The sequence below is a fragment of the Sciscionella marina DSM 45152 genome, assembly GCF_000379465.1.
Taxonomy (GTDB): Bacteria; Actinomycetota; Actinomycetes; order Mycobacteriales; family Pseudonocardiaceae; genus Sciscionella; species Sciscionella marina.
Window position 1 is genome coordinate 56,352 of record NZ_KB905392.1, and the last position, 227,392, is coordinate 283,743.

The 227,392-nt window shown below is 68.9% G+C and carries 219 protein-coding genes, 1 tRNA gene, 5 pseudogenes and 3 riboswitches (2 of these 228 only partly in view); of the genes and pseudogenes, 92 read left to right on the forward strand and 133 right to left on the reverse strand.

The window, feature by feature from the left end:
- A protein-coding gene (locus A37U_RS0117070; RefSeq protein ID WP_020497873.1) for a YbhB/YbcL family Raf kinase inhibitor-like protein crosses the window boundary here: on the forward strand, positions 1–186 show its end. 354 nt of this gene lie to the left of the window's left edge; the window shows 186 of its 540 coding nt (coding positions 355–540); the start codon falls outside the window, past its left edge; it ends in the stop codon at positions 184–186.
- Positions 187–269: 83 nt separating this feature from the next.
- Positions 270–1,652, forward strand: coding sequence for a mycothione reductase (locus A37U_RS0117075; protein ID WP_020497874.1), 1,383 nt, complete (start codon positions 270–272; stop codon positions 1,650–1,652).
- Positions 1,653–1,871: 219 nt separating this feature from the next.
- Here A37U_RS0117075 and A37U_RS0117080 read toward each other — a convergent pair whose 3' ends face one another.
- Complete coding sequence (locus A37U_RS0117080; protein WP_020497875.1) at positions 1,872–3,140, reverse strand: CynX/NimT family MFS transporter; 1,269 nt, start codon at positions 3,138–3,140, stop codon at positions 1,872–1,874.
- A gap of 48 nt (positions 3,141–3,188) precedes the next feature.
- On the opposite strand from A37U_RS0117080, the gene A37U_RS0117085 reads away from it, so the two are divergent.
- From A37U_RS0117085 to A37U_RS0117095, 3 genes are read left to right on the forward strand one after another with little or no spacing between them, the layout of a single operon-like run.
- Positions 3,189–3,863 carry a FadR/GntR family transcriptional regulator gene (locus A37U_RS0117085; RefSeq protein WP_026197298.1) on the forward strand — a complete coding sequence of 225 codons (675 nt, stop codon included), beginning with the start codon at positions 3,189–3,191 and terminating at the stop codon, positions 3,861–3,863.
- Between the two features lie 3 nt (positions 3,864–3,866).
- Complete coding sequence (locus A37U_RS0117090) at positions 3,867–4,262, forward strand: VOC family protein (protein ID WP_020497877.1); 396 nt, start codon at positions 3,867–3,869, stop codon at positions 4,260–4,262.
- Positions 4,262–5,152: a hypothetical protein gene (locus A37U_RS0117095; protein WP_020497878.1), complete on the forward strand. Its 891-nt coding sequence runs from the start codon at positions 4,262–4,264 to the stop codon at positions 5,150–5,152. The genes A37U_RS0117090 and A37U_RS0117095 overlap by 1 nt, the downstream gene beginning before the upstream one ends.
- On the opposite strand, the gene A37U_RS0117100 is transcribed toward A37U_RS0117095, so the two are convergent.
- Genes A37U_RS0117100 through A37U_RS0117120 form a run of 5 tightly spaced genes read right to left on the reverse strand, consistent with a single transcriptional unit; the run spans position 5,145 to position 9,107 of the window.
- On the reverse strand, positions 5,145–6,608 hold the full coding sequence (locus A37U_RS0117100; protein WP_020497879.1) for a cobyric acid synthase: 1,464 nt from the start codon (positions 6,606–6,608) through the stop codon (positions 5,145–5,147). The genes A37U_RS0117095 and A37U_RS0117100 overlap by 8 nt on opposite strands.
- Positions 6,605–6,910, reverse strand: a complete 306-nt coding sequence (locus tag A37U_RS0117105) for a cupin domain-containing protein (protein ID WP_020497880.1) — start codon at positions 6,908–6,910, stop codon at positions 6,605–6,607. The genes A37U_RS0117100 and A37U_RS0117105 overlap by 4 nt, the downstream gene beginning before the upstream one ends.
- Before the next feature lie 22 nt (positions 6,911–6,932).
- Positions 6,933–7,790, reverse strand: coding sequence for a type I methionyl aminopeptidase (gene map / locus A37U_RS0117110; RefSeq protein WP_026197299.1), 858 nt, complete (start codon positions 7,788–7,790; stop codon positions 6,933–6,935).
- Between the two features lie 9 nt (positions 7,791–7,799).
- On the reverse strand, positions 7,800–8,654 hold the full coding sequence (locus A37U_RS0117115; protein ID WP_026197300.1) for a GNAT family N-acetyltransferase: 855 nt from the start codon (positions 8,652–8,654) through the stop codon (positions 7,800–7,802).
- A gap of 39 nt (positions 8,655–8,693) precedes the next feature.
- Positions 8,694–9,107 (reverse strand): MarR family transcriptional regulator, encoded by a 414-nt coding sequence (locus tag A37U_RS0117120; protein ID WP_020497883.1) that lies wholly within the window; start codon positions 9,105–9,107, stop codon positions 8,694–8,696.
- 85 nt (positions 9,108–9,192) lie between these two features.
- On the opposite strand from A37U_RS0117120, the gene A37U_RS0117125 reads away from it, so the two are divergent.
- The 3 genes from A37U_RS0117125 to A37U_RS0117135 all read left to right on the forward strand — a co-directional run bounded on the left by A37U_RS0117125 (position 9,193) and on the right by A37U_RS0117135 (position 12,449).
- A complete protein-coding gene (locus tag A37U_RS0117125; RefSeq protein ID WP_020497884.1) occupies positions 9,193–10,254 on the forward strand; it encodes a substrate-binding domain-containing protein in 1,062 nt (353 codons plus the stop codon).
- A gap of 94 nt (positions 10,255–10,348) precedes the next feature.
- Positions 10,349–11,386, forward strand: a complete 1,038-nt coding sequence (locus A37U_RS0117130) for an aliphatic amidase (protein ID WP_020497885.1) — start codon at positions 10,349–10,351, stop codon at positions 11,384–11,386.
- A gap of 4 nt (positions 11,387–11,390) precedes the next feature.
- Positions 11,391–12,449, forward strand: a complete 1,059-nt coding sequence (locus A37U_RS0117135; RefSeq protein WP_020497886.1) for an AAA family ATPase — start codon at positions 11,391–11,393, stop codon at positions 12,447–12,449.
- Positions 12,450–12,453: 4 nt separating this feature from the next.
- Here A37U_RS0117135 and A37U_RS0117140 read toward each other — a convergent pair whose 3' ends face one another.
- The 3 genes from A37U_RS0117140 to A37U_RS44095 are packed head-to-tail and all read right to left on the reverse strand — an operon-like array spanning position 12,454 to position 14,059.
- On the reverse strand, positions 12,454–12,858 hold the full coding sequence (locus A37U_RS0117140) for a VOC family protein (protein WP_020497887.1): 405 nt from the start codon (positions 12,856–12,858) through the stop codon (positions 12,454–12,456).
- A gap of 18 nt (positions 12,859–12,876) precedes the next feature.
- Positions 12,877–13,698, reverse strand: a complete 822-nt coding sequence (locus tag A37U_RS0117145) for a helix-turn-helix domain-containing protein (RefSeq protein WP_020497888.1) — start codon at positions 13,696–13,698, stop codon at positions 12,877–12,879.
- Between the two features lie 7 nt (positions 13,699–13,705).
- A complete protein-coding gene (locus tag A37U_RS44095; protein WP_020497889.1) occupies positions 13,706–14,059 on the reverse strand; it encodes a hypothetical protein in 354 nt (117 codons plus the stop codon).
- 97 nt (positions 14,060–14,156) lie between these two features.
- On the opposite strand from A37U_RS44095, the gene A37U_RS0117155 reads away from it, so the two are divergent.
- A complete protein-coding gene (locus A37U_RS0117155) occupies positions 14,157–14,711 on the forward strand; it encodes a GNAT family N-acetyltransferase (protein ID WP_026197302.1) in 555 nt (184 codons plus the stop codon).
- Between the two features lie 259 nt (positions 14,712–14,970).
- On the opposite strand, the gene ispG is transcribed toward A37U_RS0117155, so the two are convergent.
- From ispG to A37U_RS0117175, 4 genes are all read right to left on the reverse strand, one after another.
- Positions 14,971–16,095, reverse strand: a complete 1,125-nt coding sequence (ispG, locus tag A37U_RS0117160) for a flavodoxin-dependent (E)-4-hydroxy-3-methylbut-2-enyl-diphosphate synthase (protein WP_083933666.1) — start codon at positions 16,093–16,095, stop codon at positions 14,971–14,973.
- A gap of 118 nt (positions 16,096–16,213) precedes the next feature.
- Positions 16,214–17,449, reverse strand: a complete 1,236-nt coding sequence (locus A37U_RS0117165; RefSeq protein WP_020497892.1) for a M50 family metallopeptidase — start codon at positions 17,447–17,449, stop codon at positions 16,214–16,216.
- Positions 17,450–17,469: 20 nt separating this feature from the next.
- Positions 17,470–18,672: a 1-deoxy-D-xylulose-5-phosphate reductoisomerase gene (gene dxr, locus A37U_RS0117170; RefSeq protein WP_020497893.1), complete on the reverse strand. Its 1,203-nt coding sequence runs from the start codon at positions 18,670–18,672 to the stop codon at positions 17,470–17,472.
- 95 nt (positions 18,673–18,767) lie between these two features.
- Complete coding sequence (locus A37U_RS0117175; RefSeq protein ID WP_020497894.1) at positions 18,768–20,921, reverse strand: glycoside hydrolase family 31 protein; 2,154 nt, start codon at positions 20,919–20,921, stop codon at positions 18,768–18,770.
- 509 nt (positions 20,922–21,430) lie between these two features.
- Between A37U_RS0117175 and A37U_RS50950 the strand changes: the two genes are divergently transcribed.
- Genes A37U_RS50950 through A37U_RS0117195 form a run of 3 tightly spaced genes read left to right on the forward strand, consistent with a single transcriptional unit; the run spans position 21,431 to position 22,953 of the window.
- Entirely contained in the window at positions 21,431–21,694 is a 264-nt protein-coding gene (locus A37U_RS50950) for a DUF2631 domain-containing protein (protein ID WP_063712802.1), read from the forward strand.
- Positions 21,691–22,287, forward strand: coding sequence for an NUDIX hydrolase (locus A37U_RS0117190; protein WP_020497897.1), 597 nt, complete (start codon positions 21,691–21,693; stop codon positions 22,285–22,287). Before A37U_RS50950 ends, A37U_RS0117190 begins: the two co-directional genes overlap by 4 nt.
- 57 nt (positions 22,288–22,344) lie before the next feature.
- Positions 22,345–22,953, forward strand: a complete 609-nt coding sequence (locus tag A37U_RS0117195) for a DedA family protein (RefSeq protein ID WP_020497898.1) — start codon at positions 22,345–22,347, stop codon at positions 22,951–22,953.
- A 12-nt stretch (positions 22,954–22,965) separates the two neighbouring features.
- Here A37U_RS0117195 and rlmN read toward each other — a convergent pair whose 3' ends face one another.
- Both rlmN and A37U_RS0117205 read right to left on the reverse strand, forming a co-directional pair.
- Positions 22,966–24,030, reverse strand: coding sequence for a dual-specificity RNA methyltransferase RlmN (rlmN, locus tag A37U_RS0117200; RefSeq protein WP_020497899.1), 1,065 nt, complete (start codon positions 24,028–24,030; stop codon positions 22,966–22,968).
- A 48-nt stretch (positions 24,031–24,078) separates the two neighbouring features.
- The gene (locus tag A37U_RS0117205) at positions 24,079–24,978 is read right to left on the reverse strand and encodes a LysR family transcriptional regulator (protein ID WP_020497900.1); all 900 of its coding nucleotides are present in this window, start codon (positions 24,976–24,978) and stop codon (positions 24,079–24,081) included.
- An 87-nt stretch (positions 24,979–25,065) separates the two neighbouring features.
- On the opposite strand from A37U_RS0117205, the gene A37U_RS0117210 reads away from it, so the two are divergent.
- Positions 25,066–25,827 (forward strand): alpha/beta fold hydrolase, encoded by a 762-nt coding sequence (locus A37U_RS0117210; RefSeq protein ID WP_020497901.1) that lies wholly within the window; start codon positions 25,066–25,068, stop codon positions 25,825–25,827.
- 3 nt (positions 25,828–25,830) lie between these two features.
- On the opposite strand, the gene A37U_RS0117215 is transcribed toward A37U_RS0117210, so the two are convergent.
- Positions 25,831–27,129, reverse strand: coding sequence for an MFS transporter (locus A37U_RS0117215; RefSeq protein WP_020497902.1), 1,299 nt, complete (start codon positions 27,127–27,129; stop codon positions 25,831–25,833).
- A gap of 80 nt (positions 27,130–27,209) precedes the next feature.
- Between A37U_RS0117215 and A37U_RS0117220 the strand changes: the two genes are divergently transcribed.
- Positions 27,210–27,683 carry a hypothetical protein gene (locus A37U_RS0117220; protein WP_020497903.1) on the forward strand — a complete coding sequence of 158 codons (474 nt, stop codon included), beginning with the start codon at positions 27,210–27,212 and terminating at the stop codon, positions 27,681–27,683.
- A gap of 40 nt (positions 27,684–27,723) precedes the next feature.
- Positions 27,724–29,304: a hypothetical protein gene (locus A37U_RS44105; protein ID WP_020497904.1), complete on the forward strand. Its 1,581-nt coding sequence runs from the start codon at positions 27,724–27,726 to the stop codon at positions 29,302–29,304.
- Here the strand turns inward: A37U_RS44105 and A37U_RS44110 are convergent.
- Positions 29,271–31,175 carry a tetratricopeptide repeat protein gene (locus tag A37U_RS44110; RefSeq protein WP_276141491.1) on the reverse strand — a complete coding sequence of 635 codons (1,905 nt, stop codon included), beginning with the start codon at positions 31,173–31,175 and terminating at the stop codon, positions 29,271–29,273. The two genes, A37U_RS44105 and A37U_RS44110, sit on opposite strands and share 34 nt — an antisense overlap.
- Positions 31,176–31,252: 77 nt before the next feature.
- On the reverse strand, positions 31,253–32,431 hold the full coding sequence (locus A37U_RS0117240) for a Glu/Leu/Phe/Val family dehydrogenase (RefSeq protein ID WP_026197305.1): 1,179 nt from the start codon (positions 32,429–32,431) through the stop codon (positions 31,253–31,255).
- 301 nt (positions 32,432–32,732) lie between these two features.
- Between A37U_RS0117240 and A37U_RS0117245 the strand changes: the two genes are divergently transcribed.
- The 4 genes from A37U_RS0117245 to A37U_RS0117260 all read left to right on the forward strand — a co-directional run bounded on the left by A37U_RS0117245 (position 32,733) and on the right by A37U_RS0117260 (position 36,456).
- On the forward strand, positions 32,733–33,689 hold the full coding sequence (locus A37U_RS0117245; RefSeq protein WP_020497907.1) for a LysR family transcriptional regulator: 957 nt from the start codon (positions 32,733–32,735) through the stop codon (positions 33,687–33,689).
- 114 nt (positions 33,690–33,803) lie between these two features.
- Positions 33,804–34,160, forward strand: a complete 357-nt coding sequence (locus A37U_RS0117250; protein ID WP_197284850.1) for a DUF3870 domain-containing protein — start codon at positions 33,804–33,806, stop codon at positions 34,158–34,160.
- Positions 34,157–35,287, forward strand: a complete 1,131-nt coding sequence (locus A37U_RS0117255; protein ID WP_020497909.1) for a CaiB/BaiF CoA transferase family protein — start codon at positions 34,157–34,159, stop codon at positions 35,285–35,287. The genes A37U_RS0117250 and A37U_RS0117255 overlap by 4 nt, the downstream gene beginning before the upstream one ends.
- Positions 35,284–36,456, forward strand: coding sequence for an acyl-CoA dehydrogenase family protein (locus tag A37U_RS0117260; RefSeq protein WP_020497910.1), 1,173 nt, complete (start codon positions 35,284–35,286; stop codon positions 36,454–36,456). Before A37U_RS0117255 ends, A37U_RS0117260 begins: the two co-directional genes overlap by 4 nt.
- Positions 36,457–36,602: 146 nt before the next feature.
- Here the strand turns inward: A37U_RS0117260 and A37U_RS53680 are convergent, their stop codons facing one another.
- The gene (locus A37U_RS53680) at positions 36,603–36,908 is read right to left on the reverse strand and encodes a hypothetical protein (RefSeq protein WP_020497911.1); all 306 of its coding nucleotides are present in this window, start codon (positions 36,906–36,908) and stop codon (positions 36,603–36,605) included.
- Between A37U_RS53680 and A37U_RS53685 the strand changes: the two genes are divergently transcribed.
- Positions 36,903–37,322: a PadR family transcriptional regulator gene (locus A37U_RS53685; protein WP_020497912.1), complete on the forward strand. Its 420-nt coding sequence runs from the start codon at positions 36,903–36,905 to the stop codon at positions 37,320–37,322. The two genes, A37U_RS53680 and A37U_RS53685, sit on opposite strands and share 6 nt — an antisense overlap.
- Positions 37,323–37,328: 6 nt before the next feature.
- Here the strand turns inward: A37U_RS53685 and A37U_RS0117275 are convergent, their stop codons facing one another.
- The 4 genes from A37U_RS0117275 to A37U_RS0117290 all read right to left on the reverse strand — a co-directional run bounded on the left by A37U_RS0117275 (position 37,329) and on the right by A37U_RS0117290 (position 41,654).
- Positions 37,329–38,045 (reverse strand): class I SAM-dependent methyltransferase, encoded by a 717-nt coding sequence (locus tag A37U_RS0117275; protein ID WP_020497913.1) that lies wholly within the window; start codon positions 38,043–38,045, stop codon positions 37,329–37,331.
- A complete protein-coding gene (locus tag A37U_RS0117280) occupies positions 38,042–38,962 on the reverse strand; it encodes a phosphatidate cytidylyltransferase (RefSeq protein WP_020497914.1) in 921 nt (306 codons plus the stop codon). The genes A37U_RS0117275 and A37U_RS0117280 overlap by 4 nt, the downstream gene beginning before the upstream one ends.
- 73 nt (positions 38,963–39,035) lie before the next feature.
- Complete coding sequence (locus A37U_RS0117285) at positions 39,036–40,724, reverse strand: APC family permease (protein WP_020497915.1); 1,689 nt, start codon at positions 40,722–40,724, stop codon at positions 39,036–39,038.
- Between the two features lie 306 nt (positions 40,725–41,030).
- On the reverse strand, positions 41,031–41,654 hold the full coding sequence (locus A37U_RS0117290; protein WP_020497916.1) for an ANTAR domain-containing response regulator: 624 nt from the start codon (positions 41,652–41,654) through the stop codon (positions 41,031–41,033).
- Between the two features lie 119 nt (positions 41,655–41,773).
- On the opposite strand from A37U_RS0117290, the gene A37U_RS0117295 reads away from it, so the two are divergent.
- Positions 41,774–41,846, forward strand: a tRNA-Leu gene (locus A37U_RS0117295).
- A 166-nt stretch (positions 41,847–42,012) separates the two neighbouring features.
- On the opposite strand, the gene A37U_RS0117300 is transcribed toward A37U_RS0117295, so the two are convergent.
- From A37U_RS0117300 to A37U_RS0117310, 3 genes are all read right to left on the reverse strand, one after another.
- Complete coding sequence (locus A37U_RS0117300) at positions 42,013–43,614, reverse strand: amidohydrolase (RefSeq protein WP_020497917.1); 1,602 nt, start codon at positions 43,612–43,614, stop codon at positions 42,013–42,015.
- A gap of 66 nt (positions 43,615–43,680) precedes the next feature.
- Positions 43,681–45,030, reverse strand: coding sequence for an amidase (locus A37U_RS0117305; RefSeq protein ID WP_040588065.1), 1,350 nt, complete (start codon positions 45,028–45,030; stop codon positions 43,681–43,683).
- Positions 45,031–45,059: 29 nt separating this feature from the next.
- Complete coding sequence (locus tag A37U_RS0117310) at positions 45,060–46,229, reverse strand: hypothetical protein (RefSeq protein WP_020497919.1); 1,170 nt, start codon at positions 46,227–46,229, stop codon at positions 45,060–45,062.
- Between the two features lie 95 nt (positions 46,230–46,324).
- On the opposite strand from A37U_RS0117310, the gene A37U_RS0117315 reads away from it, so the two are divergent.
- Complete coding sequence (locus tag A37U_RS0117315; RefSeq protein ID WP_020497920.1) at positions 46,325–47,416, forward strand: LacI family DNA-binding transcriptional regulator; 1,092 nt, start codon at positions 46,325–46,327, stop codon at positions 47,414–47,416.
- Between the two features lie 238 nt (positions 47,417–47,654).
- Here A37U_RS0117315 and A37U_RS44115 read toward each other — a convergent pair whose 3' ends face one another.
- Entirely contained in the window at positions 47,655–48,575 is a 921-nt protein-coding gene (locus tag A37U_RS44115; protein WP_083933597.1) for a trypsin-like serine peptidase, read from the reverse strand.
- Between the two features lie 44 nt (positions 48,576–48,619).
- Positions 48,620–49,531, reverse strand: a complete 912-nt coding sequence (locus tag A37U_RS51600) for a LysR family transcriptional regulator (protein WP_020497922.1) — start codon at positions 49,529–49,531, stop codon at positions 48,620–48,622.
- A gap of 148 nt (positions 49,532–49,679) precedes the next feature.
- On the opposite strand from A37U_RS51600, the gene A37U_RS0117330 reads away from it, so the two are divergent.
- Positions 49,680–50,993, forward strand: a complete 1,314-nt coding sequence (locus tag A37U_RS0117330) for an MFS transporter (RefSeq protein WP_026197309.1) — start codon at positions 49,680–49,682, stop codon at positions 50,991–50,993.
- 1 nt (position 50,994) lies between these two features.
- Positions 50,995–53,235 (forward strand): arylsulfatase, encoded by a 2,241-nt coding sequence (locus tag A37U_RS0117335; protein ID WP_020497924.1) that lies wholly within the window; start codon positions 50,995–50,997, stop codon positions 53,233–53,235.
- Between the two features lie 13 nt (positions 53,236–53,248).
- Here A37U_RS0117335 and A37U_RS0117340 read toward each other — a convergent pair whose 3' ends face one another.
- Positions 53,249–54,031, reverse strand: coding sequence for a helix-turn-helix domain-containing protein (locus tag A37U_RS0117340; RefSeq protein WP_020497925.1), 783 nt, complete (start codon positions 54,029–54,031; stop codon positions 53,249–53,251).
- A 117-nt stretch (positions 54,032–54,148) separates the two neighbouring features.
- Here A37U_RS0117340 and A37U_RS0117345 point away from each other — a divergent pair, with 117 nt between their 5' ends.
- Positions 54,149–54,499, forward strand: a complete 351-nt coding sequence (locus tag A37U_RS0117345; RefSeq protein WP_020497926.1) for a nuclear transport factor 2 family protein — start codon at positions 54,149–54,151, stop codon at positions 54,497–54,499.
- A gap of 107 nt (positions 54,500–54,606) precedes the next feature.
- On the opposite strand, the pseudogene A37U_RS54895 reads toward A37U_RS0117345, so the two are convergent.
- A pseudogene (locus A37U_RS54895) lies at positions 54,607–54,777 on the reverse strand (acyl-CoA dehydrogenase family protein); the annotation flags it as partial.
- Between the two features lie 27 nt (positions 54,778–54,804).
- Positions 54,805–54,920: pseudogene (locus A37U_RS53690) on the reverse strand (phosphotransferase family protein); the annotation flags it as partial.
- A 186-nt stretch (positions 54,921–55,106) separates the two neighbouring features.
- Here A37U_RS53690 and A37U_RS53695 point away from each other — a divergent pair.
- The 3 genes and pseudogenes from A37U_RS53695 to A37U_RS0117355 all read left to right on the forward strand — a co-directional run bounded on the left by A37U_RS53695 (position 55,107) and on the right by A37U_RS0117355 (position 56,642).
- Positions 55,107–55,403, forward strand: a complete 297-nt coding sequence (locus tag A37U_RS53695; protein ID WP_240437605.1) for a helix-turn-helix domain-containing protein — start codon at positions 55,107–55,109, stop codon at positions 55,401–55,403.
- Between the two features lie 61 nt (positions 55,404–55,464).
- Positions 55,465–55,587, forward strand: a pseudogene (locus tag A37U_RS53700) (TetR-type transcription factor C-terminal domain-containing protein); the annotation flags it as partial.
- A 104-nt stretch (positions 55,588–55,691) separates the two neighbouring features.
- Complete coding sequence (locus A37U_RS0117355) at positions 55,692–56,642, forward strand: LLM class F420-dependent oxidoreductase (RefSeq protein ID WP_020497928.1); 951 nt, start codon at positions 55,692–55,694, stop codon at positions 56,640–56,642.
- Between the two features lie 21 nt (positions 56,643–56,663).
- Here the strand turns inward: A37U_RS0117355 and A37U_RS0117360 are convergent, their stop codons facing one another.
- Positions 56,664–58,151, reverse strand: coding sequence for an aldehyde dehydrogenase family protein (locus A37U_RS0117360; RefSeq protein ID WP_020497929.1), 1,488 nt, complete (start codon positions 58,149–58,151; stop codon positions 56,664–56,666).
- A 44-nt stretch (positions 58,152–58,195) separates the two neighbouring features.
- The gene (locus A37U_RS0117365; protein ID WP_020497930.1) at positions 58,196–58,870 is read right to left on the reverse strand and encodes a GntR family transcriptional regulator; all 675 of its coding nucleotides are present in this window, start codon (positions 58,868–58,870) and stop codon (positions 58,196–58,198) included.
- Between the two features lie 93 nt (positions 58,871–58,963).
- Here A37U_RS0117365 and A37U_RS0117370 point away from each other — a divergent pair, with 93 nt between their 5' ends.
- The 9 genes from A37U_RS0117370 (at position 58,964) to A37U_RS44120 (ending at position 66,326) form a co-directional block, all read left to right on the forward strand.
- The gene (locus A37U_RS0117370) at positions 58,964–59,920 is read left to right on the forward strand and encodes a flavin reductase family protein (RefSeq protein WP_020497931.1); all 957 of its coding nucleotides are present in this window, start codon (positions 58,964–58,966) and stop codon (positions 59,918–59,920) included.
- A gap of 73 nt (positions 59,921–59,993) precedes the next feature.
- Positions 59,994–61,037 carry an LLM class flavin-dependent oxidoreductase gene (locus A37U_RS0117375; protein WP_020497932.1) on the forward strand — a complete coding sequence of 348 codons (1,044 nt, stop codon included), beginning with the start codon at positions 59,994–59,996 and terminating at the stop codon, positions 61,035–61,037.
- Complete coding sequence (locus A37U_RS0117380) at positions 61,034–61,816, forward strand: alpha/beta fold hydrolase (protein WP_020497933.1); 783 nt, start codon at positions 61,034–61,036, stop codon at positions 61,814–61,816. The genes A37U_RS0117375 and A37U_RS0117380 overlap by 4 nt, the downstream gene beginning before the upstream one ends.
- The gene (locus tag A37U_RS0117385; protein ID WP_020497934.1) at positions 61,800–62,198 is read left to right on the forward strand and encodes a carboxymuconolactone decarboxylase family protein; all 399 of its coding nucleotides are present in this window, start codon (positions 61,800–61,802) and stop codon (positions 62,196–62,198) included. Before A37U_RS0117380 ends, A37U_RS0117385 begins: the two co-directional genes overlap by 17 nt.
- A gap of 2 nt (positions 62,199–62,200) precedes the next feature.
- Positions 62,201–63,262, forward strand: coding sequence for an extracellular solute-binding protein (locus A37U_RS0117390; RefSeq protein WP_040587967.1), 1,062 nt, complete (start codon positions 62,201–62,203; stop codon positions 63,260–63,262).
- A gap of 5 nt (positions 63,263–63,267) precedes the next feature.
- A complete protein-coding gene (locus A37U_RS0117395) occupies positions 63,268–64,140 on the forward strand; it encodes an ABC transporter permease (RefSeq protein WP_157182880.1) in 873 nt (290 codons plus the stop codon).
- A 1-nt stretch (position 64,141) separates the two neighbouring features.
- Positions 64,142–64,951 carry an ABC transporter permease gene (locus A37U_RS0117400; protein ID WP_020497937.1) on the forward strand — a complete coding sequence of 270 codons (810 nt, stop codon included), beginning with the start codon at positions 64,142–64,144 and terminating at the stop codon, positions 64,949–64,951.
- 11 nt (positions 64,952–64,962) lie between these two features.
- A complete protein-coding gene (locus tag A37U_RS0117405; RefSeq protein ID WP_020497938.1) occupies positions 64,963–66,078 on the forward strand; it encodes an ABC transporter ATP-binding protein in 1,116 nt (371 codons plus the stop codon).
- Positions 66,079–66,131: 53 nt separating this feature from the next.
- Positions 66,132–66,326, forward strand: coding sequence for a hypothetical protein (locus tag A37U_RS44120; protein ID WP_051111664.1), 195 nt, complete (start codon positions 66,132–66,134; stop codon positions 66,324–66,326).
- Here the strand turns inward: A37U_RS44120 and A37U_RS0117415 are convergent.
- On the reverse strand, positions 66,323–67,573 hold the full coding sequence (locus A37U_RS0117415; RefSeq protein WP_205622952.1) for an MFS transporter: 1,251 nt from the start codon (positions 67,571–67,573) through the stop codon (positions 66,323–66,325). The genes A37U_RS44120 and A37U_RS0117415 overlap by 4 nt on opposite strands.
- A gap of 118 nt (positions 67,574–67,691) precedes the next feature.
- On the opposite strand from A37U_RS0117415, the gene A37U_RS44125 reads away from it, so the two are divergent.
- The gene (locus A37U_RS44125) at positions 67,692–68,711 is read left to right on the forward strand and encodes a DMT family transporter (RefSeq protein WP_169526892.1); all 1,020 of its coding nucleotides are present in this window, start codon (positions 67,692–67,694) and stop codon (positions 68,709–68,711) included.
- Between the two features lie 16 nt (positions 68,712–68,727).
- Here the strand turns inward: A37U_RS44125 and A37U_RS0117425 are convergent, their stop codons facing one another.
- The gene (locus A37U_RS0117425; RefSeq protein WP_020497942.1) at positions 68,728–71,151 is read right to left on the reverse strand and encodes a beta-glucosidase family protein; all 2,424 of its coding nucleotides are present in this window, start codon (positions 71,149–71,151) and stop codon (positions 68,728–68,730) included.
- Between the two features lie 514 nt (positions 71,152–71,665).
- The gene (locus A37U_RS0117435; RefSeq protein WP_020497944.1) at positions 71,666–73,213 is read right to left on the reverse strand and encodes a protein kinase domain-containing protein; all 1,548 of its coding nucleotides are present in this window, start codon (positions 73,211–73,213) and stop codon (positions 71,666–71,668) included.
- A 493-nt stretch (positions 73,214–73,706) separates the two neighbouring features.
- Between A37U_RS0117435 and A37U_RS0117440 the strand changes: the two genes are divergently transcribed.
- Positions 73,707–74,753, forward strand: a complete 1,047-nt coding sequence (locus tag A37U_RS0117440) for a C40 family peptidase (protein ID WP_020497945.1) — start codon at positions 73,707–73,709, stop codon at positions 74,751–74,753.
- Positions 74,754–74,772: 19 nt separating this feature from the next.
- Here the strand turns inward: A37U_RS0117440 and A37U_RS0117445 are convergent, their stop codons facing one another.
- The 10 genes from A37U_RS0117445 to A37U_RS0117490 all read right to left on the reverse strand — a co-directional run bounded on the left by A37U_RS0117445 (position 74,773) and on the right by A37U_RS0117490 (position 84,361).
- Positions 74,773–75,942, reverse strand: coding sequence for an amidohydrolase family protein (locus tag A37U_RS0117445; protein ID WP_020497946.1), 1,170 nt, complete (start codon positions 75,940–75,942; stop codon positions 74,773–74,775).
- Positions 75,939–76,427, reverse strand: coding sequence for a (2Fe-2S)-binding protein (locus tag A37U_RS0117450; RefSeq protein ID WP_020497947.1), 489 nt, complete (start codon positions 76,425–76,427; stop codon positions 75,939–75,941). The genes A37U_RS0117445 and A37U_RS0117450 overlap by 4 nt, the downstream gene beginning before the upstream one ends.
- Positions 76,424–77,296: an FAD binding domain-containing protein gene (locus A37U_RS0117455; protein WP_020497948.1), complete on the reverse strand. Its 873-nt coding sequence runs from the start codon at positions 77,294–77,296 to the stop codon at positions 76,424–76,426. The genes A37U_RS0117450 and A37U_RS0117455 overlap by 4 nt, the downstream gene beginning before the upstream one ends.
- A complete protein-coding gene (locus tag A37U_RS0117460; protein WP_020497949.1) occupies positions 77,293–79,557 on the reverse strand; it encodes a xanthine dehydrogenase family protein molybdopterin-binding subunit in 2,265 nt (754 codons plus the stop codon). The genes A37U_RS0117455 and A37U_RS0117460 overlap by 4 nt, the downstream gene beginning before the upstream one ends.
- Entirely contained in the window at positions 79,557–80,321 is a 765-nt protein-coding gene (locus A37U_RS0117465) for an ABC transporter permease (protein WP_020497950.1), read from the reverse strand. Before A37U_RS0117465 ends, A37U_RS0117460 begins: the two co-directional genes overlap by 1 nt.
- Positions 80,318–81,142 (reverse strand): ABC transporter permease, encoded by an 825-nt coding sequence (locus A37U_RS0117470; protein WP_020497951.1) that lies wholly within the window; start codon positions 81,140–81,142, stop codon positions 80,318–80,320. The genes A37U_RS0117465 and A37U_RS0117470 overlap by 4 nt, the downstream gene beginning before the upstream one ends.
- Positions 81,139–81,939, reverse strand: coding sequence for an ABC transporter ATP-binding protein (locus tag A37U_RS0117475; protein WP_020497952.1), 801 nt, complete (start codon positions 81,937–81,939; stop codon positions 81,139–81,141). Before A37U_RS0117475 ends, A37U_RS0117470 begins: the two co-directional genes overlap by 4 nt.
- Positions 81,940–81,962: 23 nt before the next feature.
- Positions 81,963–82,955 carry an ABC transporter substrate-binding protein gene (locus tag A37U_RS0117480; protein ID WP_020497953.1) on the reverse strand — a complete coding sequence of 331 codons (993 nt, stop codon included), beginning with the start codon at positions 82,953–82,955 and terminating at the stop codon, positions 81,963–81,965.
- Positions 82,952–83,122 (reverse strand): hypothetical protein, encoded by a 171-nt coding sequence (locus A37U_RS51605; RefSeq protein WP_020497954.1) that lies wholly within the window; start codon positions 83,120–83,122, stop codon positions 82,952–82,954. Before A37U_RS51605 ends, A37U_RS0117480 begins: the two co-directional genes overlap by 4 nt.
- Positions 83,123–83,368: 246 nt before the next feature.
- Entirely contained in the window at positions 83,369–84,361 is a 993-nt protein-coding gene (locus tag A37U_RS0117490; protein WP_020497955.1) for an LLM class flavin-dependent oxidoreductase, read from the reverse strand.
- A gap of 161 nt (positions 84,362–84,522) precedes the next feature.
- Here A37U_RS0117490 and A37U_RS0117495 point away from each other — a divergent pair, with 161 nt between their 5' ends.
- The gene (locus tag A37U_RS0117495) at positions 84,523–85,104 is read left to right on the forward strand and encodes an SRPBCC family protein (RefSeq protein WP_020497956.1); all 582 of its coding nucleotides are present in this window, start codon (positions 84,523–84,525) and stop codon (positions 85,102–85,104) included.
- A gap of 16 nt (positions 85,105–85,120) precedes the next feature.
- On the opposite strand, the gene A37U_RS0117500 is transcribed toward A37U_RS0117495, so the two are convergent.
- The gene (locus A37U_RS0117500) at positions 85,121–85,801 is read right to left on the reverse strand and encodes a GntR family transcriptional regulator (RefSeq protein WP_020497957.1); all 681 of its coding nucleotides are present in this window, start codon (positions 85,799–85,801) and stop codon (positions 85,121–85,123) included.
- Between the two features lie 129 nt (positions 85,802–85,930).
- Between A37U_RS0117500 and A37U_RS0117505 the strand changes: the two genes are divergently transcribed.
- A complete protein-coding gene (locus tag A37U_RS0117505; protein WP_020497958.1) occupies positions 85,931–86,608 on the forward strand; it encodes an alpha/beta fold hydrolase in 678 nt (225 codons plus the stop codon).
- Here A37U_RS0117505 and A37U_RS0117510 read toward each other — a convergent pair.
- The 8 genes from A37U_RS0117510 to A37U_RS0117540 all read right to left on the reverse strand — a co-directional run bounded on the left by A37U_RS0117510 (position 86,598) and on the right by A37U_RS0117540 (position 94,318).
- A complete protein-coding gene (locus A37U_RS0117510) occupies positions 86,598–87,188 on the reverse strand; it encodes a TetR/AcrR family transcriptional regulator (protein WP_020497959.1) in 591 nt (196 codons plus the stop codon). The two genes, A37U_RS0117505 and A37U_RS0117510, sit on opposite strands and share 11 nt — an antisense overlap.
- A gap of 7 nt (positions 87,189–87,195) precedes the next feature.
- Positions 87,196–88,032: an ABC transporter ATP-binding protein gene (locus A37U_RS0117515; protein ID WP_020497960.1), complete on the reverse strand. Its 837-nt coding sequence runs from the start codon at positions 88,030–88,032 to the stop codon at positions 87,196–87,198.
- Positions 88,029–89,741, reverse strand: a complete 1,713-nt coding sequence (locus tag A37U_RS0117520; protein ID WP_020497961.1) for a dipeptide/oligopeptide/nickel ABC transporter permease/ATP-binding protein — start codon at positions 89,739–89,741, stop codon at positions 88,029–88,031. Before A37U_RS0117520 ends, A37U_RS0117515 begins: the two co-directional genes overlap by 4 nt.
- A complete protein-coding gene (locus A37U_RS0117525; RefSeq protein ID WP_020497962.1) occupies positions 89,738–90,679 on the reverse strand; it encodes an ABC transporter permease in 942 nt (313 codons plus the stop codon). The genes A37U_RS0117520 and A37U_RS0117525 overlap by 4 nt, the downstream gene beginning before the upstream one ends.
- A gap of 40 nt (positions 90,680–90,719) precedes the next feature.
- Positions 90,720–92,054, reverse strand: coding sequence for an ABC transporter substrate-binding protein (locus A37U_RS44130; RefSeq protein ID WP_020497963.1), 1,335 nt, complete (start codon positions 92,052–92,054; stop codon positions 90,720–90,722).
- A 39-nt stretch (positions 92,055–92,093) separates the two neighbouring features.
- Positions 92,094–92,234, reverse strand: a complete 141-nt coding sequence (locus A37U_RS53705) for a hypothetical protein (protein ID WP_020497964.1) — start codon at positions 92,232–92,234, stop codon at positions 92,094–92,096.
- Positions 92,235–92,330: 96 nt separating this feature from the next.
- On the reverse strand, positions 92,331–93,311 hold the full coding sequence (locus A37U_RS0117535) for a methyltransferase (RefSeq protein WP_026197311.1): 981 nt from the start codon (positions 93,309–93,311) through the stop codon (positions 92,331–92,333).
- Between the two features lie 38 nt (positions 93,312–93,349).
- Positions 93,350–94,318: an aldo/keto reductase gene (locus A37U_RS0117540; protein WP_020497966.1), complete on the reverse strand. Its 969-nt coding sequence runs from the start codon at positions 94,316–94,318 to the stop codon at positions 93,350–93,352.
- A 72-nt stretch (positions 94,319–94,390) separates the two neighbouring features.
- Between A37U_RS0117540 and A37U_RS0117545 the strand changes: the two genes are divergently transcribed.
- Positions 94,391–95,110 carry an SDR family NAD(P)-dependent oxidoreductase gene (locus A37U_RS0117545; RefSeq protein ID WP_020497967.1) on the forward strand — a complete coding sequence of 240 codons (720 nt, stop codon included), beginning with the start codon at positions 94,391–94,393 and terminating at the stop codon, positions 95,108–95,110.
- On the opposite strand, the gene A37U_RS0117550 is transcribed toward A37U_RS0117545, so the two are convergent.
- Positions 95,107–96,462 carry an amidohydrolase gene (locus tag A37U_RS0117550; protein WP_020497968.1) on the reverse strand — a complete coding sequence of 452 codons (1,356 nt, stop codon included), beginning with the start codon at positions 96,460–96,462 and terminating at the stop codon, positions 95,107–95,109. The two genes, A37U_RS0117545 and A37U_RS0117550, sit on opposite strands and share 4 nt — an antisense overlap.
- An 89-nt stretch (positions 96,463–96,551) precedes the next feature.
- On the opposite strand from A37U_RS0117550, the gene A37U_RS0117555 reads away from it, so the two are divergent.
- The 7 genes from A37U_RS0117555 (at position 96,552) to A37U_RS0117585 (ending at position 104,460) form a co-directional block, all read left to right on the forward strand.
- The gene (locus A37U_RS0117555) at positions 96,552–97,661 is read left to right on the forward strand and encodes a zinc-binding dehydrogenase (RefSeq protein WP_020497969.1); all 1,110 of its coding nucleotides are present in this window, start codon (positions 96,552–96,554) and stop codon (positions 97,659–97,661) included.
- Positions 97,662–97,687: 26 nt separating this feature from the next.
- Positions 97,688–98,647: an aldo/keto reductase gene (locus A37U_RS0117560; protein WP_020497970.1), complete on the forward strand. Its 960-nt coding sequence runs from the start codon at positions 97,688–97,690 to the stop codon at positions 98,645–98,647.
- A gap of 2 nt (positions 98,648–98,649) precedes the next feature.
- The gene (locus A37U_RS0117565; protein ID WP_040588079.1) at positions 98,650–99,606 is read left to right on the forward strand and encodes an alpha/beta hydrolase; all 957 of its coding nucleotides are present in this window, start codon (positions 98,650–98,652) and stop codon (positions 99,604–99,606) included.
- Positions 99,603–100,580, forward strand: a complete 978-nt coding sequence (locus A37U_RS0117570; protein ID WP_020497972.1) for an alpha/beta hydrolase — start codon at positions 99,603–99,605, stop codon at positions 100,578–100,580. The genes A37U_RS0117565 and A37U_RS0117570 overlap by 4 nt, the downstream gene beginning before the upstream one ends.
- A gap of 114 nt (positions 100,581–100,694) precedes the next feature.
- Positions 100,695–102,128 carry an aldehyde dehydrogenase family protein gene (locus tag A37U_RS0117575; protein WP_020497973.1) on the forward strand — a complete coding sequence of 478 codons (1,434 nt, stop codon included), beginning with the start codon at positions 100,695–100,697 and terminating at the stop codon, positions 102,126–102,128.
- Between the two features lie 27 nt (positions 102,129–102,155).
- On the forward strand, positions 102,156–102,956 hold the full coding sequence (locus A37U_RS0117580) for a MoaF C-terminal domain-containing protein (RefSeq protein ID WP_020497974.1): 801 nt from the start codon (positions 102,156–102,158) through the stop codon (positions 102,954–102,956).
- A gap of 19 nt (positions 102,957–102,975) precedes the next feature.
- Positions 102,976–104,460, forward strand: coding sequence for a GMC family oxidoreductase (locus A37U_RS0117585; RefSeq protein ID WP_020497975.1), 1,485 nt, complete (start codon positions 102,976–102,978; stop codon positions 104,458–104,460).
- Positions 104,461–104,745: 285 nt separating this feature from the next.
- Here A37U_RS0117585 and A37U_RS0117595 read toward each other — a convergent pair whose 3' ends face one another.
- Positions 104,746–105,693, reverse strand: coding sequence for a zinc-binding dehydrogenase (locus tag A37U_RS0117595; RefSeq protein ID WP_020497977.1), 948 nt, complete (start codon positions 105,691–105,693; stop codon positions 104,746–104,748).
- A gap of 237 nt (positions 105,694–105,930) precedes the next feature.
- Complete coding sequence (locus A37U_RS0117600; protein ID WP_020497978.1) at positions 105,931–107,637, reverse strand: amidohydrolase; 1,707 nt, start codon at positions 107,635–107,637, stop codon at positions 105,931–105,933.
- 180 nt (positions 107,638–107,817) lie between these two features.
- On the opposite strand from A37U_RS0117600, the gene A37U_RS44135 reads away from it, so the two are divergent.
- Positions 107,818–109,089, forward strand: coding sequence for an MFS transporter (locus tag A37U_RS44135; protein WP_020497979.1), 1,272 nt, complete (start codon positions 107,818–107,820; stop codon positions 109,087–109,089).
- A 238-nt stretch (positions 109,090–109,327) separates the two neighbouring features.
- On the opposite strand, the gene A37U_RS0117610 is transcribed toward A37U_RS44135, so the two are convergent.
- Genes A37U_RS0117610 through A37U_RS0117620 form a run of 3 tightly spaced genes read right to left on the reverse strand, consistent with a single transcriptional unit; the run spans position 109,328 to position 112,351 of the window.
- The gene (locus A37U_RS0117610; RefSeq protein WP_020497980.1) at positions 109,328–110,149 is read right to left on the reverse strand and encodes an SDR family NAD(P)-dependent oxidoreductase; all 822 of its coding nucleotides are present in this window, start codon (positions 110,147–110,149) and stop codon (positions 109,328–109,330) included.
- Positions 110,146–110,895, reverse strand: coding sequence for an SDR family NAD(P)-dependent oxidoreductase (locus A37U_RS0117615; RefSeq protein WP_020497981.1), 750 nt, complete (start codon positions 110,893–110,895; stop codon positions 110,146–110,148). The genes A37U_RS0117610 and A37U_RS0117615 overlap by 4 nt, the downstream gene beginning before the upstream one ends.
- Positions 110,882–112,351: an APC family permease gene (locus A37U_RS0117620; RefSeq protein WP_020497982.1), complete on the reverse strand. Its 1,470-nt coding sequence runs from the start codon at positions 112,349–112,351 to the stop codon at positions 110,882–110,884. Before A37U_RS0117620 ends, A37U_RS0117615 begins: the two co-directional genes overlap by 14 nt.
- Before the next feature lie 224 nt (positions 112,352–112,575).
- Here A37U_RS0117620 and A37U_RS0117625 point away from each other — a divergent pair, with 224 nt between their 5' ends.
- Positions 112,576–113,532 (forward strand): AraC-like ligand-binding domain-containing protein, encoded by a 957-nt coding sequence (locus tag A37U_RS0117625; RefSeq protein ID WP_020497983.1) that lies wholly within the window; start codon positions 112,576–112,578, stop codon positions 113,530–113,532.
- A gap of 15 nt (positions 113,533–113,547) precedes the next feature.
- On the opposite strand, the gene A37U_RS0117630 is transcribed toward A37U_RS0117625, so the two are convergent.
- The 5 genes from A37U_RS0117630 to A37U_RS0117650 all read right to left on the reverse strand — a co-directional run bounded on the left by A37U_RS0117630 (position 113,548) and on the right by A37U_RS0117650 (position 119,005).
- On the reverse strand, positions 113,548–114,552 hold the full coding sequence (locus tag A37U_RS0117630) for a methyltransferase (protein WP_020497984.1): 1,005 nt from the start codon (positions 114,550–114,552) through the stop codon (positions 113,548–113,550).
- Positions 114,553–114,634: 82 nt separating this feature from the next.
- Positions 114,635–116,269: a class I adenylate-forming enzyme family protein gene (locus tag A37U_RS0117635; protein WP_040588082.1), complete on the reverse strand. Its 1,635-nt coding sequence runs from the start codon at positions 116,267–116,269 to the stop codon at positions 114,635–114,637.
- Positions 116,270–116,274: 5 nt separating this feature from the next.
- Positions 116,275–117,072, reverse strand: coding sequence for an enoyl-CoA hydratase/isomerase family protein (locus A37U_RS0117640; protein ID WP_020497986.1), 798 nt, complete (start codon positions 117,070–117,072; stop codon positions 116,275–116,277).
- 11 nt (positions 117,073–117,083) lie between these two features.
- On the reverse strand, positions 117,084–117,824 hold the full coding sequence (locus tag A37U_RS0117645) for an SDR family NAD(P)-dependent oxidoreductase (RefSeq protein ID WP_020497987.1): 741 nt from the start codon (positions 117,822–117,824) through the stop codon (positions 117,084–117,086).
- Positions 117,825–117,859: 35 nt separating this feature from the next.
- Entirely contained in the window at positions 117,860–119,005 is a 1,146-nt protein-coding gene (locus A37U_RS0117650) for an acyl-CoA dehydrogenase family protein (RefSeq protein WP_020497988.1), read from the reverse strand.
- Positions 119,006–119,100: 95 nt separating this feature from the next.
- Between A37U_RS0117650 and A37U_RS0117655 the strand changes: the two genes are divergently transcribed.
- On the forward strand, positions 119,101–119,742 hold the full coding sequence (locus tag A37U_RS0117655) for a TetR/AcrR family transcriptional regulator (RefSeq protein ID WP_020497989.1): 642 nt from the start codon (positions 119,101–119,103) through the stop codon (positions 119,740–119,742).
- Here the strand turns inward: A37U_RS0117655 and A37U_RS0117660 are convergent.
- Entirely contained in the window at positions 119,739–120,545 is an 807-nt protein-coding gene (locus tag A37U_RS0117660; RefSeq protein WP_020497990.1) for a GNAT family N-acetyltransferase, read from the reverse strand. The two genes, A37U_RS0117655 and A37U_RS0117660, sit on opposite strands and share 4 nt — an antisense overlap.
- Positions 120,546–120,663: 118 nt before the next feature.
- Here A37U_RS0117660 and A37U_RS0117665 point away from each other — a divergent pair, with 118 nt between their 5' ends.
- The 9 genes and pseudogenes from A37U_RS0117665 to A37U_RS44145 all read left to right on the forward strand — a co-directional run bounded on the left by A37U_RS0117665 (position 120,664) and on the right by A37U_RS44145 (position 130,850).
- The gene (locus tag A37U_RS0117665; RefSeq protein ID WP_020497991.1) at positions 120,664–121,257 is read left to right on the forward strand and encodes an N-acetylmuramoyl-L-alanine amidase; all 594 of its coding nucleotides are present in this window, start codon (positions 120,664–120,666) and stop codon (positions 121,255–121,257) included.
- A gap of 346 nt (positions 121,258–121,603) precedes the next feature.
- Positions 121,604–122,506 carry a LysR family transcriptional regulator gene (locus A37U_RS0117675; RefSeq protein WP_026197317.1) on the forward strand — a complete coding sequence of 301 codons (903 nt, stop codon included), beginning with the start codon at positions 121,604–121,606 and terminating at the stop codon, positions 122,504–122,506.
- Between the two features lie 64 nt (positions 122,507–122,570).
- Complete coding sequence (locus tag A37U_RS0117680) at positions 122,571–124,619, forward strand: thiamine pyrophosphate-dependent enzyme (RefSeq protein ID WP_240437606.1); 2,049 nt, start codon at positions 122,571–122,573, stop codon at positions 124,617–124,619.
- A 42-nt stretch (positions 124,620–124,661) separates the two neighbouring features.
- A complete protein-coding gene (locus tag A37U_RS0117685; RefSeq protein WP_020497994.1) occupies positions 124,662–126,497 on the forward strand; it encodes an APC family permease in 1,836 nt (611 codons plus the stop codon).
- On the forward strand, positions 126,490–127,656 hold the full coding sequence (locus A37U_RS0117690; RefSeq protein ID WP_020497995.1) for an NAD(P)/FAD-dependent oxidoreductase: 1,167 nt from the start codon (positions 126,490–126,492) through the stop codon (positions 127,654–127,656). Before A37U_RS0117685 ends, A37U_RS0117690 begins: the two co-directional genes overlap by 8 nt.
- A gap of 105 nt (positions 127,657–127,761) precedes the next feature.
- Positions 127,762–128,172 carry a YciI family protein gene (locus A37U_RS0117695; protein WP_020497996.1) on the forward strand — a complete coding sequence of 137 codons (411 nt, stop codon included), beginning with the start codon at positions 127,762–127,764 and terminating at the stop codon, positions 128,170–128,172.
- A pseudogene (locus tag A37U_RS53710) lies at positions 128,169–129,374 on the forward strand (RNA polymerase sigma factor); the annotation flags it as partial. The gene A37U_RS0117695 and the pseudogene A37U_RS53710, both read left to right, overlap by 4 nt.
- 63 nt (positions 129,375–129,437) lie before the next feature.
- Positions 129,438–130,334, forward strand: a pseudogene (locus A37U_RS53715) (ADP-ribosylglycohydrolase family protein); the annotation flags it as partial.
- A 9-nt stretch (positions 130,335–130,343) separates the two neighbouring features.
- The gene (locus tag A37U_RS44145; protein WP_020497998.1) at positions 130,344–130,850 is read left to right on the forward strand and encodes a cysteine dioxygenase family protein; all 507 of its coding nucleotides are present in this window, start codon (positions 130,344–130,346) and stop codon (positions 130,848–130,850) included.
- Here the strand turns inward: A37U_RS44145 and A37U_RS0117710 are convergent.
- The 14 genes from A37U_RS0117710 to A37U_RS0117775 form a co-directional block, all read right to left on the reverse strand.
- Positions 130,841–131,671, reverse strand: coding sequence for an aldo/keto reductase (locus A37U_RS0117710; protein WP_020497999.1), 831 nt, complete (start codon positions 131,669–131,671; stop codon positions 130,841–130,843). The two genes, A37U_RS44145 and A37U_RS0117710, sit on opposite strands and share 10 nt — an antisense overlap.
- A 100-nt stretch (positions 131,672–131,771) precedes the next feature.
- Positions 131,772–134,657 carry an aminomethyl-transferring glycine dehydrogenase gene (gcvP, locus tag A37U_RS0117715; RefSeq protein ID WP_020498000.1) on the reverse strand — a complete coding sequence of 962 codons (2,886 nt, stop codon included), beginning with the start codon at positions 134,655–134,657 and terminating at the stop codon, positions 131,772–131,774.
- Between the two features lie 56 nt (positions 134,658–134,713).
- Positions 134,714–134,824, reverse strand: a riboswitch (glycine riboswitch).
- Positions 134,825–134,920: riboswitch (glycine riboswitch) on the reverse strand.
- 18 nt (positions 134,921–134,938) lie between these two features.
- Positions 134,939–135,529 carry a MerR family transcriptional regulator gene (locus A37U_RS0117720; RefSeq protein ID WP_026197318.1) on the reverse strand — a complete coding sequence of 197 codons (591 nt, stop codon included), beginning with the start codon at positions 135,527–135,529 and terminating at the stop codon, positions 134,939–134,941.
- Positions 135,530–135,777: 248 nt separating this feature from the next.
- Positions 135,778–136,254 carry a bifunctional nuclease family protein gene (locus A37U_RS0117725; RefSeq protein WP_026197319.1) on the reverse strand — a complete coding sequence of 159 codons (477 nt, stop codon included), beginning with the start codon at positions 136,252–136,254 and terminating at the stop codon, positions 135,778–135,780.
- A 185-nt stretch (positions 136,255–136,439) separates the two neighbouring features.
- Complete coding sequence (ftsR, locus tag A37U_RS0117730) at positions 136,440–137,135, reverse strand: transcriptional regulator FtsR (RefSeq protein ID WP_026197320.1); 696 nt, start codon at positions 137,133–137,135, stop codon at positions 136,440–136,442.
- Between the two features lie 45 nt (positions 137,136–137,180).
- Positions 137,181–137,633, reverse strand: coding sequence for a glycogen accumulation regulator GarA (garA, locus tag A37U_RS0117735; RefSeq protein WP_020498004.1), 453 nt, complete (start codon positions 137,631–137,633; stop codon positions 137,181–137,183).
- 159 nt (positions 137,634–137,792) lie between these two features.
- Entirely contained in the window at positions 137,793–138,392 is a 600-nt protein-coding gene (gene clsA / locus A37U_RS0117740; RefSeq protein WP_020498005.1) for a cardiolipin synthase ClsA, read from the reverse strand.
- Positions 138,393–138,479: 87 nt separating this feature from the next.
- Entirely contained in the window at positions 138,480–141,011 is a 2,532-nt protein-coding gene (locus A37U_RS49780) for an MFS transporter (protein ID WP_083933670.1), read from the reverse strand.
- 208 nt (positions 141,012–141,219) lie between these two features.
- On the reverse strand, positions 141,220–142,044 hold the full coding sequence (locus A37U_RS0117750) for a YceI family protein (protein WP_020498007.1): 825 nt from the start codon (positions 142,042–142,044) through the stop codon (positions 141,220–141,222).
- Positions 142,041–144,824 (reverse strand): MFS transporter, encoded by a 2,784-nt coding sequence (locus A37U_RS0117755; protein ID WP_026197321.1) that lies wholly within the window; start codon positions 144,822–144,824, stop codon positions 142,041–142,043. The genes A37U_RS0117750 and A37U_RS0117755 overlap by 4 nt, the downstream gene beginning before the upstream one ends.
- Entirely contained in the window at positions 144,821–145,453 is a 633-nt protein-coding gene (locus A37U_RS44155; protein WP_157182881.1) for a MarR family winged helix-turn-helix transcriptional regulator, read from the reverse strand. Before A37U_RS44155 ends, A37U_RS0117755 begins: the two co-directional genes overlap by 4 nt.
- Positions 145,454–145,608: 155 nt before the next feature.
- The gene (locus A37U_RS0117765; RefSeq protein WP_020498010.1) at positions 145,609–147,309 is read right to left on the reverse strand and encodes an AMP-binding protein; all 1,701 of its coding nucleotides are present in this window, start codon (positions 147,307–147,309) and stop codon (positions 145,609–145,611) included.
- 166 nt (positions 147,310–147,475) lie between these two features.
- Positions 147,476–151,360, reverse strand: a complete 3,885-nt coding sequence (gene hrpA, locus A37U_RS0117770) for an ATP-dependent RNA helicase HrpA (protein WP_020498011.1) — start codon at positions 151,358–151,360, stop codon at positions 147,476–147,478.
- 13 nt (positions 151,361–151,373) lie between these two features.
- Entirely contained in the window at positions 151,374–152,018 is a 645-nt protein-coding gene (locus tag A37U_RS0117775) for a trimeric intracellular cation channel family protein (protein WP_051111665.1), read from the reverse strand.
- 75 nt (positions 152,019–152,093) lie between these two features.
- Here A37U_RS0117775 and A37U_RS0117780 point away from each other — a divergent pair, with 75 nt between their 5' ends.
- On the forward strand, positions 152,094–154,169 hold the full coding sequence (locus A37U_RS0117780) for a molybdopterin oxidoreductase family protein (protein ID WP_020498013.1): 2,076 nt from the start codon (positions 152,094–152,096) through the stop codon (positions 154,167–154,169).
- On the opposite strand, the gene A37U_RS0117785 is transcribed toward A37U_RS0117780, so the two are convergent.
- Entirely contained in the window at positions 154,147–155,058 is a 912-nt protein-coding gene (locus tag A37U_RS0117785) for a GlxA family transcriptional regulator (protein ID WP_020498014.1), read from the reverse strand. The genes A37U_RS0117780 and A37U_RS0117785 overlap by 23 nt on opposite strands.
- Positions 155,055–155,639 carry a cysteine hydrolase family protein gene (locus A37U_RS0117790; RefSeq protein ID WP_026197322.1) on the reverse strand — a complete coding sequence of 195 codons (585 nt, stop codon included), beginning with the start codon at positions 155,637–155,639 and terminating at the stop codon, positions 155,055–155,057. Before A37U_RS0117790 ends, A37U_RS0117785 begins: the two co-directional genes overlap by 4 nt.
- Before the next feature lie 133 nt (positions 155,640–155,772).
- On the opposite strand from A37U_RS0117790, the gene eda reads away from it, so the two are divergent.
- Positions 155,773–156,393 (forward strand): bifunctional 4-hydroxy-2-oxoglutarate aldolase/2-dehydro-3-deoxy-phosphogluconate aldolase, encoded by a 621-nt coding sequence (eda, locus tag A37U_RS0117795; protein WP_020498016.1) that lies wholly within the window; start codon positions 155,773–155,775, stop codon positions 156,391–156,393.
- Positions 156,394–156,579: 186 nt separating this feature from the next.
- Here the strand turns inward: eda and A37U_RS0117800 are convergent, their stop codons facing one another.
- The 3 genes from A37U_RS0117800 to A37U_RS0117810 all read right to left on the reverse strand — a co-directional run bounded on the left by A37U_RS0117800 (position 156,580) and on the right by A37U_RS0117810 (position 158,420).
- Positions 156,580–156,825, reverse strand: a complete 246-nt coding sequence (locus A37U_RS0117800) for a hypothetical protein (RefSeq protein ID WP_020498017.1) — start codon at positions 156,823–156,825, stop codon at positions 156,580–156,582.
- A gap of 201 nt (positions 156,826–157,026) precedes the next feature.
- The gene (locus A37U_RS0117805) at positions 157,027–157,650 is read right to left on the reverse strand and encodes a hypothetical protein (RefSeq protein WP_020498018.1); all 624 of its coding nucleotides are present in this window, start codon (positions 157,648–157,650) and stop codon (positions 157,027–157,029) included.
- A gap of 80 nt (positions 157,651–157,730) precedes the next feature.
- Positions 157,731–158,420, reverse strand: coding sequence for a VC0807 family protein (locus A37U_RS0117810; RefSeq protein WP_020498019.1), 690 nt, complete (start codon positions 158,418–158,420; stop codon positions 157,731–157,733).
- A gap of 290 nt (positions 158,421–158,710) precedes the next feature.
- Here A37U_RS0117810 and A37U_RS0117815 point away from each other — a divergent pair, with 290 nt between their 5' ends.
- Together A37U_RS0117815 and A37U_RS0117820 are read left to right on the forward strand one after the other, a co-directional pair.
- On the forward strand, positions 158,711–159,292 hold the full coding sequence (locus A37U_RS0117815) for a cysteine dioxygenase (RefSeq protein WP_020498020.1): 582 nt from the start codon (positions 158,711–158,713) through the stop codon (positions 159,290–159,292).
- Entirely contained in the window at positions 159,289–159,681 is a 393-nt protein-coding gene (locus A37U_RS0117820) for a rhodanese-like domain-containing protein (RefSeq protein WP_020498021.1), read from the forward strand. Before A37U_RS0117815 ends, A37U_RS0117820 begins: the two co-directional genes overlap by 4 nt.
- Here A37U_RS0117820 and A37U_RS0117825 read toward each other — a convergent pair.
- The 3 genes from A37U_RS0117825 to A37U_RS44160 are packed head-to-tail and all read right to left on the reverse strand — an operon-like array spanning position 159,668 to position 162,063.
- Positions 159,668–160,462 (reverse strand): PIG-L family deacetylase, encoded by a 795-nt coding sequence (locus A37U_RS0117825; RefSeq protein ID WP_026197323.1) that lies wholly within the window; start codon positions 160,460–160,462, stop codon positions 159,668–159,670. The two genes, A37U_RS0117820 and A37U_RS0117825, sit on opposite strands and share 14 nt — an antisense overlap.
- Positions 160,463–160,471: 9 nt before the next feature.
- Complete coding sequence (locus tag A37U_RS0117830; protein WP_020498023.1) at positions 160,472–161,425, reverse strand: AurF N-oxygenase family protein; 954 nt, start codon at positions 161,423–161,425, stop codon at positions 160,472–160,474.
- Positions 161,422–162,063 (reverse strand): TetR/AcrR family transcriptional regulator, encoded by a 642-nt coding sequence (locus A37U_RS44160; RefSeq protein WP_169526896.1) that lies wholly within the window; start codon positions 162,061–162,063, stop codon positions 161,422–161,424. Before A37U_RS44160 ends, A37U_RS0117830 begins: the two co-directional genes overlap by 4 nt.
- A 123-nt stretch (positions 162,064–162,186) precedes the next feature.
- Between A37U_RS44160 and A37U_RS0117840 the strand changes: the two genes are divergently transcribed.
- Positions 162,187–163,077, forward strand: a complete 891-nt coding sequence (locus A37U_RS0117840) for an LLM class flavin-dependent oxidoreductase (RefSeq protein WP_020498025.1) — start codon at positions 162,187–162,189, stop codon at positions 163,075–163,077.
- Between the two features lie 5 nt (positions 163,078–163,082).
- Here A37U_RS0117840 and glgP read toward each other — a convergent pair whose 3' ends face one another.
- Positions 163,083–165,572: an alpha-glucan family phosphorylase gene (gene glgP / locus A37U_RS0117845; RefSeq protein WP_020498026.1), complete on the reverse strand. Its 2,490-nt coding sequence runs from the start codon at positions 165,570–165,572 to the stop codon at positions 163,083–163,085.
- Between the two features lie 64 nt (positions 165,573–165,636).
- Complete coding sequence (locus A37U_RS51610) at positions 165,637–166,236, reverse strand: chorismate mutase (RefSeq protein ID WP_020498027.1); 600 nt, start codon at positions 166,234–166,236, stop codon at positions 165,637–165,639.
- A gap of 36 nt (positions 166,237–166,272) precedes the next feature.
- Here A37U_RS51610 and A37U_RS51615 point away from each other — a divergent pair, with 36 nt between their 5' ends.
- Genes A37U_RS51615 through A37U_RS0117865 form a run of 3 tightly spaced genes read left to right on the forward strand, consistent with a single transcriptional unit; the run spans position 166,273 to position 169,623 of the window.
- A complete protein-coding gene (locus A37U_RS51615) occupies positions 166,273–167,535 on the forward strand; it encodes a neutral zinc metallopeptidase (RefSeq protein WP_020498028.1) in 1,263 nt (420 codons plus the stop codon).
- A 49-nt stretch (positions 167,536–167,584) separates the two neighbouring features.
- Positions 167,585–169,060, forward strand: coding sequence for a neutral zinc metallopeptidase (locus A37U_RS0117860; RefSeq protein ID WP_020498029.1), 1,476 nt, complete (start codon positions 167,585–167,587; stop codon positions 169,058–169,060).
- Entirely contained in the window at positions 169,036–169,623 is a 588-nt protein-coding gene (locus tag A37U_RS0117865) for a hypothetical protein (RefSeq protein WP_020498030.1), read from the forward strand. The genes A37U_RS0117860 and A37U_RS0117865 overlap by 25 nt, the downstream gene beginning before the upstream one ends.
- Positions 169,624–169,641: 18 nt before the next feature.
- Here the strand turns inward: A37U_RS0117865 and A37U_RS0117870 are convergent, their stop codons facing one another.
- The 4 genes from A37U_RS0117870 to A37U_RS0117885 all read right to left on the reverse strand — a co-directional run bounded on the left by A37U_RS0117870 (position 169,642) and on the right by A37U_RS0117885 (position 174,179).
- On the reverse strand, positions 169,642–170,559 hold the full coding sequence (locus tag A37U_RS0117870; RefSeq protein WP_020498031.1) for a tetratricopeptide repeat protein: 918 nt from the start codon (positions 170,557–170,559) through the stop codon (positions 169,642–169,644).
- A 97-nt stretch (positions 170,560–170,656) separates the two neighbouring features.
- Positions 170,657–171,769, reverse strand: coding sequence for a nucleotide disphospho-sugar-binding domain-containing protein (locus A37U_RS0117875; protein ID WP_020498032.1), 1,113 nt, complete (start codon positions 171,767–171,769; stop codon positions 170,657–170,659).
- Between the two features lie 459 nt (positions 171,770–172,228).
- Complete coding sequence (locus tag A37U_RS54900; protein ID WP_420806238.1) at positions 172,229–172,411, reverse strand: helix-turn-helix domain-containing protein; 183 nt, start codon at positions 172,409–172,411, stop codon at positions 172,229–172,231.
- Positions 172,412–172,433: 22 nt separating this feature from the next.
- Positions 172,434–174,179, reverse strand: a complete 1,746-nt coding sequence (locus A37U_RS0117885; RefSeq protein ID WP_020498034.1) for a coenzyme B12-dependent isobutyryl-CoA mutase large subunit — start codon at positions 174,177–174,179, stop codon at positions 172,434–172,436.
- Positions 174,180–174,697: 518 nt separating this feature from the next.
- Here A37U_RS0117885 and A37U_RS0117890 point away from each other — a divergent pair.
- Positions 174,698–176,017 (forward strand): GGDEF domain-containing protein, encoded by a 1,320-nt coding sequence (locus A37U_RS0117890; RefSeq protein WP_020498035.1) that lies wholly within the window; start codon positions 174,698–174,700, stop codon positions 176,015–176,017.
- Positions 176,018–176,099: 82 nt separating this feature from the next.
- On the opposite strand, the gene A37U_RS0117895 is transcribed toward A37U_RS0117890, so the two are convergent.
- On the reverse strand, positions 176,100–176,672 hold the full coding sequence (locus A37U_RS0117895; RefSeq protein ID WP_020498036.1) for a hypothetical protein: 573 nt from the start codon (positions 176,670–176,672) through the stop codon (positions 176,100–176,102).
- Between the two features lie 264 nt (positions 176,673–176,936).
- Positions 176,937–177,239, reverse strand: a complete 303-nt coding sequence (locus A37U_RS0117900) for a thiamine-binding protein (protein WP_026197328.1) — start codon at positions 177,237–177,239, stop codon at positions 176,937–176,939.
- A gap of 79 nt (positions 177,240–177,318) precedes the next feature.
- On the opposite strand from A37U_RS0117900, the gene A37U_RS44175 reads away from it, so the two are divergent.
- Genes A37U_RS44175 through A37U_RS0117920 form a run of 4 tightly spaced genes read left to right on the forward strand, consistent with a single transcriptional unit; the run spans position 177,319 to position 179,146 of the window.
- Positions 177,319–177,927, forward strand: coding sequence for a TetR/AcrR family transcriptional regulator (locus A37U_RS44175; protein ID WP_020498038.1), 609 nt, complete (start codon positions 177,319–177,321; stop codon positions 177,925–177,927).
- Entirely contained in the window at positions 177,924–178,262 is a 339-nt protein-coding gene (locus tag A37U_RS0117910) for a DMT family transporter (RefSeq protein WP_020498039.1), read from the forward strand. The genes A37U_RS44175 and A37U_RS0117910 overlap by 4 nt, the downstream gene beginning before the upstream one ends.
- Entirely contained in the window at positions 178,262–178,582 is a 321-nt protein-coding gene (locus A37U_RS0117915) for a DMT family transporter (RefSeq protein ID WP_020498040.1), read from the forward strand. The genes A37U_RS0117910 and A37U_RS0117915 overlap by 1 nt, the downstream gene beginning before the upstream one ends.
- Positions 178,583–178,642: 60 nt before the next feature.
- Positions 178,643–179,146, forward strand: coding sequence for a MarR family winged helix-turn-helix transcriptional regulator (locus tag A37U_RS0117920; protein WP_020498041.1), 504 nt, complete (start codon positions 178,643–178,645; stop codon positions 179,144–179,146).
- A 12-nt stretch (positions 179,147–179,158) separates the two neighbouring features.
- On the opposite strand, the gene A37U_RS0117925 is transcribed toward A37U_RS0117920, so the two are convergent.
- From A37U_RS0117925 to A37U_RS0117945, 5 genes are all read right to left on the reverse strand, one after another.
- Positions 179,159–179,950 carry a uroporphyrinogen-III synthase gene (locus A37U_RS0117925; protein ID WP_020498042.1) on the reverse strand — a complete coding sequence of 264 codons (792 nt, stop codon included), beginning with the start codon at positions 179,948–179,950 and terminating at the stop codon, positions 179,159–179,161.
- Positions 179,947–180,738: a TIGR02569 family protein gene (locus A37U_RS0117930; RefSeq protein ID WP_020498043.1), complete on the reverse strand. Its 792-nt coding sequence runs from the start codon at positions 180,736–180,738 to the stop codon at positions 179,947–179,949. Before A37U_RS0117930 ends, A37U_RS0117925 begins: the two co-directional genes overlap by 4 nt.
- A 380-nt stretch (positions 180,739–181,118) precedes the next feature.
- On the reverse strand, positions 181,119–182,303 hold the full coding sequence (moeZ, locus tag A37U_RS0117935; protein WP_020498044.1) for an adenylyltransferase/sulfurtransferase MoeZ: 1,185 nt from the start codon (positions 182,301–182,303) through the stop codon (positions 181,119–181,121).
- Positions 182,304–182,411: 108 nt separating this feature from the next.
- The gene (locus tag A37U_RS0117940) at positions 182,412–183,533 is read right to left on the reverse strand and encodes a DUF3152 domain-containing protein (protein ID WP_020498045.1); all 1,122 of its coding nucleotides are present in this window, start codon (positions 183,531–183,533) and stop codon (positions 182,412–182,414) included.
- A gap of 105 nt (positions 183,534–183,638) precedes the next feature.
- Positions 183,639–184,565 carry an alpha/beta fold hydrolase gene (locus A37U_RS0117945; RefSeq protein ID WP_020498046.1) on the reverse strand — a complete coding sequence of 309 codons (927 nt, stop codon included), beginning with the start codon at positions 184,563–184,565 and terminating at the stop codon, positions 183,639–183,641.
- Between the two features lie 161 nt (positions 184,566–184,726).
- Here A37U_RS0117945 and A37U_RS0117950 point away from each other — a divergent pair, with 161 nt between their 5' ends.
- On the forward strand, positions 184,727–185,347 hold the full coding sequence (locus A37U_RS0117950; RefSeq protein WP_020498047.1) for a TetR/AcrR family transcriptional regulator: 621 nt from the start codon (positions 184,727–184,729) through the stop codon (positions 185,345–185,347).
- 10 nt (positions 185,348–185,357) lie between these two features.
- On the opposite strand, the gene A37U_RS0117955 is transcribed toward A37U_RS0117950, so the two are convergent.
- Entirely contained in the window at positions 185,358–186,281 is a 924-nt protein-coding gene (locus tag A37U_RS0117955) for an alpha/beta fold hydrolase (protein WP_020498048.1), read from the reverse strand.
- Positions 186,282–186,351: 70 nt separating this feature from the next.
- A complete protein-coding gene (locus A37U_RS0117960; RefSeq protein WP_026197330.1) occupies positions 186,352–187,266 on the reverse strand; it encodes an AurF N-oxygenase family protein in 915 nt (304 codons plus the stop codon).
- 74 nt (positions 187,267–187,340) lie between these two features.
- On the opposite strand from A37U_RS0117960, the gene A37U_RS44180 reads away from it, so the two are divergent.
- Genes A37U_RS44180 through A37U_RS44185 form a run of 5 tightly spaced genes read left to right on the forward strand, consistent with a single transcriptional unit; the run spans position 187,341 to position 190,087 of the window.
- Positions 187,341–188,117 carry a TetR/AcrR family transcriptional regulator gene (locus A37U_RS44180; protein ID WP_020498050.1) on the forward strand — a complete coding sequence of 259 codons (777 nt, stop codon included), beginning with the start codon at positions 187,341–187,343 and terminating at the stop codon, positions 188,115–188,117.
- Entirely contained in the window at positions 188,114–188,446 is a 333-nt protein-coding gene (locus tag A37U_RS0117970) for a DUF4873 domain-containing protein (protein ID WP_020498051.1), read from the forward strand. Before A37U_RS44180 ends, A37U_RS0117970 begins: the two co-directional genes overlap by 4 nt.
- Before the next feature lie 17 nt (positions 188,447–188,463).
- Positions 188,464–189,000, forward strand: a complete 537-nt coding sequence (locus A37U_RS0117975; RefSeq protein ID WP_020498052.1) for a GNAT family N-acetyltransferase — start codon at positions 188,464–188,466, stop codon at positions 188,998–189,000.
- Entirely contained in the window at positions 189,000–189,551 is a 552-nt protein-coding gene (locus tag A37U_RS0117980) for a GNAT family N-acetyltransferase (protein WP_040588102.1), read from the forward strand. Before A37U_RS0117975 ends, A37U_RS0117980 begins: the two co-directional genes overlap by 1 nt.
- The gene (locus A37U_RS44185) at positions 189,551–190,087 is read left to right on the forward strand and encodes a GNAT family N-acetyltransferase (RefSeq protein ID WP_020498054.1); all 537 of its coding nucleotides are present in this window, start codon (positions 189,551–189,553) and stop codon (positions 190,085–190,087) included. The genes A37U_RS0117980 and A37U_RS44185 overlap by 1 nt, the downstream gene beginning before the upstream one ends.
- Here the strand turns inward: A37U_RS44185 and A37U_RS0117990 are convergent.
- Together A37U_RS0117990 and A37U_RS0117995 are read right to left on the reverse strand one after the other, a co-directional pair.
- On the reverse strand, positions 190,057–190,284 hold the full coding sequence (locus A37U_RS0117990; RefSeq protein WP_020498055.1) for a DUF3107 domain-containing protein: 228 nt from the start codon (positions 190,282–190,284) through the stop codon (positions 190,057–190,059). The genes A37U_RS44185 and A37U_RS0117990 overlap by 31 nt on opposite strands.
- Positions 190,285–190,395: 111 nt before the next feature.
- Positions 190,396–191,043, reverse strand: coding sequence for a ferritin-like fold-containing protein (locus A37U_RS0117995; protein ID WP_020498056.1), 648 nt, complete (start codon positions 191,041–191,043; stop codon positions 190,396–190,398).
- Positions 191,044–191,144: 101 nt separating this feature from the next.
- On the opposite strand from A37U_RS0117995, the gene A37U_RS44190 reads away from it, so the two are divergent.
- From A37U_RS44190 to A37U_RS0118010, 3 genes are read left to right on the forward strand one after another with little or no spacing between them, the layout of a single operon-like run.
- Complete coding sequence (locus A37U_RS44190; RefSeq protein ID WP_083933620.1) at positions 191,145–192,818, forward strand: DEAD/DEAH box helicase; 1,674 nt, start codon at positions 191,145–191,147, stop codon at positions 192,816–192,818.
- A gap of 10 nt (positions 192,819–192,828) precedes the next feature.
- Entirely contained in the window at positions 192,829–194,079 is a 1,251-nt protein-coding gene (locus A37U_RS0118005; protein ID WP_020498058.1) for an Rv3212 family protein, read from the forward strand.
- A gap of 10 nt (positions 194,080–194,089) precedes the next feature.
- Positions 194,090–194,971: an alpha/beta fold hydrolase gene (locus A37U_RS0118010; protein WP_020498059.1), complete on the forward strand. Its 882-nt coding sequence runs from the start codon at positions 194,090–194,092 to the stop codon at positions 194,969–194,971.
- 13 nt (positions 194,972–194,984) lie between these two features.
- Here A37U_RS0118010 and lepA read toward each other — a convergent pair whose 3' ends face one another.
- Positions 194,985–196,838: a translation elongation factor 4 gene (gene lepA, locus A37U_RS0118015; RefSeq protein ID WP_020498060.1), complete on the reverse strand. Its 1,854-nt coding sequence runs from the start codon at positions 196,836–196,838 to the stop codon at positions 194,985–194,987.
- Between the two features lie 57 nt (positions 196,839–196,895).
- A complete protein-coding gene (locus tag A37U_RS0118020) occupies positions 196,896–197,276 on the reverse strand; it encodes a VOC family protein (protein WP_020498061.1) in 381 nt (126 codons plus the stop codon).
- 30 nt (positions 197,277–197,306) lie between these two features.
- Between A37U_RS0118020 and A37U_RS44195 the strand changes: the two genes are divergently transcribed.
- On the forward strand, positions 197,307–197,885 hold the full coding sequence (locus A37U_RS44195; RefSeq protein WP_020498062.1) for a pentapeptide repeat-containing protein: 579 nt from the start codon (positions 197,307–197,309) through the stop codon (positions 197,883–197,885).
- A 4-nt stretch (positions 197,886–197,889) separates the two neighbouring features.
- Here the strand turns inward: A37U_RS44195 and A37U_RS0118030 are convergent, their stop codons facing one another.
- Positions 197,890–198,759, reverse strand: a complete 870-nt coding sequence (locus A37U_RS0118030; RefSeq protein ID WP_020498063.1) for an EamA family transporter — start codon at positions 198,757–198,759, stop codon at positions 197,890–197,892.
- Positions 198,760–198,907: 148 nt separating this feature from the next.
- Here A37U_RS0118030 and rpsT point away from each other — a divergent pair, with 148 nt between their 5' ends.
- Positions 198,908–199,168, forward strand: coding sequence for a 30S ribosomal protein S20 (gene rpsT, locus A37U_RS0118035; RefSeq protein ID WP_020498064.1), 261 nt, complete (start codon positions 198,908–198,910; stop codon positions 199,166–199,168).
- A gap of 98 nt (positions 199,169–199,266) precedes the next feature.
- Here rpsT and holA read toward each other — a convergent pair whose 3' ends face one another.
- Positions 199,267–200,253 (reverse strand): DNA polymerase III subunit delta, encoded by a 987-nt coding sequence (gene holA / locus A37U_RS0118040; RefSeq protein ID WP_020498065.1) that lies wholly within the window; start codon positions 200,251–200,253, stop codon positions 199,267–199,269.
- Positions 200,254–200,356: 103 nt separating this feature from the next.
- A riboswitch (SAM riboswitch) is annotated at positions 200,357–200,479 on the forward strand.
- A gap of 13 nt (positions 200,480–200,492) precedes the next feature.
- On the opposite strand from holA, the gene thrC reads away from it, so the two are divergent.
- Positions 200,493–201,752: a threonine synthase gene (gene thrC / locus A37U_RS0118045; protein ID WP_026197335.1), complete on the forward strand. Its 1,260-nt coding sequence runs from the start codon at positions 200,493–200,495 to the stop codon at positions 201,750–201,752.
- 33 nt (positions 201,753–201,785) lie between these two features.
- Here thrC and bluB read toward each other — a convergent pair whose 3' ends face one another.
- The 13 genes from bluB to A37U_RS0118110 all read right to left on the reverse strand — a co-directional run bounded on the left by bluB (position 201,786) and on the right by A37U_RS0118110 (position 213,520).
- The gene (gene bluB, locus A37U_RS0118050; RefSeq protein WP_020498067.1) at positions 201,786–202,421 is read right to left on the reverse strand and encodes a 5,6-dimethylbenzimidazole synthase; all 636 of its coding nucleotides are present in this window, start codon (positions 202,419–202,421) and stop codon (positions 201,786–201,788) included.
- A 15-nt stretch (positions 202,422–202,436) separates the two neighbouring features.
- Positions 202,437–204,818, reverse strand: a complete 2,382-nt coding sequence (locus tag A37U_RS0118055; RefSeq protein WP_020498068.1) for a DNA internalization-related competence protein ComEC/Rec2 — start codon at positions 204,816–204,818, stop codon at positions 202,437–202,439.
- The gene (locus A37U_RS0118060; RefSeq protein WP_020498069.1) at positions 204,815–205,540 is read right to left on the reverse strand and encodes a ComEA family DNA-binding protein; all 726 of its coding nucleotides are present in this window, start codon (positions 205,538–205,540) and stop codon (positions 204,815–204,817) included. The genes A37U_RS0118055 and A37U_RS0118060 overlap by 4 nt, the downstream gene beginning before the upstream one ends.
- Positions 205,541–205,754: 214 nt before the next feature.
- Positions 205,755–206,600: a DegV family protein gene (locus A37U_RS0118065; protein ID WP_020498070.1), complete on the reverse strand. Its 846-nt coding sequence runs from the start codon at positions 206,598–206,600 to the stop codon at positions 205,755–205,757.
- A complete protein-coding gene (octT, locus tag A37U_RS0118070) occupies positions 206,597–207,307 on the reverse strand; it encodes a diglucosylglycerate octanoyltransferase (protein WP_020498071.1) in 711 nt (236 codons plus the stop codon). The genes A37U_RS0118065 and octT overlap by 4 nt, the downstream gene beginning before the upstream one ends.
- A 2-nt stretch (positions 207,308–207,309) precedes the next feature.
- Positions 207,310–207,927, reverse strand: coding sequence for a histidine phosphatase family protein (locus tag A37U_RS0118075; protein WP_020498072.1), 618 nt, complete (start codon positions 207,925–207,927; stop codon positions 207,310–207,312).
- Positions 207,924–208,295 carry a ribosome silencing factor gene (gene rsfS, locus A37U_RS0118080; protein ID WP_020498073.1) on the reverse strand — a complete coding sequence of 124 codons (372 nt, stop codon included), beginning with the start codon at positions 208,293–208,295 and terminating at the stop codon, positions 207,924–207,926. The genes A37U_RS0118075 and rsfS overlap by 4 nt, the downstream gene beginning before the upstream one ends.
- A 30-nt stretch (positions 208,296–208,325) precedes the next feature.
- Positions 208,326–208,913 (reverse strand): nicotinate-nucleotide adenylyltransferase, encoded by a 588-nt coding sequence (gene nadD, locus A37U_RS0118085; RefSeq protein WP_020498074.1) that lies wholly within the window; start codon positions 208,911–208,913, stop codon positions 208,326–208,328.
- Positions 208,914–208,919: 6 nt separating this feature from the next.
- Entirely contained in the window at positions 208,920–209,507 is a 588-nt protein-coding gene (locus tag A37U_RS0118090; protein ID WP_020498075.1) for a TetR/AcrR family transcriptional regulator, read from the reverse strand.
- A gap of 66 nt (positions 209,508–209,573) precedes the next feature.
- On the reverse strand, positions 209,574–210,059 hold the full coding sequence (locus A37U_RS53720) for a cytidine/deoxycytidylate deaminase family protein (RefSeq protein WP_020498076.1): 486 nt from the start codon (positions 210,057–210,059) through the stop codon (positions 209,574–209,576).
- A complete protein-coding gene (locus A37U_RS53725; RefSeq protein ID WP_020498077.1) occupies positions 210,056–210,670 on the reverse strand; it encodes a RibD family protein in 615 nt (204 codons plus the stop codon). The genes A37U_RS53720 and A37U_RS53725 overlap by 4 nt, the downstream gene beginning before the upstream one ends.
- Positions 210,667–211,923: a glutamate-5-semialdehyde dehydrogenase gene (locus A37U_RS0118105; RefSeq protein WP_020498078.1), complete on the reverse strand. Its 1,257-nt coding sequence runs from the start codon at positions 211,921–211,923 to the stop codon at positions 210,667–210,669. Before A37U_RS0118105 ends, A37U_RS53725 begins: the two co-directional genes overlap by 4 nt.
- A 40-nt stretch (positions 211,924–211,963) precedes the next feature.
- Positions 211,964–213,520, reverse strand: coding sequence for an FAD-dependent monooxygenase (locus A37U_RS0118110; protein WP_020498079.1), 1,557 nt, complete (start codon positions 213,518–213,520; stop codon positions 211,964–211,966).
- 101 nt (positions 213,521–213,621) lie between these two features.
- Here A37U_RS0118110 and A37U_RS0118115 point away from each other — a divergent pair, with 101 nt between their 5' ends.
- Positions 213,622–214,353: a TetR/AcrR family transcriptional regulator gene (locus tag A37U_RS0118115; protein ID WP_020498080.1), complete on the forward strand. Its 732-nt coding sequence runs from the start codon at positions 213,622–213,624 to the stop codon at positions 214,351–214,353.
- A gap of 10 nt (positions 214,354–214,363) precedes the next feature.
- Here the strand turns inward: A37U_RS0118115 and A37U_RS0118120 are convergent, their stop codons facing one another.
- From A37U_RS0118120 to mrf, 4 genes are all read right to left on the reverse strand, one after another.
- Positions 214,364–216,412 (reverse strand): acyltransferase family protein, encoded by a 2,049-nt coding sequence (locus A37U_RS0118120; RefSeq protein ID WP_020498081.1) that lies wholly within the window; start codon positions 216,410–216,412, stop codon positions 214,364–214,366.
- 91 nt (positions 216,413–216,503) lie between these two features.
- Positions 216,504–217,133: a DoxX family protein gene (locus tag A37U_RS0118125; RefSeq protein WP_020498082.1), complete on the reverse strand. Its 630-nt coding sequence runs from the start codon at positions 217,131–217,133 to the stop codon at positions 216,504–216,506.
- 67 nt (positions 217,134–217,200) lie between these two features.
- Entirely contained in the window at positions 217,201–217,740 is a 540-nt protein-coding gene (locus A37U_RS0118130) for an O-acetyl-ADP-ribose deacetylase (RefSeq protein ID WP_020498083.1), read from the reverse strand.
- 12 nt (positions 217,741–217,752) lie between these two features.
- Positions 217,753–218,928: a ribosome hibernation factor-recruiting GTPase MRF gene (mrf, locus tag A37U_RS44200; RefSeq protein ID WP_020498084.1), complete on the reverse strand. Its 1,176-nt coding sequence runs from the start codon at positions 218,926–218,928 to the stop codon at positions 217,753–217,755.
- Positions 218,929–219,027: 99 nt separating this feature from the next.
- On the opposite strand from mrf, the gene rpmB reads away from it, so the two are divergent.
- Both rpmB and rpmG read left to right on the forward strand, forming a co-directional pair.
- The gene (rpmB, locus tag A37U_RS0118140; protein ID WP_020498085.1) at positions 219,028–219,264 is read left to right on the forward strand and encodes a 50S ribosomal protein L28; all 237 of its coding nucleotides are present in this window, start codon (positions 219,028–219,030) and stop codon (positions 219,262–219,264) included.
- Positions 219,264–219,431 (forward strand): 50S ribosomal protein L33, encoded by a 168-nt coding sequence (gene rpmG, locus A37U_RS0118145; protein WP_020498086.1) that lies wholly within the window; start codon positions 219,264–219,266, stop codon positions 219,429–219,431. Before rpmB ends, rpmG begins: the two co-directional genes overlap by 1 nt.
- Positions 219,432–219,434: 3 nt before the next feature.
- On the opposite strand, the gene A37U_RS0118150 is transcribed toward rpmG, so the two are convergent.
- Positions 219,435–220,349 carry a 2-hydroxyacid dehydrogenase gene (locus tag A37U_RS0118150; RefSeq protein ID WP_020498087.1) on the reverse strand — a complete coding sequence of 305 codons (915 nt, stop codon included), beginning with the start codon at positions 220,347–220,349 and terminating at the stop codon, positions 219,435–219,437.
- A gap of 85 nt (positions 220,350–220,434) precedes the next feature.
- Between A37U_RS0118150 and A37U_RS0118155 the strand changes: the two genes are divergently transcribed.
- Both A37U_RS0118155 and A37U_RS49790 read left to right on the forward strand, forming a co-directional pair.
- Entirely contained in the window at positions 220,435–221,622 is a 1,188-nt protein-coding gene (locus A37U_RS0118155) for a PQQ-dependent sugar dehydrogenase (protein ID WP_026197340.1), read from the forward strand.
- Between the two features lie 7 nt (positions 221,623–221,629).
- The gene (locus A37U_RS49790) at positions 221,630–222,094 is read left to right on the forward strand and encodes a nucleoside deaminase (protein WP_026197341.1); all 465 of its coding nucleotides are present in this window, start codon (positions 221,630–221,632) and stop codon (positions 222,092–222,094) included.
- 996 nt (positions 222,095–223,090) lie between these two features.
- Here the strand turns inward: A37U_RS49790 and A37U_RS0118170 are convergent.
- The 5 genes from A37U_RS0118170 to A37U_RS0118190 form a co-directional block, all read right to left on the reverse strand.
- On the reverse strand, positions 223,091–223,708 hold the full coding sequence (locus tag A37U_RS0118170) for a YdcF family protein (protein ID WP_020498090.1): 618 nt from the start codon (positions 223,706–223,708) through the stop codon (positions 223,091–223,093).
- Between the two features lie 70 nt (positions 223,709–223,778).
- Positions 223,779–224,384 (reverse strand): response regulator transcription factor, encoded by a 606-nt coding sequence (locus A37U_RS0118175; protein WP_020498091.1) that lies wholly within the window; start codon positions 224,382–224,384, stop codon positions 223,779–223,781.
- Positions 224,381–225,571, reverse strand: coding sequence for a sensor histidine kinase (locus tag A37U_RS0118180; protein WP_020498092.1), 1,191 nt, complete (start codon positions 225,569–225,571; stop codon positions 224,381–224,383). Before A37U_RS0118180 ends, A37U_RS0118175 begins: the two co-directional genes overlap by 4 nt.
- Before the next feature lie 40 nt (positions 225,572–225,611).
- The gene (locus tag A37U_RS0118185; RefSeq protein WP_020498093.1) at positions 225,612–226,343 is read right to left on the reverse strand and encodes an ABC transporter permease; all 732 of its coding nucleotides are present in this window, start codon (positions 226,341–226,343) and stop codon (positions 225,612–225,614) included.
- On the reverse strand, positions 226,340–227,257 hold the full coding sequence (locus A37U_RS0118190) for an ABC transporter ATP-binding protein (RefSeq protein ID WP_026197342.1): 918 nt from the start codon (positions 227,255–227,257) through the stop codon (positions 226,340–226,342). Before A37U_RS0118190 ends, A37U_RS0118185 begins: the two co-directional genes overlap by 4 nt.
- A gap of 98 nt (positions 227,258–227,355) precedes the next feature.
- Here A37U_RS0118190 and A37U_RS0118195 point away from each other — a divergent pair, with 98 nt between their 5' ends.
- A protein-coding gene (locus tag A37U_RS0118195) for a Type 1 glutamine amidotransferase-like domain-containing protein (RefSeq protein ID WP_020498095.1) crosses the window boundary here: on the forward strand, positions 227,356–227,392 show its 5' portion. It continues 692 nt past the right edge of the window; the window shows 37 of its 729 coding nt (coding positions 1–37); the start codon lies at positions 227,356–227,358; its stop codon lies off the right edge, out of view.

Genomic DNA, 227,392 nt, shown 5'->3' on the forward strand with positions numbered 1-227,392 from the left:
ATGAAGGCCTACGCCGGTTCCGCCCCGCCCGCCGGGGACGGCGACCACCGCTACTACTTCGTGGTGCACGCGGTGGATGTGGACGCGCTCGAGATCGACGGCTCGGTCAGCCCGGCCGTGGTCAGCTTCAACCTCGCCTTCCACACCCTCGGCAGGGCGATCATCACTCCGGTCTTCGGCCACTGAGCCGGCGCGCGCGCCCGTCCGGAATGTCACCGGGCGGGCGCGCGTTGGCATTCCGGAAGGCAACCACGGACAAGGAACGGCGCATGCGGCACTTCGATCTGGTGATCATCGGCACCGGTTCGGCGAACTCCATTCTCGGACCGGAATTCGCCGGCAAATCGGTCGCGCTGATCGAGCACGGCACTTTCGGCGGCACCTGCCTCAACGTCGGCTGCATCCCGACCAAGATGTTCGTGCACACCGCCGATATCGCGGCGACGCCAGGGCATTCCTCGGCCTTCGGGGTGGACGAGACGCTCGACGCGGTGCACTGGCCGAAGATCCGGGACCGGATCTTCGGGCGGATCGACCCGATCGCGGCCGGTGGCCGGGACTACCGGATCAACCACGCGGACAACGAGAACGTCACCGTGTTCGAGGCACACGCGGTGTTCAGCGGACCGAAAACCCTGACGCTGAGCCCGAACGACGGCGGCGCGCCCGAGGAGATCAGCAGCGAGACCATCGTGGTCGCCGCGGGCGGGCGCCCGGTGATTCCACCGATCGAGGGCATCGAATCGAGTGGTTACCACACCTCGAACACGATCATGCGCCTCGAGCGGCTGCCACGGCGGCTGGCGATTCTCGGTTCCGGGTTCATCGCCGCCGAGTTCGCGCACGTGTTCGCCGCGCTCGGCGTCGAGGTCACGCTGATCGCCCGTTCCTCGGCGATCCTGCGGGCCGAGGACGAGACCGTCAGCGAACGCATCACCGAACTGCTCGGAGCGCGGTTCGCGCTGCGTCTCGATGCGCGTACCGAACGCGTGGCGCGCACCGGGGACGAGGTCACCCTGCACATCGCGGGGCAGGACCCGGTGGTCGCGGACGAACTGCTGGTGGCCGTGGGCCGCACACCGAACACGGACACCCTGAACGTGGCGGCCGCGGGCCTGGAGACCCGGGAGAGCGGTCATCTCGTCGTGGACGAGTATCAGCGCACCTCGGTGCCCGGGATCTACGCGCTCGGCGATGTGTCCAGCGAGCACGAGCTCAAGCACGTGGCCAATCACGAGGAACGGGTGGTGCAGCACAACCTGCTGCACCCGGACGAGCCGGTCGCCAGTGATCACCGCTATGTGCCGCACGCGGTGTTCACCGCACCGCAGATCGCCGCCGTGGGGCTCACCGAACGCGCCGCACGCGAGGCCGGGATCGACTACACCGTCGCCGTCCAGGACTATGCGGGCATCGCGTACGGCTGGGCGATGGAGGACACCACCGGCTTCGCGAAACTGTTGGCCGACAAGAAGACCGGGCTGCTCATCGGTGCGCACATCATCGGCCCGCAGGCCCCGACGCTCATCCAGCCGCTCATTCAGGCGATGAGTTTCGGCCTGCCCGCCATGGAGATGGCGCGCGGCCAGTACTGGATCCACCCGGCGATGCCCGAGCTGATCGAGAACGCGCTGCTGAACCTGGAACTCTGAGCGGCGCCGGGAATTCCCGGCCGGTCAGCGCGATCCCGGAGGCGAGCAGCAGCGTGGGATCGACGACAGCGGCAGACGATCAGCAGCACCCCGGCGGCACAGGTGAGGGTGAGCAGCACGAAGCCCAGCCCTGCCGGGTGTACCCCTGGGAAACGCCGAAGTGAGCGAGAGCCCGGTGATACCGCGCACCAGCCGGCCGATCCCGATGCCGATCGCCAGTCAGACGTGGCGAGCGCGTCCGGCGATCACACCGAGCACCAGTTCCACGCACAGCACCGCCAGCACCACGATCAGCGAGACCGTCCAGCTACCGGTCGCCCCGTGCAGCAGGCCGAACAGCAGCGGCCCACTCGCCGCGACCACGTACCCGAAACCCTGAGCCATGGCCGAGAGCCGGGTCGCATCGTGCGAGTCCTTGGCCCGCAGCGCGACCACCCCGAGCGCAAGCGAGAACACGCCCATTCCGGCACCGATCAGCACCGCCCACAGCCACGGCGCGGCCGTCGGGGCGAACAGCAGCCCGAGGAACCCGAGCATGGCCACGATGATCATCCCGGCGATCCATCCCGACTGGGTTTTGCTCCGGATCGCGATCGGGGCGACGATCAGGGACAGCGGCACACCGAGCACACTCAGCACGGCGAGCATCAGACCCGCCTGGTCGCGCGGTACGCCGTAACTGACGAACAGTTCGGTGATCCACCCCATGGCCACATAGGCCACGAGCGACTGGGTACCGAAGAAGCCGGTGATCGCCCAGGCGAGCGGGCTGCGCAACAGTGAGGTCTTGCGGGTGCCCGGTTCCGCGGCGGCCACGGTGCGCTTGGCGTGCCCGTGCCGCGCACCCAGTCCCCAGATGATCAGAGCGGCCACCCCGAGCAGCGCCCACGCCCCCACCGCGAGCCGCCAGTCGCCGAGGCCTCGGTTCAGCGGCGGGGTCAGCGCACTGGCCAGTGCCGCACCGGTGTTCAGCGCGGCGGTGTACAGACCGGTGGCCAGGCCGACCCGGTTCGGGAAGGACTCCTTCACCACCACCGGGATGAGCACGTTGCCGATCGCGATCCCGCCGGCCGCGATGAAGGTCCCGGCGAGCACCACGGCCTCGCCGTCCACGACGCGCAGGATCAGCCCGAAGGTCAGCACGACCAGCGCCGTAGCCACCGCGCGGGCCATACCGAGGCGCCTGCCCAGCCAGGGACCGGCCACCGCGGCGATCCCGAAACACACCGTGGGCAGCGCGGTGAGCACGCTGGCCCACAGCGAGGAGGCGCCCAGATCGGTGCGCACCTCGCCGAGAATCGAGGACATGCTGGTCACCGCGGGCCGGAAGTTCGCCGCGGCGAGGATGACACCGATCAGCAGTAGCGGCGTGCCGACGAGGGCCGCGTGCTTGCTGCGGATGACCTCTTCCGAAGCGCCGGTGTTCATCAGTTCGACGCTATGCCCCTGCACCTGGTCCTGGGGTGTCGAATCATGGATTCCCGCCATGGCTGCTACCGTAGCAAACGTAGGATCTTCGGATGAAGGGACGTTAGGATGGCCTTAGTCACCACTCAGCGGACCGGACTCGTGGACCAGGTCATCGAGCAGATGCGGACCGCGGTCACCGAAGGGGAATGGCCGATCGGCGAACGGATTCCCACCGAGTCCGAGCTCGTCACCTCGCTGGGCGTGGGCAGGAATACGGTTCGCGAGGCGGTCCGCGCGCTCTCCCACTCCGGACTCCTCGAGGTCCGGCAGGGCGACGGCACCTATGTCCGGGCCACCAGCGAACTCTCCGGGGCGATGCGCCGGCTGTGCACCGATGAACTGCGCGAGGCGCTCGAAGTGCGGCGGATGATCGAGGCGGACGGTGCCTACCACGCGGCGCTGCGCAGGACGGACGCCGATATCGAAGCACTGCGAACCGCACTGCACGAGCGCAATGCGACCGTTTACGGGGACGACGATGCCGCCGCGATCGAGGCCGATTTCCAGCTGCATCTGCTGATCATCGACTGCGCGCACAACACGCTGCTCGCCGAGCTCTACCGGGGCCTGATGGAGACGATGCGGGCCAGCGTCGCGACCACGTTCAACCGGGATGACAAATACCAGGACGACCAGATCATGCACGACGCCCTGGTCGAGGCGATCGTCTCCGGCGATGCCGAGCGCGCCGCGCGCGAGGCGGGCGGCTTCTTCGAGGACCTGCTGCGCAGGCACACCTGAACCATGAACCGGCTCGGCCTCATCACCCTGGTGGTACCCGACTACGACGAGGCGATCGACTTCTACGTTCGCGTCCTCGGTTTCGAACTGCTCGAGGACACCAGGATCGAGGAACACAAGCGATGGGTCGTGGTACGCCCGCGCGAGGCGAGCGAGACCGGACTGCTGCTGGCCCGCGCCGCGACCGGCAGACAGCGCGCCAGCATCGGCGAACAGACCGGCGGCCGGGTCGGTTTCTTCTTGTACACCACGGATTTCCCAGGCGAGTACCGCAGGCTGCACGCGGCCGGGGTGCGGTTCGAGGAACAACCGAGGCACGAACCGTACGGGACCGTCGCAGTGTTCACCGACCCGTACGGGAACCGCTGGGACCTGCTCGAACCGATAGACTCGCGGTGATGCAGTCCCCCACTCCGACCGTGCTCAGCGAACCGCGGTGGCACAAGCGCATGCTGGCGCACCGGCGGCGGATGGACGCGCTGCTCGAACCGCACCGGCGGCGCCGTGCGGCGAGCCAGCGGCACCCGGTCTACGACTTCCTGTTCACCTACTACTCGCACCGGCCAAGCAAACTCGCGCGCTGGCACCCCGGCCACGGCGTGCTCCTCTCCGGCACGGGGACGGACGAGTTCCTGGCCCACAAGGAATACCGCGCTTTCACCGAGGGTGTCGCGCTCGATCCGGAAGCCTGTACCGGCTCGCGCCTGCACACCGTGGAGTTCTACCGCGCACTGCTCGCCGCGACCGCGTCCCGGCGCGCCCGGCTGAACTGCTTCGGCCTGCACGAGTGGGCCATGGTCTACCGGCAGGATCCGGATCAGGTGCGGCACGCGGACTATCCGCTGCGGCTCGGTGGCGCGGGCACCGATGCGGTACTCGAATCACAGCAGGTGCGCTGCGGTCACTACGACGCGTTCCGGTTCTTCACCGAACCGGCCCGCCCGCGCAATACGCTGACCCCGACGCGGGAGCGCCAGATCGAGCTCGAGCAGCCCGGCTGTCTGCACGCGAACATGGATCTGTACAAGGCCGCCTACAAGCTCGATCCGTTCATTCCCGCGGAACTGGTCGCCGACTGTTTCGAGCTCGCCGCCGATATCCGTGAACTGGACATGTGCGCCAGTCCCTACGACCTCTCGGCGCTCGGCTACGAACCGGTGCGCATCGAAACCCCGCAGGGCCGCGCGGAATACGCCGCCCGGCAGGCCGAGTTCGCCGATCGGGCCGAACCGCTGCGCGCCGAACTCGTGCGCCAGTGCGACTCGATCCTCGACTGGGCCGCTAGCTGAGCAGTTCCCGGAGCACCTCCGTGTCGAGGTGGTCCGCGACGAGGTCCCCGAGCAAATCGAGCTGCGCGGCACGGATCTCCGCGAAGTGAATCCCGCCCGCAGCACGGAAATCACGCTTCGCGTGACCGGCCGCCCAATCCAGCAGCGTGCGGCGGAACGCGTCGTTCTCGCACAGCCCGTGCCAGTGGGTGGCGGCGATCGGACCGGCCAGGGCCCCGTCACCGCTGTCCACGAGCGGGTCGACCGCGCCGCGGCGGGCGACCAGGCCGTGGTGGATCTCGTAGCCGCGCACCGCCTGCCCCAGCGCCGACCCTTCCGGATTGCGCAGCGTCTTGGTCGGTGCGAACTCGATGTCCAGATCGAGCAGGCCGAGCCCGGAAACCGCCCCCTTACCGGATTCCACTGTGTCCACAATGGCCTTTCCGAGCATCTGGAAACCGCCGCAGATGCCGAGCAGCGGCTTCCCCTCGGCCACGTGCTGCTCGATCACTGCGGCAAGACCGGTGTGCCGCAACCAGTCCAGGTCGTCCACAGTGGACTTCGTACCGGGGAGCACGATCAGATCGGCATCCGCGCAGGAGCCTGGATCGGTGACGAACCGCGCCGCTACCCCAGGTTCGCAGGCGAGGGCATCGATATCGGTGCCGTTCGAGATCCGGGGCAGGCGCACCACGGCGACCCGCAGCCAGCGGTTGCCGACCGGTGGGGCCGGGCGGCCGATCGGTGTCGAGTCCGCATAGGACAGTGAATCCTCGGCATCCAGCCACAGCCGCGGCTCGTAGGGAAGCACGCCGTAGCACGGCCTTCCGGTGAGCGCGGAGAGCTGTTCCAGACCCGGTTCGAGCAGCGCGCGTTCACCACGGAACTTATTGATCACGAAGCCGCGCACCAGTTCCCGGTCCGCCTCCTCGAGCAGGTTCAGCGTCCCGTAGAACTGCGCGAAAACCCCGCCCCGGTCGATGTCCCCGACGACGAGCACCGGCAGATCGCGCGCCCTCGCCAGGCCCATGTTCGCGATGTCACTGGCCCGCAGGTTGATCTCGGCCGGTGAGCCGGCGCCCTCGCACACCACGACATCGTGGTCCGCGCGTAGTTCGTCCAATGTGGACACGACGGTACCGAGCAGGGCGGATTTCCGCTCGTGGTACGACATCGCGGTGACCGAGCCATCGACCTGTCCGCGTACCACGACCTGCGAACTGCGGTCACTGCCCGGTTTGAGCAGCACCGGATTGAGCCGGACATCCGGTTCGATTCCGGCCGCGAGCGCCTGCATCGCCTGGGCGCGCCCGATCTCCCCGCCATCCGGGGTGACGACGGAGTTGTTCGACATGTTCTGCGCCTTGAACGGGGCCACGGACACCCCCTTGCGGGCCAGCCAGCGGCAGATGCCCGCGACGAGCACGCTCTTGCCCGCGTCCGATGTGGTCCCGGCGACCAGCAGGGAACCCTTCATTCCAGCCATTCGGTGACGATGCGCTCGCTCTCGTGGATGTGCACCGCCTCATAGGTCTCCAGGACCGTGAACCGGTGCGGGATGTTCGCCGGGGCGACGAGGATCTGCCCGCCCCGGCCCTCGATCTGCTCGTCGCCGATGGTGAACAGCGCGCGGCCGCTGCGGATGACGAACGTCTCGGCGTAGGGATGCCGGTGCAGCCGTGGACCGCTGCCCGGCTCCGTGCCCGGTTCGATGATGAGCGAGACACCCGAGCCGAAGTCCGCTCCGTCGTGGTTCCCGCTCCACAATGCGGTCGTCATGCCCGGAAACGATACGCCGCGCTCAGGGCAGTGTCAGTATCTCGGCGCCGTCCGCGTTCACCACGAGGGTGTGCTCGAACTGCGCGGTCCAGCTCTTGTCCTTGGTGGTCACCGTCCAGTCGTCGGACCACACGTCGTAGTCGATACCGCCCAGCGTGATCATCGGCTCGATCGTGAAGGTCATCCCCTCCTCGATCACGGTGTCCACGGAGGGCTCGTCGTAGTGCAGCACGACGAGACCGGAGTGGAAGGAGCGGGCGATGCCGTGCCCGGTGAAGTCCCGGACCACCCCGTAGCCGAACCGGTTGGCGTAGGCCTCGATCACCCTGCCGACCACGTTGAGCTGGCGTCCGGGCCGTACCGCCTTGATCGCGCGCATGGTGGCCTCGTGGGTGCGCTCGACCAGTTGCCGCGCCTGTTCGCCGACCTCCCCGGAGAGGAACGTCGCGTTGGTGTCCCCGTGCACGCCGTCGATGAACGCGGTCACATCGATGTTCACGATGTCCCCGTCCTCGATCATGGTGGAGTCCGGGATGCCGTGGCAGATGACCTCGTTCAGCGAGACACAGCAGGACTTGGGGAAATGCCGGTAGCCGAGGGTGGAGGGATAGGCGTTGTTGTCGCAGAGGAACTCGTGGATCACGGCGTCCACGTCATCGGTCGTGGCCCCCGGCCGCACCGCCTGGCCACCGACCTGCAGAGCCTGCGCGGCGATCTTCGAGGCGACCCGCATCTTCTCGATGATCTCGGGTGGCTGCACCCACGGGTCCGTGTTCGGGGTCGGGGCGTCCTTGTCCACGTATTCGGGACGGGCGATGGACGCGGGGACCGGGCGGCGCGGGGCCTGCACACCGGGAACGAGAGGAGCGCGTACGGACATGCCTCCACCCTAGAACAGCACGGTGGCGTAGCTGCCGACCTCCCGGAACCCGATCCTGCGATAAGCGGCACAGGCGGGCAGGTTGTATGCGTTTACGTACAGGCTCGCCGTCCGGTCGAGCCGATTGACCAGGGTGTCCACCACCGCGGCCGTCCCCGTGGCGCCGAGGCCTTCACCTCTGCGCTCCGGATGCACCCAGACCCCCTGGATCTGGCCGACCGCATTGGACATCGCGCCGATCTCCGCCTTGAACACGACCTCGTCCCCCTCGAACCGGGCGAACGCGCGGCCAGCCGCGATCAGCTCGGCGACCCGCGCCCGGTAGGCCGCTCCCCCGTCCTCGAGGCCCGGATCCACCCCGACCTCTTCGGTGAACATCGCGACCGCGGCGGGCAGGTAGCGATTCAGCTCGTCCGGGCGCACCCTCCGCACCAGCGGGTCCGGGCTGACCCGGGGCTGACCGGACATGGCGAGCAGCGGCTGGTGATCACGGATCTCCCGCGGGCTGTCCCATTCCCCGGCGAGCTCCGACCAGAGCCCGAGCACCTGCTCGGCAGGGCCGACGAGCGAGGAGCACATCCGCCGCCTGCGCAGTGCCCGATCGGCGAACACCCGCCACTCGGAACTGGTGCCCCGCAAGGGAATCAGGTTCGGGCCGGCGAAACACAGCCCGTCGAGTCTCCCCCCGCGCAACAGCCCTCGTTCGATTCCCCACAGCTCCCCGCCGAGCCGCCACGGTTCGAGCCCGGCGATCTCGACCCGCGCCGAGACCATGCACCCGGCGACGGGCGCCTCGGCGAGGGCGGCCTCGACCGCACTCGCGTCCCTGTCGTCGAGCAGTCTCGCCCCGCCCAGCTTGAGCACCTGCTCAGCGTGCCACACCGCCGGGTGGAGAGCGAACGCTCACCCGTTTCCGGCGAGCCGGGCGAGGAACTCCGGGGCATCGCCGAGTTCCCCGAGCAGTTCACGCTCCAGCGCGACGAGATCCGCCAGCGCCGCCGCACGGGCCGCGCGTCCGCGGGGTCCCAGCCGCACCACCGCGCGCCGCCGGTCGGCCGGATCCACCTGGCGATAGAGCAGCGCGCTCGTGGCCAGCCGGTCCACCACCCGGCTCAGGGTCGGCCCGGTCAGCTGGGTGCGCTCGGCGAGCTGGGCCATGGAAAGGTCCTGCTCGCGGGCGAGTGCATCGGCGACCAGCCACTGATCGAAGGTGAACCCGTGCGGAGCCAGTACCCGCTCCGCGCGTGCGGCGAGTACCCGTGCCGCCCTGGTGAGCGCGCTCGTCATCGGGATCGAAGCGATTTCCGGCTGTCCCATTCTCGGCCGCCCTCCCCGCTTGCGGAATACCTCGCACGTTGCCAGACTCCGAAGCGAAAATACCGCACGGAAGCACGGTCCCGCGATGATCTCCGATACCGCACGTGCCTGGCGCGTTGCCATGGTGATCCCGCTACAGGGCCCGGCCGGCCTGTTCGGCCCCTCCTGCGAGGCCATCACCGAACTCGCCGTCGCCGAACTCAACGCCTCGGGCGGGATCCTCGGCAAGGAGGTCACCTTCGATGTGGTCGACGGCGGCGCCGAACCCGCGGTGATCGCCGATCAGGTGCACCGGCTGATCGAGCAGGGCCGGGTCGACGCGGTGAGCGGCTGGCACATCTCCTCGGTGCGCAATGCCCTCACCCCGGTGGTCGCCGACCGGGTCCCGTACGTCTACACCTCGCTGTACGAGGGCGGCGAACGGCGCGCGAACGTGTTCTGCTCCGGCGAGATCCCCCGCTACCAGATCGCGCCCGCACTGCGCTGGCTGCGCGACAACCTCGGCGCCCGCCGCTGGTTCCTGGTCGGCGACGACTACGTGTGGCCGCACGGCTCCGCGGCCGCGGTGCGCCAGTACGCTCATGAGCTCGATCTCTCGCTGACCGGAGAGGCCTTCGTCCGGCTCGGTTCCGGCGATATGACCGGCGTGGTGCGCAGCATCGAACGGCAACAGTGCGACGGCGTGATCATGCTGCTGGTGGGCCAGGACGCGGTCGAGTTCAACCGGGCCTTCGCCGCGCACGGGTTCGCCGAGCGGATCGTCCGGTTCAGCCCGCTGATGGAGGAGAACATGCTGCTGGCCAGTGGCAGCACGGCGACCGAGGGACTTTACGTGTCCGCGGGCTATTTCCGAGCGCTGGCCACCGCGGACGCGATGGACCTGGTCGGTGAGTACGTCCGGATGCACGGTCCCTCGGCTCCCGCGCTGAACAACGCGGCCGAGTCCTGTTACGAAGGACTGCACACGCTGGCCCATCTCGCCCGCCGCGCGGGTCGTGCCGACGCGGCCGGTTGGGATGCCGCGATCGACGGCGTCGCCTATGAGGGACCACGCGGGACCATCGAGTTCGACGGCAAACAGGCCCGCCAGCACGTGCACCTCGCGGTCGCCGACGGCCTCGACTTCGACGTGCTCACCCGGCTCTGAGTCCGAACAACCCCGAACCGAGGCGCGACACCTCCTTGACCTGGCGCCGCTCCATGATTAGTTTCATCTGAAAGCAACTCGACGAGGAGTAGCCATGCGACACGGTGACATATCGGCGAGCCCGGATACGGTCGGCGTCGCGGTGGTCAACTACAAGATGCCGCGCCTGCACACCAAACCAGAGGTACTCGAGAACGCGCGTAAGATCGCCGAGATGGTCGTCGGCATGAAGACCGGCCTCCCCGGCATGGACCTGGTGGTGTTCCCGGAGTACTCGACCCAGGGCATCATGTACGACCCCGGCGAGATGTACGCGACCGCGGCCACCGTCCCGGGCGAGGAGACCGAGATCTTCTCCGCGGCCTGCCGCCAGGCCGGGGTGTGGGGAATCTTCTCCATCACCGGCGAGCAGCACGAGGAGCACCCGAACAAACCTCCGTACAACACGCTCATACTCATCAACGACCGCGGCGACATCGTGCAGCGCTATCGCAAGATCCTGCCGTGGTGCCCGATCGAGGGCTGGTACCCGGGTGACGACACCTACGTCACCGAGGGCCCGAAGGGCATGAAGATCTCGCTGATCATCTGCGATGACGGCAACTACCCGGAAATCTGGCGGGACTGCGCGATGAAGGGCGCCGAACTGATCGTGCGCTGCCAGGGGTACATGTACCCGGCCAAGGATCAGCAGGTGCTCATGGCGAAAGCGATGGCCTGGGCGAACAACTGTTATGTCGCGGTCGCCAACGCGGCCGGATTCGACGGCGTCTACTCCTATTTCGGCCATTCCTCGATCATCGGATTCGACGGGCGCACCCTCGGCGAGACCGGCGAGGAGGAATACGGAATCCAGTACGCGCAGCTGTCCAAATCCGCGATCCGGGACGCGCGGGAATACGACCAGTCGCAGAATCATCTGTTCAAGCTGCTGCACCGCGGTTATTCCGGGGTGTACGACGCGGGTGACGGCGACAAGGGCGTCGCGGACTGCCCGTTCAGCTTCTACAAGACCTGGGTGATGGACGCGGAGCAGGCGCGGGAGAACGTCGAGAAACTCACCAGGAGCACGGTCGGTGTCGCCGACTGCCAGGTGGGAACGCTGCCTGCGGAACGGTCGATGCAGGCCTGAGCCCATGCCGTTTCTCACCGACATGTATCACGAGCAGAATCGTGCTCGTACCGGATCCACCGAAACCACCACCACAGAGAACACCGCGAAGGCAGCGGAATTCGACCCGGACCGGCTCCGCGCCCTGCTCCGCGAGCGCATCCTCGGCCAGGACGAGGCCATCGAGACGGTGGTGCGCGCGATCGTGCTCGCCAAGGCGGGCGCGGTGGACCCGGACCGGCCGCTGGCTAACCTGCTGCTCGTCGGCCCGACCGGGGTCGGCAAGACCGAATTGGTGCGCACGGTCGCCGCGCAGCTGAGGTCCGGGCCGGACGATCTGTGCCGAGTGGACATGAACGCGCTCGCCCAGGAGCACTACGCGGCCTCGTTCAGCGGCGCTCCGCCCGGCTACGCGGGCAGTAAGGAGGCGTACAGCGTCTTCGACCGGGACACCGTCCAGGGTGACCCATACCGTCCGGGGATCGTGCTGTTCGACGAGGTGGAGAAGGCGCATCCCACGGTGTTGCGTGCCCTGTTGCAGGTGCTCGACAGCGGGATCCTGAAGCTGGCCAGCGGTCAGGAGCGGATCTCGTTCCGGAACACGCTCGTGTTCCTCACCTCGAACCTCGGTTCCGCGGAGATCGCCCGCATCCAGGGCATTCCCTGGCGGCGCGGGGTGGACCGATTGCTGCGCCGGGGCCGGCGCCCGGTGATCGACGCGGCGCTGCGGGAGTTCTTCGATCCCGAGTTCGTCAACCGCATCGATGACACCGTGCACTTCGCCGAGCTCGGCAAGGACACCGCGCGGGGCATCGTCTCGCTCGAGGTCGCCCTGCTGCGCAAGCGACTGCTGCGCAAGCAGGTGCACCTCGAGGTGAGCGAGGACGTGCTCGCTTTCCTGGCCGAACGCGGCTTCGATCCGGTCTACGGTGCCCGCGCGCTGCGTCGGACCATGCGGACACAGCTGACCGCGGCGATCGCCGAGGAGATCGTGCGGCACGGTCCGGACGGCGGCGCTGCGCTGCATCTGACGGCGAGCGCGCCCGACGGCGCGGTTCGGGTCTCCGGGCAGCGTACGGAGTGAGACCTCAGCTACCGGCGTAGGTCCCGAAGGTCCACACGTGGCCGCCGGGATCGGCGATACACACATTGCGTGCGCCGTAGTCGGCATCGTAGGGCTCGGCGACGATCTTGGCGCCGGCCTCGACCGCCCGGCGGTGCACCGCATCCGGATCGGCAGTCACCACGCACAGCCACTGGATGCCGGTCGGCTGCGGGTATTCCGGGTGGTTGTCCGGCTGGGCGTCGCCGTACATCACGCCGCCGCCCTCCGGCCAGCGCAGTTCGGCGTGCAGGATCTTGGTGCCGTCCTCGCTCCGCACGGTCAGGGTTTCGGTGAACCCGAAGACCTCGGTGAGGAAGACCCGGGCCGCTTCGGCATCGGTGTACTGCAGGCAGGGCCACACCCCTGGGTTGTTCAACTGTGTCGTCATGCCCCCATTCTGTTCGGCTCACTCCCCGGTCGCTTGGAGAAATGGGAGCTCCTCGGCGATCCAGGTGCTCGGCGGGCACCCGGCGAACTCCCGCCATTCCGCCGCGAGGTGCGCCTGGTCGTAGTAGCCGCACTCGATCGCGACCTCGGCGAGCGAGCCGTGCCCGCCGGCCCGCAGCAGCGCCTTGCTCCGCTCGAACCGGGTCAGCCGGGCCGCCTGCTTCGGCGTCACCCCCACCTCGGCGCTGAACCGCGCGCCGAAATGCCTTCGGCTCCATCCCAGTTCCCCGGCGAGCTCGTGCACCCTGGCCCCGCCGGTCTCGGCGGCCATGCGCTGCCAGGCCCACCGCACCTCGCTGACCAGGGTCACCGGGCGCAGCCCCGCCACGAAGCACTCGTCCAGAATCGCGAACCGCCGCGACCAGTCGGGCGCTTCCACGAGCCGGTCCACCAGATCACGGCGCCACGGCACGGGGAGCTCGGCGAGATCGAACACCCCGGAAGCAAGCTCGGTCGCGGAAACTCCGAGCAGGGCGCGCACTCCGAGCGGATCGAGCTCGACGTGAATTCCGTACTGCGTCCGGTCCTGCGCGATCAGCGCCGGGCGCAGGTGCAGTCCGCCGATCGCAGCGGAGAGCGCGAGCGGGCCGTGCTCGGTGCCGGGTCCGCCGATCATGCGCACCGGATCGGACAGGCTGATGATCAGGGTGATCGAGCGGGACGGCAGGCCGCGGTGCAGTCCTTCGGGGACACCGTCCTGGCGGTACCCGGTGTACCCGCGCACATACGGCCGCAGTCGCTCGATCGCGGCCCGCTGGGCGAACTCCACCTCCACCGGCATGGTGACCTCAGAACCCGGACGTTTCCAGTTCGGCCCCGAACGGCTCGGGCGGAGCGACCTTCGCTCCGAAAGGCGAGCGCGAAGCGCAAAGACCGGGGATGAAGACGCGGCCGGCCAGTGCGAAGCTGACACCAGGTATCTGATGTGTCCGGAACTGGTTCGGCAAGGTACGAGTCAATGCTCGGTGGACCGGGCTCGCTACATTCACGGGCGGATTCGACGGCGGCGCCGTCATCGTGACCCCCTTATAGGAGAGCTCCGCGCGCCATCCCTCCGGGATGTCCAGCTCCTGCCACAGGCGCAGCAGACCGGACCGGTCGTAGCTCGACTCGGCCCCAAGATCCGCGATCGCAGTGCGCATCGGTACTCCTTCGGCATGGATGTCTACACCATACCCACCGGGTCCGGCATCGCCGCTTCCGCTCGCCACCTGTTCAGCGTAGCTCTAGGCTGCTCGGGTGCGAACCGTATTGCTCACCCCGCGGATGCGGCTACGTGAATTCACCACGGCCGATATCGATCTGCTCACCGAGCTGGACGCCGATCCCGAGGTCATGCGGTACATCAACGGCGGCGAGCCGACACCACGGTCCGCCGTCGAGCACGAGACCCTCCCCGAGTTCCTGGCGGACTACCGCAACACCCCCGGTTTCGGTCACTTCGCCGCCGTGGACCAGGCCGACGGCACGTTCATCGGCTGGTTCGCGCTCACCGCGCGACCACAGCGGGCCGCGGAGCTCGGCTACCGGCTGCGCAAGCCGTACTGGGGCTGCGGACTCGCCACCGAAGGGGCTCGGGCCCTGGTACGGCGCGGATTCACCACCCTCGGACGGCTGCGCATCGAGGCCACCACGATGGCGGTCAACACCGGTTCCCGCAAGGTCCTCGAACGCTGCGGGTTCCGGCTCGTCCGTACCGAGTTCGGCCGTTACCCGGACCCGATTCCCGGGGCCGGGCACGGGGATGTGGACTACGTGATCGAGCGCACGGCCTGGTCCGGACCGGATCGATAGCCGCTCGTGTCCAGCTCCACCCCGAACGGCTCCGGGAGCGCAAGCGGCCCGGCGAACGGCACCCGCAGGCTTCGCCGGTAGACCCCCTCGGGCGAGAGTTCCACAGGCGCAGCAGCGCATCCCAGTCGTACGACGCACCGAGCCCGGCAACGGCAATACTCATCGCGGTCCGTCCAGTGTCGGTGCCCGCACCGTATCCAGAGCCACCGACAATCTCCGCCATGCCGCTCAGCGTAACCCCTGACCAGCAAAAACCGCATCAGCCGACGGTGATCGTCGGCTCCCCGCTGTCCTCGCTCGCCTCCGCGATCCGCATGGCTTCCTCGATCAGGGTCTCCACGATCGCGTGCTCCGGAACGGTCTTGATGACCTCGCCCTTGACGAAGATCTGCCCCTTGCCGTTACCGGAGGCCACACCAAGGTCCGCCTCGCGTGCCTCACCGGGACCGTTCACCACACAGCCCATGACGGCCACCCGCAGCGGGACCTCCATCCCCTCGAGGCCGGCGGTCACCTGGTCGGCGAGCTTGTACACGTCCACCTGGGCGCGCCCACAGGACGGGCAGGACACGATCTCCAGCTTGCGCGGCCGCAGGTTCAGCGACTGCAGGATCTGGGTGCCGACCTTGACCTCCTCGACCGGAGGCGCGGACAGCGAGACCCGGATGGTGTCCCCGATGCCCTGGCGCAGCAGCGCACCGAATGCGACCGCGGACTTGATGGTGCCCTGGAACGCCGGACCGGCCTCGGTGACGCCCAGGTGCAGCGGGTAGTCGCACTGCTCGGCGAGCAGCTCGTAGGCACGCACCATGACCACGGGATCGTTGTGCTTCACCGAGATCTTGATGTCGTGGAAGTCGTGCTCGGCGAACAGCGAGGCCTCCCACAGCGCGGACTCGGCGAGTGCCTCCGGGGTGGCCTTGCCGTGCTTCTCCATCAACCGCTTGTCCAGCGAACCCGCGTTGACCCCGATCCGGATGGGAGTGCCGCGGTCCTTCGCGGCCTGGGCGATCTCCTTGACCTGGTCGTCGAATTTGCGGATGTTGCCCGGGTTCACCCGCACCCCGGCACAGCCCGCCTCGATCGCGGCGAACACGTACTTCGGCTGGAAATGAATATCCGCGATCACCGGGATCTGCGATTTCGCGGCGATCGCCGGGAGCGCCTCGGCGTCGTCCGCGGAGGGGCAGGCCACCCGCACGATGTCGCAGCCGGAGGCGGTCAGCTCGGCGATCTGCTGCAGTGTCGCGTTCACATCCGCGGTGACCGTGGTCGTCATCGACTGCACCGAGACCGGGTAGTCGCTGCCCACGCCGACCTTGCCGACGTGCAACTGCCGTGTCTTGCGCCGCTCTGCCAGCGTCGGCGCGGGAAGTGCCGGCATACCCAGGTTGACGTCCACTGCTCCTCCTGTATCCAACGGCTCTGTCACCATTGTCCCCCAGGGACACCGATGCATGGCGGGCGGGCGATGTGGGCCTCGCCGCTCCGCACGAGGCCCATTAGAACCTGATCGGGTTAACAATGTCCGCCGTGATGGTGAGCAGCATGAAAGCACCGCCGATCAGGACGACGACCATGGTCACCCCGGACAGCTTCGTGTAGTCCACCGGGCCGCCGGGCGCGAGCCCACGCAGTTTGCGCAGCCAGTTCCGGATCCGCTCGTAGACCGCGATCGCCACGTGCCCGCCGTCCAGCGGGAGCAGGGGGAGCAGGTTCATCGCGCCCATGAAGAAGTTCAGCGCCGCGAGCAGGTAGAGGAACAGCACCCAGCTGCCCTGCTCGACCGCGTCGCCACCGATGATCGAGGCACCGACCACCGAGATCGGCGTGTCCGCACCCCTGTCACCGCCACCGATGGCGCTGATCAGCGCGGGCACCTTCTCCGGCAACCGCTTGATGCCCTCCCAGACGTTGGTGAACATCACGCCGGTGAACTCCCCGGCTCCGGAGAAGGCGGTGATCGGGTTGTAGGTGAACGTGCTCTCCGCGCCCGCCCCGATCGCACCGATCTCGCCGATCGACGGCGCCTGCTTCGGGTTCGCGCTCTGCTTGACGCCGGTGACCTCGGCGACGTTCATCCGCAGGGTCAGCGTCCTGCCGTCCCGGTTCACGACGATCGGGGTGGAGCCGCGCTGCGCCTGGATCGTGAGCACCGCCTGCGACCAGGTCTTCGTGGGTTTTCCGGCCACCGAGACGATGCGGTCGCCCTCGCGCAGTCCCGCCTGCTTCGCCGGGGCCGGGGCACTGGGCGCGCAGGGCAGGTACCTCCACTCCTGCTTGCCGTCCTTGTGCCCGGCGAACCTCGCCGTCTGGGCGCAGTCGGCGACCTTGCCGATGTAGGGCTTGTCGAGCACGTTCGGCACGCCCGTGGTGACCGCCATCAGGTACACGACGAAGAAGCCGAGGACGAACTGGGTGACCACCCCGGCGATCATCACTACGACGCGCTTCCACACCGCGAAGCGCCACATCGCCCGCGGTTTCTCCTCCTCGGTGACCTCATCGAGCGCGGTCATCCCGGCGATATCGCAGAACCCGCCCGCCGGGATCGCCTTGAGCCCGTACTCGGTCTCGCCGCGCCGGAAGGACCACAACTTCGGCCCGAAGCCGATGAAGTAGCGGCGCACCCGCATGCCGAAAGCCTTGGCGGTGAACATGTGCCCGGCCTCGTGCAGTGCGACCGAGAGCCCGATGCACAGCGCGAAGAGCACTATGCCACCGATGAATGCGAGCACCTGGTTGGTTCCTTCCCCGTTCAGTTACTGCGAGCCAGGTACTGCCCGCACCGTTCCCGCGCCCAGTGTTCCGCGGCGAGTACCTCCTCCACGCTCGAGGGCTCTCCACGCCACTGGTCCGCATCCTCGACCACCCTGGTAACAGTGTCCACGATGTCGGTGAAAGCAGCGTAGCCCGTCACGAAGCCGTCGAGCGCCCGCTCGTTGGCCGCGTTGAACACGGCGGGTACACAGCCCCCGGTCTCCCCTGCCGCCTTCGCCAGCGGGACCGAGGGAAAGACCTGCTCATCGAGCGGTTCGAACTCCCAGCTCGACGCGGTGCCGAAATCGCAGCTCGGCGCCGCATCGGGCACCCGCTGCGGCCAGCCGAGGGCGAGCGCGATGGGCAGCCGCATGTCCGGCGGGCTGGCCTGGGCGATGGTGGCGCCGTCGGTGAAGGTCACCATCGAGTGCACGATCGACTGCGGGTGCACCACCACGTCGATGCGCTCGTAGGGAATGTCGTAGAGCAGGTGTGCCTCGATCACCTCGAGCCCTTTGTTCACCAGGGTCGCCGAGTTGATCGTGATCACCTTGCCCATGTTCCAGGTCGGATGCGCGAGCGCCTGCTCGACCGTGACATCCCGCATCTGCTCGCGCGTGCGGCCGCGGAATGGTCCACCCGATGCGGTGACCACCAGCTTGGCCACCTCTTCGCGGGCACCGGAGCGCAGGCACTGGGTCAGGGCCGAGTGCTCCGAGTCGACCGGGACGATCTGGCCGGGTTTGGCCGCTCCCGTGACCAGCGGGCCGCCCGCGACCAGCGATTCCTTGTTCGCGAGCGCCAGCCGGGAGCCGGTGGCGAGCGCGGCCATCGTCGGGGCGAGCCCGACCGAACCGGTGATCCCGTTGACGATCACGTCGGCGGGCACCTGTTCGATGAGCTCCACCGGGGCCTGTGCGCCGACCAGGATCCGCGGCATCGCGAACTCCCCGCGCGCGTAGCCTGCCCGTTCGGCGGCCGCGTACAGGGCGAGCGTCAGATCCTCGGCCGCGGTCGGTTTGCCGATCGCGACCACCTGCGCCCCCGTGGCGAGGACCTGCTCGGCGAGCAACTCCGGATTCGCCCCGCCGGCGGAGAGACCGAGCACGCGGAACCGGTCCGGATTGGCCGCGACCACCTCGAGCACCTGGGTGCCGATCGAGCCGGTCGAGCCGAGCAGGACGACGCTACGGGGATCCATGGCCGGTATTCTCTCCTACCCCTGCCACCACGCCCGTCCCGGTCACCGGGCTTCACACGGATGGCGGGCACGGATGGTCCCGGGCCCGGAACACCTCAGCCTTCGATGGTCACCGCGCCACTCGTGTCCTTCCCGATCATCGCGGTGCGCACGTGCAGCACACCGGCCTTCGCGTCGTAGGACCAGCCGGCCGCCCCGTGTACCGCCTTCGGCAGGTGCCCGGTGTGCACGCTGAACCGGTAGGCGCGCCTTGGTACCTGTCCGGCGTACCCGCCCTCGACGCGGCCGATGCCGAGCACGGTCCGGTTCCCGTGGGTCGTGCTGCTCAGCCGCTGGCTGGCGTGCGTCGCGGAGCGGGTCGCCCCGTCATCCTCGGTGAGCCGGAATTCCTGATGCCCGACCTTCGGGTAGACGTCCACATCCAGATTCGCCTTGTCCCTGGTCTGCCAGCTGGCCGTGCCCTTAGGCCACATCGGCACGATCGCGCCGTCCCGCACGAACATCGGCAAGGTGTCCAGCGGGGCGTGGTAGCCGTTCACGACCGTGGGGCCGTGGTACTTCTTCCCGGTCCAGTAATCGGTCCAGGTGCCCTTCGGCAGGTAGATGCCGTTGCGGGTGTCGGTGTCCCGATAGACCGGCGCGACGAGGAAGTCCTTTCCGGAGAGGAACTCGTAGCGGGCCGTCTCGCCCCACGCCTTCGGATCGTCCGGGTACTCGAGCGCGAGCGGGCGCACCTGGCCGACCCCGCTCCGGTGCGCGGCGGCCGAATAGCTGTACATGTACGGGATCAGCCGCTCGTGCAGATCGAGGTACTTGCGGTTGATCGAGGTGTAGGGCTCACCCTGGTGCCAGGGCTGCTTGTCCTGCTTGGCCCAGCCGTCCATCGTCATGGACACCGGCAGCATCATCTTCCACTGCAGATCGCGCACGTAGCTCTTCGGGCCCGCGCCGTCGTAGATCCCGTCGATGTCCCCGGTGTTGTAGGCGATGCCGGACATCGTGGAGCCCGCGTAGGCGGGGATCTGCCACCGGATGTAGTCCCAGCCGCCCTTCTGGTCCCCGCTCCAGAGCACCGCGCACCGCTGCGCACCCGCCCAGCTGACCGGTTGCCACACGAAACCGCGCGCATCGGAGTTCTGCTCGATACCCGATTTCGCCGTATCGCAGGCGTCCAGTGCCATCTTGTACCCGGGCCCGACCCATTTGACGTCGAGCTTGCGCACCCGCACCCCGGCCTTGGTCTCCTTGTCCTGATTCGGCAACCCGTCCTCGGTCCACAGCCCGAGCTGCATGTTCCGTTCACGCAGCCCCGCGCCGACCTCGTCCAGGTTTTCGTAGCCGCAGCCGTAGCCGTCATTGACGAGCATCCAGCCGTTGGGCATGTTGTTGCGCCGGTATCCGTCCGCGACCTTCAGCGCGTCCATGGTGTGCCGCTCGCCGCGGTTGGCGTTGTGCAGATAGCAGTCCGAGTCGCCGAGTTCGAGCCCGTAGACCGGAGGCAGGAACGGTTTGCCGACCAGGTCGGTGTAGCGCCCGATCACGTCCTTCGGCCGGTCGCCGACCATGTAGATCGCGTCGAACCGGCGTTCCTTCTCGCTGGTGCGCACCGGATCGGTGAACGCGTAACTGCCTTCGGCGAAGGTGTTGCGCAGCACCCCGTATCCGGCGGTCGAGCCGTAGAAGGGTTGCGAGTTCGGCGCACCGCCTTCGTCCCAGTTGTCGTCGTTGAACACCCGCACCGTCTTGCCCCGGTGCGAAAAACTGCCGTTCTGCTCGCCCGCACCATAGAACTGCTCGGCCCGGCCGCGCTCCAGGGTCTGCGTCGTCGTGTCCCCGGACCAGGACAGCGGGCTGCGCTCGGCCCAGATCCGGCGCTCGTCCGTGGCGTCGTACAGCGCGAACCGCAGCGGATCCTTGTACACCCGCAGGGTCAGCTGTCCCGTGACGAAAGCGAGATACGACCCGCGATCCAGCTGTTGCGGGCGGATGCCGGCCGGTCGGCCGCGCACGATCGTCCGGCCGGCCGGGTCGCTGAACTTCCCGTCCGGGGCGAGCCAGATCCGCACCGCGCCGGGCATCGGGAAGCTCACCCGGACCGCCGCGTCCCCGGAGCGCAGGGTCACCGTGCCGCCCTGGACGCTCGACCCGCTCAGCGCACCGAGGGAGCCGGATCGGGGCGGCGCCACGGCGTGCGCCACCGGCCCGATGAACAGTGCCCCCACCGCGGCCAACGCGACCGCCGTTCGCATAAATCTGCTCATTCAGACCACCCTTCACGCACTTTTATGCAGAGGATGATGGCCTATGGCGTCCGCGCTGTCACGGTCCGTTCGTCGGGTATCGGAGTTACTTCGTGTCGAACACCCGCACCTTCATCGAGGTGCCGCGCTGATCGAGCCAGCGCCGCCGAACACAGCCGCCCGCGCTTCGGCTCCGCGGCGTCCGGCCGGCCGTCATGTGCGGCGAGCATCCGCGTACCCGTCGTCTCGATGTCCGGCGCGGCCGTGGCGATTCCCGCGAGCGGCGTGGTCGGCATCGCTGCCTCGACGGGCAGCGAACAGTCTTGGACGCATACATCCTCCCAGGATCCATGTTGATCCCCGGCAAACCCCGATCGGTGAACCTTGTGAAAAGGGCAAACGAGAAGGAATCGAGCGGACCGCTCTCTAACACCGAATCGTCACCCACGGCGGCACACCTTCGCCACGTTGTGCGAAAATGGGGATGATCAAGCCGGGAACACGCTAGGAGGTCAGCGGTGGAGTCGAAGGAGCTTACGGAGTCTCCCTTCACCCAGGTCAGCCCCAATGACGAGCCGTCAGCCCGTTGGGGATGGCACGGGACCTTCCCGCGCGTCACCCGGGTCATGACCTGGTTCGCGGCGATTCTCTGCATCCTCATGGCGCTGTTCGGCAACCAGCAGGGGCACGTCGAGGACTTCTTCCTGTTCGGCTGTGCCGCGCTGCTCATCGGCGGTTCCGTCGCCGCGGCGGTGCGCAGGCGTACTTCCTGGCGCAGGTGATCGGCGCGGAGCTGCGCGATCGGCTCCGCTCCTTCGAACCGGCACGGATCGAGGACGCCGACCGCCGACGCGCCGCGGTCACCCTCGCGCTGCACCGCGAGGCGGACGGGCAGCCAAGGGTGTGGCTGACGCTGCGCTCGGCGGGCCTTCGCCAGCACGCCAGCCAGTTCGCTTTCCCCGGTGGCAGGCTCGACCCCGGCGAGGACGCGTTCACCGCCGCGCGGCGCGAACTGCACGAGGAGCTCGGTGTACCGCTGGGGCCGGAGTCCTATCTCGCCCGCCTCGACGACTACGCCACCCGGTCCGGCTACGTGATCACACCGTTCGTCGTCGATGCCGGAGAAAACCCGGTCACCGCGCCCAACCCGGACGAGGTCGCCGAGCTGTTCGCGCCAGCCTTGCCGGAACTCGACGTGACACCGCGATTCCTGCGCATCCCGGAATCCGAGCGCCCGGTCATCCAGCTCCCCCTGCTTGGCACGCTCATCCACGCCCCGACCGCCGCGATCCTCTACCAGTTCCGCGAGCTCGCCCTGCACGGGCGCCGGATCGCGGTCGCCGACTACGAACAGCCGGTCTTCGCCTGGAAGTAGGAATCGCCCGCCCGGAGCGCCCGCCGCTGCGCCCGAAACCTCGGAGGAACCTGGGGCATGAACGGAGTGGTGTCGGCGATCGCCGAGCTGCCGCCGATCTCCATCTACGGCTGTATCGCCGCCGTGGTCCTCGTCGAGTCGATACTCCTGCTCGGCACGTTCGCACCCACGCTGGCGCTGCTCCTGACCGCGGGCGCACTGGCCGACCGCGGGGTACTCGTGCTCCCGGTGGTGATCGTCCTGGCCACGTCGTGCGCGGTGTGCGGCGATTGCCTCGCACGGCGGGCCGGTGCTGCCTTGGGCCCCAGGCTCCACACCAGCAAGCTCGGCCGCCGCATCCCCGCCGCGGCCTGGCGGCGCGCCACCGTGCTGATGGACTCCTACGGCGGTGCCGCCGTATTCTTCGGCCGATTCATTCCGGTGCTGCGCACCGTCACGCCCTATCTGGCGGGCGCCACCGGACTCCGCTACCGGCGGATCGCCTTGTTCAGCATGGTCGCGGCGGCGATCTGGGCGTCCGCGGAGATCTGCGCCGGTTATTTCGCCGCGGCCTCACTCGACGTTCTGCTGGCCAAGGCCGGTACCGGGGTCGCCATCGCGGCGGCGGGCCTGGTCGTGCTCCTGCTCGGCATCATCGTGGTGTACCGGCGCAGGTCGGCACGGTAGACGCCGCCGCGCTCATTCCTCCGCGGCGAGCTGACCGCACGCGGCGGCGATCTCCTGCCCCCTCGTGTCCCGCACCGTGCAGGCGACCCCGGCCTCGTTGACCCGGCGCACGAACTCCTGCTCGACGGGTTTCGGCGAGGCGTCCCACTTGGATCCGGGCGTCGGGTTCAGCGGGATGACGTTGACGTGCGCCAGCCGGCCCAGATGCTTGCGCAGCAGGGAACCGAGCAGATCGGCACGCCACGGCTGGTCGTTCATGTCCCGGATCAGGGCGTACTCGATGGAGACGCGTCGCCCGGTCGATTCGGCGTAGCCGCGCGCGGCCTCGAGCACCTCGGCGACCGGCCAGCGGTTGTTCACCGGCACCAGGGTGTCGCGCAGTTCGTCGTCCGGGGTGTGCAGCGAGACCGCGAGGCGCACCTGCAGTCCCTCGGCGGTGAGTTTGCGGATCGCGGGGGCGAGACCGACGGTGGACACGGTGACCGAGCGCTGCGAGATGCCGAGCCCGCCCGGGTCCGGATCGGTGATCCGGCGCACGGCGTCGAGCACCCGCTTGTAGTTGGCCAGCGGCTCCCCCATGCCCATGAACACGATGTTGGACAGCCGACCCGGTCCGCCGGGCAGCGCTCCGTCCCGCATGGCGGCCGCGGCCAGCCGCACCTGTTCGACGATCTCCGCGGTGGACAGGTTGCGCTGGAGTCCGCCCTGACCGGTCGCGCAGAACGGGCAGGCCATCCCGCAACCGGCCTGGGAGGAAACACAGACGGTCGTGCGGTCCGGGTAGCGCATCAGCACGCTTTCGATCAGCGTGCCGTCGTGCGCACGCCACAGCGTCTTGCGGGTGGTCCCATTGTCGCACTCGATGTGCCGCACGGTGTCCAGCAGCGGCGGGAACAGCTCACCGGCGAGCCGTTCCCTGCTCGCGACAGGCAGGTCGGTCATCGCCTCCGGATCGGCGGACAACCGGGAGAAGTAGTGGTGCGAGAGCTGCTTGGCGCGGAACGGCTGCTCGCCGAGTTCACGCACGGCGTCCACCCGTTCCGGCAGCGACAGATCGGCAAGGTGGCGCTTGGGCATGCCACGGCGCGGCGCTTCGAACACGAGAGGTAGGGCGGACACGAAATACTATTCTCCCATACCCGCCGGACCGGCGGCGAGCCGACAGGCCTCGATGAGCGTGCTGAGCTCGGGGCGCCCGGCACCGGCCCGCACCGCGAGGGCGGTCGCCATCCGCGGCCGCGGCGCACGCAGCGGCCGGAACACCACACCGGTGGCCGCGATCTGATTGGCGTGCGAGGCGTAGAACACCGTCCACGCCGGACCGCCGAATCCGATATCCGCGAGGGTGTCCTGGGCGGTGGTGAACGCGCGCCCGAACCGAGGCTCGAATCCGGCGGTCCGGCAGCAGTCGAGCACGAGGTCGTACAACGCCGGATTGCGCCCATGCTCCGCGATCCGCAGCGGCAGTTCGGCGAGCGCGGCAAACTCGACCGTCTCGGCACCGGTGAGCGGATGCGCCGCGGGAAGGGCGGCCAGCAGCTCATCGCGCCACACCGGGAACAGCCGCAGCCCGGCGAGAGTACGGCGGCCGCGCACGAGTGCCGCGTCGAGTTCACCTTCCCGTACCGCGCGCAACCGTTCCTCGGTCTCCAGGTCGACGAGTTCGAGCCGGGCATCCGTCCGCTCGGCGAACGCGGGCAGCACGATGTCCAGCCGTTCACCGAGCCCCTGGCTGGTCCCGAGCCGGACCGGAAGCGGCTGCTGCGCGCCCAGCTGCGCCATGGCCTCCCGCGCGCGCCGCTGCTCCTCGAGCACCGCGGTCGCGTGCGGCAGCAGCCGATCCCCCGCCTCGGTCAGCCGTACCGTCCGCGTCGTGCGGTCGAACAGGGTGACTCCGAGCTCGCGCTCCAGCCTGCGCACCTGCTGGCTCACCGCGGACTGCACGATGTGCAGCCGCTGCGCCGCGCGCCCGAAGTGCAGTTCCTCGGCGACGACGAGGAAGTACTGCAGCTGCCGCGTCTCCATGCCACCCTTCGATTGATCATCGATCGTGATCAGTATAGGCGCGGTCCGCTCGTTGTTCGCCCGCTCGCGTTCGGGTGTGCTTGCGGTATGGCTTTCCTGGATATCGACGACATCGCGCTGCACTACACCGAGAACGGAGCGGGCGAGCCGCTCGTGTTCCTGCACGGCTGGGGAACGAGCGGGCGGGTGTGGGACGCGCAGTTGCCGGAGTTCGTCCGCGATCATCGGGTGATCACCCTCGACTGGCGCGGTTGCGGGCGCTCGGATCACCCGGCCCGGGGCAACGATCACGAGCGGGTGTGCGCGGATCTGCTCGCCGTGTTCGACGCACTCGGGATCCGGGCCGCGACGCTGATCGGGTCCTCGATCGGCGCGGCCTTCTCGACGGAGTTCGCGCTGCGCCATCCGGAACGCGTCACCCACCTCGTCGCGGTGGACGGACCCGCGTACTGGGGAGCCGAAGCCGACCTCGGCGAGCTGCGGCACCGCCTGGCCACCGCACGCGCCGCCACCCTCGCCGAATGGGTGCCCAGCTGGTATGCGCCGGGCACCGCGCCTGCCCTGATCGACGCCACGGAGCGGATGATCCTGGAGTCCGGGGTGTTCATCGACGCGCATTTCGACTGGCTCGCGGGTTACGACCCGCGTCCCGCCCTGCCCGGACTGGCGGTACCGGTCAGCTATGTGCACGGCGCGCTCGATCCCCAGATCCCGCTTGCGGTCGCCGAACACTGCGCGAGCCTGACCCCGGGAGCACGCCTGCGGGTGATCGAGCAGGCCGGTCACATGCCGCAGCTGGAACAGCCCGCCGAGTTCAACGCCACACTGCGCGCGCTGCTCGAAGGCTGAGGATCAGGTGCCGGAGCCGGTTTCGTCCAGCCGCGCTCCCCGCGTCTCCGGGATGCGCAGCACCACGGCCGCCGAGATGAGCAGCAACAGCACCGTGTATCCGGTGAACCAGGCGGAATCGAGCGTGGTGCCGATCAGCTCCTGCAGGTACGGAGCGGTTCCGCCGAACGCGGCCACCGTGATCGAGTACGGAATGCCGACCGCCACGGTGCGCACCTTCGTCGGGAACAGCTCCGCGTAGACGGCGGGCAGGATCGAGGCGTACATCCCGATCAGCAGCATGGCAAGGGACATCGAGACGCCGAGCAGCACGGCGCTGTGCCCGATGATCGCGTCGAGCGGGAACACGAGCGCGGCCGTGGCGAGCAGTCCGGTGAGCAGCATCGGTTTCCGCCCGACACGGTCGGAAAGCTTGCCCCACAACGGAAGGGTGAGCACGAAGACACCGTTGCCGACCACTCCGGCCCAGAACGCGGAGCGCTCGTCGATACCGCGAGCGGAGATCGCGTGCGCGGTCTGGGACACCGACCAGACATAGTAGACCACGGTGAATCCGGCGGTCAGCCCGATGACCTTCACCACGGCCGCCCGGTTGGCCACCAGCAGCGGCCACATCCGCGGTTTGGTGCTGCCGACATCGGAGGTGAAGGTGGCGGTCTCGGTCATGCGCAGCCGCATGAACAGTACGTAGAGCCCGAACACCCCGCCGAGCAGGAACGGGATCCGCCAGCCGAACTCGCTCATCTGGGTATCGCTGAGGGTGGCTGCGAGCACGGCGGCGAGCACCGTGCCGAGCAGATTGCCCAGTGTGCCGGACACGTAGATCAGGCTCGACCACAGGCCGCGGCGCTGCGCGGGGGCGTACTCGGCGACGTAGGTCTGCGCGGACGGCAGCTCACCGCCGTGCGCGAGCCCCTGGATCAGCCGGGCGAGCAGCAGGATCACCGAGGCGAGCGCACCCACCCGAGCGTAGCTCGGCGCGAACCCGATCACGAGGCTGCCCAGCGCGGCGAGCCCGATGGACAGGGTCATCGCGAATTTGCGCCCTCGCCGGTCGGAGAGCAGCCCGAACAGGAAACCACCGAACGGGCGCGCCACGAAACCGACCGCGAACACGGCGAGCGTGGACAGCAGCGCGGAGACCCGGTCGGCGCTGTTGAAGAACTGCGGGGCGAAATAGGTGGTGAAGACCGCGTAGACGTTCCAGTCGTACCACTCGAGGGCGTTTCCCGCGCCCGCGCCGAATACGGCCCTGAACCTGCCGCGAACTGCGCTCGTGCGTGCGGTATCCGTGTCGATCACGGCGCAACCGTAACCGCACCGGGGCACCGGCCGCGTAGCGATCCCAGACATCGGGCGCGATTCGGTTATCGTCGCGTGTCATGAACTCCGCGACGCCCTGGATCGGTACGGTCTCCGCGCTGCTCGGCGTGGTACTCACCGTCGGAGCCACCCAGCTGCGTGCCCGCTCGGATCGCCGGACCGAGCGCAGCCGGTTGTCCCGGGAACAGAAGACCGCGGATTACCCCGAACTGTTGCGGGCCGCGCGAACCCTGCTGCGGCTGCCCGTGTTCCCGGTCGAGGACGGTGATCCGCGCCCCGAACTGGCCGCGGTGGAGTCGGCCGCGCTCCGGGTGACCTTGTTCGCCCCACGGGAAATGGCCGCGCTGGCCGAGGAGCTCGCCGCGGCCGCGGTGCGCCTGGCGGACACGGTGCGCGAGTTGCGGGCGAGCACCCTGCCGGGCCGGGAACCGGACGGCGCGGAGCAAGCACGGACCGAGCTCGAGCGGGTCCTCACCGAGTTCACCGAAGCGGCCCGCCGCGACCTGGAGGCCGAGCCCCGGCGACTACGATGAGAACCGAACGGGGTTCGCGCGAGCAGAGGTTGCGGTAGGCATGGCGAATGGGGGCGCGAGGGCCGAGGAACGTACCTGGGGGACCTTCGGCTGCGAGCGCACGATCCTCTGCGTGGGCCGCTCACTGACCTCGGTGATCCGGCTGCTCGAGACGAGCGAGCTGTTCTCCGGGGATTTCCGGCTGCGCAGGCTGTTCACCCTGCAGGACGAGTTCCGGCACCGGGCCCACGCCGAACGGCTGCTGCGCGAGGCTCGGGTGGACCGCATCGTGCCGTGGTCACAGGCGAAGGACCAGCCTGCCGACCTGGTGCTCACCGCGAGCGAGAACATCGATCCGGCCACCGTGCGCGGACCGATCGTGGTACTCCCGCACGGCATCGGGTTCAACAAGTTCGTGCCCGAGCGGGACGGAAACGGCACCCGGATCGCGGGCGTGCCCTCCGCGGCGGCGCTGGGCAGTGGCCGGATCACCCTGGTGCTCGCGCATGCCGAACAGGAGCAGCAGCTGCGCGCGAGCTGTCCCGAGGTGCTCGGCCACACGGTGGTCACCGGTGATCCCACCGTCCAGCGGCTGGATGCGAGCCGCGCCCTGCGTGCCCGTTTCCGCCGGTTGCTCGGCACGGGTGAGCGTCGGCTGGTCTTCCTGAGTTCCACCTGGGGCCGCGCCTCCGCGCTCGGGCTCACCCCGAAACTGCCGCACGCGCTGCTCGCCGCGCTGCCCGCCGACTCGTACCAGGTGTGCGCGGCGCTGCACCCGAACATCACCTCGCACTACAACCGCGCGGATGTGGCGGACTACTACGCCGAGGCACTCGACGCCGGACTGGCACTGCTGCCACCCGAAGCAGGCTGGCACGCCGCCCTCGTCGCCTCGGATGTGGTGATCGCCGACCACGGCTCCCTCGGGTTGTACGCCGCCGGTCTCGGAAAACCCTTGCTGCTGACCGGTTCCGCCGAGGAGATCGTGCCCGGGACCCCGGTCGAAACGCTCGCGGGCCTCGCCCGTCGCCTGGATCCGCGCGGCGATCTGCGTGCCCAGATCGACGCGGCACCCGAGCATCGAACCGAGGGCACCCGCCAGGTCTTCGCGCACCGCGCGGATGCCGCGGAACGGGTGCGTGCCCTGCTGTACTCGATGCTCGGGCTCGACCCCGAACCGGAGGCACGGCTCGCCCGCGTCCCGGACCCGGCTCCCGAACGGCGCCCGGTGCGCGCCTTCCGGGTCCGGATCACCGAGACCGGGGAAACCCTTGTACTGGAACGGTTTCCCGCCTCGGTCGCCGCCGAGGAGCACTATCTGGTCGTGGATGAGGCGGATACCGATCTGCGGCGCGCCGAGAAGGCGGCCGTGCTGCTGACCGAGGACCCCGAGGCGACGCTCGCCCGTTATCCGGGTGCCCGGCTGGCCGCGAAACGGATTCCGCACGGTTGTCAGGTGTTCGGCCGCGCAGGCGAATCGGCCATCCTGTCCGGTGCCGATGCCTCCGTGCTCGCGGCCATCGCCTATCACCTGGTGTGCACGGGACGGTTCGACAGCACCGATTTCCCGGTCCGGCTCGGTGAGCACGAAACCACGGTGCGGGTGCGTCAGGTGGCTTCCGGTCCACCGAGCCAGGTGTAGAGCTCGCGAGCACGGGCCAGGTGCTGCTCCGCGTTCTCCCGGTCCACCTCGGCCAGCCGTTCGTAGGCCCGGGCGCGGTAGAACTCGTAGCCGTCCGCCAGCGTCGTGATCGCGCTCCGGAAGGTCTCTGCGGCCTGCTCGAATCGCCCCAGGCCATGGTGCGCCTCGCCGAGCGCGGTCAGCGTGCGGCCGGTCATCCGGATGTCCCCGGTTGCGCGGACGAGTGGAAGCGCCTCATCGAGAATGACATACGCGTCATCCGAATCACCCGCCCCGAGCCGGGATACACCGAGGAAATGCTTCGTGAACGCGTTCCCCCGGTCGTCCTCAGCCAGCGTGAACAGCTCGATGGCCCGCGCGTAAGCGGCGCGCGCCTTCACGTACTCGCCGATACTGTCATAGTAGCGGCCGTAGAGTTCCTCTATAGAGGCGAACAATCGCCGATCGGTGCTGTCCGCGACCAGTTCGCGCGCCCGGTCCAGTTCGGCCAGCGCCCGATCGAACTCACCGAGATCGCACCAGGCACGCGAAGAGAAGCTGCGCAGCCGGGCCTGCGCCGCACGATTGCCGAGGGACGCGGCCGCCTGCGCGCCCAGTTCACTGGTATCGATCCAGTCCAGCAGATAACGGCGGTTGAGGTACAGCGCCGTCACCGCCTCGGCGAGCTGCCACGCCTGATCCGCGAAACCGTGGTGCGCGGCGACCCGGATGATCGCGCGCAGATTGACCCGTTCGCGATCCAGCCAGTCGAGCGCCGATTTCTCGTCCGGGAACAGGAACTTGTCGAAGGTGCGCCCGCGCGGCACCCGATAACGCTCCTCGTCGAGCACCCACAGATCCGCCGCCGCGGCGTGCCGCAAGTAGTACTCGACGGCCGCGCGCAGCGTCGCGGTCATTTCGTCTTCGCTCTCGTACTCAGCAGCAACCTCGCGGGCATGCATATGAACGAGCACGTGAAAGCGATAGCGTCCGTTGCCCTCATCGGTGAGCAAACCTGAAGCGACCAGTTCCTCCAGAGCATCACCACCGGTCTCCGCAATCACTCCGGCACCAAGTTCGACGAACGGTAGTACCCCCAATCGTCGGTACAGCTGCGCAGCACTCTCACTCAACCGCGCATAACTCACCGAGAACACCGCGTCCACGCCGGAACTGCCTCGACGCAACGCTGACAACCGTTCCTCGGCGATCTGGTCCACCAACCGGGCCACCGTCAGGCTTGGATTGGCGCGCAACCGAAGCGCGGCAACCTGCAGTGCGATGAGCAGGCCACCACATTGGTGCACCAGTGTGGTGAGCGCTTCCGGCTCGGACTCTATGCGTTGTCCGGCAAGTTCGCGCAACACATGGGTCGCATCGCCCGGTTGCAACGGATCCACTCGCACAATCTCGGCACCATCAGCTGCAAGATCAACGAGATTGGCGTTCGTCGTCACCAAGACCACGCTGCCAGACGATTTCGGTAGAAAAGCTCGAACCTGTGCCGCGTCAGTAACATCGTCGAGCACGACCAGAAGCGGATCCCGTGCCGTCTTGGTCCGCCACAAACTGGCACGGTCTTCCAGGCTGTCTGGGAGCATCTCCTTCGAAACTCCGAGCGCCATCAGCTTTGCGCCGAGGAGATCAGCGAGGGAGACCCCCGTACCGAACTCCGCGTAAATATTCCCGCCGGAAAACACACCGCTGAGATCAGCGGACTTCCGCTGTACCAACGCCGTCTTGCCCACACCGGGAAGCCCGATACACACAACCACAAGTGGTCCTCGACCACTACGGTCCAGCAGAGCGGAAGTCATCGCAGCGAGCCGTTGTTCGCAATTTATGTAAACGCCCGATACGGGAACCTCGTTGGGCAGCTGGACAGTGGTCACCGGTTCTCCCCTCGCCGCGTGCGATGCGAGTGCACTCTACGACACGTGGCGAGGGGACGGCGGTGAACCACACCCCCTCAGGGAATCAGCACCGGGGCCGAATCCTCAGCCCGCTCCGCGGCGTTCGTCTCCGCCAGTTCGAAGGCGGTGGTGCGCGGGGCCGTCCCGTCGGCGAGCCAGGCCTGCATCAGGTAGGCGACCTTGGTCAGCATCTCGGAGCGCAGCTTGCTGAACGAGTCCGCGGGTTCCGCTCCGACCTGGCCGAGCAGCAGCCACCAGGCCCACGCGGCCGCACCCGCGTTCGCCACGAAGTCCGGGATCACCGGGACACCGCGCTCGGTCAACACGGCCTCGGCCTCCGGGGTGGTGCCGACGTTCGCGGCCTCCACGATGGCGCCGGCCCGCACCTGGGCGACGTTGTCCGGGGTGATCGCGTACGAGATCGCGGCCGGGATGAGCACGTCCACCTCGGTGGCGAGCACGGCCTCCCGCGGCAGGGCCCGCACGTCCTCGGGCAGCGCCCCCCGGTCGATCTCGCCGTACTCGTCGCGGGTGTCGAGCAGCGTGGGAACGTCGAGCCCCTCCGGGTGGAACAGGGTGCCCGCGGCGTCGGCGAGCGCGACGACCTTGGCGCCCGCGTCGTGCAGGTACCAGGCGGCCGCACCGCCCATCGTCCCGACGCCCTGCACCGCGATCGTGGTCTGCTCGAGCGGCTTCTCCCAGGCGTTGATCACCGCGAGGCTGGCCTGCGCCACCCCGTATCCGCCGATCACATCGCCGAGCAGGCCGCCGGGAACCGGGGCGTTGAGCCCGGCGTGCACCCGGCGGAGGGTGCGCTGCGAGTCGGTCGAGCGGCTGATCGCCGCGTGGTAGGACTGCTCGAGCCCGATCTGCGCGAACACCTCGTCGATCAGGTGCTGCGGGACTCCGAGGTCCTCGGCGGTGACCCAGTGGTCGTCCAGCCACGGGCGCATCGCGGTGCAGAACCGGGTCAGCACCGCGAACGCGCGCGGGTCCTTCGGATCGCAGTCGATGCCCGCCTTGGCACCACCGACCGGCAGGTTGAACACGGCGGATTTCACGGCCATACCCCTGGCGAGATCCTCGACCTCACCGATCGTGCAACCGGCACGCATCCGGGTGCCACCGGTCGCGAGGCCGGCGATCAGGGAGTGCACGACGAGGTAGCCGTGAATGCCAGTGACCGGGTCGGTCCAGGTCAGCCGGACCATCGGTTCGCGCGTCTGAATGGACATCGGCAGTACCTCCTCCATGCTCATTTGCTCGCAACGCGAGACATTCTGTGTTACTCGACTGTGATGTTGTCTGTTGACAGCGAGACGAACGGTCTCGCCATCGTCGACAGCTGGTCACCCATCGTGATCGGAGCGGCAATCCCGCTGCTTATTCGTCAGTTTGGGCAACTTTTGTGACGACCGTGTTAGCCGGTTGGGAACGACTGGTTGCCGTTCTTCACGGGGTATACCGCCGAGTGTGCGACATTAATTACGCACGTTCTAGTTAAGGATCATGGACTCATTCGTTTAGGATCGTTTGATGGAACTCTCGATGCACCGGCTGCGCCTGCTTCGCGAGCTCGCCCGCCGCGAAACGCTCACCGCCACGGCGACCGCGCTGCACTACACGACCTCCGCGGTCTCCCAGCAATTGCAGCAGCTCGAGCGGGAAGTCGGGCTGCCGTTGTTCGAGCGCATCGGGCGCAAAGTGGTGCTCACCGAGCTCGGTCAGCTGCTCGCCCAGCACGCGGAGGAGATCCTCGGCGCCGAGGAACGCGCGGTGATCGCGCTCGAGCGCGCCCAGGCCAATCTCGCCGCCAAGGTCTCGGTCGGAGTGTTCGCCACCGTCGCTGCCGGGCTGCTCCCCCGTTCCCTTGCCTGGCTGGCCACGCACTACCCGGACATCGAGGTGCACACCCGCGAGGTCGACCCGGAGGAGACAGCGCGCGCGGTCGGCCAGGGCGACTTCGACCTCGCCTTCGTGATCGACTACCCGGACGCGCCGATGCCCTGGGACGCCAATCTGGAGCGGCGCAACATCGGCCGGGAACGGCTGCACGCCGTGGTTCCCTCCGGGGCGCTGACCCCGCAGAGCCCGGTCGCGCTCACCGATCTGGCCGACGCGCGCTGGATCCTCGCGGGCAAGGCGAGCCACTTCGGCAACGCGGTCCGGGTCGCCTGTCAGCATCAGGGCTTCGAACCCGATGTGCGCCACGAGGTCGAGGAGCAGGCCACGGCGATGGCCATGGTCGCCGCGGGCCTCGGCGTCACCCTGGTCCCCGACCTCGGTCTCGCGTTCCGCTGGTCCGCGGTCGAGGTCGTCGAACTGGCCGACCCGATCACCAGGGACATCGCCATCGCCTACCGCACCTCCGCGCATCGCAGGCCCGCCCTGCGCGTGGTGATCGACGCGTTCGCCACCGCCGCGGATCAGCTCGGCCTCACCGGGTCCACCGAAGGGCCGCTTGACCACGGGGCAGCGGCCTCGGCAAGATAGGTTGCGCTGCCAGCCCGCTGCGGGACGCCGGACCGGTGTCCTGATCAGGCGAGCCTCCCCAGCATGGCCCGCAATGATCGCGGGCGATGAATGCTGTCGAACGGGAGGCATGCCGTGGACCTATTCGAGTTCTTCCGCGAACAACTCGCCGCCGGAACCAATCTCGTGCTCGTCTCGGGTTACGCGCGGCTTCCGGACGCGGTCGCCAATCACTCCCAGTACGAACGGGTCGGCGTGGTCCTCGTCGTGGACCTGGACTCGGGCACGGTCGTCGCGGCCGAACCGACCATGCTCACCTCGCTGGCCAAGGACTTCTTCCGCGCACTCGTCGAGGAGACGAGCGTGTACACCGAGGCCACCGAGGTGCTGCGGCGCATCGAGACACACTACAAGGGCGGTTCCGGCGCTGCCCTGGTCACCGCGTTCCGCAAATGCCTGGAAAGTGTCTACGTCGCACGGAACAACGGATGAGCGCGCCACTGTCCGGGGTCCGGGTGGCCGATCTGTCCAGGGTGCTTTCCGGGCCCTACGCCACGATGCTGCTCGCCGACCTCGGCGCCGAGGTGATCAAGGTCGAGCAGCCGGGACGCGGTGATGACACCCGAGCCTGGTCGCCGCCCGAGGCCGGTGGAGAGAGCAGCTACTACCTCTCGCTCAATCGGGGCAAGCGCAGCCTCGCCATCGACCTCGCGAGCCCCGAGGGCCACGCGCGCGCCCTGCGGCTGTGCACGGAGGCCGACATCGTGGTGCAGAACTTCCGCCCCGGAACCGCGGACCGGCTCGGCCTCGGCTTCGCGGATGTCGCCGCGGTCAACCCGGATGTCGTGTACTGCTCGGTCAGCGCTTATCCGGACGGGCACCCCGAGGAAGGGCAACCGGGCTTCGATGTCGTGCTCCAGGCCGAATCCGGGTTCATGGCGATCACCGGGGACCCCGAGGGGGAACCGGTCAAGGTCGGTGTCGCCATCGTGGATGTGCTCACCGCGCTGAACACCTCGACCGCGATGCTCGCCGGTCTGCACAAGGTGGCGCGCACCGGAGCGGCCGAGCACATCCGGGTCTCGATGCTCGGCTCCGCGCTGTCCGGTCTGGTGAACATCGCCCAGGCCGCGCTGGTGACCGGTACCGAGCCGGAGCGCTACGGCAACGAACACCCGAGCGTGGTTCCCTACCAGCCTTTCCAGGCAGCGGACGGGAAAGTGCTCATCGCCGCGGGCAACGACGCGCTGTTCGGCAAGCTGTGCGAACTGCTCGGCCGCGCGGATCTCGCCGAGGATCCGCGGTATGCGAGCAATGCGCTCCGGGTCGCCAACCGGGAGACCCTGTTGCCCGCACTCGCCGGGCGCATCGTGGAGTGGCCCGCCGAAAAGCTCGTCGACGCGCTGCGCACCGCGGGAGTGCCAGCGGGCAATATCCGCGGTGTGCTCGATGCACTGCGGCACGGCGGTTCCTCGGTCACCGCGCAGCTCGAACACCCCACGGCGGGCACACTCACCATGCCCCGTCCCGGTTTCCGGTTCACCGGTTCGGAAACCTTCGCCACCCTTCCCCCACCGTTTCTCGGTGAACACACAGATGCAGAACAGGAGCAAGAATGAGCGTCAAACAGGCCGATCCGCACGATTTCCTCGGGATCGACGCCGATCTCGGCGACACCGAACGGGACGTTCGCGATGCCGTGCGCGCCTATGCCCGCGAGGAGCTGACCCCGCACATCGCCGACTGGTACGAGAACGGCGGCCTGCCCCGCGAACTCGCCTCCGGACTCGGCAAGCTCGGCCTGTTCGGCATGCACCTCGAGGGGTACGGCTGCGCCGGGCTCTCCGCGCTCGCCTACGGGATCGCCTGCCGGGAGCTCGAGGCCGTCGACTCCGGGCTGCGCAGCTATGTGTCCGTACAAGGATCGCTGGCCATGTTCGCGATCCACCAGTGGGGAACCGAGGAGCATCGAACCGAGTGGCTGCCCCGGATGGCCGCGGGGGACGCACTCGGCTGCTTCGGGCTCACCGAACCGGATTCCGGCTCGGACCCGGGTTCCATGCGGACCACCGCCCGCCGTGAGGGTTCGGACTGGGTGCTCAACGGGACGAAGATGTGGATCACCAACGGGACTCTCGCCGATGTCGCCGTGGTGTGGGCGAACACCGATGAGGGTGTCCGTGGTTTCGTGGTCCCCACCGACACCCCCGGATTCACCGCCAACGAGGTCAAGCACAAGCTTTCCCTGCGCGCCTCGATCACCGCCGAACTCGTGCTGGAGAACGTCCGGCTGCCCGGGTCCGCGGCCTTCCCGGATGTGCGCGGCCTCAAGGGTCCGCTTTCCTGCCTCAACGAGGCCCGGTTCGGCATCCTGTGGGGTGTGGTCGGCGCCGCGCGCAGTTGCTATGAATCCGCGCTCGACTACGCCAAGACCCGCGAACAGTTCGGCAAACCGCTCGCGGCTTTCCAACTCACCCAGCGCAAACTCGCCGACATGCTCGTCGAGGTGAACCGCTCGGCGCTGGTGGCGCGCCAGCTCTCCACGCTCAAGGACGCCGGGGAACTCGCCCCGACTCAGGTCAGCTTCGGCAAATTCGCGAACGTCCGCTCCGCCATCGAGGTCGCCCGCAGCGCGCGAACCGTGCTCGGCGCGAACGGAATCACCCTGGAGTACCCGGTGATGCGGCACATGAACAACCTGGAGACCGTGCTCACCTACGAGGGCACCGAGGAGGTGCACGCCCTGAGCCTCGGCGCCGCGGTGACCGGAGTCCAGGCCTTCCGCTGACCGGGCCCGATGCCCCCCTAACTGAATATCTCGACAGATCGGTGTTGCATCGCGATAGTTTTCGATATATCGTTAATGATGTCAGCACCGAGCTGTCGCGGATCCAGCGGGGTCCGCCACGAGAGAGGGGCAAACCCATGCGTCAGTCATTCGGATTTCACGGAGACGGCTTCCACCGGCAGCACGACCACCCGCACCGGCGCCCGCATCCGGGCCACGATTTCGACCCGCACGCCCGCGCCCGGCACGGCGGCCCGTTCGGTGGCTTCGGCCCCGGCGGTTTCGGACCGGGCTTCGGTCCCGGCGGTTTCGGTCCACCCCAAGGGTTCCCGCCCGGATTCGGGGGGCCGTGGCAGGGCCGGGGCCGGGGCGGCGGACGAGGAAGAGGCCGCCAGCGCCGCGGTGATGTCCGCGCCGCGGTGCTCGCCCTGCTCACCGAGCGCCCGATGCACGGCTACGAGATGATCCGCGAGATCACCGAACGCAGCGGCAACGCCTGGCGGCCGAGTCCCGGTTCGGTGTATCCCCTGCTGCAGCAGCTCGCCGACGAGGACCTGATCACCGAGAGCGGTGAGGGCCGGGGTGGCAAGAAGCTGTTCGCCCTGACCGAGGAGGGCAAGCAGGAGGCGGAACAGCACACGGAGAACCCGCCGTGGGAGCAGGCGGCGGCCGAAGCGCCCGCCGAGGACAGCCCGTTGCAGGCCGCGGCGGCTCAGCTGGCCGGGGCGGCCGTGCAGCTGTTCATGGTCGGCTCGGCGGACCAGAGGAACCGCGCGGTCACGATCCTGAACAACGCCCGCAAGGAGCTCTACGGCATCCTCGCCGAGGACGCTCCCGCGGACGACGGGGAACAGGACGAGGACTGAGCAGGTCTAGGAGTCCAGGATGATCCCGGTCGGTTTGCTGCGAACCCGCAGCCGGTAACCGACCGGGATCTCCGTTCCGCAGGTCTCGGCGATCGCGCGGCGGGCCACTTTCGCGGAGAATTCGATACGCAGCACCGCTTCCAGCTCGGCCCGCCTGGCGAACCGCCAGGTCGTGGCCACGTTCCTGCTGGTGAACCCCTGCGTGGTGAAGAACTGTTCCACCTGCCCCGGTTCGTAGTCCGGCAAGTCGGCGCACAGCCAGTCCCCGTAGGGGGCCGCGAACCCGTCGAGGTCCACGATCGCCAGTACGCCACCGGGGCGCAGTACCCGGTCCGCCTCCCGCAACCCCGGTTCGCAACCGGGACCGAAAAAGTACGCGGTCCGCGCGTGCAGCACATCGGCACTCGCGTCCGGCAGCGGAAGAGCCTGCGCCCGTCCCGCGAAAGCCTTGGCATTCGGCAGATCGGCGACCCGCTCGCGCGCCCGTTCGCGCAGCGGCGGATGCGGTTCCACACCGATCACGCTCGCCGCCCGCACCGCGAACCGGGGCAGGTGGAAACCGTCCCCACAGCCGACGTCCACCACATCGCGACCGGTGCACGGGGCGTGTTCCTCGATCGCCGCCCACACCGCGCCGTGCACGTCCTGTGCCGCGTTCTCGATCGCGTAAGTCTTCGGCCAGCGCCAGATGTTCGGGCTCGGCCGGACGGATTCGGCGGTCATCCCCCGGTGGGCAGCATGAGCCCGAGCATCATCCAGGACAGCACCGCCGAGGGCAGCAGCGAGTCGAGCCGGTCCATCAGCCCACCGTGCCCCGGCAACAGCGTGCCCATGTCCTTGATCCCGAGATCCCGCTTCACCAACGATTCCATCAGGTCGCCGAGGGTCGCGGAACAGACGACCGCCACCCCGAGAATCGCGCCCTGCCACCACTGCCCGTCGAGTAGCAGCCAGATCGCGAGCCAGCCCGCCACCAGGCCGGAGACCAGCGAACCGGCGAATCCCTCCCAGGACTTCTTCGGGCTGATCGAGGGCGCCATCGGGTGCCTGCCGAGCAGCACCCCGGCCGCGTATCCGCCGGTGTCCGAGCACACCACCACGATCAGGAAGGTCAGCACCCGGCCGACCCCGTCCAGCGGGAGCACCAGCAGCGCGGCGAACGAGGCGAACAGGGGCACATAGGCCGCAGCGAACACCGAGGCCGCCACATCCCGGAGATAGCCGTCCGCCCCGGAACGCATCCGCCACAGCAGGCAGGCGAGCACCGTGGCGACGAACCCGACCAGGGCGCCGCGCAGACCGAACGGCCAGGTCAGCCACACCATCGCCTGACCACCGAGCAGCAGCGGAACCCGGGCGATCCGGATGTCGGCGCCACGCCGGAAGGCCCCGGCCAGTTCGATGGTGCCGACCGCGACCGCCGCGGCGATCACGATCAGGAACAGCTGCCGGTAGGTCAGCAGGGCGGCGAGCACCGCGGCGCCGAGCGCGAGCCCGACGCCGATCGCGGCGGGGAGATCGCGCCCGGCGCTGCGGGCGGGCTTGCCCGATTCGGCTGTCCCGCCCTCCGCGGCCGGAGCGCCGGGTTCCCCAGGCTCATCGACGCCGCTGTTCTCGGCGTCGCCCTGCTCGGCATTCACAGCAGCCGAACCTACCTTGAGCACGGTCGCACTACCTGTTCGGAGGGTCGGTTGACGGAATCGATGGCGTGGGTCACTCGGCGCCGAGCGCGGTCTCTTCTTCCGCGGCCTCCGAACGCGCGTTCTCGATCTCCCGCTCGACCCGCACCGGGGAGAGGCCGGAGCGGATCGCGAAGACGTAGGTGCCGAGCGAGACCACGAACATGGCCAGCGCGCCCCAGCCGAGGCTGAGCACCTTGAGCCCGCCGCCGTAGTCGCCGAGGTAACTGATCACCGCGAGCAGCACGAGCCATGGAATCACCCAGGCGCCCGCCTTGAGGTCCAGCGGCGGCAGCTTGCGCTTCGAAGTGGCGATGAAGACCGGCAGCAGGACCAGCCCGAGCAGCAGCATCAGGAACAGCTTCCAGTTCGTGTCCCAGCCCGCCCAGAACACGATCATGTTCGCCGAGAAGAACGCGAGGAACGGGATGATGTCCCCACCGGCGAGCCTGAACGGGCGCGGGAAGTCAGGGGCCCTGCGGCGCAGCAAGGCCAACACGATCGGCCCGCTGCCGAACGAGAGCACAGTCGCCGAGGTCACCAGGCTCACCAAGCTCTGCCAGCTCGGGAACGGCAGGAAGAAGATCAGCCCGACCACGAAGGTCACGAGCAGGCTCACCACCGGAACACCGCGCTTGCTGACCTTGGTCAGCGACTGCGGGGCATTGCCGTTCTGCCCCATGGCGTACGAGATGCGCGCCGTGACGGTGTTGTAGATCAGACCGGTGTCGCCGGGCGAGACCACCGCGTCGATGTAGAGGATGATGGCCAGCCAGCCGAGCCCGAGGATCGTGGCGATCGCGGCGAGCGGACCGAAGTCGTTGGCGAAGCTCAGGTGTTCCCAGCCGCCCGCCTTCGCCAGATCACCCGGCTGCACCACGCCGACGAACGCGATCTGCAGCAGCACGTAGATCACACCGCAGATCAGCACACAGCCGATGACCGCGATCGGCACGTTCCGCTTCGGGTTCTTGGACTCTCCCGCCAGCTCGATCCCTTGGCGGAACCCGATGAAGGAGAACGCGATACCCGCCGTGGCGATCGCGGTGAACACACCTTCCCAGCCGCCCGGCATGAAGCCGTAGCGGGTGAAGTTCCCGGAGAAGTGGCCCAGCTTGAAGCCGAAGTACAGGAACGCCGCGATGACCACCACGATCACCAGCAGCTTCCACCACACCAGCGCGTTGTTGATGCGCGCGAAGTACTTCACGCCGTAGTAGTTGATCAGCACGAACACGGCCATCAGGATCACCGCGACCACCGTGCCGAAGCCGGTGAGCGTGTACACCGGATCGGCACCGGCCTCGAGCTGGTGCGGCGTCATCATCGCCGGCAGGCCGAGCGACTGGATGTACCCCGTTGAGTACTGCAGCACCGCCTCGACCTCGACCGGTGGAATGGACACCGCCGCGAGCCAGGTGATCCAGCCCATCACGTAGCTGGCGAAGGAACCGAAGGCGATGTGCGGGAACCGCACCACCCCGCCGGAGATCGGGAACATCGTGCCCAGTTCGGCGAAGCACAGCCCGATGAACAGGATCATGACCGCGGCGATCGCCCAGGAGAGCAGTGCCGCCGGGCCGGCCAGCTTCGCGGCCTTCAACGCACCGAACAGCCAACCGGAACCGATGAGTGAGCCGACACCGGCGAACAACAGCCCGACGAGACCGAGGTCCCGGCGCAGCTTGTGCCCGCCTTCTCCACCGTGTTGTGTTGTGGCCATCTCCGCGCGGCTCCCTTGCTCATGGCTTCTGAGGCGATTTCCAGCGCCGGTATCGTATGGGTGATCCGACCCGGACACGTAACGACGCGCGGTGGAACCTACCCAATCATTGAACCGGATAGGTTACGAAACGATCAAAAAGTTACCGACCGTGGCGATATGCGACGGAATTTGCCCGATCAACCGGATTTGACCGAAGCGGGCTGCGCCAGCCCGGATACGAACCGTGACGAGCCGTAGCCGACAAAACGCGCGCCGAGGATGGGGATCACCAGCATCGGCGCGCGTCCGGGTCGAACCGGGATTTCAGGGTTTCACGGTCTCCACGACCGCCTGGGCCACATCGCGCATCGTGCTGCGGCGGTCCATGGCGGTGCGCTGGATCCAGCGGAACGCGTCCGGTTCCGAGAGGCCGTGCTTGGTCATCAGCAGACCCTTCGCGCGGTCCACCAGCTTGCGCGTCTCCAGGCGATCGGTCAGGCTCGCCACCTCCGACTCGAGCGCGGAGAGCTCCGCGAACCGGGAGACGGCCAGCTCGATCGACGGGGTCAGGTCCGACTTGCTGAACGGCTTCACCAGGTACGCCATTGCACCCGCCTCGCGCGCCCGGTCCACCAGGTCCCGCTGCGAGAACGCCGTCAAGATCACCACCGGAGCGATCCGCTCCTCCGCGATCTTCGCCGCCGCGTCGATCCCGTCCAGCTTCGGCATCTTCACGTCGAGCAGTACCAGGTCCGGCTTCAGTTCACGCGCCAGGGAGACGGCCTGTTCCCCGTCCCCCGCCTCGCCGACCACCTCGTAGCCTTCCTCGCGCAGCATCTCGACCAGGTCAAGGCGGATCAGCGCCTCATCCTCCGCGACCAACACCCGGCGTTCGGCCTTCTGGTCATTACCACCGGTCGTCTCGCTCACCAAGACCTCCATCGACATCAGCTTGACGGGACACCGGCCTCCCCCGGCACCCTGCGTGATTATCGTACCTATCAACGCACCGCCCGACCCGCCCACGGGAGCCATCTCACGGTCACGTTATTCTCTGGCACGACAGCGCCCCCGTAGCCCAATGGCAGAGGCAGCGGATTCAAAACCCGTCCAGTGTGAGTTCGACTCTCACCGGGGGCACTCGCAGCAATCACATCAGGCTCGGTCCGCCCGTTCTCTCCTGCCTCCATAGCGGCGTTGCCGGTATCGCCGGTGGTCCGACTCGACGAAACCGGGCGCCACACCGATCGCGCCCGGCGTCCTTCCGGACCGGGCCCCGGCTCGAGCGCCGTACGGAGTGCGTGCGTTACCGGCTGGGGTGCTCCCTCGACCACACTCGTTCGGCCCCGACCCAGGTCTGTTCGACGGTGATATCGGTAAGCTCCCTGTCCGGCACGATGCGGGGATCCCGGTCGAGGAGCACGAAGTCCGCGAGCATTCCCTCCGCGATGCGGCCCTTCCGATCCTCCTCGCCGCAGGCATAGGCGGATCCCGTCGTGTAGAGCGCGATGGCTTCTTCCTTGCTGATGCGCTGATCCGCGCCGAGCAGCGTGCCATCCGCCGTTTCACGGGTGACACAGGATCGGAGGGCGAGCCGCACATCGTAGGGACCGCACGGGAAATCCGACGATCCAGCGACCGGGATCCCTGCGTCGAGCAGCATCCGGTGGGCGAACATCCGCTCCGCGCGCGCGTTTCCGTAGTAACCGGACAGCTTCTCGCCGTGAAAGGCCACGTAACTGCCGAACGGAACGGCCACCATGCCGAGCGCGGCGATGCGGGCCGACAGGTCCGGATCGACCAGGGTGCAGTGCTCGATCCGGTGCCGCGCAAGGGGACGCGGGTGCTCGCGCTGCGCGGCCTCCACGGCATCGAGCAGCAGGCGGATGGCCCGGTCCCCGTTGGCGTGCACGCACACCGTACTGCCCGCGGCATGCACCCGGGAGACGAAGTCCCGAAGCTCTCCGGTCGGCATGGCCTGGATCCCGTGACCACAGGAATCCTGGTAGGGCTCCTCGAGCAAACAGGTGCCCCCGGCGACGGCGCCGTCCACGAATGCCTTGATCCCGCCGACCCGCAACCGGCTGTCCCCGAGCCCGGTCCGCATCCCCAGTGTGGCCATCGCGTCCACTCCGGGGTAGGCCAGCAACATGTTCACCCGGAGCGTGAGTTCCTCTCTGGCATGTGCCTCCTGCAGCAGCCGCAGGCCGCGCGGCCACACCAGCGCATCCCCGACCGAAGTGATCCCGGCTGCGTGCATCATCTCCTGATACCGGTGCAGCCCGCGCAACCGCTCATCGATGCCGCGTTCCGGGATCGCCGGCTCCACCAGTTCGAACATCGCCCGCTCGTACACCGTGCCGGTAAGCCGCCCCTGCGCATCACGGCCGAGTTCGCCGCCCTCGGGAAGCTCGGTGTTCTCGTCCAGTCCCGCCGCGCGCAGCCCGGCGGAATTGAGCACGCCCCAGTGCATACCGATCTGGCGCAGAAACACCGGATGCTGCGGGCAGATCCGGTCCAGTTCCGCGCGGGTCACCACGGTGGCACCGGTGCTCTTGGCGTGGTCGTAGCGGCTGCCGATCACCCACTGCCCAGCGGGCGTGCGCGCGGCACGTTCGGCAAGGGCGGCGAAGAGTTCCGCCCGGGAGCCGATGAGCTCGGGCGAACAGTCCACCTCGAGCAGTTGCTCGGCCATGATGCTCGGGTGCTGATGCGCGTCGTTGAACCCGGGGAGCAGCACCGAGTTCCCGAAATCATGCACCTCGGCCTCGGGAAACCGGGCACGCAAGCCGTCCACCCCGCCGGTGGCGACGATCGTCTCGCCGAAGGTGGCGAAGGCCGTCACCTCGCTTCCGGTCATCGTGTGCACGGTCTCGGCGGTGAAGATTCGCGCCTTGCCAGCCGTCATTCCGGGGTGTCCTCCAGTCTTGGCGGTACTCGGTCCTCGTAGGCCGGATGCTCAGGGTCCGGATGTTCAGTCCTCGAACACACGTGCCGCCTCGAGCAGCGTGCGTTCGGCGAAATGCGGTGCGACAAGCTGAATCCCGCACGGGTGTTCGCCGTGCGAACCGCCCTGCGGCGGCACGCTCACCGCGGGATGTCCGGTGTGGTTGAACAGGGAGGTACCGCGCACCATCGCTGCCGTGGGATCGGTCGGCACGCCATCGACGGTGATGGCGGCCTGCCCGTAGTGCGGCGGGTGCACGGTCATGGTCGGCATGGCGAGCAGATCCACCCCGGCGAACAGGGCGTCCACCTGACGACGCAATTCACCGCGGCTGTGTTGCGCCTCGAGGTACTGGTCGGCGTCTATCGCCGCTCCGGCCTCGATCGCCTCGCGCATCGGTGCCCGGTACCGGTTCTCCCGGGCACCGAATCGGTGCCGGTGGTAAGCGGAGAGCTCACTGGACAACAGCGTCCAGTGCACCTGCTTGACCGCGTCGAGATCGGGGAACCGCAACGGGCTGATCCGGGCCCCGGACCGGCGCACACGATCGATGGTCTCGGTGAACGCGGCCCGCACCGTAGCCTCGTACCCGCTCAGATCCTCGGGGATGCCGATCCGGTAGCGCGCCGCATCGGGTGCGGAAGGAAGGAATCCCCGCGGTCGCGCCGGGAGCATGGCCTCGAGGAACAGGGCAGTGTCCTCGACCGTGCGCGCCAGGGTGCCGATGTGGTCGAGCGAGGGGGCCAGGGAGATGACCCCGTCGGTGGGCAGCAGTCCATGGGTTGGCTTGAGTCCGGTGACCGCGCAGCAGTAGGCGGGTATCCGCACGCTGCCCCCGGTGTCGGTGCCGATGGCCGCGAAACACATCCCGGCCCGCACGGCCGCCGCCGAACCACCGCTCGACCCACCCGGGCTGAGCCGCTCATCGAGCGGGTTGCGGGCCGGGCCGACCGTGGTGAGTGCGAACTCGTCGAGTGCCGCCTTGCCGATGATGACCGCGCCCGCGGCGCGCAGCGCGGCGACGACGGCGGCGTCCCGGCTCGCGGTATTGCCGGCCAGCACCCGCGATCCGGCCTCCAGTGGCACACCGCGTACGGCGACCAGATCCTTGACCGCGACCACGACGCCGTCCAGCGGGCCGCGCGCAGCACCGCCGGCGAGCCGTTCGGTGGCCGCCCGCGCCGCTTCGAGTGCCTGTTCCGGGGCGGCGTGACTCAACGCGCCGAGGCTCGGATTGCGTTGCTCGACCCGGTCGAGCGCAGCGTTCGTCAGTTCGAGCGGAGAGAGCTCACCGCGGTCGAAGAGTCCGCGTACGGTGCGGATCGGGGCGAGCAGCAGCTCGGCGAGGTCCCCGTTGTCGTTGGGGTGGTGGGACATCTCGGTTCCTCCGAACGGTCGTGAATCGGTCACAGCGATCCGGTCAGCTCGGCGAGGCGCAGCAGACCGGTCCCGGCGAGGGTGATCACGGTCATCGAGAACACGCTTCCGATGAACTGGTGGAAATCCGCGGGCAGCCGGGCGATGACCGCGGCGGCCAGTGGTGGCCCGAGTGCTGCACCGAACACGGCGGCGAAGAGGATCACCGGCCAGCTCCCGCCATAGGCCAGCACCGCCGCAGGCGCGAGTGAGACCACCGGGACGAAAGTCGGGTACCAGCCACGAGTGCGCCACCGGTCCGCGTGCCACCACACCGCCAACGATGCGGTGACCAGCTGGGCGGCGAGCATCTGGGGCACCAGGTTCGAGGCGTAACCGGGCAGTCCGGGGTCCAGTGCCCAGGTCAGCAACAGACCGGCGAACATGCCGAGGGTGGCCAGTTCGTTGCCGTAAAACTGGGCTTCGGTGAAATCGGCGAGCACCCGTCTCGGCAGCCAGGACGGCGACGGTGGCGGCGGTGCGGCGGCCGGAACGGGCTCGGTCACCCGCATCCACGGCAACGACCGGCAGGCGGCGAAAGCGAGCAGCGCCCCGGTCCACATACCGGTGACATTGCCGGCCACATTGGGCAGCCCGAGCGGACGGCACACGAAGTCCACCACCAGGATCGCCAGTGGGGCGGCGAACAGCGCACCGAGCCCGGCCGCAGTCAGCGCCACGCGCCAGCCCGCACCGTAGACAAGCACGATCGCCGGGGACACCGACACGAAGGCCACGAAAGTGGGCTGCCACTGCTGAGTGCGTGTCCACCACCAGAGTGCGTGGGAGAGCAAGAGACCGGTCAGCGCGGCGAGCAGTACCCAGCCGAACAGCCCCGTCCCACAGCTGAGCGCGAACCCGCGCAGCCGGTGGCGCCGCACGGAGAGCCGGTGCGCGAGTACCGCCATGATCAGCATTCCCACCCCGGCGGGGAACACGGCGTAGAACTGCGCCTCGGTGAGGTCGCCGAATATCTCGCCCAGCCAGGCCTGCGGAGCCAGCGGCCCCCAGTCCATGGTGCGTGCGCCGAGCACGGCCTGCAGAGCCCCGAGCCCTTCCTTGACCACCACGGCCGCCAGGCAGCAGCAGATCAGCGCGGGCAGCAGGCGCACGCGCAGGCTCGAACGACTGGTCACTACGCCCTCATCGGCCTTGTCCATCGCCCTCGCCTGCTCACGGTGCGCACCGGAGGCACTCCACTGTGCGCAAAGGTTTGGCTATAACGTTTGCGCTATTTAACGAGGATGCCGGTCCGGTGTCAACCCGCCGCCCGGTACTGTGCGAATATGGCCTGGTGAACGGGGAACCACCGGAGCCGGAGAGGCGCAGCAGGCCACGCCGGGCCACGCTGGCGAAGGTCGCCGAGCTCAGTGGTTTCCACGTCTCCACGGTCTCCCGGGTGCTCAACGGCTCGACAGTCCCGAGCGTGCGTTCCGCCTCCGCTCCGGCGGCCGAGCGGATCCGCCAGATCGCCAGGGAGATCGGCTACGTGCCCAATGCCGCGGCGAGCGGGCTGCGCAGGCAGCGGACCCGGTTGCTCGGCGTCGTCATGGCCCGCCTTGCCGATACCGTGCTGGCGACCATCTACGAGGGAATCGAACTCGCCGCGCGGGACAACGGATTCCACTCCCTGGTGATGAACTCGTGGGACGACGAGGACACCAGGCGCGCCTGCATGGAGACCCTGCTCTCGCACAGTGTCGACGCCATGATCCTCGGGGATTCCCCCGTCGACGGCGGTTCGCTCGACCTACTGCTTGCCCGCGAAGTCCCGTTCATCCTGGTCAACCGGTTCGTCACGGGATACCCCTCGGTGACCTGTGACGACCGCCTCGGCGGTCGTCTCGCCGCGGAGCATCTGCTCGAGCTGGGGCACCGGCGGGCCGCGGTGGTCGCCGGGATGCCGTATGCGAGCAATGCCATCGAACGCACCGAAGGCTTCCTCGAGGTGTTCCGCGAAGCGGGTCATCCGGTTCCCGCCGAACGAGTCGCGCCGAGCACCTTCGATATCGCAGGCGGACGTCTCGGCGCGGAACGGTTGCTGCGCGCCGAGACTCCACCGACCGCGATCTTCACCGTCAGCGATCCCGCGGCACTCGGGGTCCTCGGCTGCCTGCGCGACCACGGAATCGCGGCGGGCAGCGGGATCTCGGTGATCGGGTTCAACGACATCCCGATGGCCGCCGAGCTCCACTCCCCACTGACCACCGTGCGCTCTCCCCTGCGCCGGATCGGTGAACAGAGCGTGCATCAGCTACTCGCTCTGATGCGCGGCGAACAGGTGCAGGACGTACGTTTTTCCCCTGAGCTGGTGGTCCGCGCGACCACAGCTCCGGCCGCGTCCTAGCCGAAACCCGACCACCGCGGGGCGCGGACCCGGCGATACCGCGGCGCCCCCGGCAACCGGTTCCGGCTGGCGTTCGAGCTGACGTGACCATGCAGGACCGGCCGGACATCCCGGCCCGTGATGATCACCGGCGCTGGGTGCGGAACCGGCAAGGAGCACAAGTGCGCCGGGGTTTCCGCAAGCCGGCCGCCGGGTTCTCCTCGTCCACGCGCCCTCTGAAGCGCCTGAACGGACGTGCTCAGCGAGCTCCGGCCTGGTCGTAGAGTGTCTTGCCCATGTCCTGCTCCGGTGCGCCACTGAGGGCGGTGGTGATCGGGTCACCGGTCCCCGGATCGATGCCCATGGTGCCCTGGCTGGTCACGGCGACAACGGTGCCGCTTCCGGTCTTGGGATCGAAATCGGTCAGCCAGGGGCCACCGCTGGATCCTCCGGCCATATCGCAGGGCGAGCTCCAGGTCCCGGTGCTGTCCGGCTCGGCCTTGACGTTGTCGCACCAGTACAGGGAATTCCCACGGGCCGTATGGGATCCCGGATAACCGAGGATGGCCGCCTTTCCCGGTTCGGCGCGGTCGAAGGAGATCCGTTGCGGCTCGGTCCGCTCGGCGAGATGGCTGCCGTGGTCCTGATCGAAGGCGATCATCGCGATATCCGGTGAGCTGTGCTGGGTGTACGACTCGGGAAGCAGGTACACCCGCGCCGCGAAGACCCCCTGCGGGCGTTGCCCGTCCCGATAACCGGGAACGAAAACGGCATTGGTGACCTTGATCTGGGTTCCATCCTTGGTCAGGCCGGGCCAGACGCAGTGGGCGGCGGTGGTCGCGAGATCCTTGTTGGCCCCGCCGACGGCGGTGGCGGTGCACCAGTGGTCTTCGCCGGGCACCTCGGTGAAGAACAGCCGCCCGACACCGTGCGGGATCGGGCCGGACCAGGGCCGGTTGACCGAACCGTCCGCCTCGCTCGACTTCGCACCGACCGCGCGCATCCGTTCGGGTGTCCAATGGGCGAGCGCTGCCTGACGCGCCGCCGGGTCGAACGTGCCGGTGTGCACGGCCGGACCCGGTTTGGCGGCGCCGGCGGCGGGTGCCGCTATCGCGAAGACCGTGAGGAGCAGGGCCGGGAGTACCGCGAGGCGCAGGCCGCGGCGAGCGAAACCGTTCACCTCGACTAGACGCGCGAACCCGCGATCGGTTGCCCGGCGGGAATTCACCGCGGTTGGGGCGGTGTCGAATCGAGTGCGTCCAGGAACGCGGCGGCCGCGGTCGACAGATGGCGTTTGCTGTTCCAGTAGACGTGGATCTCGCGGACCCATCGCGGTTGCGGCAACGGTTTGGTGAGCACATCACCGAACGCGGTGATACTCGCGGCCATCTCGCCGAGCAGCCCGATGCCGAGCCGGGCACGCACCAGCGCGATGACCGTCGTCGGATGCGCGACATTGGTGATCCGAGCCGGTGCGATGCCGCTTTCGGCGAGCCGGTCGGTGAAATCGGTCCACCCTTCGGCGGGTGCTCCGGTGACGATCAGCGAGCGATCCCGCAGCGCCGTGGGGCTCGCGTCGACATCGGCGAGCGGATGATCCGCCGGGACGGCGAGGTGGATGCGTTCATCGAAGAGGTGCCGCGACACGACTTCCTTGTGCCGCTGGGGAATATCGGCGACGCGCACCGCGAGATCGATGTCGAATCCGGCGACCGCGTCCTCCAGCCAGCCCGGATCACCCTCGTGCAGCTCGACCGAGACGCCGGTGTGGGCCGCACGAAACCGCTTGATGAGCGGGGCGAGCAGGACACCGCTGGCACCGGGGAAGCTGCCCACGATGACGTTGCCCTGCAGTGCGCCTTCGAGCGATTCCACGCTGTCCATCCCAGCCCGGACCTCGGCGAGCGCGGCCCGCGCGTGGGGTAGCAGCCGATGTCCGGCCTCGGTCAGATTGACGCCGCGGGCGCCGCGATCGAACAGCCGCACGTGCAGCACCTCCTCGAGTGCGGCGATGTGCGCGCTGACCCTCGGCTGGGCGCGTCGGGTCGTGCGGGCGGCCGCGGTGAAGGTCCCCTGGTTGACCACGGCGAGGAACGAACTGAGCCAGGAGAGCTGGATGTCCTCCGGAATAGCCATACGGAAAACCATATAGCTCTTATCGGAACTACGTTCTGGTCGTATCGCCCATGCGGGACTTAGGGTTCCTCCGGGAGCTCCCGCCGGTCGCGCGCAGCTCCGGACGTGCTCTTCGTCGTATGCCATCCGAGTGTGCTGGGAGCTGCCGATGTCGTCAGGGCAAACCGTCGTGGGCGAGCGAGCACCGGCTTCGATCAGGCGGGTCGCCGGTGCCAGCCTCGCCGGCGCGACCATGGAGTGGTACGACTTCCAGCTCTACGGCTGGTTGAGCGCGTTGGTGTTCAACAAACTGTTCTTCCCCGCGAGCGACCCGGTCGTCGGAACCCTGCTCGCGTTCGTCAGCTTCGGGGTCGGTTTTGTGGTCCGGCCGGTCGGGGCCCTGGTGTTCGGGCACATCGGAGACCGGATCGGCCGCAAGGCGACCTTGTTGGCCACCCTGCTGCTGCTCGGCCTGCCGACGGTGCTGACCGGGCTGCTTCCCACCTACGAGACGATCGGGGTCTGGGCGCCGATTCTACTGGTGTTCTTCCGGCTGCTACAGGGTTTCGGCCTCGGCGGCGAGTTCGGCGGCGCCGCCCTGATGGTCGTCGAGCACGCACCTCAGGGCAAACGCGGCTTCTGGGGTACCTGGGCGTGCATGGGCAATCCCGCCGGGCAACTGCTCTCGATCGTGGTCGTGTTCGCCTTCGTCGCGGCACTTCCCGAACAGCAGCTGCTCACGTGGGGCTGGCGGGTGCCGTATCTGCTCGGTGTCTTCATCCTGATCGCCGGACTGTATCTGCGATTCAAGGTGGTGGAGACGCCGGCCTTCGCGCGGATGAAGCAGTCCGGCGGTCCGGTGCGGATGCCGGTGCCCACCCTGCTGCGCCGCTACCCGCTCACGATCCTCAAGGCGTTCGGCGCGCGGGTGGCGGATGCCGGTACCTGGGCGGTGTTCATCGTGTTCGGCATCAGCTACCTCACCACCGGGCTGCAGCTGGCGAAACCGGTGGCACTGCTCGGCGTGGCGCTCGCCCTGGTGCTGCAGATGATCACGGTGCCGATCGCGGGCCGGTTCTCGGATCGCTACGGCCGGAAACCGGTGATCATGCTCGGCGCGGTGCTCGTCGGCCTCGCGGTGTTCCCCAGTTTTCTGCTGATGAACACGGCGAATCCGGTGCTGGTGTGCCTCGCGTTCCTGCTCGGTTTCCCGGTCGGGGTCGGCATGGTGTTCGCCCCGTCCGGCGCGATGCTTCCCGAACTATTCGACGCACGGGTGCGGTTCACCGGAACTTCGGTGGTGTTCCAGCTTTCTTCGCTCGCGGCCGGTTTCGTGCCGGCCATCGCGGCCTCACTGCTGTTGCTCGGCGGCGGAGAGCCCTGGCTGGTGTGCGGTTTCGTGGTCGTGCTCGCCGTGATCACCGGAGCCTGCACCCATTTCCTGCCGGAGACCTACCGGCGTGATCTGAATGAGGAGTACTGACTTGGCTGGCACTGAGTTCGGCGGGCACATCGGCCGCACGTACCGGGATTCCGTACCCTGGTGGCCCCAGCTGCGGGCCCCGGAGGCGAACAGCCCCAACGTGGTGCTGCTGCTGCTCGACGATGTCGGCTTCGGCAGCCTCGGCTGCTACGGAAGTGAGATCGCCACACCGAACATCGACCGGCTGGCCGGGCGCGGATTGCGGTACACCAACTTCCACACCACCGCCCTCTGCTCCCCCACCCGCGCCTCACTGCTGACCGGACGCAACCATCATTCGGTCGGGATGTCCATCATCGCCAATGCGGACAGCGGTTTCCCCAGCAAACGCGGCGCGGTCAGCCACAACGCGGGAACCATCGCCGAGATGCTGCGCGGCGAGGGCTACGCCACCTTCGCCATCGGCAAATGGCACATCGCCCCCGCGGACCAGACCTCGACCGCGGGACCGTTCGACCAGTGGCCACTCGGACGCGGGTTCGACCGGTTCTACGGTTTCCTGGACGCGGCCACCGACCAGTTCCACCCGGAACTGACCTACGACAACCACCGCGTGGATCCGCCCGCGAAACCGGAGGACGGCTACCACCTCACCGCGGATCTGGTCGACCACGCCAATTCCTTCGTGACCGACCAGGTCTCGCTCGCCCCGGACAAACCGTTCCTGCTGTACTTCGCGACCGGTGCGATGCATTCCCCGCACCAGGCCCCGGAAAACTATCTCGCCAAGTACCGCGGCGCCTACGACCACGGCTGGGACGCGGTGCGCGAGGCGAGATTGGCGCGGCAGAAGGAACTCGGCATCGTCACCCCGGACACCGAGCTGGCTCCGCGCAACCCGGGCGTACCCGCCTGGGGCGAGCTCCCCGGCGAGCGGCAACGGCTTTACGCCCGGTTCCAGGAAGCGTACGCGGCCTTCCTCGAACACACCGATCACGAGCTCGGCCGGTTCCTCGACCATCTCGAACGGCTCGGCCAGCTGGACAACACCGTTTTCGTGCTGCTCTCCGACAACGGGGCGAGCCAGGAGGGCCAGCACCACGGCTCGGTCAACATGGCCACCTACGAGAACGAGGAAATCGATTCGGTCGAATACAACCAGCGGTACTTCGAGGACATCGGAACCTGGCGGGTGCAGAACAACTATCCGCTCGGCTGGGCGATGACCGAGAACACCCCACTGAAGCGGTACAAACAGAACACCCATGCGGGCGGGGTGCGGGATCCGCTCATCATCTCCTGGCCGGACGGGATTTCCGCGCGTGGTGCGGTGCGCAATCAGTTCCACCATGTCGTCGACATCGTGCCGACCGTCCTCGAGGTCCTCGGCATGCGCGCGCCGGAGACCGTCGACGGCGTGCCGCAGATGCCGATACACGGAACCGGCATGCGCTATTCCTTCGAATCGGACGGCCCGAGCCGCAAACAGGTGCAATACTTCGAGATGTTCGGCAGCCGCGCGCTGTGGCAGGACGGCTGGAAAGCGGTCGCCTACCACGCCGCGGACACCCGCTACGAGGACGACGTCTGGGAGCTCTACCACCTCGATTCGGATTTCTCCGAATGCCACGATCTCGCCGCGCGCCATCCGGAACGGCTGCGCGCCATGATCGAGGAATGGTGGGCCCAGGCCGGCCGCTACGACGTCCTTCCGCTCGACGACCGCCGGTTCGCCGCGCGCAGAGCCGCGGCCAGCGCCCGACCGGACGCGGTGCGCAGCAGGAACCACATCACCCTGTGGGGCGGCTGCAGCCACGTGCCGAACGGGGCGACCCCGTTCATCCTCGACCGCTCGTACACCCTCACCGCGCACGTGGAGTGTGGCCCCGAGGACGAGGGCGTGCTCATCGCCTGTGGTTCGGTCGGCGGCGGATATTCCTTCTACATCAAGGATTCCCGGATCCACCACGACTACAACTACTACGGCGGGATCTACCGGGTCAGCGCACCGGTCGAGCTCACCACCGGTCCGCACACCTTCACCTATACGTTCCGCAAGACCGGGGCACTCGCCGGTGTCGGGCGGATCCTGTCCGGGGACCGGGTGCTGGCCGAGGTGGAAATGCCGGAGACTTCGCGATACTTCATGTCCTGGGGCGGACTGGATCTCGGCAGAGACGGCTGTTCACCGGTCAGTCAGGCCTACTCCGGGGAATTCCCGTTCACCGGAACGATCGACCGGGTCGTTTTCGATCTGGAGGACGACACCGAACAGGTCGGTGATTACGAACCGCAGGACTGAGGCGCCGCGCCCGTCAAGCAGTCGCAGCACCGAGCAGTTCTTTCGTCCGTGCGTCGGCGGGCAGGAATGTCTCCAGGTGCAGGCCTTCCAGGGTGGCGTCGGTCGCCGTGGCCAGCCGTGCCGAGGTGCTGAAGAAGCGCAGCGTTCCACTGTCGGTGGCAAGGTCGAGGGTGAGCACGGGACTGGCAGGTGCCGGGGTCCGGGGCAGATCCGCCAGGTAGTTCGTGACTTCCTCAACCAGTTCACGATGCCGTGCCGCGCCGGTGCGCTCGGCCCGGTACCGGAGCTGCTGATGCAGGTGCGCGGCCCACTGGCCACGGTTGACGATCCGGGAGGCGAGGCCGTCCGGGTGCAGGCACAGCCGGATCACGTTGATCGGCGGCTGCACCAGTTCGGTGGCACAACCGGCGAGCAGGACGTCCACCGCCGTGTTCGCGTCGACCACTTCCCAGTAGTCGTCCAGTAACAGGGCCGGGTACGGCAGGTGCGCGTCGAGCAGACCGCGAAGCCCGTCGAGCACCACCGCGTTCGAGCTGTCCCCGAGTGGCTGATCGGTGTACCGGGGCGCGTACCCACCGGCGAGCAGCAACTGGTTGCGCTCCCGGATCGGGATATCGAGGTGCTCCGCCAGATGCAGCAGCATCTCCGGTGTCGGCCGGGCCTTCCCGGTCTCCACTCGGCTCAGGTGCCTTGCCGACACGGTGGACAGCTCGGAGAGCTCCTGCTGGCTGAATCGGCGCCGCTCCCGCCAGCTGCGCAACAACGGGCCGACGGGACGGGCAGCGGCTGCGGTCATACCGGAAGTCTAGGACCTCGACGACGGGATTCCATGACCTCAGAGGTCATGGACCGGCTGCGCGGTACGGGCCAATCTTGTCCCGTCAGCAAAACCGAACTTCGGAAAGGACACGTCATGCAGACCGTTGTCGAGAACTACCTGGCCACCTGGAACGCCACCGGTGCGGAGCGGACGAGGCTGCTCGCCGAGCACTGGGCCCCGGAAGCCGGCTACACCGATCCGTTGGCCGAGGCCCGCGGCCACGGAGACATCGGCGCCGTCATCGAACAAGTGCAGCAGCAGTTCCCCGATTTCGTCTTCTCCCCTGTCGGCGCCGTCGACGCACACCACAAGCAGATGCGTTTCCAGTGGGGTCTCGGACCGCGGGGCGCGGAGCCGGTCGTGATCGGATTCGATGTGCTCGTTCTCGACGACCAGGACCGGATCGCGGATGTGCGCGGCTTCCTGGACAAGGTCCCCGGCTGAGCTGCACCGGCACGGTGCACCGTGGCCCCGGCAACTCGATCAGTTCGGGCAACTTCGTCCGCTGCTGTCCGGGGGGCGCCGAAGGCGAGCTGCTCGGCTTTGGCTCGTTTGAGGGACAGACGCGCGGGGTGCTCCCAGGTCATGCCGATACCGCCGTGGAGCTGAATGGCTTTCTCCGCGGCGGTGACGGCGAGATCACCGCAGCAGACTTGGGCGATGGCGGCCGCGGTCGCACTGTCGGGGTCCCTGGCGTCTGAAATCCGGTGCCAGACCAGCATCAGCGCCGGATCGGTGATCCGGTCCTCGGGCAGGTCCCGGCCGCGCGAGGTGTCCAGCTGCTTCCTCCTGCGGTGCCCTGTCGGGCCAGAAACCCTTGCGGACGGCCGAAATCCGTGAGCCCCACCGCCGCCGGATCCACGGTGCGAACAGGCGGTAGCGACGATCACGGCCTCGGGCATGAACACTCCCGCGTGTCATGACTACGCGCTTGCTTATTCGGTAGCGTGCTGGACGAGAGAACCGATCGTCACGGGCCAGCCTACTGCCGATTCGAGTCGGGACGTCACGCACACATGTCGTCGAGGTCGACACCGGACGAGGGAAAACAATGAGGCGCGCTCGCCTGCTGGACGCGGCCACATCCGCGTTCGCCAAGCGGGGCTTCCATGGGACCACGACGCCGGACATCGCCGAGACCGCCGGGATGAACCCGGCCGCGCTGTACGTGCACCACAAGTCCAAGGAGGAGCTGGTCTACCTCATCTCCCGCTCGGGGCACGAAACACCCTGCGGATCATCCGCCAGGCGATCGACTCGGCCGGGGATCCGGCGGCGGCGCGGCGTGCCGTGGTCCGCGATTTCGCCGCCCACCACGCACAGGGCCACACCGGGGCACGGATCGTGACCACGAGCCGGCGGCTCTCACTCCCGCGCACCACGCCGAGATCAGCGCCATCCGGCACCGGATCCAGGACGAGGTCCGCGCGCTCGTCGAGCGCGGCGCCGCGGCGGGCGTCTTCGACGTCCCCGATCCGTCCATGGCGGCGGTCGCCGTGCTCTCCCCCGGTATCGACATCGCCCGCTGGTATCACGAGGAGGGCCATTGGTCCCCAGCGAACGTCGGCGAGCACTACGCCGAGATCGCCTGCGCATCGTCGGCACCCACTGATCCGGCGCGCGTAGCTTGGTGGCCGTGGACTTCCGAATCTTCACCGAACCCGAGCTGGGCGCCGGTTACAGCGAGCTGCTGCGGGTCGCCCGGCTGGCCGAGGAAACCGGTTTCGAGGGCTTCTTCCGTTCCGACCACGTGCTGGCCATGGACGGATCCGAGGGTCTGCCCGGCCCCACCGACGCCTGGACCACGCTGTCCGCGCTGGGGCGCGAGACCACGCGGATCCGGCTCGGCACCCTGGTCACGGCCGCGACCTTCCGGCTGCCGGGCATGCTCGCCATCACCGTCGCCCAGGCCGATGAGATGTGCGGCGGCCGGATCGAGCTCGGTCTCGGCGCGGGCTGGTTCGCCGCCGAGCACGCGGCCTACGGCATCCCGTTCCCCTCCGTGCACGAACGGTTCGACCGGTTCACCGAGCAGCTGGAGATCCTGAGCGGACTGTGGGCGACCCCGCCCGGTGCACGGTTCTCCTACGCGGGCACGCATTACACGCTCACCGACTGCCCGGCACTGCCCCGCCCGGTGCAGCAACCCGGACCGCCGGTGATCATCGGCGGATACGGGCCGCGGCGCACACCCGCGCTGGCCGCCCGCTTCGCCGCCGAGTTCAATCTGACCTTCGCCTCGATCGACACCGCAGTCGAACAGTTCGAGCGGGTGGACGCCGCCTGCCGCAGCGCCGGGCGGGAACCGGCGAACCTGCCCCGGTCGATCGGGCAGACACTGGCTCTCGGCCGCACCGACGCCGAGATCGCCGAGCGCGCCCTGCCCGCGGCGGCTCCGGAGAACATGCGGACCAACGCACTGGCCGGCTCACCGGCGCAGGTGGTCGACGCTATCGGCCGGTGGCGCGAGCGCACCGGAATCGACCGGCTCTACCTGCAGATCCTCGATCTCGCCGACCTCGGCCACATCGAGCTCTTCGCGGCGGAGGTCATGCCGCAGCTCGCGGCCGAGGGCACGCCAGGCTGAGGATCACGGTCGATTTCCGGATCAGTGGCCGATTTCGCTGAACACGGATTGGGTTTCGAGGAACAGATCGAGGCCATCCGGTCCGAGTTCCCGGCCCCAGCCGGATTGTTTGAAGCCGCCGGTGGGCATGGTGACGTCGGCGAGACCGTGCACGTTGATCCCGACCCGGCCGGCGCGGATCCGGCCGGCGACCCGGTGCGCGCGGCCGATATCACGGGTCCACACCGAGGCCGCCAGCCCGAATTCGGTGTCGTTGGCCGCCGCGACGACCGAATCTTCGCCGGTGAAGCGCTGGGCGGCGAGTACCGGCCCGAAGATCTCCTCGCGGGCGACCGCCATCGAGGCGTCCACTCCGGTCAGTACCGTGGGCTCGACGAAATACCCGGGTGCGCGGCTTCCCCCGCCACTGAGCACCGTGGCACCGTCGGCGACACCGGCTTCGATGTATCCCAGGATCCGGTCGCGCTGCTCCTGCGAGATCACCGGGCCCATCTGCGACCCGGCGTCCTGGCTGTATCCGAGCCGGATCCCGCGGCCGATCTCGGCCACCGCCTCGGTGACGGTGTCGAAGATGGAGTCGTGGACGAACAACCGTGAGCCCGCCGTGCAGATCTGCCCGGAGTTCGAGAAGATCGCCGCCGCCGCTCCCTCGACGGCTTTGTCCAGGTCCGCATCCCCGAAGACGATCACCGGTGATTTTCCGCCGAGTTCAAGCGAGACCTTTTTCAGATTGCCCAGGGCGGCCTGCACGATCAGCCGCCCGACTTCGGTGGATCCGGTGAAGGCGATCTTGTCGACTCCCTCATGCTCGGCGAGCCGGGCTCCGGCGACGGCTCCGTCGCCGGTGACGATGTTGACGACCCCGGAGGGAAACCCTGCTTCCTCCAGCAGTGGGGCGAGCATGAGCGCGGTGAGCGGGGTCTGTTCGGCGGGCTTGAGAATGACCGAGCAGCCGGCCGCCAGCGCGGGACCGAGTTTCCACGCGGCCATCAGCAGCGGCGAGTTCCACGGAATGATCAGCCCCGCCACGCCGATGGGATGCCGCGCGGTGTAGGCGTGATAGGTGCCGTTGCCGGTGTGCAGGCGCTCCGAACGCCCCGAGATCTTGTCCACCCATCCGGCGTAGTACCGCAGGCAGCGCGCCGCTTCCGGAACCATGCCCTGGCGCGCCTTGTGGTACGGCATCCCCTGATCGAGGCTTTCGGCGAGCGCGAAATCATCCGCGTACTCGTCTATCAGGTCCGCAAGGCGCCACAGCACCCTGGCCCGTTCCGGAGCCGGTTTCGCCGCCCACCGGCCGTCCTCGAAACTCGCCCGGGCGGCGCGCACCGCCGCGTCCACGTGGCCGGCATCCGCCTCCGGAACCTGGACGAGCCGTTCCCCCGTTCCCGGGTCGACGACCGTGCGCGTGTTTCCGGAACCGGAATACTCACCACCGATGAGCATCGACCACTCCTGGTCGAAATCGGCGGCGCCCCGCGCATTACGAACTCGATTGTGCGATGTCATACGAGGAATTCCTTTTCTCGGCGCGTCATTGCGGCACGGATGATTCAGGAAGACATCTGGTCGGCGGCCTCGTTGTAGGCCTGCGCCGCATTGCGTACGTGCTGCGCGCACAGCTCACGAGTTCGTTCGGCTTTCCCGGTAACGGCCGCTTTCACGATCGCGCGAATTTCCTTGATCATCTGGTCGGTCCGGCCGGGTTGCGCGAGCGAAAGCGACCGCACCAGGGTCGCCCGCATGTTCATTCCGTGCAACTGGCGACTCAGTTCCGAATTCCGGCTACCGGCCATGAGCACTTCGTAGAACCGCGCTTTCGCCCGCAGCACATCCACGACTTCCGGGACCGCATCGGCGACCTCGGCGCAGGCCGATTCGAGGGCGTCCCGATCGTGCTGGTCCGCGTTCTCGGCGAACAGATAACCGGCAAGGCCTTCCAGTGCCTCCCGGACCTCGTAGATTTCCCGCGCCTCGTCCCTGGTCAGTGTCGCCACGAAGCTGCCGCGACCGGTGGAGGAAACCACGAGTCCTTCGCTCTGCAACTGGCGAAGGGCTTCCCGGACGGTGGCCCGGCTCGCGGTGGTGCTCTCGCACAGTTCCCGCTCGACCAGCATCTGACCGGGCCGCAGCTCCAGATTCGATATCGCGCGGCGCAACTCGGCGGCAACCTGATCCCGGATCAATGCCGGTGGCCGCTCGATCGCGCGCAGCGAGTAGCTCGTCATCTCCGCATCTTCTCAACTCTTGTTCTATCTGACAACTGCTTGCTACTGTCACCTGTAAGACAGCTGTTGACCGTTCTTCAATGAGGAGGAACCGTGGCTGATCCGCATCGCAAGCTGTCCGAATCCGAACTACGGGCCCTGCGTCAGGCACTCGGAACCTTCGTCACCGGGGTCACCATCGTCAGCACCCGCGCCGAAGACGGTTCGTGGCGCGGGATCACGGTGAACTCGTTCACCTCCGTCTCCCTGCGCCCGCCACGGGTACTGGTCTGCGTGGACAACCGCGCCGCGAGCTTCCCGGTGTTCACCGCCGCCAGTGGTTACGTGATCAATATCCTCGGCGCCGAGGACCAGGAACTCGCCACCCGGTTCGCGAGCAAGCGCTCGGACAAGTTCGACGGGATCGAAGTCGACCAGAGCCCGCTCGGGCACCCGATACTGCGGGCCGCCACCGCATGGATCGAATGCCGCAGGGCCGAGACGATCGATATCGGCGACCATGCCGTGCTGTTCGGTGCCGTCACCGATTACGCCGAGCGCGGCGGGCAGCCGCTGGCGTTCCATCAGGGCCGGTTCGTCAGCTTCGCCCCCGCCCCGCAACTCGCCGACTCCGGCGGCGAGGGCCAGGCCATCCGCGCCGGTTGGATCGTCGAGACACCACAGGGATCGGTCGCGCTCACCCACCTGCCGGATGGGCGGCTGGCCATCCCGACGGCGCCGGTGCACGCCCGTCAGCTCAGTGAGCGCAGCCTCTGCCGGGAAGGAACTGCCCTGGTCGGAGCGCCGATGACCATCGAGTTTCTCTACTCCGCCTACAACTCCGAGACCTCCGGCCGGCTGACCATGGTCTACCGCTCGACCACCGGAAAGGGGCGGCTGGACTCCGACCGCGCCTCGCTCTATCCGTTGACCGAGACGACCCTGAGCCGGATCGCGTCCACTGTGGAGCGCTCCATTCTGCGGCGCTATGCCCGGGAGCGGGAGGGGCCGACGTTCGGCATCTACTCCGGCACCGAACTCAGCGGCAACGTCGTGCAGCTCTCCGGCTGACCAGATCCCGGAGCCCGGCACCCGAACCCAACGACAACGACAACGACGACGACGACGACGACGAAGGGTCATCATGAAGTTCGCTTTGATGCTCGATCTCGGCCGTATCGACGCGCGGATCTCCACCGCGGAATTACGCGACCGCGCCAATGAAATCGTGGAGTTCGCGGACCGATCGGGATTCGACACGGTCTTCTGTGGCGAACACCATGGACATGAGCTGACGATGGCGCCGAACCCGCTGGCGCAACTGGCGGCGTGGTCGCAGCGCGTCGAGCGGATCCGCCTCGGTACGGCGGTATTGTGCGCCCCCTACTGGCACCCGGTCCGGCTGGCGGGCGAAGCGGGACTGGTGGATCTGCTCAGTGACGGCCGCCTCGAACTCGGCATCGGGCGCGGTGCCTACACCTACGAGTTCGCCCGCATGGCCGGCGGAATCGCCCCGGAAATCGCGCGGGAAAGCCTGGCCGAGCTGGTGCCCGCGCTGCGCGGACTCTGGGCGGGCGACTACGCCCACGATGGCGCCAAGTACAGCTTTCCCGCGACGACGTCGACACCGAGGCCGACCCAGCCCGGCGGTCCGCCCCTGTGGATCTCCGCCCGTCACCCGGAACTGTTCGAACTGGCGGTCCGGGAACGCTGCAACGTCATGGTCGCACCGCTGAACATGCCCTTCGAGGAAGTGGTCTCGTTGCGCGAACGGCTGGACAAGGCCGTCGCTTCGGTCGGAAACGGGCATGTGCCGCGCATGATGACGCTGCGGGACGCATTCGTGTACGAGGATCCGGGGCAGTGGGAGGTCGGCCCCGACGCCGCGCTCGCCCGAGAGCCGTACTTCAACTCGCTGTTCCAGTCCGACGGTGAGGTGCACGAGGGCTTCGTACATCCGTACCAGAAGCCGGGAACACAGCCGCCGACAGCCGAGGAACTGTGGCAGAACCTGGTTTTCGGGACACCGTCCCAGGTGATCGAGAAACTGCACCGGTACGAACAGGCGGGTACCGACGTCTTCCTGTACGGCGCGACGTTCGGCGTACCGCACGAACTCGAGATGCGCAGCCTGGAACTGTTCGCCGAGCAGGTGATCCCGGCGTTCGCCACCGGGGAACCCCGATGAGCCCGGCACCCGGCATACACACCCTCTTCGAGTCACCGGGCAACGAGGCGACGCCCTGCGTACTGATCCACGGTGTCGGCAGCGATCTGGGTTCTTGGAACGCCATCGCCGGACAGCTGACCCTGTACGCCCCGGTAGTACGCCAGGATCTGCGCGGGCACGGCCGTTCGCACTCTCCCGCCGGAACCTGGGACATCGACGACTTCGCCGCCGATCAGCTCGAAGTCATGGATCACCTCGGGATCAAGGCCGCGCACGTCATCGGATTCTCCCTCGGCGGGCTGATCGCCCAGCGCCTGGCGGCGCGCCATCCGGAGCGGGTACGGAGCCTGGTGACGATCTCCGCGGTAGCGGGCCGCACACCGCAGCAGCGGGCCGCCGTCCTGGACCGGCTCGACCGGATCGAGAACGATGGCCCCGAGGCGGTCGCCAAGGAAAGCGTCGAACGGTGGTATTCGGCCGAATACCTGCACGCGCACCCCGAGGTTCGGGACCGGACACTGGCCCGGATGGCCGCGCTGGACCCGGATTCCTACGCCCGCGCGTACCGCGTGCTGGCCACCACGGATCTGGCCGCCGAGCTCGGCACGATCACCGCCGCGACCCTTGCCATGACAGGAGAACTCGATATCGGCTCGCCACCGGAGATGACCCGGCGCATCGCCGAAAGCGTGCGCACCGGCAGACACGTGGTGTTCCCCGGAGTACGGCATTCGATTCTGTCGGAAATTCCCGACCTCATCACCAAGGAGATTCTCGACCATGTCCGAGACTGTTGACGGCCAGGACATCCACGACGCCGGAATGAAGGTCCGCAGGACCGTGCTCGGCGCGGACTATGTGGACAAGGCCGGGGCCCACGCCGATGACCTCACCGTCGAGTTCCAGCGATTCCTCACCACCTACTGCTGGGGTGAGATCTGGACCGACGAACGGCTGAGCCGGCAACAGCACAGCCTCGTCGTGCTCGCGATCGCGGCCGCGCTCGGCCGGGTCAACGAGTTCGAGGCCCATGCCAAGGGCGCCTTGCGGAACGGGGTCACCCCGGACCAGTTGACCGCGGTGCTCCGCCAGATCGCGGTCTACGCCGGGGTTCCCGCCGCCGTCTCCAGCCAGGCCGCCCTGCGCAGGGCGATCGACGAGCACTGCCGGGGCGAATGACCATGGTGGTGACACGTCGGGGATTTCTGGGCGGTGGCGCCGCGCTGCTCGGCGGCACCGCCCTGTCGGCCTGCGGGATGACCGCCACCTCGGGCAAGCAGACCCTGACCATGGTGACCTGGGGCGGCACCACCGGCGAGGGCTATCAGAAACTGGTCGCCACCCCGTTCCAGAAGATGACCGGCATTCCGGTCCGGGTGACCGCGCCGGTCGACTACGGCCGCTATCGAGCGCAGCAGAAAAACGACCGGATCACCTGGAACTGGATCGACTTCGAAGGCTGGTACACCTTCCAGCACCAGGAGTGGTGGGCGAATATCGGCAACGAGGTCGTCACCGGAGACGTGCACGACTACATCGAGCTTCCCGGTGGCAGCAAACCCGTCCTGCCGTGGGGAATCGCCAGCGGCAGCTACTGTTTCGCCATCGCCTACCGCACCGATCATCCCGGAAGACACCCGCGCTCGTGGAGCGAATTCCTCGATCCGCGCGCGGTTCCGGGCAAACGCAGCATCTACAACTGGCCCTTCGGCATGCTGGAGATAGCGCTGCTCGGCGACGGCGTCCCCTATCGGGACCTGTATCCGCTCGACATCGATCGCGCGATCGGCAAACTCGATTCGATCAAGGGTTCGCTGACGTTCTGGAATTCCGGTGCCGAGCTGCAACAACAACTCTCGGCGGGTACCGCTCCCTTCGCGTTCGCGTGGAACAACCGCGCCGCGGCGGTGGCGCGCGCCGGTAAACCGGTGGCGCTCGAATGGCAGGACAATCTGCAGGACGGTGGATACGACGTGGTCGCGGCCAACGATCCGCAGAAAGACGAGACGGTCCGGCTACTGCGCTACATGAACCGTCCCGACGTCATCGTCGGCAGATCCCGAGCGACCGGGTACAGCCCGACAACGCACACCGCTCTGCGGAAGATGAGCCCGGCCGAACGCCAGTGGCTCAACCTCGAACCAGCCCATCTCGCCAAGGCAGTCGGATCGATCGATCTCTCGTGGTGGGCCAAGAATTTCGACGAGGCCACCGACAAATGGAACACCTGGGCAAGCGCATGAACACCATGACAACGGCAACGACCCGGCCGAGCACCGCACGCAGCCCGGACACCAAACGACGCCGGGAACGCACCTGGTTGCTCACCCTTCCCGCGCTCGCACTGGTCATCCCGGTCTTCCTGATCCCGACCGTGCTCGTCCTCTCGACGGCGTTCACCGAAGCACCGGCCGGACTCAGCCACATCCGGGATGTCTTCACCTCCTCGCTCGCGCTCGGCGTGCTGGGGCGCAGCCTGTCCGTCTCGCTGATCGTGACCGTGATCAGCCTGGTGCTCGCGCTGCCGTACGCGATGTTCGTCGCGAAAGCGGGGGCGCGCCTGCGGAACCTGTTCCTCGGCGCGGTCCTGTGCACCCTGTTCTTCAGCGTCATCGTCCGCGCCTACGCCTGGCTTGCACTGCTCGGCAAGGGTGGCCCGATTCCCGAGGCACTGCACGCGATCGGGCTCATGGGGGCCGACGGCTCGCTGGCCCACACGCGTACCGCGACGATCATCGCGATGACCCAGTACGGCGTCCCGTACATGTTGCTGGCACTCTACGACAACATTCGCAGACTGGACCCCGCACTGGAACGCGCAGCGGCGATCTGCGGTGCCAACCGGGTCACCCGGTTCCTCCGGGTCTCACTCCCGTTGATGCTGCCCGGAATCGCTTCGGGATCCATCATCGTGTTCGTGACGACCCTGGGGTACTACATCATTCCCGCCGTCGTCGGTTCGCCACAGGACATGATGGTCGGCCAGCTCATCAGCGTACAGATCAACACCGCGACCAACTGGGGGTTCGGCGCGGCGATCGGTGCCGTGCTCGCCGTGGTGGCTCTGGCGTGCTTCGTGCTGTTCCGGCTCGTCGGCCGCCTGGAACGGAGGTACCGGTGACATGGACTCCAAACTGCTGCGCGCGATCAACACCGTCTACGCCTGCCTGCTGGCACTGTTCCTGATCGTGCCGAGCCTGGTGGTGATCCCGCTCGCGTTCAGCACCAGCCAGTTCCTCGAATTCCCGCCACCGGGATTCTCCACCCGCTATTTCCAGGAATTCTTCGCGGACATGCAGTGGCGAACCGCGCTGCAACGCAGCCTGAATGTCGCACTCGTCTCCGTGCTCATCTCGCTGCCGATCGGGGTGGCCGCCTCCTGGTGGCTGGTCCGCGGACGTTCCCGGTTCAAGAACCTCGTGGAATCCACCCTGATGCTGCCGATGATGATCCCGATCGTGGTGTTCGGGCTCGGCGCCTATCTGATCCTGTTGCGGTTCCATCTGGTCGGGAACCTCTGGATGGTCGCAGCCACCCATGCCGTGCTGGAGATACCCTTCGTCGTGCTGACCGTCACCGCGGCACTGCAGACCTTCGATTTCCGCCTGGTGCGCGCGGCGCGGGTCTGCGGAGCCGGATCGTTCACCGCCTTTCGCAGTGTGGTGCTCCCGATCATCGCACCCGCGGTCGGTGCCGGAGCCCTGATCGGGCTGATGACCTCGTTCGACGAGGCCGTGATCGCCCTGTTCATCGCCGGTGACACGCTTCCGACCCTGCCGGTGCAGATGTTCAACAGCATCACCTACGACGTGAATCCGCTCGTACCGGTGGCGGCGACCGTGCTGACGGTCGTCACGCTGGTGCTCCTGCTCGCCGCCCTGTTGCTCGTGCGGTGGTCGCGAAAACGCACCGATATCCAGATCCGACTGTAGGGATTCCGTCCATGTCCACCAGTTGTCAGAGCACCGCCGGTTCGCTCACCCTCACCGGTATCGGCAAGAACTACGGCGCCGTCACCGCGGTCCGGGACATCGATCTCTCGGTCGGCCAAGGAGAATTCGTGTCCCTGCTCGGGCCGAGCGGTTCGGGCAAGACCACCACGCTCAACATCATCGCCGGATTCGAGGCCCCGGACGTCGGTTCGGTGGCCCTCGCCGAACGCGACATCACCCGGCTGCCGACGCACAAACGCAACCTCGGCATGGTGCTGCAAGGATACGCGCTCTTTCCGCACATGACCGTCGCGGAAAACGTGGGATTCCCGCTCAAGGTCCGCCGGAAGGCCCGGCCCGCGGCGAAAAAACGCATCGAGGAGGCACTCGAGATCGTCGGTCTCGGGCAGCTGCGCGACCGCTACCCGCGACAGCTCTCCGGCGGCCAGCAGCAGCGCGTCGCGGTGGCGCGGTCGATCGTGCACAAACCGCCGGTGTTGCTCATGGACGAACCGTTGTCCGCGCTCGACCGGTCCCTGCGCAAACAGATGCAGGCCGAACTGCGCAGGGTGCACCAGGAAGTCGGCACCACCATCATCTACGTCACCCACGATCAGGACGAAGCGCTCGGGCTCAGCGACCGTACCGTCGTCATGCGCGATGCCCGGGTCCGCCAGATCGGCAGCCCCCGCGAGATCTACGAGCGACCGGCCGATGACTTCGTAGCCGGTTTCGTCGGCGCCGCCACTTTCCTCGACGTGCACTGCCTCGACGTGTCGCCCGGCCACGTCACCACCCGCGCCGGTTGCGGGCAGCCGATTCGGGGCAGCGCCACGGATCGGGTCAGTCCGGGCGACAGACTCCGGGTCGTGCTGCGCCCCGAGGACGCCCATCTGATCCCCGACCCGGCCCGGCAGTGGAACACCTTCGCGATCACGGTCACCGAGAAGGTGTTCCTCGGCGATCGTGTGCTGTGCACCGGAACCCTCCCCTCCGGGGAACGCTGCTCCTTCTGGATCTCGCACGACGAGGACCGCGAGATCCAGATCGGCAGGCCAACCGAGATCGCCTGGCCTGCCGAACGCAGTGTGCTCGTCCGAATCGCCGACGACCAGACCGGCCACTGACCGTACCGGGTCACTTCAATTCCAGTCGCCTCAAGGGATGCGCGTCACCGATCGTGGAACTCATGCCGTGCGTGCTGGACGGCCGTGCCGCTCCCGTGCTGTTCGAGCGGCTGGCCGCGGAACGGAACCGCCTCAACAGCTGCATCACCGATCTGGCCCGCACCAGGGACCGGCTCGATTCGATCATCACCGCCGCGGGAACGAATAGGCACACCGGTGCGCCCTGCCGGGCGCGGGCCACCGCCTAACGGAGCACGGTATTCCCCGTCACGAGCGCGATCCTCGGCTGGGCGACGAGCACGACGGCCACGGCGACCATCGGGACGAGCGCGGCGGTGCCCGCGGTGACCCAAGTGGTCGCGGTCGCCAGTGAATGCCCGAGCGTGATCAGGCCGACCACGACCGCGGGACATCCCGCACCGAGATAGAAGGCCAGGTGCAGCGCACCGGTGATGGCGCCGCGCTTGTCCGCCGGGGCGACGACATCGATGGCACTCGCCGCCCCGCCGTAGGCCAGGCCGTGCCCGCACCCGGCGACCACGGCCGCGATCAGAGTGACCGCTACCGAGCCACCGGCGGTCGCGGCGAGCAGACCGAGGCTCACCAGAAGCGCGCCGAGCCCGGACAGCTGCGCCGCCCGGGTTCCGATCCGCGGCACGAACGGCTGGGTCAGCACCGAACAGATCAGCACCGCCCCCAGGACACAGCCGACCAGGGCGGTACCGGCCTGCATGGTCCTGGTGAGCAGGGTCGGGATCACGGCGAGGAACAGACCGGCGACCGTCCAGGCGAGAAATCCGCTCGCCGCGGCCGTGGCGAACAACCGGCGCATCCCACAGGGAACCTCCGGTAACGCCGGTTTCCACCGCAGTGCCGCGGGCACCGAGGCATCGAGGCCAGCCACCCGGCACCACCCGAATCCGAGCAGCACCAGGTGAAGCACGAACGGAACCAGGTGCGGAGCCGGGGCGTACTCGGCGAGAAAACCACCCGCGACCGGTCCGGCAGCGGTACCGGAGACGAACGCGATACTGGCCAGCACTGCCCCGCTGCCCGCCCGGCGGCCACCGCTGCGCGCACTGATCAGCGCACCCGCCGCACCGGTGGCCGCCCCGAGGGCGAATCCCTGCGCAGCCCGCCCGGCCAGCAACCACGCAGGCCCCGAGGCGAACAGGAAACAGGCCGAGCCGAGCGCCGCCAGCAGCAGGCTCGCCCGCAGCACCAGCCGGGGCCCCACCGCATCGGAGACCGAGCCGCACAACACCAGTGCGGGCGCGCTGACCAGTGCGAAGGTCGCGTACACCACCGTCATCAGCAGATCGCCGATCCCGAACATCGCCTGGTACCCCGGATAGAGCGGGCTCGGCAGATAGGCGCCCGCGGTCAGCACGACCAGCATGTACACGGCAGTCCGCAGCTGGCTCCGATCAGCGGATCGCCCGGCGGGGACCGTATGTGCGGCAAGGGAAAGGGAACGAGGGTTCGGCTGCGTCACGCTTTCCAAGCTGCCATCTCCGCACCGCAGGCGGCATCAAACGTTCCAGGACGGCACCGTGCAACGCGATTGCACGATCGACCCGGCTCACACCCGGCCGCCGCGCCGGTGCGACTCGTTGACCGAAGTCCAGTCCCTGTACGACCATCTGGGCGATCCATCCGCGACCACAGCCCCGGAGACCGACCTCGTGCCGCCGAACCGCAGAGCCGAAGACCCGGAAGCGAGCCCCCCGAGCACGCGACAACCCGATCCGCCGGATTCCCGGTCCACCGGCAACGGCATCGCGTTCCTCAGCGTGGTCGTCGCGGCGCTGATCATGGCGGCCTCCTACACCTTCACCAAGGTCGCGCTCCGCGATGTGCCTCCGCTGACGATCGGGCTCATCCGGTTCGCCATCGCCGCCGCGATCCTCGCGGTGTGGGCGCACTGGATCAAGCGTTATCCGGAACCGTCCCGCACGGATCGCCGGCGGCTCGCACTCGGCGGCATCCTCGGATTCACCCTGTACTTCAGCATCGAGAACTTCGGCATCGAGCTGGCCACTCCGACCGATGCGGCCTTGCTCGTCGCCTCCTATCCGGCCCTCACCGCGCTGCTCGACCTGATCCTGCACCGCCGCCGGACGCCACCCCGCGAGCTCGCCGGGATCGTGCTCGCGATCGCGGGTGTCTTCCTCGTGGTCGGGTTCAACGGGACCGGCGGTCACGCCCGGCTGCTCGGGGACATCCTGCTGATCGTCAGCGGCATCGTATGGGCCCTCTACAATTTCGCGACCCGGGATGTGGCCGGGCGCTACCCCACTCCGCAGATCGTCTACTACCAGGTGCGCGTCGGTGCGCTCGCCTTCGTTCCGCTCGCGCTGATCGAGATCGGCGACTGGCACGCACCACACTCCCCGACGGCCACGATGACCAGCCTGCTGCTGCTCGCGGTGATCTGTTCCATCGCCGGGATGGGCTGCTACGCCCACGGACTGACCCGGCTCCGGCCCAGCACCGCGGTCAACATTCTCAACCTGATCCCGGTTTTCGGCATCCTGATCGCCTGGTTGATGGTCGGCGACCAGGTCACCCCGCTGCAGATCCTCGGGGGTGCCGTTGTGGTCCTCGGTGTCACCGTGACCAGCCGGAAGTGATCACCGTGGCGTGCGGCTACCGTACGGTGACGGTCGTGGCCAGCGGCAGATCCGTCGCGCAGCGGCCGAGCAGCAGCTCGAACTCCCCCGGTTCATAGCGCCAGCCTTGGTCCCAGTGCGCGAAGGAGCGGGCGGGAACCGGGATGTCCACGGTCACGGTCTGCCCCGGATCCGCGTGCAGCACGGTGAATCCCGCGAGCCAGCGCGCCGGACGGTCCACAGTGGACTCCGTTCGTGCGGCGTACACCTGCGCCACGCATTTCCCTGGACGGGTACCGGTGTTGGTCACGGTGGCCTGGACGGTGACCGGTTCTCCCCCGGTGATCGGGGAATCGGCACGGATGATGTCGAAGGAGAAACCGGTGTAACCGAGACCGTGCCCGAAAGGCCAGGCGGGCTCACGGCCGGATCCGAGCCAGGCGCGGTACCCGATGTGCACCCCCTCCGGATAACGCAGTTCGCCGTCGACCGGCGTGACATCGAGCACCGGGACATCCGCCTCGGCGCCCGGCCAGGTGGTCGGCAGCCGGCCGCCCGGTTCGGACGCGCCGAGCAGCACATCGGCGAGCGCGGCCCCGAATTCCTGGCCACCGAACCAGCCGAGCAGGATCGCGGCGACCTCCGCGCGCCAGGGCATGAGCACCGGGCTGCCCGCCTCGACAACGACCACGGTGCGCGGGTTGACCGCGGCCACCGCGCGCACCAGTTCATCCTGCGCGCCGGGAAGGGCGAGGTTCTTCCGGTCGTGGCCCTCGCTTTCCACCTCGGTATTGGTGCCGACGAACACCACCGCGGTCTCGGCCTCACGTGCCGCGTCGACCGCCGCCGCGATGCCGTCCGCCACCGGAATGACCGCCGTCTCGGTGCCGAGCGTGATCGCCAGCGCGTGCAAGGTCCCGGACAGTTCGCCGATGGTGTACCGCACCGTGAGCTCCACCTCGCTTCCGGCGTTGAGGGCGAGCGGGATGATCGCGCTCGGTGGCTCGAACAGGGCCGCCGCCGGATTGTCCGCATCGACGGCGAGTTCGGTGTCCAACACGGTTTTCCCGTCGGCGTGCACTTCCACCCGGCCGGCACAGGCGATCCCGGGCCGGGCGGAGTCCTGCGCCCGGTACCGGGTGCGCAGTTCGAGTACGACCGCGCCGTCGGGTGCGTTGCCCAGCCAGCGCAGCGCGGGAGACCGGCGGTTCTCGGTGCGCAGTTCGCCTCCCGTCGCGTCGAGGAACCTGGCCCGCAGCCCGGGTTCCCCGGAAACCGGATCGGTCAGCGAATCGAGCGGCAGTTCGGCGATCCCCTCCTGCACCGGAACTCCGCGGCTGAAGCGCAGCCGGTCCGGCCCCAGCGCCGCGCGCAGGCCGTCGAGCGGGCTGCTGACCTGTTCGGGCAGCACGGTGGCGCTGCCGCCACCCTGGGTACGTGGCCACGCCGCGGGTTCGCCGATCAGCGCGACCGATCGCGGTCCGGTATCGGACCAGGGCAGTTCATTGTCGTTGCGCAGCAACACCATGCCGTCCACACACCGCTCTCTGGCGAACGCGCGGCCGTCGACCGAGGGCGCGGCCGCGACGGGTTCCCCGCCTTCCAGCGCACCGACCCGCGCGGCCAGCCGGAGCAGCCGCAGTACCTTCTCGTCCACCGCCTCCTCGGGAACCCGGCCGTCCGCGACCGCTTCGACGAGGGCAGCACCCCAGGCGCCCTTCGGCCCGGGCATGACCAGATCCTGCCTGGCGCGGGCACTGGTCTCGGTACTGCGCACCGCCTGCCAGTCGGAGACGACCACCCCGTCGAAACCCCATTCCCGGCACAGCGGATCCTCGAGCAGCGGGTGCTCGGTCATCGTGGTGCCGCCCACCGCGTTGTAGGCCGACATGACCAGCCAGCTGCCCGCCTCGGTGACCACGGTCTCGAACGGTGCGAGGTACAGCTCGTGCAGGGCGCGTTCGCCGAGAGCGACCGAGGCGGTCAACCGTTCGGTCTCGAAATCGTTGGCGACGAAGTGTTTCGGGCTCGCCGCGACACCGTGGTCCTGCAGTCCGCGGACATAGCCCGCGGCGATTCTCCCGGTCAGCAGCGGATCCTCGGAGAAAGCCTCGAAATGCCTGCCGCCCAGCGGGCTGCGGTGCAGGTTGATCGTCGGCCCGAGCACGATGTGCACTCCCTTGCGCCACGCCTCGGCGGCGAGCGCGGTGCCGTATCGGTAAGCGGCCCCGGGATCCCAGCTCGCCGCGAGCGCGCTCGCCGAGGGTAGATTCAGCGAGGGCGAGCGTTCGTCCCAGGTCTCCCCGCGCACTCCGGACGGGCCGTCGGACAGCACCATCCGCCGCAGCCCGATGGCCGGTTCGGCGTGCGTGCTCCAGAAGTCCGCACCGGTGAGCAACCGCACTTTCCGGTCCAGGCTGAGCTTTTCCAGCAGGGCACGGAGCTTCTGTTCATCAGGCATGGGCTCGTCCTTGTCGGCTACGGCGGCGGGCACGACCTGGTGAAAGCGTACTCGCGGCGACGAGCAGGCCGGGGCCGCGCCGGAGCGCATCACCGGCCCCGGTGATTTTCCGTCCCGGAGCTGCCACCCGGGTCCGCACAAAAGCTGCACAACGGATACAGCAAAGACTTCCGTGGCAGAAGTCTTCATTGTGGACTTCACATTTTGACGCGTAGTACCGAGTCATACGCTCTTGGTCGCCGAACCGGATCGGCGGACCGCCCACCCACGATCTGGAGGACATTCTCCTTGATATCGGGCGCTTTCTGCGACCCGCGGTTTCGACGGTCGATGATTTACCGGGATCGCTGGAGCCACGACCGTTCCTTCGACGCACGGATGAATCGCACCGGTTCGCGCCGATGGCTGGTTGAGGTGAAGGTCGGAATCATCACCTGGGAGACGCAGGACACGGATCGCCCGAGCGCCGGGTGAACCGTCCCGTCTACGCACGACGCGGCTGCCTTCGCGGTGCCTATCCGGAGTCGTAGGTCGGGTAATGCTCGATCTGGCCGAGAGTATCCGGGTTACACGCGGCGAAGGAAAGCTTGTCCGGGGTGCAGACATAGGTGCCTTCACCGTTCTCCCCGCGTTTCTCATCGCCGGGCGGGGGCGTGTTGCTCGGCGGTGGCGGAGCGGCCCCGATCGTCAACGTGACCGTCGAACCCTTGTCGATGTTCGCCGCCGCACTCGGGTCGGCCCGCACCACCCGGTCGACCAGCGATGGATCACTGACCGGGGTGCGGTCCGGAGCCGTGACCGCCCGCAACCCGAGCTGTTTCAGCTCGCCGGTGGCCGCCTCGGGAGTCTGCCCGTTCAGATCGGAGGGAACCTCCACCCGCTGGGCGGGCGCCCCGACATAGACCGTGACGGGGCTGTCCGGGGCGAGCGTGGCGCCGGGCCGCGGATCGGTGCGCAACACCGTGCCGACCTGCCCGGTCTCGCACGGAGCCGGAGCCCCACCGGCGCCGGGCTGGCAGGGCACGGGCCGCTGGCGGGGGACCAGCCCCCGTTGCCGCAGCTGCTCGGTGACCGCGGATTGTGGCTTGCCGTCCAGCTTCGGCAAGGTGACCCGCTCCTCCCCCGACGAACCGAACACCGTGCCGACCAACCAGACCACACCGACGAGCACGACCACACCGAGCAGTCCGAGCAGGATCGGTTTCCTGCGCCGCGCCGACACCACCACCAGGTCGCGCGCCGGGCGCGCGCCGGATCCGCGCCGCACTGGATCGGGCGGCGGTGTCTCGGCCAGCACCTCCATCAGTGCGGAGCGCAGTACGGACGCCGACTGGTAGCGCTCGGCGGGATTGCCCGCCAGCGCGGTGCGCACGATCGCGTCCAGCCGCGGGCCGAGCAGCCGATGCCAGCTCGTCGGTGGACCACCCGCCTCCGGCGGCACCCCGACCAGCAGCTCGAACAGCAGGGCGCCCACGGCGTACACATCCTCGCTCACGTCCACATCGGCGCCCGCCTCGCCGGCGCCGGACACCATGGCGAAGTCGAGCACCTTCACCGCACCGTTCTTGTCGAGCATCACCTTCGACGGGCTCAGCGCACCGTGCCCGAGGCCGTTGCGGTGCGCGAATTGCAGCGCCACACAGACATCGGCGACGATCTCGAGCGCCCGCCGTCGTGGCAGCGGACCCTCGGCCGCGAGGATCCGGCGCAGCGTACGGCCGTCGACGTACTCCAGCACCAGGTACGGCAGAGTGCCCTCGGCCGTGCCCTCTTCCTCGGCCGTGCCCTCTTCCTCGGCCGTGCTCGGTTCCCCGGCCTCGCTGGTCTCCCCCGCGTCATAGCAGGCCACGATCGCCGGGTGGGTCAGGACGGCCACGTGCTCGGCACGGCGGCGGAACCGGGAGCGCAGCGTCTCATCGTGGATCAGATCCTGGCGCAACAGCTTGATCGCGACTTCCCGGTCGAGCCGGGTGTCCTGGGCGTGCCGCACCTCGGAGGTGCCACCGCGCCCGATCACCTCGCCGAGCCGATAGCGCTCGCCAAGCCATTCCTTCTCGCTCACGATGTCTCCTCGCTGACGCTCGTCACCATCGCTCGCCCAGCACAGCGGCCGAACCCACCTGCCATGACATCCGCGCCGACAGTATGCCGTAACCCGGAGCGGGTGCGATACCGAGCGGCCGGGTGGCGGAGACCGATCGCAGAGATCTTTTTGCAGAGAAAGTTCTGCAAAAAGATCTCTGCGGAACTCCCCAACCACCGCGCAGGAATCGCACCGCCCTGGCATGTGCCCCGGCGCCAGGGCCTCGGCGGGCTCGGCGCATACTTCCCCGCCGCTAGGATTGGCCCCCGGTTCCACGCGCTACCCCGGACCCGTGACCGCGATCACCGCCCCGCCGCGCGCCGCATCGGCCGGACGGCCGATCGGACTCCCCCGCACCTGCCGGGAGACCGGGCGGTGCCCGGCCGGACCCGCTTGCTAGGCTGTGCCGCCAGATCTACTAACCCAGTTAGTAGAGAGCCTATAAACCCCGGTAGCCCACGGAGTGATGTGCATGGCGGCGAAGGAAAAACGTTCGGCGGCACGGCGGCGTACCGGTTACGCGGTTCTGCTGGCCACGACGGTGCTGTCCACGACCCTGGTCGCCGGGACCTCCGCGAGCGCCGATCCACAGCAGCCGGGTGACGCGGCGGGCAAACTGCGCGAGCTCGCCAAGCGCGCCGAAGTGGTCACCGAGCAGGTCAAGCAGGCCAAGGAGAACTACGCGGCGCACCAGGACGAGCTGCGTCGGGCCAAGGCGGACACCGCGGCGGCCGAGAATACGGTCGCCCAGGCGCGGCAACGCCAGGAGGCACTGCGGGGCAAGGTCGACCGGCTCTCCGCCTCGGCCTACGAGGGCACCCCGCTGAGCAATGTGTCCGTGCTGATGACCAGCGAAACGCCCCGCGCCCTGCTGGACCGGGCCTCCGCGCTGAACGTCCTCGCCGATGACAAGAAGTCCGCGTTCGACGCCTTCTCCGCGGCGACCTCGGCCGCCGAGGACGGGCAACGGCAGGCGAGCGCCGCACGGGACCGCGCCACGAATGCGGTCACCGAGGCCGGGAAACAGCGCGCCCGGCTGGTCGCCCGTAAGAAGGCGATGGACGCCGAGATCGCCAAGGTGCGCAGCCAGTACGACTCGCTCAGCTCGGCTCAGCGCGCGGACTACGCGGGTCCGGACAGCGATGTCGGACCGCTGGCCGGTTCCGGTGCCGCGATCGCGGCGGTGAACGCGGCACTGGGCAAGCAGGGATCCCCCTACGTGTTCGGTGCGAAAGGACCGTCCACCTTCGACTGCTCCGGGCTCGTGGCGTGGGCCTACCGCCAGGCGGGCGTCTCGGTGCCCGCGGGGACCCAGTCCCAGGTGGGGTTCGGCCGCTCCGTCTCGGAAAGCGAGATGCGTCCCGGGGACGTGGTGTTCTACTACAGTTCCGCCAGCCATGACGGGATCTACATCGGCGGCGGCAAGGTCGTGCACGCCCCGACCGAGGGGCAGAACGTGAAGGTCGCCGATTACCGCAGTATCGGGGACGTGCACTCGGTGCGCCGCTTCACCACCTAGCGGTACGTCGCCAGCTGGCTCAGCGCCAGCGCAGACCGCGTTTCGGCGGCGGGGTCTGCTCGCTGCGCGGCGCGACGAGGGGTGCACCGTCCACGAACACCGCCGCGATCCCGGGAAGATCACCGAGCGCGAAGCATTCGAGCACGTCCTCGCCGGTCGATCCGGTGATCGGGCCGAGCACGAGCAGATCGGCCGGTGCACCGGGTTCGAGCACCCCGGTGTCCAGCCCGTGTGCCCGGGCGGTCACCCCGCTGGCCGAGGCCACCGCGGCGACCGGGTCGAGCCCGCACAGTGAGGCGAGGAAACAGATGTTGCGCAGCATCCCGCGCGGAATCACCCCGGTTCCGCCCGGTGTGTCGGTGCCGAGGGTGAGCCGGGCGACCGCGTTCTGTTCGATCAGTTCGGTCACCACCAGCTTGGTGGCCCGGTGGTTCATCGAGCTGCACACCTCGAGGGCGACATCCGGGAGTTCGCGCGCCATGCGGAGAATGTCCGCGTCCGGCGCGGGAATCGGTCCACCCGAGATGTGCCCGATGACGTCGGGCCGCACGGTCTCGGCGATCTCGAACCCGGCAACCCGGCTCGAACCGGAGCGCGAGACACCTCCGGAGTGCAGCTTGACGGTGATTCCCCGCTCCCGCGCCCATTTCCGGTAGTGCACGGCTTCACCATCGGGCAGCCGGTTCCAGTCGTAGAAGATGAACTTGGCCTGATCGATGCCCTCGGCGGCGGCCCGGTCGAAATGTTCCTCGGTCATCCCCGGTACGAGCAACAGGGTTCCGGCATCGACCTTCACCCCGGAAGGACGCGCCCGGCCCGTGGTGTGTTTGGAGGTGATCGCGATGGAGAGCACCAGTTCCGGGGTCAGGGCGGTGAAATCCAGTCCCGGGATGTGCAGTTCTCCCGCGGACACCATGGATGTGGTGCCGCCGTGCAGATAGTTGTGGATCCAGCCGGTGCTGTTCTGCGCCGGGGTCCACTCCCCGAAGGTCGGGTGCACGTGCCCGTCCACGAGGCCGGGGATGACATCGAGCCCGCCTGCGGAGAGCACCCGGTCCGGGCTGGGGTGATCGGCACCGATTCCGGCGATGATCCCGTCCTCGATCAGCAACGTGGTGTCCCTGATCGGTGACCGGTCCGGGCTTCCGGGGACCAGCACCCCGATGTCCTCGATCAGCACTACGGTCATGCGTCGTCCCTCGTTTCCGTATCGTTGCCCACTTCGAGTACCGCTTCCACAATGCCCTGGTAACCGGTGCACCGGCAGATGTTGCCGGAGAGGGCCTCGCGCACGCCGTCCTCGGTCAGTGGCTTCCCGGACTCGTTGTCCTGCAACAGTTCCGTCGCAGTGATGAGGAATCCGGGGGTACAGAACCCGCACTGCAGGCCGTGCCTGCGGGCCAGGCATTCGCGCAGCGGGCGCGCTTCGGCCCCGAGCCCCTCGACCGTGGTGACCTCCCTGCCGTCCGCCTGCGCGGCAAGCATCAGGCAGGCCCGCACACTGCGCCCGTCGACGAGCACCGAACACGCCCCGCACACACCGTGTTCGCAGCCGAGGTGGGTACCGGTGAGCCGCAGTTCCTCGCGCAGGAAGTCGGCGAGGCTGAGTCGGCCCGCCACGGTGCGGCGGAACCGGGTGCCGTTCACCATCACCTCGATCGGGATCTCTGTCATGTGTTTTCCCCCGCCCGCTCGGTCGCCGCCTCCGCCGCCTCGCTGATCGCGCTGGCGCACAAGGCTTTCACGTACTCGGTGTCCGGATGCGAGGGTTCGCTCAGCGCCGCGAGCCGCCAGCCGAGGCCTTCCCACAGCCGCGGTTCGGGGAGCTCACCGAGTACCGGGGCGGTTCCCTCACGCTCATCGAAGAGCAGTGGCCGGTCGGCCGCGTTGAGCAACCCGATGCGCAACCCGGCGATCCGCCCGCGCGCATCCAGGCTCAGCAACACCCCGGCGCCCGCGAGCGCGTAATCCCCGTGCTGGCGCGCGTATTCCACGAATCCCCAGCCCTGCCCGGGCCGGATCGCGGGCACCGTGATCCAGGTGATCAGCTCATCGGGTTCCAGGGAGTTCGCGTAGAAGGAGACGAACAGTTCCTCGGCGGACAGCGCGCGTTTGCCGCGGGTCGCGGATTCCACGTGCACGGTCGCGCCGAGGGTGACCGCGGCGAGTGGCAGTTCGGCCGCGGGATCGGCGTGGGCCAGCGAACCGCCGATCGTGCCCTGGTTCCGGATGCCGAGGTGCCCGATGTGCCCGGCCGCGGCATGCAACAGCGGTGCCCGCGCGGCGACGAGTGGATCGGTCTCGCACGTGCGATGCCGCACCAGCGCGCCGAGCACGAGCGCCTCGGTGTCGTCGAAGACCCGGGCCAGTTCGGTGAACCGGCCGATGTCGAGCAGCGTGGCCGGACGTGCGAGGCGCAGATTCATCAGGGTGAGCAGGGATTGCCCGCCTGCCAGGGGTTTCGGATCCGGGAGGGTGGCGAGCCCGTGCAACGCTTCGCCGACGGATTCCGGGCGGTAGTAGGTGAATTCCGCGGGTTTCACGCGAGCACCGCCGCCTTCCGCAGTGCGCCATGGATCAGCCCGGGGTCCAGCGGTGTCGCGGCGCAGTGGATCCGGCCGCCGAGCGCGTCGTCCACCGCGGCGGCGATCGCCGGATAGGCCGCAATCGTGCCGCTCTCCCCCGCACCGCGGGCCCCGATGGGATTGTCCGGGGTGTCCACGTGCAGGTGGGCGACCGCCACGTTCGGCACATCGGTACTCAGTGGGAGATGGTAGGCGGCGAACGTGGTGGACAGCGGCTGGCCCGAGGGCGCGTAACCGTACTCCTCGAACAGGCTTCCACCGATTCCCTGTGCCACACCGCCGAGAATCTGGCCGCGCACGATCTCCGGGTCGAGCTCGTTACCGCCCTCGTGCGCGACCGCGTACCGTAGCACGCTGAGCATTCCGCTGCGCCGGTCCACGGCCACGATCGCCGCGTGCACGCCCATCGTCCAGGTCACGGTCCGCGGCCGGTAGGTCTCGGTCACGTCCAGTGCCGTCGGATCGCCGCGGGTGTGCGCGGCGATCCCGCCGAGTCCGATCTCGGCTTCCCCGCGGCGGAAAACCCCGCCCGCGTATTCGACAGGACCGCCGAGCACCTCCTGCGCGAGTGCACGGGCACGATCGAGCAGCCGCATCGCGCCGTTGTGCACCGCGGATCCGGCGACCACCGCCGAACGGCTGGCAAAGGTGCCGATGCCATCGGGCAGCCGTTCGGTATCGGTGGGGCGGTAGCGCACCCGGTCCTCCGGAATGCCGAGCGCCGTCGCGGCGACCCGGCCGAACACGGTGGCGTGCCCCTGCCCGGCGGCCGCGGCCCCGGTGGCCAGTTCCACCGCGCCGTCGTCGAGCACACGCAGCCGCGCGGTCTCGTACGGTCCGCGCGCGGTGGCCTCGAGATAGCAGCCGAGGCCGTAGCCGAGCAGGGCGCCGGGATGCTCGGCACGCAGCCGTTCGCGTTCGGTCTCCGGGAGCAGGTCCCGCACCTTGGTCAGGCAGGCGCGGTAATCCCAGCCGTCATAGACGATCGGTTCGCCGTCCCGGTACGGAATCGGGCGCGGATAAGGCAGATCCGTATCGGTGAGCAGGTTGATCTCGCGAATCCGCGCGGTCCCGATCCCGAGCTCGGCGGCCGCCGCGTCCAGGGTCCGCTCGAGCGCGAAGGCCGCCTCGGGCCGTCCGGCGCCCCGATACTGCGCGACGATCGTCTTCGTGGTCAGCACCGCGCGCCCGGACATCCGCACCGCGGGGATCCGGTATGGGCCGAGCGCATGCACCGCGGTGTTCGCGACGATTCCGGCCACCCACAGGCTTCCCGCTCCCACATCGACGAGGAACTCGTCGCCCCAGGCGAGGATCCGGCCCTGCCCGTCCACCGCGAGCCGGGTGCGGTGCACCTGATCGCGGCCCTGGGCGGCGGAGAGCAGATGCTCCTGGCGGTCCTCGATCCAGGCGAGGTCGAAGCCGGTCTGCCTGGCCAGCACGGCGAGTACGATCTCCTCGGCGTACACGTTGGCCTTCGTGCCGAAACCGCCGCCCACATCGGGAACGTGCACCACGATCTCGTGCTCGGCCCAGCCGGTGACGGTGCGGACGGCGTTGCGCACCAGGTGCGGTATCTGGGTGGAGGTGGTCAGGTCCACCCGCCGCAACCTGCGGTCCGGACGGGCCACCGCGCCACGGGTTTCCAGCGGCACCGCCCCGTGGCGACCGATCCGGTATTCCCCGGACACCACACGATGCGCGCGCCCGAACGCGTTCTCCGGGTCACCGAACGAATATCCGATACGCGCGATCTCGTTGTCCGCCAGGTGATCATAGAGCGGTTCCGCTTCGAGCGCGGTGGCCGCGTCGGTGACCGGTGCGCGTCCCCGGTAGGACACCGTTACCGCCTCGGCCGCGTCCTCCGCGCGGTACCGGTCGGTGGCGATCAGCACGACGATCGGCTGGCCGACATAGTGCACGCGTTCGGTGGCCAGCAAGGGAATCCGCTGCTCGGCCATCTGGAAACCGGTCGCCTCCGCGAAGGCCGGGTTGGGCGTGGTCAGCACCGGAAGCCGCGCCCCGTCCAGGCCGAGGTCCGCCGCCGTGTACACGCCGAGCACTCCCGGCATGGCGCGGGCAGCGGCGGTGTCGATGCCGAGGATGTCGGCATGCGGTTCGGTCGAGCGCACGAACACCACCTGGTGCGCGCCCTCGGCCGCGTCCGCGGCGAACCGGCCCTGCCCGGCGAGCAGCGTCCCGTCTTCGACACGTGCCATCAGCGCAGCCTCTTTTCCCAGCGCCACAACAGGATCGAGATCACGAAGGCGACCGCGATGAGCAGCACCACGGTAGCCACCATGACCGGATAGTCGCCGTGGTTGTAGGACTGCAGCACGACCCGGCCGAGTCCTCTGCGGGTGGCGAAAAACTCCGAGAGCACCACACCGACCACCGAAAGGCTCACCGCGAGCCGGAGCCCGGCCAGCAGCGGGCGCCGGATCGCGGGCAGGATCACGTAGATCAGCTTCTGCCACGGGTTCGCCTGCACAGCCGAGGCGAGTTTCCAGTACACCCGCGGCATTTCGCGCACCCCCGTGGCCACATTGATCAGCACCGGGAACAACGCGAACAGCACGCCCATCGCGACCTTCGCCCCGATGAGGCCGAACAGCGGAAGCAGCACCGGATACAGCACGATCTTCGGGATCCCGTTCAGGATCACCAGCAGCGGTTCGAACCACAGCCGCGCCCGTTCGGAAAGACCGAGCCCGAGCCCGATCAGCCCGCCGAGCAGGGTGCCGATCAGGAACGCCTGGAACACCGACTGTGCGGTCACCCGGAGATCGAAGATGTACGAGGCGTCGGTGAGGTTCGCCCCGAGCACCTCCAGGGTGCGGACCGGGGCCGGGATCACGAAGGTCAGGCTCGAACACAGCTGCCAGGCGAGGATCACCACGATGAACAGAGCCAGCCCGCCCACGAACTGGTTGTCCAGCAACCGTTTCGGCATCCCGCCCCGGTTCGGCGCATGGACGGTCATCGGCGGCCTCCCGTGGACAGCACTCGTTCCACGCCCTGCAGGGAAAGCGTGATCACGCAGGACAGGACGAGTACCGCGAAGATGTAGCCGAACATCTGCTCGCTCTCGAAGGTCTCGTACAGATAGCGGATCCGGTACCCGAGCCCGGCCTGTGCGGTGGTGAACTCCATCGCGATCGCGCCGATCAGCGAGTACACCACGCCCATCCGCAGCCCGGCGAGCACGAAGGGACCGGCCGCGGGCAGCGCGATCGAGAACAGGATGCGCCGCGGCCCCGCCCCGACCGAGCGGGCGAGCTTCAGGTACACCGGCGGGATCCCGTTCAGCCCGACCGTAGTGTTCAGCGCCATCGGGATCATCGCCATCACCGAGGCGAGAATGACCACCGAACTCGCGTTGATTCCCACGAGCACGATCATCACCGGGTAGAACAGCACGAGCGGCACCGCGTAGAACGAGACCAGATAGGGCTCGAAGGCCCGCCCGACCCTCGGCAGTTTCCAGAACAGCACCCCGGCGAACAGCCCGAGCGTGCACCCGAACACGATGGATAGCAGCACTTCGAGCGCGGTACGCCCGAGGTCGCCCCAGAATTCGCCGGTTCCGAGCAGCCGCCCGAATTCGGCGAGTACTGTGGACGGGGCGGGCACGTCGGCCTCGCTCCACAGACCGAGCGCGGAACAGGCCTGGAAGATCAGCCCGAGCACGACGATCAGCACCGCGGTCGCCACCGCGCTCGTGGCCCCCTTGCCCAGCCATCGGCGCCGACTGACCGGTTGCCGCGCAACGGTTTCCGCTCGTTCGGTAAGCCGCAGTGTCATGCCCGCGCGGCTTCCTGTTGCTGGAACCCGCGCATCGACTCGGCCTGCAGCACCGACCAGATCCGGTTGTGCAGTTCGTTGAACTCATGGCTGGACACGATCGCCGGATCGCGCTGTGCGGGCAGGTCGACCCCGACCACCTCGAGGATCCGGCCCGGCCGGTAGGACATCACCCACACTTGCTGGGAGAGCAGGATCGCCTCGGAGAGATCATGGGTCACGAACACGACGGTCTGCCCGGTGCGCTCCCAGATCCGCCGTACCTCCGCGCCGAGGAAGATCCTGGTCTGCTGGTCGAGCGCGGCGAACGGCTCGTCCATCAGCACCACCTCGGGCTCCACCGCCAGCGTGCGGGCCAGTGCCACCCGCTGCCGCATCCCGCCGGAAAGCGTTGTGGGGTAAGCGTTCTCGAATCCGGCGAGGCCGACTAGTTCGATCGCCTCGCGTGCCCGGCTGCGTTGTTCCCCCTTGCCGACCCCGTTGCACTGCATGGCGAACCGGACGTTGTCCTCCACGGTGCGCCAGGGCAGTGTGGAGTCCTCCTGGAACACCACTCCGATCGAGGGATCCGGCCCGGTGACCGTCTTCCCGCCGATCGCGACCGCGCCCGAACTCGGCCGCTGTAGCCCGGAAATCACCGCGAGCAGCGTGGACTTCCCGCAGCCACTCGGTCCGACCACCGAGACGAAACTGCCGTCGGGCACGTGCTCGGTCACCGATTCGACCGCGTGCACCGCACCGTCAGGTGTGTCGAACCGGACGGACACCTCGGACATCTCGATACCGCTTGGTTTCATCACGTCTCCGATCCGGGAATGAGTCAGCCGCCGAACGCCGAGGTTCGGAGCCCGGCGGGCAGATAGCGCTGGTCGAGTGTGGTCCGCCAGTCCACGGGGTGTTCGATGAGACCACCGGAGACCATCAGGTCCGAGAGCCGGCGCAGGCCGTCCGGGTCCACCCGGAGCGAGTACCCCTTCGCCAGATCCGGAGTGTCGGTCAGTGCCCGCGTCATGGTCGGCGCGGACACCCCGGTCAACGGAGCGAGCGCTTTCGCCGCTGCCGCCGTGTCATGCACGACGAAGTCGTCGAGTCTGCGCACCACACGGAAAAACGCGCGCAGATTCTCCGGTTTCCGGTTCGCGTAGTCGTTGTTCACCGCGACGAGATCGGCGGGCAGATCACCGAGTACCTTGCGGGCATCGACCAGGATCTCCGCGCCCTGCTGGATCTTCTCGGTGGTGAACGGCTGCATCGACCAGCCTGCGGTGATCTTGCCCGCGCGCGCGGCGGTCCAGTTGTCGCCCATCCCGCCGACCGCCTGGGTCTCCACGTGCAGCTTGCGCTGCAGCCCGCGCACGAGCAGTTCGGTCGAGGAACCGCCGGAGCTGTAGCCGAGTGTGGGCTTCGGCGCATGCTGCCCGCGCGGCGCGATCCAGTGGAAATCGTTGAGCTGGAACCACGGCGCGACCACGGTGAGGTTCGCGCTGTGCTGCCGGGAGGCGAGCACCACCGAGGTGTTGCCCGCGATCGCCAGGTCCGCGTCCCCGGTAGTCAACACCCGCAAGGTGTTCCCGCCACCGCCCCCGGAGTAGAGACTGACATCGAGCCCCTCCTTGGCGAACCAGCCCTTGTCGATGCCGACCTGCAGGATCGCCATGAACGGCAGGCTGTCGGTTCCGGTCGCGGAGATGTTGAGCCGGTTGCCGCCGCTGCGCCCGCCCGGGCCGTCCGCCTCGTTGACGCACCCGGTCGCGGCCAGCAGCAGCACGAGCACCCCGAACAGTACCCGGACCGAACGCGCGATCCTGGTCATGGCGCATCCGATCGGCGCGCCCGGAAGAACCGGGACAGTTCGAGCCCGAGGGCGGCGCTGCCGAGCACGACGGCGAGCTGCATCAGGTTCGGGGCGGGGGCGGGAACCTCGCCCGCGGATACCGGTGCCGCCGTTGCCGGTGCGGTGCTCCCGTCCGCTTCGGTCACCGGACGATGCAGCGCGGGCGGAGCACCCGGGGCCGCACTGCCCGGAGCGGGAAAACCTGTCTCCTGAATTGCTGTATCGACTGCTCGGCTACTCACTCGCTCCGCTCCTCACTCGCCAGAGCTCGCTACGATGCTCACTCGATCGGCGCCTTCGCGTAATCGACTGCTCGGCTACTCACTCGCTCCGCTCCTCACTCGCCAGAGCTCGCTACGATGCTCACTCGATCGGCGCCTTCGCGTACCCGTTCACAGCTGGTCGACGAGCCCGGCGAAGGTCCTGATGGTGCCCGCCCTGCTCTCCCCCGGCCGGACGAACGGCACGATCGAGACCTGGTCCACGCCGAGTGATTCGATGTCCCGCAACCGTTTCAGGCATTCCTCCGGGGTACCGGCCAACGCGAACAGATCGACGAGCTCGTCGGGGACCAGATCGGCGTGCGCGGCCTCGGTGTCCATGTGATGGTAGTAGTCGTAGGACTCACGGATCCGGTTCACCGCCGCTTCGAGGTCCGGGTCGATGGGCGCCGGCAGCGGGCGGATGCACACCCGGGACACGTGCGCGCGCACCAGATCCCGGGCCCGCGTGCGGTCGGTGTCGATCGCGGTGGGGGTCCACAGCACGATGCGCAGATCCTCCAGGGTGCGCCCGCTTTCCTTGGCTCCCTCCTCGATGGTGCGCAGCGCGCCCTCGATGAACTCCGGGGCGGTGCCGACGAGCACGATCACCCCGTCGGCGATCCGCCCCGAGAGTTTCAGGATCTTCGGCGCGGAAGCGGCAATGTAGACCGGGATCCGGGCGGGCTCGGACAGGTAGTTCAGGTGGTACCCGGCCCCGCTTTCCGGTTCGGTGACCGTGTTCCGCGCGAACAGCTCGCGCAGTTCGGCGATCGAGGCCTCGAGCTCGGCGAGCTTTTGCGGCGTGAGTCCCATAGTGCGCAGCGAGGAATCCCCGGTGCCGATCCCGAGCACCACGCGGTTTCCGGTGTACTCCGCGAGCGTGGCCCAGGACGAGGCCAGCACGGAGGGATGCCGGGTCACGGCATTGGTGACCCCGGTGCCGAACACGATGCGTTCGGTGCCGACGGCCGCCGCCCCGAGCACGGTGCTCGACTCCCGCCAGATGTTCTGCGAATCGCCGATCCAGACGTTGTCGTATCCGAGTGACTCGGCCAGATGGACGTAGTCGCGCATCGCGCCGACCGGCTCGGTCGGGAACAACCCGACACCTTTGCTCAGCATGTTCCGGCTGCCTTCCTGCGTCACCGCGGTGGCGCATCGCTCTTCGACACTGAAGCTGGCAGATACTGTATCTTGTATCCGAAATCCAATACCAGGGTTTTCTGCGCCGAATTTGCCGCGAGCCCCGGCGAACCGGCGTCCACCAGGGCGAAGGAGGCCGAATGGAACTGGTCAACGAGTTCTCGGTAGCAGCGGAGCTGGCCGCGGCGTGGTCCGTGTTGACCGATGTGCCCGCCGTGGCGTCCTGCATCCCGGGAGCGAGCATCGAGGAACAGGACGGCGCGCGATATCGCGGACGGGTCGAGGTGAAGGTGGGACCGGTGAAGCTGGGCCTCGCCGGTGCGGCCACGGTGCTCGAACAGGACGACGATCAGCACCTGCTCGTGGTGCGCGGCACCGCCAAGGACGGCACCGGTCAGGGCAGTGCCGAGGTCACGATCACCATGCGCGCCCGGGCCGGGGGCGCGGGCACCACGGATGTGCGCGTGACGACCGAACTCGACCTCGGCGGGCGGATCGCGCAGTTCGGCAGTGGGGTGATCAGCCAGGTCAGCGGGCGGATCGTGAAGCAGTTCGTGGCCCGGCTGGACGCGCTGCTCGGCGGCGAGAACGAACCGGCGGCCGCGCCACCGGCACCACGCAGACGGCTCACACTGCCACGCCCGGAACTCGCCCGGACCGGACTGCTCGCACTCGCCGGGCTCGCCTTCGGTCTGGCGCTGGGCAGGGCGTTGAACGGCTGAGCCCGCAACGGGCGGCCTACTCGGCGAGCGCTTCGCGGATGTGATCGATGGAGCGCTTGCGATGCTCGTGATTGAGCGCGATGACCCGGTCGGTGTCCCGCTCCGCCATCGCCTCGGTGATCAGCACGTGCTCCGTGTTCACCTTCGACATGTCCATCAGCTCCGCGTACAGCGGGCGGTAGGCATCGGCGGTGTTCCACAGTTGCGCGACGATCCGTTTGGTGCGCTCCATCGAACTGCGCGCGAAGGTCAGTTCGTGGAACCGGCGGTTGGCCACACCCAGTGCGATCAGGTCCGCGTCCTTCGCGGCCTCGTCCATCTCGGCCATCGCCTCGCGCATCTGCGTGATGTCCTCCCCGGTGACCTTCGGCATCGCATCCCTGATGAGCTCCGCCTCAAGGACATCGCGCAGATGGAAGACCTCGGCGAGCTCATCGACGGTCAGCTTGGTGACCCGGTAGCCCATGTGCGGGGCATAACTGACGTATTCCTCGGCCTCGAGCCGTTTGAGCGCCTCGCGGATCGGGATCCGGCTGACGTTGAACTTCTCCGCGACCGCGTCCTGCACGATCACGCTGCCCGGCGACCTTTCCCCCGTGGTGATCTCGTGCCGCAATGCCTCGAAAACCGCCTGCTGCGCGGTCTTCGGCCGGACGAAAGCCGTCTCACTGCTGTGGTGCGCGGTCTGCTTGCCCATGGCCCCTGACGGATCTGCTCATAACGCTCGGTGGACGGGTGGTCGCTGGATAGTTTATCCGATCTTGCCGCACTTGGGGGCGGCGCCATTGTACTGGTCCGGCATCGATTTTTAATCTACGATCGTAGAATGAACGCTCCGTTCGTACTCTTCCTGCACGGTTTCGCCTCCACCGGGGCGCGGGACTGGCCGTCCGTGGACTGGGCGGACCCCTTGGCCCGGTCCGGCCGGAAGGCGCTGGTGGCCGATCTTCCAGGGCACGGTTCGGCTCCCCCGATCGGCTCGGACGAGGACGGCACCCTGGACCGGGTGCTCGCCCGGCTCGGTTCGGCCGCGCGCGCGGCACCCACCGCGCAGATCGATGTGGTCGGCTACTCCCTCGGTGCCCGACTGGCCTGGGATTTCGTCGCGGCGAGCCCGGTTCCGGTGCGGCGGCTCGTGCTCGGCGGGCTGAGCGGCCAGGATCCGTTCGCCGCGGTGGATGTGGCCGCGCTGCGCTCGGGTGCCGCTGCCGATCCGCTCACCGCCGCGATCGCCGAACTGATCGCGGCCGACGGCCGGCCCGCGGAATCGCTGATCCGGCTCGTCGCGGGGCTCGCCCGCAGCCCCTTCGATCCGGCCGCGAATCCTCCTCCGGTACCCACCCTGGTGCTCGCCGGGAACCGGGACACGATGGCCGCGGATCCGTCCCTGCTGGCCGGTCACCTCGGCGATGGAGTATCCGGACTGGTGCCGGGCGACCACCGGGAAGCCCTGCACAGCACGGAGTTCCGCGACCGGGTACTGGATTTCCTGGTCAGCGGGTGATGTGCCGCATCAGCCGATGCACGTACGCCTGATGTTCCGGGATGAGGGACCCGTCCGGATACATCAGACTGGTGACATTGGCCCCGATCGAGGTGGAGATGATCTCGCTGGCCAGTGCGGTCACCTCCGGCGCATCCTCGGGTTCACCGTGGCCGCGCACCGCGGCGATGCGTTCGGCCAGCCGGGAGCGCCAGCTCGCCAGGTGCGCGCGGTAGAGCTCGGCCAGTTCCGCGTTGGCCACCGAGTACTCCCACAGGGCGAGCAGTACCCGCGCGGAGGCGATGCGGTATTCGTCGAGTGGCAGCGCGGCCTCGACGTAGTGGCGCAGCGATTCCTGGGAGCTCAGCGCGGGATCGGTGTCCCCCATGCGCTCGCTCATCTCCGCGAGCACACTCTGGAAGGTCGCCGCCACGATGCTGTCCTTGCTCGGGAAATAGCGTTTGAGGGCGCCGTTCGCGAATCCCGCGGCGGCCGCGATGCTGCGCATCGTCGCGGCGTCGAATCCGCCCTCGATGATGAGCTGCTTCGCGACCTCGATGATCTCGCGGCGCCGCTGATCGTGGTCGATGATCTTCGGCATGGTCGGCTCAGTTTACCGGGGTACGGCCCTGGCCGCGCAGCCGGAGCCAGGTCTGCCTGCGCTCGGCCTGGCGCACCGGATCGGCGACCGGCGAAGCAAGCCGCAGCTCCTGCGTATAGGGATGGCTGGGCGAACGCACCACGGCCGAGCCCGATTCCACGATCTCGCCCCGGTAGAGCACGCAGGCGCGATGACACAGCCGGTGCACCACACCGAGATCGTGCGAGATGAACAGATAGGACACGCCCGTCTCCTGCTGGATCTCGAGGAACAGCTCGATGATCGCCGCCTGCGTTGTCAGGTCGAGCGCGCTCACCGGCTCATCGCAGACGATCAGCCGCGGTCGCCGGACCAGGGCCCGCGCGATCGCGATGCGCTGGCGCTGCCCTCCGGAGAATTCGGCGGGATAGCGGGAAACCGCCGCTGCGGGAAGCCCGACCCGGTCGAGCATCTCCGTGGCCGCACGGAGCGCATCGGCCTTCGATTCTCCTGCGGCGAGCAACGGTTCGGCGATCGTGCGGCCGATGGTGCACGTGGGTGCCAGGGAGCCGTACGGATCCTGGAACACCACCTGCAACTCGGCGGCCAGCTCCCGGCGTGCGGCACCGCGCAGCCCGGTGATATCCCGGCCGCCGAACCGCACCGTTCCGGAGGTGATCCCGGTCAGGCCCAGGATCGCCTTGCCGAGCGTGGATTTCCCCGAGCCGCTTTCCCCGACGAGACCGAGGCATTCACCGGCACCGATCGTCAGGCTCACCCGGTCGAGTGCGCGAAACCGGTCCCGGCGGCCCTTGCGGTATTCCACCACCAGTTCGGTGACCTCGAGCAGCGGTCCGGCGTTCATGAGCGCACCGCCGCGTCGAGTTCGGCCCGCCCGGGAGTATCGTCGAGGGAGGCGGCGATCAGGCGCGCGGTATAGGGATCGGCGGGACTCCGGAAGGTGTCCCGGACATCGCCGCACTCCACGATCGCGCCGTCCTTCATCACGACGACGCGATCGCAGATATCGGCCACCACACCGAAATCGTGCGTGACGATCACCAGCGTCATGCCGTACTCCGCCCGGAGTTCCCGCAGCAGTTCGAGCACCTCGGCCTGCACGGTGACATCCAGGGCCGTGGTCGGTTCGTCGGCGATGAGCAACCCGGGAGTGGCCGCGACCGCGCCCGCGATGAGCACGCGCTGCGCCATGCCCCCGGAGATCTGGTGCGGATAGGCGGCGAGCACCCGGTCCGGATCGGGGATGCCGACCCGGCCGAGCATCGCCCGCGCCCGCTGCCGCGCCTCGGCCTTCGGCAGCCCGTGCACCGCGCGCAGCGGTTCGGTGAGCTGGTATCCGATCGTGTAGCACGGATCCAGATTGGTCATCGGTTCCTGTGGCACGTAGCCGATCTCGGTGCCGAGCAGTGCCTGCCGCGCACCGGAGGCGAGCCCGAGTACCTCGCGCCCGCCGATCCGGATGCTGTCCGCGCTCGTGCGCGCCGCCGTGGGCAACAGGTCGAGCACCGAGAACACGGTCTGGGATTTGCCCGAACCGGATTCGCCGACGATGCCGAGCACCTCACCGCGCGCGGCGTCCAGGGTCACCCCGTCGACCACCCAGCCGTCCGGATAACCGACGCGCAGATTCCGTACCCGCAGCGCGCAGTCCTGTTCCGCATGGCGCAGTGTCCCGCTCGGTTCCCTCGGCACGGTGACCGTTCCGCTGCGCGGCTCTCCTTCCCTGGTGTACGCGTTGACCACGTCGGCAAGGGTGGACCCCAGGAAGGCCACCGCGGCGATCGTGATGCCGAGGGCGAGCGAGGGCCACAGCAGGATCAGCGGATAGCTGAGCATCGTGCGGAAACCGTCGTTCATCATCTCGCCCCAGCTGGGTTCGGTGGTCCCGATACCGATGAACTGCAGCCCCGCCTGCATGGCCATGGAAAGCCCCGCGGCGAGCGCGCTCTGGATGATCACCGGTGCGCGGACCGCGCGGAGCAGATGCGTGCCCAGGATCCGGGGCGTGCCGATCCCGGCGACGATCGCGGCGTCGATGTACGGCTCACCGCGCACCGCCTGCGCACGCGCGCGGGCGATCCGGTAGTAGCCGGGGGCGGTGAACACGCCGACGGTCACCATGATCACCGTGAAGTTCACCCCGGTCCCCGCGGCCACGATGAGCAGCACCACCATGCCGGGAACCGACTGCAGGCCATCGCTGATCCACGAGCAGATCCGGTCGGTGCGCCCGCCGAGATAGCCCGCGGCCACCCCGGAGGGAACCCCGAGCAGCACACCGGTGAGGCAGGCGGCGACCGCGCCGTAGAGCGTGCTGCCCGCACCGTAGAGCAGCCTGCTGAGGATGTCGCGTCCCGCCGAGTCACCGCCGAGCGGATGGGCCGCGCTCGGCGGAGCATGGGTGATCGTGTAGTCCACGAAACCCGGGTCGTACGGGGACAGCAGCGGAGCGAACACGGCGAGCAGCAGCACGGCCAGCAGGACGATGAGGGCGCCGAGTCCGAGCGGCTTGCGCAGGAAACGGGCCAGTGGGCCGCGATTAGGGGCGGTCATTGATCACGCACCTTCGGATTGACCCACCCGAGGACGAGGTCGAGCAGGAAGTTGACGATGACGACGAACACGATCGTCACCACGGTCAGGCCGAGCAGGATCGGAATGTCACCGATCTGCGAGGCCGATTGGGTCAGCGTGCCGATACCGGGGAGATTGAACACCAGCTCCACCACGATCGCCCCGCCGAGCAGGCCGACGAAGGTGAGCGCGAGAACGGTGAGCGCGGCGGGTGAGGCATTGCGCAGCACGTGCACGGTGATCCGGCGCGTGGAGAGGCCCCGTGCCCGCAGGGTGCGCACGAAATCCTGGTTCGCCACCTCGAAAAAACCGTTGCGCAGTTGCTCGGCGACCATGACGATCGCGCTGAGTGCCAGCGCGATCGAGGGCAGCGTGATCGAACGCAGCCAGCCGAGCACCGACTCGTCCGGAGAAACATAACCGACCGCGGGGAACCAGCGCAGCTGGATGGCGAACCACATGATCAGCACCAGGCTCACCCAGAATCCGGGCAGCGCGAACAGCACGACGGAGGCGAACTTCAGGCAGCGATCCAGGATGCCGCCCGGACGCCTGCCGCTGGCCACCCCGATCACCAGACCGAGCAGCGCGGCAAGCAGTGTGGCGGTGAGCACGACCGAAAGCGTGACGGGAACCCGTAATCCGATCTGTTCGGAGATCGGCTGGAAATTCCGCCAGGAGGTGCCGAAATCACCGCGGACCGCGTGGCTGAACCAGTCCCAGAACTGGACGAGCAACGGCCGGTCGAGGCCGAGCTTCTCCCGTAATGCCTGCCGTTGCGCGGGTTTGGCGCTGTTGCCGAGCAGTCCCGGGGTCGGGTCGCCGATCGCGAGGTGCGCGAGAAAGAACGAACCGCAGGTGACCACGAGCAGCAGCACGATCCCGGAGACGAGGCGCCGGACGATGAAGGTGAGCATCTCGGACTTCTTCCGCCGTGGTGCCGAGGCCGCGGATTGATCAGCCTCGCTGGATGAACCGCAGCGTCGGGAACATCATCCCGGTGATCGGGGTGACCTTGATCCCCCGGACGCTGAAGTAGGTGTTGTCCGCCTGGTACCACACGTTCTGCCAGGCCAGCCCGACGAGCGCGGTGTCGAGCCTGCGGATCAGCTCCGGGCGCCGATCCCCGGCCGCCGTACCGAGCTCACCGAGGATCCGGCTCAGTTCCGGGAAGGCGTTCACCGAGGGATCCGGGTTGTACCAGGACCGGGAGGTGATCCGGTTGACCACGGTCGCGGCCGGATTCGCGTCCAGGGCCAGCACGGCGAGGAACATCGGGTAGGTCGGTGCGTTCTTCTGGTAGTCCGGTTGGGACATGTTCTGCCAGCTGACCCGGATGCCGAGCTGGCCGAGGGTCTGCTCGGCGGCGGGCTGCAGTTGCTGGTAAGGCTGGGACATCGGCATGGTCACCGGGAATCCCTGCGGATAGCCCGCCTCGGCCATCAGCTGCCGGGCCCGCGCCAGATCGTGCGCATAGCGCCGGTCGAGGCCGGGTTCGTACCCCGGCTCGCCCACGGGGAACAGCTGGTCGCTCACCGTGCCCGCGCCGCTGGCCACCGCCCGGAGGATCGCCGAGCCGTCGAAGGCATAGCAGATCGCCTGGCGAACCCGGATGTCTCCCAAGGGTTTCAGCCGCTTCCCGGTGTGGTCGGCGAACTGGATGCCCACCGAGGTGGCCACTTTCGAGGCGATGTTCCAGCCGTTCTGCCGCGCCTGCGGGATGTTCATCGGATTGGCGTAGTTGACATCCAGCTGACCGGAAAGCATGGCGTTGAGGCTCGCGGTCTGATCCGTGATCGGGAACAACCGCACCGTGGCGAAGGGATACCTACCGCTGTCCCAGTGCCGCCGCTTCTTGCCGAAGGTGTACTGCGAACCGGAGGTCGTCCCGGCCGTGTCCAGGGTGTAGGGGCCGGAACCGACGGGTTTCCCGGCGAGGGTGCCCGCCCGGATCGCGGCCGGCGCGGCCATCCAGCTTCGGCCGAGCCCCATGAAGTACAGCAGCGCGTCATCGCGCTTCCGCAGTCCGAGAATCACGGTATCCGCACCCGCGGCGGTGATGCTTTCCACCGCTCGGTACACCTCCCCGGACCGAGTCCCGGTTTTCAGATGGCGCAGGTTCGCCACCGCGGCCGCGGCATCGAACGGCTCACCGTCGGAGAATCGCACTCCGACGCGCAGATGCATGGTCAGTTCCCGGTGATCCGCCGAATACTTCCAGGATTTCGCCAGCGCCGGGATCGGCCGCGCATTCTTGTCCAGCGCGACCAGCGGATCGTAGACCGCGGACAAGTAGGGTCCGTCGAAACCGATATCCGCATCGGCCGGATCTCAGGACGTCACATCCTGGAAGACCCCGACCTTGAGCCCATTGCCCTGCGAGCCGCCGGAGATGGCGCCGACATTCGTGCACGCGGCGAGCAGCAGCCCGGTGCCGAGCACGGCGAGCACGGTCTTCCGGATTCGGCGCATGGATCCTTCTCTCCGACTCGACAGATTATTCTACATCTGGCGACTAACATTTCAAGTACCTGGCTACCCCCAGGGAACCGTTGTGCCCCTTGGTGATCAGACCGCTTCGGCGAGTACCGCACGCGGGCTTCCGGGCAGGGCGAGCACGGAATGCCTCCGCCAGCCGGTCTCCTCCAGCCACTGCGCGACCACGCTCTCCGGGTAGACCACGGTGCCGTCGATGACCAGATACTCCCCCGCGTGCAGCGCATCCACCGGACGTTGACGCTCGTCCTCGTCGAGGAAGAAGTCGAGCAACACGAGACGGGCACCGGGACGGGCCGCGCCTCGCGCGGCGGCCAGGATCGCCCGGTTCCGCTCCGCGTCGAAGCGGTGCACGACGTGGTTGAGCAGGACGAGGTCGTGTTCCCCACCGGGCCGCGCCGTCTCGGTCGCGGCTGGTTCGACGCGCGCCCGGCCGGTGAGCCCGGCCTGCTCGAGTGCCGTGCCGAGTTCCGCGGTGAATTCCTCGGCGAACACCAGTCGCGCCGACAGGGCGGGATTGGCCCGCAACGCCGCGATGGTGAAGGACGGGGACAGCCCACCGAAGTCGAGAAGTTCGCGATACGGCCGGAAATCGAAACACTCGGCCAGCACCCGCGCGTGCAGCGCGTTGTACCGCATCACCCCGGACAGAAACGCCGCCGAGCGATCCTCGTCCATCGCCAGCGGCACCGGTTGCCCGGTATCGACCGTGGTGTCGAAGCCGGACCAGTGCCCATAACTGATCTCGGCCAGGAAATTCAGGAAAGGATGCAGATCCGTTTCCGCCTTCCCGGAAAGGAATTCCGCGGCGTCCGCGGCGAGCCGGTACCGCCCGGCATCCCGGTCCAGCAGTCCGAGGCCGTTCATGCTGTCGGCGAGGACGCGTACCACGTTCTCCTTCTTGCCGGTGGCCTCGGCGAGTTCGGCCACGGTGTGCGGACCATCGTCGAGCGCGCGGAACAAGCCGATCCGCGCGGCCGCGAACAGCTGCCGTGCACCCATGTATCCGGTGGCGATGTCCACGATTCGTTCCGGGGTAGCAGGTGTTGCCATTTCTCCTCCATCGGTTTCCGGTGTTTGAAAGACTCCGTTCACCAGGTCCCGTCGGACGCGATGTGCCGGTCGAGCCACAGCGGCTCGGCATACCGGCGCAGCCGTTGCGCCCCGAGCCGGTCGAGCAGCGCCAGGGCACCGAGGTTGTCCGTGAACTGGGCCATGCTCGACATGCCGAGCAGCACGTTCGCGGTGGCCGGATTGGCCAGGCAGAACGCGATCGCCAGCTGGGCGGGTGAGCAGTCCAGTTCCCCGGCGAGCGTGCGCAACCGGTCCGCGGTCGCGGCGATGCGGTACCGGATGCCACCGATGTCCGCGCCGATCTTGCGGGCGGGCCGGAGATTGCCGAGCAGCATTCCGCCCTCGAACACATCGGAGGCCTGCAGCGCCAACTCGCCGGAAGCGAAGAGTGGGGCGTAGTACCGCCCTTCGGCCAGGGCACGGCGTACCGGTCCGTACTTCAGCTGAGCGAACACCGGCGGTACGAGGCCGTGTTCGCGCGCCAGATCGAGCGCGGTCCGCAGATCGCGGTAGCGCCAGTTGTTCACTCCCCAGTGCGTGAACCGGCCCGCCTCGATCTGTTCGGTCACGTCCTCGAGCACCCGACGCACGGGCAGCTCGCCGAGATAGTCGCCGAGCACGACCGCGTCGGCGTACTCGGTGCCCACCCGCCGCAGTGCGGTGCGCAGTTGTCCGGCGAACCCGGTCGCCGGATAGTCCCAGAGCCACAGTTTCCCGCAGTAGAACCAATCCTGCCTGGCAAGCCCGGCAGCACGGATAGCCCGTCCGGCGATGAGGTCGGTGCGTGAATTCTCCGCGTGCGGCCCCATGTCGTAGTGCGCGATATCGAAGAACGCGCAACCGGATTCCGCGGCACGGGTGACGAGAGCAACCGCGTCCGAGAAATCCATGCGGTCCCAGGTGTTCCACGAACCGAGGGCGAGCACCGGCACTTCCGGACCGCCGGGTCCAAGGGGTTTGCGCGCGACGATGGGCACAACGATCACGGTCCCTTCGTTTATTATCTACGCTTGTATACTATAAACTCCTTGCGCTGTCACGGCCGAAAGGAAACTCGGATGCGATCGGTTCTCATCACCGGAGGGGCGGGCGGTATCGGCAGGGGGATCGCCGGAGCGTTCACGCGGGCAGGCGATGCCGTGGTGCTCGCCGACCGGGACACGGACGCACTCGCCGAGGCGGCCCGCCTTCCCGGAGTGCGCACGGTGCCGCTGGAGATCACCGATCCGGAATCGGTCACCGCGGCACTGGACACCATCGGCCCGATCGAGGTGCTGGTGAACAATGCCGGCCTGCTGACGGTGCACGGAAGACTGCTCGAACTGTCCGCCGCCGATCTGGAGGCCGTGCTGCGGGTCAATGTCCTCGGCACCTTCCGGATGACCCAGCAGGTGGCCGCCCGGATGGTCGCCGCTGGGATCGCAGGCCGCATCGTCAACATCTCCTCGATCGGGGCGCGGCAACCGACTCCGGGCATGGGCGGGTACGAGAGCAGCAAGGCCGCCGTCGACGCACTCACCCGCTGGGCGGCGATCGAACTGGCCGAGCACGGCATCCTGGTCAACGCGGTCGCCCCGGGACCGGTGCTCACCGAATCCCTGGCCGCGGCCATGCCCGAGGGATCGGCGCAGCGGATCGCCTGGCAGCGGCGCATTCCGCTCGGCGGACTCGCCCCGGTCGATCAGGTCGCGGCCGCCGTGTTGTTCCTCGCCGGCCCCGACGCTGCGCACATCACCGGCACGAGCCTTCCGGTGGACGGCGGCCAGCTGCTCGGCTAGCCGCGCCGGTACACGATCCGGCCGCCGAGCACGGTCAGGTCCACCTCGACCTCCGGCAGCCCGGCGGCGGGCACGGTGAACGGGTCCTGGGCGAGCACGCACAGGTCCGCGGCCATGCCCGGCAACAGGGTGCCTTTCCACCCGGCCGCCCCGTCCAGGCGCGCCGGTTCCACCGTGTAGCAGCGCAGCAACCGGGCCATCCGCCGCCGCGGATCCTCCGTGGGACCGAGCAGTTCGTCGGCCGCGGCGAGCTGGACGCGCCAGTCCGGGGAGAGCACCGGGGCATCCGAACTGAGGCAGAGCCGGACACCTTCGCGCAGCGCGGCGCCGAGCGGCCACGCCGAGCGCGCCACCTCGGTGCCGAGCACGGACTCCACACCCGCCCGGGTGTGCAGCGCGAGGCCCGGCTGCATGGCGAGCCCGACCCCGAGTGCGGCCATCCGGCGCAGCTGCGCGGGCTCGGCGAGGTCCCCGTGCACGATGTGGTGGCCGAACTCGCCGGTGCGCCGGAGGCTGGCCCGTTCGATCGCGTCGAGCACCACCTGCACCCCGCGATCCCCCGTCGCATGCACACCGATCTGCTGTCCCGCCAGATGCGCCGCCTCGATCATCGCACCGAGATCCTGTTCCCGGGCCGCGTCATCGGTTCCGTCGACGAGCAGCGTGCCGTGCCCTCCCATCAGATAGCGGTGCCGCGTATAGGCCGAGCGGGTCTGCGGGATTCCGTCGGCGAAGATCTTCACCCCACCGAAGCGCAACCCGCACTGATCCGCCCCGTCCGGCATCCCGGCCAGCCCGGCGAGAAACCCCGGTAGTCCACTCGGACCGTCGAGCTCGCCGTACAGCGAGAGGATGTTCACCCGCGCGCGCAGCAGTCCCTGGGCCGCGAGCGTCCGGTACTGTTCGACGACCGAATCACCGAAGGCACCGCTCGGTCCGTCGTTCTCACCCGGACCAAGGCCCGGTTCGGTGTAGCTGGTGATGCCGAGCGCGGAGAGCAGTTCCCCGGCCCGCAGGATCGCCGCACGCCGTTGCGCACCGTTGCGCAGCGGCCGGCACGGCGCCGATCCGGGCCCGAGCACCGTTTCCGGCCACAGCGCGCCGAGCCAGGTCGCGTGCAGGTGCGCGTCGTTGATCCCGGGAAGCACCGCGCGCCCGTGCAGTTCGAACACTTCGGTGTGCCGGCCCGCGAGGGAAAGCACCTCCGGCTCCGCACCGACCGCGGCCACCCGGCCCGCGCACACCGCGATCGCACTCCCTCCTGCGCCACCCAGGGTGTGCACCACACCCCCGCGCAGGATCAGGTCGGCCGGGTTTTCCGGACGGGCAAGGGAAAAGGACTCTTCGTGCACGGGCACTCCTCGGGTCCGCTCATGCTCGACAGATTTATGTCAACGTATGTAGACTAACCTGACTTGCCCTCCGCTCCGAAGGAGTACCGATGGGTGTGCCCACCACGACCCGCGCGGCGGTGCTCACCGCGCACGGCGAACCCCTGGAGATCACCGAGCTCCCGCTACCGGCATCCGTGGAACCGGGGGCCGCACTGGTACGCATCACGAACGCGACGCTGTGCGGCACGGATGTCGAGCTCTGGTCGGGAAAGATGACGTTCCCCGGCATGCTGCCCATGGTGCTCGGCCACGAGATGACCGGTGAGGTCATCGCCACCGGACCGGGTACCACCGACGCGCTCGGCCGGGAGGTCCGTCCTGGCTCTCGCATCGGCTGGTCGGAGTCCACCTGCGGGCAGTGCCACGGTTGCCGGGTGCTGCGCGAGCCGGTCACCTGCGCCGAGCGCGGCTACGGATTCCGGCAGCGCGCCGATAGGCCGCCGTACGCCACCGCAGGACTGTGCGAATACGCCTATGTCGTCCCGAAAGCGGCAAAGCTCCTGCTCCCCCAAGGGTTTCCGGACAGTTGGGCGGCCATGGCGGGCTGCACGGCGAAGACCGTGCTGCGCGCCTTCTCCCGGGCGGGCGGCGTCCCGCCGGGTGCGCGGGTCGCCGTCCTCGGCTCCGGGGCGCTCGGCCTGTTCGCCACCGCGGTCGCCAGGATCGTGGGAGCGGGCCACATCCTGGTCGTGGACACCACATCGCACCGGCTCGAACTGGCCAGGGAGTTCGGCGCGGACGCCACAGTGCTCGCGGACTCCGAGGAGGTCCCCGCCCGGGTGCGTGAGTTGACCTCGGATGCCGGGGCGGATCTCGTGTTCGACTTCGCGGGCGCGCCCGCGATCGGCGCGCAGGCGGTGGAGATGGCAGCGATCCGCGGGCGGGTGGTGATCGTCGGCAGCACCGGACCGGATCCCTCGGCGCTCCCGCTCGGCACGGTGATGGGCAAGGAGCTTGCCCTGTTCGGTTCGCTCAACGGGGACATCGCCGACTACCACGCGGCGATCGAATTCTTCGAGGCCTTCGCCGACCGGATGCCCTGGCACAAGCTGCTCGGGACTCCGGTCGGTCTCACCGGTGCCACCGCGCACCTGGACGCGATGCGCAGGCGTGCGGAGATCAAGGCGGTCATCGAACCACATCTGGACCGTGAATAGCCTGTCACACAAGGGAAAGGAACGGTATGGACAGGATCGTCCCACACCGCGAGCTCGGCCGGACCGGACTCGAGCTGCCCTCGATCGCGCTCGGTTCCTGGCACATCTACGACCGGATGGATTTCGCCGACGCCGTCGCGATGCTGCGGTACGCCCTGCACCGTGGGGTCACGATGTTCGACATCGGCGTCTACGGTGCTCCGGGGAGCACGCCTACCCATACGGATGTGCTCTGGGGCTCGATCATGCGCGCCATCGGCGTTCCCCGGAAGGACTACCTGGTCTCGGCGAAGCTGTGGATCGAGGGCTTCGGCGAGCACGGATTCCGTCCGCAGCTGGAGAATCTCTTCCTGCGCACCGGAATCGAGCACGCCGATCTGGTCGTGCTCGGTGATCTGCGCCGCACGGATGTGTCGCTGGAGGAGCTTCTCACGGATCTCGACGGCCTGCGGCGCGCCGGGTTGATCCATGTCTGGGGCGTGAACAACTGGTCGGCCGACGCGATCGGTGCCCTGCAGCGGATCGCCGCGGACCGCGACCTCGAACCACCCCGGTTCGCCCAGCTGAAGTACAGCGCCGCGCGCCGCAGCATCCCGGACGGGAAACCGTTCGCCGAACTGTTCGGCCCCGGATTCGCCCTCGAGGCCTCCGATGTGTTCGAGGGCGGGATTCTCGCCGGGAACACCGAACCCGGGCGCGCGATCGGCCGGGATCCCGGTGGGATCCGGGAGACGATCCGCGGTTGCCTGCCCCGGTTCACCTCGCTCGCCGCAGAACTGGGCGCCACTCCGGCCCAGCTCTGCGTGGCGTTCAGCCTCACCCATCCCGCCACGACCACCACCCTGCTCGGCGCGAGCAGCCTGACCCAGCTGCGGGACGACCTCGGTGCGTTCGCCCTTCTCGACCGGATCGGTGCCACGGAGCTGCGGGCGCTGGTCGAGCCGTTCTGGGCCGATCGCGGCATCGTCGATCCGGAAGGACCGTGATCATGCTTCAGCCCGTGCCTTTCGATCCCGCGGTGGCGGCCGCGCTTTCCACCCTCCCGGAGACCGAGCCCACCGCCTACACGGCCGCGAAACTGCCCGAACTGCGCGCGGCGATGGCAGCGCAGTTCGCACCCGTTCCGGCGGTGATCGGCGACCGGCCGGTGGACCACACCGAACACATCGTCCCCGGACCGGCGAAGCTGGCGGTGACCGTGTTCTCCCCGCGCGGTTCCCGGGAACCGGCCGGCTGCCTGTACAACATCCACGGCGGAGGCATGATGCTCGGCAACCGGGACATGGACACCCCTCGTCTCGTGGCATTGGTACTCGAACTCGGTGTGGTCGCGGTGAACATCGAGTACCGGCTCGCTCCCGAACATCCCGATCCGGTCCCGGTCGAGGACTGTTATGCCGGTCTGCTGTGGACGGTCGAGAACGGGGCCCGGCTCGGCCTCGATCCGGATCGGGTCGTGGTCATGGGAGGCAGCGCCGGCGGTGGCCTTGCCGCCGGAGTGGCCCTGCTCGCCAGGGATCGCGGCGGGCCGCGCCTGGCCGGGCAACTGCTGCTGTGCCCGATGATCGACGACACCGATACGAGCGTGGCGAGCAGGCAGTACGCCGGGCTCGGACCGTGGCCGCGGGAGGTCAACCGCGCGGGCTGGGCACAGCTGCTCGGCGAACGGGCCGGGACGGATGCGGTGAGTCAGTACGCCGCGCCGAGCAGGGCGACCGAGTTCGGCGGACTCCCGCCCGCATTCATCGAGGTGGGCAGCGCTGAAGGGTTCCGGGACGAGGATGTGGAGTACGCGAGCCGGATCTGGGCGGCGGGCGGACGGGCCGAACTACACGTGTGGAGCGGTGGCTGCCACGGCTTCGATCTGTACGCACCGGATGCCGAGCTCACCCGCATCGCACTCACCGCACGGGCATCCTGGCTGCAGCGGGTGCTCGGGTCATGAGTGCCCCGCCGCGGCCGGTCCCCTACGACCCGCAGCTTCTCGCCGGGCTCGCCGCATTCCGCGAACTCGTGGAACCGTTCCCGCTGCGGGCCGATACGATCCTGGCCTCTCGCGCCCATTTCGCGAAGGTCATGCCGTCCCTGGACGCTGCCATCGAGGGGCTTCCGGTACGCGCCGAACAGCACCGCGCGCCCGGCCCACCGGGTGCCCCCGAGGTCGCGCTGACCGTGCTGCGTCCCAGGGATCCGGTACACGGCGCGCCGGGGATCCTCGGCATCCACGGCGGCGGGCTCGTGCTCGGCGACCGGTTCTTCGGCGCGGGCGAACTCGCCGCGCGGGTGGTGCAGTTCGGCGCCGTGGCGGTCAGCGTCGAATACCGCCTCGCCCCGGAACATCCCGCCCCCGCGGCGGCCGAGGACTGTTATGCCGCACTCGTCTGGTTCGCCCGGCACGCCGCGGAATTCGGTGTGGCCCCGGAACGGATCCTGGTCAGCGGCGCGAGCGCGGGTGGTGGACTGGCCGCCGCGGTCGTCCTGATGGCCCGGGACCGCGGCGGCCCGGCGCTGGCCGGTCAGCTGCTCGACTGCCCGATGCTCGACGACCGCAACGAGACGGTGTCCAGCAGGCAGTTCGCCGGGATCGGTGTCTGGGACCGGTATGCGAACGCGGCGGCCTGGACCGCGGCCCTCGGTGCGCGGCGCGGCACCGAGTCCGTTCCGGCCTATGCCGCACCCGCACGGGCGGCCGAGCTCGCCGGGCTGCCGCCTGCCTTCCTCACCGTCGGCTCGGCGGAGGTGTTCCGCGATGAGACGGTGCGGTACGCGTCCCGGATCTGGGCGGCGGGCGGACGGGCCGAACTGCACGTGTGGAGCGGCGGCTATCACGAGTTCGCCGGGACCACACCGGAGGCCGAGGTGTCCCGCTCGGCGGTCGCGGCGCGGGACTCCTGGTTGCACCGCGTGTTCGCCCGCTGACTGCCGTTCCCCCATCGTCAATCGGTATTCCCTGGTAGCCAAGACGCGGCGCCCGCCAACCGCGCAAACTCGTCGGCGACCTCGACAGGCCACGGAGATTCACGGGAGTGTGCGATGACGACATCGCTGTACATCGACGGTGCATGGGTACCCGGTCACGGGGAGCCGTTCGCGACCGTGGATCCGGCCACCGAGGACCCGATCACCGAGGTGACCTGCGCGGACGGTACCGATGTGGACGCCGCGGTGGACGCGGCCCGGCGCGCGCTGCGGTCTCCGGCCTGGGCCGGGCTCGCCGCGCCGGAACGGGCGCGGCTGCTGTTCCGGCTCGCCGAACTGGTCGAGGAGAACGCCGAGGAACTGGCTCGCCTCGAATCACGTGATCAGGGCCAGCCGCTGGACATCGCCCGCCAGGTCAGCGTGGCGAACACGGCCGAGCACTTCCGCTACTACGCGGGCTGGGTCACCAAACTCGAAGGTTCGGTGCTCCCGGTCTCCTATCCGGACACGCTGCACTACACCCGCCGCGAACCGGTCGGCGTGTGCGGGCTGATCACCCCGTGGAATTTCCCGATGATGATCGCCTCCTGGAAGCTGGCCCCGGCACTGGCCACCAGCAACACGGTGATCCTCAAACCGGCCGAGCAGACCCCGCTCACCTCGATCCGGCTGGTCGAGCTCGCCGAGCGGGCCGGTTTCCCACCCGGCGTGGTCAACCTGCTCACCGGGGACGGCAAGATCGGCAGGGCGCTCGTCGAGCACCCGCGGGTGGACAAGATCTCGTTCACCGGCTCCACCGCGGTCGGCCGGGAGATCGTCGCGGGCAGCGCGGGAAACCTGAAGCGGGTCACCCTCGAGCTCGGCGGCAAGGCACCGAGCATCATCGCCCGGGACGCGGACATCGACGCCGCCGTGGCAGGCAATGTGCAGGGCGCGCTGCTCAACAGCGGCCAGGTGTGCGCCGCCTACTCACGCTTCTATGTGGACCGGGCCCGCGCGGACGAGTTCGTGGACAAGCTCGCCGCGGCGGTGCGGGCGATTCCGGCCGGACCCGGCGAGGGCTCCGGGCTCGGTCCGCTCGTCTCGGCCGCGCATCTCGGCAAGGTGGAGCAGATGGTCGCGACGGGGATCGAGGAACGCGCGGAACTGGTCACGGGCGGGGAACGGGCCGGTGAGCGCGGCTACTACTACCGGCCGACCGTGTTCTCCGGGGTGACAGACCGGATGAGCATCGCGCGGGACGAGATCTTCGGCCCGGTACTTCCGGTGCTCACCTACGACGGCGAGGATGAGCTCGCCGCGCTCGCCGAGCGTGCCAACGACACCGACTACGGCCTCGCCGCCGCGGTATGGACCTCGGACCTGCGGGCCGCGCACCGGCTCGCCGCGGACATCCGCGCGGGCGCGGTGTTCGTGAACATGCCGCCGATCCCCGATCCGGTCGCGCCGTGGGGCGGGTTCAAGGCCAGCGGCTGGGGCCGGGAGATGGGCAGTCACGCGCTCGACACCTACACCGAGGTGAAGGGCGTCTGGATCCACCACGGCTGAAATCCCCGGGAACCGTAAGGAGAACGAATGACATCGGCTGATATCGAGAACACCGAGACCTGGCTGCCGCTGGACGGCCTCGAGCCCGGTTTCTCCGCCAACCGTGCGCCGCACAGCCGTGATCTGGACGGCAGGAAGATCACGGTACGCCTCGAGGACGGCACCGCGATCCGGCATGAGTTCGGGCCGGACACCGTCGACTGGGCGATCGGCGAGGAGAACGGATCGGATGAGTACGAGGCCTTCGAGGTCGACTCCGGGCTGTACTTCGTGCAGTTCCTGCACCGGCACGATCCGCGGCAGGCGGTCTCCCTGGTGCTCGACCTGACCGGTGGGCACGCGCTGGCCGTGCTCGGCGTGATCGGCGAACCGGAAAGGAGGCCGACCGTGGTGTCCCAGCGGTTCGACGTGGGCACCATCGAGGGCTGCACCGTGACGGGTGCCGCGCCCGCGCCGACCGCCGAACTGCTCGGCAGGCGGATGCTGTGGCAGTACAGCCCGACCCACCGCTACGAGCACGTCTACCTCACCGAGCACTGGTACACCTTCCACTGCCTTTCCGGGCCGGAGCAGGGGCTCGCCGATACCGATGCCTGCACCTATTACCGGATCCGGCCGGGCATCTTCGTGTTCGCCTGGCGGGAAAAGGTGGTGCCGTGTGCCGCGGTGACCATCGCCGACCACCGGAATTTCGGTCCGGGTGGCGCCCGCTCGCACGGGGCATTGTTCGGGCTGCACGAGGACGGCAAGCAGATCGTGCACTTCACTTTCGGCGCCTATGGCCGATTGCTGAGCACGACCGTGTACCCGGACACGGTGGGCGACTGAGTTCCCGGATGGCGCAGTCATGACCGCGGGTGTGGACGTCATCGTGGTCGGAGCCGGCTCGGCGGGTTCGGTGCTGACCCGGCGGTTCGTGGACGCAGGACGCACGGTGCAGCTCCTCGAGGCGGGCGGCCCCGACGGCAGCGAGGCGATCCACGATCCGGCGCGGATGCTGGAACTCTGGCACGGTCCCCATGACTGGGACTACCGCACGGTCCCCCAGCCGGCGGCGGCCGGACGGCAGCTGCACCTTCCACGGGGCAAGGTGTTCGGCGGTTCGCACGCGCTGAACGCCATGATCTGGGTGCGCGGAGCGCCCGCCGATTTCCGGCACTGGGCGGCACTGACCGACCAGCGCTGGTCCTGGGAACGGGTCCGGGAGCTCTACCGCGGCATCGAGGGCGGCATGCTGGACGTGGTGCCGAACGTCCCGCTGCATCCGGTGCAGGAGGCCATCATCGAGGCCGCGGTCGGCTGCGGGCATCCGTACAACCCGGACTACAACGGCGAATCCCTGGACGGGGTCTCGGTCCAGCAGGTGACCATCCGCGAGGGCAGGCGGCTCACCAGCTGGCAGGCCTATGCCGAACCGGTGCTCGACCGCCCGGGCCTGACCGCGTACTCCGATGCCCGGGTGCATCGCCTGCGGCACAACGGAAACCGGATCACCGGCGTGGACTACGAGCGCGCCGGCCGGATGGTGACGGCCGAGGCGGATCTGGTGGTGCTCGCCGCGGGCGCGCTCGACTCGCCGCGCATTCTGCAGCGCAGCGGGATCGGTCCGGGACGGTGGCTGCGTTCCCTCGGCATCGAGGTGCTCGCGGATCTGCCGGGTGTCGGCGAGAACCTGCACGATCATCTGCTGTGCCCGGTGCTGTTCGGCGCGGAAGGACGCCCCGTCGAGCCGCCGCGCCAGGGCCGCTCGATCACCCAGACGCATCTGTTCGCCAAGACCCGAGCCGATCTCGACGCGCCGGACATGCAGCCCATTCACTTCAGTGTGCCGATGTACCTGCCCGGGATGACCGGTCCGGAGCACGGTTTCTCGCTGATGGCCGGGCTGATCGCCCCGCGCAGCAGGGGAAGCGTGCGGATCGCGGGCCCCGAGCCCGATGCCGAGCCGCTGATCGATCTCGGCGCCCTCGCCGAACCCGAGGACCTGGAGGTGCTCGCCACCTCGGTGCGCCAGTGCCGCGAGATCGGTGCCGCCATGGCCGCCGAATGGGGCGCCCGCGAGCTGTATCCCGGTCCCGCGATCTCCGGGACCGCCGCGGTGCGCGAGTACGTCCGGAGCACCGCGGTGACCTACCACCATCAGGTCGGCACCTGCGCGATGGGCCGGGACGCGATGTCGGTCGTGGGGCCGGATCTGCGCGTGCACGGGGTCGATGGCCTCGCCGTCGCCGATGCCTCGGTCATGCCGAGGGTGCCGAGCGGGAACACGAACGCGCCCGCGGTGCTCATCGGCGAGCAGGCGGGCGCGTTCCTCACCGCCGGCCACGACTAGCCGTCGGCCGCACCCGCGGCATCGCCGGGTACCCGTGAGACTTGCCGCATCGCCCAGGCAGTGTCCGTTACCAGCCGATTCCGTGGTCGGCAGCAAGCACGCTGTACCGGCCGGTATCGGGCTCGAGCCACTGGACGGTGTCGCGTGCCAGACCGCTGAGCGGGACGCCGCCGTCGGCGGTGTGCTCGGGCCATCGGATGCGCAGGACCGTACTGACCAGGCGATGATCGCTGCGTCGGAGGCGACGCCGGCCGGCCGGACCGGGTGCGCGGAGGCCCGCGCCGGTCATACGGTGAGTACCGATTTGCCGATGACGGCCCGGTCGCCGATCTCGGCGTGCGCGTCGGCGGCGCGGTCCAGCGGGACGCGTTGCCCGATCACCGGGCGCACCAGCCCACGGGTGAGCAGATCGAGTCCCGCGCGGATGTGACGGTGCACGGTGCCGGAGGCGATCTGGGCTTCGACGCCGACGACGGTGATCCCGCGATCGGCGGCCGTCGGGCCGAACTCACCAGCGGCGGCGCCGTATGCGTGGAATGTCCCGCCGTCCCGGGTCAGCCTGAACGCGGCCCGTCCGATCGCACCGCCCGCACCGTCGAAGACCACGTCGAAAGGCCCACCGGCAAGGTCGGCCCAGTCGTCGCGGCGGTAGTCGACCGCGACGTCGGCGCCCAACGCGGCGACAGCGGCACGCTTGTGCGGTCCACCGGCCGTACCGGCCACCTGCGCACCGGCAGCCTTGGCGAGCGGGACGAACCAGTGGCCGAGGCTTCCCGCCGCAGCGGTGACGAGAACACGGCTGTCAGCACCGAGAGGTGAGCGTTCCAGCCGGTCGAGCGCGAGCACCCCGTCGTGCAGTGCGGCCGTCGCGACTGCACCGTCGAGGCATTCGGGTATGTCGATCGCCTCCGGCGCGTCGATCACCACCAGTTCGGCGTAGGCCCCGGCGTCGCCGGTCCGCGCGACGACCCGCGTCCCGATCCGCTCGGCGTCCACGCCTTCGCCGACGGCCCGGATCCTCCCCGCCACACCGGTGCCGGGCACCCACGGCGGCCGCATCGGGAAGAACTCCTGCCCCCACCCGGCCCGCAGCTGGGTGTCGATGAACAACACCTCGGCGAACTCCACTTCCACCAGAACCTGTCCGTCCGCAACGACCGGGTCCGGCACCACCCGTTTCGCCAGCACTTCCGGCCCGCCGAACTCACTGATCTCCACAACGTGCACAGCCATCCTCCTCCGTCTCGGTCTGACCCGACGCTACGACCTCAACAATGCTTGAGGTCAACCGGAGAATTCCGTCCGGTGGCACCCGGCCATCAGGGCGGCGGCAGTCGGCTGATCGGTGGAGGTCGTTCAGTGCCGGTGAAGATCCGGTGGTAGACCCCTCGGCGGTCAGGGCGCGGGACCCGCGAAACCGTCCGTGCCGGTGCCCCGGTATCCGGGCCCAGCACGCTGGGACCGGCGCGGTCAGGCCTCGTACACGATCTCGCCGTCGAGCACCGTCATCCGGACCGGAACCTCCGGCAGCTCGTGCGGATCCACCGCGAGCGGATCGGCGCCGAGCACACACAGATCGGCGACCTTGCCCACCTCGAGTGAGCCTTTCCAGTCCTCGGCATGATCCTGCCAGGCTCCGCCGAGGGTGTAGCAGCGGATCGCCTCGAGCACCCCGATCCGGTGTTCGGCGCCGATGACCTTCCCGCTCGCCTTCGACTCGCGCAGCACCGCGGCGGCGATCCCGGCGCGCCAGTCCGGTGCGGTGACGGGGGCGTCGGAACTGAACGCCAGCGGCACCCCGGCGTCCAGTACCCCGCGCATGGCGTGCTGGCGTGCCGTGCGCTCCTCGCCGATCACCTCGCTGAGCAGTTCGCCGAGCGCGGACTGGATCGCGGGCTGTGGGTTGAGCCCGATCCGGTTGCGGGCCATGGTCGCGATCGTCCCCGGGCTGAGCAGATCGCCGTGGATGACATAGTGCCGCGGATCGGGTTCGCCGGTGCGCGCGGCCGCGACATAGGCGGCGACCACCGCGTCCACCGCACGGTCCCCGGTCGCGTGCGTGCCGACCTGATATCCGGCCTCGTGCGCGGCGGCGATCATGGCAGCGAGTTCGGTCTCGCGCGCCGCCTCGCTGTCCCCGCCGACCACCAGCGAGCCGTACGCGTCCGGGCGGCACTCGTACGGCTCGGACATCCACGCGGTGCGGCTCGGCGGGATCCCGTCGGCGAAGATCTTCACCCCGCCGATACGCAGCCGGGCCGGGTCGATCCCTTGCGGGGGCCGAAATTCGCGCAGCCCGTCCTCGATGTCCCGCGCGGTGGCCGCCTTGTCCGGGTCCCCGAACAACAGCAGCACGTTGACCCTGGCGCGCAGTTCACCGCTGCGCGCGAACTCCGCGTACACCTCGATCCCCTCCTGGTGGAAGGCGCCGCCGAGCTGCCCGTCCCCGCCGGGTCCGAGCGCCGGATCGGTGAAACTGGTGATGCCCAGGGGGGTGAGCACATCCAGGGTGGTGCGCAGCGCGGTGCGCCGCTGTTCCCGGTCGGCCGATGGCAGGTGCGCGTGCACGAGAGCCTGGGCGCCGAACTCGCGCAGCAGCCCGGTCGGTTCCCCGGTCACCGGATCCTTGACCACCTCGCTGCCCGGCGGCGGCACGGTGTCCGCATCGATCCCGGCGGCCCGCAACGCCGTGCTGTTGAGCCAGGATGAGTGCCCGTAGGTTTCCTCGAGCACCACCGGGTGCGCGGTGGTCGCCGCGTCCAGATCGGCGCGGTCCGGCGACCGGGACGGATCGGCCTGGCACTCCGCGAGGAACGCGGCATCCCAGCCGGTTCCCCGGATCCAGGTGCCCTCGGGCAGTTCGCTCGCCCGTTCCCGCACGGCCGCGGTCACCTCGGCGATGGAGCGCACCCGCGGAAAACCGACGTCGACCACGACCGGTGGCCGGTTCAGTCCGACCCCGAAGGCGTGCAGGTGCGAATCGTTGATGCCGGGAAGAACCGCTCCCCCGTCGAGTTCCACGACCCGCGTCCCCGGCCCACACAGTTCCCGCACCTCGGCCTCGGTGCCGACCGCGGCTATCCGCCCCTCCACGACCGCGAGTGCCTCGGTGACGCGGTCACGACCGTCGACGGTGATGACGCTGCCACCGAGGAAGACCAGATCTGCGTGCGGCATGCCGGAAAACTCCTTCCACCGGGTGCTGGACACGACCAGCTCAGCAGACCGGCGTGGCCCGCGCGAGTGCCGATGCGTCCACTGGCAACCCCTGTGCGGCCACGGACAAGACCGCCACTGCCCGGCACGCCTACCGTTCCGATTGCCCGGCCAGGAGCAAGGCTTGGAAAGCAGGAGACAGTGCGCGACGAAGCGATCGAACAAGGCGTTCAGCGGATCCCGGAAACCGCCCAGGAACCGGAGGCACGCGGGCTCGGGTTCTCGATCATCTACGCCCTGGCCAGCCTCGGGGTGTACACCGCCATGCTCACCCCGGCCACGGTGAGCCTTTCGCTGCGGATCAGCCGACTGGCCCCGCAGGACCCAGCGGGCGGGCTCGCGGTCATCGCCTCGGTCGGCGGGGTGTGCGCGCTGATCGGCAACCCGCTGTTCGGCAGGCTCAGCGACCGCTGCCGGTCCCGGTTCGGCAGGCGCCGCCCGTTCATCCTCGGCGGACTGGTGATCGCGGTGCCCTCGGTGCTGTTGCTCGGCCTCGCGCCGAATCTGCTTGTCGCCGGGATCGCCTGGTGTATCGCGCAATTGGCCATCGCGGGTGCGCTCGCCTCGACCACCGCGGTGCTCGTGGACCAGGTCCCGATGCGCCAGCGCGCGCGGATGTCCGGGCTGGTGCAGATCAGCATCTACATCGCCATCCTGCTCGGCACCTTCCTGGTGCGCCTCACCCCGACCGATCCGGTGCTGATGTTCCTGATCCCCGCCTGCCTCGCGGTGCTGCTCACCGTGCCGCTGCTGGTGGTGCTGCGCGATCCGGTGCTCACCCGAGCCGCGACGCCCGAACGTTCCCGGATCACCTCGATCTGGGTCTCTCCGCGCAAACACCCCGACTTCGGCTGGGCCTGGATTTCCCGGCTCCTCGTCTACATGGGCGCCTATGTGGTGACCACCTTCCTGACACTGATGGTCATCGACCGGCTCGGCCTGGACGCCGCCGAGGCCGCACAGGTCGTGTTCCTCGCCAACCTCGTCTACACCGGCGGCGTCGTGGTCAGTGCCCTGATCTCCGGGGTGTTCGCCGACCGGTTGCGCCGCTACAAGCCGTTCGTGCTCTGCTCGGCGGTCGTGTTCGGGATCGGGGTGCTGGTGCTGGCGTTCACCGATTCCCTCGCCGCGGTGCTCATCGGCATGCTCATCGGCGGGCTCGGCATGGGGACCTATGCCTCCGTCGACCTCGCCCTGCTCACCGGAGTGCTTCCGGAGAGCGGCAATGACGAGGCCAAGGACATGGGTCTGTTCCAGGTCGCGATCGCGCTCGCCAACTCCGTGGTCCCCGCGCTCGGTCCGGCGTTCCTGGCCATCGGCGGCGGGGGCAACTTCACCGCGCTGTTCATCGCGAGCACGGTGTTCGCGGTGTGCGGGGCGCTGCTGATCCTTCCGGTCCGCAAGGTGCGCTGAGCTCAGCGGCTCGGCGGCTCCTCATGACCAGCAGGGCGGCGTGCGCGGACCCGCCCGGCGGAATCAGCTCGGAAGAGCACCTGCCGATCCGGTTCCATTCCGGGAATCCGGCCATGGCCTCCCGCATTCCGAGGACGAACCTCCGGGCACTCGGCGGCTTCGCCCTCCGGAACCGGCTGCCATGCGGTGGAGCAGAACAGCCGGTTCTCCTGTTGCGGAAATTCGGAACGGCGAGGACTCAGGGGTTTTTCCGCTCCAGCGCGGTACCGATGGGCACGGTCGGCAGATCCACCGCATGTCCCCCGCCATCGGCCACCAGCACCGAGCCGGTGATGAACGAGGCCTCCGGGGAGGCGAGGAATCGGCAGACCGCGGCGATCTCCTCCGGCTCGGCCGCGCGGCGCAGCGGCAGATCCGCGGTCACCGCGGAATATCCCTGTTCGGCATCGGAAAACCCGGCCAGTTCGGCGAATTCGGCCATCTCGCCATCGGCCATCGGGGTGCGTACCCAGCCGGGACAGACCGCGTTCACCCGAACTCCCTTCGGGCCGTAGTCGCGCGCGAGCGAGCGGGTCAGCCCGAGCAGGGCGTGCTTGCCGACGGTGTACCCGGCGACCTCGGGGCCTGCGAAGAGTCCGGCGACCGAGGAGACGAGCACGACGGATCCCTTGACGCGCACCAGTTCGGGCAGTGCGGCGCGGCAGATGACGAAGGCACTGTCCAGGTTGCCCGCCAGGGCCGCGCGCCACTGCTCGTCGGTGGTCTCGCCGACCGCGCCGACACCGTGCGTTCCCGCGCAGTGCACCAGCACATCCAGCCGGCCGAATTCCTCGCGCACCTGCGCCACGAGCGCCCGCGCGTCCGCGTCCACCGCGCAGTCGCCAGCGATCGCCCGTGCCCCCGTGCGTCCGGCGACCTCTTCGAGGGGCTCGGGGCGGCGCCCGGTCACCACCACGGTGGCGCCCTCCTCGGCGAGCCGGGCCGCGGTCGCCGCACCTATTCCCGTTCCCGCACCGGTGACCAGCGCTACCTTGTCCGCGAACACATGTGCTCCCTTCACGCGGGGAAACTGGACTGGGCAAGATACCCGAAATCGGCGACCAGGTTCACCCCGGACAGGTTCGCGGCCGCCGGGCTCGCGAGGTAGCGCACGTGCGCGGCGACCTGTTCCGGGCGCTGCACGGGAAACGCCGAGCCGTCGAACACCTGGTCGCCGAGGTCCCCGCGGGCCAGCGGAGTGTCCACTATGGAGGGACACACGGAGCTGACCCGGATGCCGTCCGCGCGCAGGTCCACGGCCAGTGCCCTGGTCAGCTGGGCGAGCGCACCCTTCGCCGCACAATAAGGCACCATCCCGGGCGCGGCCACGAAGGCGGAGTCGGAGCCGAGGAACACGATCGCGGGTGCCTCGGCGGTGCGCAGCCACGGCAGGGCGTGCTTCACGAGCAGGAACTGCCCGGTCACATTCACCGCGAACACCGATTCCCAGTCGTCCAGCCCGATCTCGGCGATATCGCCGCCGAACGGCCCGGAGATTCCGGCGCAACCGATCACCGCATCGATCCCACCGAGTCTCCCGGCCAGCTCGGCGATGGCGGTACGCATCTCGGGCTCGGAGCGCACATCGGCCCGTGCCCAGGCGTGGCCCGCGGCTGACGGAAGCACCCGGGACACCCCGGAATCACGGTCGAGCAGGCCGAGAACCGCTCCCGCCTCGGCGAAAGCGAGCGCGCACGCCCTGCCGATCCCGGAAGCGGCACCGGTCACGAGCACCCGCCTGCCCCGCTCGGGCTCATCCCCGGACATCGAGCTCCTTTCGCGGTGTTTCCTCGGTGTGCTCGAGTTCCCGGTATTCGGTTTTCCGGAACCGGCGCATCCACCACGCCCTGGCCAGCCCGGCCGCCAGGGCGAACAGCAGCAGCCAGGGCAGCTGCGCGATCACCGGGGAATCGGATCCGGCCAGTTCACCGAAGTTCACGACCGCCAGTACCGTCACTGCGAGCAGCCCGAGGCCGCCGAGCACCGGGGCGAGCAGGGTCTTCCACGACCGGCGGTCGTGGCGGCGCCGGAAGAACACCACGATCGCGATCGCGGCCATGGCCTGCAGCACGATGATGCCCAGTGTGCCGATACCGGTCATGCTCGCGGTTAGGTCGGCGACCGGATCGAGCCCGGCGATCGCGTAGCAGGCGGCGACCGCGGTGGCGAAACCGATCTGCACCGCGCTGGCCACCGCGGGCGCCCCGGTCCGGGGCACGGTGCGCCCCAGCGCCTTCGGCAGCACCGCGGCCCTGCCGAGCGCGAACAGGTACCTGCTCGCCGAATTGTGCAGCGCGAGCAGCGCCGCGAACAGGCTCACCACGAGCAGCAGCATCATCGCGTCGGTGAGCACCGGCCCGATCTCCCGGATCGCGATCGACTGCACGAAATCGCCCGCCGCGAGGTGCGCACCGGCGACCGCGCCCGCCCGGCCCGCGCCGACGGCACTGATCAGGCACCAGCTGGTGAACGCGGCGAACAGGCCGATCAGCGCCACCGCGGTATAGGTGGCCCGCGGAATGGTGCGGGCCGGATTCCGCGCTTCCTCGCTGAACAGACCGGTCGCCTCGAAACCGACGAAGGCGTTGAAGGCGAACAGCAGGCCGAGCCCGACCGAACCGGAAAGCATCACCGAGGGCGCGAAGATCTCCAGGCTCAGGCCGTCCCGCAGCAGGATCGCGACATCGAGCACGAGCAGGATCCCCACTTCGAGGACCAGCGAGGCCCCGAGAAGTTTCGCGCTCACATCCACCCCGCGCCTGCCGAGCAGGAAGACCGCGAGCACCGAGAGCCCGCTCCACAGTTGCCATGGGGTGTGCAGGCCGAGCACCTCACCGAACACCTTCGCGGTGAAGAACCCGCTCGTGCCGATCGCGCCCGCCACGAAACAGTTGTAGCCGAGCAGCGCCACGAACGCGGCGACCAGCCCGGGAGGGCGGCCGAGTGCCCGGGTGACGTAGGCGAAGAACCCGCCCGCACTCGTCACATGCCTGCTCATCTGGGCATAGCCGGTGCCGAACAACAACAGCACCACCGCGGCGATGAGGAACGAGACGGGCATGCCGCCACCGTTGCCGTCCGCGATACCGAGCGTGGCGATCACGATGATCCCGGTCAGCGGGGCCACGGCGGCCAGGACCAGGAACACGATCCCGGCGACGCCGAGCGCGTCACCGCGCAACCGGCCGTTCCCCGGCCCCGCGGGGGTGCTCTCGATACCCATCGCACGCTTCCTGATCCGGTCCGTGGTCGACCGCCGGACTTCGGCAGTCCGGCCAGTCTGCTCGGCGGACCGGGCAACCGACTTGTTCCTGGACGAACGGGGCTTGCCTCTGGACGTACGGGCCCGACTGTGAGTGAATTCAATACTGACCGGTGCCCCTGGGACGGCCCTAGAGTCGTGCGGAGCACCGGAGGTTTCCGTGTCGAGCAAAGGAGGTCGAGGCGATGAATGCGGATACCGCGAGTGACGGCGCCTCGGTCGAACTCGCTCACGCCGAGGATTTCGCCCAGTGGCGGCGGCTGATCTCGGAGTCCTTCGTGCCGCTCCAGGTCGAACGCGGGCCCGGACCGTTCATCGGTTCCATGCGCAGCCTTTCCCTGGACGGGGTACGAGTGAGCTCGCTGCACACCAGTGCGGGCAAGGTGCTACGCACCCAGAAGCTCGCCGCCTGCGCCGACCGCGCCTACTACAAGCTGAGCCTGCAGCTGTCCGGTTCGGCCATCCTCGTGCAGGACGGGCGGGAGGCGCTGCTGCGGCCGGGTGATTTCACCGTCTACGACAGTTCCCGGGCCTACACCATTGCCTCGGATCTCGCGTACCACTCGCTCGTGCTGATGTTCCCCAGGGACATGCTCGATCTGCCGGTGCGGCGGGTCGCCACCGTCACCGGGACCCCGATCTCCGGACAGAGCGGCCTTGGCAAGCTCGTCGGCTCCTTCCTGCACGGCATCGCGGGCAATTTCGACGCGCTGCGCGGTCCGCGGGGCACCCGGCTGGTGCACAACCTGCTGGACCTGGTGGGCACCGCGCTGGCCGAACGGCTCGACCTCGACCCGCAGGACACCCCGAGTGCGCACCGCAGCCTGGCGACCCGGGCGCGGACCTTCATCGAGTCGAACCTCGGGGACAGCACCCTTTCCCCGGACGAGGTCGCCGGGGCGCACTTCGTGTCCACCCGGCACCTGCAGAACGTGTTCCGCGAGGAGGGCACCACCATCTCCGCGTGGATCAGGGAACGACGGCTCGAACGGTGCCGTCGCGATCTCGCCGACCCGGTGTACGCGAGCAGTTCGGTGTCCTCCATCGCGGCGCGCTGGGGTTTCCCGGACGCGGCACATTTCAGCAGGGTGTTCAAGACCGCCTACGGTGAGTCCCCGAGCGAATACCGCGCCCGGCAATGAGCTTCGGCCGAGTGCCTACCGCACAGCCTCGAGCAGGCCGCAGGTGGTGCCCGGTAACGGAAGTGCCCGCTCGATGCGCAATCCGGCGCGGGTGCACAGCTCCTCGAACTCGGCGCGGGTGCGTTCCCGGCCGCCGTAGAGCATCAGCATGTTCAGGTCGGTGAGTTCGGGATCCCGTGGCGCGCCTGGTTCGGCGAGCACCTGCTCGATGATCAGCAGGCGGGCATGTTCCGGCATGGCCGCGCGGATCGTGGACAGGATCGCCACCGCCTGCTCGTCGGCCCAGTCGTGCAGGATCCACTTGAGCAGGTACCGGTCCGCTCCCCCGGGAACGGCTGCGAAGAAGTCCCCGGTGACGAAGGTGGCGCCGGGGGCGTACCGTTTCCCGTCCTCGGTCCGGTCGAACACGATGCCGCGCAGTCCGGGATGGTGGCGCAGGATCGTGGCGATCAGGGTGCCGTCCCCGCCGCCGATATCGGCCACCGTCCCGACTCCGGTGAACTCGTAGTTTTCGGCCACACACCGGGCGATCGACGCGGTCATCCGGCCCATGGCGTCGTCGTACAGTGCGGCCAGTTCCGCATCCCCGCGCAGGCACTCGAAGATCGAAGCACCGTAGGCCTCGTGGAAACCGCCTTTCCCGCCGCGCACTCCGGCCTCGAGCCGTTCCCAGGACCGCAGCGCGACCTCGTGGGCGGACAGCAGCACGATCTCGCGCCATGAGCCCGGTGCGCCCTTGCGCAGCAGCGAACCCGTCGCGGTCAGCGTGAACCGCTCCGGTTCCGGTTCGGCGAGCAGATTCAGCTCCACGAATCCGCGCAGCAGGCGCAGTAACCGCTCTGGACGCATCCGGTACTGCTCGGCAAGTGCGCCGAGGGCCACGGTGCGATTTCCGATGTCTTCGGCGATCCCGAGTTCGGCGAACACCTTCGCCAGCTGGGTGGCCTTCGCGCCACGCAACCAGTCCGCGATCGCGTTCGCCGCCACGTCTCGCTGGGGCTCATCCGGTACCCGCGCCATCGCGCCTCCTTCAGCTCACCGGTCGGGGGGATCCGATCCTGGAAGATGAAGTCGGCTTCATGTCAACGGCGGAAGCTGCCGCTCAGTCGACGTCTTCGAAACGGCCTTGGCTGTACTCGGTTTCGGCCTGTTCCCGGGCCCGATAATGGATCTTCTTTCCGGTCGCGGTGCGCGGCAGTGAATCCACGAACCGGTAGGCGCGCGGACGTTTGTAGTCGGCGAGCATCGGGTGCGCGCGGCAGTGCCGGTCGCACTCGGCTGCGGTGCAGTCCGGTCGCGCGCGCTCGATGTAGGCGACCACGCGGTGCCCCCATTTCGGATCGGGCACGGCGATCACGAGGCTGTCGGTGATCCCGGGATGCTCGTTGAGCGCCTCCTCCACCTGGACCGGGTGCACGTTCTCCCCGCCGGAGACGATCATGTCGTCCTTGCGCCCCACGATGGTCAGGTACTCGTGCTCGTCCCAGGTGGCCAGGTCGCCGATGTAGAGCCAGCCATCGTGGAATTTCTCCGCCTGTTGCCCAGGGTCCCCGGCGTAGGCGAACCCGCATTTCGGGGAGCGCACGATCACCTCGCCGACCTCCTGACCGTCCTTGGCCACATGCTCTTCGGGCGCGGCGAACCGATCCGGGTGCACCCGCACCACGGCGACATCGTCGTCGGTGCACGCCCGGCCCGCGCTTCCCGCGTGGTCCGGAAGATCCTCGGGGCGCAGGAAGGTGTTCCAGAACGCTTCGGTGGTCCCGTATCCGTTGAACACCCGCGCGCTGAGCACCTCCTGGTAGTGCAGGCAGGCCTCGCGTTCCAGGGGCGCGCCCATGGTGACCACGCCGCGCAGGGTGGACAGATCGCGGGGCCGCTCGGTCTGCGCGGCGGCGAGCATCGCCAGGTTGGTCGGCGCACCGATCAGGAAGGTCAGCCCGGCCGAGGCCACCAGGTCGAGGCAGCGACCCGGATCGAAGGCACGCATCGGCAGCACGCTCGCCCCGGTGTAGAAGGCCGGATTCGGCCCGCCCGCGTAGAGCCCGCCGCGGTGGAACCACGGGGTCATGTTCAGCGTCCGGTCCGCGGGCCCGAGCGGGAAATGCATGATCACGTCGTGCGCGCTGAACAGTTCCACGAGGCTGGGCAGCGGAACACCCTTGGGCATCCCGGTGGTGCCGGATGTGTAAAGGCGGGTGGTCTCGCTGTACACCGAGGCGGTGCCGGGCAGTGTTCCCGCCCGCGCGGCGAACAGCGCACCGAAGGCGGTGCTGCCCGGGGCGACCGGTTCGCCGACGGTGACGACCAGGCCGGGCCGGTGCGCGCTGCGGTCGAGCGCGGCCCGTGCCTGCCCGGCGAGTTCCGCGTCGAACAGGAATGCGGCGGGACGGCTCTGCTCCAGCACGGAAGCCGTTTCCCCCGGGGCGAGCCGGAAATTGACCGGGGAACCGATCGCCCCGCAGGCCTGGGTGGCCAGATACAGCAGGGCGAAGGCGGAGGAGTTGTACAGCTGATAGACCACCACATCGCCAGGGCGCACGCCCGCTTCGGCGAGCCCACTCGCGAGCAGGCGCACTTGTTCGCCGAGCTCCGCGTAGCTCAGGTTCATCCCGGTCTCCGGATCGATGATCGCGGGATTGTCCGGGAACCGGTGCGTGTTGCGCCAGAATCCGGCCAGATAGGTGCATTCGCTCTCGAAATAGCGCCGATACTCCGTCGGATCGTATTCGCTCATCTCGATCACTTCGCCGAGGGGAATTCGGGGGAACGCTTCTCTTCCAGCGCCGCGGCACCTTCGAGCACGTCGGGCCCGAGGAAACCGAGCATCTCGTAGGCTGCCGACTGTTCGAAGATCGGCCCTTGCGCGCGCAGCCAGTTGTTCAGGGTGCGCTTGGTGAACCGGATGGCCTGCTGTGCCCCGGTTCCGAGGGTTTCGGCGACCCGAATCGCCTCGGGGAGCACCTGTTCGCGTGGCAGTGCCTTGGCGACCATGCCGATCCGTTCCGCCTCCGCCCCGCTGATCATCTCGCCGGTCAGCAGGTAGTAGCGCGCCTTGGCCATTCCAGCGAGCAGTGGCCAGATGAGCGCGGCGTGATCCCCCGCGGCGACACCGAGTTTCACGTGCCCGTCGCCGATTCGCGCGTCCTCGGCGCAGATCGCGATATCGGCGAGCAGCGCGACCACGGTGCCCGCCCCCACCGCGACCCCGTTGATGGCCGAGACGATGGGCTTCGTGCAGTCGACCATGGTGTAGACCAGCGCACTCATCTCTTCGAGCATGTGCGAGACCCGCGCGTGGTCCCCGGCCATCCGCTGCACCATGGCCAGGTCACCGCCCGCGGAGAACGCCTTGCCCGCTCCGGTGACCACCGCGACCCTGGTCTCCGGGTCCTGCGAGACATCCGTCCACACACGGGCGAGCTCGCCGTGCATGACCTCATCGGCTGCGTTGTACTTCTCCGGGCGGTCCAGGGTGATCAGCAGGACGCCGTTCGCCCTGCGCTCGAACCGCAACTGCTGGTATGCGGAAAAATCCACGGAACTCCTCCTCAGCACATGGTCAGGCCGCCGCTGACGCTCACGGTCTGACCGGTGATGTATCCGGCCTCCGCGGAGGCGAGGAACGCGACCGCATTGGCCAGATCGGCAGGTTCGGCGAGCCTGCGCAACGGGATCGCCTTGGTCAGTGCCTCACGCAGCCGTTCGTTTCCCTCGGTCACCGCGTCGAACAGAGCGGTGTCGGTCGGGCCCGGTGAGACACAGTTGGCGGTGACCCCGTAGCGGGCCAGTTCCCTGGCGATGGTCTTGGTGAACGCGATGATCCCGCCCTTGGCCGCGGAGTACACCGCCTCACCCGAGGAACCGACCCGGCCCGCGTCCGAGCCGATGTTGATCACGGTGCCGTGCCTCTGCCCGATCATCAACGGCAACGCGGCATGGCAGGTGTTCAGCACGCCGAACAGGTTGATCCGGACCGCCCGTTCCCAGTCCGCCGGATCCGATTCCACGAACGGCCCGGCCTTGTCCCAGCCCGCGTTGTTCACCAGTACATCGATGCGGCCGTGTTCGCTGGTCACCCGCTCGAGCAGCGCGGCGACCGAGTCCGGATCGGTGACATCGGCGCGGATCCCGAGACCGCCGACCGCGGCGGCGCACGCCGTTGCCGAGGCCTCGTCCAGGTCGGCGGCGACCACCCGCGCTCCTTCCCCGGCGAACTTCTCCGCGATGGCCAGCCCGATCCCCCGGCCCGCTCCGGTCACGATCGCGACCTTGTCCGACAGTCTCGGCATTCTCGCTCCTTTCTCGACGACCCCGGAAATCCCGGCTACGGCGCGAATTCCCGGCCGAGCAGCTGCCTGGCGATCACCAACTTGGCCACCTGCGCGGTGCCGTCACCGATCTCCAGCCCGATCACATCCCGGAGCCGCTGCCCGAGCGGGGAGTCCTCGGAATACGCCAGATGCCCGAAGGTCAGCAGGCACTGGTGGATGACCTCGGTCGCCAGTTTCGGCGCCCAGAACTTCGCCATCGCAGCCTCGCTGCCGTGCTCGAGCCCGGAATCCTTGCGCCACAACGCCTCATAGCACACATGCCGGGCGCCGCGCAGATAGGTGGCGTGTTCGGCGAGCGGGAAGGCGACGCCCTGGAACCGCCCGATCGGCCCGCCGAACGCCTCGCGCCGGCGCGCCCAGTGCACGGTATCGGTGAGCGAGGCCTGTGCCGCGCCGAGGCAGGCGAGCCCGATGATGGCGCGGGAGTAGTCGAATCCGCGCATCACCGAGGCGAATCCGTGCCCCTGTTCACCGATCAGCCGGTCCTCGGTCACCGGGAGCCCGTCGAAGTGCAGCGCGGCCCGCCCGATGGCCCGACCGCCGAGGTCCGCGAAACCCGAGCGTGTCACATACCGCTCGTCCAGGTCCACGTAGAAGGCGCTCACCCCACGTGCCCCCGATTCCCCGGTCCTGGCGAGCACGATCCCGGTGGAGGCGTAGCTGCCCAGGGTGATGGACGTCTTCTCGCCGTGCAACCGCCAGCCGCCCGGTTCCGGGACGGCCCGCAGCTCCAGGCTCGCGGCATCGCTGCCATGTCCCGGCTCGGTCACGCACAGCGCGGGAAGCACGGTGCCCTCGGCGATCGGCGGCAACCACTCGGCCTGCTGGCGCGCACCGGCGTGGCGCACCAGGATGTCGGCGATCAGCGCGGTGTTGATGATCAGGTAGCTCGCGTTGAAGTCACCGGCGGCGATCTCCTCGGCGGCCATCCCGGCGATCACCGCCCCGGCCTCCTGCCCGCCATACCGCTCCGGGATACGCAGCCCGGTCAGCCCCATGGCCGCCATCTCGCTGGGCAGCTCCGGGCGCATTCGCGCCGCGCGATCGCTGGACTGGTAGTGCGGGGCCAGGCTGTCCCTGGCGAACCTGCGCAGCTCGCGCTGATAGGCGAGCTCCTCGGCACCGAATCCGAAGTCCACGCTGCACCACTCCTCGGCCCGGCATCCTCGCCGGTCTGACTACAGTGACAAAATTTGACTCTGGAGTCAATAGATGACCCGGGTATCCTCACGGCATGGCACGGCAGGAACTCACCGAACGCGCCCCCGGTTCCGAACGGATCCAGCGCAAACGCGGCAAGCGGGTCAAGGAGATCGTGGAGACCGCAGCGGAACTGTTCGGCGAACACGGTTACGACGCGGTCAGCCTGGACGACGTCGCCGAACGGCTGGACGTCACCAAGGGTTCGCTGTACTACTACTTCCCGAGCAAGGAGGAACTGGCCACCGCCGCGATCGAGACCCTCGGCGACGAGTGGACAGCCCGGCTCGAGCGGCTGGCCGAACAGCACGAGGGCGGGCACGCCGGGCTGCTGCGCACCCTGCTGCACGAGCACATCACCATCGCGGTACGGGATTATCCCGCCGCACTACGGCTTTTCCTCTTCCCGCGAGCCTGGCCGACCGCGCAGGCGGACCGGATCAAGGAGCTGCGCGGCAGGCACGACGCGGTGTTCCGCCGGGTGATCGAGGCGGGTGTCGGTGACGGCGAGTTCATCGTCACCAGGGTGGACACCACCCTGCAGTGCATGCACGCGGCCATGGCACAGTCTCCGCTGTGGTTCGCCCGGTTGCGCGGCAAGGCGCGAGGCAACGCGATCACGGAGCTGACCGAGACCCTGATGATGCTCGTCGGGCAACTACCGCGAACCGGCTAACCGGCCGTGAAGGCGTGCTCGACGAACCGCTCCGCCGTGCTGAATCCGAGCCGCCGGTACACCGGGGTTCCCTCGGCGGAGGCCTGCAGCACCGCGATCTGCTCGCCGAGTTCCGCTGCGGTGCGCACGGCCGCGGCCGTGATCGCCGCCCCGAACCCGCGCCGCCGGTACGCCGCGCGGGTGCACACGTTGTAGATCCCGGCCACGCCCGCGTGCGCGAACACCTCCGCCGAGCAGACCGGTTCCGCATCGAGGTGACCGACGAGATAGCGCACCGGACCGTCCGGGGCGAGCACGAACGGTTCCGCCTTCGCGAAGAACTCGCGCACCGTGGCCGCGGGCGGATCCCAGTTCTGTTCGAGCACGGTGACGAATCCGCCGAGCCCGGCGTGATCGTGCACGAGCCGGATGTCGAGCTCCCGCGGCCGCGGCGGGGCCACGAGCTCGTCCACCCGAAGCCACATCGCCGGTTCCGGTACGTCCGCGGGCAGCCCGACGGCGCTCAGCCGCGCGGACAGATCGTGCGGTCGCGCGGTCGGGGCGACCCACCAGGCGAACCGGCGTCCGGTGCCACGCAGCCGATCGAGCACCCGCGCGATGCGCCGATCGGCCTCCTCCGGCACGAACCGGGCGAGCGTGACCGAATTGAAGGTGTCGTCGTCCAGTCCGCTGTCCGCGATCAACACATCCCCGTCCTCGTGCACCCGCGCGCCCGCAATGGACCGGTGCGCGTGGCAGGCGTGCTCGGCGTGATTGAGCGCCATCGCGTCCAGCAACGCCGTCTCGTCCGTGTCTTTCCGCATGCCCGTATTCCACCATTCGGGGCACCGAAATGCGCACCGGTTTTCCTGCGGTGATACACCTGGTGGAATCGCCCGGAAATCGTTGACTTTTCCGTATCGGGCGCATTACATCCGGTACATGAATGAACACGTCTCCCGTCGTGGACTGCTGCGTGCCGGGGCCGGGATAGCCGCGGTCGCCGGGTTCTCCGCCCTGTCCGCGACCGCATCGGCCACCGTGCGCGAGACGGTGGACTATCCGAACGCGCACTGGTCGCTCGCGCACAATTTCACCGCCGCCAACCGGCCCAAGGACTATCCGATCAACCTGGTGATCATCCACGTCACCCAGGAGACCTTCGCGGACACACTCAAGAAGTTCGCCGATCCGAACCACAACGCGGCCGCGCACTACGTGACCCGATCCGAGGACGGCTACATCGCGCAGTGCGTACACGAGCACGACATCGCCTGGCATGCGGGGAACTGGGACTACAACACCCGCTCGATCGGCATCGAACACGAGGGCTGGGTGGACCAGCCGCAGTGGTTCACCGACGCGATGTACCGCGAATCAGCGAAGCTCACCGCCTGGGTGTGCCGCCGCTACGGCATCCCGGTCGACAACGAGCACATCATCGGGCACAGCGCGGTTCCGGGCACCGACCACACCGATCCCGGACCGAACTGGGACTGGGAGAAGTACCTCGGCCTGGTGCGCGCCGCGGGCTGAGTCCAGGCCGTCAGCCGCGCTGGTGCGCACGCTACTCCCCCGTCCCCGACCGGGAGGCCGCGTTCGCACTCGTCTCGGCGAAGATGCGGGCCAACACCGAACGGGTGCTGCGTGCGACTGCCGAGTACGGCGAACCCACCCACACGGCGGCGCTACAGATCGCGAAGAGCCGGGTACGCGAAGCGATGCGGCTCAAGGGGTCCCTGGCCGAATCCGCCCGGACACCGGCTGATCGGACCCGAGTGGCGGTGCGGGGGGTGCGAGCTGCCGGCCGGGTGGCAAGCGGCTCCGCCGCTCGAGGAGACGCCCTACCGCAACGCGCCGGGTGCCCGTAATGTCGTGCACCGTGCTGAACCCGATTCACCTGCGCACACTGCAAGAGTGCGTGCGGACCGGCTCCTTCGCCGTTGCCGCGCGCTCGCTCGGCTACACCCCATCCGCGATCTCCCAGCAGATCGGCGTGCTCGAGCGCACGGTCGGCGCCCCGTTGTTCGAACGCGCCGCGCACAGCGTCCGGCCGACCTCGATCGCGCTCGCCCTCGCCAATCGCTGCGGGGAGGCGCTGGACGCCCTGCAGGAGGTGGAGACCGAGATCAGGGCCATGGTCTCCGGGGACGCGGGCACCCTGCGGCTGGCCTGCTTCTCCACGGCCAACACCACGGTGGTGCCGACCGCGCTCGCCGCCATCGCCGCACAGCGCCCCCGCGCGGAGGTCCACCTCGAGGAGGGCGAGCCGGACGAGGTTCTCGAACTGGTCACCGAGGGCAACGTGGACTGCGCGGTGGTGTTCGGCTACGACCTGGCCCCGCGCAGCTGGCCGGTCACCTTGCGGCACAAGGAATTGCTCGCCGAACCCCTCGCGGTCGCGCTGCCCGGGGCCGAGCCGGAGGTGCGTGAGCTCGCCGAACTCAAGGACCGGCCGTGGATCTGCACCAAGAAAGGCACCGGGGCGGCGCGTTCCCTCGACCGCCTCGCCGCGGATGCCGGGTTCACCCCGCAGGTCCGGTTCCGCAGCAACGACTATCGCGTGATCCACCAGCTGGTCGCCCGCGGCCTCGGGGTCGCGCTCATGCCGCGGCTCGCGGTGCGCGAGGACGGGGTGCGGATCAGCCGGATCACCGGGGTCTCCAGCTATCGCCGGGTTTCCGTGCTCTACCGGCCGAACAACACGAACCCGCTGCTCACCGTCGCCCTCGACTGCCTCGCCCAGGCCTGCCTGCCCTGGCGCGATCAGGAACGGTCGGCCTGAGCACCACACATGCTCTAGCTGCGCGGACTGGCGGGCGCGCCGCTGATCCACCATGCTCACAGCGGTGAGCGACGAGTACTTCCGCGCGGCGGTCGCCGCCCTGCCCACCGGGACCGAGGCACCGCCCGCGCTCGATCTGGACCGCCTCTTCGGCTGGCAGGCCACCAGCAGGGCACTCGACCTGACCGCCCGGCGGCTCGGCAAACAGGGTCTCGGCTATTACTCCATCGGCTCCGCGGGGCACGAGTCGAACGCGCTCGTGGCCGCCGCGCTGCGGCCGAGCGATCCGGCCCTGCTGCACTATCGCTCCGGTGGCTTCTATCTTGCCCGCGCCGCCCAGGTTCCCGGCTCCGATCCGGTGCGCGATGTGCTGCGCGGGATCGTCGCCTCCGCCCGGGAACCGATATCCGGCGGCAGGCACAAGGTCTTCGGGAACGCGGCACTGTCGATCATCCCGCAGACCTCCACCATCGCCTCGCACCTGCCGCGCGCGGTCGGCCTCGCCTTCGCCACGGCCCGCGCCGGTGGCTCGCAGATCGTGGTGTGCAGTTTCGGCGACGCCTCGGCGAACCACTCCACCGCGCAGGGCGCCCTCAACGCGAGCGCGCACACCGCCTACTCGGGGCTGCGTCTTCCGCTGCTGTTCGTCTGCGAGGACAACGGAATCGGGATCAGCGTGCGGACCCCGCGCGGGTGGATCGAGCACTCGCTGGCGAACCGGCTGCCCTATTTCGCCGCGGACGGCACCGATCCCGAAGGTGTCGCCGAGGTGGCCGCGGAGGCGGCCGACCATGTGCGCTCCCGAGGGAAACCCGCGCTGCTGCACCTGAGCACGGTGCGGTTGTTCGGGCATGCGGGCTCCGATGTAGAGGCAGGGTACCGCTCCGGCTCCGACATCCGCGCCGATCTGGAACGCGATCCGCTGCTGGCCACCGCGCGACTGCTCGCCGGAACCGGGACCAAGCCCGGGGAACTGCTCGAACGTTATGACCGGATCAAGGCCGAGGTGGACGCGGTCGCCGAGGAGGTGGCCGCCGAGCCGAAACTCACCGACCGCGCGGCCATCACCGCACCGCTGGCCACCACGGTACCGCCGATGCCGGAACGCCCCGAAGCCGAACCGGCGACCCTGGCCCAGGGCATCAACGCCGCGCTCGCCGAACTGCTCACCGATCCGAAAACCCTGGTGTTCGGCGAGGATGTGGCGCGCAAGGGCGGCGTGTACGGGGTCACCAAGGGACTGCGCAAGCGCTTCGGTGACCGGGTTTTCGACACTCTGCTCGATGAGCAGTCCATCCTCGGAGTGGCGCTCGGTGCCGGGCTCGCCGGATTCCTTCCCGTCCCCGAGGTCCAATACCTCGCCTATCTGCACAACGCGATCGACCAGTTGCGCGGCGAGGCCGCCACCCTGCCGTTCTTCTCCGCTGGCCAGTACGGCAATCCGATGGTCGTGCGCATCGCGGGATACGCCTACCAGAAGGGGTTCGGCGGGCATTTCCACAACGACAATTCCATTGCCGCGCTGCGCGATATTCCCGGCATCTTCGTGGCCACCCCGGCCACCGCGACGGATGCCCGCGAACTGCTGCCCGCCTGCGCGCACGCGGCACGGGAGCACGGCACCGCGAGCGTGTTCCTGGAACCGATCGCCCTTTACCACACCCGCGATCTGCACGAGTCCGGCGATGAGGGCTGGCTGCGCCCGCTGGACCCGGCCGCACCCCACCGCGGCCGGGTGTACGGCAGCGGAACCGAGCTGACCATCATCACCAGCGGCAACGGGGTGCTCATGTCCCTGCGGGTCGCGAAAAGGCTGGCAACCCTTGGGATCCGGGCCCGGGTGCTCGATCTGCGCTGGCTCGCCCCGCTCCCGGTGACCGACATCCTCGAACAGGCGCGGGCCGGCGGGGCCGTGTTGCTCGCCGATGAGACCCGGCACAGCGGCGGAATCTCCGAATCGGTGCTCGCCACCTTGGTGGACAACGGATTCCGCGGCCCAGTCAAGCGGGTCACCAGCGCGGACTCGTTCATCCCGCTCGGTGCCGCCGCCGGGCAGGTGCTGCTGTCCGAGGCCGAGATCGAGGCCGGGGCGCTGGCGGTGCTCGGGCGGTAACCGGTTTCCCTGTTTCCCCAGCCGAGGTGACGAGGAGGTCACATGGCAGCGCACGGCCCGATCGAGGACGGCGACGCGAAACTCCGGAAAACCCTCTCCGCCCAGCAACTCCTGTTCATCTCGATCGGTTCGATCATCGGCTCCGGCTGGCTGTTCGCCGTGCTGGCCGCCGGTTCGGTCGCCGGCCCCTCGGTGATCATCTCCTGGGTGCTCGCCGCCGTCCTGGTGACCTTCATGGCGCTCAACTACGCCGAAACCGGTGCCATGCTGCCGCGCAGCGGGGGCATCGCCCGCTACCCGTACCTCACCCACGGTGGCTATCTCGGTTTCGTGCTCAGCTGGTCGATGCTGCTCGGCGGGATCACCACGGTGTCCACCGAGGCGCTCGCGGTCGTGCAGTACGCCGCCGGATACGTGGCCTCCTGGACCGGGATCCAGCTGACCACGGTCGGGGAATCCAGCGCCTCGCTCACCACGGCCGGACGGTTGTGCGCGGTGCTGCTGATGCTGATCTTCTTCGCGGTGAACGTGTTCGGCATCCGGTTCTTCGGGCGGTTCAACCACTGGATCGGCTGGTGGAAACTCATCCTGCCGATCCTGACCTTCATCCTGTTGTTCTTCGCCTTCCACGGGTCGAACTTCTCCGCGTTCGGCGGGTTCACCCCGCGTGGCTCCGGGGCGATCTTCAACGCGATCGCGGTCTCCGGGATCGTCTTCGCGTTCCAGGGTTTCCGCGAGGGGGTGAACTTCGGCGGGGAGAGCAGGAAACCACAGCGCGACATCCTGGTGGCCACGGTCGGCTCGGTGGCCATCTGCGCGGTGATCTTCGTGCTGTTGCAGGTGGCGTTCATCGGAGCGCTCGACTGGCCGGACATGGGCCTGCGCTCCGGTGACTGGGCCGGGCTCAAGGGCGGGCACTGGGCGGACCAGCCGTTGTACTCCGCGCTCAATGCGTCCGGGATCGCGCTGCTCGGAGCGTTCGGCGCGTTCCTGCTCGTGGACGCGGCGATCTCCCCCGCGGGAACCGGCTGGGTCTACATGGGCGATACGGCACGCACGCTCTACGGAATGGCGGTGCACGGCAGCGTTCCGCGGGTGTTCGCCCGGATCAGCGACCGGTTCCGGGTTCCCGCGCTCGGCCTGATCGCCTGCCTGGTCGGCGGCTGCGTGTTCTTCCTCCCGTTCCCCGGCTGGTACATGCTGATCGGGTTCACCAGTTCCACCGCGGTGGTCACTTATCTCGCCGCGGCGCCACAGCTGCAGGTGATGCGCCGGACCGCGCCGGACGCCGAGCGCCCCTTCCTGCTGCGCGGTGCCGCGGTGTTCTCCCCGCTCGGTTTCCTCGCCGCGAGCATGATCCTGTACTGGTCGGGCTATTCGGTGCTGCAGGGCGTGGTGGCGAGCGTGCTGCTCGCGCTGCCGATCTACGCCTGGTACCAGGGTCCGCGCAGTGGCCGGATCGGGCGGACCAGCGGGCGGGTGATCGGCGGGGTGTTCCTGCTCACCTGGATCGCCACCCAGGTGATCGGCCCGCTGGGCACGCAAAGCCTGCCGTTCTGGGGTTTCTGGCTGCTCGGCGCCGCCGAACTCGCGCTCTACACCCTCGCGATGCGGCGAGCCTGCACCGAATCGGGGCGCCGCGAGCTGCGTTCCGGGGCCTGGGTCGTGGCCCTGCTCGTGGTGCTGTACCTGCTCTCCCGGTTCGGCGCCTACGGCGAGCTGACCCATCCCCCGATCCCGTTCCCCTACGACAGCCTGGTCGCCGCCGCACTCGGGCTCGCCGCCTACTACTGGGCGGTACACAGCGGGTACGCCACCCGGGAACTGCACGAGATGCTCGAGAAACCGACCACGAGGAGGGTCCGCGCACATGACTGAAGTCCTCATCATCGGGGCAGGCATCAGCGGGGCGAGCGCCGCATTCCACCTCGCCGAACGTGGCACCCGGGTCCGGGTGCTCGATCCGAGCGGCGGCACCGCTGGCCAGACCGCACGGTCCGGGGCGATCGTGCGCGGCCATCACGCGGTGCCGCTCGAAGCGGAGCTGGCCGTGGAAAGCCTCGGCGAGTACTACGAACGGTGGGACGAACGCGTCGGCGGCGGTTGCGGATTCACCAGGACCGGGTTCGCCTATCTCGCCGACGAGGCCGATGCCCCCGCGGTCCGCGCCAACACCACGATGCTGGCCGCACAACTGGGCTGGCCGACCGAACTGCTCAGCCCGGAACAGCTCGCCGAACTCGAACCGGCCGTGGACACCGCGCGGATCAGCCTTGTCGCCCACGAGGAACGCAGCGGTTACGCCGAACCGATGGCCGCCACCACGAGCCTGCTGCGCGCAGCCGAACGCCATGGCGCGGAGATACGGCACGAGCGGGTGTTCGGCCTGCTCGCCGGGGACTCCCGGGTCCATGGTGTGCGCACCGAATCCGGCGAGTACCACGCGGACACCGTGCTGCTCGCCACCGGAGCCTGGTCTCCCGCGCTGGCCGCCACGATCGGGCTCGAGCTGCCGATCGCGAGCGCGCGCATCCAGGTCATGCTCTACGAACGGCCGTATTCGCTCGCCGGGCACCTGACCATGACCGATGTGGCAGGCGATATCTACCTGCGGCCCACTGCCGACCGGTGCACGCTCGTCGGGCGGCACGCACCCGAACGCGAATGGCTCGCCGGTCCGGAGGAGAACCGCGCCGAACACGACCACTCCTTCATGCTCGACTGCGCCCGACGGCTCGGCGCCCGCGTCCCCGCCATGGCCGGTGCCCCGTTCCGGCTCGCCCGCACCTGCGCACTGGACATCACCCCGGACGGTCGCCCCCTGCTCGGCCCGGCGGGCCCCGAAGGGCTGTTCCTCGCCGCGGGATGGAGTGGTTCGGGGTTCGGCAAGGGTCCGGCTACCGGGGCCGAACTGACCCGCTGGATCCTGGACGGGCGGCCACGGCGGCCGGGCCTGTGGCGCTACACCCTCGACCGGTTCGCGAAGGGCGAGCCGATCGCCGGGGAGCACGAGTACGGCGCCACCGGCCCGCACTGAGCTATCGTGTGGTGTGATCGACGACACAGGCACGGTAGTCGATCGGCGGGTGAGCGGTTTCGACGTCCCCTGTGAACCGTCCGAACAAAAGATAGGGCAGACGTCATGAAGTACATGATCATGCTGTACGCCTCCCAGGCCGACCACGATGCGCTCTCCGGAAGGCCGGGAAGCAAACCGGCCTGGTCGCAGGAGGAGATCGCCGCGCTGCACGAGCACATGGGCAAGATCCACACCGAGCTCGCCGAGTCCGGGGAACTGGTCGACGCCCAACCGCTTGCCCAGCCGGTGCACACCCGCAGGCTGCACTCGCGCGACGGGGTCCCGGTGGTGACCGACGGCCCGTACGCGGAAACCCAGGAAGTGCTCGCCGGGTACACGATCGTCGACTGTTCCGGCATGGACCGGGCGACCGAGATCGGGTTCGAGTTCGCGTCCGCGCCCGGGCCCGAGGGAGCCACTGACACCGCGTTCCTGGACATCCGCCCACTCGGCGACGGCCAAGCCGAGCTGTGAGACCGGATCACGTCGAGGACCTGCTGCGGGAACTCGCGCCGCAGGTCCTCGGCGCGCTGGCGCGCCGCTACGGGCATTTCGCGGAGGCCGAGGACGCGGTCCAGGAGGCCATGCTGAGCGCCTGCACCTCCTGGCCGCGCGAGGGCCTTCCGGAGCGGCCGCGAGCCTGGCTGATCACGGTGGCTTCCCGCAGGCTCACCGACCTGCTGCGCGCCGAAGAGGCCCGGCAGCGCCGCGAGGACGGGGCGGCGCGCGCCTGGCGGCCACCGGCCGGGGACACCGAGGCCGACGACACCCTGGTGCTGTTCTACCTGTGCTGCCATCCCGCGCTGCGCCCCGCCGACCAGATCGCCCTCACCCTGCGCAGCGTCGGCGGGCTGAGTACCGCGGAGATCGCCCGCGCGTTCCTGGTCCCGGAACAGACCATGGCGCAGCGCATCCTGCGCGCCAAACGGCGCATCCGGAACCACGGCGAACCGTTCCGCATGCCCGCCGCGACCGAACGGGCCGAACGCACCGCCGCCGTACTGCACGTGCTCTATCTGATCTTCACCGAGGGGTACACGAGCACCGTGGGCGCCCAGCTGTACCGGGTCGACCTGTCCGCCGAGGCCATCCGGCTGGCCAGGATCCTGCGGCTGCTGCTCCCCAGGGACAGCGAGGTCACCGGGCTGCTCGCGCTCATGCTGCTCACCGACGCGCGCCGCCCTGCCCGCACCGGGGCACACGGCGAACTGATCCCGCTTGCCGAACAGGATCGCGGCCGCTGGGACACCGCCGCGATCAGCGAAGGACTGGCGCTGATCACCGAAGCACTGCCGAACGGACCGGCCGGGCCCTATCAGCTACAGGCCGCCATCGCCGCGCTGCACGACGAGGCACCCAGCAGCGCGGACACCGACTGGCCGCAGATCCTCGCGCTCTACGAGGTACTGCTCGCCCATGCGGACAACCCCGTCGTCGCGCTCAATCACGCCGTCGCCCTCGCGATGGCCCGGGGACCGGAAGCCGGACTGGAGCGCCTGGCGCGGCTCGCGGGTGACCCGCGGATCGGCGAACGGCACCGGTACCACGCCGTCCGAGCCCACCTGCTCGAGCTCACCGGCGAGCGCAAGGGCGCGGCAGAGGCCTATCTGCGCGCCGCCCGGCTGGCCACGAACCTGCGCGAACAGCAGTACCTGAACCGCAAGGCCGCCGCGCTCTGCGCACGCCCTACCCTCACCACCATGATCGGCACGGTGGACACCGCGCGCGGGCTGCTGCTCGGCCTGCTCGCCGGGGACTGTTTCGGTGCGCCGTTCGAGGGCGGTGCCACGGTCGGCGAGGCGGCGGTGCGCGCGCTCGAGCGCACCGGCGAACCGTTGCGCTACACCGACGACACCGCGCTGGCCTTCGCTTTCGCCGCGCATCTCGCCGAACACGGCGAGGTGCGGATCGATCGGCTGGCCCGGGAGTTCGCGGACACCTGGCGGGCCGAACCGTGGCGCGGCTACGGTGCGGGCGCGGCCCGGTTGTTCGCCCGGGTCGCCGAAGGAACACCGTGGGAACAGGCCGCCAGGGAACAGTTCGGCGGCTCGGGCTCCTACGGGAACGGGGCCGCGATGCGGGTCGCCCCCGCCGCCCTGGCCGCCCGGGATTTGGGGCACGCGGCGGAGCTGGCGAGGCGGAGCGCGCTCCCCTCGCACGCGCACGAGGACGGTACGCTCGGCGCAGTCTGCCAGGCCGGTGCCGCTTTCCTTGCCGCACACCAGGATCCCGGTATCCGGCTGGACACCGCGGGCTTTCTCGGCGCACTGTCCGACACACTGGGCTCCGCGCGGTGGCGGGACTCGCTGGAGCGGGCCGGGACGCTGCTGCGTGCGGGCGCCAGTCCGGAACGCGCCGCGCGCGAGCTCGGCAACGGGGTCGCCGCACCGGAATCCGTTCCCTCGGCGGTGTACGCCTTCCTCCGCGAACCGGATGACCTGGCCGCCTGCCTCCGGTTCGCCGTCCGGATGGCCGGGGACACCGACACCATCGCGGCCATGGCGGGCGCGCTCACCGGAGCGCGGTGCGGACCCGCGACACTGCCCGCGTCCTGGCGCGCACGCCTCGAAGGCGCCGAGCGGGCGGTGGCGCTGGCCGACCGATTGGCGGTTACCTCGACCGGCGGCGCACGCTAATCTCGGGGCATGCTCGAAAGTTTGGTTACCGGGATCCGCGCGGCCGTGTGCGAGGCGGCCACCCTCGAGGAAACCGCGCAGTCGGTCGCGGCCTGGCTCGAGGCCAACCGGCCGAGGACCGGACTGCTCACCGCGGCCCAGCGGCGCGGAAACCCGGAGCACTATGAGCAGCACGTACTGCACGTGGAGCCGGACGGCAGTTTCTCGGTCGTCGCGCTCGTCTGGCTGCCAGGGCAGGAGACCCCGGTACACGATCACCTCGCCTGGTGCGTGGTCACCGTCCTCGAAGGCACCGAACACGAGACCGTGTACCGGCTGGACGAGCACGCCGGACTCGTCCAGGACCTGGAATCCGAGAACCCGGTCGGCAGCGTTTCCTGCTGCATTCCACCGGGCGATATCCACAAGGTGACGAATATCGGCGCCGAGACGGCGATTTCACTGCACGTCTACGGCGCCGATATCGTTCACTGCGGTTCAAGTATCAAACGGACCTACGCACTCGATCACGTGTGATTCATTTCGTCCGGGTGGGGCCCGGTGCGCCGCCCGTTCTCCAGCCCGTCGATGGTCGCCACGTCGTCCTCGCCGAGTTCGAAGTCGAAAACCTCGAAGTTCGAACGGATCCGCTCCGGGGTGACGGATTTCGGGATCACGATATTGCCCAGCTGAATGTGCCAGCGCAGAATGATCTGCGCCGGGCTCTTGCCGTATTTCTCGGCGAGCGCACCGAGTGTGGTGTCCTGCAGCAGCTCGCCGGAGGCGAGCGGGCTCCACGCCTCGGTGGCGATCCCGTGCTTGGCGTGGAACTCCCGCAGTTCACGCTGCGGCAGGTTCGGGTGCAATTCGATCTGATTCACCGAAGGAACGACCTCGGTTTCCGCGAACAGCCGCTCGAGGTGCGGGATCTGGAAATTCGAGACGCCGATCGACCGGATACGGCCGTCCGCCTTGAGCTTTTCGAACGCCTTCCAAGTGTCGACATACTTGTCGACCTTGGGAAGCGGCCAGTGGATCAGATAGAGATCCACGTATTCGAGGCCGAGCCTGCGCACGCTCTCCTCGAACGCGCGCAGGGTTTCCTCGTATCCCTGATCGGGGTTCGCCAGTTTCGTGGTGACGAACAATTCCTCGCGCGGGATCCCCGATTCCGCGATCGCCTTACCGACGCCTTCCTCGTTCTGGTAGAGGGTGGCGGTGTCGATGCTGCGGTACCCGGTGCGCAGTGCTTCGGCGACCGAAGGCACCGCCTGTTCGTCCGGGACCTGCCATACGCCGAACCCGAGCTGCGGAATCCGGACACCGTCGTTGAGTTCGAGTTGAGGTACCTGGCTCATGAGTCGCCGTCTGCCCTTCCTGGTCGATGACGGAGTGGGCATGCGGGAACCGGTCCCGCATGCCCACTCGATCGTTCCGGTCAGGGTAACCGCGCCCCCGTCACCCGTTGTCGGTGCCCGCGAACGCTTCGATGGGCGGGCACGAACACACGAGGTTACGGTCACCCTTGGCACCGTCGATGCGTCGCACCGGCGGCCAGATCTTCGCCGCGGCGTGCCCCGCCGGGTACACCGCTGTTTCCCGATCGTACGGGTGCACCCAGTCCCCGGTCAGGCATTCCGCCGTATGCGGCGCGTTCACCAGCGGGTTGTCCTCGGCGGGCCAGTCCCCCGCCGCGACCCGCCGCGCCTCGGCGCCGATGCTGATCATCGCCGCGCAGAACCGGTCGAGCTCGGCGAGGTTCTCGGACTCGGTCGGCTCGACCATGAGCGTGCCGGCCACCGGGAAGGACATGGTGGGCGCGTGCAGGCCGTAGTCGGCGAGCCGCTTCGCCACGTCGTCCACGGTCACCCCGGTCTCCTTGGTGAGCGGGCGCAGATCGAGGATGCATTCGTGCGCCACGAATCCGCCCTCCCCCGTGTAGAGCACCGGGAAGTGCGCGTCGAGCTTGCGCGCGACGTAGTTGGCCGCCGCGATCGCGGTCAGGGTGGCGCGGCGCAGCCCGTCCGGGCCCATCATCCGCACATAGGCCCAGGAGATGGGCAGGATGCTCGCCGAACCCCACGGCGCGGCCGCGACCGGTCCGATCCCGGTCTCCGGCCCGGCGCTCGGCTGGGCGGGGTGGTTGGGCAGGAACGGGGCCAGGTGCGCGCGCACCCCGATCGGCCCGACCCCGGGCCCGCCTCCGCCGTGCGGGATGCAGAAGGTCTTGTGCAGGTTCAGGTGCGAGACATCCGAGCCGAACTTGCCGTACTGGGCCAGTCCGATGAGCGCGTTCAGGTTCGCCCCGTCCACGTACACCTGGCCGCCCGCGTCGTGCACCAGTCCGCACACCTTGTGCACGGTGTCCTCGTACACCCCGTGCGTGGACGGGTAGGTCAGCATGATGGCCGCGAGCGATTCGGTGTGCTCGTCGAGCAGCGAGGTCAGGTGGTTCATGTCGATGTTGCCACCGTCATCGCACTGCACGACGACCACCCGCATCCCGGCCATCACCGCGGAGGCGGCGTTGGTGCCGTGCGCGGAGGCCGGGATCAGGCACACATCGCGCCCAGCCTCGCCGCGTGAACGGTGATAGGCGCGGATCGCCAGCAGACCGGAGAACTCACCCTGACTGCCCGCGTTCGGCTGCAGCGAGACCGCGTCGTAGCCGGTGATCTCGGCGAGCCAGTGCTCCAGGTCACCGATCATCGCCAGGGTCCCCTCGGCGTCCTCGACCGGCGCGAAGGGGTGCAGGTTCGCGAACTCCGGCCAGGTGACCGGTTCCATCTCCGTGGTCGCGTTGAGCTTCATGGTGCACGAGCCGAGCGGGATCATCGACCGGTCCAGCGCGACGTCCTTGTCGGACAGCGCGCGCAGGTAGCGCAGCAGCGCCGTCTCGCTGTGGTGCCGGTGGAACACCGGGTGGGTCAGGTATTCGCTGGTGCGCAGCAGCTCACCGGGCAGGGCGTCCACGGTCGCGGCGTCCAGGGAGTCGGCGTCCGCGGCCACCCCGAAGGCCCGCCACACGGCGGCCAGGTGCGCCCGGCTCGTGGTCTCGTCGGTGGCGATGCCCACCGTGTCCGCGTCCACCAGCCGCAGGTTGACCCCCTGCTCCCGGGCGTCCGCCACGATCTGCCCTGCCCGGCCCGGCACCCGCGCCTGCACGGTGTCGAAGAACCGCTCGTGCACGAGGTCCACCCCGCCCGCGCGCAGCCCGGCGGCGAGCACCGCGGCCATCCGGTGGGTGCGGCGCGCGATGTTCCGCAGGCCGTCCGGACCGTGGTAGACCGCGTACATCGAGGCCATCACCGCGAGCAGCACCTGGGCGGTGCAGATGTTCGAGGTGGCCTTTTCCCGGCGAATGTGCTGTTCCCTGGTCTGCAACGCGAGCCGGTAGGCCATCGCACCGTCGGCGTCGGTGGAGACCCCGACGAGCCTGCCGGGCAGCTGGCGCTCCAGCTTCGAGCGCACCGCGAGGTATCCCGCGTGCGGGCCACCGAAGCCCATCGGAACACCGAACCGCTGAGTGGAACCGACCACCGCATCCGCGCCGATCTCCCCCGGCGCGCGCAGCACGGTCAGTGCGAGGATGTCCGCGGCGACCACGGCCATCGCGTTCCGCTCGTGCGCGGCCTCGATGAGCGCGGCGTGGTCGGCGATCGCCCCGGAGGCACCCGGGTAGGCCAGCAGCACGCCGAACAGCTCACCGTCCGGCAGTCCCGCGCTCAGGTCGGCGACCTCGATCTCGATACCGAGCGGTTCCGCCCTGGTGCGCAGCACGGCGATGGTCTGCGGCAGCGAGTCGGCGTCCACCACGAACCGGGGCGAGCGGTTACGTCCGGCCCGGCGCACCAGGGTCATCGCCTCGGCGGCCGCGGTGGCCTCGTCGAGCATCGAGGCGTTCGCCACCGGAACCCCGGCGAGGTCGGAGACCATGGTCTGGAAGTTGAGCAGCGCCTCCAGCCTGCCCTGCGAGATCTCCGGCTGATAGGGCGTGTACGCGGTGTACCAGGCAGGGTCCTCCAGCACGTTGCGCCGGATCACCGCGGGGGTCACCGTGCCCGAGTAACCCAGGCCGATCATCTGGGTGCGGACCGTGTTCGCCGAGGCGTGCGCCCGCAGTTCGGCGATGGCCTCGGGCTCGGTCGCCGCCGCGGGGAGCGCGAGCGCGAGGTCCTTCTCCACGATGGACGAGGGCACCGCGCGCGCGGCGAGCTCATCGAGCGAATCGACGCCGAGGACCTCGAGGATGCGCGCCTGCGCGTCTTCCGACGGGCCGATGTGGCGCGTGGCGAACGGGGTTCCGTGTTCGAGCTCGGCGAGCGAAACACGTTCGGTTGTCATTGCTGTGCCTCCAGAGGGTCGAACTCAGGCTCGGTGGGTTCGAGCAGGCGGGACTGCCCTCCCCCTCTGTCTGTGCCCGCTCACGAGCGCCTGAGAGCTTCACCCCGAAGGGTTTTCACCGTCGGCGGGGCCGGGATGGCGACCCGACCCGCTTTCCAGAGGCGTCATACACCAGCGCGGTCCTGCGGCCTGAGAGGTTCCGGGGAGGATTTGCTCCTTCGGCGCCGACCGGCGGACCGGCCGAACTCTCCCGCACGGGTGTCGTCGACTACGCGCTCAGTCTAACCCACCTCGCGCGCCCTGCGGCGACTCGCGAGCTCATCGTGTGCGTGCGCCGAGTGGTGCTCGGTCAGCTCGGCGCCGTCCGCACGCTCGGCGGGGAATTCGTGCACGGTGGCGCTGATCTCCCGCATCGCACCGGAAACCGCGATCCCGAACACGCCTTGACCACCTTGGAGCAGATCCACGACCTCTTCGGGCGAGGTGCACTCGTAGACCGTCGTCCCGTCGGAGAACAGCGTCAGCTTCGCCAGGTCCGAGACACCCCGGTTCCGCAGGTGCTCGACGGCGGTACGGATGTTCTGCAGCGATACCCCGGTGTCCAGCAGCCGCTTGACCACCTTGAGCACGAGCACATCCTTGAAGGAGTACAGCCGTGGTGAACCCGAGCCGACCGCGGTGCGGATACTCGGCATCACGAGCTTGGTGCGCGCCCAGTAGTCCAGCTGGCGGTAGGTGATACCGGCGATCTGGCACGCCGCCGGACCGCGGAACCCGACGAGCTCGTCCGGCACTGACTCGTCCGGGAAGAGTTCACCCTGCTCACCCTCGGTTCCCGACGACTGGTCCCTGAACGGTTGGTCGCTGACCACTCGTGCCTCCGTCTTGAATCCCACCAGTGGAATCACACCCTGGCGATTTCCTGCACCCTCGACGGTAGGTCCGCGGCCGCGGCCGGTCAACGCGACACACCCTCGACCTCATGTTGATCTTGAGGGTTTTTCCACCGAATTGCCGGGAGCCAGGCGTGCCACCGGCAAGGCCGCGGAAGCCGTGGCGCACGTACTTTTGGTGCGCGAGGCGACGAGAACGCGGTCAGCGGTGCGGATGGCCCCGGCAATCAGGTGTCCGCGCCGCGGAAGTCCTCCGGCGAGACCGAGTCGAGGAACTCACGGAACTTCTCCACCTCGTCCTCTTGCTCGTCCGGGATGATGAGCCCGGCTTCCTCGAGCACGTTCTCCTCCGCGTGGATCGGCACCCCGGCACGCAGGGCCAGCGCCACCGAGTCGCTCGGCCGGGCGGAAATGCGCACATCCTCGTCGAACACGAGCTCCGCGTAGAAGGTGCCCTCCTGCAGGTCGATGATGCGCACCTGTTGCAGTTCCCTGCCGAGCCCGGCGATCACGTCCTTGAGCAGGTCGTGGGTGAGCGGTCGCGCCGGATGGACGCCCTGCTGTTCGAGTGCGATGGCGGTCGCCTCGACCGACCCGATCCAGATCGGGAGGTAACGCTCGCCGTCCGCCTCGCGCAGGAGCAAAATAGGCTGGTTGGCGGGTAGTTCCACTCGTACGCCGACTACACGCATCTCGCTGCTCATCGGGTCTCGCCTCCCTGCGCCTGCGCGATTCGCGGGCCGACGGCCCAGGCACCGCGCGTGGTGTTGCTCGGAACTGCCGTCCAGGGTCCAAGGGTCCCGCACGGCCCTACTTCAACGCTACCCGCCATGCGGCGGATCCGCCTACACTTGCCGATATCGTCCCACGGTGGACCGGTCTTGACCCGTCACGACCCGCCGACCTCGCGAATGCCCGCCTTGACGAGCAGGGTGTGCAGGCTCACCGAGAGCGCGGCGAGCTCCCGCACCACCTCGTCGGCCCGGGCGCGCGAATCGGGGTCACGCTGGCGGTACAGCGGGGTGACGATCTGCTCGAGCAGGCCGACTTCGCGGTCCGCCGAGGCACGGAAAGCGCGCAGGTGCCTCGGTTCGATGCCGTACTCGGTCATCTTGCGCACGGTGCGTGCCACGATGACCGCCTCCTCGTCGAAGAACCCGGCCGCCCCGGCCCTGATCAGCCCGTACTGCTCGAGCTCGGCGAGCATCGGCTTGTCGATCCCGGCCCGTTCGAGCAGCTGCTCCTGAGTGAGCCGGTTGCCCGTGTCGGCGGCGAAGTCCTCGGCGCTCGGCGGAGCACCGACCGAGACGAGCTGGCGCGGCGGCCGCGGGACACCGGGGTCCGGAACGGTTCCCTCGTCCGCGGCGTCCAGCTGCTCCTTGATGACCTTCAACGGAAGGTAGTGATCCCGCTGTGCCGCGAGCACATACCGCAACCGCGCCACATCGGCCGCGGTGAACTGCCGGTAGCCCGACTGCGTACGGCCCGGACTGACCAGCCCCTCCGATTCCAGGAACCGGATCTTGGAGATGGTCACGTCCGGGAATTCCGCGCGCAGCTGGGCGAGCACCGCTCCGATGCTCAGCCCGCCGGGACCGTTCGGCCCGGCCCGCCGCGGCGCGGTCACGCGTCAGCTGCCCGCGTTCGGCCCGGTCAGGAACACCAGCCGGAACTTACCGATCTGCACCTCGTCGCCATTGGCGAGTACCGCCTGGTCGACCGGCTCGCGGTTGACGTAGGTGCCGTTGAGGCTGCCGACGTCGATGACCACGAAGTCGCCACTCTCGCGACGGAACTCCGCATGCCGCCGGGAGACCGTGACGTCATCGAGGAAGATGTCCGAGTCCGGGTGCCGTCCGGAGCTCGTGGAATCCTGGTCCAGCAGGAACCGCGAACCCGCGTTCGGGCCGCGCTTGACGACGAGCAGGGCCGAGCCTGCGGGCAACGCGTCGACCCCGGCGACAGAGGCTTCGCTCTCTTGGCCGGCACCGCCGTCGACCTGGTCAAGGAAATCCGCACGGAACACGGACGTGCGCTCCGGGCCCTGCTCCGGCGGGACACCGTGTCCTGGGTTCTCGCTCACCTGAGCTCTCCTCTGCCGCTCTTGGGAAACTGTCATGCTGTTGAGTGCCAAACGTACCGCTGCCGACCGGGTGAGCCGGTGGCGGGTCGGAAGAAAATGCCGTCGCGTTATCGGGTTGTTCCCTCGGTGAATTTCCCGTGACGCCACGCGCGAAGCGGCTCAGCCGGGCCGTGCGGGCACGCTCCGCCCGCGCAGCGCCAGACGCACCTGAGCCAGGTAGAGCACTCCGGCCCACAGGTAGAGCGCGCTGCCCCATACCGCGAACGCGGTGGCGATCGGGTGCGCGATCCGCGCGGCCTCGCTCGTGCCCTGCGCGAGCAGGAGCAGCGGGAACGCGTAGAGCAGCGCGAAGGTGGCCGCCTTGCCGATGTAGTGCACCTCCGGGGGTGCGTATCCGCGCCTGCGCAGCAGCGGAAGGCACAGCCCGACGGCGACGTCCTTGAGCACCAGCAGCGCGGCCGCCCACCACGGGAAGATCCCGCGGATGACGAACGCCACCAGGGTGGCCAGGATGTAGAGCCGGTCGGCGACCGGGTCCAGCATCGCCCCCAGCGTGGAGTACTGATCGAGCCAGCGGGCCAGCTTGCCGTCCAGCCAATCGGTGATCGCGGACGCGGCGAGCACCACAAGGGCCCACACATCCGCGTGCGGGCCGAGCAGCAGGTACAGGAACAGCGGAACCGTGAGCACCCGCAACACGGAGAGCACGTTCGGGATGGTCAGCCAGCGGTCCGCGCCCTCGGTGGCCCCTTCAGTCACCCGCTCAGCTTCGCACAGTCCTCATGCCGGGCTTGCGCGCTGCCCCGTACAGCACCGGGCCACAGCGGGGCAGGCGCGCGGTCCGGCTCACCGGTTCGTGTCCGGGTGCCCGAGAATCACGTCGTGCCGGCCGTTCTCGCCGCCCTCGAGGATCAGTCTGCTCGTGGCAGGCGGGTATCCGCTCGCGATCAGCGTGTAGTCCCCCTCGGCCAGATCGGCGAACCGATACGAGCCGTCCGGACCGGTATCCGTGCAAGCGAGCACCTGCCCGTCCGCGTCGAGCAGGGTGATCCGCGCGTCACCGACCGGTTGCCCGTCCGGGCCGGTCTTCGCTATCCCCGACAGCCGCCGCCCGCCGCTGAGCGCCACGTCCTGCCGGTTCCGTTCGGAACCGGCCACCCGGACACTCGTGGCGAACGGACGGTACGACTCCGCACTCACCACCAGGGTGTACTCCCCCTCGACCAGTCGCCGGAACTCATAAGCTCCCCGTTCGCCGGTGCGCTCGGCGCCCACGACCTCACCACGTCCATCCGCCAGCGTGGCCGTTGCACCGGCGACCGGATCCCCGCTGCCGGTGCTGGTGACCACACCGGCGAGCTCGGCCGTTCCGGCCAGCAGCAGATCCACCTCCAGGGAATCCTCGCCGACGGTGATCGGCGAAGCCTCCGGCTGATGCGCGTCCGCCGAAGCGATCAGCACGTACCGCCCCACCGTGGGCGCGGCCAGCCGGAAGCCACCGTCCGAACCGGCGTCGGCCCGCCCGACCTGACGACCAGCCGTATCGATGAGGGTCACCACGGCACCGGGCAGAGGCTCGCCTCCACTTCGATGCACGGTGCCGTGCACCGAGACCGCGCCATCACTCGAAGCGACCTGCTCGCCGGTGCGAACGCCGCGAGCACCTGGGCCCCGCGGCGCGAACTCACCGGCCGAGGTGACGACCTTCGCCACGCCGTTCCGTCCCGAACCGTTGACGCCGTTCCCGCCCGGTGCGGCGGCCCCCGCGGCGAGTCGGACATTCGTCCGCCGCGCCGGCTCGCACAGCAGCGAGGCGACGGCCGCGATCAGGCAGGCCGCGACGGCGAACAGGAACGCGATCAGCAGACCGTCGTGCAGTGGTCCGGTGACCAGCTGCGGGAAGAACGAGCGTCCGGTGAGGAAACCCGCCTGGCCCGGGGGCAGTGCGTGCAGCGCCGGGCCGAGCAGCTGCTGGATCGGGTTGTAACCGAGGAACGCGGCGAACAGCACCGCGATCGGTGGCAGGTTCGCCACATGCTGCGCGCTGGCCGCGGGGACACCGTGCGCGGTCAGTCCCGCGTTCATGGCGGACGGCAGCTCGCTGGACAGTCCGGTCACGATGAGGCTGAAGAACACGCCGATGGACAGCACCATCGCCGCGTTCAGGAACGTCATCTGCATCCCGGAACCGACCCCGCGTGCGTCGGCGGGAAGTGAGTTCATCACGTCGGCGCGGTTCGGCGAGTTGAACATCCCGGTGCCGACACCGTTGAGGAAAAGCAGGCCCGCGAAGGTGAGGTAGTCGAAGTTCACCGGCAGCAGGGACAGCAGCAGGAACGAGACGGCGGCCAGCACGATCCCACCGGCGGCGAAGAACCGCCCACCGAACCGGTCGGCGAGCATCCCGGCGAACGGGGCGACGATCAGGAACCCGATCGTCATCGGCAGCATGTAGATACCCGCCCACAGCGGCGTGGACTCGAAGCTGTAGCCGTGCTGCGGCAGCCAGATCCCCTGCAGCCAGATGATCAGCACGAATTGCAGGCCACCGCGAGCGAGCGCGGCAAGCAGGGAGGCGATGTTGCCGGCGAGGAAGGACCGGATCCGGAACAGCTTCAGGTTGAACAAGGGCTCGGCCACCCTGGTCTCGATGACCCCGAAGATCACCAGCACCACGATCCCGCCGCCGATACAGCCGAGCACCATGGGGCTCGCCCAGCCCATCGGCGCGTCGCCGTACGGCTGCAGGCCGTAGGTGATGCCGACCAGCACGGCGACCAGACCGACGGCGAAGGTGATGTTGCCCCACCAGTCCATCCGCGCGTGCTTGCGCTCCCCGAGATCGTGCAGTTTCCGGTAGGCCCACACGGTGCCGAACAACCCGAACGGCACGGAGACGAGGAAGACCAGGTGCCATTCGACCGGAGCCAGCACCCCGCCGATCACCAGGCCGATGAACGTGCCCGCGATGGCGGAGACCCCGTTGATACCGAGCGCCATACCGCGCTGGTCGCGGGGGAACGCGTCGGTGACGATCGCGGTCGCGTTCGCCATCACGAACGCGCCGCCGACGCCCTGAATGACCCGCCAGCCGATCAGCCACAGCGCGGCGGCGTCACCTTCGAACCAGGTCGTGGCGAGCAGCACGGAGGAAAGAGTGAACACCGCGAAGCCCATGTTGTACATCCGGGCGCGGCCGAACATGTCCCCCAACCGTCCGAAGGCCACCACGAGCACCGCCGTGACGACCATGAACCCCATGATCATCCACAGCAGGTAACTGGTGTTCGAGGCTTCGAGCGGGTTGATGCCGATACCGCGGAAGATGTCCGGCAGCGCGATCAGCACGATCGAGGAGTTGATCGTCACGATCAACATGCCGAGTGTGGTGTTGGTCAACGCGATCCACTTGTATCTCGGGCCGAGCTCCTCGTGCGTGCGCTGCCGCCCGCTCCCCCGAGAATTCGTCTTGGGCTGCCCTGTCTGCCCGCCTATCGCCACACGCCACCATCCCGAAATCGAATGCCCCAGCACGGTTAGCTTAGCTAAGCTAACCGTGCTGGGGCCAGGGACGTGCCGGAGTTGCTCAGAGTCCGGGCAGCTCGGCCCCCTTGACCGCCTCGATCTCCAGATCGACCTGCAGGGTCGCACCGATCGCGTCGATTCCGGCGGAGAGCACCTGGTTGTAGGTGATGCCGAAGTCCTCGCGGCGCAGTTCGGTGCTGGCCAGGAACCCGGCCCGCTGCCCGCCCCACGGATCGTCCCCGCAGCCGGTGTAGCGCAGATCCAGGGAGACCGGCCGCGCCACGCCCTTGAGCGTCAGCTCACCGCCGAGCGTCCACCGGTCCGGCCCGGTCGCGGTCATCCCGTTCCCGTTGAACGTGATCTCCGGGTACTCCTCCACGTGCAGGAAGTCCTTCGAACGAAGATGGTCGTCGCGCATCTTGTTCGAGGTGTCCACGCTCGCGGCGTCGATCGTGGCCTGCACGAGCGACTCGGTCGGCGGGTCGGCGACTTCGATGCGCCCGGAGAACTCGGCGAAGCGGCCACGGATGGTCGCCATCCCGAGGTGACGCACCTTGACGTTGATCGTCGAGTGCATCGGGTCGATGGTCCACACACCCGCCGCGGGCAGCACCGTGTCCCCGGCGCGCTGCACGGTGATCGAGCCGAGCTCGCACACCCCGGAGTCGGGCACCATCGCGGTCCTGGCGACCGGATCGAAACCCACCGCGGTGACGATCACCGTGTAGACGCCCTTGGGCAGGGCGGGCGCGTCGACCTTGCCGTCCGCGCCCGCCTGCTCGCGGGCCACCTGGGTGCCGGTCATGTCGGTGACCGTGACGACCGCCTCGGCGACCGGCCAGCCGTCCGCGGAGGCCACCTTCGCGCGCAGCCCCGTCCCCGTCACTGGTTCGCCTCCGGGTGCCCGAGGGTCACGTCGTGCTGGCCGGTCTCGCCGCCGTCGAGGCTCAGGTTGCTCGCGACCGGCGGGTAGCCGCTCGCGATCACCGTGTACTCGCCCTCGGCAAGGTCGGCGAACTGGTAGGAACCGTCCGGAGCGGTGTCGGTCGAGGCGACCACGTGCCCTTCCGCGTTGAGCAGGGTGATCCGTGCGTCCCCGACCGCGTGCCCGTCCGGTCCCGCCTTCGCGATCCCGGACAGCCGCACGCCACCGGCAAGCACGATGTCCTGCCGCGTCCGGTCCGAGGCCGCGACACTCACGCTCGCGGCCACCGGGCGGAACGACTCGGCGCTCACCACGAGGGTGTACTCACCGGCGACCAGCTCACGGAACTCGTAGAGCCCGCTCTCGTCGGTGGTCTCGGCCCCGACGACCTCGCCACGCGCATCCGCGAGGGTGGTCGTCGCCCCGGCCACCGGCTGCCCGCTGCTGGCGCTGGTGACCAGGCCGGTCAGGCCCGCGGTCCCGGTCAGCAGCAGGTCGACGCCGAGCGGCTCGCCGCCGACGGTGATGGTCGAGGCCTCCGGCTGGTGCGCGCCCGCCGAGGCGATCAGCACGTACCGTCCGGCCGTCGGGGCATCGAGGCGATACCCACCGTCCGGCCCCGCGTTGGCCCTGCCGACCTGCCTGCCGCCGGTGTCGATCAGGGTCAGCACCGCACCCGGCACCGGTTCCCCGCCGCCGCGGTGCACCGTGCCGTGTACCGGAATGCCGCCCGGGCCGGTCCCGTTACCACCTGTACTCATCTGCGCTGTACTCATCTGCGCCGCTGTCATCTCCTCTGCCCGGATGCGGTGCGCGCCGGGTGCGCGCGGGGCGAATTCCCCGGCCGATGCGACGACCTGTGCCGCACCGTGCCGCCCGGAACCGTTGGCGCCGTTTCCGTTCGGCTCCCCGATATCGCCGCTCGCCATGGCGTGTACGAGCTCCCTGTCCTCGTTCGGATCGATCGACCTCGCCGGCCCGGTCGTCTCGTCCAGCAACGACGCGCCGACTCCCGCGGTGACCGGCCCTTCGGGACCGGACTCGGCCGCCGCGGCGGCCGCCTTCTCCTGCACACCCGAGGTGTTGCGCAGCGGCAGTTCCTTCATGAACAGGAACACCAGGAACGCCACCGCGGCCACGATGGCGGCCGCCAGGAACACGAGCTGCATCGAGTTCGAGAACCCGACGAGGAAGGGGTGCGCCAGGTTGTGGTCGATGCGCTGCAGGAAGGACGAATCCTGCATGACCTTCCCGGACAGCGCGGCCATGCCCTGCGGGCCGTGCGCCATCTGCTGGGCGACCTGCGCGCTCTCCGGACCGCCCGCCGGGTGGACGAGCGCGTTCTGGAAGGCCGGGGTGCTCGCCGCGGACTTGAACGCGTCCCCGATCTTGGTGCCGACCGTGGAGAACAGCATCGAGAGGAACACGGCGGTGCCGAGCGTGCCACCGAGCTGACGGGTCATCGTGCTCGTGGAGCTGGCCACCCCGATGTCCCGTACCGGGACCGCGTTCTGCGCGGCCAGCGTCAGGGTCTGCATGCACAGACCGAGACCGGCACCGAACATCACCATGTAGCCGGCGAGCTCACCGAAGGAGGTGTCCGCGGTCAGCCGGAAGTGGAACAGGATCGCGGCACCGGTCAGCAGTGCCGTACCGAGCACCGGGAAGATCTTGTACCGCCCGGTGCGCGAGGTGATCTGACCGGAGATCACCGAGAAGACCATCATCCCGCCGACGAACGGCAGCATCAGGAAACCCGATTCGGTCGGTGAGGCACCACGCACGATCTGCATGTACTGCGGGAGCATTGCGATACCGCCGAACATGGCCAGACCGACGAGCAGGCCGCCGCCCGCGGTGATCGAGAAGACCCCGCTGCGGAACAGTTTCAGCGGGATGAGGGCATTGTCACCCATGAACCTCTCGATGATCACGAACCCGATCAGGCCCGCCGCGCCGACCGCGTAGCAGATGATCGAACCGGTCTCGGTCCAACCCCATTCGCGGCCCTGCTCGGCCACGAGCAGCAGCGGAACGAGACCGACGATCAGCGCGGTCGCACCCCACCAGTCGACCCTCTTGCGCTTGCTCTTGTCCGTCCCGCTTCCGGGAATGTTGAGCACCTTGGCGACCACGAACAGCGCGATGATGCCGATCGGCACGTTCACCAGGAACACCCAGCGCCAGCCCGCGATACCCGCGATGCTGTCCACGCCGGAGAAGGCACCGCCGATGACCGGGCCGAGCACGCTCGAGGTGCCGAACACCGCGAGGAAGTAACCCTGGTACTTGGCCCGCTCCCGGGCGGGAACGATGTCCGCGATGATCGCCAGGGCCAGCGACATCAGGCCACCGGCACCGATGCCCTGCAGCGCGCGGAACGCGGCCAGCATGTACATCGACGTGGAGAAGGTGCACGCGATCGAACCGATGACGAAGATCGAGATGGCGGCAAGGAAGAACGGCTTGCGGCCGTACATATCCGAGAGCTTGCCGTAGAGCGGCGTCGAGATCGTCGAGGTGATCAGATACGCCGTCGTCACCCAGGCCTGCTGGTCGAGCCCCTTGAGATCATCGGCGATCGTCCGCACCGCGGTGGACACGATCGTCTGATCGAGCGCCGCGAGGAACATGCCGAGCATCAGCCCGGACAGGATCACCAAGATCTGCCGGTGGGACAGCCCTGCTGGTGACGAAGCCTCCCGTGAGCTCGCCGCGGGTGATGCCGCAGCGGTAGTCATGAACAGTCCTCCCCTTCATCTTCTGTGGTGTCGTTCTGGTTGTTCGCGTGCGCCCGCTGGTCATTGTGCGCACGAGGTCCGACAGTTTTCTGTTCCGCTTTCTGTTCCGCGCAGTGCGCGGGCACGTAGTGGCGGGCGAGGGTGAGGTTGTACCGCTCGAGCAGCACGCCGAGCTGGTGGACGTCCTCCTCGGACCACTCGTCGAGCAGCCCGCCGAGCAGTTCCTCGCGGCGCCTGCGCACGTGTTCGAAGACCCGCTCGCCCTTCTCGGTGGCGGCCAGCAGGCTGGCCCGCCCGTCCGCGGCGTCCGGCCTGCGCTCGAGCAGACCGGCTTTCACCATCGCCGAGGTCTGCCTGCTCATCGTCGAGGTGTCGGTGAACAGTTCCTCGGCGAGCGCGGTCAGCCGTACCGGTCCGCCGGTGATCACCTGGGCGAGAACCCGGAACCCGACCGGATCCACGTCCGGGCCGTATTCCTTGCCGAGTGCGTGCCAGGCCAGGTGCGTGAGTCGCGTGGTGCGCAGCACCTGGGTCGCGACGTTGTCGACGGCGGCGAGCCGAGCGCTTCCGCCGGCGGTATCGATTCCGTCGTCGACCCGCGCCACCCCAGGGTCCGGAATGGTAAGCATGATCGTCCGCTCCAGATATCGAGATGATTGAAGTCGACGGCTACGTTGCATGACCCATACAAGTAGTTGCCGTCCTCAACAATGCACCTTGTCGAGCGGCTAGTGCAAGTTATTTTCCCGTGAGTCAGCGCACAGGGACTTGCGTTACGGTGCTCCTACCCTTTGAGGTCCGGGAAATCGTCCTCGCCGAACTCCGTACCCGGCTTAGCCGCCGCGTCCGCGTGCAGCTCGTTCTCTCGTCCACGCAGCTCCACCCTGCGGATTTTGCCACTGATGGTCTTGGGAAGCTCGGCGAACTCAAGGCGCCGGATCCGCTTGTACGGGGCGAGCTGGGCGCGGGCGAAAGCCAGGATCGAACGCGCCGTGTCCGCCTCGGCCGGGTACCCGGCGGCCAGCACCACGTACGCCTTCGGCACCGCGAGCCTTACCGGATCGGGTGAGGGAACCACGGCCGCTTCCGCCACGGCCTCGTGTTCGAGTAGCACGCTCTCGAGTTCGAACGGTGAGATCCGGTAGTCGCTCGCCTTGAACACATCGTCCGAGCGCCCGACATAGGTGATGTAGCCCTCCGCGTCCCGGGAACCCACGTCCCCGGTGTGGTAATGCCCGTCCCGCATCACCTCCGCGGTCCGTTGCTCGTCATCCCGGTACCCGACCATGAGCCCGAGCGGACGATGCGCGAGGTCCAGGCAGATCTCCCCCTCGGTGCCCACCGCCCCGCTGGCCGGGTCCACGAGTGCCACGGTGAATCCCGGGATCGGCCTGCCCATCGAGCCCGGTTTGACGCTCTGTCCCGGGGTGTTGCCGATCTGCACGGTGGTCTCGGTCTGCCCGAAACCGTCCCGGATCGTGGTTCCCCAGGCCTTGCGCACCTGCTCGATGATCTCCGGGTTCAGCGGCTCACCCGCGCCCACGACCTCGCGCGGTGGGGTGGCGAGCGCGCCGAGATCGGACTGGATGAGCATCCGCCACACGGTCGGCGGGGCGCAGAAGGTGGTGACCCCGGCGCGGCCCATCGTCGCCAGCAGCGCGGCCGCGTCGAACCGGGTGTAGTTGTAGATGAACACGCAGGCGCCCGCGTTCCACGGGGCGAAGACATTGCTCCAGGCGTGCTTGGCCCAGCCGGGCGAGGAGATGTTCAGGTGCACATCCCCGGGCCGCAGCCCGATCCAGTACATCGTGGAGAGGTGCCCGACCGGATAGGAGGCGTGGGTGTGCTCCACGAGCTTGGGCTTGGCCGTTGTTCCGGAGGTGAAGTAGAGCAACAGAGTGTCGTCCGCGTTGGTCGGCCCGTCCGCGGTGAACCCGGCGCCCTGTTCGTAGGCCTTCCGGTAGTCGATCCAGCCGTTCGGGGCGGCACCGACACAGATCTTCGTGTACTCCCCGGGTACCTCGGCGAACGTGGCCGCGCTCGCCGCACCGGTGACCACGTGCCGCGCGTTCCCCCGCTGCACCCGGTCGACCAGGTCGCTCGCCGCGAGCAGGGTGGACGCCGGGATGATCACCGCGCCGAGCTTCATCGTGGCGAGAATCGTCTCCCAGAGCTCGACCTGGTTGCCGAGCATCAGGATGAGCCGATCGCCCCGGCGCACCCCCTGTTCGGCCAGGAAGTTCGCCACCTGGTTGGAGCGCGCGGACAGTTCGGTGAAGGACAGCTTGCACTCGGCACCGTCCTCCTCCACGATCCACAGCGCGGGCGCGTCCGGGGTGTCCACGGCGAGCTGGTCGAACCAGTCGAGCGCCCAGTTGAACCGATCCAGCGCGGGCCAGCTGAACCCGCGGTAGGCCGACTCGTAGTCCTCCCGGTTGGCGAGCAGGTAGTCCCTCGCGGTACGGAACTCATCGGTAGCGGTCACGAATCCTCCTCGCTAGCGCTCGTCGGCCTCGCGACCGGCGGTGCTGTATCCAACCGTGACCTCGCAAGCTCGGTCACGAATCCTCCTCGCTAGCGCTCGTCGGCCTCGCGACCGGCGGTGCTGTATCTGATCTCGCTCAGTTCTACCTCGTGCGTCCCGAACCCTGCTACTGCAGTTGGTCCATGGCACGGTAGATCCGTTTGGCGGACACCGGATAGGCGGCCTTGAGTTCCTGGGCGAACAGGCTCACCCGGAACTCCTCGATCATCCAGCGGATCTCCCGCGCGGCCCGCCCGGAGCGGGTTGCGGGCGGAAGTTCCTCGAGGAACTTCCGGTACTCCCCGGCCACGATCCGCACATCCTCGGTCCAATCGAGATCACGCTCCGGGTCCCGCGGCAGCTTCTCCAGCCGGAACCGCACCGCGCGCAGGTAGCGTACGAGCGCGGGCATGCGGGCGATCCCGGTCGTGGCGATGAACCACTTGTGCACCAGCCCGTCGACCTGGGCGCGCACATCGGCCAGCGAGGTGCGGTACCGGTTCACGTCCAGGCTCGTGAGCTTGCCCTCCACCGCCTGCCACTCGGCGAGCACCTCGCACACGGTGCGCAACAGCTCCAGGGTCATCTGGTTGCACCGGGAGCGGGCCAGCTCGGTCAGTTTGGCGAAGCCCTCGGCATCCCAGACCGGTCCGCCCGCCTCCGCTATGAGCGTGGCGAGCACCGCGTTGACGCAGTCGGCCACGAGCGCGTCCAGTCCACCGTGCGGATTGTTGGCGAGCACCAGCTTCGCCCGGCCGTCCAGGTGGCGCAGCGCGTACTTGCTCGGCGAGGGCGTGTTGAGCAGCAGCAGTTTCCGGGTTCCCGCGAGCATGGCCAGCCGCTGCTTGTGCGCGGACTCCAGCAGCCGCACCGCGACCGTGTCGCCTTCGTCGACCAGGGCTGGATAGCCGGTGACGGTGAACCCGGACTTGCGCTGGCTCACCGATTTCGGCAGTTCCCCGATCGTCCAGCCGGTCAGCCCGCTGCGTTCCAGGTCCCCGGCGGCATCGGACAGGGTCTCGGCCATGCTGGGGCGCAGTTGCTGTTTCAGCGCCGCGAGGTCCGCCCCCTCGGCGAGTTTCTTGCCCTTGCGCTCCACCCGGTAGTTGACCACCAGGTGGCCGGGCAGTTTCGTGGTGTCCCAGGCGTTGCGCGGCACCACGACCCCGGTCATCGCCCGCAGCGCGGCTTCGAGCGCGTCCAACAGCCGCTGTTGGCCCGGCTCCACCCTGGCCAGGACCGCCTTGGCGAAATCCGGGGCGGGCACGAAGTTCCGGCGCAGTTCCTTGGGCAGGGATTTGATGAGCGCAGTGAGCAGTTCCTCGCGCAGCCCCGGGACCTGCCACTCGAACAGTTCCGGGGTGACTTGGTTGAGCACGGCGAGCGGGATGTGCGCGGTCACCCCGTCGGATTCGGCGCCGGGGTCGAACTGGTAGGTCAGCCGCAGCCGGTGTTCCCCGCAGGACAGTTCGTCGGGGAACTCGGCCTCGTCGACGGTGGATCCCGTCTCGCTGATCAGCATCGCTTTCTCGAAGTTCAGCAGATCGGGATCGGTGCGCCGTTTCTTCTTCCACCAGGAATCGAAATGCCGCCCGGAGACGACCTCGGCCGGAATGCGCTCATCGTAGAATTCGAACAGTTCCTCGTCGTCGACCAGGATGTCCCGGCGCCGCGCGCGGTGTTCGAGTTCCTCGACCTCGGCCAGCAGTTTCCGGTTCGCCGCGAAGAATTCGTGGTGTGTCTCCCATTCCCCGTCCACGAGCGCGTGCCTGATGAACAGTTCCCGCGATTCCTCGGGATTGATCCGCCCGTAGTTGACTTTGCGCCCGGTCACGATCGGCACCCCGTACAGGGTCACGCGTTCGGTGGCAAGCACCGCGGCCGCCTTCTTGGACCAGTGCGGCTCACTGTAATTGCGCTTGACGAGGTGCTCGGCCAGTGGTTCCACCCATTCCGGTTCGATGCGCGCGTTCTCCCGCGCCCACAACCGGGTGGTCTCGACCAGTTCGGCGGACATCACCCAGCGCGGCGCCTTCTTGAACAGGCCGGAACCGGGGAAGATGCCGAACTTCGCGCCGCGCGCGCCGAGGTATTCGTTACCCGGCCCCTCTTTGACGCCGATATGTGAGAGCAAACCGGACAGAACGGCGATGTGCACATTCTTCGGGTCCGCATCGCTGTCCTTCGGCACCACGCCGAGCGGCTTCGCGAGTTGTTTCAGCTGCGCGTAGATGTCCTGCCATTCCCGGATCCGCAGATAGTTCAGGAATTCGTTGCGGCACAGTTTGCGGAACCTGCTCCCGGAAAGCTCGCGCTGCTGTTCGCGAAGGTAGTTCCACAGGTTGAGGTAGGCGAGGAAATCGGATTCGGGATCGCGGAACCGGGCATGTGCTGCGTCCGCGGCCTGCTGGTGCTCCGCGGGCCGCTCCCGCGGGTCTTGAATGGACAGTGCGGCGGCGATGATCAGCACCTCGCGGGCGCAGGCCCCGTCCCGCGCGCCGAGGATCATCCGACCCATCCTGGGATCGACGGGCAGCTGGGACAGCGCGCGTCCGGTCTCGGTGAGCCGGTGCCGCCCGTCGAAGGCGCCGAGTTCGGTGAGCAGGGTGATGCCATCGGTGATGGCGCGCCGGTCCGGCGGATCCACGAAACCGAAGGAGGCGATGTCCCCGAGCCCGAGCGCGGCCATCTGCAGTATCACCGAGGCCAGGTTGGTGCGCAGGATCTCCGGATCGGTGTACTCCGGCCGTGATTCGAAGTCCTGTTCGGAGTACAGCCGGATGCAGATACCGTCCGAAAGCCGTCCGCAGCGGCCCTTGCGCTGGTTCGCGGAGGCCTGCGAGACCGGTTCGATCGGCAGCCGCTGCACCTTCAACCTGTTGCTGTACCGGGAGATCCGCGCGGTACCGGGATCGATCACGTAACGGATCCCCGGCACGGTCAGGGATGTCTCGGCGACGTTGGTGGCGAGCACGATCCGCCGGCCGCGATGCGGGGCGAACACCCGGTGCTGCTCCGCCGAGGACAGCCTGGCATAGAGCGGAAGCACCTCGGTGTCCGGGATCTTCTCGCGCGCCAGGGCATCGGCGGTGTCCCGGATCTCCCGCTCGCCGGAGAGGAACACCAGGATGTCCCCCGGTCCTTCGGCGCGCAGTTCATCGACCGCCGCACCGATCGCGGCGACCTGATCCCGTCCCTCGGCCTCCCGGTCCTCCGGATCGGCGACCGGGCGGTAGCGCACCTCGACCGGATAGGTGCGCCCGGAAACCTCGATGATCGGCGCGTCCCCGAAGTATTCGGCGAACCGCTCCGGGTCGATGGTCGCGGATGTGACGATCACCTTCAGGTCGGGACGCTGCGGCAGCAACCGTTGCAGATAACCGAGCAGGAAATCGATGTTCAGGCTGCGTTCGTGCGCCTCGTCGATGATGATCGTGTCGTAGCCGCGCAGCTGCCGGTCGTTCTGGACCTCCGCGAGCAGGATCCCGTCGGTCATCACCTTCACCAGGGTGTTCTCCCCGGAGCTGTCGGTGAACCGCACCTTGTATCCGGTCACCTCGCCGCTCTCGTCGCCCAGTTCCTCGGCGATGCGCTCGGAGACGGTGCGCGCGGCGATCCGGCGCGGCTGGGTGTGCCCGATCGCGCCGCGCACTCCCCTGCCGAGTTCGAGGCAGATCTTGGGCAGCTGCGTCGTCTTGCCCGATCCGGTCTCCCCGGCGACGATGACCACCTGGTTGTTCGCGATGGCCTCGGCGATCTCGTCCTTGCGCGCGCTGACCGGCAACTGTTCCGGGTAGCTGATCGCGGGCACGGCGGCCTGCCGGGCGCTCACCCTGGCGAGCGCCCGTTCGAGGTCGGCGCCGATCTTGTCGGTGACCGAGGCGAGCTCGGCCGGATCGCGGAGCTTGCGCGCGCCGGCCAGCCGGTTGCCGAGGCGATGCTGATCGCGCGGCATGAGTTCGGGCAGCCGTCGGCGCAGTTCGGCGAGACGGTCGGTGGTTGAGGTGGACATCCGGACTACCAGTTTACGGTGCCCGTCGCCCGCTTTTCGGCAGGTGCACACCGAACCGGATGGCGAGCATGCGCAACCCGAACACCAGTACCGCCGCGGTCACCGTGCTCGCGGTGCGCGGCGCGCCGAGGGTGTCCAGCAGCAGGTACACCACCGCGCCGGTGGCCGCGCAGGTCGCGTAGATCTCCTCGCGCAGCAGCAGCGGCGGAAGCTCCCCGGCGAGCACGTCCCGGATCAGCTCTCCGGTGACCCCGGTGATCGTGGCGAGAATGACCACCGCGAGCGGGTTCACCTGTGCGGCGACCGCGGTCTGCGCGCCGATCACGGTGACCACGGCTAGCCCGAGCGCGTCCACGGTGAGCAGCGTCCGCCGCGGCACCATCCGAAACCGCAGGTACCCGATCGTCACCACGGCGGACCCGAGGATCACGGTGAGCAGCACCCAGTCGTGCAGCCAGTACAGCGGGTGCCGGTCGAGCAACAGGTCCCGGGTGGTCCCGCCGCCGAGCCCGGCGAGGAAACCGAGCACGATCGCGCCGAACGGGTCCAGGTTCGCCTTGTGCGCGGCGAGCACCCCGCTGACCGCGAAGGCTCCGACGCCGATCAGGTACAGCACGTGCAGCACCACGTGCGTCCTCCTCTCACCCCTGAAAGTCATACCGTCTGGTATGTACGGCTGCTACGGTTGATCCGGGCACACGGAGGTGGCCGTGGCCGACATCCTGGAGCAGCCATGAGCACGACGCATCTGCACAGCTGCACCCTCTGCGAGGCGACCTGCGGGATCACCGTGACGGTCGAGGAGGCGCGGGTCACCGGGGTGCGCGGCGATCCCGAGGATCCACGCAGTCGCGGCTATCTGTGCCCGAAGGCGACCGCGCTCGCCGATATCCACGCGGATCCCGACCGGCTGCGCACCCCGCTGATCCGGTCCGGAGACGGCTGGCGCGAGGCGGGCTGGACCGAAGCACTCGATCACGCCGCCGCCGGGCTGCGCGCGGTACGCCGCAGGGACCGGGACGCGCTCGCGGTCTACCACGGCAATCCGGGCGCGCACAATCTCGGCGCGGTGCTCTACGGCCTGCCCTTCTATCACGCGCTGCGCACCCGCAACCTGTACTCGGCGAGCTCGATGGACCAGCTGCCGCACATGCTCGCCGCCTGGCGGATGTTCGGCCATCAGGGGCTGCTTCCGGTCCCCGATGTCGACCGCACCGACCTGTTCGTGTGCCTCGGGGCGAACCCGCTCGTGTCCAACGGCAGCATCCTGACCGCGCCGAACATGCGCGATCGGCTCGCCGCGCTGCGCCGCAGGGGCGGGCGGCTCGTGGTGCTCGATCCGCGGCGGACCGAGACCGCGACGAAGGCCGATGAGCACCTGTTCATCCGGCCGGGCACCGACGCGCTGCTGCTCGCCTCGCTGGTGCACGTGCTGTTCGAGGAGCACCTGGTGCGGGCGCGCAAGCCGCTCTCCCAGGTGGACGGCCTGCGCGCGGCGGTGCGCGAGTTCGGCCCGGAACGCACCGCCCCGGTGACCGGGATCGGCGCAGCCACCGTGCGGGCGCTGGCCAGGGAGCTGGCGGCGAGCCCGCGCGCGGTGGTGTACGGCCGGATCGGGGTGAGCACCCAGGAGTTCGGCGGCGCCTGTTCCTGGCTGATCACCGCGGTGAACGCGCTGACCGGGCATCTCGACGAACCGGGTGGCGCGATGTTCGCCCTTCCCGCGGTCGACCTGGTCCCCACGGCCGCGCTGATCGGGCAGACCGGGTCCACGGGCAGCTTCCGTTCCCGGGTGCGCGGTCTGCCCGAGGTCGCGGGCGAGCTGCCGGTGGTCGCGCTCGCCGAGGAGATCGCCACCCCGGGACCGGGCCGGGTGCGCGGGCTGCTCACCGTCGCCGGGAACCCGGCACTGTCCTCCCCCGACGGGTCCCGCCTCGAGGCCGCGCTGCCCGGGCTGGACTTCATGGTCAGCGTGGATCCCTACCTCAACGAGACGACCCGGCACGCGAATGTGATCCTGCCGCCGACCGTGGCACTGGAGCGCGCGCACTACGAGCTCGTCATGGAGCACGTCGCGGTGCGCGCGGTCGCGAAGTACTCGCCCGCGGTGTTCCGGCGCGGACCGGAACAGCGGCACGACTGGGAGATCCTGGCCGGGCTGGCCACCCGGGTGTTCGCCGGGCGGCTGGCGGGGCGGCTTCCGGCACCGCCTCCGGAGGCGATGGTCGATCTGCTGCTCCGGCGCAGGCGGCTGTCTCTGCGGAAGCTGCGCGCGCATCCGCACGGGATCGACCTCGGCGGCCTCGCGCCCCGGTTCCCGCAGCGGCTGTTCACCACGGACCGGACGGTGCACCTGGCTCCGGAGGCGTTCCTCGCCGATCTGCCGAGGCTGCGCGAACGCCTCGAGCGGGAGACCCCCGATCTGGTGCTCATCGGCCGCCGCCAGCTGCGGGACAACAATTCCTGGATGCACAACAGCAGGCGGCTGGTGAAGGGCAGGCCGCGCTGCACGCTGCTGGTGCACCCGGCCGACGCCCGGCGGTTCGGTCTCGCCGACGGACAGCAGGCGCGATTGCGGTCCCGTACCGGCGCGGTGCTCGTGCCGGTCGAGGTCACCGAATCGGTCATGCCGGGGGTGGTGAGCCTGCCGCACGGCTGGGGGCATCACCGCGCCGGCACCAGGATGCGGATCGCCGCGGAGCACGCGGGCGTGAGCCTCAACGACATCACCGACACCACGTTCTACGACGAGCTGACCGGAACCGCCGCGCTCTCCGGGCTCCCGGTCAGCCTCGAGCCCGCTGACTGAGCTTGCGCAGCATCCGGGCATCGCTGAACCCGACCGTGCGCGCCGCCGTCTCCGCGCTCGCCCCGTTCGCCCGCAGCTGGTGTGCCCGTTCCAGCCGGAGTGCCTGCTGATAGCGCAGCGGGGTGAGCCCGGTGGCCCTGGTGAACTGGCGGGTCAGGGTGCGTTCGGCGCAGCCGAGGGAGCGGGCGAGCTCACCGAGCACCAGCCGGTCGGCGAACCGGCCGTCCAGCACGTCCTGGGCACGGTGCACCAGGTCGTCGGTGTGCGAACGGTGCCGCAGCATCACGCTCTCCTGCCGCTCGTGCCCGTTGCGCCGGGTGTAGGCCACCATCGATCTGGCCACCCGCGCCGCGAGGCCCGGACCGTGCGCGACAGCGAGCAGGTGCAGCGCCAGGTCGATCCCGCTGGCGATCCCGGCCGAGGTCACCACCGGACCGCTGACCGTGTAGAGCACATCGCGCACCACGCGGGCTGCCGGGAACCGCGCGGCGAGTGCATCCTGCAGTTCATGATGGGTGGTGCACTCGCGCCCGTCCAGCAGTCCGGCCATGCCGAGCGCATAGGCGCCCGCGCACACGCTGGCCACCGTGCCGCCGCGGCCATGGTGTTCCTCGAGCAACCGCACCACCCGGGTGCCCAGGCCGTTCGGTGGCGACAGACTCGCGGTCCGCCAGCCGGGGACGAGGAGCAGATCCCCGCACCCCGGCTCCGGCCAGTCCGTCTCCGCGCTCAGCGCGACACCCTGGGCAGCGCACACCTGGTTCTGTTCCCCGAGGTAGCGCAGCCGATAGGGGCGTCCGTGGTCCGCGGCACCGTGGAACACCTGCGCCGGACCGGCCAGATCGAGCAGGTGCACGCCCGGGACGAGGAGGAAGAAAACGGTACTCACGATCCGGTCAGCGTAGCCACCGTGGCGATCGTGGCGAACCGGCCGGCGAGTGCGTAGGTGGTGCGCTCGAGGATCTGCTCCGGGTGCAGAGTGCGCGGGTCGGCGAGCAGTTCCTCGATCGACTGCTCGGCCGGTGCGCCCGGATGCGGGATCGGGTGGGTGGCGGTCGCGTCGGCCACGTAGGTCACCGCGTAGCCGAGATCCGAGGCCACCCGCGCGGTCGTCTCGCAGCACTGTTCGCTGCGGATCCCGCACACCAGCGCCTCGCCGATCCCCTGCTCGGTGAGCAGCCGCTGCAGCCCGGTCGTGGTGAACGCGTTGTGCGAGGTCTTGTACAGCACCGGGTCGGCGTCTCCGACCGCGAGCCCCTCGATCGGCCGCACGTGCCCGACGGCCGGGTCGAAGACGTTCGCGGTGCCCGGTTCGGTGTGCAGCACCCACACCACCGGTTCGCCCTCGGCATGCGCGTGGGCCACGAGCGTGTTCACCCGCGGCACGATGTCCGGGTTCGAGATGATCCGCCAGCTGTCCCTGGCCCGGAAGGATTCCTGGACGTCCACGACAAGCAGTGCTCGTTTCATGTGCCGAGTCTCGCCGGGATCCGAGGGCGCGCGGAACGCCCGATCACGCCGGATGGCGGAACGATCCGGTCACGCTCTGCTGGCCTCGGCGCCCGGTTGCGGGCGAGTGACGGGCTAGCGCGAGAATCGAGGCATGGACTCCCCCTTGGATATCGCCCCAGTCATCCCGGTCGCCGTCTTCACCGATCCAGAACACGCCGTCGGTGCGGCCCGTGCGCTCGTCGAGGGCGGGGTGCGAGTCATCGAGGTCACTCTGCGCACCGAGGCGGCGCTGGAGTCGGTGCGCCGGATCGCGGCCGAGGTCGGTGAGCTCACCGTCGGCGCGGGCACCATCACCGCGCCGGAGCAGGCCGCGGCCGCCGTAGAGGCCGGGGCCGCCTTCCTGGTCACGCCCGGGACCACCGATACCGTGCTGGACGCGGTGCTCGCGAGCGGGGTCCCCACGCTGCCCGGGGCGGCCACGGTCTCCGAGGCGATGCGGCTGGCCGAGCGCGGGTTCACCGAGCTGAAGTTCTTCCCGGCCGCCGCTTCGGGTGGGCCGGACTATCTGCGGGCGATCAACGGTCCGCTGCCGGACCTGCGGTTCTGCCCGACGGGTGGTATCCGCCCGGCGACCGCTGGCGAATACCTGGAACTGCCGAACGTGGGCTGCATCGGCGGCACCTGGCTCACCCCGGCCGGCGCGCTCGCCGCCGGGGACTACGCCAGGATCACCGAGCTGGCCGCCGAGAGCACCCAGCTCCGCACGAGCTAGGCGCTATCTCCCAGGGGCGCAACCGCTTTCACCGCCCACGCTGGCACCGCGGCGGGTTCTCCGGCGTTGCCCCGCGAGGACAGCACCGCCGCCGTGTATGGGGATACATAAGAAGGTGATCCCGGAGCGAGGGAGCGCCGGGGGTTCCGCTACCCGCACCCCAAGCAACCCGCCCCGCAACAGTCCTCAGCGGCTGCTGGAGTGGACGTGAACCTGAGGGGCGGAGAGCTCATCTTCGCCCCCGCGGGCGAACCGGCTCACGCTGGCGCGGGTCTCGGCGAAGGAGGCGCGCGCGGAGTGCACGTATTCGTCGAGCGGATCGGGGGCTTCGCCGTCCTCGGACAGGCGAGCCTTCAACGCGGTACGCACGACGAAAACTACGCTTGCCGCGACGACAGCGGTGAACAGAAGCACTGTGAGAACGAGCGTCATGATCCCTGATTCCGAACGATTAATGGGTTTTGCGAAGCCGCCGACACTGATGATAGCGAGCTCTTTCGGTCAACGTGCGGCTAGTGGCCGTTGTTCCACCGCACTGCACCGAATCGTTATCTAACCGGGGTTACCGAAGCTTCGTTCAGAAACTGGGACAGATGGGGTTTCGTTGCCGTGCGGGGAAATTCGGGGAAATTTTCAACCGGCCGCTTCGGGCAGCAGGGCGGTCACCTCGGCCGCGGTCCAATTCCCCCGGACGCCGGACAGTTCCACAAGGTACGCCGCGGCCTTCTCCGGTGTCCATTCCCGGGATTGCACCAATCCCTCGGCGAGAGTGCGCAAATAGGCGGCCGCAGGCCTGGTGTGTTCCACCGCGCCCGCGGGATAGGGCGCGGTGAACGTCACGATCGGGTGGCCGTCCCGCTCCCCGAGGCACAGCAGGGTTTCGTAACCGCCCGGGCCGAGGCGGAGGCGGCCGTCCCGGACCACGGCCGTCACATCGATCTCGGTGCCCGGTTCCCTGCCGGTCTCCTGCGCGGCCACATCCGCGAACTGCTCACCGGTAACCAGGTAGGCCCGCGCGTAGGCGGTGCCGGGCAGCTCGGGGTCGTAGTAGGCCACGCCCCCGGTCCAGTTCGGCGATTCGCCCGCGAAGTACACCCCGCCGCGCAGTTCCAGTGGCTGGTCGTCGGCCGGGGCGCTGGTGTCCCGGCAGCCGGGGTGGCGCCGCGTCCCCCCGATCGGCGTCCCTCCGTAGAGGTAGCAACCGAACCGCGCGGCGGACATGTTCGAGCCGTAGGACGCGTACCAAACCTGATCCATCTCGGGTAGACCTCCCGCTACCGTGCCTGCTCTGCCGATCCCCCGGTCCCCGCGCTGCGCGCCGTCACCGTACCCGGCGCTCACCCCTGCGCCGTGGCCCGCCTCGCCCGCATCACGAGCTTCCTGGTGATCAGGATCAGTACGAGGATGCCTCCGATGTGCACGACATTGCTGACGGTGACCATGGTGGCGATGGGGAGCTGGTACACGAGGGCGATCACGATGGCCGCGATCGCGACCAGGCCGATGCCCCAGATCACGGCGACCCGCACGAGGTTGATCCGGAACGCGGGCAGCGTGCGGTAGCGCTCTTCCCACTCCGCGACGGCCTCCGGGGTACCGCCCTTGTAGAAGCGCTTGCCCGAGTAGTAGGTGAACGGTTTACCGAGCAGACAGCTGCCCAGCATGACCAGCCCGGCGAAGCCCATCCCGAAGGAGTCCTTCGCGAGCACGAACCGGGGGTCCCCGGTCACGAACGCCATGCCGAGGCCGAGGGCGAACATGCTGAGCACGAACACCGCGAACCCGTCGATCTTGCGGTCCCGGATCACCGTGTACACCGCACGCAGCCCGGCGATGAGGCCGCCTGCGGTCAGCGCGATCACGTCGCTGACCCCGAAGGCGTGCAGGACGTAGTACGAACCGAGCGGGGCCAGGATGTCGAAGACCACCAGTGGGGCGATCACCCGCCATTTGGCCTGCCGAGGCTGCTGCTCTGCGCCCTCGGCAACGGTGGTGTCCTGCGTTTCGGTGGCTTGACTCTGTTCCATGACCGCAACGCTACGGTCGCGCCCATTCCGGTTCCCCCACCGAGCGTCACGACCCGGCCCTGACATCCGTCAGTGGTCGCAGCTGACGAACATCTCGGTCCCCGTGCCTTTACCACGGTGTGGACCACATTGCGCCCGCCCGCCGGGTCCGGTGAGGATGCGGGGTGTGTACGGACTACTGACCTGGAGCGACCGCATCGTCGACTTCGCACGGGTCACCACGGCCGCGTGTCCCCGGCTCCCCCGCGCCTGATCCGTACCCACCCGCATTTCTTCACCGGAGCCGAACCATGACCACTTTCGCCGAGACGAGCGCGTCCGAGCTCGTCCTGCACCCCGAATTGCACGCCCCCGGCCTCGCCGCGCTGCTGCCTGCCGACCGGCTGCTGTGGGATCCGCGCCAGCTGCGCGATCTGACCTCGACGGTCGCCACGGAGTTCGCCGAACCGCTCGGTGAACTGCTCCGCTACGAGTCCCCGCAGCGCTGGTGGGCGCGGCTCGCTGTGACCCAGGGCGTCGAGCTGTGGCTGCTGTCCTGGCTGCCCGGGCAGCACACCGAACCACACGATCACGGTGGCGCCGCGGGTTCGTTCACCGTGTTCAGCGGCCGGTTGCACGAGCAGTACCGGTACCCCGGCAGGCTGATCCGGGACGCCGATCACGCGGCGGGTGCCGCGCTCGGCTTCGACGCCGGGCGGGCTCACCAGGTGCGCAACACTTCGGACGCGCCCGCGGCCAGTGTGCACGCCTACTCTCCGCCCGCGGTGCCCACCAGGGAGTACGGCAGCCTGCGCGAGCTGCCCGCGGAGATCCCGCCGCTGCCGCCGCGCCAGTCCTTCGCGCAAGTGCTCGCCGACACGGTGGAACCGTGACCTCGACCGGTGTCGAGCGGCTGCTGTCCGCGGCGCGCGCGGAACTCGCCAGGGTCGATCCGGCCCGGGCGGCCACGCTCGCCGCGGACGGAGCACTGCTGGTGGACATCCGCCCGGAGGCGAACCGCACGGCCGAGGGGATGATTCCGGGGGCACGGATCGTGGAACGCATTCACCTGGAATGGCGCCTCGACCCCGAAGGGGAACACCGCATCGACGGCTTCGATGCGGACAGCACGGTGATCGTGTTCTGCAACGAGGGCTACGCATCCAGCCTGGCCGCGCGCGATCTGCACCGGATCGGGCTGCCCGGGGCGACCGATCTGATCGGCGGATTCCGCGCCTGGCAGACCGAAGGACTGCCCGTGGCGTCGGTCAGAGACCGGTGAGCAGGTCCGATTCGGTGATCCCCGCGGGCATACCGACGCGGATGAACCATTCGGTGCCGAACGCCCGCAGGAAGTCCTGTTCGGGCATCGCGAGGAAGAACGAGTCCTCGGCGATCTGGCTGGCGTGCGCACGCATCGCGGCGCGTTTCGCCCCGGCGTAGTCGCGCACGTCGACCGCCGTGGTCAGTTCGGCCTCCGGCATCCCGATCTCGGCCGGTGGCTCGAAGTTCTCGGCCCCGGCTCGCTCCGCATACTCCCGCATCGCCTTCAGCACCTGGTCGCGGTTCTGCGTGGCCTGGTAGACCCGCGGGGTTCCGGCCAGTTTGGCGGCGAGCATGCCGACCCGGTGTACCTGAATATGGTCCGGGTGCCCGTAGCCGCCGTGTTCGTCGTAGCAGGTGAGCACATCGGCCTGTTCCTCGCGCAGGATCGTGGCCAGCCGCTCGGCCGCTTCCTCCACCGAGGCGGTCCAGAACGCGTTCGGCGCGAAGTTGCTCTCGTCCTGCATCGCCTCCCCCATGACCATGCCCGAGTCTTCGTAGCCGAGGAACTCCACCCGGGACACGCCGAGCACCTCGGCCGCCGCCCTGGCTTCGGCGATGCGCCTGCTCGACAACTGCTCCCCCTCGGCGAGGAAGTTCTCGGGTACCTCACCGCGCTCGCCGTGGGTCGCGGAGACGAGCACCGTGCGGTGCCCTTCGTCGGCGGCCTTGCGCAGCACTCCGCCGGTCACGATGCATTCGTCGTCGGGATGGGCGTGGAACGAGACAATAGTTGCCATACCGGCAGATTAGAGGAGTTTCGCGTACCGCCAGAGCAGGGTGTATGGGAAACCCATCACATCCACGCCCTCCTCGGAGAAGAAGGACACGATGCGCGCGGCCCCGTGGCGGAACTGCGCGTGCGCGTGCGGATTGCGTTTGGCCTGGCGGTGCGCCTGCTCGGCATCCAGTCCGGCGCGGGCGTACATCTCCTTGTTGTTCAGCAGGGTGCCGAGCACGACCGCGGCCGCACCGCCGATGAACTTCGCGAACTGCTTCTCCACGAATCCCGCCTTGCGCTGGCGCCGCACGAGAGCTTCGCGGGCGAACCGCATGTGCCGCGCCTCCTCGGTGACGTGGATCCGCATGACCCCGTGCACTAACGGCTGCAGTTCCTCGGTCCCGTCGCGCAGAATGTCGCGCTGCAGCACGTCGAACACCTCCTCGCCCATCAGCGCGGCGACCCACATCGGCGAACCGCGCAGCAGGAAGGGGAACACCTTGCCGAGGTTGAACCAGACCAGGCCCGGGGAGTACGGCCGTGCCCCGATCCGGTCGATCACCTTGCCGAACATGGTGGAGTGCCGGCATTCGTCGGCGAGCTCGGTGTAGGCGTACTGCACGTGTTTCGAGGTCGGGTCCTTGCGATAGTTCAGCCGCACCAACAGTTCCATGAGCACGTTCTCGAACCAGATGCCGACCGAGAGCGTGTTCGCCAGCTCCTGGCGGGACAGCTCGATGCGCTGCGTGCGGCTCAGCGAATCCCACAGCGGTGTGCCGTAGAGGGTGATCAGCTCGGGCGGGATGAAGAACTTGTCCTCGTCCAGCGGAGCGGCCCAGTCCAGGTCCAGCTCCGGGTCGTACCAGAGCCCGGCGCTGGACTTGAGCAGCCGCTCGGCGACCTGCTCGCGCGGCTTCGGTTCCTTGGGTTTCCGTGGCTGCCTGGCCTTGCTCGGTTGCCGTGCTCGGTCGACCGTACTCATCCTCGGCTCCTTTCCGGGACCAACAGCTTCGCGAGTTGTTTGATGGAGCCGATCACCTCTGCCTGGTGCCCGCCCGCGTCGTCGTCCACCCCGTTCTGCAGCGCGAGCCCGGTGAACAGGGCGAGCAACCCGCGCAGCGCGATCGGCACGAGTTCCGGATTCGGCAGCTTCTCCGGGCCGCCGAACAACCGGCCGAAGGTCTCCTCGGTCACCCGGACCACCCGCTCGGTCAACCCGGCGCACGGCTCGCGCAGCGCCTTGTCCGTGCGGGCGGCGTTGAGCAGTTCGGCCATGGCCCGGAAACTACGGCTGCAGAACACCGACCACAGCAGGTCCAGCGCCGCCGCCCCGGTCCGCCCGCTCGGCGGCAATGCGGTGAAGGCTCGCTCGAACTCCGCCTGCTGCCTGCGCACCAGGTGCTCGACCGCCGCGGTGACCAGATCGAGCTTGGTCCGGTAATAGTGCTGCTGCGCGCCACGCGAGACCCGTGCTCGCCGGGCCACTTCGGTGGTGGAGGTGCCCGACCAGCCCAGTTCGGCGAGGCAGTCCACGGTCGCGTCGAGCAGCCGGGCCTGGGTCTCGGCGCGCCGGTCGGCCTGCCTCCGCCCGGACAGGCGCGCTGGCGTGTTCTCGGTCACAGCGATCACGGTAACCGCGATCCAGGTTACAAGCAAGCAGGCTTGCATGTCGGCTGGACGCGTTCACCGACAGCGCAGCGGCGATTCCTTGCCGGTGCCCTGCCGGTCCCCGAAGCTGGTGCGGTGCCGATCGAATTCGACCTGCTGACCCGCGGTACCGCGGTCACCGAACTGGCCAAGCGCAGCGAGGACGAGGGGTTTCGCGCACTGGTGGTGGGCGATCATCCAGGCCTGACCTCGTCCCCGTTCGTCACGCTCGCCGCGGCCGCCACGGCGACCTCGACGCTGCGGCTCGGAACGAGCGTGCTCAACGCGGGTATCCGCGAGCCGCTGCTGCTCGCCTCGGACGTCGCCACCCTCGACCGGATCAGCGAGGGACGCGCGGAGCTCGGGCTGGGTGCCGGGCACACCCCCGCGGAGTGGGAGATGCTCGGCCGGGTGCGGCCCGGGCCCGCTGAGCGCATCGCGCACCTGCTGCGGGTCGCCGAAGAGACCTCGGCGCTGCTCGCCGGCGAGACGGTGCCCGTGACCGGGGCGGTACTGCCCGAGCCACGGCCGGTACAGGACCGGATCCCGTTGCTGCTCGGCGGTGGCAATCCGGCGCTGCTGCGCTGGGCGGGCGCGCACGCGGACGCGGTCGGGCTCGCCGGGCTCGGCCGGACCCTTCCGGACGGTCACCGGCACACCGCACCTTGGTCGGAAGCGCAGCTGCGGCGGCACACCGGCCTGGTGCGCGCGGGCGCGGGAGAGGCCGCACTGCCCGTCCTCGAGGCCCTCGTGCAGCACCTCGAGATCACCGAGGACGCCGAGACCGCACTGAACCGGCTCGCCGAACAGCTCTCGGTCGCCCCACGGGACCTGCGCGCCGTGCCCTACGTGCTGGTCGGCACCGTGGCCCAGATCGTCGAGGAACTGCGCGGCCACGCCGAGCGGTTCGGGATCACCCGGTTCGCGATCCGCGAGGAGTTCCACGAAGCGGGTTCCCGGATCCTCGCCGAGCTGAACCGTTCCTGACCCGCTCAGTCCGCGAGCACGACCCGGCCGAGTTCGGCGGGAGCGGCCAGCATCGGATGGTTCGGGAGTACCCGCACGGTCATCCCGACCGCGCCCGCCCGGTGCAGGGTGACGGTCCCCGCGTAGCGCCCGTCCCCGTCCGGTTCCAGGCTCACGGTGCGCACCCCGGTGAGCTCATCGCTGTCGTCCGCGCGCCCCACCACGGCCTGTACATCCACATCCGCGGGACGCAGCCCGCCGAGGTCGACGGCCGCGGACACGGCGAGCTCGGCGCCGAGCACGGGGACCCCGCCGTCGCGTGCGAGCACGTCCACCTCGGCCACCCGGATCCGCGACCAGGCCTCGTCCACCCGGGCCCGGTAGGCGGCGAGATCCCGTGCCCCGGCGAAGGAATCGGCGGCCGCGGCGGCCGCGGAAAGCGCCGCCGGGGCGTAGTACCCCTCCACGTAGTCCTCGAGCATCCGCGCGGCCTGCACCCTCGGGGCCAGATCGGCCAGCGTGTGGCGCACCATGGCCAGCCAGGACCGGGGCACCCCGTCCGCATCGCGCTCGTAGAACAGCGGGGCGACCTGGCCGGAGAGCAGTTCGTAGAGCGCGGCCGCCTCCAGGTCGTCGCGCCGGGCCGGATCGGTGACCCCGTCCGCATTGGGGATGGTCCAGCCGTTGGAGCCGTCCGAGTACTCGTCCCACCAGCCGTCCGGGATGGACAGGTTGAGGCAGCCGTTGAGCGCGGCCTTCATCCCCGAGGTGCCACAGGCTTCGAGCGGGCGCGTCGGATTGTTCAGCCACACATCACAGCCCCAGTACAGATAGCGGGCCATGGACATGTCGTAGTCCGGGAGGAACACGATGCGTTCGCGCACATCCGCGGCGTCGGCGAACCGCACGATCTGCTGGATGAGCGCCTTGCCGCCCTCGTCGGCGGGGTGCGATTTGCCCGCGACGACGAGCTGCACCGGCCGCTCCGGATCGAGCAGCAGCGCCCGCAGCCGGTCCGGATCGCGCAGCATCAGGGTGAGCCGTTTGTAGGTAGGCACCCGGCGGGCGAACCCGATGGTGAGCACATCGGGGTCGAACACGGACTCGGTCCAGCCCAGTTCGAGTGCCGAGGCGCCGCGATGCAGCCAGGACTCGCGCACCCGCCTGCGCACCTCGTGCACCAGCGATTCGCGCAGCTGCGCGCGCAGTTTCCACAGTTCGGCATCCCCGAGCTGTTCTCCGGTGATCTCCTTGGCGGCCCAGCTCGGCCCGTGCACCCCGTTGGTGACCGAGCCGATCGGTATCTCCTCGGCGTCGAAGCCCGGCCACAGGTGGGCGAACATCCGCCTGGACACCTGCCCGTGCAGCCGGGAGACCCCGTTGGCCCGCTGGGCGAGCCGCAGCCCCATGGTGGCCATGTTGAAGGTCGCGGGCTTCGGTTCCTCGCCGAGGCCGATGATCCAGTCCGGATCGACCCCGGGCAACAGGGTTCCGTCACCGAAAAACGAGCGCACCAGTTCGACCGGGAACCGATCGATGCCCGCGGGAACCGGGGTGTGCGTGGTGAACACGGTCCCCGCGCGCACCGCGGCCAGTGCCTGGCGTTCCTCGAGGCCGTGCCCCTCGACGAGTTCCCGGACCCGTTCCAGGCCGAGGAAACCGGCGTGCCCTTCGTTGGTGTGGAACACCTCCGGCTGTGGGAGACCGGTCAGCTCGCAGTAAGCCCGCACCGCGCGCACCCCGCCGATCCCGGCCAGGATCTCCTGTTCGATGCGGTGTTCCTGGTCCCCGCCGTAGAGCCGGTCGGTGACGCTGCGCAGGTCCTCCTCATTCTCGTCCAGGTCGGAATCCAGCAGCAGCAAGGGGATCCGGCCGACTTCGGCGCGCCACACCCTGGCCCGCAGCACTCGCCCGCCGGGCATGGCCACGTGCACCAGGATCGGCGCGTCCGTGGCATCGGTGACCAGTTCGAGGGGCAGGCCCTCGGGGTCGAGCACCGGATAGTGCTCCTGCTGCCAGCCGTCCAGGGACAGCGACTGGCGGAAGTACCCGGAGCCGTAGAGCAGGCCGACCCCGATGACCGGGACCCCGAGATCCGAGGCGGCCTTGAGGTGGTCCGCGGCGAGCACCCCGAGCCCGCCCGAGTAGTTCGGTAGCGCCTCGGTGACACCGAACTCCATGGAGAAGTAGGCGATCGAGCCGGGCAGCCGGAACTCTCGCGCACGCTCCTGATACCACCGCGGCCCGTTCAGGTAGTCCCGCAACTCACCGGCGAGCGCCTGGACCCGCGCCACGAACTCCTCGTCGGCGGCGAGGAGTTCGAGTTCGGCGGCGGGCATCGCATCGAGCAGCCGCAGGGGGTCCCCGGTCGCCGCCCAGGTCTCGGGCGCCATCGCGGCGAACAACTCCTGCGTCGGCGGATGCCAGGTCCAGCGCAGATTGCGGGCGAGCACCCCGATATCGGTGAGTTGTTCGGGTAGCCCCGCGCGAACGGCGAAGCGGCGTACGGCTTTCACGCCAGCCGACGATAGCTTGACCGATCCGGCGGGTGCACCCGAGGTCGGCGGGGGTGGTCGTCCGTCACAGATCCCCCGTGGTGCACACGGATCGGGTGGCCCGCCACTGCCCGCGCGCGTGCAGCGGATCCAGCCGGTGGGCCACCCCGGTGGCGGTGAACGCGATCCGCACCCGCAGCTGACAGGCGGGGGTCGCGCGTTCCGGCACGGTCACGGCGAGTTCGTCGAGCAGCCGCTTGGTGAGCGCGTCGATCTTCGGCCGTACCTCGGTGGCCAGATCCGGCCGGTGCTTCGGGGCCAGTTCGGGATGCGCGGTCCAGCGGGCGAACAGGCCGTACTCCACGACCTTGGCCGCTTCGATCTGGTCGCGGAAGAATGCCACGGTCGCGTTCTGGTCGAGGCCGAGCTCCCGGGCCCGGTTCGCCGCGTCCTCGAGCACCTGCCGCTCGCGCGCCGCATCGGTGATCGCACCGTCCGGGAATTTCGCGGCCGCCACGAGGTCGGCGACCTCGACGCGATCGGTGACCGCATCGGCGAGACCGAGCAGCGTGTGGTCGGGCGGGATCGCGGCCGAGCTCGGCGTGGCGAGCAGGGCGAACAGGGTGAGGCAGGTGCCGCCGACAGCGGCACGGCGGAGCAACTGGCGCAACCGGGACCGTTCCATGACCGAGGACCGTACCGCCAAGGCACACTGTCGCGCATGCGTTCGCTGCGGTTGCTCTCCTGCTGCCTGCTGCTCGTGGTGCTGACCGCGTGCGGCGGCGAGGACGGCGTGGATCCCGGATTCGTAAAGGGCACCGACGGTTCCGGGGCCGACCGGCTCGCCGCGGCCGCGGTCACCGATGTGCAGTCCTACTGGCGCACGGAATTCCCCAAAACGTTCGGGAAACCGTGGCAGCCGGTGCACGAGTTCCGTTCGGTGGACACGCTGCACGCGAGCGGGCAGGTGTGTGGGCGCCCCGCCGGGGAACTGGAGGGGAACGCGCTCTACTGCCCGGAGCAGGACACCGTGCTGTGGGATCGCGGTGCCCTGGTTCCGGTGCTGCGCCAGCAATTCGGCGACACCGCCGTCCTCGCGGTGCTGGCCCACGAGTTCGGGCACGCGGTGCAGCGGCGTACCGGGATGCCCGCCGCTTCCCCTTCGGTGGTCACCGAGGCGATGGCCGACTGCTATTCGGGGGCGAGCCTGCGCTGGCTCGCCGCCGGGCACGGTGCCCGGCCCCGGTTCGGTTCCGGAGAATTGGCCAGAGCCCTGCAGGCGCTCATGACCTTCCGCGATCCGGCCGGGAGCGCGGCGAACGCGAACGGTGCCCATGGCGACGCCTTCGACCGGGTCACCGCCTTCGGCGACGGCTACCGGGACGGACCTCGCCGCTGCTCGGCCATGACCGCGAGCAACCGGGTCTTCACCCAGCAGCGGTCCACCGACCTCGATGCGGCGGCGAGCGCCGGTGAGATGCCCTACCGCGAACTGCTCGGCAAGGTCACCGGGAGCCTCACCACGTGGCTGCGCGACAGGCAGCCGGGGTTCCGCGCGCCACCGCAGCGCGAGGTCGCGAACCCCTGCGCCGGGCGGCAGGGCGCGGCGGGCTACTGCTCCGGCGAAATCCAGATCGGCCCCGGACTCGCCGCGCTGCACCGGGAGCTCGGCGACTGGGCCGCGGGCACCATGCTCGCCGGCCGGTACGCGCTGGCCGCCGGGGCACAGGCCGGGCACCCGGTCACCGGGGAGCGGGCAGCTACCCATGTCCTGTGCTTCGCCGGTGCGTTCACCGGGCACCTGCTCGAGCGTGGTTCCGGATTCGGGCTCTCCCCCGGCGATCTGGACGAATCCGTGCGGTTGCTGCTGCGTTCCCCCGAGGCGTCCGGCGATGCGGACGGCAAGGGCATCGACTCGCCGATCGAGCGGGTGCTCACCTTCCGGGACGGAGTGCTCGGCAATGGCGCGAGAGAGCACTGCTGATCGTGGGGTTCGGCACACAACGCGTGTCCGTTCCCAGTACTGTGCGGCTATGCACAGCATCCCCCGTCGTCGCCGGGCACTGTTCGCGGTGCTCGGTGTGCTCGCCATCGGCCTCGTGACCGCGTGCGGTCAGCAGGTCGAGGGAAAACCGGAAAGCGCACTGACCCGGGTGGACACGAACACCGTGTCCGGCCTGCCGATCAAGGACGCCCCGGACGGCCCGAAGCAGGGGGCACCGGATGCGAAGCTCCCGGTCAACGGCGGAATCACCACACAATCCGACCGGGTCGCGGTGAACGCCCTCTCCGATGTGTTCGACTACTGGCGGACGGCGATGCCCCGGGCCTTCGGGCAGCAGTTCACCGCGCCGACCACGTTCACCTCCTACGACTCGAACAAGCCCGGCCCGAAGGTGTGCGGAATGGACACCCAGGGCCTGGTCAACGCGTTCTACTGCAACCTGGACCGCAGCGTCGCGTGGGATCGCGGCACCCTGCTGCCGACCATGATCCGCCAGTTCGGCCCGAACTCGGTCGCGGTCGTGCTCGCCCACGAAATGGGCCACTCCGTGCAGTACCAGCTCGGCCCGAAATCCGGGGTGAGCAAGGCGACCGGTTCGATCGTGCTCGAGCAGCAGGCCGACTGCTACGCGGGTTCGTTCATGCGCTGGGCCGCCCAGGGCAATGCCAAGCATTTCGACATCGCCACCGGGGCGGGCCTCAACAAGGTCATGTCCGCGATGCTGTTCATCGGGGACACCCCGGGCCAGGCGACCAAGTCCTCCCCCGGCGCGCACGGCAGCGCGTTCGACCGGATGTACGCCTTCCAGAAGGGATTCGCCGGGGATCCCAGGAAATGCGCGGCCATCGACAAGAAGGATGTGGATTCCCGCTCCACCGAACGCCTTTTCCGGAGCAGTGAAGCCGCGCAGGACAAGGGAAATCTGGATATCGGCGCCGATCTGCCGCTGGTGAAGGAGAACCTCGACGCCGCGTTCACCGACACCGGGGTCTCCGCGCCGGAAATCGCGCAGGGCGAAGGGAAATGCGGGGCAGAGGGCACTCCCCCGGTTTCCTACTGCGCCGGGCAGAACAACCTCGACGTCTCGGTTCCGGGATTGCAGCGCATCGGGCAGGGCGATTTCGATGCCGGGACCGTGCGCAGCATGGGCGGCACGAAGCTCGGCGGGGATTTCTCCGCGTTCGCCGAATTCGCCTCCCGATACACGCTCGCGGTGCAGAAACACGCCGGGCTGGACATCAACGGGGAGGCGGCCGGGCTGCGCAGCGCCTGCCTGACGGGTTCCTGGGCCAAGTACGCCACCGAACGGCACGGTTCCGGCAGGCAGCTGCGGCTCGCAGCGGGCGATCTCGACGAGGCGATCACCGAAATGCTCCAGCCACGCAGCGTGATCAGTGACGATGTGGCCGGGACCGGGGTGCGCTCCGGGTTCGCCCGCGTCGAGGCGTTCCGGATCGGTTACCTGAAGGGCTCGGACCAGTGCTCGGCCAAATTCGGCGGCTGAGCCGGTTCGCGGGCATGGCCTGCGCGGTGCTACTCGGCGGTGCGGCCTGTTCGGCGGCCGTGCAGGGCACCGCGCGACCCGGCAAGCCGCCGCCGAGTTCGAGCGCCCCGGTGGCACCGGGGCCGCACACCGGTCCCGATGATCCGGTCACCGCGGCCTGTCCCCTGGTGAGCGGGCAACAGCTCGGCGCCGCTCTCGGCACCGGCGCGGCCACGGCACGCGAGAAGCCCCGCAAACCGCGCGAGACCAGCTACACCTGCACCTATTCCGGGGCGGCCGATGCGATCACCAGCGTGGATCAGCGGCGGTTCACCCCGGACCGGCGGCCCGATCCGGTCAAGACCGCGAAACTCATGACCGGTAAGGGCACCAATATCCGTCCGGTCGGCGGCGCCGGGGATGCCGCGTACGCCTTCGACACGACGGTACGCGCCATCCCGACGAGCGCGCTGGCCTGCGTGCGCCTCGGCGAGCACACGATCACCTTCTTCATGACCATGACGCCTGGTCTCGACAAGACCACGGCGCTGACCGCGATCGCGCGGACCGCACTGGGCCCCTGATAGCGCTGTTTCCCAGGTCTAGAACAGGGCGCTGGCCAGTTTCCGGCGCGCCGCGAGCACCCGCTCGTCGTCCCCCGGGAACAGCTCGAACAGTTCCAGCAGGTGGGTGCGCGCCCGGTCCTTCTGCTCACCGGCGCTGCTCGCGATCACCGTGATCAGCCGGTCGAAGCCCGCCTCGACCTGCTGGGCGGCCACCTGCTGATCGGCCGCGGCCAGCTGCAGTTCGAGATCCTCACTCGCGGCGTCCGCCTTCGCCACCGCGTCCGGATCGCCCTGCTCGGTGCGCCGGGCGAACCTGGTCTGGGCAAGGGCGAGTTTCGCCTCGGTGTTGCCGGGCTCCGCCTCGATGATCGCCTCGTAGGCCTGCTCGGCCGCGTCGAAGTCGCCGTCCTCGAGTGCCTGCTCGGCCGCGGTGAACCTGGTGTCCTCGGGTTCCTCGGCCTCCGGCTCCGCGGCACCCGTGTTCGCCTCGGCGGCCGCGATCCCGGGCAGCTTGTCCCGCAACCCGTCCAGCAGACCGGAAATCCACTTGCGGATCTCCGGTTCCGGAAGCGCACCGGAGAACGCGTCCACCGGCTGGCCACCGGCCACCGCGACCACCATCGGAATCGACTGCACCCCGAACAGCTGCGCGATGCGCGGGTTCGCGTCCACGTCGACCTTGGCCAGGATCCAGGCCCCGTTGGCCTCGGTGGCGAGCCGCTCGAGCACCGGGGAGAGCTGCTTGCACGGACCACACCACTCGGCCCACAGGTCGATGATCACCGGGATCTCGGTGGAGCGCTGCACGACGTCCTGGAAGCCCGCCTCGTCCACGTCGATCACGAACTGACCGCCGGAGCCCGAGCCCGCCTCCGGGTTCTCGGCCTGCTCCTTGGCCTTCTGCGCCGCTTCCGCGCGCGCCTTGACGGCCGCGAGATCGACGGCGCCGGACATGGCGGCGGTTTCTTGTACCTGCTTGGCCGCGTTACGCGGGTCTGGCCTCGTCACATCACCATCCTGACATGTTCGCCCGCCCGCGCGCACACAGGCTTCACCACGCGTCGAGGCCCTGGGCGATCTCCGCGGGGCTCGGCATCCCACGCAGCTCCTCGCGCACCTGTGCCGCCGTGTCCCGGTAGCCCCGTTCCTCGACGAGCGCGCCGAGCGCGGCGGCGTCCACCTGCTCCGGTTCGCATTCCAGCCCCACCCCGCGCCCGGCCACCGCCGCGGCATTGATGTGCCGGTCCGCCCCGTCCGGGAGGACCAGCTGGGCGACCCCGGCGTCCAGCGCGGTGAGCGTGGTCCCGCCCCCGCCGTGGTGCACCAGCGCGGTGCAGGTGGCGAGCAGGCCGTCGAGCGGCACCCAGCGCTCCAGCCGCACGTTCGGGGGCACCACGCCGAATCCGTCGAGATCCACATCGCCGAGAGCGAACACGAACTCCGCGTCCACCTTCTCGGCCACCGCCAGGATGCGCTCCACAGTGGACAGACCGTTCATCTGCGGGGAGACCGTGCCGAGGGTGACCCCGATCCGCGGGCGCGCGAGCGGTTCCTCCAGCCAGCCGGGCAGCACCGCACCGCCGTTGTAGGGCACGAACCGCATCATCAGGTCCGCCGGATCCACCTCGGCCATACTCGGCGGCGCCACATCGATACTCGTGCTCTTCTTCGGCGGTTCGGTGCCGTACTCGGCGAACACCTCGGCTAGCTCGGCGGCCAGCAGCGGACCCACCTTCGAGGTGCGCCCGAAACCGACACCGACATCGACCGCGGGGATCCCGAGCAGGCCGGCTGCGAGCAGCGCACCCCCATTGAACGAGGAATGCACGATCAGATCCGGCCGGTACCGCTGCGCGGCCCGCACCACCGGTTCGACCAAGTACCGTGAGACCTGGGCGAACGCCGGAACCACCCCGGTGATGTCGCGCAGCGGGGCGTTGCCGACCGCCATCTCCGGACGTTCGCCGCGCAACCGCTGCATCATCGTGCCCATGGTCAGTCCGGGTTCGATATCGGTGACGGGCAGGCCGGCCTGTTCGACCGCGAGGCCCGCGCCCGAGGTCGCGAACCGCACCTCGTGCCCGTGGCCGCGCAGCGACCAGGCCAGCGGAACCATGGGAAAGACATGTCCGATGGCGGGCATCGGCAGGAAAAGCACCCGCATGGCGGCTCCTTATTCAACACTTGCTGAATTCTCTATTCTGGACGTTACTCCCCCGGCTCGGGGCACGTCGGGTGAATGTGAGCGGCCGGACAGTCAGCGCGCGAGCTCGGCCCGCGCGTCCAGCGCCATCGGGTTGACGCGATCGGAGTCAGCAGCTCGCCGAGCCGCCCGGTGGCCCACGCGCCGAGTTCCCTCCAGGGTTGTGCGGCGGCAGCGTCGGTGCGTTCCGGCCCAGCACCGGAGCTCACGCCCGCTCGCGGTCAGCGCGCCCCGATCGTCGAGCAGCCCGCGCTCGGTCGGCTGTTCGGTTACCGCCGCCCATGCGGACTCCGGCGGGCACGCTTGGCACGCAGCTCCCCGCTCGAGCCACCGTTCCGCGGCGAAGAGCACCAGTGCACGGTTCGAGCGCCACACTGACGAGTGCGGCGATGCGCCAGGCATCGGGAAGGGCACGCTCGATCAGCGAGGGATGGACGGTGTGGAACGCCGAGACGACCGTCGCGGCGGACTCGGCCGCGAGCGGGCCGCGCGCATCCCGACATATCCCATCCAGCCACCACGGCAGCACAAGCCGTGGGCCCGCGCACGGGATTCCGGGGTGAAGTAGGTGACGTCGTGGACCGGCTCGGAACGCACCCACATCGCACGAGCCCGATGCGTGGGCTCAGAACCGGGCCGGTTCGATGTAGACGCCCCATTCGTCGCGCAGCGCGTCGCAGATCTCGCCGAGCGAGGCCTCCGCGCGCACCGCGGCCATCATCGGCTCGATCAGGTTGCCCTCCCCGCGGGCCACCTCGACCATCCGGGACAATGCGACGTCGACGGCGGCCTTGTCCCGTCCCGCCCTGCGCTTGGTGAGCAGCGCGTTCTGCTCCCGTTCCACCTCGTGCGAGATACGCAGGATGTCCAGCTCGTCCCCGCCGCCTTCACCGCTGAGCGTGTTGACGCCCACCATGAACTTGTCTTTCTTCTCCAGCGCCTGCTGGTAGGCGAAGGCCGCGTCCGCGATCTCTCCGGTGAACCAGCCGTCCTCGATCCCGCGCAGGATGCCGGAGGTCATCTCGCCGATCGGGTGTTCCCCGTCCGGCACGGCCAGCCGCGCCATGTCCTTGATCCGGTCGAAGATGCGCTCGGCCTCGGACTCGATCTTGTCGGTCAGCGCCTCGATGTACCAGGAACCGCCGAGTGGATCGGCCACGTTGGTGACCCCGGTCTCCTCCATGATCACCTGCTGGGTGCGCAGCGCGATCTGCGCGGCCTTGTCACTCGGCAGTGCGAGCACCTCGTCGAGCGCGTTGGTGTGCAGGGAGTTCGTCCCGCCGAGCACCGCGGCCATGGCCTCGACCGCGGTGCGCACGATGTTGTTGTCCGGCTGCTGGGCGGTGAGCGAGACGCCGGCGGTCTGGGTGTGGAACCGCAGCGACTGCGCACGTGCCGTCTTCGCGCCGTACACATCGCGCAGCCAACGCGCCCAGATCCGCCGCGCGGCACGGAATTTGGCGATCTCCTCGAAGAAGTCCACGTGCGCGTCGAAGAAGAAACTCAGCCCCGGGGCGAACTGTTCGATGTCCAGCCCGCGCGCCAGGCCGAGTTCCACGTACCCGAACCCGTCCGCGAGGGTGAACGCGAGCTCCTGCGCGGCGGTCGAACCGGCCTCGCGAATGTGGTACCCGGAAACCGAGAGCGGCTTGTAGGCCTGAATATCGGAGGCGCAGTACTCCATGAGGTCGCCGATCAGCCGCAGATGCGGTTCGGGGGCGAACAGCCATTCCTTCTGCGCGATGTACTCCTTGAAGATATCGGTCTGCAGTGTGCCGTTCAGCTTGCGGATGTCCGCGCCCTGGCGTTCGGCGGCGACGAGGTACATGCAGAAAACCGGGACCGCGGGGCCGGAGATGGTCATCGAGGTGGTGACGTCCTCGAGCGGGATTCCCTCGAAGAGCACGTCCATATCGGCCGCGGTGTCGATCGCCACGCCGCAGTGCCCGACCTCGCCGAGCGAGCGCGGGTCGTCGGAGTCGCGGCCCATCAGCGTGGGCATGTCGAAAGCGACCGAGAGCCCGTCCCCGCCACCGGCGAGGATCATCTTGTACCGCTCGTTGGTCTGGCGCGCGTTGCCGAACCCGGCGAACTGCCGGATGGTCCACGGCTTGCCGCGGTAACCGCTCGCGTGCAGTCCCCTGGTGAACGGGTACTGGCCGGGCCAGCCGATCCGGGAGAAGCCGTCGACCTGCTCCTCGGGGCGAGGACCGTAGACCGGTTCCACCTCGGCCCCGGAGAGCGTCGTGAAGTCCACATCGCGCACCCGGCCCGACTCGGCGGCCGCCGTGTACGCGTCCTGCCAGCGTTCGGCGCCGTCACCGGGATCGGTCCCGTATGCCGTCAGCGGATCGAAGCGGTCGACCGACATGATGCCTCCCTGTCCGTTCTCCCTACCAAGATAGTAGGACTTCCAACTATCGGTCGCCAGAGTGTGTTGTGTCACCGAAGGACTACCGGCGATCACGTGATGGGGACAGCCTCGACGACGACCGCGGGTTCCGCCTCGCGGGCGCGGAGAAGATGATGAGTGTGAAATGGCGGCGAGCCACCGAACGGAAACCTGATCGAGGCCGAAACAAATCAACGGCGAGCACGACAGAAGCCGCCACTGGATGCAGCGGGTGTCGCACTCGCCGTGATAGTCACGCTCGATTGGCCGGGTTGCCCACCGCAGCCAGCCATGGCGCCCGAGTCACTCGACCGCCATCCTGGCTCACAGCCCCTTTGCCGGGCCCCGGCCTACTGCTTCACAGTCCGTTCGATGCCATTATTCGCAGCCCTTCCTTCGCGGGGATTCGCAGCACTGGCGATAATACTACGGCCAAGGGACAATACGTCCCTCGATACAGGTAGTGTCAACACACAGCACAGGGAGGTGAGCAATTGATGACCGCGAGTGCTCACCAGCCACGTCTGTGCTCGCTCAGGAACTGGCAACTGTGGCGGCAGCGTCCGCTGGCCATCGCCTGGCTGCTCGCCGTGGCGGGCATCGCACTCATCGTCACCGTGCTCGGTTACGTCTTTCTGGAACCGACCGGGCACGACCTGATCGTCTTCGGCGCACTGATCGCGCTCGGCGTCGTCCAGGCCGAGATCAGCCGGCATGTCGAGCGCACGAGGCGCAGCATCAACACCGTCCGGCACGTCGACCTGACCTCGGTGTGGACCTTCGCCGGAATCCTGTTGCTTCCGCCGGGCCTCGCCTATTCCGTGATCATCGTGCTCTACCTGCACCTCGGCCTGCGCAGCTGGCTCGGCGCCCAACCGCTGTTCCAGCAGATACATGCCCCTGCGGCGGTGCTCGTCACGGCGCCGTTCGCCCAGTGGCTTTTCCACCTGATCAGCCCGGTACCGTTCACCAACCTCGCCGAGGCCTCCACCACGGTGCTCGCGGCGACCGCGGTCGCCGCGCTCGCGTACTCCGTCGTGGACATGTTCATCATCGCCATCGCCGCCGCCGTACTGCGCGGCGGCGACAGTTTCCGTACCTATGTCGGCGACTTCACCAACCACGGCCTCGACCTGAGCACCAACTGCATCGGCGCCTTCGTCGCGCTCGCCCTGGTGTACCAACCGTTCTTCGTCGTGTTCACCATCGTGCCGGTGCTGGTCATCCACCGCAGCGTGCTCGTCAAGGAGCTCGAGGAGAAGGCCATCCGGGACCAGAAGACCGGACTGCTCAACGCCACCGCGTGGAACGAGTACGCCAATCAGGAGCTCGCCCGCGCCGAACGGCACGGGACCAGCTTCGGCCTGCTCATGGTCGACCTGGATTTCTTCAAGCGCACCAACGACACCTACGGCCACCTCGCGGGCGACAACGTGCTCATCGCGGTGGCCGAGGTACTGCGCAACGAGACCCGCCGGTACGACTCGGCGGGCCGGTTCGGCGGCGAGGAGTTCGCCGTGCTGCTTCCAGAGAGCAACCGCAACGAGGTCGCCCTCGTCGCCGAACGCATCCGGGTGCGGATCAGCCAGCTCACCGTGGAGACGGATTCGGAGCAGGGGCACGTCCGCATCGACGACCTCACCGCCTCGCTCGGGGTCGCCATCTATCCCGGCCAGGGCCGCACCATCGACACTCTGTTGCAGACCGCGGACGCCGCCCTGTACAGCGCCAAACGCAACGGCCGCAACCAGGTCGTCGGCGTCGCCCTGCCCACGATCGGCGAGGCGGGGCAGGAAGAGGACAAGCGGGCGAGCTGAGCACGCGGATGCCCGGCCGATTCTTCCGGCCGGGCACGCTCCGCGGTACGGCTCGGCCAGCACGGCCGGACCGGTTCACGGGTCACATTCGTCCGGTCCCGCGCAGGGTGCAGATCGACGGGGCCATCACTTCTGCGGGACTGCCCCAGCCGGCGCACTGATAATTCGAATGGCCGTACCAGTCGTGCCCGAACTCGTGCGCCGCCAGCAGCGAAGCATCACCGACACCGCCCGGGAACAGCGCGATCCGCTGCCCCTGTCCCCAATTGCAGCCCACGATATTGCCACCGCCACCGCAATCGGTGATGTGACTGGTACGGCATTCGACGGGCGTGCCACCGCCCTCGGTGAGCCCCTTCCACGCGGCCGCGCCCTGTCGGATCGCGGAGGCGTACGGCTGGCAGGAACCGGTGAGAGTGAAACTCCGCTGACTCGGGGTATCCCAGCCACCCGGCGGCGGCTCGAGAAGATCGGCGGAACCGGCCCGCGAGCCGACGTCGGCCACGGTGCTGCCGTGGCCCGCCTCCGGGTGAGCGGTCTGCGCGGCGACAGCGGGCTGCGGCGCCACCTCCGCCTGTGCGACCGGGCCGGCGATCGCCGCAAGGACGGTGACCGCGGCGACCAGACAGGATCTGAGAAACATTCGCTTGTCCACGATGCGATCCCTTTCTTTGAAAGAATGCGAAATAGCTCCGCGCACATTGGACATCGAATGACGCTATTGTCCTCAGATGACCGGTTCAACCGGCTTTTGTCGCTAACAATTACCACTCCACAACGGAGAATAACCTGTGAATGAACTGTCATCTGTGAATGACATGTTCATTCACAGATGACCTGAGCGCCGAGGTCCGGCGAATCCTCGTGATTCGTCACCGAGATTTCGCCATGACGGCCGCTGTCCCCCGCGCCGGTGCGGTCAGTCGCCCAGCCAGTCGCGTACCCGGTCGACTTTTCCGCTCAACTGCCCGGATTCGTAGCCGGGACGGATGTCCGCCTTGATCACCAGGCCGACCCGGGAGGCACCCACACCCGCGGCCTCGGTCGCCCGTTTGACGACGTCCATGACCTCGTCCCAGGAGCCCTCCACGTTCGTGAACATGCTGTTGAGCTCGTAAGGCAGCCCGGACTCCTCGACGACGCGCACGGCGCGCGCCACGGCCTCGCTGACCCCACCGGTCTCATCGCCCGCTGAGGGGCTGACGCTGAATGCCACGATCATGCAGCCACCGTAACGGTTTCCGGCCCGTTCGACAGTCATCACACACCGTGACCGACCTTCCGGATGGTAGGTTGGCGGAATGTCCGAGACCCGCACGGAAATCCTCGTCGGCGCACTGGGGTTGCTGCGCGCCGAAGGGACGGTGTCCCTGGACAGTGCCGCCCAGCGGGCCGGCCTGACGAAGGCCGGGCTGATGCACTACTTCCACACGAAGCAGGCCCTGATGCTGGCGCTGGTCGATCACGTGGTCGATCGCTGGGAGCAGCGGCTGACCGGTTTCCTTTCCGGACCACCGGGTGAGGCGACGGCCAGGGACCGGGTGCTCGCCTACCTGGACTGGACGCTGTCGACCTCGTTCGACTGTGCCGATCTGATCATGCTCGCCGATCCGCGGCTGCGCAGCGAACTGACCGCCCGCTGGCGGGACCGCCTCGGCCCGTGGATCAACCCGGCCGCGGACACCGTACTGTCCGCCGGGGCACGCGCCCGGCTGAGCGCGGTGCGGATGCTCGCCGACGGGGTGTGGCTGGCCGATGCGACCGAGGTGTTTCCGTTGGCCGCCGAGGAAACCGAGCACGTGCGCGCGGCGGCACTGCGCTTGCTCGAGGACCCGAACGATAGAGGCCAGCACGATCCAGGCCCGACCGATGCAGACCGAACGATGAGAACTGGACAGACTGGGCGATGAAGAACTGGCTATTCCTGGCCGGCGCGATCCTCTGTGAGGTGGCCGGCTCGCTGTCGCTGAAGGCCGCGCTCCACCATCCGGGCTGGTACGCCGTGGTCGCGGTGGGTTACGTGACCGCGTTCGTGTTCATGGGCGCCCTGCTGCGCGGCGGAATGGCGCTTGGCGTGGCCTACGGCATCTGGGGCGCCATGGGGGTCGCGCTGACAGCCGTATTCGGTGCGATCCTGTTCGGCGAAGTACTGAACGTGCTGATGTTCGCCGGTGTGGCGCTGATCATCGGCGGGGTGCTGCTGGTGGAACTCGGCGCACAGCAGGCGAAACGGGTGCAAGCCTGATGGCCTGGGTGTTCCTGGTCCTCGCGATCCTCTGCGAGGTCAGCGCGACGCTGTCGCTGCGGATGGCGGCCACCGGCCGCAGGGTCTGGTACGCCGTCGTACTCAGCGGCTACCTGTTGTCTTTCCTGCTGCTGACCCTCACGCTGCAGCGCGGGATCGGCATCGGTGTCGCGTACGGCATCTGGGCAGCCGCCGGTGTCGCCCTCACCGCGATCGCCAGCAAGTTCCTGTTCAGGGAACCGCTCACCCGGACCATGGGGCTGGGCATCGGCTGCATCATCGCCGGAGTGCTGCTCGTCGAACTCGGTGCCGGTCGCTGAACCGGGACTGCGGGCGAGCGAACCGTGGTCCCGTCCTCCTCTCTGCTAGCGTCGATTCCCATGACCGCGAAGGAACCACTGCCGTTCGACCCCATCGACCGCGCGGCAGGATTGTGGGCCGAGCGGGTCGGCCCGTCCACGGTGATGGGCGCCGTGACGAGTGTGATGCGGGTACAGCAGATCCTGCAGTCCGCTGTGGACGGTGCGCTGAAGCCGCACGGCCTGACCTTCGCCAGGTTCGAGGCGCTCGTGCTGCTGCATTTCGCGCGCACCGGCAGGCTTCCGATGCGGGTGATGGGCGAGCGCCTGCAGCTGCATCCGACGAGTGTCACGAACATCGTGGATCGCTTGGAGGCAGACGGTCTGGTCAAGCGGCTCCCGCATCCGACGGATCGGCGCACCACGCTGGTGGAGATCACCGAGGACGGCCAGCGCAGGCGCGAGCAAGCCACCGAGGCGGTCATGGCCATCGATTTCGGACTCGAGGGGCTGACCGAGCGTCAGGTGCGTTCGCTGACCGAACTGCTCGCCAAGGTACGCAAGGCGGCCGGGGACTTCGCCTGAGCCACCGGGGCTTCAGTGCCCCAGTTCCTCGGTGACCAGATTGACCAGGGCCGCGGTGCGCGCCCGCGCCGGCATGGCAAGCTCGATGCCGCGGTCCAGCAGCGGTTTCGCGGTCACCGGGCCGACACAAGCCACGAGCACCCCGCGCAACGCGGAGGCGAGCTCGGCAGGGCCGCACACCTGAAGCAGGGCCTGCGCGGCGGGCGCGCTGGTGAAGGTCACCGCGCCCAGTTCCCCGGAACACGCCAGCTCGAACAGGTCCCGCATCGGCGCGGTGTCCCCGGGAACCTGCCAGCGATACGGAAGCAGTTCGGTCACCCGCGCCCCTGCGGCGCGCAGCGGATCGGTGAGCGCGGGAAGCGGCTCGCCGTGGGATTGCAGCACGATCTCGGCGCCGTCCACCCCTTCGGCGAGCAGATGCGCGAGCAGCTCGGCGTCGGTCTCCGATTCCGGCGTGTACCGCTCGCGCAGGCCGATCTCGCGCACCGCGCCCGCGGCTTTGGGACCGCGCACCAGGATCCGGGCGGAGCCGAGTAGTTCGGTGAGCTCGGTCCGCAGGCCCCACTCCCCCGCCGCGTCGAGCCAGCCGCGCAAGCCCATTCCCGTGGTGATCACCACGGTCGGCGCGGCAAGCCCGAGCACGCTGTCCGTCGCCGACCGCAGGGCCGGGTCCGCGTCGAGTCGGACATACTCGACCGAAGGGGCGCGCAGTACCCGCGCGCCGCGGCGTTCGAGCATGCCGATCTGTTCCTCGGCCTTGCGCGCGGCCGTGACACCGATCCGGAGACCAGCAAGGGATTTCACAACAGCTTGCCTATCTCGTGGGCCGAATTCTCCAGGCCACGCAAGGAATCCGGCGTCGCGTGCGGATGCATGGCGTTGACCGCGAGCCGGAACAGCAGCGCCCGCAGCAGCGCCTGGGGCCATTCCGGAAGGTGCGCCCAGCGCTCGAGGATGCCGGGATCCGCGCCACCCCAGGACAGCGCGTCCACGGCCGCGACGGCCGCCGCCCATTCCGGTGGCCGCCAGTATGGGCTCAGTTCCACGATGCCCGGATCCGCGTCCCCGGAGAACAGCACGGTGCCGAATCCTTCGCCGTGCACGATCTGCGGCCGGAGCTGAACATCCCGCCGGGACGCGGCGAGCAGTTCGAACAGCCGCCCGCCCTTTTCCGCGTCCAGCTCGGGCTGCTCTTCCCCCCAGGCCGCGCGGTCGGCGACCGAGTACATATCGCCGCGCCCGTTGAGGAATCGCGGCCGCTCGAGCAGTGCGGTCGCCTCGTGCAACCGCAGCGAAGCGGCGATCACCTCGTCGTGGCGCGGCTCGGGTCTACCGTCGATGAACCGGAAGGCGGACCAGCCGCCGATGACCCAGCGGCCATCGGTGGAGCGCAGCGGGCGGCCGATGCGCAACCGGGGCACTTCGAGGGTGGCGAGCACCTGCGCGACCCAGGCCGACTCGACCGGGTCGGCGACCGGGCGGAACGCGATCGGCCCGCACCGCCACAGCGGGCTCGCGTCGAGCAGCTCCGGCTCTTCGGTCGCGCCGAAGGCAGTACGCACATGGACCGGCGGCTGCGGAATCTCACTCACGGCTTCACCTCGCTGGCGCCCGGCTTCGCCGCCCGCGCACGCTGCTGTGTCATTCCCTCGCTCGCAAGCTCGCTCACGTCCGCGCCTCGCTGACGCTCGGTCCGGCCGTTCGCCGGGCTGCTGTGTCCTTTGGTTCGCTCGCAAGCTCGCTCACGTCCGCGCCTCGCTGACGCTCGGTCCCGCCGTTCGCCGGGCTGCTGTGCCCTCTGGTTCGCTCGCAAGCTCGCTCACGAGCCCACGCTACCGCGCCCCGTTGACACCCGGCCGCCGACACTCCTCGCACGTCCGGACGATTCACCGCGCGGGCCGTCCTGTGCCCGGAACGCACGAGGCGGGGCGTCCCGGTCCGGGAACACCCCGCCTCCAGCGGCCGCGTGAGCTCAGTAACTCGGCAACGAGGGGTCGATCTCCCGGACCCAGGAGAGCACCCCGCCGCCGACGTGCACGGCGTCCGAGAACCCGGCCTTGTGCAGCGCGGCGAGTGCCTCGGCGGACCGGCCGCCGGACTTGCAGTGCAGCACGATCGGCTTGTCCTGCGGGAGTTCCGCGAGCGCCTCCCCGGACAGGATCCGGTCCTTCGGGATCAGGGTCGCGCCGGGAATGTTCACGATCTCGTACTCGTGCTGCTCGCGCACGTCGATCAGCGCGAAGTCCTCCTCCGCATCGAACTTCGCCTTGAGCTCCTTGGCGGTGATCGTGTTCCCCGCGGCCGCGCTCTGCGCGTCCTCGGAGACTGCCCCGCAGAACGCCTCGTAGTCGATCAGCTCGGTGATCTTCGGCGTGCTCGGGTCCTTGCGGATCTTGACCTGCCGCCAGGACAGTTCCAGTGCGTCGTAGACCACGAGCCTGCCCAGGATCGGCTCGCCGATCCCGGTGATGAGCTTGATCGCCTCGTTGACCATGATCGAGCCGATCGAAGCACACAGCACACCGAGCACTCCACCCTCGGCGCAGGACGGCACCATCCCGGGTGGCGGCGGCTCCGGGTAGAGGTCGCGGTAGTTCAGCCCGAGACCGTCGGGCGCGTCCTCCCAGAACACCGAGGCCTGGCCCTCGAACCGGAAGATCGAGCCCCAGACGTACGGCTTGCCGAGGATCACCGCGGCGTCGTTGACCAGGTACCGGGTGGCGAAGTTGTCCGTGCCGTCCAGGATCAGGTCGTAGTCGCGGAAGATGTCCAGGGCGTTCTCGCTGGACAGGTGGGTCTCGTGCAGATTGACCGTGACGTACGGGTTGACTTCGGCGATCGATTCCTTGGCCGAGACCGCCTTGGACTTACCGACGTCGGAGACACCGTGGATGATCTGGCGCTGCAGGTTGGAGGTGTCCACCTCGTCGAACTCGACGATGCCGAGCGTGCCGACCCCGGCCGCGGCCAGGTAGAGCAACGCCGGGCTGCCGAGCCCGCCACCACCGACCACGAGCACCTTCGCGTTCTTGAGCCGCTTCTGCCCGTCCATCCCGACGTCCGGGATGATCAGGTGCCTGCTGTAGCGCTCGACCTCCTCCTTCGACAATTCGGGAGCCGGTTCTACGAGCGGCGGCAGCGTCGTTCCGCCGGACATGGCATGACCTCCTGATCTCGCGGGCTTTGCAGTATCTCGTACAACGCCAGGAATACCCCACAGGCTTCCCGGCCGCGCCGGTGTTCCACACAGTGAGCGGGGCGCGCGCTATCTCGGCGACTGCGCCTCCGGATTGGGCCAGGCGTTCGGCACACAGGTCTTGTGGTCGGCGGGCACCGCACCCTTGTTCGTCGGATCCACCTCGTTGATCCTGGCGACGTAGTCGTTGCTCACCCCGAAGGTCTGCTGCATCATCACCGGGGCCAGCGCTCCGGGCTTCGGGCAGCCGACGTGATGGTTACCGAAAGCGTGCCCGACCTCGTGGTTGATGGCGTACTGACGGTAGGTGAACATGTCACCGGAGAACGCCTTCGCCCCGCGCACCCAGCGGGCCAGGCTGATGATCACCCGGTCCGCGCTGCTGCGATAGCACGAGCTCTCGTACTTGATCTGGTAGTCGCAGTATTCCTTGCGGTGGTCGGTCTGCGGGGTGGTGAGGCTGAGCCGGAAATCGGGTTTCGCATTCGGATCGTCGATACGCTGCGTCCGGACCTTCCCGGTGCCGGTCCAGGACTTGGGGTTGTCCAGCGTGTGATCGACCATCGCGGCGAACGCCTCGTCCCCCCCGTACTGCACCGGGTCGATCCCGTCCTCGATCTCCACGGTATAGCGGTAGAGCTGCCCGCTGCTGCCGACGACCGGCCCGTGGCCGGGCACGATGTGCCAGGTGCCCTTGCCCCGCTGGGTGACCGGACCTCCCTCGGGCAGTTCCGCGGTCGGAATGTTGAGATCGGCCTGAGTCGCGGGCACCTCGGTGACCGTGGGCGCGCTCGCGTTCCCGGCCTCGGCGCGGTCCGATCCCGCCTGCGGGACGACCGCGTCCACGATGACCAGCACGGTGATCACGGCGAGTACCGGAACGGCGTAGACGCGCCAGCCGTAGAGCGCGAGCACTCGGCGCAGCCAGGCACCGAGCCCCTTGCCGCGCTCTTCCTCCTCGGCGGCGACCGTGCGGTATCCACTGCCGAGCCTGCGCTGGGAACGGGCCTCGAACTGGCCCCGCTCCACGAACAGCGGCCCGGCGGGGTCCCCCTCGCTGTATCCGTACTCATCGACCGTGCCGGGTGTCTCCGGCCATTCCGGCCACTCCTGCGGGTCCGGCTCCTCGAGGCCGGTGTCCCAGGAGCTTCCCCGCTGCCCCGCATCGGTCGTAGGCCGATCGTTCGGCACGCGGATCGTCCTCCTCTACCGCTCGAATCGGTGCGTTGACAAGGGTGCCACACCGGGTGTTCGCGCGCCGGGAGGCGGGGCCGCGAATTCCGTGCTCGTGCACGCTCAGCTACGGCCCGCTGCCGAATCCCACATATCGACGATCGCCCTGGCCACCGTGGCCGGTTCCTCCATCTGCGCGACGTGCCCGACCCGATCGAGCACGAGCAGCCTGCCCCGCGGCAGCGCCCGCACCGTGGGAACCGCCTTGGCCACCGTGACCAGCTTGTCCTCCCGGCCCCACACGACCAGCGCCGGAGCGGACACCTGGTGCAGCGCCGCCCACACCGAGCCCTTGCCCCTGCGGAACCAGAGCCGGAACAGTTCGACACCCGCGCGCATCAGTGCCGCGCCCGCCCAGGGCTGCCGTGCTCGCTCAGCGGCTTCCCGCATCGCCTCCTCGATCCGGTGCTCGGGAATCTCCTCGGGCCGCGCGAACACCAGTCGCAGCAGCCGCATCGTGCGCTCCCGCGGCGGGAGGGCGGCCAGTTGTCTGCGCACCGGTTTGCCGAGGACCGGAAGACCGGTGAGCAGCAGCCGCGGATCCGAGAGCCGGCGGACATCGGGCCGCAGATCGGGTACCGCTGGCGAGATCAGGGTCAGCGTGCGCACCAGCTCCGGATGCCGGGCGGCGAGCAGGATCGCGGTGGTACCGCCGAGCGAGTTCCCGATCAGGTGCACCGGTTCGGCACCGAGCGAGGCGATGAACTCCGCGGCGAGCTCGGCCTGCGCGGCCGCGGTGAACGGCCAGTCCCGCGGCGGCTCGGTGTCGCCGAAACCGGGAAGGTCGGGCGCGTACCCGGTGACCCGTCCGGCCAGCTGCCCGGCGAGATCGGTCCAGTTCGTCGCGGAGCCACCCAGGCCGTGCAGATACACCGCCTTCTCCGCGCCGCCGGGGGTCACCCGGACATGCAGCCGCAGATCCCCCAGCTCGACATGTTCACCCGGCCACGGTGGGGTACTGGGCTCGAGTTCCGGAAGTTCGACGGTCACCCCACCAAGAATGCGCCCGGGGTCATCCGGCCCGCGATGCGACGGGGCTCACAGTTCGGAGTTTTCCCGGACATACCATCCCATCGTGAACTACTGACGAGTACGGTTGCTCTCGGTACCGGCCACCCCGAGTGCCACCCGTTCGACTGTGGAGGAGCCGAATGACCGAGACACGGGAGACAACCGTCCGCGGTCGCATGCCTCGAGACGTACGGCGTGCGCAGCTGCTGGCCGCCGCGCAGGACGTGTTCGTGGTGAACGGCTACCACGCGACGGGCATGGACGACATCGCCGAGCGGGCCGGGGTCAGCAAACCGGTGCTCTACCAGCACTTCCCCGGTAAGCTCGAGCTCTATCTCGCGCTCGTGGAAAACCATGTGGACGCGCTGATCGCCCGGATCCGCGCCGCACTGGCCTCGACGACGGACAACAAGGCGCGGGTGCGCGCCACCGTCGGGGCCTACTTCGACTTCGTGCACGACGAGGGAAGCGCCTACCAGCTGGTCTTCGAATCGGACCTGCGCGGTGAGCCGGTCGTGCAGGCGGCGATCTCCCGCTCCACGAACGCCTGCGTCAACGAGATCACCGAGAAGATCACCGCGGACGCCGGACTGGACCCGGAGCGGGCACGGCTGCTCGCGGTCGGCCTGGTCGGCATGTCCGAGGTCACCGCACGATCCTGGATCGCCAGCAGCCGCACCGTGAACAAGTCCGAGGCGGTCACGCTCATCTCCACCCTCGCCTGGCGCGGTATCGGCGCCGGGTTCCCGCTACAGCATTAGCCACGCAGCACTAGCGAACCCGGGGCCGTTCGGTGAGCCGGGTGATGCCGTGCGCGACTTCCCCTGCCCGTTCGGCGGGCAGGATGTGACCGGCCTGGGGAAACTGGACGAACCGCGCGTGCGGGAGCTCGTTCGCGATCACTCGCGCGTGCGCACGCGGGATCAACCGGTCCCGGTCCCCGTGATAGATGGTCACCGGGGTGTCCGCGAGCCGGGCGAGTTCACCCGCCCGTTCGTGCGCGAGCAGCGAATCGAGGAACGAGATCATGCTCGCCGGGTGACAGCGCCCGATCTGCTCGGCGGTCGCGGTGACCTCGGCGCGCCGGGCGCCCTTGCCGAAGGTCAGCCGCCGCACCACGGGACGCAGCGCCACCGGATGGCGCAGGAACGCCGCGCGGTCACTGCGCGACATGTACCTGCTGAGCACCGCCTCCCCCGCGTACACCCGCAGGGCGAGCTGGCGCGGCAGGCCGAAGGTGAGTTCGGAGAGCCCACCGGAGGTGGTCGCCACGAACGCGACACCGGCCAGCCGCTCGACGAGCTCGGGATGCTGCCCGACCAGGGCCATGATCGTGGCCCCGCCCATGGAGTGCCCGGCGAGCACGAGCTTCCCCTTCGGTGCCCGGTCGGCGATCAGCTCGGCGAGGTCCTCGGCGATCCGCGCGATGGTGGCCGTTCCGCGCGGCGCGGGTGCCGAACCACCGTGCCCGCGGTGATCGTGACGCAGGATCCGGGAACCGAACCCGTTGGCGCGCAAGGCATCCACCACCGGATCCCAGGATGTGTGGTCCTGGGTCCAGCCGTGCACCAGTACCACGGTCGGTTCCTTGCCCGGCCTGCCCTCATCGGACACGTGCAGCGCGGTTCCGTCACCGGTGACGAAGCGGTGCGCCAGGGCGGGATCCCACGGAGCGGCGTTCAGCACCGTACTCATCGCCCTCCCTTCCTGGGGAAGCTCGGCGCTTCGCGCACTCGCTCTTTCCATGATCGGCGCGCAAGTTCGTTCATCGCTTGATGAGATTCGCTCGGCGCCAGATCGGCCTGGTGATCCGGCCGATCAGCCCGGACTCGTCCAGGAAGGGCATGATCCGCTCCCCGGCCCAGCGGCAGGTCTCCTGCCAGTACGGGTTCCGCGCCGCGGCCCGGCGCCCCTCCTTCGGGTCGATCCCGACAGCCGCGTAGACCTTCGGATTGATCAGTGTGGTCATGATCGCCAGGCTGACCAGCGAGATCAGCAACTGCTGGTAGAGCAGTTCGAGCTTGCCCAGCTTCGACATCCCGCGCTGTACCTCCTCGCGGGCGAAGGTGACGTGCCGGGCCTCCTCGAGCACGTGGATGCGGTTGACCATGCGCACCAGCGGCTCGATCTGCTCATCGGACATCATCTCGCGCTGCAGCCGGTCCAGGATCTCCTCGGCGATCAGAATGGCGCCGTATTTGGCCGGGCCATAGGCGATGAGCGGGAGAATCTTGGCGACCTGCCGCAGCCAGGGCACCGGTCCGTAGGCCGGGGCACCGACCCGTTCACAGGCCTTCGCGAACATCGTGGAGTGTCGGCACTCGTCGGCGACCTCGGTGAGCATGTACTGGGCATGTGCCCGGGTGGGGTCCGTGTCGTAGAAGCTCTTCAACAACATCTGCATGAGCAGGGTCTCGAACCAGAGCCCGTTGCTCGCCACGCTGGCGAACTCGTGCTTGGTGAGCTCGATCCGCTGCTCCTCGGTGAGCTGGTCCCACAGCTTGGTGCCATAGAGGGTGCTGCGGTGCGGTGGCACGAAGTACTTGTCCCCGTCGACCGGCGCTCCCCAGTCGATGTCCACGTCCGGGTCATAGAACTTGTTCGCCGAGGACTTGAGAAGCCGGCTCGCGGTCTTCTCCCGCTCGGCGACCTCGCCCCGAGAGCTCATCGCGCGTGTCATCGGGTGCTCCATTCTCGATGCGGAGACTTTTGATGTTACCGGAAGTAACAGCTACTTCTGGTAGCATGCGCGCCATGGCAAACCCTGTCAAGCACCACGGCAAGCACCCCTCGAGCCAGTCCGAATCGAGCGGTGACGCGCGGAAAGACCGCTGGCGCTCACACAGGGAAGCCCGTCGCGAGGAGTTCGTGGACGCGGCGATGCGGGCACTGGACAAGCACGGCCCGGAACTGCGCATGGAGCACGTCGCCAAGGAGGCCGGAATCACCAAACCGGTGCTATACCGGCACTTCTCCGACAAGGCCGACCTCTACCAGGCGATCGGCAACCGGGGCACCGAGATCCTGTTCGAGCGCCTGATCCCGGCGCTGAACAGCGAGGAGGCCCCGGTCCCCCGCATTCGCAAGAGCCTGGATGCGTTCTTCTCGGTCATCGAGGACATGCCGAACGTGTACCGGCTGCTCGCCCGGCCCGAATACCGTGCGCGGGAGACCGATTCGGATGTGGTCACCCAGGACAAGGAGATCATCGCGACCGCGCTCGCCGCCCTGCTCGGCGACTACATGCGCGCCTTCGGCATGGACTCCGGCGCCGCGGAACCCTGGGCCTACGGGGTGGTCGGCATGGTGCAGAACGTCGGCGACTGGTGGCTGGAACGCCAGACCATGAGCCGGGACGCCGTCGTGGAGTACTTGACGCAGTTGATCTGGATGGCCATCGACGGGATCGCGAACTCCCACGGGGTCCGCATCGACCCCGAGCGGCCACTGGAACTGAACAAGATCGTCCAGCTCCACCGAGTGGAGCCGGAGGAAGCCAAGTCCCCGGAGGCCACAGGAGGGCAGGGATGAGCGACGACCACGACGAGGACGGTTACCGGGGAGAGGCGACCGTCCGGACCGGCGAGCAGGAGTTCACCGTCGCGGTGGAGCTGCGCGGGCACTTCCAGCCCATCGACGGGTACTACCGCTGGTACGGCAGGATCGCGGCGCACGAGGCACTTTCGGCCGCGCTCGGCGGGAAGAAGGCCGATGCCGTGCTGACCACCCCGGAGGGCGAGGCGAACTGCCAGCTCTCCGATCCGGATCCGTGGGACCGCTACCGGGTCATGGGCACCTCGACCCCACCGTTCCACGTGCCGAAGACCCTGGAGGAAATCGAAGGCGAACTCCCCGTCTGAGGGTTAGCCTGCTGCGAGTGGAACTGCGCACCGAGCGACTGCTACTCCGCCCGTTCACTCCCGATGATCTGACCGCGCTGCACTCCTGGCACTCCGATCCGGAGGTGGTGCGGTACCTGTTCTGGGACGTGCTCGATCTCGACGGCGCCCGGGATCTGCTCGAGCGCAGGCTCGGCCGGGTGACCGTACCGGAAGCGGACGGCGAGTCCATCCACTTCGCGGTGCGGTACGGCACCGAGGTCATCGGGGATGTGCACCTGGAACTGCTTTCCGCCGAACAGCGCTGCGCGGAGATCGGCTACGTCTTCGGCGGTGCACAGGCGGGACGGGGCTTCGCGGGCGAGGCGGCCCGCGAACTGCTGCGGTTCGGCTTCGACGACCTCGCGCTGCACCGCATCGTCGGCAAGTGCGCGGCCGAACACCGTGCCTCGCAGGCGGTACTGCGCAAGATCGGCATGCGGCAGGAAGCGCACTTCGTGGAGGCGCTCTGGGTCAAAGATGCCTGGGTGAGCGAACAAGAATGGGCGATCCTCGAACACGAGTGGCGCGGCTGATGCGACGGCACACCGAACGGTTACTCCTGCGGCCGTTCGCCGAGGGCGACCTCGAGGCACTGCATTCCTGGGACACGAATCCAGCGGTCGTGCGCTATCTGCTCACCGGGATCGCGGATCTCGCCACGAGCGAACAGCGATTGGCCCGCCGGATCGCGAACACCGCCTTGCCGCGACACGAAGGCGAGAGGATCCATTTCGCCGTGCAGCTCGCCTCGGAGGTCGTCGGCGTCCGGCCGATCGGCGAGGTGAATCTGGATCTGATCTCCGCCGAACACTCCTGCGGGGAGATCGGCTACGTCTTCGATCCGACGTACCACGGCAAGGGATACGCCACCGAAGCGGCGCGGGAACTGCTGCGAGTCGGCTTCGACGATCTCGGGCTGCACCGGATCACCGCGCACTGCTACCCGGAGAACCATGCCTCCACCGCGGTGATGCGCAGGCTCGGTATGCGCGAGGAAGCCCACCACGTGGCCAATGAATGGCTCAAGGGCGAATGGGCGGACGAGGGCGTGTGGGCGATCCTCGAACACGAGTGGCGCGATTGATGCGGCTGCCAACCGAGCGGCTGCTGCTGAGCCCGTACACGCCGGAGGACTATCCCGCACTGCGCACCCTGCACAGCGACCCTTCGGTCACCGCGTACATCAGCTGGCCGCCCGACACGCCCGAACAGACCTGGGCACTGCTCGAACGGCGCTGCGCACAAGGCGAGCCACCGGTCGAAGGCGGTACCGCGATGACCCTTGCGGTGCGCCTGCCGTCCGGACAGCTGATCGGCGAGGCACAACTGCGCAGGCGCGCCCCCGAACCCGCCACCGGTGCGATCGGCTATGTGATCGCCCCGGAACACGCGGGCCTGGGGTACGCGACCGAGATCGCAGGCGCGCTGCTGCGGTTCGGTTTCGAGTCGCTATGCCTCGAGCGGATCATCGGTGAATGCGATCCGGCGAACTCCGCCTCGCGGCGTGTACTCGACAAGCTGAGGATGCGCCGCGTGGACCACGTTCGCGGGCATGAACAGGACGTGGTCTACGCGATCGACGCCGAACGCTACGAGACGTCGAACCCGACACGCCGCTGATCGGCGGGCCCCACCTCCACGTAGGCGAGCCGCGCCGTCGGCACGATGACCTTGCGGCCCTTGTCATCGGTGAGCGTGAGCGTCTCGGACTTCCCCGCCAACGCCCCGGACACCAAAGCCTCCACCTCGTCCGGCGATTCGTTACTCGTCAGGACGATCTCCCGAGGAGTCTCCGCGACGCCGATCTTGACCTCCACGCTGACCTCCGTCTTGCTGCCCGTACGGCGCGCCGTTGCCTGCGCCGCCGAGCGGTTGTGTCTTCCCACTGTGTACTGTGCCCGTCCAGTCTTTCACCCGGCCGCGCCGCTTCAGCTCAGCCCGAGCTTCTGCATTCGTTTCGCGTGCCCCTTCTGCACTTTCCGGAACAGCGCGCCGATGCCCGCGAGATCCCCGGATCCCTTGATGATCAATTCCGCGAGGCTGTCCCGCTCCGCGACAACGTACTGCGACTGGGTCAGTGCCTCGCCGAGGAGCCGCCTGCCCCACAGGGCGAGCTTATCTCGCAATCCGGGCTCGCGCGCACAGGCCGCCGCGATCTCGCGCTCGGCGAACTCGGCGTGTCCGGTGTCCGCGAGCACCTCGAGCACGACCTGCCTGGTCTGCTCGTCCACCCAGGTGGCGATCTCCCGGTAGAAGTCCGCGGTCAGCCCCTCCCCGAGGTACACCTTGACCAGCGATTCGGTCCACGATTTGGGCGCGGTCGAGGCATGCCAGCCGTCCAGCGCGGCACCGAACGGGGCCATCGCGTCCGCCACATCCACGCCCCGCTCTCCGAGATGGTCGCGCAGCAGCGTGTAGTGCCCCATCTCGGCCGCGGCCATCTCGGAGAGTGCGACCCGCTCGCGCAGCGAGGGAGCCGCGCGGGCGTCCTCCGCGAGCCGGTCGAAACCCGCGAGCTCGCCGTATGCGATCGCGCCGAGCAGGTCGGTGACGCCGGGCGCCAGTTCGTCAGCCATGGCAGCGAGGGTAGCGCCTCCCACACACCGAGCCGCCGACCTTGCGCGGCACCCGCACAACCAGCGGTTACACTGGACGTGTACGCACCGGACACAACCGGATGCGGGAAACGAAATGTGCGTGCGTCGCTGCATGGCGCTCCCGGCGTCGGCCGGTCGAGCTGCCCGAGACCAGGCGGTGTGCGCTTGGCGATAGAGAGGCGAGAACGCTGCCAACGAACAACACGGATAACGAGAATCACACCGAGCCCGTCGTGCTCGAACACGTGGAAAGCGGTGCCCCGGACGAGGACAGCTCGCACCCGCTCGAGGCGCAAGCCGAGCTCGACGGGGCCGCACCGAGCTTCGCCGACTTCGGCGTGCACGAGGAGATCGTGCGGGCGCTGCGCGAGGCCGGTATCGAGCACACCTTCGCGATCCAGGAACTCACCCTGCCGCTCGCCATCGACGGCGAGGATGTGATCGGTCAGGCCCGTACCGGTACCGGTAAGACCCTCGGCTTCGGGGTGCCCGCGCTCCAGCGGCTCGACCTGCCGGGCGACGGGACCCCGCAGGTCCTGATCGTGGTGCCGACCAGGGAACTGTGCCTGCAGGTCACCCACGACCTCACGGACGCGGGCAAGCACCTCGGGGTGCGGACCCTCGCGATCTACGGGGGACGGCCCTACGAACCGCAGATCGCCGCGCTCACCGAGGGCGTGGACGTGGTCATCGGAACCCCCGGCCGCCTGCTCGACCTCGCCGAACAGCGCCACCTGGTGCTCGGCAAGGTGCGCACCCTGGTGCTGGACGAGGCCGACGAGATGCTCGACCTCGGGTTCCTCCCGGACATCGAGCGGATCCTGCGCATGGTCCCCGACGAGCGGCAGACGATGCTGTTCTCGGCCACCATGCCGGACCCGATCATCACCCTGGCCAGGACCTTCCTCACCCAGCCGACCCACATCCGGGCCGAGGCCACCGACGCGGGCGCCGTGCACGAACGCACCAAGCAGTTCGTCTACCGGGCGCACTCACTGGACAAGACCGAGGTCATCGCCAGGACACTGCAGGCACGCGAGCGGGGCAAGACGATGATCTTCACCCGCACCAAGCGCACCGCGCAGAAGCTCGCCGACGATCTGGGCGAGCGCGGATTCTCCGTCGCTGCCGTGCACGGTGACCTGGGCCAGGCCATGCGGGAGAAGGCGCTGCGGGCGTTCCGCTCGGCCAAGGTGGACGTGCTGGTGGCCACCGATGTGGCCGCGCGCGGCATCGACGTGCTGGATGTCACCCACGTGATCAACTACCAGTGCCCGGAGGACGAGAAGGTCTACGTGCACCGCATCGGCCGCACCGGCCGGGCGGGCAAGACCGGTGTCGCGGTCACCCTCGTCGACTGGGACGAGGAGCCACGCTGGAAGCTCATCTCGGACGCGCACGGGTTGGACATGCCGGAGCCGGTGGAGACCTACTCCACCTCCGAGCACCTGTTCTCCGACCTGGACATCCCTGCGGACGCCACCGGGCGGCTGCCACTGGCCAAGCGGGAGCGCGCCGAGGAGGAACCCGGCGAGGAGCGCAAGCCCCGGCGGCGCAGCCAGTCCTCGGGTTCGCGGACCCGCAGGCGGACCAGGGCGGGCAAGCCGGTCTCCGGCGGGCAGAAGGACGGTGCCGCACCGGCCGCGCCCGAGGCTCAGCAGCCCGAGCGCACCACGCCGCGGCGCAGGCGTCGGCGCCGCTCGACCAGTTCCTCCGGTTCCTCGCAGACGGGACAGTCCCAGGCCGAGGCGTGATCCGCGAACGATGACCGAAGGCCCGCAGCGCACCCGGTTCCGCCGTCGCCGCGACTATCTGGCCGCCGTCCTCGTGGTGGTCGTGGTCGCGGCGACGTGGATCTTCGTGTGGCAGACCAGCGATGCGCACAACACGACTTCGCGAACGGCCAATGTCGCCGCCACCATCCCGGACACCCCGGACGGGCCCCCGCCATCGCTGGCGCAGGTGTGGCAGCAGCCGAGCACCGCGACCGATACTCCGCTGAGCGTCGGGGCGAACGTTGTCACCGGCTCCGGTGGTTCGGTGGTCGGGCGGGATCCGTTCACCGGGCAGCAGCGCTGGCTCTACCGGCGGGATCTTCCGCTGTGCACGCTCGGTCAGCAATGGGGCCGGGTGCTGGCCTTCTACCGGAAGAACGGCTGGTGCGGCGAGATCACCTCGCTGTATCCGGACACCGGTCAGCGCGGCGCGCAGCGCAACGGGGACACCGAACTCGGCACCCGGATGATCGGCGACGGCAGTTATGTGACCACCACCGGGCGCAGCACACTGGACACCTTCGACGCGAGCCTGGTGCGCAAGGTGATCTACGGGAACCAGCCGGATCCGAAAAACTCCGGCCGCCAACCGCGCACCGGCTGCCACTATGGCTCGGCCGCGGCCGCCTCCGGGCAGCTCGGCGTCGTGGAGCGCTGCGGGGCGCTCTCCAGCCAGCCGGACGGCGGGGCGGACCGGTTCACCGTGTACAGCGCGGTGAGCAAGGGCAAGGACATGGACGAGCCCGATGTCGGCTCGAGTGTGCGACTGCCCGGCAGCGGGGCCCGCGTGGTCGCGATGAACGACCGGTTCGCGGCGGTCGCGCTGCCGAATCCGGCGCGGCTGCTGGTGATCGACAAGTCCGACGGCGCGATCAAGGCGCAGTACTCGATCCCGGTGCCGGACGCGAAACTCGGCTGGAATGTGCCCGGCGGTGTCGTCCCGGTCAGCGAAGGGCCGAACTCGGTCTACTGGTACACGGGATCCGGGGTCATCGCGCTCTCTTCCGCCGACTTCCGTCCACAGTGGACATTGAACGGGGCGCTCGGCCCGGGAACCCAGTTCGTCGGGCGAACGCTGATCCCGGTGCCCTCCGGTATCGAGGTGCTGGACGCCGATTCGGGCCGCAAACTCGGCGTCTACCCGCTCGACCGGCACGGTTACCGCGGCGAGGTCAGCATGTCGACCCTCGGCCCGATGGTGTTCGAGCAGCGTGGCGGCACACTGGTCGCCCTGCGGTAGCTTGGCTCACGTGACCGACGAGCTCAGCGATTCCCAACTGGCAGCCCATCAGGCCGAGCGGATCGATCTGCCCGGCAGGCACGGCACGCTCGCCGCACTGCGCGGCGGGCCCGCTTCCGCGAAGGCGACCGTGCTTCTCGTGCCCGGGTACACCGGTTCCAAAGAGGACTTCGCCCCGCTGCTCGATCCGCTCACGGATGCCGGGTTCGCTCCCCTGGCCATCGATCTGCCCGGTCAGTACGAATCGCCGGGCCCGGACAGCGAAGCGGCCTACACCCCGGACGAGCTCGGCACGCAGGTGACCGAGCTGGTCGGCAAACTGGTCGCCGACGGGGAACGGGTGCTGCTGCTCGGCCACTCCTACGGTGGGCTCGTCGCCCGCGCCGCGCTGCTGTCCGGCTGCCAGGCGAGCGGGTTGATCCTGCTCGATTCCGGGCCGAGCGCGATCACCGATCCGGACCGGGTAGCCGTGCTCGACTACGGCACGGCGGTGCTGCGGGACAAGGGCATCGACGCCGCGTGGCAACTGCGCGAGCAGTCCCTGCTGCGCAACCCCTGGTACACGGGCCTGCCCGAACGGTTGCGCGCCTTCCAACGGGAACGATTCCTGCGCTCGCTGCCCGCCGCGCTGATCACCATGGCGGAGGTGCTGCGCACGAGCGAGGACCTGGTCGCCCCGCTGTCCAGGGAGCTCGCCGCGCGCGCCATTCCCTGCCTCGTCGCCTGCGGGGAACACGACGACGCCTGGTCGGTGCCCACTCAGCAGCGCATGGCCGAGCGGCTGGACGCGGACTTCGCCGTGCTGCCGGGTTGCGGACACTCACCGAACACGGAGAACCCCTCGGCGCTGGTGGCCACGCTGTTGCCGACCTGGAACAGCTGGCTGGCCTAGGAGCAGCGGCGCACTATTTCTTCTGCTTCGCCTTGTCACCCTCGGTGGTGGAAAGGGCGGCGACGAACGCCTCCTGCGGAACCTCGACGCGGCCGATGTTCTTCATCCGCTTCTTGCCCTCTTTCTGCTTCTCGAGCAGTTTCCGCTTCCGGCTGATGTCGCCGCCATAGCATTTGGAGAGCACGTCCTTGCGCATCGCGCGAATGGTTTCCCGTGCGATGATCCGGGACCCGACCGCGGCCTGAATGGGCACCTCGAACTGCTGACGCGGAATGATCTCGCGCAGTTTGGCGGTCATCTTGGTGCCGTAGGAGTACGCGGAATCCTTGTGCACGATCGCGGAGAACGCGTCAACCGGTTCGCCCTGCAGCAGAATGTCCACCTTCACCAGATCGCTGACCTGCTCACCGGCGTCCTCGTAGTCGAGCGAGGCATATCCCCGCGTCCGGGATTTCAGCGCGTCGAAGAAATCGAAGATGATCTCGGCGAGCGGAATGGTGTAGCGCAGTTCGACACGCGTCTCGGAAAGGTAATCCATTCCGCCGAGTTCGCCCCTGCGCTCCTGGCACAGCTCCATGATCGCGCCCACGAATTCGTTCGGCGCGATCACCGTGATCTTCGCGATCGGCTCGTAGATCTCCCCGACCTTGCCCTCCGGCCAGTCGGAGGGATTGGTCACCTGGATCTCCTCCTCGTCGTCGAGCAGCACCCGGTAGACGACGTTCGGGGCGGTGGAGATCAGATCCAGGTCGTACTCCCGCTCCAGCCGCGTCCTGGTGATCTCCAGGTGCAGCAGGCCGAGAAAACCGCTCCGGAAGCCGAAGCCCAGCGCGGTGGAGGTCTCTGGCTCGTAGGTGAGCGCCGCGTCGTTGAGCCGCAGCTTGTCCAGCGCCTCGCGCAGGGCGGGATAGTCGGAGCCGTCGACCGGATACAGCCCCGCGTACACCATCGGCTTGGGTTCCCGGTACCCGCGAAGCGGCTCGGCGGCCCCGCGCTTCTCACTGGTGACCGTGTCCCCGACCTTGGACTGGCGCACATCCTTCACGCCGGTGATCAGGTAGCCGACCTCGCCGACCCCGAGCCCCTTGGAAGCCTTCGAATCCGGGGACACGATGCCCACCTCGAGCAGTTCGTGCGTGGCCCCGGTGGACATCATGCGGATCCGCTCGCGCGGTTTGATCGCGCCGTCCACGACCCGGATGTAGGTCACCACACCGCGGTAGATGTCGTAGACCGAGTCGAAGATCATCGCCCGCGCGGGCGCGTCCGCCTCGCCTTCCGGTGCGGGCACCAGGCGCACCACGGCGTCCAGCACCTCGCGTACGCCCTCCCCGGTCTTCGCGGAAACCTTGAGCACGTCCTCGGGTTCGCAGCCGATGATGTGCGCGAGCTCGTTCGCGTACCGCTCGGGTTCCGCGGCGGGCAGGTCGATCTTGTTCAGCACCGGGATGATGACCAGGTCCTGTTCCATGGCCAGGTACAGGTTGGCCAGGGTCTGCGCCTCGATCCCCTGCGCGGCGTCCACGAGCAGGATCGCCCCCTCGCAGGCCTGCAGTGCCCGGGAGACCTCATAGGTGAAGTCCACGTGGCCGGGGGTGTCGATCAGGTGCAGCACGTGCTCGGCGTCCTCGGCGACCCACGGCAGCCGCACGTTCTGCGCCTTGATGGTGATCCCGCGCTCGCGCTCGATGTCCATCCGGTCGAGGTACTGATCGCGGTAGTCCCGATCGCCGAGGACCCCGGTCAGCTGCAGCATCCGGTCGGCGAGTGTGGACTTGCCGTGATCGATGTGCGCGATGATGCAGAAGTTCCGGATGCGCTCCGGCGAGGTGAAGGTGGTCTCGGCGAAATTGGTCACGCCCACCATGGTCCCATGCTCTCCCGCAGCGCGGCCCGGGTCCTTGGTTCCGGCCCTGTCCCGGTCTCAGTCCCAGCGAGTGTCCCGGCGCATCGGGTGGTCCTCGGGCACTTCGACGAGCACGATCCTGCGCCCGTCCGGATCGGCGATCCACATCTCGTCCAGGCCCCACGGTTCGCGCTCCGCGCCACGCAGCACCCGGACCGCGTACTCGGCCAGTCGCGCCCGTGCCTGGCCGAGGCTGCGTACCTGAAGCCACAGCTGCGTGGCCGGAGTGGCCGGGGCGCTGCTCGATCCGGAGACCTCGATCAGTCCCTGTCCGGCGAAGAACACCACCCCGCCGGGGAACTCGCGGTAGACGGCGAGCCCGAGCGCGTCCCGGTAGAAGCGCAGGCTCTCTTCCAGGTCGGCTGGCCGGATCAGCACCCGGCTGGCGAGAATCTCCATGCTGTCGTGGGTACCAGATACGGTGCGCCCATGCGCTCGCCGATCATCGAAGATCCTGCCCCGCTCACCGCCGAGACACTCGTGGAAGCCCTTGCCGAGGGCCAGCTGAACTCGGTGCTCCTGGAGGGCGCAGACCTCGGCCAGATGCGCGCCGAACCACTGGAACTGGTGGACGCGCGGCTGCGGGACGTGGAGCTGTCGAATGCGCGTCTGCGCCGCATCCTGGCCCGCAGGGCCGAGTTCACCGACTGCCGGGGAATCGGGCTGCGCCTCGACGCCGAACGGGCCACCGATGTGCATGCCCTCCGCTGCCGCTTCGACTACGCGCACATCCACATCGAGCGCGCCAAGGGACCGATCGTGTTCGAGGGCTGTTCGCTGCGCGAGTCGGTGCTCTCCGGCGACCTGTCCACCGCCGTGTTCACCGACTGCGAGCTCGCCGGGGCGGAGTTCGACGCCCGCGACGCGAGCGGCTGCGATCTGCGTGGCTCCCGGATCACCGACATCCGCGGACTACTCACCCTGCGCGGCGCGATCGTGGACACCGGTCAGGTCATCGCGGCCGCGACCAGGATCGCCACGGCAGCCGGGTTCGACGTACGGGAGTGACCGCTCACGACAGGCCCAGCGCCACGATCCCGGCGAGCGCGATCGCCGAGCCGATCAGCCGCCGCACCGGATTCGGTTCACGCAGCAGCAGCCAGCCGGCGAGGGCACCGAGCACGATGCTCGACTCGCGTGCCGGTGCGACGAGGGAGACGGGGGCGATCCGCATCGCATAGAGCACGAGCAGATACGCGACCGGGGACAACACCCCGATGATCACCACGCGCCGCCAGTTCTTCCGCCAGATCCCGGCGACCACACCGAAATCCCGGGCAGCGATCGGGGCGAGCATCACCGACTCGCCGAGCACCGTGAGTCCGAAGTAGACGATCGGCGGCACTCCGATCCCGGTCATCGAGTGGTCGTCCCACAGGGTGTAGACCGCGATCGTGGCGCCGGTCGCGACGCCGTAACCGATGCTGAGCGCCCGCGAACCCGCCGCCCGGGAACCACCCGAGGAGATCACCAGCACCCCGAGCACCACGGCGGCCGCACCAATCAGGCCCAGCACGCCGGGCCGTTCGCCGAACAACAACACGGCGAACAACACCGAGAGCAGCGGGCCGGTGCCGCGCGCGAGCGGGTACACCACGGACAGATCCCCGACTGCGTACCCGCGCTGCAACACGATCCCGTAGCCGACGTGGGCGGCCGCCGAGACCAGGGCAGCCAGCAGCCAGCTCCACTGCGGGCCGTGCTGCTCGGTGCAGGCGAACACGATGGCGAACGGCAGACAGACCACCGTGCTCACCATGGAGTAAAGCCAGACGATCGCGCTCCCGCTACCGCCGATACCCTTCGCGGCGAAATTCCATCCGGCGTGGGCGACGGCGGCGAGCAACACGAAGGTCATGGCGAGCGAGTTCACGACGATCATGCCTACCGCCCGCGAACCCCACGAGCAATGTTGTTACCCTGGATAACCGTGCCGTGTGGCATTCCGCACGGGAGGAAGCCCACCGACCTCGGTGGGGCCGATCGAACGCGGCACGAACAACGACGACGACTTGTTGAGGAGCGCCCCTATGGCCCACACCAAACAGCAGCGCAAGCGCATCAAGACCAATGAGATCGCGCGCCAGCGCAACAAGGCGGTCAAGTCCGCGCTGAAGACCTCCGTGCGCAAGTTCCGCGAGGCCGCCGAAGCGGGCGACAAGGCCAAGGCGAGCGAGCTGCTCCAGACCGCGAGCCGTCAGCTCGACAAGGCCGTGAGCAAGGGTGTCATCCACCGCAACCAGGCCGCCAACCGCAAGTCGGCGATGGCCAAGCGCGCGAACACCCTCTGAGGCGACTCTCGGCGGGTGTACCGCTGAGCCCAAGCCGAAGAACGGCCCGGGAATCTTCGCGATTCCCGGGCCGTTTCGCGTTTTCCGGCCACTCGCGGCTAGTGGCGGGTGCCGCGCGCGACCACGATCCGGTCCACCGCGCGTTCGAGGGCATAGGCGGCGCTCGCCGCGACCCCCTTGACGTCCGCGTTCACGTCCGCGGTGGCGTGCAGCGCCGCGGCGAGTCCCGAACTGTGCCAGCCACGCGCCTGACGCAGCGCCTTGCGGGCCTTCCACGGCGGCATGCCGAGCTCGCTCGCCAGCCGGTTCGGATCCGAACCACCGGCAGCGCTCACCCTGGCCACCGTGCGCACCGCATCGGCGAGCGCGTCGGCGACCAGCACGTGCGGCACCCCGAGGTTCATCGCCCAGCGCAGCGCCTCGAGCGCACCGGCACGGTCCCCGGTGACGGCCTTCTCCGCGACCGCGAATCCGGTCACCTCGGCCTTACCGTTGTGATAGCGGCGCACCGCGGCCGCGTCCACGTTTCCCCCGGTGTCCGCGACCAGTTGCGAGGCCGCGGCGGCGAGTTCGCGCAGATCGGTACCGACCGCGTCGATCAGGGTGGCCACGGCCTCCCCGTCGATGCTGCCCCGCACCCTGCGCACCTCGTCGCGGACGAACTTCTCGCGGTCGGCGGGCTTGGTGACCTTCGCGCACTCCACGACCTCGGCGCCGAGTTTGCGCAGCGCGCCGGGGAGTTCCTTGCCCGCCTTCGAACGCCCGCCACCACTGTGCGCGACCACGAGCACGACCCCGTCGGCGGGGAGCTTGGCGAAGCCGGTGATCGCCGCGGCCAGTTCGGCATTGGTGTCCTGCGCTCCCTCGAGCACGATCACGCGGGCGCTGGAGAACAACGAGGGCGAGACCAGTTCGGCGAGCTCGGGCGGGGTGAGTTCACTCACGCGCTGACGGTGCGATTCCGCCGCCGCGTCCTGCGCGCGTTGGGCCGCGAGGATCCGCTCGACGGCGCGCTCAACCAGCAGTTCCTCCTCGCCGAGCAGAAGCCGAACCGGAGCCTGCGGGGTGGTGGAAGAGGGAGCCACCCGCTCATTTTCGCACGCGCACCCGTCCGGCACACGAGACACCACGTTGGCGCGCGGTGGCGCGGATGTCGTACGGTGAAGCCCGCTTTTCATAAAACTGAATAGCTCATCCAGAGGGGCAGAGGGAACGGCCCGACGAAGCCCCGGCAACCGGCGTGGTGAATGCTGCCCACGTGACCGGTGCCAATTCCGACCCGAGCGAACCGTTCGCCGGGACAGATGAGGAAAGGACCTCGCTGATGACAAGCACCGGCCTCGAAGCCCCCACCTCCCTCGACCTCGGTTCCGCACGCGCACTCGCGTGTCGCGAATGCGGCAACAAGACCCCGCTGGCCGCGGAGTTCGCCTGCGCGGAGTGTTTCGGCCCGCTCGAGGTTTCCTATGACTTCGGATCGGTCACCCGCGAGCGGATCGAGTCCGGCCCGAAATCCATCTGGCGCTACCGCGACCTGCTCCCGGTGCCCAGCACCGTGCAGCAGCACCCCAACACCGAGCCCGGACTGACCCGGCTGATCAGCGCCGACCGGCTCGCCGCCGAACTCGGGGTGCGCAAGCTGTGGGTCAAGGACGACACCGGCAACCCCACCCACTCCTTCAAAGACCGGGTCGTCGCGGTCGCCCTCGCCGCGGCACGCGAGCTCGGCTTCCAGGTGCTCGCCTGCCCCTCCACCGGCAACCTCGCCAACGCCGTGGCCGCGGCCGCCGCACGCGCCGGTTGGCAGTCGGTCGTGCTCATCCCCTCCTCTCTCGAGCGCGCGAAGGTCCTCACCACCGCCGTGTACGACGGCGCGCTCATCGCCGTGGACGGCAACTACGACGACGTGAACCGGCTGGCCACCGAACTGGCCGCGGATCACGAGGACTGGGCCTTCGTCAACGTCAACGTGCGGCCCTACTACGCCGAAGGCTCCAAGACGCTCGGCTTCGAGGTCGCCGAACAGCTCGGCTGGCGCCTCCCTGAACAGATCGTCGTGCCCATCGCCTCCGGTTCCCAGCTCACCAAGGTGGACAAGGGATTCCGGGAGTTCGGCGAGCTCGGCCTCGTCGAACCGACCCAGTACCGGGTGTTCGGCGCCCAGGCCACCGGGTGCTCCCCGGTCTCGGCCGCCTTTCGCGACGAGGTCGACACGGTGACACCGGTCAAGCCCGACACGATCGCGCGTTCGCTGGCCATCGGCGCCCCCGCGGACGGGCCCTACGTGCTCGACGCGGTGCGCCGCACCGGTGGGGCGATCGCCGATGTCACCGATGAGGAGGTCGTCGAGGGGATCCGGCTGCTCGCCCGTACCGAAGGGGTGTTCGCCGAGACCGCGGGCGGGGTCACCGTCGCGACCGCCAAGAAGCTCCTCGAACAGGGCAAGCTCGACCCGGACGCCGAGACCGTGCTGCTGATCACCGGGGACGGCCTCAAGACGCTCGACGCGGTGGCCGACCACATCGGCCCGAAGGCCACGGTCCCGCCTTCGGCGAGCGCCGTCAGCGAGGCCCTCGGGCTCTGAGCCGCCGACCACGCGCCGGGTCCCGGCGCGTGGTCACCAGCGCTCGTGATGCAGCACCTGCTCGAGCGGCATCCGGGTACGCCAGCCTGCCCGTTCCAGGTCCGGCACCTTCGCGAACTCCCGGACGGGTCCGACACAGAGCCACGCGACCGGGCGCACCGGATCGGGAATGCCGAGCAGCTCGCGCACGAACGGTTCCCGGTAGAAGCTGACCCAGCCGACACCGAGCCCTTCGGCGGTCGCCGCGAGCCAGAGGTTCTGGATCGCGAGGCACACCGAGTACAGGCCGGCATCGGCGATCGCGTGCCTGCCGAGTACGGCCGGAGCACCCCGCCGGGCGTCGTAGGTGACCACGACGGAGAGCGTCGATTCGAGCACACCCTCGATCTTGATCCGGTCGAACAGCCGAGCCGCGTCCTCGTCGAGCGTCTCCGCGAAGGTCTCGCGTTCGGCCACCACGTGCTCGCGGAATCGCCGTTTCGTGGCGTCCTCGGTGACGAGCACGAAATCCCAGGGCTGGCTGAGCCCGACGCTCGGGGCCCGATGCGCCGCGCCGAGCACCCGGTGCAGGGTTTCCTCGGTGACCGGTTCCCCGGTGAATTCGGCCCGGACATCACGGCGGCGACCGACCAACTCGTAGAACGCTTCCTGGGTGATCATGGCTGCCATTGTCACCGGTGGCCGTTACGGCGGTGATCTCGGTGCACCCGCGCGCAGCAACCGCGGGCCCGCGGCGCGCCCGCTGCCGGGCAGCACGGCGACATCCCCGTCCTGGTCGGTGCGCGCGAGCAGCGCACCATCCGCACGCAGCCGGTTCATGGTCGTGGCATTCGGGTGCCCGTAATCGTTGTCGGCGCCGACGCTGGCGATCGCGATCCGCGCGTGCGTGGCATCGAGGAATTCCGGTGCCTGCGAACGAGAACCGTGATGCGGGATCTTCAGCACCTCGGCGCGCACCGAGGCTCCCGAGGCGAGTAGGTCGGTCTGTGCTTCGGTCTCCACGTCGCCGGTGAGCAGGACGCGCCCGGCCGGGGTGTTCGCGCGCAGCACGAGCGAGGTGTTGTTGATCGTGCTCCCGTCGTGCCCCACCGGATGGGATTCGGCGGGCAACGGGCCGAGCACGTCGATGGTCAGGCCCGGCCAGCTCAGCCGTTGCCCGGTGGGCACCGTGACCACCGGCACCTTCGCCCTCGCCGACTGCTCCCGCACCGCGTCGAACTCCCAGCCCCGCGGCTGGGCCGCGCCGAGTGCCACGGCACCGACCGTGCGGCCCTCGAGCACCGCACGCAGGCCACCGACGTGATCGGCGTGCATGTGGGAGAGCAGGACGAGCGGGACCGAGCGCACCCCGAGCCGGTCGAGGCAGCGATCGATACCCTCTTCGTCCGGTCCGGTGTCCACCACCACCGCCCGATGCGGATCGGCCGTGGCGAGCACGGCGCCGTCGCCCTGGCCCACATCACAGGACACCATCGCCCATCCGGTCGGTGGCCAGCCGGGGCGCAGCAGCCGCGGCGGCACGGTCAGTGTGAACACGGCCAAGAGCCCGAGCAGCACTACCACCCGAGGCCGCCGGTAGCGCATCGCGAGGAGGACGACCACGATCAGTGCGCCGAGGAGCACGGCGCCGATCCATCCGGGCGGCCAGCCGATCGTCGCGCCGGGTATCCGAGCGCTCCAGGTACCGACGAGCACGATCCAGTGCGCCTCCGGACCGGCCAGCCACACGAACCCGGTGGCCAGCCAGGGCAGCACGGGCCCACTGAGCGCGGCAAGCACGCCGAACACCGTGGCCGGGGCCACGACGGGCGCCGCGAGCAGATTCGCGAGCACCGCGACGAGGCTCACCTGGCCGCTCATTCCGGCGATCACCGGCGCGGTGGCCAGGTGCGCGGCGACCGGTACCGCGAGGGCCTGGGCGATTCCCGAGGGAACACCGCGGCCGCGCAATCCCGCGGACCAGCGGGGAACGAACAGCACCAGCGCCGCAGTCGCCAGCACCGAGAGTACGAAGGCGAAATCCACCGCCATCGACGGGTCGTAGCAAACCAGCAGGATGATCGCGCAGCTGAGCGCGGGCAGTGCGGAACGTTGCCGGCCAAGCGCCATCGCCGCGAGCGCGACCGAACCCATTACGGCTGCACGCAGTACCGAGGGATCCGGACCGGCGAGCAGAACGAATCCGAACAGCGCCAGACCGGCCAGCGCCGCGGCGACCCGCGGCCCCACGCGGCAGAGCCGCAGCAGCATCAGAACCGCGCCGGTGACGATCGCCAGATTCGAGCCGGAGACCGCCATCAGATGGGTCAGACCGGCGGTCTTGAAGTCGCTGACCAGTTCGTGCCGCAGCCCACTCGTATCGCCGTCCACGAGACCGGGAAGCAAACCACCGGCATCCCGGCCGAGGGATACCGAGGCAGTGCGCAGCCCGGCGCGCAGGGTTTCCGCGGCTTGCTGGCCGAATCCCGCCGCGCCCGGATTCCCCGGTGGCCCACGCACCCACACGATCGCGACGGTGGTGTCTCCGCCGCGTGCGGGAGCGAGCTTGCCGCGCACGGTCACTTCCTGGCCGATCAGCAGCGCGCCCCAACCACGCACCGGCGCGAACAACAGCACATCGGCGCCGCCGGGAACCGCGCGCCCGGCGACCGAGGCCGTGTGCACCTTCGCCGCGATGAGCACGGTGCGCGCGCCGGACTGTTGATCGCCGAAACCCTTGCGGTACACGGGTTTCGGTCGATTCGTCAGCTCCACCCGCATCCGCACCGAGGACCGTTGCCCGGCCTCGGCATGCAGTGGATGGCTCGCGACACCATAGGCGCGCGCGGCGAGCAGACCTGCCGTGACGAGGCCGCAGGCGAGCAGGACGAGGGCGGCGGCCCGGTCCCACCGCCCGCGAACGAGCAGCCAGCCGCCGAACACCACCCCGAGCAGGCCGATGAGCACCGCGCACCACCAGGCGAACAGCAGACCCACCGCGGCACCCGTCCAGACGACGAGGGCAGCGGGCACCAACCGGGCATCGATACGTCCACCGGAACCCGCCGAAACGCTCACCGCGGTCATCGGACCGTCACCAGATCCTTGAGGCGCGCGAACCGGGTCTCTCCGATGCCGCCCACATCCTGTAGTTGGGCGATCGTGGTGAACCTGCCGTGCTGGGTGCGCCAGTCGAGAATGTGTTTCGCCGTCACCTCTCCGACCCCGGGCAACTGGTCGAGCTGTTCCGCGGTGGCACTGTTGAGGTCGACCTTGGCCGCCGATCCGCCCTGACCGGTGTTTCCCTCCGGAGCCGAGGACTGTCCCGCGGGCGCGGGCTGGGCCTGCCGGGCCCAATCCGGGGTCGGGATACCCACGAAGAGCTGCTCGCCGTCGCTGACCCGGCGAGCGAGATTGATCTTGGTGATGTCCACTCCCCGCAGCGCGCCGCCGGCCGCACCGATCGCGTCGGCCACCCGAGCACCGTCCTGCAGCCGCACCAGGCCGGCCTTGGCCACCTTTCCCACCACACTCACCACCACCTGACTCGGTGGCGGACTCGAGCTGCTGGAGGAAGTGACGACAGCCGGCAGCGGCGGCGGACTTTCCGCGCTCGGAGTGGCACGCACGAAGGCGAGAACACCGAGCACGCCAATCCCGAGCAGGACAGCGGCGATCACCGCGATCATGCGCGCACGACCGGGTTTCGACCCGGCCACCGCGCCGGGGACGAACCGCTGCACCAAGCTCGCCGCGCGCGCCGCGAACACCTTGCTGAGCAATCGCTCCCGCTCGTCGTTCTCCTCCACGAAAACGACGCTACGGCGGAATCCAGCACAGAAAAGAGGAGTTCGCCAATCTGTGGAAAACCGGATCAGCTGTGGATGATTTTACATACACTCCGGCCGGAACAGCCGGTCCGGAGCGAATAAGTCGCGCGAAGAAAGGGACTTCGAGCGAATGGTCCATTCACTCGGAAAAAATCCGTTCACCAATGGGGCGGCCCGATATTCTGGGTCAATGCTATTCGACGGATTCCGGAAGAACGACCACACCGAGAACCCCTGGCCCGGTGTGCGCGCCGATGACCGCGCCGACCTCGGAGACGAGCACTCCCGCCGCAGCGGGCAATCGCGCGGCCAGTTCTTCGGCGAGCAAGGTGGCCTGGTCCTTGGCGCCCAGATGATGTACGGCCAGCCGGGCCCGCCCGGTCCCGGCCGCCGCCGTGGCCAGATCGACCAGCCGCACCTTGGCCCTGCTCATCGTGCGCACCTTTTCCACCCCGGTGATCCGCCCATCCTCGATGTGCAGCACCGGTTTCACGGCGAGCGCGGTGCCGAGCAGCGCTGCCGCGGTCCCGATCCGCCCACCCCTGCGCAGGTATTCCATGGTCGGCACGCAGAACCAGGTCGCGGTGCGCTCGGCGGTCTCCGCCGCGGCCGCTTCCACCCGCTCGCCCGCCTGGCCCTCGCTCGCCGCACGCGCCGCCGCGAGCACCGCGAAACCCAGCCCCATCGCGGTGGACCTGGAATCCACCACGCGTACGTTTCCCACCCGGTCGGCGGCCCGGCAGGCTGCTTCCCAGGTCCCGGAGAGCTCACGGGACAGATGCACGGAGACGACCTCGCTCGCCCCATCCGCGAGCAGGGCACGGTATCGCACGGCGAGATCCTCGGGATTCGGCCGTGAGGTGCTCACCGTGGCATGACCGCGCAGTGCCTGCACGAGCTCGACCGGACCGAGTTCCACGCCGTCGGTGAAGCTGCGCCCGTCCACCAGCACGTGCAGCGGTACGACAGCGACCCGGTGGCGTTCCGCGAATCCTTCGGGAAGGTAAGCGGTGGAATCGGTGACGACGCGGATGGTCACCCGGTCAGTCTATGCCCGTCGTGCGCGAGCCCCAGATGCCCCGCGACCGCGTCGGCGACGGCCTCGTGTGCCTCCCAGCCCCAGTGGATCCCGTCCGCATTTCCCTGCCCGTCGAGCACATGCCTCGCGGTCAGCGCGCGCAGGTCGACCATCGGCACCTCGAGCTCGGCATAGCAGGAGCGCAGAGCCGCGCACTGCGGGCGGTATCCCGCGAGGCTGAATCCGTGGGCAGGTGAACGGTGCAGTGGCGGAAGCATCCCGAGCACGGAGATCCCTGGACGAAGGGAGCGCAGTCCCTCGACGATCTTGCTCGCGTACCGGGTACTCGCCTTCGGTGGCAGCGATACCGGGCATCCCGGCAGCCGGGCGAGCCGCGGCTGCGCGGCCAGGTACGCCGACCGTGTGGTGCGGCGCAACCGCTCGGAACGCAGATACCTGATGCCCTGGCGCAGATAGGTCGGCACGGGTGAGGGAAGCATGTCCATGCCGCCGATCTCCAGGATCACCGCATCGACCTCGGGTAGCCGTGCCCAGACCGCGGGATTGTCGACCAGTGCCCAGTAGGCATCCCGCATCGTCCAGCCGATCCCGGCGAACAGGTCGACGGTGGCCGGGAGCCGGTTCGGCCAGAGCCGGGGATCGTCGATCGGCATCGCCTCGCGCGGACCGAAATAACACAGCGAATCACCGAAGACGAGGAGCCGCATGATCAACCCGTGATGCCGGCGTTGTACGAAATCAACCGCCAGCGTCCATCACCCTCGGTCCGCCTGCGCAGCACGGTCCAGTGACAGTTGCTGATTCCTCCGAGCTGCGGCCAGTTCGGCACGGGCAGCCCGAGCAGATGGCTGACCAGCGCGGTGATCAGCCCGCCGTGCGCGCACAACAGCACCGTCTGACCGGGATACTCGGTGTCGAGTTCACCGACGAGTTCCTCGGCTCGGGCAGCCACCTCGATCCGCGCCTCTCCGCCCGGGGGTGCCCAGGTCGCGTCGTTCTGCCAGTGCACCCGGTCCCCCGGCCAGATGGCGTCGACCTCCTCGGCGGTCTTGCCCTGCCACTCCCCCAGGTTCGTCTCCCGGAGTCGCTTGTCCACCCGGAAGGGCACCTCGCTCGCGGAGGCGAACACCCCGGCAGTGTCACGCGCCCTGCGCAGATCGGAGGACACGAGCACGACCGGATCGAACCTGGCGAGCGCGGGTACGGCGAACCGGGCCTGCTGCCAGCCGATCTCGGTGAGTGCGGAGTCGAGCTGCCCCTGCATGCGGCCACCCGCGTTGTAGTCGGTCTCCCCGTGCCGCCACAACACGAGACGCCACATGCTCATCCCGAAAGTCCTGCCTCGTCGAACTCCAGGTGCGGGCAGTCCTTCCAGAGCCGATCGAGACCGTAGAAGGCGCGCTCCTCGCCATGCTGCACGTGCACGACCACGTCGACGTAGTCGAGCAGGGCCCAGCGCCCGTCACGGACACCCTCCCTACGGGTCGGTTTGGCCCCCGCGCGGTGCATGTGTTCCTCGACGGAATCCACGATCGCGCCGACCTGCCGCTCATTGGGCGCCGACGCGATCACGAAGCAGTCGGTGATGACCAGTTGCTCCGAGACATCGATGATGACGACATCGTCCGCCTTCTTGTCCGCTGCGGCAGCCGCGGCGACCTGTGCCAGATTCTTAGCCTGCTCAGTGGCAGCCACGTCACTCCTGTCCTCGTCCGGGCGGCAAGTCTACTCGCCGCGATAAAGCCGTCGCTTGCTGATGTACTGCACCACACCGTCCGGGACCAGGTACCACACCGGCAGCCCGTCGGCGACCCGCGCGCGCAGATCGGTGGAGGAGATCGCCATGGCGGGCACCTCGAGCAGGCTCACCGATCCCCCGGGAAGGTGACCATCGGTGAGCTCGTAGCCGGGCCTGGTCACCCCGACGAAATGCGCGCGCTCGAACAACTCCTCGACCTTGTGCCAGGAAAGAATCTGTTCGAGCGCGTCCGCCCCGGTGATGAAGTACAGCTCCGCCCCCGGGTAGAGCTCAGCGAGATCACGCAGCGTGTCGATGGTGTAGGTCGGGCCATCCCGGTCGATGTCCACCCTGCTCACCGAGAACCGCGGATTGGAGGCGGTGGCGATCACCGTCATCAGATACCGGTCCTCGGCGGCGGTGACCACGCGGCCCGCCTTCTGATACGGCTGACCGGTCGGAACGAAGACGACCTCCTGCAACCCGAAACGGGCGGCCGCCTCGCTCCCGGCCATCAGGTGTCCGTGGTGCACTGGGTCGAAGGTGCCGCCCATCACCCCGATGCGTCGCGCCATGGTGGCTCAGCCTACGTCTTCGCTACCGGTCTCACCGCGCGGCACGACCAGGCCGAGAGCCACGTCCAGGGCCGCGGCGTTCACCTCGCGTTCGTCCAGCTCGAGGTCGGCGAAGGCCAGCTTGCCGAGGTTGATCGAGATGAGCGCCAGCCGGCAGCGCAACTGCTCGGCCAGTGGGGCATCCCGCGCGGCGAGCAGTTCGAACAGCTCCTTGACCCGCTCGCGGTACCCCTCGAGCGATTTCAGCTCCCGGAGCACGGGCTGGTTTCCCTGGATGAACCTGGTCAGCAGCACTGCACGCTCATCGAGGGCGGCGGCGTAGCGCCGGACGAGCTCACGACGGTTCTCGCTGTCCATCCGGACCTGCCTGGCCCAGGAGATGACCTCGTCGAGCGCGCCGATGGCCCCCTCGACCGCGCCACCGAGGATCTCCTCTTTGGTGCGGTAGTGGTAGTACACGGCCGCCTTGGTGACCTCGAGGCGCTCGGCGATCTCCCGCAGCGAGGTTCCCTCATATCCCTGTTCGGTGAACAGCTCCAGCGCGACCTGCTGGATCCGGTCACGGGTGTCCGAACGCCGCTGCGTGCCAGACATGCGTCAAGGTTCCTCCGCCATCGACTGCCTCACTGGTCACTGACAGTATCTCATCGCCAGGCCTGGTCAGGATACGCGTGGCGAAATGCCGGAAATATGACTATTCATCGCCATCGCGGCCTCGGCCAGCTCAGGAACCTCGAGCACGGTGCATCCCGCGGAGCGCAGCAGCTCGGTCCCCCTCCCGTCCACGAACACGGGTGGCTCCCGCCAGGCGAACACCACGCGGCCGATGCCCGCCTCCAGGATGTGGCGGGTGCAGCTCTTCGGCCGCGAGGAACGGGCGCTGCACGGCTCGAGCGAACTGTAGAGGGTGGCTCCGGACAGCTCGGGCCGGTCCGCACCGTAGGCGGCTTCGAACACGGCGAGGGCGGCCTCCTCGGCGTGCTCGTCCGGGGCGTGCTGGCGCGAGTAGCCGCGGGCCAGCACCGCGGCCTCGGCATCCACGAGGACCGCACCGACGGAGAAGGCGGTCGGCGAGGGCGGGCACCGGTGCGCCAGGTCGATCGCCGCGCGCAGCAGTTCGAGATCGCGCTCGGTCGACTCGATCATGCCCCCTCCCCCTTGGTGTAGCGCAACAACACGAGATCCCCCATCCGCCTGGTCTCCGCGAGGACCAGAGGAGTGCGGTCGAACTCCGCGGGATGGACGAACCGCGCCGAGCCGGCCTTCCCGAGGAAGAACGGCGCGAGCACCAGCTGCAGTTCGTCGACCACACCCGCGACCAGGAAAGCCGTGTGGACCTGCCCACCGCCCTCGACCATGAGCCGGCCGACCCCCCGCGCGGACAGGTCGGCGAGCACCGCAGGAATCCCGGGCTCGCCGAGCACCACCACGGTGGCCACCTCTTCGAGTTCGGGTGCCGGGCGCGTGGTGTAGACGAGGGTCCGGCCCTCGGCGAACACCCGGGCGCCCGGATCGAGCGCACCACTGGAACTCAGGATCACCTTCACCGGTTGCCGTCGCGCGCCGCGTGCCCGTAATCGCGGGTCGTCCGCCCGCACGGTGCCCGCACCGACGAGGATCGCGTCCACGCTCGCGCGAACCTCGTGCACCCGCGCGAAATCCTCCTCGGTGGAGAGCACGAGTCGCTGCGGGCTCGTGTCGTCGATGTATCCGTCGAGCGAGGTCGCCACCGAGGCGAGCACGTGGGGCCGCTTCACGGGCGGGTGTGCCCGTCCCCGTGCACGAGCCACTTCGTCGAGGTGAGCTCGGGAAGGCCGAGCGGGCCGCGTGCGTGGGTCTTCTGTGTGGAGATTCCGATCTCCGCACCCATGCCGAACTCCTCACCGTCGGTGAACGCGGTCGAGGCGTTCACCATGACCGCGGCGGCGTCCACCCGCGCGGTGAAGGCATCCGCGGTCGCGATGTCGCGGGTGACGATGGCCTCGGTGTGCCCGGTGGAGTGCGCCGCGATGTGTGCGATCGCGGCATCCAGGTCGGGCACCACGGCCGCGGCGATGTCCATCGCCAGGTACTCGGTGTCGAAGTCCCCGGCGGTCGCCGCGGCCACGTCCGAGGTGTGCTCGGCGAACCCTGGCTCGGCGTGTATCCGGACACCGGCCGCGTGCAGGGCCTTCGCGATCCGGGGCACGAACTCGGCGGCGATACCGGAGTGCACGAGCACGGTCTCGGCCGCGTTGCATACGCTCGGGCGCCGGGTCTTGGCGTTGAGCACGATGCGCTCGGCGATGTCCTGATCGGCCGCGGCATCCACGTACACGTGACAGTTCCCGACCCCGGTCTCCACCGTGGGCACCGTCGCCTCGGTGACCACGGTGTCGATCAGCCCGGCACCACCGCGGGGAATCACGAGGTCGACCAGTCCACGTGCGGTGATCAGGGCACGTACGCTCTCCCGGTCCTCGCTCGGCAGCAGCTGCACCGCATCGGCGGCCACCCCGGCGGACTCCAGGGACCCGCGCAGCACGCCGACCAGCGCCGTGTTCGAGCGGCGCGCGGACGAGGATCCGCGCAGCAGCGCGACATTCCCGGATTTGACGGCGAGCCCGGCCGCGTCCACGGTGACGTTCGGCCGCCCCTCGTAGACCATGCCGACCACCCCGAGCGGTACCCGCACCTGGCGGCAGCGCAGACCGTTCGGCAGCACGCTGCCGCGCACGGTCTCGCCGACCGGATCCGGAAGGGCGGCGACCGTGCGCAGGCCCGCGGCCATCGCCGCGATCCGCTCACCGGTCAGCGCGAGCCGGTCGAGCAGGGCCTCGCTCATCCCCTGCTCCCTGGCCGAGGCGAGATCCTCGGCATTGGCGGCGAGCACGGTGGCCGTCTCGGCCTCCAGCGCCGTGGCCATCGCCTCGAGCGCCGCGTCCTTGCGTTCCCGGGTGGCCCGCGCGAGTGGACCGGAGGCTTCCCGTGCCCTCCTGGCCGCTGCGTGCACCTGTTCGGTGATGCTCATGCTCTCAGGTTACGACAGCCGGGCCACCCGATGGCGACGGTCACACTCCCTTCGCGAACGAGACCGAGGCGAGTGCTTCGAACAGGGCAACGACCGGATCACCCGGAGCCCGGACCGCCCGCCAGGCGATATAGCCGTCCGGGCGCACCAGGCAGGCTCCGCCGTCCTCGATGCCGTACCCGCGCCGGATCTCCTCGCGCAGCTGCTCGGCGAACTCCGGCCCGGTGAGGGACACGAGCTCGACCGGCACTCCGAGCCGTTTTTCCGCCGACCGGACTGCTTCCGCCCAGGCTTCCCCCTCGGCGAGCAGCACCCAGCCCACCTGGTAGAGGTCCAATGTGGACTCGTGCGGGCCGAGCCACAGATGCGGTGCCCGGGTTCCCGGCTGACCCGCCCAGTCCTCGGGGCGGCGCGCGGCGGGCAGTTCCTCACCCGCGCCGTGGATGGCAGCCGAACGGTACAGGTACCCGAAGGCCATGGCCGCGTCGTCGATGATCGGCGTGGGCGATGCACCGTCCTCGGCGTCCATCCGGGCGAAGATCTGGTCGTGACAGAGTCCGGCGACCGGGCGCCGTTCGGCCTCATAGGTGTCCAACAGCTCGGGGCGGGCCTGCCCGCCGAGCACGGCGGCCAGCTTGTACGCCAGGTTGTGCGCGTCCTCGATACCGGTGTTGGCGCTGTAGCCACCCCGGTTGGGCGGGAGGGTGTGCGCGGCGTCTCCGGTGAGCAACACCCGCCCTTCCCGGTAGCGTTGCGCGATTTCGGCCCGCACGTCGAAGACCCCGGTCGTGACGACCTCGATGGCCAGATCCGTCCTGCCGATCGCGCGGCGCACCAGGCCCTCGAGCACCGCGGGATCCGTCTCCTGCTGTCCGTGGAACAGCAACCACCGGCCGTCCCCATAGGTGGTGACGAACCCGCCGAACTCCGGCTGGTCGATCACGAACTGGCAGAATCCCTGGCGCAGGTATTCGTTCAGATCCGCGCGGAAGAGCACGCTGCGCGAGGTCTGCAGATACCCCCGCCCGGAGCAGCCGATGCCGAGCGTCTCGCGGATTCCGCTCGCACACCCATCGGCGGCGATCAGGTAATCGGCCCGCATCGCGTAAACCGACCCGTCCGCCCCGCGCAGGACGGCGCGCACACCGTCCTCGTCCTGGCTGAACTCGAGCAGTTCGGTGCTCATCCGCACGTCCGCGGAGAACGAGCGCGCCTGGTCGCGCAGAATGGGCTCGAGCCGGTCCTGCGCGATACCGGCTCCGGTACAGGGCGAGTACTCGATCTCCTCGGCGCGCCCGCCCGGAGTCCACGGCTGCTCCTCGAACCACTGGCCGGCGAGGCTTTCCACCCGCACGCGGCGAACACCATGCCCCACTCCGCCCGCCGGCGGGCTGGCCGGAATCCGGTCGCCGAGACCCACCGCACGGTAGAGCTCCATGGTCCGGGGCGTGTACCCGATCGCCCTCGGATGCGGTGAACTGCCCGGGTGCCGCTCGACGAGCGCCGTCGGAACACCGCGCCAGGCGAGGAACAGCGCGGCCGAGGTACCGACCAGACCTCCACCGACCACGAGCACCGAAGTCGATTCCGTACGCATAACGCCACCTCCTGGATCTATACGATGTATCTATCGATACAGTGTATCGCTCGAGGTCTTGTATCGTGAGTTCCGTCCGACTGGAAGCAGGGCGAGGTGTGATGGTGCGCAAGCAGGCCGAGGAATACGCGACCGTGTGGGAACGTCCCGAGCCGGTCGAACGCCCCGTGCTCAGCTCACTGAGCAGGGACCGGATCGTGCGGGCCGCGATCGAACTCGCGGACGCCGAGGGCCTGGGCGCGGTCTCGTTCCGCCGGATCGCCGGCGTACTCGAGGCCGGGCCGATGCGGCTCTACGGCTACCTTGCCACGAAGGAGGAGCTGTTCGACCTCATGGTCGACGCGGTGTACGCGGAGATCGTCCCGGCGAACACGTCCGCATCCGGCTGGCGCGCACGGCTGACCGAGATCGCCCACCGCACAAGGGAAACGGCTCTGCGCCATGACTGGCTCGTGGATCTGTTCGGTGGGCGGCCGAACATCGGGCCCAACGGCCTCGCCTTCCATGAGGCCTCGCTGGCCGCGCTCGACGAAGTGGCCGGTTTCGAACAGGTGGACACGATGATGGACGCGATCGGCGCGGTGCACGGCTACGTGCTCGGCGCGGTGCGCGCCGAGGTCACCGAACGGCGCGCCGAGCGCGCCACCGGCATGGACGAACAGCACTGGCAGCAGGCGAACGGTGCCTATATGACGAAGATGCTCGCCACCGGTGCCTACCCGATGCTGGCCAGGGTCGTCGAGGACGCGAGCCATCCGGCACCCGGGACCGCGTTCACCGCCCGGCTCGAAGCGGTGCTCGACGGGATCGAGGCCCGGTTCCGGACGGCCTGATCCGGATCAGCTAGGTCCGCCAGCCGAGTTTGTCGTCGATCGCGCTCTCCCAGATCGGCGCCATGGTGCGCAGATAGGTCGCGCTCGGGTGATTGTCGTCCAGATAGACATACACGTTCCCGATCACCGGCGGACAGACGGTATCCGTGCACAGATAATTGCTGAAATCCAGGAAGTCGGTGTTCTCCGGGAGATTCTTCACTTTCTCGTACGGCGGCTTGTCGGCGAGATATTCCTTGCGCACCGCACCACAACTCGGGTTGTCCTTCCCCTTGGCCTGCACGCAGTTGGGCGGGGAGAACGAGAACCTCGGAGTGTCGCGCACGGCCAGCACCGGGATACCGGCCTTGCCGAGCCGCCGCCACTGTTCGGCGAAACCGGGAGGCGTGGACTCGGTGAGTCCTTTTTGGACATTGCGGCTGGCCAGCGTGATCACCGCGTCCGGATGCATCTTGACGATCTCGCGTTCGGCGGCCTTGTTGAAGTTCACACAGGACCGATCGCCCGGCGCGTCCTCGGATTTCGTGGAGAACGGGCAGGCGCCCTTGAGCATGGAGACGAGCTGCCAGTTGCGCCGCTTCGAGATGTCGTTGAGCGGGGCGATGAACTGCTGAGCGTGGGAATCACCGACGATGACGACCCGCTTGCTCGGCTTGCCGTTCGTCGGCGACTTGCAGATCGAGAGTTCCTTGTCCAGCGCGGACGGCGTGCACTGCCGCTGGCGCACCACGGCCCAGTCGTTGGGCAGCGAGATCAGTGAGGGGCGGATCTCCGGTTGCTCGTCCCCGGCGTACTGGAAACCGGGCTGCTGCGCCCGCGCGCCGGGATAGTTGGGATCCGAGGCATCGGCGAGCTGGGACTTCTTGATCTCCTGCTGGGAGAGCAACTGCCAGCCGCCGGCGAGCACCAGGGTCGGCACGAGCGCGATCACGGCGAACCGGTAGGCGCCCCAGCGGTTGTTCACCCCGATCTTGGAATCGCGCACCGGGCTCTCGATGAAGTGGTAGCTCAGCATCGCGAGCACCAGCGAGGCGGCGAGCAGCACCAGGCCACCACGCAGGCCGATCGTGTCCCGGTCGAGCGCGAGCAGCCAGAACAGCATCAGCGGCCAGTGCCACAGGTACAGCGAATAGCTGATGTTGCCGAGATACTCCAGCGGTTTGGAGGCGAGCAGGAAGTCCGCGCCGAACTTGCTCTCGGTCGCGCCCGCCATGATGGTCAGCGCCGCGGACATGGTCGGCCACAGCGCGACGTAACCGGGGAACACGGTGCCGACGTCGATGACGAGCCCGCAGGACACGATCCCGACCACGCCGATCCAGCCGAGCACGATCCGCAGCACCCTCGGCAGCACGATCGCGTCGATGAACAACGCGAGCAGCCCGCCGAGCGCGAATTCCCATACCCGGGTGAAGGAGTTGAAGTAGGCGTACTGCTGGTTCACATCGGTGAGGTAGACGGAGTACGCGAGCGAGGCGAGGAACACCACCGCGAGCACCACCGCCACCACGCCGGAAAGCTTGCGCTTCAACACCTTCCGGGCCAGCAGCGCGATCCCGAAGATCAACAGCGGCCAGACGAGATAGAACTGGCCCTGGATGGAAAGCGACCAGTAGTGCTGGGCGAAGCTCTGCGTGTTGTGCCGTGCGAAGTAGTTCACCGAGTCCGCGGCGAGTTGCCAGTTCTCGTAGTACAGCGCCGAGGCGACCGTTTCCTTGATGGTCTGCAGCCAGCGGTCCTGCGGAAGCAGGGCGAGGCTGACCGCCATGCACACCACGAGCACGGTCAGCGCGGCGGGAAGCAGCCGCTTGAACATCCGGCCCCACATCGCCCGGAACTGGATGCCCTTGCCGCTCGCGGCGCGCACCAGCTGACCGGTGATCAGGAACCCGGAGATCAGGAAGAAGATGTCCACGCCGCCGGAGATCCGGTTGAACCAGATGTGGTAGGCGACGACCAGCAACGCGGCGAGCGCTCTGACACCCTGCAGTTCCGGGCGATACTTGCGCTTCGCCTGGGACGTGGCCTGCCTGTCGGGCACGGCGAGCGAATGCGCCATCGTCGCGTCCTCCGCGGTCGTTGCTGGATTGGGGCTGCTGAACGCCGGCTCACGATACCTGGACCGGTGCCATGACCCCGAATCCGGCCGTCTATTTGCGCCCGAACACGAAGATCAGCACGGTTGCGACAACCGCGAGCAGAACACCCAGAATGCCCCAGGCGGTGGGCTTGCGGTGCCAGGCCCTGCCGAGGTCCATCGCGACCCGGCCCGGTCCGGTGAACAGCAACGCCAGCGCGGAGGCCGCGAGCACGAGCTCGTACTCGAAACCTCCGGTCGCACTGGTGAAGAAACCGGTCCCGGCCTTCATGTAGAGCGCGTTCCCGAGCACACCGAGCACGGCTGCCGCGCCGAGCGGGGTGAGCAGGCCGAGCACCAACAGTGCCCCGCCGACCAGTTCCGACCAGCCGGTCACGTAGGCGAGCACCGTGGTGTGACCGAAACCCATCTGGCCGAGATACATGGAGAACCCGTTGATACCCGGACCGCCGAAGAGACCGAAGATCTTCTGCAGGCCGTGCGCACCGACCGTGAGACCGACGACGATCCGCAGCACGAGCAGGCCGAAGTCCGCCCCCACGTGCCAGGTGATCTGCCTGCGTGGTTCCTCCGACTCGGTGGTGCCGATCCCGGAAAGCAGTGAGGTATTGCCGAACTGGCTGGTCGGCTGCTCCGCCGAGCCGGGGTTCTCGCCGACGGGCCGGTCGTCGCTATCAGTCATGATGCCGCCTCACAGTCGTCTGACCAATGCTGAGTTTGGGGGGTAAACGGTACGTCACCCTCTGCCGCTAATCGGAACCGACCGCGACACCGAGCCGAGCCGCCGTGTACGCGAAGACCGCCTCCGTTGAGCGGCCGAACAAGACAAACCGGACTTCACCTGGGAATTCGTGGTCGGTCACGGCCTCGAGGGCGATCCGCGCCGCCGAGTCGAGCGGCCAGCCGAAGGCACCCGTGGAGATCGCTGGAAAGGCCACCGAGCCCACACCGAGCTCGCCGGCGAGCGTGAGCGAATTGTGGTGCGCCGCGATCAGGATCGCCGACCGGTCGATACTGGCGGAGTACACCGGACCCACCGTGTGGATCACATACTCGGCGGGCAGTTCGCCCGCACCGGTCGCCACCGCCGCACCCGCGGGCAGACCATCGCGGTACCGCCCGGCACGCAGTTCCCGGCACTCCTCGAGGATGCGCGGACCACCACGGCGGTGGATAGCGCCGTCTACTCCGCCGCCACCGAGCAGGCCGGAGTTCGCCGCGTTCACGATGGCGCCGACCCGCTGCTCGGTGAGGTCACCAGTACGGATAGTGATACGTGCCACAGGCACATGATGCCAGGTTCAGCTTTGGCTCCCACAGGGCTCGTCCTCGAACAGCTGGAACGGGTCGGGCAGCGCACGCCAGCCGTCCTGCCCCTCGGCGAGCTCGGCATCGGTGAGCAGCGCGCCGTTCAGCGCCTCGGTGATCCGTTCCGGATCCGCCTCGTGCACCAGGACCAGCAGGTGCTGCTCCCGGTCCCCGTAATAGGGATCCCAGCGCAGTGCCGCGGTCGCGGATCGCAGCGGAGCGGCCTGCTCCCATTCGTCCGGCGCGGCACACAGCCACGGCCCCAGATATCCCAGCCACAGCGCACCACCCGCCGACTCGAGCCAGAGGCTCGCCTCCGGCTTGCTCGCCAGCCAGATCCGGCCCCATGCGGTGACCACCCCGTCCAGTAGCACCTCCATCGCCTCGGCGAACCGTTTCGGATGCAGCGGACGGCGCGCGTCGAACTCGGTGAGCACGATGCCGTGCTCGGCATGCAGCGGCGGGGTGCCGCGCAACAGCGGACCGTGCGGATCGTCCGCCTCGCCACGGCGCGCCTCCGCGGGCAACCGTTCCAGCAGTTGCCCGACTTCGCGCCCCGTGGTGCGCACGGCCGCCGGGGCGAGCCGGTCGAGCACGGCGAGGGTCTGCGGATCGGCGGAGCGGGCGAGCACCAGGACATCGGCGAAGGCGACCGCACCGGTGGCCACGTGCGCGACCGTGCGCTCGTCCTCGGTCCCGGCGCCGAGCCCCATCTCCACCAGCGTCTCGTCCCCGGTCGCGCGCCGGAACCAGTTCTCCGGATCGATCACGACGAGCACCGCGGCGATGTCCAGCACCTCGCACACGGTGCCTGGCCCGTCCTCGTCCTCGACCAGGAGCGTGGACAGCGCCCCACACACCGATTCCGGTTCCATCGCGGGATCCAGGTGCAGCACGATGCGCGGCACCCGGTTCCTGGCCAGCCTGCGCAGCAGTGGCAGCACATCCTCGCGCAGGGTGCACGAGGCACAGCCGTGCGCCAGTTCGAGCACCGTCTCGCGCACATCCTCCGCGGTGCGCACGGTGCGCCGCACGATCCCTTCGGTCAGCGAACGCAGATCGTGGTGCACGAGCACGGCACCCTCGACCTCGTGCATGGCCGATTCGGCGGTCTCGCGGGCCACATCGGAGGCGAGTCCGCCGACGAGGAGCAACTGACTGCGGGACATAGACACCCATCCTTGTTGACAATCATTTTCAAAAGACTTCCCGCCATGGTAGCGTCACGTTGCCGTTATTGAAAATGATTCTCATCATGAGGAGGGATCGTGTCGCAGGTGTGTCAGGTAACCGGGCGCGCGCCGGGCTTCGGGAACCGGGTCGCGCACTCGAACAAGCGCACGAAGCGCCGGTGGAACCCCAATCTGCAGCGCCGCCGCTACTGGCTGCCCTCGGCGAAACGATGGATCACGCTCACCGTCTCGGCCAAGGGCATCAAGACGATCGACAAGCGCGGGATCGAATCGGTCGCCGCGGAACTGCGCCGCAAGGGAGTACGGATCTGATGGCGGCGAACAACGAGCTGCGCCCGATCGTGAAGCTGCGCTCCACCGCGGGCACCGGGTACACCTACGTCACCCGCAAGAACCGGCGCAACGATCCGGACCGGCTGGTGCTGCGCAAGTACGACCCGATCGCGCGGGCGCACGTCGAGTTCCGCGAACAGCGCTAGGCTCTAGTACTCGCCGTCGACCAGGTTGCCCGGTTGGAGCCCCGCTGCGAACCGCCCGATCTCGGCGGCCGCGACGCGCCAGGCCCGGACCTGTCCTCCGGTGACGCTGCCTCCGACGTGCGGGGTGAGCACGAGGTTCGGCGCGGACCAGAGCGCATGGCCCTCGGGCAGCGGCTCCGGATCGGTCACGTCCAGGGCCGCGCGCAGGCGTCCGGCGTTGAGCTCGGCCAAGAGTGCCTCGGTCCGCACCACGGGCCCGCGCGCGGCGTTCACCAGCACCGCGCCGTCCGGCATGGCCGCGAGGAACTTCGCGTCCACCATCCCGCGGGTCGCCGAGGTCAGCGGCACCACGAGCACCGTGACCTCGTGCACGGGTAGCAGCCCTGGCAGTTCGTCCACCCCGTGCACGCCGTCCCGTGCCCGGGTGCCGACGAGCGTGGCGTGCGCGTCGAAGGCCTCGAACCGGCGCCGCAGCTGCTCCCCCAGATCACCGGCCCCGACCACGAGCACCCGCTTGTCCATCAGGGTCTCGGTGTAGTGCTGGTCCCACACCCGGCGCGCCCGGTCGGCGGCGAACGGCTCCAGCTCCCGGTAGATCGAGAGCAGCGTGGCGAACACCCATTCCGCGGTCGCCCCGCCGTGCGCACCGCGGCAGGTGGACAGCGCCACCCCCTGCGGGACCAGGCCGGTCCAGTTCTCCGCGCCCGCGCTGAGCAGCTGGATCAGGCGCAGCCGCGGCAGCTCCGCGAACATCTCGGACACCTTCGGCCCGGCGAGGAACGGCGGCACGAGCACCTGCGCCTCGCGCATGTGGTCCTCGAGTGGTTCACCGGGCTCGTAGCGCACCGGGTTGACCCCGTCGACCTCGGCGAGCGCGGCGCGCCCTTCCTCGTTGGGCACCAATACCGTGATCGTCACGCTGTCACGGTAACCAGCCGGGGAATCCGTTTCGGCGGGAGTGCTCACACGACGGTCACGACCGGGTTTGTAGCCTGCTGGGGTGATGTCGCTTTCGGGGAGGAGCACGCGGCGGGCTCGCACGGCGCTCGCCGCCGCCATGGTGTCCGGCGCCGTCGTGCTGACCGGGTGCGCCGATTTCTCCAAACAGGCCTCACCCGGTCACTACACCGCGGCACCGAGCCTCAACGCGGAGCAGCCGCCACAGCCCGAAGGGCCCGGCGAGAGCGGGACCGGTGGCGGCTCCCCCAGTTCGCAGACCTCGGTGCCGCCCCCGCAGGGGTGCACCGACTTCCACGAGAACGTCATCGGCACCTGTCTGGGCGCCGTGTCCGCGGTCGCCGCCCTGCCCGGGAACGCCCAACAGCCCAGCGCCCTCGCCGCGGAACGGTCCACCGGGCGGATCCTGCAGGTGTCCAAGGGAACCCCGCCGACCCAGCTGGCGAAGCTGGACGTGGACGCCACGGGCGGCGGAGTCACCGGCCTTGCCCTCTCCCCGCATTACGACGAAGATCAGCTGATCTACGCCTATGTGACCACCGCGACCGGGAACCAGGTAGTGCGGTTCGCCGCGGGGCAGGCACCCAAACCGATCCTGACCGGTATCCCGAAGGGCGCGAAGGACAACGGCGGATCGCTGGCGCTCGATCACAAGGGCGCGCTGCTCGTCGCGACCGGGGACGCCGGGAACGCATCCGCGGCGAACAACCCGAAGTCCTTGGCCGGCAAGGTGCTGCGCATCGACGGCGACGGCAAACCCGCCCCGGGTAACCCCGATCCACACTCCCCCGTGCTGGCCTCCGGAGTGCACGCCCCCGGCGGGGTGTGCGCCACCCTCGACGGCTCCGCCAGCTATGTCACCGACCAGGGCGGGGCACGTGACCAGCTGTTCCACGTCGCACCCGGCAAACTGCGCGAACCGACCTGGAGCTGGCCGGACAAGCCCGGGGTGGCCGGCTGCAGCGCCACGGCCAAACTCGTCACGGTCAACGCCACCAAGGCCGGCAATATGCAGGGCATCGCACTCAACACGGACGGCTCGGTGAACGGCCAGCCTCAGGTCGGCGTGGCGGGGAAGGACGGGTTCGGCAAGCTGTCCGGTATGGATGTGCTCGGCGAGGGCATCGTCGTGGTGGGCACCGCCAACAAGGAGCCCGGCGGGAAGCCTGTTTCCAGTGACGACCGGGTGTTCATCATCCAGCCCCAGGCCGGTGGCGGAACCGGAAAGGACTGAATCTCCCATGCGGGACGAGGAACTGCTCGAGTACGCGCTCGGCGAGGCACGCACCGGTCTCGGTGAGGGTGGTGTGCCCATCGGCGCCGCGCTGGTGCTCGGCGACACCGTGGTGGCCACCGGGCGCAACCGGCGAGTGCAGCTGGGCAGCACGATCCGGCACGGCGAGACCGACTGCCTGGAGAACGCGGGCCGGCTCCCGGCGCGCGATTACGCGAAGGCCACGATGGTCACCACGCTGTCCCCGTGCCACATGTGCACCGGGGCGATGCTGCTCTACGGGATCCCGCGGGTGGTCATCGGCGAGAACACGACCTTCCGCGGACCGGAGCATTCGCTGCGCGAGTCCGGGGTGGAGCTCGTCGTGCTCGACTCGGCCGAGTGCCGCACGTTGATGGACCGGTTCATCCAGGATTTCCCTGCGGTGTGGGCCGAGGACATCGGGGCCGAGGACTTCGAAGAACCGGGCTGATCCTCCACCTCCTCGGCCGGGGTGCCGGCTTCGGTTCCGTAGACACGCCACAACCAGGAGATCCATCCGCGCAGCGGCGCCCAGGTGGCCGCGATACCGGCGAGCACAGCGGGATCCGCGGGTAACCCGTATTCGCGCGCCATCGTCTCGTGCAGCCGCGTGTCGTGCAGCGGGAAGACATCGGCCACCCCGGCACCACGCAGCAGGATCTGCTCGGCGAAGAACGGGCCGATGCCGGGCAGTTCACGCAGCATTTCGATGGCCTGCCGGGGTTTGCGGGCCCGCAACGTCTTACCGGAGAGCCTGCCCTCCAGCGCGGCCCGGGCCACCGCGCGCAACCGCTCGTCCTTCACCACCGACATCCCGGGCAGCTCCGGAGCACCGATCAGCTGACGGGGCGTGGGAAACGCGGTGATCCGCCGCCCGTCGATATCCACCGCGGTACCGCACCATTCCGCGATGCGCCGGGTGAGCGCACGGGCCTGGAGGGCCCGAATCCGGTGCCCGATGATCATCGAGCACGCGGCCTCGTAGGGCGAGGGGAACCGGACCGGCCGCGCACCCGCGTGCCTGCCGAGCAACCCGGCCAGCACCGGGTCCCGCGCGGCGATCCCAGCCAGCGCGGAACCGTCCTCCTCCACCGCGAGCACCCGTTCGACCTGGATGCGCACCAGTCCAGCGGGTGCCGCACTCTGTACCGAGCCGAGCAGCGTCCCCTCACCTTCCCGCTGCCAGAAGCGCACCACGGCCAGCCGCCAGTCGTCGTCGACCGGGAACGCGAGCCGGAAGACCCCGTCACCGCCGTCCGCATGGCCCGCGGGCGTGGACTCCCTGAGCGTGGCGTCCCGAAGAAAACGCAGGCTCGCGCTCAGCCGGAACGGGCCCCTCGGTGCGATCGTGAACTGCTCCATATCTTCTCACCCCAGTGTGCGCCGAACGTTCATCCGATGAGCGAGACGATACGAGAAAGCACCGACAACTCCGGAGCGCCGGACGCTACGCGGAACCGATGTCGTCCGCGGAGGTCCTGGTCAGCCGGTAATAAAGCAGCGCGGCGGTCTCCCGCACGATGTAGCGGATCTCGGTGGACCGCTGCTGCACGACCGGGCCACCGTGCGTCGGTGAGACATCAGCGCTGATCCCCGCGTCCCGGGCCATGGTGCGGGACCGCAGCGAATGCCAGGGGTCGCTCACCAGCACCGCGCTCGACCGGCCCTGATCGTGCAGATGTTTGCCCGCCGCGACCAGACTCATCAGGGTGTCATTGCCCTCGCCGACGGGCACCAGCGCCGAGCGGGGCACCCCCTGCTCGGCGAGATACTTGGTGCCCGCCTGCGCCTCGGTGTACGCGTCCCCCGGCTGCTTGCCGCCCACCGTCATGATCTCGGCAGCGACACCCTGCTCGTAGAGCATCTTGGCGTGTTCGAGCCGCGCCTGCAGGATCGGTTTCGGCACCCCGTTGACCTGAGTCGAGCCGAGCACGATGATCGCGTCCACCTTGTCGCGCTCGTCCGCGCGCGCCACCTGCCACACCCGCAGTGCGGTGCCACCGACGAGCAGCACGGCGAGCAGCACCACCGCGCCGAGGATCCTGGACAACCACCGTGCAACCACGTCCTCATCGTGGCAGAACCGATTCCGGAACCTCACACACCGTGCCGGGTGTGTCCGTCACAACAGGTTGCTACAGCCAACCGTTCTCGTCGGCGAGCCGCACCGCCTCGGCGCGGGTGCGCGCCCCCGTCTTGCCGATCGCCGAGGACAGGTGATTGCGCACGGTGCCCTCGGTGAGGAACAGCGCCTTGGCGATGTCCGCGACGGTTCCGCCGTCGCGGGCCGTGGCGAGCACATCCCGCTCCCGTTCGGTCAGCGGGCTCGTTCCGGTCGCGAGCGATTCGGCGGCCAGGGCCGGATCCACCACCCGCAGCCCCCGATCCACCCGGCGCACCGCGTCGATCAGCTGCTCCGGCGGTGAGTCCTTCACCACGAACCCCGCCGCGCCCGCGGACATCGCCCTGGACAGGTAGCCGGGCCTGCCGAAGGTGGTGCAGATGATCACCTTCACCGAGGGCAGCTGCCCGCGCAGTTCACCGGCAACGGTGAGCCCGTCCTTGCCCGGCATCTGCACATCCAGCAGCACCACATCCGGCTCGTGCTCCTTCGCCGCGGGAACGACATCGTCCCCGGTACCCACCTCACCGACGACCTCGATATCCGGTTCCATGCGCAGCACCGTGGCCAGCGCGCCGCGCACCATCGCCTGGTCGTCGGCCAGCAGTACCGTGATCATCCCGCCTCCTCGAGCCTGGCCTCCGCGGGAACCGAGGCGAGTACCTGGAATCCGTCGGTGGCACGCATGGTGGTGAGCTCCCCGCCGACCGCGGCCAGCCGTTCGCGCAGCCCACGCAGCCCGTTGCCGTCACCGGCCCCGTTCTGTTCGGTGCCCTCCTTGCCATTGTCCGTGATCCGCACCCAGCGTCTGCCGAGCCGGACCTCACAGCGGTCCGCCTTGGAATGCCGGATCACGTTGGTGACCGCCTCGCGCACCACATAGCCGAACACCTCCTGCAGCTTCGGGTCCACATCGTCCACCGCATGCGGCAGGTCCGGGTCGATCCGGGCCGCCTGCAGGGACATCCGCGCCCCGGCGATCTCCGCGGGCAGCGAGGCGGTGCGGTAGTTCGACACGGTCGCCCGGATGTCGGCCAGCGCCTGCCGGGCGAGCTCCTCCACGTCCCGGACCTCCGCGGTGGCCTGGTACTCGCCCTCGCCGCCCTCCTCGCGTTCGAGCATCCGGCGGGCCAGCCCGGCCTTGACGGTGATCGTGGTGAGACTGTGCCCGAGGATGTCGTGCAGATCCCTGGCGAGCCGCTCGCGCTCCTCGGCGACCGCGAGCTCCTTGATCTCCTCCTGTGCGGCACGCAACCGGCCGACGGTGAAGGCCAGCATCATGAAGCCGCTCATGCCGAACCCGAGGCCGAGCATCGCGCCGACCTCGCCCCACTCGATCCCGTTCCCGGCCAGGGTCATCGTGAGGATCATCGCCAGGACCGTGCCGATCGCCAGCAGCCTGCTGTAGCGCACCGGCCACAGCATGACCGCGATGAGCACCGGGTAGACCAGGTACATGAGGTTGTCCAGGGACCCAGTGAACACCGCGGGCAGCACCGCGAAGGGAAACATCGCGAACACCAGGAACACCCGCGACCGGTGCGAGCCGTACAACCCCAAGGTCCCCGCATAGCCGTACAAGGCGAACAGCACCGTGAGGGCGGCATAGCTCAGGACGGCCACCGGGAACGGATGCTCGATCCCGATGTCCTTGCCCATGAAGTAACCGAACGGGATCCAGAACCACACCCCGAGCCGCCGCCCGTCGAGGAACCGGAGCTTACGTCCCCTTGAGGCGTGCTGCAGCGACCAGTCGGGCCATTGGTCCGTCTGGTACTCGTAGACATCCTTCTCCTGTCGGGGCACGCCGCCAAGGGTACGACGGGCCCCGACAGGAGGCCGGGTCTCACCCGCGGGCGGCATCGCGGCGGTAGCGCAGCATCACCAGCGCACCGAGCACGATCGCCCATGCGGCGAGCACTCCGGCGGCCGCCCCCAGATTCGCGGAACCATGGCCGACCGCGCCGTGCCCGATATCGGCCATCCAGTAGCTCGGCAGGGCCTTGGCGACCTGGCCGAGCCAATGCGGGAAGATCGCGATCGGGATCCACAGCCCGCCCAGGAAACCGCACAGCAGCATCGGGACCATGGTGAACACCGGGATGGTGTCCGGCGTGGCCAGCTGCCCGATCAGCAGGCCGAGCACGGCGAACGGGATGGCGGACAGCCACACCCCGAGCACCAGCTGCACCCAGCCGCCCGCGGAGAGGCTCGCCCCGTCGATCCCGCCGACGATCGAGACCAGCAGCACCGGGATCAGCCCGACGAGCATGCCCACGATTCCTTTGCCGAGCAGGTACTGCACCGGAGTGAGCGGGGTGAGCCGGAGCTGGCGCTGCCAGCCGACCGCCCGTTCCTGTGCGGTGCGCGCCCCGGTGAACATCGTGCCCATCATCGCGCCGAACGCGGCCATACTGGACATCAACGCGGTCTTGGCATTGATCCCGCCGACCTCTCCCGAACCCCAGATCCCGGAGAAGATGAAGTAGTACAGCACCGGCATGCCGACGGTGAACACCAGCGCCCGCGGTGAGCGCAGCGCCCTGCGGGTTTCGAGGGCCAGATAGGTCAGGTTCACGCCGTCTCCTCCTCGGTGGTCAGTGCGAGAAAGGCTTCCTCGAGGCCGACCGCGTTGATCTCGATGTCGTGGGCATTGCCGAAGCGCGCGAGCAGTTCGCGGATCGCCAGGTCCGAATCGGCACAGGCCAGTTCGGCCCGGTCGCCGCGCAGGCTCGCCGCGCTCACCCCGCGTAACGCGGCGAGCTGGCCCTCGTCCGCACCGGGCACGACCGCCTTGATGGTGCGCCCGGAAGCGGCCGAACGGACCTCGGCGACCGAACCGTCCGCGACCACCCGCCCGGAGCGCATCAGCACCACCCGGTCGGCGAATTCCTCGGCCTCGTCCAGGTAGTGGGTAGCGAACAGCACGGTCTTGCCGGCCGCGGTGAACTCGTGCATCGAGCGCCAGAATTCGCGGCGGGTGCCCACATCCATGGCCGCGGTCGGTTCATCGAGCACGAGCAGGTCCGGATCGCAGACCAGCGCGACCGCGAACCGCACCCGCTGCTTCTGGCCCCCGGAGAGCTTGGTGCAGCGGCGGTCGGCCAGCTCGGCGACTCCGGCCCGGCGCAGCGCCTCCTCGACCGGCATCGGGTGCCGGTGCAGCGAATGCACCAGCCGCACCGTCTCGGCGACCGTGGCGTCCTCGAGCAGCGAGCCCTCCTGCAGCATCGCGCCGATCAGGCCCTCGGCGACCGCCTTTCCCGGTTTCCTCCCGAAAACCGAGACCTCCCCAGTGTCCGGTGTGGACAGTCCGAGCAGCATGTCCACCGTCGTCGATTTGCCCGCCCCGTTCGGCCCGAGCAGCGCGACCACCTCACCGGGCGCGATCAGCAGATCGACCTGTTGGACCGCCTGCACCTCCCCGTACTTCTTGGCGAGGCCGTCCAGGCTGATCGCGGCCCCGCGCACTGTGTCCGTCTTCGTTCGCATACCCCGATCCTGGCCGCGAACCGCGCGCGAGCCCGCTACCACGCGTCATGACCGCACCATGACAACTGTCAGGGGCGGCGATACGGCAGGATGAGGGGGTGAGCGCAGCGACACCGACCATCCTGGCGACCTCGG

Bases quoted from the DNA above. Each gene is read 5' to 3' on its own strand.
- A37U_RS0117580 (WP_020497974.1), top strand. From the start codon at position 102,156: ATGACATCGGCTGATATCGAGAACACCGAGACCTGGCTGCCGCTGGAC.
- A37U_RS0117910 (WP_020498039.1), top strand. From the start codon at position 177,924: ATGAAGAACTGGCTATTCCTGGCCGGCGCGATCCTCTGTGAGGTGGCC.
- A37U_RS0117525 (WP_020497962.1), bottom strand. From the start codon at position 90,679: ATGCTCACCTTCATCGTCCGGCGCCTCGTCTCCGGGATCGTGCTGCTG.
- A37U_RS0117970 (WP_020498051.1), top strand. From the start codon at position 188,114: ATGAGCGACGACCACGACGAGGACGGTTACCGGGGAGAGGCGACCGTC.
- A37U_RS0117510 (WP_020497959.1), bottom strand. From the start codon at position 87,188: ATGCCGAAGATCATCGACCACGATCAGCGGCGCCGCGAGATCATCGAG.
- A37U_RS0118005 (WP_020498058.1), top strand. From the start codon at position 192,829: ATGACCGAAGGCCCGCAGCGCACCCGGTTCCGCCGTCGCCGCGACTAT.
- A37U_RS0117755 (WP_026197321.1), bottom strand. From the start codon at position 144,824: ATGACTACCGCTGCGGCATCACCCGCGGCGAGCTCACGGGAGGCTTCG.
- rlmN (WP_020497899.1), bottom strand. From the start codon at position 24,030: ATGCCCAAGCGCCACCTTGCCGATCTGTCGCTGCCGGAACGGGTGGAC.
- A37U_RS0117690 (WP_020497995.1), top strand. From the start codon at position 126,490: ATGACTGAAGTCCTCATCATCGGGGCAGGCATCAGCGGGGCGAGCGCC.
- A37U_RS0117085 (WP_026197298.1), top strand. From the start codon at position 3,189: ATGGCCTTAGTCACCACTCAGCGGACCGGACTCGTGGACCAGGTCATC.
- A37U_RS0117330 (WP_026197309.1), top strand. From the start codon at position 49,680: ATGTCGTCAGGGCAAACCGTCGTGGGCGAGCGAGCACCGGCTTCGATC.
- A37U_RS49790 (WP_026197341.1), top strand. From the start codon at position 221,630: ATGCGGGACGAGGAACTGCTCGAGTACGCGCTCGGCGAGGCACGCACC.
- A37U_RS0118075 (WP_020498072.1), bottom strand. From the start codon at position 207,927: ATGAGCATGTGGCGTCTCGTGTTGTGGCGGCACGGGGAGACCGACTAC.
- A37U_RS0117775 (WP_051111665.1), bottom strand. From the start codon at position 152,018: ATGACTTTCAGGGGTGAGAGGAGGACGCACGTGGTGCTGCACGTGCTG.
- A37U_RS0117210 (WP_020497901.1), top strand. From the start codon at position 25,066: ATGGCTTTCCTGGATATCGACGACATCGCGCTGCACTACACCGAGAAC.
- A37U_RS0117620 (WP_020497982.1), bottom strand. From the start codon at position 112,351: ATGGGTATCGAGAGCACCCCCGCGGGGCCGGGGAACGGCCGGTTGCGC.
- A37U_RS0117460 (WP_020497949.1), bottom strand. From the start codon at position 79,557: ATGGCACGTGTCGAAGACGGGACGCTGCTCGCCGGGCAGGGCCGGTTC.
- A37U_RS0117615 (WP_020497981.1), bottom strand. From the start codon at position 110,895: ATGTCCGGGGATGAGCCCGAGCGGGGCAGGCGGGTGCTCGTGACCGGT.
- A37U_RS0117570 (WP_020497972.1), top strand. From the start codon at position 99,603: ATGAGTGCCCCGCCGCGGCCGGTCCCCTACGACCCGCAGCTTCTCGCC.
- A37U_RS0117685 (WP_020497994.1), top strand. From the start codon at position 124,662: ATGGCAGCGCACGGCCCGATCGAGGACGGCGACGCGAAACTCCGGAAA.
- A37U_RS0117800 (WP_020498017.1), bottom strand. From the start codon at position 156,825: ATGACGCTCGTTCTCACAGTGCTTCTGTTCACCGCTGTCGTCGCGGCA.
- A37U_RS0117710 (WP_020497999.1), bottom strand. From the start codon at position 131,671: ATGAGCCAGGTACCTCAACTCGAACTCAACGACGGTGTCCGGATTCCG.
- A37U_RS0117885 (WP_020498034.1), bottom strand. From the start codon at position 174,179: ATGTCGGTCGACCGCTTCGATCCGCTGACGGCATACGGGACCGATCCC.
- eda (WP_020498016.1), top strand. From the start codon at position 155,773: ATGGACTCCCCCTTGGATATCGCCCCAGTCATCCCGGTCGCCGTCTTC.
- A37U_RS0117080 (WP_020497875.1), bottom strand. From the start codon at position 3,140: ATGGCGGGAATCCATGATTCGACACCCCAGGACCAGGTGCAGGGGCAT.
- A37U_RS0117390 (WP_040587967.1), top strand. From the start codon at position 62,201: ATGGTGGTGACACGTCGGGGATTTCTGGGCGGTGGCGCCGCGCTGCTC.
- A37U_RS0117815 (WP_020498020.1), top strand. From the start codon at position 158,711: ATGACCACTTTCGCCGAGACGAGCGCGTCCGAGCTCGTCCTGCACCCC.
- A37U_RS0117380 (WP_020497933.1), top strand. From the start codon at position 61,034: ATGAGCCCGGCACCCGGCATACACACCCTCTTCGAGTCACCGGGCAAC.
- A37U_RS0117780 (WP_020498013.1), top strand. From the start codon at position 152,094: ATGAGCACGACGCATCTGCACAGCTGCACCCTCTGCGAGGCGACCTGC.
- A37U_RS0118020 (WP_020498061.1), bottom strand. From the start codon at position 197,276: ATGGAGATTCTCGCCAGCCGGGTGCTGATCCGGCCAGCCGACCTGGAA.
- A37U_RS0117475 (WP_020497952.1), bottom strand. From the start codon at position 81,939: ATGAAACCAAGCGGTATCGAGATGTCCGAGGTGTCCGTCCGGTTCGAC.
- A37U_RS0117600 (WP_020497978.1), bottom strand. From the start codon at position 107,637: ATGCCGCACGCAGATCTGGTCTTCCTCGGTGGCAGCGTCATCACCGTC.
- A37U_RS0117105 (WP_020497880.1), bottom strand. From the start codon at position 6,910: ATGACGACCGCATTGTGGAGCGGGAACCACGACGGAGCGGACTTCGGC.
- A37U_RS0117645 (WP_020497987.1), bottom strand. From the start codon at position 117,824: ATGCCGAGACTGTCGGACAAGGTCGCGATCGTGACCGGAGCGGGCCGG.
- A37U_RS0117195 (WP_020497898.1), top strand. From the start codon at position 22,345: ATGAACGGAGTGGTGTCGGCGATCGCCGAGCTGCCGCCGATCTCCATC.
- A37U_RS0117575 (WP_020497973.1), top strand. From the start codon at position 100,695: ATGACGACATCGCTGTACATCGACGGTGCATGGGTACCCGGTCACGGG.
- A37U_RS0118115 (WP_020498080.1), top strand. From the start codon at position 213,622: ATGGTGCGCAAGCAGGCCGAGGAATACGCGACCGTGTGGGAACGTCCC.
- A37U_RS0117470 (WP_020497951.1), bottom strand. From the start codon at position 81,142: ATGACACTGCGGCTTACCGAACGAGCGGAAACCGTTGCGCGGCAACCG.
- A37U_RS44155 (WP_157182881.1), bottom strand. From the start codon at position 145,453: ATGCTTACCATTCCGGACCCTGGGGTGGCGCGGGTCGACGACGGAATC.
- A37U_RS0117095 (WP_020497878.1), top strand. From the start codon at position 4,262: ATGCAGTCCCCCACTCCGACCGTGCTCAGCGAACCGCGGTGGCACAAG.
- A37U_RS0117205 (WP_020497900.1), bottom strand. From the start codon at position 24,978: ATGGAGACGCGGCAGCTGCAGTACTTCCTCGTCGTCGCCGAGGAACTG.
- A37U_RS0117625 (WP_020497983.1), top strand. From the start codon at position 112,576: ATGAATGCGGATACCGCGAGTGACGGCGCCTCGGTCGAACTCGCTCAC.
- A37U_RS44145 (WP_020497998.1), top strand. From the start codon at position 130,344: ATGCTCGAAAGTTTGGTTACCGGGATCCGCGCGGCCGTGTGCGAGGCG.
- A37U_RS0117145 (WP_020497888.1), bottom strand. From the start codon at position 13,698: ATGCCGGTGGAGGTGGAGTTCGCCCAGCGGGCCGCGATCGAGCGACTG.
- A37U_RS0117560 (WP_020497970.1), top strand. From the start codon at position 97,688: ATGGACAGGATCGTCCCACACCGCGAGCTCGGCCGGACCGGACTCGAG.
- A37U_RS0117655 (WP_020497989.1), top strand. From the start codon at position 119,101: ATGGCACGGCAGGAACTCACCGAACGCGCCCCCGGTTCCGAACGGATC.
- A37U_RS0117285 (WP_020497915.1), bottom strand. From the start codon at position 40,724: ATGGCCACAACACAACACGGTGGAGAAGGCGGGCACAAGCTGCGCCGG.
- A37U_RS0117075 (WP_020497874.1), top strand. From the start codon at position 270: ATGCGGCACTTCGATCTGGTGATCATCGGCACCGGTTCGGCGAACTCC.
- A37U_RS0117535 (WP_026197311.1), bottom strand. From the start codon at position 93,311: ATGGCAACACCTGCTACCCCGGAACGAATCGTGGACATCGCCACCGGA.
- A37U_RS0117565 (WP_040588079.1), top strand. From the start codon at position 98,650: ATGCTTCAGCCCGTGCCTTTCGATCCCGCGGTGGCGGCCGCGCTTTCC.
- dxr (WP_020497893.1), bottom strand. From the start codon at position 18,672: ATGGATCCCCGTAGCGTCGTCCTGCTCGGCTCGACCGGCTCGATCGGC.
- rpmG (WP_020498086.1), top strand. From the start codon at position 219,264: ATGGCGGCGAACAACGAGCTGCGCCCGATCGTGAAGCTGCGCTCCACC.
- A37U_RS0117950 (WP_020498047.1), top strand. From the start codon at position 184,727: ATGACCGAGACACGGGAGACAACCGTCCGCGGTCGCATGCCTCGAGAC.
- A37U_RS0118175 (WP_020498091.1), bottom strand. From the start codon at position 224,384: ATGATCACGGTACTGCTGGCCGACGACCAGGCGATGGTGCGCGGCGCG.
- A37U_RS53695 (WP_240437605.1), top strand. From the start codon at position 55,107: ATGAGGCGCGCTCGCCTGCTGGACGCGGCCACATCCGCGTTCGCCAAG.
- A37U_RS0117240 (WP_026197305.1), bottom strand. From the start codon at position 32,431: ATGTCCATTCAGACGCGCGAACCGATGGTCCGGCTGACCTGGACCGAC.
- A37U_RS51600 (WP_020497922.1), bottom strand. From the start codon at position 49,531: ATGGCTATTCCGGAGGACATCCAGCTCTCCTGGCTCAGTTCGTTCCTC.
- A37U_RS0117695 (WP_020497996.1), top strand. From the start codon at position 127,762: ATGAAGTACATGATCATGCTGTACGCCTCCCAGGCCGACCACGATGCG.
- A37U_RS0117495 (WP_020497956.1), top strand. From the start codon at position 84,523: ATGGAACTGGTCAACGAGTTCTCGGTAGCAGCGGAGCTGGCCGCGGCG.
- A37U_RS0117255 (WP_020497909.1), top strand. From the start codon at position 34,157: ATGAGCGCGCCACTGTCCGGGGTCCGGGTGGCCGATCTGTCCAGGGTG.
- A37U_RS0117120 (WP_020497883.1), bottom strand. From the start codon at position 9,107: ATGGGACAGCCGGAAATCGCTTCGATCCCGATGACGAGCGCGCTCACC.
- A37U_RS0117875 (WP_020498032.1), bottom strand. From the start codon at position 171,769: ATGCGGGTGCTTTTCCTGCCGATGCCCGCCATCGGACATGTCTTTCCC.
- A37U_RS0118105 (WP_020498078.1), bottom strand. From the start codon at position 211,923: ATGAGCATCACCGAACAGGTGCACGCAGCGGCCAGGAGGGCACGGGAA.
- A37U_RS0117345 (WP_020497926.1), top strand. From the start codon at position 54,149: ATGCAGACCGTTGTCGAGAACTACCTGGCCACCTGGAACGCCACCGGT.
- A37U_RS0117375 (WP_020497932.1), top strand. From the start codon at position 59,994: ATGAAGTTCGCTTTGATGCTCGATCTCGGCCGTATCGACGCGCGGATC.
- A37U_RS44190 (WP_083933620.1), top strand. From the start codon at position 191,145: ATGCGGGAAACGAAATGTGCGTGCGTCGCTGCATGGCGCTCCCGGCGT.
- nadD (WP_020498074.1), bottom strand. From the start codon at position 208,913: ATGGCGCGACGCATCGGGGTGATGGGCGGCACCTTCGACCCAGTGCAC.
- A37U_RS0118055 (WP_020498068.1), bottom strand. From the start codon at position 204,818: ATGACCGCGGTGAGCGTTTCGGCGGGTTCCGGTGGACGTATCGATGCC.
- A37U_RS0117260 (WP_020497910.1), top strand. From the start codon at position 35,284: ATGAGCGTCAAACAGGCCGATCCGCACGATTTCCTCGGGATCGACGCC.
- A37U_RS44185 (WP_020498054.1), top strand. From the start codon at position 189,551: ATGCGGCTGCCAACCGAGCGGCTGCTGCTGAGCCCGTACACGCCGGAG.
- map (WP_026197299.1), bottom strand. From the start codon at position 7,790: ATGTCCGTACGCGCTCCTCTCGTTCCCGGTGTGCAGGCCCCGCGCCGC.
- A37U_RS49780 (WP_083933670.1), bottom strand. From the start codon at position 141,011: ATGTTGATCGTGACGATCAACTCCTCGATCGTGCTGATCGCGCTGCCG.
- A37U_RS0117520 (WP_020497961.1), bottom strand. From the start codon at position 89,741: ATGACCGCCCCTAATCGCGGCCCACTGGCCCGTTTCCTGCGCAAGCCG.
- lepA (WP_020498060.1), bottom strand. From the start codon at position 196,838: ATGGTGGGCGTGACCAATTTCGCCGAGACCACCTTCACCTCGCCGGAG.
- A37U_RS44095 (WP_020497889.1), bottom strand. From the start codon at position 14,059: ATGCGCACTGCGATCGCGGATCTTGGGGCCGAGTCGAGCTACGACCGG.
- A37U_RS0117725 (WP_026197319.1), bottom strand. From the start codon at position 136,254: ATGAGCAGCGAGATGCGTGTAGTCGGCGTACGAGTGGAACTACCCGCC.
- A37U_RS0117900 (WP_026197328.1), bottom strand. From the start codon at position 177,239: ATGATCGTGGCATTCAGCGTCAGCCCCTCAGCGGGCGATGAGACCGGT.
- A37U_RS0117660 (WP_020497990.1), bottom strand. From the start codon at position 120,545: ATGCGGAAAGACACGGACGAGACGGCGTTGCTGGACGCGATGGCGCTC.
- A37U_RS54900 (WP_420806238.1), bottom strand. From the start codon at position 172,411: ATGTGGGTGCGTTCCGAGCCGGTCCACGACGTCACCTACTTCACCCCG.
- A37U_RS0117395 (WP_157182880.1), top strand. From the start codon at position 63,268: ATGACAACGGCAACGACCCGGCCGAGCACCGCACGCAGCCCGGACACC.
- A37U_RS0117090 (WP_020497877.1), top strand. From the start codon at position 3,867: ATGAACCGGCTCGGCCTCATCACCCTGGTGGTACCCGACTACGACGAG.
- A37U_RS0117300 (WP_020497917.1), bottom strand. From the start codon at position 43,614: ATGACGGCTGGCAAGGCGCGAATCTTCACCGCCGAGACCGTGCACACG.
- ispG (WP_083933666.1), bottom strand. From the start codon at position 16,095: ATGCCGGCACTTCCCGCGCCGACGCTGGCAGAGCGGCGCAAGACACGG.
- A37U_RS0117915 (WP_020498040.1), top strand. From the start codon at position 178,262: ATGGCCTGGGTGTTCCTGGTCCTCGCGATCCTCTGCGAGGTCAGCGCG.
- A37U_RS0117890 (WP_020498035.1), top strand. From the start codon at position 174,698: ATGACCGCGAGTGCTCACCAGCCACGTCTGTGCTCGCTCAGGAACTGG.
- A37U_RS0117665 (WP_020497991.1), top strand. From the start codon at position 120,664: ATGAATGAACACGTCTCCCGTCGTGGACTGCTGCGTGCCGGGGCCGGG.
- A37U_RS0118120 (WP_020498081.1), bottom strand. From the start codon at position 216,412: ATGGCGCATTCGCTCGCCGTGCCCGACAGGCAGGCCACGTCCCAGGCG.
- A37U_RS53705 (WP_020497964.1), bottom strand. From the start codon at position 92,234: ATGCGCCGAATCCGGAAGACCGTGCTCGCCGTGCTCGGCACCGGGCTG.
- bluB (WP_020498067.1), bottom strand. From the start codon at position 202,421: ATGGCAGCCATGATCACCCAGGAAGCGTTCTACGAGTTGGTCGGTCGC.
- A37U_RS44105 (WP_020497904.1), top strand. From the start codon at position 27,724: ATGGCGAATGGGGGCGCGAGGGCCGAGGAACGTACCTGGGGGACCTTC.
- A37U_RS0117830 (WP_020498023.1), bottom strand. From the start codon at position 161,425: ATGAGTACGGTCGACCGAGCACGGCAACCGAGCAAGGCCAGGCAGCCA.
- mrf (WP_020498084.1), bottom strand. From the start codon at position 218,928: ATGTCCCGCAGTCAGTTGCTCCTCGTCGGCGGACTCGCCTCCGATGTG.
- thrC (WP_026197335.1), top strand. From the start codon at position 200,493: ATGACAAGCACCGGCCTCGAAGCCCCCACCTCCCTCGACCTCGGTTCC.
- A37U_RS0118190 (WP_026197342.1), bottom strand. From the start codon at position 227,257: ATGCGAACGAAGACGGACACAGTGCGCGGGGCCGCGATCAGCCTGGAC.
- A37U_RS0117490 (WP_020497955.1), bottom strand. From the start codon at position 84,361: ATGCTGAGCAAAGGTGTCGGGTTGTTCCCGACCGAGCCGGTCGGCGCG.
- A37U_RS0117450 (WP_020497947.1), bottom strand. From the start codon at position 76,427: ATGACAGAGATCCCGATCGAGGTGATGGTGAACGGCACCCGGTTCCGC.
- A37U_RS0117125 (WP_020497884.1), top strand. From the start codon at position 9,193: ATGATCTCCGATACCGCACGTGCCTGGCGCGTTGCCATGGTGATCCCG.
- A37U_RS44195 (WP_020498062.1), top strand. From the start codon at position 197,307: ATGCGCTCGCCGATCATCGAAGATCCTGCCCCGCTCACCGCCGAGACA.
- A37U_RS0117175 (WP_020497894.1), bottom strand. From the start codon at position 20,921: ATGCGAACGGCGGTCGCGTTGGCCGCGGTGGGGGCACTGTTCATCGGG.
- A37U_RS0117630 (WP_020497984.1), bottom strand. From the start codon at position 114,552: ATGGCGCGGGTACCGGATGAGCCCCAGCGAGACGTGGCGGCGAACGCG.
- A37U_RS53685 (WP_020497912.1), top strand. From the start codon at position 36,903: ATGCACGGCTACGAGATGATCCGCGAGATCACCGAACGCAGCGGCAAC.
- A37U_RS0117545 (WP_020497967.1), top strand. From the start codon at position 94,391: ATGCGATCGGTTCTCATCACCGGAGGGGCGGGCGGTATCGGCAGGGGG.
- A37U_RS0118155 (WP_026197340.1), top strand. From the start codon at position 220,435: ATGTCGCTTTCGGGGAGGAGCACGCGGCGGGCTCGCACGGCGCTCGCC.
- A37U_RS0117220 (WP_020497903.1), top strand. From the start codon at position 27,210: ATGAACTCCGCGACGCCCTGGATCGGTACGGTCTCCGCGCTGCTCGGC.
- A37U_RS0117790 (WP_026197322.1), bottom strand. From the start codon at position 155,639: ATGAAACGAGCACTGCTTGTCGTGGACGTCCAGGAATCCTTCCGGGCC.
- A37U_RS0117385 (WP_020497934.1), top strand. From the start codon at position 61,800: ATGTCCGAGACTGTTGACGGCCAGGACATCCACGACGCCGGAATGAAG.
- A37U_RS0117360 (WP_020497929.1), bottom strand. From the start codon at position 58,151: ATGACATCGCACAATCGAGTTCGTAATGCGCGGGGCGCCGCCGATTTC.
- A37U_RS51610 (WP_020498027.1), bottom strand. From the start codon at position 166,236: ATGGAACGGTCCCGGTTGCGCCAGTTGCTCCGCCGTGCCGCTGTCGGC.
- A37U_RS53720 (WP_020498076.1), bottom strand. From the start codon at position 210,059: ATGATCGAGTCGACCGAGCGCGATCTCGAACTGCTGCGCGCGGCGATC.
- A37U_RS0117310 (WP_020497919.1), bottom strand. From the start codon at position 46,229: ATGGACAAGGCCGATGAGGGCGTAGTGACCAGTCGTTCGAGCCTGCGC.
- A37U_RS44180 (WP_020498050.1), top strand. From the start codon at position 187,341: ATGGCAAACCCTGTCAAGCACCACGGCAAGCACCCCTCGAGCCAGTCC.
- octT (WP_020498071.1), bottom strand. From the start codon at position 207,307: ATGCGGCTCCTCGTCTTCGGTGATTCGCTGTGTTATTTCGGTCCGCGC.
- A37U_RS0117635 (WP_040588082.1), bottom strand. From the start codon at position 116,269: ATGAGCGAATACGATCCGACGGAGTATCGGCGCTATTTCGAGAGCGAA.
- A37U_RS0117480 (WP_020497953.1), bottom strand. From the start codon at position 82,955: ATGACCAGGATCGCGCGTTCGGTCCGGGTACTGTTCGGGGTGCTCGTG.
- A37U_RS0117595 (WP_020497977.1), bottom strand. From the start codon at position 105,693: ATGGCTGTGCACGTTGTGGAGATCAGTGAGTTCGGCGGGCCGGAAGTG.
- A37U_RS0117340 (WP_020497925.1), bottom strand. From the start codon at position 54,031: ATGACCGCAGCCGCTGCCCGTCCCGTCGGCCCGTTGTTGCGCAGCTGG.
- A37U_RS0117825 (WP_026197323.1), bottom strand. From the start codon at position 160,462: ATGGCAACTATTGTCTCGTTCCACGCCCATCCCGACGACGAATGCATC.
- A37U_RS0117100 (WP_020497879.1), bottom strand. From the start codon at position 6,608: ATGAAGGGTTCCCTGCTGGTCGCCGGGACCACATCGGACGCGGGCAAG.
- A37U_RS0118125 (WP_020498082.1), bottom strand. From the start codon at position 217,133: ATGACTGATAGCGACGACCGGCCCGTCGGCGAGAACCCCGGCTCGGCG.
- A37U_RS0118110 (WP_020498079.1), bottom strand. From the start codon at position 213,520: ATGCGTACGGAATCGACTTCGGTGCTCGTGGTCGGTGGAGGTCTGGTC.
- A37U_RS0117305 (WP_040588065.1), bottom strand. From the start codon at position 45,030: ATGTCCCACCACCCCAACGACAACGGGGACCTCGCCGAGCTGCTGCTC.
- A37U_RS0117290 (WP_020497916.1), bottom strand. From the start codon at position 41,654: ATGTCGATGGAGGTCTTGGTGAGCGAGACGACCGGTGGTAATGACCAG.
- A37U_RS0117955 (WP_020498048.1), bottom strand. From the start codon at position 186,281: ATGAGTACGGTGCTGAACGCCGCTCCGTGGGATCCCGCCCTGGCGCAC.
- A37U_RS0117505 (WP_020497958.1), top strand. From the start codon at position 85,931: ATGAACGCTCCGTTCGTACTCTTCCTGCACGGTTTCGCCTCCACCGGG.
- rpsT (WP_020498064.1), top strand. From the start codon at position 198,908: ATGGCCCACACCAAACAGCAGCGCAAGCGCATCAAGACCAATGAGATC.
- A37U_RS0117995 (WP_020498056.1), bottom strand. From the start codon at position 191,043: ATGGCTGACGAACTGGCGCCCGGCGTCACCGACCTGCTCGGCGCGATC.
- A37U_RS0117515 (WP_020497960.1), bottom strand. From the start codon at position 88,032: ATGAACGCCGGACCGCTGCTCGAGGTCACCGAACTGGTGGTGGAATAC.
- A37U_RS0117980 (WP_040588102.1), top strand. From the start codon at position 189,000: ATGCGACGGCACACCGAACGGTTACTCCTGCGGCCGTTCGCCGAGGGC.
- A37U_RS0117870 (WP_020498031.1), bottom strand. From the start codon at position 170,559: ATGTCCGGCGCCGTCGATCTCGCGGCCGTCAAGGCGCGCGCGGAAGCG.
- A37U_RS0117425 (WP_020497942.1), bottom strand. From the start codon at position 71,151: ATGCCTGATGAACAGAAGCTCCGTGCCCTGCTGGAAAAGCTCAGCCTG.
- A37U_RS0117960 (WP_026197330.1), bottom strand. From the start codon at position 187,266: ATGACACGCGCGATGAGCTCTCGGGGCGAGGTCGCCGAGCGGGAGAAG.
- A37U_RS0117465 (WP_020497950.1), bottom strand. From the start codon at position 80,321: ATGACCGTCCATGCGCCGAACCGGGGCGGGATGCCGAAACGGTTGCTG.
- A37U_RS0117500 (WP_020497957.1), bottom strand. From the start codon at position 85,801: ATGGGCAAGCAGACCGCGCACCACAGCAGTGAGACGGCTTTCGTCCGG.
- A37U_RS0117805 (WP_020498018.1), bottom strand. From the start codon at position 157,650: ATGGATCAGGTTTGGTACGCGTCCTACGGCTCGAACATGTCCGCCGCG.
- A37U_RS0117135 (WP_020497886.1), top strand. From the start codon at position 11,391: ATGCCGTTTCTCACCGACATGTATCACGAGCAGAATCGTGCTCGTACC.
- A37U_RS0117365 (WP_020497930.1), bottom strand. From the start codon at position 58,870: ATGACGAGCTACTCGCTGCGCGCGATCGAGCGGCCACCGGCATTGATC.
- A37U_RS0117405 (WP_020497938.1), top strand. From the start codon at position 64,963: ATGTCCACCAGTTGTCAGAGCACCGCCGGTTCGCTCACCCTCACCGGT.
- A37U_RS0118090 (WP_020498075.1), bottom strand. From the start codon at position 209,507: ATGTCTGGCACGCAGCGGCGTTCGGACACCCGTGACCGGATCCAGCAG.
- A37U_RS0117245 (WP_020497907.1), top strand. From the start codon at position 32,733: ATGGAACTCTCGATGCACCGGCTGCGCCTGCTTCGCGAGCTCGCCCGC.
- A37U_RS0117810 (WP_020498019.1), bottom strand. From the start codon at position 158,420: ATGGAACAGAGTCAAGCCACCGAAACGCAGGACACCACCGTTGCCGAG.
- A37U_RS0117920 (WP_020498041.1), top strand. From the start codon at position 178,643: ATGACCGCGAAGGAACCACTGCCGTTCGACCCCATCGACCGCGCGGCA.
- A37U_RS0117130 (WP_020497885.1), top strand. From the start codon at position 10,349: ATGCGACACGGTGACATATCGGCGAGCCCGGATACGGTCGGCGTCGCG.
- A37U_RS0117860 (WP_020498029.1), top strand. From the start codon at position 167,585: ATGCACAGCATCCCCCGTCGTCGCCGGGCACTGTTCGCGGTGCTCGGT.
- A37U_RS0117445 (WP_020497946.1), bottom strand. From the start codon at position 75,942: ATGACCGTAGTGCTGATCGAGGACATCGGGGTGCTGGTCCCCGGAAGC.
- A37U_RS0118030 (WP_020498063.1), bottom strand. From the start codon at position 198,759: ATGATCGTCGTGAACTCGCTCGCCATGACCTTCGTGTTGCTCGCCGCC.
- moeZ (WP_020498044.1), bottom strand. From the start codon at position 182,303: ATGTCCGGCGGAACGACGCTGCCGCCGCTCGTAGAACCGGCTCCCGAA.
- hrpA (WP_020498011.1), bottom strand. From the start codon at position 151,360: ATGTCCACCTCAACCACCGACCGTCTCGCCGAACTGCGCCGACGGCTG.
- gcvP (WP_020498000.1), bottom strand. From the start codon at position 134,657: ATGACAACCGAACGTGTTTCGCTCGCCGAGCTCGAACACGGAACCCCG.
- A37U_RS51615 (WP_020498028.1), top strand. From the start codon at position 166,273: ATGCGTTCGCTGCGGTTGCTCTCCTGCTGCCTGCTGCTCGTGGTGCTG.
- A37U_RS0117555 (WP_020497969.1), top strand. From the start codon at position 96,552: ATGGGTGTGCCCACCACGACCCGCGCGGCGGTGCTCACCGCGCACGGC.
- A37U_RS0117585 (WP_020497975.1), top strand. From the start codon at position 102,976: ATGACCGCGGGTGTGGACGTCATCGTGGTCGGAGCCGGCTCGGCGGGT.
- A37U_RS0117400 (WP_020497937.1), top strand. From the start codon at position 64,142: ATGGACTCCAAACTGCTGCGCGCGATCAACACCGTCTACGCCTGCCTG.
- A37U_RS0117275 (WP_020497913.1), bottom strand. From the start codon at position 38,045: ATGACCGCCGAATCCGTCCGGCCGAGCCCGAACATCTGGCGCTGGCCG.
- A37U_RS44175 (WP_020498038.1), top strand. From the start codon at position 177,319: ATGTCCGAGACCCGCACGGAAATCCTCGTCGGCGCACTGGGGTTGCTG.
- A37U_RS0117440 (WP_020497945.1), top strand. From the start codon at position 73,707: ATGGCGGCGAAGGAAAAACGTTCGGCGGCACGGCGGCGTACCGGTTAC.
- A37U_RS0117140 (WP_020497887.1), bottom strand. From the start codon at position 12,858: ATGACGACACAGTTGAACAACCCAGGGGTGTGGCCCTGCCTGCAGTAC.